At 37.7% G+C, this 230,686-nt stretch carries 204 protein-coding genes, 8 tRNA genes and 3 rRNA genes (1 of these 215 running past the window's edge); 102 read left to right on the forward strand and 113 right to left on the reverse strand.

All coding sequences use genetic code 11. From position 1 onward, the window contains the following. Window positions 1-257, forward strand: partial view of a 3-deoxy-D-manno-octulosonic acid transferase gene (locus CNR22_20680; GenBank protein ID PBQ34090.1) — the final stretch only. The gene continues 991 nt to the left of window position 1, outside the view; the window shows 257 of its 1,248 coding nt (coding positions 992-1,248); its start codon lies off the left edge, out of view; the stop codon is at window positions 255-257. Window positions 258-313: 56 nt separating this feature from the next. Here the strand turns inward: CNR22_20680 and CNR22_20685 are convergent, their stop codons facing one another. Beyond that, complete coding sequence (locus CNR22_20685) at window positions 314-1,438, reverse strand: glycosyltransferase (protein PBQ34091.1); 1,125 nt, start codon at window positions 1,436-1,438, stop codon at window positions 314-316. 62 nt (window positions 1,439-1,500) lie between these two features. On the opposite strand from CNR22_20685, the gene CNR22_20690 reads away from it, so the two are divergent. The 4 genes from CNR22_20690 (at window position 1,501) to CNR22_20705 (ending at window position 6,649) form a co-directional block, all read left to right on the forward strand. After that, a complete protein-coding gene (locus CNR22_20690; GenBank protein PBQ34092.1) occupies window positions 1,501-2,967 on the forward strand; it encodes a hypothetical protein in 1,467 nt (488 codons plus the stop codon). Window positions 2,968-2,970: 3 nt separating this feature from the next. Beyond that, entirely contained in the window at window positions 2,971-3,963 is a 993-nt protein-coding gene (locus CNR22_20695; GenBank protein PBQ34093.1) for a hypothetical protein, read from the forward strand. Between the two features lie 74 nt (window positions 3,964-4,037). After that, the gene (locus tag CNR22_20700) at window positions 4,038-5,438 is read left to right on the forward strand and encodes a hypothetical protein (protein PBQ34094.1); all 1,401 of its coding nucleotides are present in this window, start codon (window positions 4,038-4,040) and stop codon (window positions 5,436-5,438) included. Between the two features lie 179 nt (window positions 5,439-5,617). Continuing rightward, the gene (locus tag CNR22_20705) at window positions 5,618-6,649 is read left to right on the forward strand and encodes a hypothetical protein (GenBank protein ID PBQ34095.1); all 1,032 of its coding nucleotides are present in this window, start codon (window positions 5,618-5,620) and stop codon (window positions 6,647-6,649) included. Here the strand turns inward: CNR22_20705 and CNR22_20710 are convergent, their stop codons facing one another. The 5 genes from CNR22_20710 to CNR22_20730 all read right to left on the reverse strand — a co-directional run bounded on the left by CNR22_20710 (window position 6,650) and on the right by CNR22_20730 (window position 11,607). Beyond that, entirely contained in the window at window positions 6,650-7,885 is a 1,236-nt protein-coding gene (locus CNR22_20710; protein PBQ34096.1) for a hypothetical protein, read from the reverse strand. Further along, window positions 7,886-8,392 carry a phosphoribosyltransferase gene (locus tag CNR22_20715; protein ID PBQ34097.1) on the reverse strand — a complete coding sequence of 169 codons (507 nt, stop codon included), beginning with the start codon at window positions 8,390-8,392 and terminating at the stop codon, window positions 7,886-7,888. 109 nt (window positions 8,393-8,501) lie between these two features. Beyond that, complete coding sequence (locus CNR22_20720; protein PBQ34098.1) at window positions 8,502-9,452, reverse strand: hypothetical protein; 951 nt, start codon at window positions 9,450-9,452, stop codon at window positions 8,502-8,504. A gap of 4 nt (window positions 9,453-9,456) precedes the next feature. Continuing rightward, entirely contained in the window at window positions 9,457-10,338 is an 882-nt protein-coding gene (locus CNR22_20725) for a 4-hydroxy-tetrahydrodipicolinate synthase (GenBank protein ID PBQ34099.1), read from the reverse strand. Window positions 10,339-10,389: 51 nt separating this feature from the next. Next, a complete protein-coding gene (locus CNR22_20730; protein ID PBQ34100.1) occupies window positions 10,390-11,607 on the reverse strand; it encodes an L-2-hydroxyglutarate oxidase in 1,218 nt (405 codons plus the stop codon). Window positions 11,608-11,828: 221 nt separating this feature from the next. Here CNR22_20730 and CNR22_20735 point away from each other — a divergent pair, with 221 nt between their 5' ends. Then, window positions 11,829-12,434 carry a 2-hydroxyhepta-2,4-diene-1,7-dioate isomerase gene (locus CNR22_20735; protein ID PBQ34101.1) on the forward strand — a complete coding sequence of 202 codons (606 nt, stop codon included), beginning with the start codon at window positions 11,829-11,831 and terminating at the stop codon, window positions 12,432-12,434. Between the two features lie 89 nt (window positions 12,435-12,523). Here CNR22_20735 and CNR22_20740 read toward each other — a convergent pair whose 3' ends face one another. The 16 genes from CNR22_20740 to CNR22_20815 all read right to left on the reverse strand — a co-directional run bounded on the left by CNR22_20740 (window position 12,524) and on the right by CNR22_20815 (window position 28,685). Then, on the reverse strand, window positions 12,524-13,402 hold the full coding sequence (locus CNR22_20740) for an alpha/beta hydrolase (GenBank protein PBQ34102.1): 879 nt from the start codon (window positions 13,400-13,402) through the stop codon (window positions 12,524-12,526). Window positions 13,403-13,521: 119 nt separating this feature from the next. Next, on the reverse strand, window positions 13,522-17,820 hold the full coding sequence (gene rpoC, locus CNR22_20745) for a DNA-directed RNA polymerase subunit beta' (GenBank protein ID PBQ34103.1): 4,299 nt from the start codon (window positions 17,818-17,820) through the stop codon (window positions 13,522-13,524). A gap of 121 nt (window positions 17,821-17,941) precedes the next feature. Continuing rightward, the gene (rpoB, locus tag CNR22_20750; protein ID PBQ34104.1) at window positions 17,942-21,754 is read right to left on the reverse strand and encodes a DNA-directed RNA polymerase subunit beta; all 3,813 of its coding nucleotides are present in this window, start codon (window positions 21,752-21,754) and stop codon (window positions 17,942-17,944) included. Window positions 21,755-21,889: 135 nt separating this feature from the next. Then, window positions 21,890-22,261: a 50S ribosomal protein L7/L12 gene (locus tag CNR22_20755; GenBank protein PBQ34105.1), complete on the reverse strand. Its 372-nt coding sequence runs from the start codon at window positions 22,259-22,261 to the stop codon at window positions 21,890-21,892. A 139-nt stretch (window positions 22,262-22,400) separates the two neighbouring features. Continuing rightward, window positions 22,401-22,901, reverse strand: a complete 501-nt coding sequence (locus CNR22_20760; protein ID PBQ34106.1) for a 50S ribosomal protein L10 — start codon at window positions 22,899-22,901, stop codon at window positions 22,401-22,403. A gap of 14 nt (window positions 22,902-22,915) precedes the next feature. After that, complete coding sequence (locus CNR22_20765; protein ID PBQ34107.1) at window positions 22,916-23,608, reverse strand: 50S ribosomal protein L1; 693 nt, start codon at window positions 23,606-23,608, stop codon at window positions 22,916-22,918. Window positions 23,609-23,642: 34 nt separating this feature from the next. Then, on the reverse strand, window positions 23,643-24,080 hold the full coding sequence (rplK, locus tag CNR22_20770) for a 50S ribosomal protein L11 (GenBank protein PBQ34108.1): 438 nt from the start codon (window positions 24,078-24,080) through the stop codon (window positions 23,643-23,645). A gap of 185 nt (window positions 24,081-24,265) precedes the next feature. After that, a complete protein-coding gene (locus CNR22_20775) occupies window positions 24,266-24,832 on the reverse strand; it encodes a transcription termination/antitermination factor NusG (protein ID PBQ34109.1) in 567 nt (188 codons plus the stop codon). A 25-nt stretch (window positions 24,833-24,857) separates the two neighbouring features. Next, window positions 24,858-25,052, reverse strand: coding sequence for a preprotein translocase subunit SecE (gene secE / locus CNR22_20780; GenBank protein ID PBQ34110.1), 195 nt, complete (start codon window positions 25,050-25,052; stop codon window positions 24,858-24,860). Window positions 25,053-25,119: 67 nt separating this feature from the next. Beyond that, window positions 25,120-25,193: transfer RNA gene (locus CNR22_20785), tRNA-Trp, on the reverse strand. A 135-nt stretch (window positions 25,194-25,328) separates the two neighbouring features. After that, window positions 25,329-26,516, reverse strand: a complete 1,188-nt coding sequence (tuf, locus tag CNR22_20790; protein ID PBQ34111.1) for an elongation factor Tu — start codon at window positions 26,514-26,516, stop codon at window positions 25,329-25,331. 125 nt (window positions 26,517-26,641) lie between these two features. Beyond that, window positions 26,642-26,716: transfer RNA gene (locus CNR22_20795), tRNA-Thr, on the reverse strand. Window positions 26,717-26,941: 225 nt separating this feature from the next. Beyond that, window positions 26,942-27,017: transfer RNA gene (locus CNR22_20800), tRNA-Gly, on the reverse strand. Between the two features lie 28 nt (window positions 27,018-27,045). Next, a tRNA-Tyr gene (locus CNR22_20805) sits at window positions 27,046-27,126 on the reverse strand. Between the two features lie 13 nt (window positions 27,127-27,139). After that, a tRNA-Thr gene (locus CNR22_20810) sits at window positions 27,140-27,212 on the reverse strand. A gap of 117 nt (window positions 27,213-27,329) precedes the next feature. Continuing rightward, a complete protein-coding gene (locus CNR22_20815) occupies window positions 27,330-28,685 on the reverse strand; it encodes a hypothetical protein (protein ID PBQ34112.1) in 1,356 nt (451 codons plus the stop codon). A gap of 67 nt (window positions 28,686-28,752) precedes the next feature. On the opposite strand from CNR22_20815, the gene CNR22_20820 reads away from it, so the two are divergent. The 4 genes from CNR22_20820 (at window position 28,753) to CNR22_20835 (ending at window position 34,300) form a co-directional block, all read left to right on the forward strand. Beyond that, window positions 28,753-29,244, forward strand: coding sequence for a RecX family transcriptional regulator (locus tag CNR22_20820; GenBank protein ID PBQ34113.1), 492 nt, complete (start codon window positions 28,753-28,755; stop codon window positions 29,242-29,244). Between the two features lie 18 nt (window positions 29,245-29,262). Beyond that, a complete protein-coding gene (locus tag CNR22_20825; GenBank protein ID PBQ34114.1) occupies window positions 29,263-30,051 on the forward strand; it encodes a short-chain dehydrogenase in 789 nt (262 codons plus the stop codon). A 75-nt stretch (window positions 30,052-30,126) separates the two neighbouring features. Continuing rightward, window positions 30,127-31,464, forward strand: a complete 1,338-nt coding sequence (locus tag CNR22_20830; protein ID PBQ34115.1) for a hypothetical protein — start codon at window positions 30,127-30,129, stop codon at window positions 31,462-31,464. Window positions 31,465-31,498: 34 nt separating this feature from the next. Continuing rightward, window positions 31,499-34,300 (forward strand): hypothetical protein, encoded by a 2,802-nt coding sequence (locus tag CNR22_20835; protein PBQ34116.1) that lies wholly within the window; start codon window positions 31,499-31,501, stop codon window positions 34,298-34,300. A 72-nt stretch (window positions 34,301-34,372) separates the two neighbouring features. Here CNR22_20835 and CNR22_20840 read toward each other — a convergent pair whose 3' ends face one another. The 5 genes from CNR22_20840 to CNR22_20860 all read right to left on the reverse strand — a co-directional run bounded on the left by CNR22_20840 (window position 34,373) and on the right by CNR22_20860 (window position 37,427). After that, window positions 34,373-34,840, reverse strand: a complete 468-nt coding sequence (locus CNR22_20840) for a hypothetical protein (GenBank protein PBQ34117.1) — start codon at window positions 34,838-34,840, stop codon at window positions 34,373-34,375. Between the two features lies 1 nt (window position 34,841). Beyond that, window positions 34,842-35,351, reverse strand: a complete 510-nt coding sequence (locus CNR22_20845) for a YfcE family phosphodiesterase (protein PBQ34118.1) — start codon at window positions 35,349-35,351, stop codon at window positions 34,842-34,844. A 69-nt stretch (window positions 35,352-35,420) separates the two neighbouring features. Next, window positions 35,421-36,311 carry a chromosome partitioning protein ParB gene (locus CNR22_20850; GenBank protein ID PBQ34119.1) on the reverse strand — a complete coding sequence of 297 codons (891 nt, stop codon included), beginning with the start codon at window positions 36,309-36,311 and terminating at the stop codon, window positions 35,421-35,423. Window positions 36,312-36,393: 82 nt separating this feature from the next. Further along, the gene (locus CNR22_20855; protein PBQ34120.1) at window positions 36,394-37,227 is read right to left on the reverse strand and encodes a chromosome partitioning protein ParA; all 834 of its coding nucleotides are present in this window, start codon (window positions 37,225-37,227) and stop codon (window positions 36,394-36,396) included. Window positions 37,228-37,238: 11 nt separating this feature from the next. Further along, window positions 37,239-37,427: a hypothetical protein gene (locus tag CNR22_20860; GenBank protein ID PBQ34121.1), complete on the reverse strand. Its 189-nt coding sequence runs from the start codon at window positions 37,425-37,427 to the stop codon at window positions 37,239-37,241. Between the two features lie 118 nt (window positions 37,428-37,545). Here CNR22_20860 and CNR22_20865 point away from each other — a divergent pair, with 118 nt between their 5' ends. Then, on the forward strand, window positions 37,546-38,070 hold the full coding sequence (locus CNR22_20865) for an NADPH-dependent FMN reductase (protein ID PBQ34122.1): 525 nt from the start codon (window positions 37,546-37,548) through the stop codon (window positions 38,068-38,070). On the opposite strand, the gene CNR22_20870 is transcribed toward CNR22_20865, so the two are convergent. Next, window positions 38,067-38,525: an ABC transporter ATPase gene (locus CNR22_20870; GenBank protein PBQ34123.1), complete on the reverse strand. Its 459-nt coding sequence runs from the start codon at window positions 38,523-38,525 to the stop codon at window positions 38,067-38,069. The two genes, CNR22_20865 and CNR22_20870, sit on opposite strands and share 4 nt — an antisense overlap. 3 nt (window positions 38,526-38,528) lie before the next feature. Further along, window positions 38,529-39,884 (reverse strand): adenylosuccinate lyase, encoded by a 1,356-nt coding sequence (locus CNR22_20875; protein PBQ34124.1) that lies wholly within the window; start codon window positions 39,882-39,884, stop codon window positions 38,529-38,531. 136 nt (window positions 39,885-40,020) lie between these two features. Here CNR22_20875 and CNR22_20880 point away from each other — a divergent pair, with 136 nt between their 5' ends. Further along, window positions 40,021-41,367, forward strand: coding sequence for a tRNA (N(6)-L-threonylcarbamoyladenosine(37)-C(2))-methylthiotransferase MtaB (locus CNR22_20880; GenBank protein ID PBQ34125.1), 1,347 nt, complete (start codon window positions 40,021-40,023; stop codon window positions 41,365-41,367). 34 nt (window positions 41,368-41,401) lie between these two features. Further along, complete coding sequence (locus CNR22_20885) at window positions 41,402-42,844, forward strand: hypothetical protein (GenBank protein ID PBQ34126.1); 1,443 nt, start codon at window positions 41,402-41,404, stop codon at window positions 42,842-42,844. A gap of 71 nt (window positions 42,845-42,915) precedes the next feature. On the opposite strand, the gene CNR22_20890 is transcribed toward CNR22_20885, so the two are convergent. Further along, a complete protein-coding gene (locus CNR22_20890) occupies window positions 42,916-43,713 on the reverse strand; it encodes a peptidase M48 (GenBank protein PBQ34127.1) in 798 nt (265 codons plus the stop codon). A 60-nt stretch (window positions 43,714-43,773) separates the two neighbouring features. Continuing rightward, complete coding sequence (locus CNR22_20895) at window positions 43,774-44,064, reverse strand: Clp protease ClpS (GenBank protein PBQ34968.1); 291 nt, start codon at window positions 44,062-44,064, stop codon at window positions 43,774-43,776. Window positions 44,065-44,256: 192 nt separating this feature from the next. On the opposite strand from CNR22_20895, the gene CNR22_20900 reads away from it, so the two are divergent. Further along, on the forward strand, window positions 44,257-46,500 hold the full coding sequence (locus CNR22_20900) for a hypothetical protein (protein ID PBQ34128.1): 2,244 nt from the start codon (window positions 44,257-44,259) through the stop codon (window positions 46,498-46,500). Between the two features lie 65 nt (window positions 46,501-46,565). On the opposite strand, the gene CNR22_20905 is transcribed toward CNR22_20900, so the two are convergent. Both CNR22_20905 and CNR22_20910 read right to left on the reverse strand, forming a co-directional pair. Then, window positions 46,566-49,118: a Clp protease ClpC gene (locus tag CNR22_20905; protein ID PBQ34129.1), complete on the reverse strand. Its 2,553-nt coding sequence runs from the start codon at window positions 49,116-49,118 to the stop codon at window positions 46,566-46,568. Window positions 49,119-49,148: 30 nt separating this feature from the next. Continuing rightward, window positions 49,149-49,373, reverse strand: coding sequence for a hypothetical protein (locus CNR22_20910; GenBank protein PBQ34130.1), 225 nt, complete (start codon window positions 49,371-49,373; stop codon window positions 49,149-49,151). Between the two features lie 29 nt (window positions 49,374-49,402). Between CNR22_20910 and CNR22_20915 the strand changes: the two genes are divergently transcribed. From CNR22_20915 to CNR22_20930, 4 genes are all read left to right on the forward strand, one after another. After that, window positions 49,403-51,970, forward strand: a complete 2,568-nt coding sequence (locus tag CNR22_20915; protein ID PBQ34131.1) for a DNA gyrase subunit A — start codon at window positions 49,403-49,405, stop codon at window positions 51,968-51,970. Window positions 51,971-52,221: 251 nt separating this feature from the next. Next, window positions 52,222-55,083 (forward strand): peptidase M16, encoded by a 2,862-nt coding sequence (locus CNR22_20920; protein PBQ34132.1) that lies wholly within the window; start codon window positions 52,222-52,224, stop codon window positions 55,081-55,083. Between the two features lie 118 nt (window positions 55,084-55,201). Next, entirely contained in the window at window positions 55,202-56,356 is a 1,155-nt protein-coding gene (locus CNR22_20925) for a hypothetical protein (protein PBQ34133.1), read from the forward strand. Between the two features lie 89 nt (window positions 56,357-56,445). Further along, window positions 56,446-57,798, forward strand: coding sequence for a hypothetical protein (locus CNR22_20930; protein ID PBQ34134.1), 1,353 nt, complete (start codon window positions 56,446-56,448; stop codon window positions 57,796-57,798). A 119-nt stretch (window positions 57,799-57,917) separates the two neighbouring features. On the opposite strand, the gene CNR22_20935 is transcribed toward CNR22_20930, so the two are convergent. The 5 genes from CNR22_20935 to CNR22_20955 form a co-directional block, all read right to left on the reverse strand. Next, entirely contained in the window at window positions 57,918-58,736 is an 819-nt protein-coding gene (locus CNR22_20935; GenBank protein ID PBQ34969.1) for a 4,5-DOPA dioxygenase extradiol, read from the reverse strand. Window positions 58,737-58,870: 134 nt separating this feature from the next. Beyond that, window positions 58,871-59,446 carry a flavoprotein gene (locus tag CNR22_20940; protein PBQ34135.1) on the reverse strand — a complete coding sequence of 192 codons (576 nt, stop codon included), beginning with the start codon at window positions 59,444-59,446 and terminating at the stop codon, window positions 58,871-58,873. A gap of 83 nt (window positions 59,447-59,529) precedes the next feature. Beyond that, the gene (locus CNR22_20945) at window positions 59,530-59,964 is read right to left on the reverse strand and encodes a hypothetical protein (GenBank protein ID PBQ34136.1); all 435 of its coding nucleotides are present in this window, start codon (window positions 59,962-59,964) and stop codon (window positions 59,530-59,532) included. Between the two features lie 237 nt (window positions 59,965-60,201). After that, window positions 60,202-60,591, reverse strand: a complete 390-nt coding sequence (locus CNR22_20950; protein PBQ34137.1) for a hypothetical protein — start codon at window positions 60,589-60,591, stop codon at window positions 60,202-60,204. 15 nt (window positions 60,592-60,606) lie between these two features. Further along, complete coding sequence (locus tag CNR22_20955) at window positions 60,607-60,981, reverse strand: hypothetical protein (GenBank protein ID PBQ34138.1); 375 nt, start codon at window positions 60,979-60,981, stop codon at window positions 60,607-60,609. A gap of 119 nt (window positions 60,982-61,100) precedes the next feature. Here CNR22_20955 and CNR22_20960 point away from each other — a divergent pair, with 119 nt between their 5' ends. Next, window positions 61,101-61,511, forward strand: a complete 411-nt coding sequence (locus CNR22_20960; protein PBQ34139.1) for a hypothetical protein — start codon at window positions 61,101-61,103, stop codon at window positions 61,509-61,511. Between the two features lie 64 nt (window positions 61,512-61,575). Here the strand turns inward: CNR22_20960 and efp are convergent, their stop codons facing one another. The 10 genes from efp to CNR22_21010 all read right to left on the reverse strand — a co-directional run bounded on the left by efp (window position 61,576) and on the right by CNR22_21010 (window position 71,304). Then, window positions 61,576-62,127 carry an elongation factor P gene (gene efp, locus CNR22_20965; protein PBQ34140.1) on the reverse strand — a complete coding sequence of 184 codons (552 nt, stop codon included), beginning with the start codon at window positions 62,125-62,127 and terminating at the stop codon, window positions 61,576-61,578. Between the two features lie 101 nt (window positions 62,128-62,228). Next, window positions 62,229-63,122 (reverse strand): hypothetical protein, encoded by an 894-nt coding sequence (locus CNR22_20970; protein ID PBQ34141.1) that lies wholly within the window; start codon window positions 63,120-63,122, stop codon window positions 62,229-62,231. Beyond that, window positions 63,109-63,594: a hypothetical protein gene (locus tag CNR22_20975; GenBank protein ID PBQ34142.1), complete on the reverse strand. Its 486-nt coding sequence runs from the start codon at window positions 63,592-63,594 to the stop codon at window positions 63,109-63,111. The genes CNR22_20970 and CNR22_20975 overlap by 14 nt, the downstream gene beginning before the upstream one ends. A gap of 95 nt (window positions 63,595-63,689) precedes the next feature. Further along, complete coding sequence (locus tag CNR22_20980) at window positions 63,690-65,054, reverse strand: two-component sensor histidine kinase (GenBank protein ID PBQ34143.1); 1,365 nt, start codon at window positions 65,052-65,054, stop codon at window positions 63,690-63,692. After that, entirely contained in the window at window positions 65,051-65,740 is a 690-nt protein-coding gene (locus tag CNR22_20985; protein PBQ34144.1) for a DNA-binding response regulator, read from the reverse strand. Before CNR22_20985 ends, CNR22_20980 begins: the two co-directional genes overlap by 4 nt. A gap of 67 nt (window positions 65,741-65,807) precedes the next feature. Further along, window positions 65,808-66,272: a hypothetical protein gene (locus CNR22_20990; protein PBQ34145.1), complete on the reverse strand. Its 465-nt coding sequence runs from the start codon at window positions 66,270-66,272 to the stop codon at window positions 65,808-65,810. A 72-nt stretch (window positions 66,273-66,344) separates the two neighbouring features. Continuing rightward, window positions 66,345-67,319, reverse strand: a complete 975-nt coding sequence (locus CNR22_20995; GenBank protein ID PBQ34146.1) for an NAD(P)-dependent alcohol dehydrogenase — start codon at window positions 67,317-67,319, stop codon at window positions 66,345-66,347. 99 nt (window positions 67,320-67,418) lie between these two features. Then, window positions 67,419-67,970: a hypothetical protein gene (locus CNR22_21000; GenBank protein PBQ34147.1), complete on the reverse strand. Its 552-nt coding sequence runs from the start codon at window positions 67,968-67,970 to the stop codon at window positions 67,419-67,421. Window positions 67,971-68,020: 50 nt separating this feature from the next. Continuing rightward, window positions 68,021-69,562, reverse strand: a complete 1,542-nt coding sequence (locus CNR22_21005; protein PBQ34148.1) for a methylmalonyl-CoA carboxyltransferase — start codon at window positions 69,560-69,562, stop codon at window positions 68,021-68,023. Window positions 69,563-69,726: 164 nt separating this feature from the next. Next, the gene (locus CNR22_21010; GenBank protein ID PBQ34970.1) at window positions 69,727-71,304 is read right to left on the reverse strand and encodes a peptidase S41; all 1,578 of its coding nucleotides are present in this window, start codon (window positions 71,302-71,304) and stop codon (window positions 69,727-69,729) included. Between the two features lie 214 nt (window positions 71,305-71,518). Between CNR22_21010 and CNR22_21015 the strand changes: the two genes are divergently transcribed. After that, window positions 71,519-71,950: a hypothetical protein gene (locus CNR22_21015; GenBank protein PBQ34149.1), complete on the forward strand. Its 432-nt coding sequence runs from the start codon at window positions 71,519-71,521 to the stop codon at window positions 71,948-71,950. Window positions 71,951-71,952: 2 nt separating this feature from the next. Here CNR22_21015 and gldD read toward each other — a convergent pair whose 3' ends face one another. Both gldD and CNR22_21025 read right to left on the reverse strand, forming a co-directional pair. Next, window positions 71,953-72,561, reverse strand: a complete 609-nt coding sequence (gene gldD / locus CNR22_21020) for a gliding motility lipoprotein GldD (GenBank protein ID PBQ34150.1) — start codon at window positions 72,559-72,561, stop codon at window positions 71,953-71,955. Window positions 72,562-72,626: 65 nt separating this feature from the next. Then, entirely contained in the window at window positions 72,627-73,037 is a 411-nt protein-coding gene (locus CNR22_21025) for a single-stranded DNA-binding protein (protein ID PBQ34151.1), read from the reverse strand. A gap of 800 nt (window positions 73,038-73,837) precedes the next feature. On the opposite strand from CNR22_21025, the gene CNR22_21030 reads away from it, so the two are divergent. From CNR22_21030 to rrf, 5 genes are all read left to right on the forward strand, one after another. Beyond that, a 16S ribosomal RNA gene (locus CNR22_21030) occupies window positions 73,838-75,365 on the forward strand. Window positions 75,366-75,505: 140 nt separating this feature from the next. Then, window positions 75,506-75,579 (forward strand) — tRNA-Ile (locus CNR22_21035). An 89-nt stretch (window positions 75,580-75,668) separates the two neighbouring features. Beyond that, window positions 75,669-75,742, forward strand: a tRNA-Ala gene (locus CNR22_21040). A gap of 379 nt (window positions 75,743-76,121) precedes the next feature. Then, window positions 76,122-79,008, forward strand: a 23S ribosomal RNA gene (locus CNR22_21045). Window positions 79,009-79,186: 178 nt separating this feature from the next. Then, window positions 79,187-79,299, forward strand: a 5S ribosomal RNA gene (gene rrf / locus CNR22_21050). Together the 16S, 23S and 5S rRNA genes with 2 tRNA genes alongside form the textbook arrangement of a ribosomal RNA operon. A gap of 425 nt (window positions 79,300-79,724) precedes the next feature. On the opposite strand, the gene CNR22_21055 is transcribed toward rrf, so the two are convergent. Continuing rightward, a complete protein-coding gene (locus tag CNR22_21055; protein ID PBQ34152.1) occupies window positions 79,725-80,492 on the reverse strand; it encodes a hypothetical protein in 768 nt (255 codons plus the stop codon). Next, on the reverse strand, window positions 80,489-81,988 hold the full coding sequence (locus CNR22_21060; GenBank protein PBQ34153.1) for a hypothetical protein: 1,500 nt from the start codon (window positions 81,986-81,988) through the stop codon (window positions 80,489-80,491). The genes CNR22_21055 and CNR22_21060 overlap by 4 nt, the downstream gene beginning before the upstream one ends. A gap of 349 nt (window positions 81,989-82,337) precedes the next feature. Here CNR22_21060 and CNR22_21065 point away from each other — a divergent pair, with 349 nt between their 5' ends. The 3 genes from CNR22_21065 to CNR22_21075 all read left to right on the forward strand — a co-directional run bounded on the left by CNR22_21065 (window position 82,338) and on the right by CNR22_21075 (window position 84,935). Next, window positions 82,338-83,393 (forward strand): hypothetical protein, encoded by a 1,056-nt coding sequence (locus CNR22_21065; GenBank protein PBQ34154.1) that lies wholly within the window; start codon window positions 82,338-82,340, stop codon window positions 83,391-83,393. Window positions 83,394-83,638: 245 nt separating this feature from the next. Next, a complete protein-coding gene (locus CNR22_21070) occupies window positions 83,639-84,199 on the forward strand; it encodes a hypothetical protein (GenBank protein ID PBQ34155.1) in 561 nt (186 codons plus the stop codon). Further along, window positions 84,189-84,935 (forward strand): hypothetical protein, encoded by a 747-nt coding sequence (locus CNR22_21075; GenBank protein PBQ34156.1) that lies wholly within the window; start codon window positions 84,189-84,191, stop codon window positions 84,933-84,935. The genes CNR22_21070 and CNR22_21075 overlap by 11 nt, the downstream gene beginning before the upstream one ends. A gap of 102 nt (window positions 84,936-85,037) precedes the next feature. Here CNR22_21075 and CNR22_21080 read toward each other — a convergent pair whose 3' ends face one another. Together CNR22_21080 and CNR22_21085 are read right to left on the reverse strand one after the other, a co-directional pair. Further along, entirely contained in the window at window positions 85,038-85,364 is a 327-nt protein-coding gene (locus CNR22_21080) for a hypothetical protein (GenBank protein ID PBQ34971.1), read from the reverse strand. Between the two features lie 115 nt (window positions 85,365-85,479). Further along, window positions 85,480-86,055: an ACP phosphodiesterase gene (locus CNR22_21085; protein PBQ34157.1), complete on the reverse strand. Its 576-nt coding sequence runs from the start codon at window positions 86,053-86,055 to the stop codon at window positions 85,480-85,482. A gap of 174 nt (window positions 86,056-86,229) precedes the next feature. On the opposite strand from CNR22_21085, the gene CNR22_21090 reads away from it, so the two are divergent. From CNR22_21090 to CNR22_21100, 3 genes are read left to right on the forward strand one after another with little or no spacing between them, the layout of a single operon-like run. After that, window positions 86,230-87,393: a hypothetical protein gene (locus tag CNR22_21090; GenBank protein PBQ34158.1), complete on the forward strand. Its 1,164-nt coding sequence runs from the start codon at window positions 86,230-86,232 to the stop codon at window positions 87,391-87,393. A gap of 7 nt (window positions 87,394-87,400) precedes the next feature. After that, window positions 87,401-87,979 carry a hypothetical protein gene (locus CNR22_21095; GenBank protein ID PBQ34159.1) on the forward strand — a complete coding sequence of 193 codons (579 nt, stop codon included), beginning with the start codon at window positions 87,401-87,403 and terminating at the stop codon, window positions 87,977-87,979. After that, window positions 87,969-88,601: a hypothetical protein gene (locus tag CNR22_21100; protein ID PBQ34160.1), complete on the forward strand. Its 633-nt coding sequence runs from the start codon at window positions 87,969-87,971 to the stop codon at window positions 88,599-88,601. Before CNR22_21095 ends, CNR22_21100 begins: the two co-directional genes overlap by 11 nt. Here the strand turns inward: CNR22_21100 and CNR22_21105 are convergent, their stop codons facing one another. The 3 genes from CNR22_21105 to CNR22_21115 all read right to left on the reverse strand — a co-directional run bounded on the left by CNR22_21105 (window position 88,602) and on the right by CNR22_21115 (window position 92,850). Further along, entirely contained in the window at window positions 88,602-89,393 is a 792-nt protein-coding gene (locus CNR22_21105) for a hypothetical protein (GenBank protein ID PBQ34161.1), read from the reverse strand. Then, window positions 89,383-90,747: a peptidoglycan synthetase gene (locus CNR22_21110; GenBank protein ID PBQ34162.1), complete on the reverse strand. Its 1,365-nt coding sequence runs from the start codon at window positions 90,745-90,747 to the stop codon at window positions 89,383-89,385. The genes CNR22_21105 and CNR22_21110 overlap by 11 nt, the downstream gene beginning before the upstream one ends. A 99-nt stretch (window positions 90,748-90,846) precedes the next feature. After that, window positions 90,847-92,850: a hypothetical protein gene (locus tag CNR22_21115; GenBank protein PBQ34163.1), complete on the reverse strand. Its 2,004-nt coding sequence runs from the start codon at window positions 92,848-92,850 to the stop codon at window positions 90,847-90,849. A 222-nt stretch (window positions 92,851-93,072) separates the two neighbouring features. Here CNR22_21115 and CNR22_21120 point away from each other — a divergent pair, with 222 nt between their 5' ends. Both CNR22_21120 and CNR22_21125 read left to right on the forward strand, forming a co-directional pair. Continuing rightward, a complete protein-coding gene (locus tag CNR22_21120) occupies window positions 93,073-93,906 on the forward strand; it encodes a 3-deoxy-8-phosphooctulonate synthase (GenBank protein ID PBQ34164.1) in 834 nt (277 codons plus the stop codon). A 190-nt stretch (window positions 93,907-94,096) separates the two neighbouring features. Continuing rightward, window positions 94,097-94,732 carry a hypothetical protein gene (locus tag CNR22_21125; protein ID PBQ34165.1) on the forward strand — a complete coding sequence of 212 codons (636 nt, stop codon included), beginning with the start codon at window positions 94,097-94,099 and terminating at the stop codon, window positions 94,730-94,732. A 55-nt stretch (window positions 94,733-94,787) separates the two neighbouring features. On the opposite strand, the gene CNR22_21130 is transcribed toward CNR22_21125, so the two are convergent. The 6 genes from CNR22_21130 to CNR22_21155 all read right to left on the reverse strand — a co-directional run bounded on the left by CNR22_21130 (window position 94,788) and on the right by CNR22_21155 (window position 104,270). Then, entirely contained in the window at window positions 94,788-95,147 is a 360-nt protein-coding gene (locus tag CNR22_21130; protein ID PBQ34166.1) for a hypothetical protein, read from the reverse strand. After that, the gene (locus CNR22_21135) at window positions 95,147-97,057 is read right to left on the reverse strand and encodes a cytochrome C peroxidase (GenBank protein PBQ34972.1); all 1,911 of its coding nucleotides are present in this window, start codon (window positions 97,055-97,057) and stop codon (window positions 95,147-95,149) included. The genes CNR22_21130 and CNR22_21135 overlap by 1 nt, the downstream gene beginning before the upstream one ends. Window positions 97,058-97,143: 86 nt before the next feature. After that, window positions 97,144-99,600: a hypothetical protein gene (locus tag CNR22_21140; GenBank protein ID PBQ34167.1), complete on the reverse strand. Its 2,457-nt coding sequence runs from the start codon at window positions 99,598-99,600 to the stop codon at window positions 97,144-97,146. Window positions 99,601-99,833: 233 nt separating this feature from the next. After that, window positions 99,834-100,466, reverse strand: coding sequence for a DNA-binding response regulator (locus CNR22_21145; protein PBQ34168.1), 633 nt, complete (start codon window positions 100,464-100,466; stop codon window positions 99,834-99,836). A 7-nt stretch (window positions 100,467-100,473) separates the two neighbouring features. Beyond that, window positions 100,474-103,458 (reverse strand): hypothetical protein, encoded by a 2,985-nt coding sequence (locus CNR22_21150; GenBank protein ID PBQ34169.1) that lies wholly within the window; start codon window positions 103,456-103,458, stop codon window positions 100,474-100,476. A 113-nt stretch (window positions 103,459-103,571) separates the two neighbouring features. Next, a complete protein-coding gene (locus CNR22_21155) occupies window positions 103,572-104,270 on the reverse strand; it encodes a 7-carboxy-7-deazaguanine synthase QueE (protein PBQ34170.1) in 699 nt (232 codons plus the stop codon). 172 nt (window positions 104,271-104,442) lie between these two features. Here CNR22_21155 and bshA point away from each other — a divergent pair, with 172 nt between their 5' ends. Both bshA and CNR22_21165 read left to right on the forward strand, forming a co-directional pair. Then, entirely contained in the window at window positions 104,443-105,582 is a 1,140-nt protein-coding gene (gene bshA, locus CNR22_21160) for an N-acetyl-alpha-D-glucosaminyl L-malate synthase BshA (protein ID PBQ34171.1), read from the forward strand. A gap of 122 nt (window positions 105,583-105,704) precedes the next feature. Beyond that, window positions 105,705-106,091, forward strand: coding sequence for a Co2+/Mg2+ efflux protein ApaG (locus tag CNR22_21165; GenBank protein PBQ34172.1), 387 nt, complete (start codon window positions 105,705-105,707; stop codon window positions 106,089-106,091). A gap of 52 nt (window positions 106,092-106,143) precedes the next feature. Here CNR22_21165 and CNR22_21170 read toward each other — a convergent pair whose 3' ends face one another. Both CNR22_21170 and CNR22_21175 read right to left on the reverse strand, forming a co-directional pair. Next, entirely contained in the window at window positions 106,144-106,557 is a 414-nt protein-coding gene (locus CNR22_21170) for a hypothetical protein (GenBank protein ID PBQ34173.1), read from the reverse strand. A 77-nt stretch (window positions 106,558-106,634) separates the two neighbouring features. Continuing rightward, on the reverse strand, window positions 106,635-107,807 hold the full coding sequence (locus CNR22_21175) for a hypothetical protein (protein ID PBQ34174.1): 1,173 nt from the start codon (window positions 107,805-107,807) through the stop codon (window positions 106,635-106,637). On the opposite strand from CNR22_21175, the gene CNR22_21180 reads away from it, so the two are divergent. The 6 genes from CNR22_21180 (at window position 107,785) to CNR22_21205 (ending at window position 115,824) form a co-directional block, all read left to right on the forward strand. After that, complete coding sequence (locus tag CNR22_21180) at window positions 107,785-108,717, forward strand: protease (protein PBQ34175.1); 933 nt, start codon at window positions 107,785-107,787, stop codon at window positions 108,715-108,717. The two genes, CNR22_21175 and CNR22_21180, sit on opposite strands and share 23 nt — an antisense overlap. Window positions 108,718-108,726: 9 nt before the next feature. Then, window positions 108,727-110,922 (forward strand): hypothetical protein, encoded by a 2,196-nt coding sequence (locus CNR22_21185; protein PBQ34176.1) that lies wholly within the window; start codon window positions 108,727-108,729, stop codon window positions 110,920-110,922. Window positions 110,923-110,995: 73 nt separating this feature from the next. Next, window positions 110,996-113,029, forward strand: a complete 2,034-nt coding sequence (locus CNR22_21190) for a hypothetical protein (protein PBQ34177.1) — start codon at window positions 110,996-110,998, stop codon at window positions 113,027-113,029. Next, window positions 113,026-114,018 carry a hypothetical protein gene (locus tag CNR22_21195; GenBank protein PBQ34178.1) on the forward strand — a complete coding sequence of 331 codons (993 nt, stop codon included), beginning with the start codon at window positions 113,026-113,028 and terminating at the stop codon, window positions 114,016-114,018. The genes CNR22_21190 and CNR22_21195 overlap by 4 nt, the downstream gene beginning before the upstream one ends. A 16-nt stretch (window positions 114,019-114,034) precedes the next feature. After that, window positions 114,035-115,240, forward strand: a complete 1,206-nt coding sequence (locus tag CNR22_21200) for a capsular biosynthesis protein (protein ID PBQ34179.1) — start codon at window positions 114,035-114,037, stop codon at window positions 115,238-115,240. Next, a complete protein-coding gene (locus tag CNR22_21205) occupies window positions 115,234-115,824 on the forward strand; it encodes a glycosyl transferase (protein PBQ34180.1) in 591 nt (196 codons plus the stop codon). Before CNR22_21200 ends, CNR22_21205 begins: the two co-directional genes overlap by 7 nt. Window positions 115,825-115,839: 15 nt before the next feature. Here the strand turns inward: CNR22_21205 and CNR22_21210 are convergent, their stop codons facing one another. From CNR22_21210 to CNR22_21225, 4 genes are all read right to left on the reverse strand, one after another. Beyond that, a complete protein-coding gene (locus CNR22_21210; protein ID PBQ34181.1) occupies window positions 115,840-120,429 on the reverse strand; it encodes a hypothetical protein in 4,590 nt (1,529 codons plus the stop codon). Between the two features lie 227 nt (window positions 120,430-120,656). Further along, window positions 120,657-121,496 carry an MBL fold metallo-hydrolase gene (locus CNR22_21215; GenBank protein ID PBQ34182.1) on the reverse strand — a complete coding sequence of 280 codons (840 nt, stop codon included), beginning with the start codon at window positions 121,494-121,496 and terminating at the stop codon, window positions 120,657-120,659. 79 nt (window positions 121,497-121,575) lie between these two features. Beyond that, complete coding sequence (locus tag CNR22_21220; protein ID PBQ34183.1) at window positions 121,576-123,936, reverse strand: hypothetical protein; 2,361 nt, start codon at window positions 123,934-123,936, stop codon at window positions 121,576-121,578. Window positions 123,937-123,949: 13 nt separating this feature from the next. Then, window positions 123,950-126,334 carry an ATP-dependent DNA helicase gene (locus CNR22_21225; GenBank protein ID PBQ34184.1) on the reverse strand — a complete coding sequence of 795 codons (2,385 nt, stop codon included), beginning with the start codon at window positions 126,332-126,334 and terminating at the stop codon, window positions 123,950-123,952. Window positions 126,335-126,487: 153 nt separating this feature from the next. Between CNR22_21225 and CNR22_21230 the strand changes: the two genes are divergently transcribed. After that, window positions 126,488-130,414 carry a hypothetical protein gene (locus CNR22_21230; GenBank protein PBQ34185.1) on the forward strand — a complete coding sequence of 1,309 codons (3,927 nt, stop codon included), beginning with the start codon at window positions 126,488-126,490 and terminating at the stop codon, window positions 130,412-130,414. Between the two features lie 267 nt (window positions 130,415-130,681). Here CNR22_21230 and CNR22_21235 read toward each other — a convergent pair whose 3' ends face one another. After that, on the reverse strand, window positions 130,682-132,994 hold the full coding sequence (locus CNR22_21235) for an aminopeptidase (GenBank protein PBQ34973.1): 2,313 nt from the start codon (window positions 132,992-132,994) through the stop codon (window positions 130,682-130,684). Further along, complete coding sequence (locus CNR22_21240; protein ID PBQ34186.1) at window positions 132,982-133,581, reverse strand: HupE / UreJ protein; 600 nt, start codon at window positions 133,579-133,581, stop codon at window positions 132,982-132,984. Before CNR22_21240 ends, CNR22_21235 begins: the two co-directional genes overlap by 13 nt. Before the next feature lie 43 nt (window positions 133,582-133,624). On the opposite strand from CNR22_21240, the gene CNR22_21245 reads away from it, so the two are divergent. Continuing rightward, window positions 133,625-134,116, forward strand: coding sequence for a hypothetical protein (locus CNR22_21245; protein ID PBQ34187.1), 492 nt, complete (start codon window positions 133,625-133,627; stop codon window positions 134,114-134,116). A 513-nt stretch (window positions 134,117-134,629) separates the two neighbouring features. On the opposite strand, the gene CNR22_21250 is transcribed toward CNR22_21245, so the two are convergent. Next, window positions 134,630-135,295: a hypothetical protein gene (locus CNR22_21250; GenBank protein PBQ34188.1), complete on the reverse strand. Its 666-nt coding sequence runs from the start codon at window positions 135,293-135,295 to the stop codon at window positions 134,630-134,632. 70 nt (window positions 135,296-135,365) lie between these two features. Between CNR22_21250 and CNR22_21255 the strand changes: the two genes are divergently transcribed. Then, window positions 135,366-136,421: a hypothetical protein gene (locus tag CNR22_21255; protein ID PBQ34189.1), complete on the forward strand. Its 1,056-nt coding sequence runs from the start codon at window positions 135,366-135,368 to the stop codon at window positions 136,419-136,421. A gap of 115 nt (window positions 136,422-136,536) precedes the next feature. Further along, entirely contained in the window at window positions 136,537-136,719 is a 183-nt protein-coding gene (locus CNR22_21260; GenBank protein PBQ34190.1) for a hypothetical protein, read from the forward strand. Here CNR22_21260 and CNR22_21265 read toward each other — a convergent pair. From CNR22_21265 to CNR22_21280, 4 genes are all read right to left on the reverse strand, one after another. Beyond that, window positions 136,709-137,566 carry a hypothetical protein gene (locus tag CNR22_21265; GenBank protein PBQ34191.1) on the reverse strand — a complete coding sequence of 286 codons (858 nt, stop codon included), beginning with the start codon at window positions 137,564-137,566 and terminating at the stop codon, window positions 136,709-136,711. The two genes, CNR22_21260 and CNR22_21265, sit on opposite strands and share 11 nt — an antisense overlap. A gap of 64 nt (window positions 137,567-137,630) precedes the next feature. Beyond that, window positions 137,631-138,164 carry a hypothetical protein gene (locus tag CNR22_21270; protein PBQ34192.1) on the reverse strand — a complete coding sequence of 178 codons (534 nt, stop codon included), beginning with the start codon at window positions 138,162-138,164 and terminating at the stop codon, window positions 137,631-137,633. A gap of 45 nt (window positions 138,165-138,209) precedes the next feature. Then, a complete protein-coding gene (locus tag CNR22_21275) occupies window positions 138,210-139,067 on the reverse strand; it encodes a hydroxymethylglutaryl-CoA lyase (GenBank protein PBQ34193.1) in 858 nt (285 codons plus the stop codon). Between the two features lies 1 nt (window position 139,068). Then, the gene (locus tag CNR22_21280) at window positions 139,069-140,088 is read right to left on the reverse strand and encodes a dihydroorotate dehydrogenase (quinone) (protein ID PBQ34194.1); all 1,020 of its coding nucleotides are present in this window, start codon (window positions 140,086-140,088) and stop codon (window positions 139,069-139,071) included. 151 nt (window positions 140,089-140,239) lie between these two features. Between CNR22_21280 and CNR22_21285 the strand changes: the two genes are divergently transcribed. Then, window positions 140,240-140,509, forward strand: a complete 270-nt coding sequence (locus tag CNR22_21285; GenBank protein ID PBQ34195.1) for a hypothetical protein — start codon at window positions 140,240-140,242, stop codon at window positions 140,507-140,509. Between the two features lie 108 nt (window positions 140,510-140,617). On the opposite strand, the gene CNR22_21290 is transcribed toward CNR22_21285, so the two are convergent. Then, window positions 140,618-142,078 carry a hypothetical protein gene (locus CNR22_21290; protein PBQ34196.1) on the reverse strand — a complete coding sequence of 487 codons (1,461 nt, stop codon included), beginning with the start codon at window positions 142,076-142,078 and terminating at the stop codon, window positions 140,618-140,620. A 231-nt stretch (window positions 142,079-142,309) separates the two neighbouring features. Here CNR22_21290 and CNR22_21295 point away from each other — a divergent pair, with 231 nt between their 5' ends. After that, a complete protein-coding gene (locus tag CNR22_21295; GenBank protein ID PBQ34197.1) occupies window positions 142,310-142,732 on the forward strand; it encodes a hypothetical protein in 423 nt (140 codons plus the stop codon). 86 nt (window positions 142,733-142,818) lie between these two features. On the opposite strand, the gene CNR22_21300 is transcribed toward CNR22_21295, so the two are convergent. After that, a complete protein-coding gene (locus CNR22_21300) occupies window positions 142,819-144,381 on the reverse strand; it encodes a hypothetical protein (GenBank protein PBQ34198.1) in 1,563 nt (520 codons plus the stop codon). Between the two features lie 328 nt (window positions 144,382-144,709). Here CNR22_21300 and CNR22_21305 point away from each other — a divergent pair, with 328 nt between their 5' ends. The 3 genes from CNR22_21305 to CNR22_21315 all read left to right on the forward strand — a co-directional run bounded on the left by CNR22_21305 (window position 144,710) and on the right by CNR22_21315 (window position 148,062). Next, a complete protein-coding gene (locus CNR22_21305; GenBank protein ID PBQ34199.1) occupies window positions 144,710-146,404 on the forward strand; it encodes an energy-dependent translational throttle protein EttA in 1,695 nt (564 codons plus the stop codon). 66 nt (window positions 146,405-146,470) lie between these two features. Beyond that, window positions 146,471-147,106, forward strand: a complete 636-nt coding sequence (locus tag CNR22_21310; GenBank protein ID PBQ34200.1) for a hypothetical protein — start codon at window positions 146,471-146,473, stop codon at window positions 147,104-147,106. A gap of 41 nt (window positions 147,107-147,147) precedes the next feature. Next, complete coding sequence (locus tag CNR22_21315; protein PBQ34201.1) at window positions 147,148-148,062, forward strand: hypothetical protein; 915 nt, start codon at window positions 147,148-147,150, stop codon at window positions 148,060-148,062. 261 nt (window positions 148,063-148,323) lie between these two features. On the opposite strand, the gene CNR22_21320 is transcribed toward CNR22_21315, so the two are convergent. From CNR22_21320 to CNR22_21350, 7 genes are all read right to left on the reverse strand, one after another. Beyond that, entirely contained in the window at window positions 148,324-149,151 is an 828-nt protein-coding gene (locus CNR22_21320; GenBank protein PBQ34202.1) for a hypothetical protein, read from the reverse strand. After that, window positions 149,148-152,045 (reverse strand): TonB-dependent receptor, encoded by a 2,898-nt coding sequence (locus tag CNR22_21325; protein PBQ34203.1) that lies wholly within the window; start codon window positions 152,043-152,045, stop codon window positions 149,148-149,150. The genes CNR22_21320 and CNR22_21325 overlap by 4 nt, the downstream gene beginning before the upstream one ends. Window positions 152,046-152,440: 395 nt before the next feature. Next, window positions 152,441-153,151 carry a DNA-binding response regulator gene (locus CNR22_21330; GenBank protein ID PBQ34204.1) on the reverse strand — a complete coding sequence of 237 codons (711 nt, stop codon included), beginning with the start codon at window positions 153,149-153,151 and terminating at the stop codon, window positions 152,441-152,443. After that, on the reverse strand, window positions 153,151-154,191 hold the full coding sequence (locus CNR22_21335) for a histidine kinase (protein PBQ34205.1): 1,041 nt from the start codon (window positions 154,189-154,191) through the stop codon (window positions 153,151-153,153). Before CNR22_21335 ends, CNR22_21330 begins: the two co-directional genes overlap by 1 nt. A 393-nt stretch (window positions 154,192-154,584) precedes the next feature. Continuing rightward, window positions 154,585-154,665: transfer RNA gene (locus CNR22_21340), tRNA-Leu, on the reverse strand. Between the two features lie 74 nt (window positions 154,666-154,739). Beyond that, window positions 154,740-155,021, reverse strand: coding sequence for a hypothetical protein (locus CNR22_21345; GenBank protein ID PBQ34206.1), 282 nt, complete (start codon window positions 155,019-155,021; stop codon window positions 154,740-154,742). Window positions 155,022-155,291: 270 nt separating this feature from the next. Continuing rightward, window positions 155,292-155,786 (reverse strand): hypothetical protein, encoded by a 495-nt coding sequence (locus CNR22_21350; GenBank protein ID PBQ34207.1) that lies wholly within the window; start codon window positions 155,784-155,786, stop codon window positions 155,292-155,294. 224 nt (window positions 155,787-156,010) lie between these two features. Between CNR22_21350 and CNR22_21355 the strand changes: the two genes are divergently transcribed. Further along, window positions 156,011-156,202 (forward strand): hypothetical protein, encoded by a 192-nt coding sequence (locus CNR22_21355; GenBank protein PBQ34208.1) that lies wholly within the window; start codon window positions 156,011-156,013, stop codon window positions 156,200-156,202. Here CNR22_21355 and CNR22_21360 read toward each other — a convergent pair. From CNR22_21360 to CNR22_21375, 4 genes are all read right to left on the reverse strand, one after another. Next, the gene (locus CNR22_21360) at window positions 156,189-156,443 is read right to left on the reverse strand and encodes a hypothetical protein (protein ID PBQ34209.1); all 255 of its coding nucleotides are present in this window, start codon (window positions 156,441-156,443) and stop codon (window positions 156,189-156,191) included. The genes CNR22_21355 and CNR22_21360 overlap by 14 nt on opposite strands. 15 nt (window positions 156,444-156,458) lie before the next feature. Further along, window positions 156,459-156,986 carry a hypothetical protein gene (locus CNR22_21365; GenBank protein ID PBQ34210.1) on the reverse strand — a complete coding sequence of 176 codons (528 nt, stop codon included), beginning with the start codon at window positions 156,984-156,986 and terminating at the stop codon, window positions 156,459-156,461. A gap of 101 nt (window positions 156,987-157,087) precedes the next feature. Continuing rightward, window positions 157,088-157,549: a MarR family transcriptional regulator gene (locus CNR22_21370; GenBank protein PBQ34211.1), complete on the reverse strand. Its 462-nt coding sequence runs from the start codon at window positions 157,547-157,549 to the stop codon at window positions 157,088-157,090. Window positions 157,550-157,602: 53 nt separating this feature from the next. Continuing rightward, window positions 157,603-157,962: a glyoxalase gene (locus CNR22_21375; GenBank protein PBQ34212.1), complete on the reverse strand. Its 360-nt coding sequence runs from the start codon at window positions 157,960-157,962 to the stop codon at window positions 157,603-157,605. Window positions 157,963-158,102: 140 nt separating this feature from the next. Here CNR22_21375 and CNR22_21380 point away from each other — a divergent pair, with 140 nt between their 5' ends. Together CNR22_21380 and CNR22_21385 are read left to right on the forward strand one after the other, a co-directional pair. Further along, a complete protein-coding gene (locus CNR22_21380) occupies window positions 158,103-158,858 on the forward strand; it encodes a transcriptional regulator (protein PBQ34213.1) in 756 nt (251 codons plus the stop codon). 70 nt (window positions 158,859-158,928) lie between these two features. After that, entirely contained in the window at window positions 158,929-160,104 is a 1,176-nt protein-coding gene (locus CNR22_21385) for a 2-polyprenyl-6-methoxyphenol hydroxylase (protein ID PBQ34214.1), read from the forward strand. 7 nt (window positions 160,105-160,111) lie between these two features. Here CNR22_21385 and CNR22_21390 read toward each other — a convergent pair whose 3' ends face one another. Next, the gene (locus tag CNR22_21390; protein ID PBQ34215.1) at window positions 160,112-160,354 is read right to left on the reverse strand and encodes a hypothetical protein; all 243 of its coding nucleotides are present in this window, start codon (window positions 160,352-160,354) and stop codon (window positions 160,112-160,114) included. Between the two features lie 82 nt (window positions 160,355-160,436). Next, window positions 160,437-161,231: a hypothetical protein gene (locus tag CNR22_21395; protein PBQ34216.1), complete on the reverse strand. Its 795-nt coding sequence runs from the start codon at window positions 161,229-161,231 to the stop codon at window positions 160,437-160,439. 148 nt (window positions 161,232-161,379) lie between these two features. Here CNR22_21395 and CNR22_21400 point away from each other — a divergent pair, with 148 nt between their 5' ends. Continuing rightward, window positions 161,380-162,981 carry a Na+/H+ antiporter gene (locus CNR22_21400; protein ID PBQ34217.1) on the forward strand — a complete coding sequence of 534 codons (1,602 nt, stop codon included), beginning with the start codon at window positions 161,380-161,382 and terminating at the stop codon, window positions 162,979-162,981. A gap of 18 nt (window positions 162,982-162,999) precedes the next feature. Next, entirely contained in the window at window positions 163,000-164,466 is a 1,467-nt protein-coding gene (locus CNR22_21405) for a hypothetical protein (protein ID PBQ34218.1), read from the forward strand. 165 nt (window positions 164,467-164,631) lie between these two features. On the opposite strand, the gene CNR22_21410 is transcribed toward CNR22_21405, so the two are convergent. The 7 genes from CNR22_21410 to CNR22_21440 form a co-directional block, all read right to left on the reverse strand. Beyond that, a complete protein-coding gene (locus CNR22_21410) occupies window positions 164,632-165,105 on the reverse strand; it encodes a DNA starvation/stationary phase protection protein (protein ID PBQ34219.1) in 474 nt (157 codons plus the stop codon). Between the two features lie 114 nt (window positions 165,106-165,219). Further along, a complete protein-coding gene (locus tag CNR22_21415) occupies window positions 165,220-166,575 on the reverse strand; it encodes an acyl-CoA dehydrogenase (protein ID PBQ34220.1) in 1,356 nt (451 codons plus the stop codon). 77 nt (window positions 166,576-166,652) lie between these two features. Then, the gene (locus CNR22_21420) at window positions 166,653-167,297 is read right to left on the reverse strand and encodes a DNA-binding response regulator (protein ID PBQ34221.1); all 645 of its coding nucleotides are present in this window, start codon (window positions 167,295-167,297) and stop codon (window positions 166,653-166,655) included. A 5-nt stretch (window positions 167,298-167,302) separates the two neighbouring features. Then, the gene (locus CNR22_21425) at window positions 167,303-170,224 is read right to left on the reverse strand and encodes a hypothetical protein (protein PBQ34222.1); all 2,922 of its coding nucleotides are present in this window, start codon (window positions 170,222-170,224) and stop codon (window positions 167,303-167,305) included. Window positions 170,225-170,382: 158 nt separating this feature from the next. Then, window positions 170,383-171,606 (reverse strand): hypothetical protein, encoded by a 1,224-nt coding sequence (locus CNR22_21430; protein ID PBQ34223.1) that lies wholly within the window; start codon window positions 171,604-171,606, stop codon window positions 170,383-170,385. Between the two features lie 116 nt (window positions 171,607-171,722). Next, window positions 171,723-172,151: an ATPase gene (locus CNR22_21435; protein PBQ34974.1), complete on the reverse strand. Its 429-nt coding sequence runs from the start codon at window positions 172,149-172,151 to the stop codon at window positions 171,723-171,725. A gap of 7 nt (window positions 172,152-172,158) precedes the next feature. After that, window positions 172,159-172,503, reverse strand: coding sequence for a transcriptional regulator (locus CNR22_21440; protein PBQ34224.1), 345 nt, complete (start codon window positions 172,501-172,503; stop codon window positions 172,159-172,161). Window positions 172,504-172,664: 161 nt separating this feature from the next. Here CNR22_21440 and CNR22_21445 point away from each other — a divergent pair, with 161 nt between their 5' ends. Beyond that, entirely contained in the window at window positions 172,665-173,465 is an 801-nt protein-coding gene (locus tag CNR22_21445; GenBank protein PBQ34225.1) for a hypothetical protein, read from the forward strand. Window positions 173,466-173,534: 69 nt separating this feature from the next. Here the strand turns inward: CNR22_21445 and CNR22_21450 are convergent, their stop codons facing one another. After that, window positions 173,535-174,365 (reverse strand): hypothetical protein, encoded by an 831-nt coding sequence (locus tag CNR22_21450; protein PBQ34226.1) that lies wholly within the window; start codon window positions 174,363-174,365, stop codon window positions 173,535-173,537. 189 nt (window positions 174,366-174,554) lie between these two features. Here CNR22_21450 and CNR22_21455 point away from each other — a divergent pair, with 189 nt between their 5' ends. Then, a complete protein-coding gene (locus CNR22_21455; protein ID PBQ34227.1) occupies window positions 174,555-175,412 on the forward strand; it encodes a glycerol acyltransferase in 858 nt (285 codons plus the stop codon). Window positions 175,413-175,489: 77 nt separating this feature from the next. On the opposite strand, the gene CNR22_21460 is transcribed toward CNR22_21455, so the two are convergent. The 5 genes from CNR22_21460 to CNR22_21480 all read right to left on the reverse strand — a co-directional run bounded on the left by CNR22_21460 (window position 175,490) and on the right by CNR22_21480 (window position 182,113). Then, entirely contained in the window at window positions 175,490-176,257 is a 768-nt protein-coding gene (locus CNR22_21460; GenBank protein PBQ34228.1) for an SAM-dependent methyltransferase, read from the reverse strand. 35 nt (window positions 176,258-176,292) lie between these two features. After that, on the reverse strand, window positions 176,293-177,768 hold the full coding sequence (locus tag CNR22_21465) for a hypothetical protein (GenBank protein PBQ34229.1): 1,476 nt from the start codon (window positions 177,766-177,768) through the stop codon (window positions 176,293-176,295). A 1-nt stretch (window position 177,769) separates the two neighbouring features. Further along, entirely contained in the window at window positions 177,770-178,981 is a 1,212-nt protein-coding gene (locus CNR22_21470) for an ABC transporter ATP-binding protein (GenBank protein ID PBQ34230.1), read from the reverse strand. 169 nt (window positions 178,982-179,150) lie between these two features. After that, window positions 179,151-180,854 (reverse strand): hypothetical protein, encoded by a 1,704-nt coding sequence (locus tag CNR22_21475; GenBank protein ID PBQ34231.1) that lies wholly within the window; start codon window positions 180,852-180,854, stop codon window positions 179,151-179,153. A gap of 230 nt (window positions 180,855-181,084) precedes the next feature. Further along, window positions 181,085-182,113, reverse strand: a complete 1,029-nt coding sequence (locus tag CNR22_21480) for a Holliday junction branch migration DNA helicase RuvB (protein PBQ34232.1) — start codon at window positions 182,111-182,113, stop codon at window positions 181,085-181,087. 152 nt (window positions 182,114-182,265) lie between these two features. Between CNR22_21480 and CNR22_21485 the strand changes: the two genes are divergently transcribed. Further along, the gene (locus tag CNR22_21485; protein ID PBQ34233.1) at window positions 182,266-187,893 is read left to right on the forward strand and encodes a hypothetical protein; all 5,628 of its coding nucleotides are present in this window, start codon (window positions 182,266-182,268) and stop codon (window positions 187,891-187,893) included. 54 nt (window positions 187,894-187,947) lie between these two features. On the opposite strand, the gene CNR22_21490 is transcribed toward CNR22_21485, so the two are convergent. The 3 genes from CNR22_21490 to CNR22_21500 all read right to left on the reverse strand — a co-directional run bounded on the left by CNR22_21490 (window position 187,948) and on the right by CNR22_21500 (window position 188,973). Beyond that, window positions 187,948-188,241, reverse strand: coding sequence for a hypothetical protein (locus CNR22_21490; GenBank protein ID PBQ34234.1), 294 nt, complete (start codon window positions 188,239-188,241; stop codon window positions 187,948-187,950). Continuing rightward, window positions 188,229-188,537 carry a hypothetical protein gene (locus CNR22_21495; GenBank protein PBQ34235.1) on the reverse strand — a complete coding sequence of 103 codons (309 nt, stop codon included), beginning with the start codon at window positions 188,535-188,537 and terminating at the stop codon, window positions 188,229-188,231. The genes CNR22_21490 and CNR22_21495 overlap by 13 nt, the downstream gene beginning before the upstream one ends. Window positions 188,538-188,643: 106 nt before the next feature. Further along, complete coding sequence (locus CNR22_21500) at window positions 188,644-188,973, reverse strand: hypothetical protein (GenBank protein PBQ34236.1); 330 nt, start codon at window positions 188,971-188,973, stop codon at window positions 188,644-188,646. A 242-nt stretch (window positions 188,974-189,215) separates the two neighbouring features. On the opposite strand from CNR22_21500, the gene pbpC reads away from it, so the two are divergent. The 39 genes from pbpC (at window position 189,216) to CNR22_21695 (ending at window position 216,405) form a co-directional block, all read left to right on the forward strand. Then, window positions 189,216-191,588 carry a penicillin-binding protein 1C gene (gene pbpC / locus CNR22_21505; GenBank protein ID PBQ34237.1) on the forward strand — a complete coding sequence of 791 codons (2,373 nt, stop codon included), beginning with the start codon at window positions 189,216-189,218 and terminating at the stop codon, window positions 191,586-191,588. Continuing rightward, the gene (locus CNR22_21510; protein PBQ34238.1) at window positions 191,561-192,889 is read left to right on the forward strand and encodes a hypothetical protein; all 1,329 of its coding nucleotides are present in this window, start codon (window positions 191,561-191,563) and stop codon (window positions 192,887-192,889) included. The genes pbpC and CNR22_21510 overlap by 28 nt, the downstream gene beginning before the upstream one ends. A gap of 141 nt (window positions 192,890-193,030) precedes the next feature. Beyond that, entirely contained in the window at window positions 193,031-193,474 is a 444-nt protein-coding gene (locus CNR22_21515; protein ID PBQ34239.1) for a hypothetical protein, read from the forward strand. Between the two features lie 21 nt (window positions 193,475-193,495). Then, window positions 193,496-193,708, forward strand: coding sequence for a hypothetical protein (locus CNR22_21520; protein PBQ34240.1), 213 nt, complete (start codon window positions 193,496-193,498; stop codon window positions 193,706-193,708). A 347-nt stretch (window positions 193,709-194,055) separates the two neighbouring features. Next, a complete protein-coding gene (locus CNR22_21525; protein ID PBQ34241.1) occupies window positions 194,056-195,849 on the forward strand; it encodes a 30S ribosomal protein S1 in 1,794 nt (597 codons plus the stop codon). Between the two features lie 243 nt (window positions 195,850-196,092). After that, window positions 196,093-197,814: a hypothetical protein gene (locus CNR22_21530; GenBank protein ID PBQ34242.1), complete on the forward strand. Its 1,722-nt coding sequence runs from the start codon at window positions 196,093-196,095 to the stop codon at window positions 197,812-197,814. Window positions 197,815-197,990: 176 nt separating this feature from the next. Then, window positions 197,991-198,176: a hypothetical protein gene (locus CNR22_21535; protein PBQ34243.1), complete on the forward strand. Its 186-nt coding sequence runs from the start codon at window positions 197,991-197,993 to the stop codon at window positions 198,174-198,176. A 381-nt stretch (window positions 198,177-198,557) separates the two neighbouring features. Beyond that, on the forward strand, window positions 198,558-198,962 hold the full coding sequence (locus CNR22_21540) for a 30S ribosomal protein S12 (GenBank protein PBQ34244.1): 405 nt from the start codon (window positions 198,558-198,560) through the stop codon (window positions 198,960-198,962). Window positions 198,963-198,980: 18 nt separating this feature from the next. After that, a complete protein-coding gene (locus CNR22_21545) occupies window positions 198,981-199,448 on the forward strand; it encodes a 30S ribosomal protein S7 (protein PBQ34245.1) in 468 nt (155 codons plus the stop codon). Between the two features lie 8 nt (window positions 199,449-199,456). Beyond that, window positions 199,457-201,568 (forward strand): elongation factor G, encoded by a 2,112-nt coding sequence (gene fusA / locus CNR22_21550; GenBank protein PBQ34246.1) that lies wholly within the window; start codon window positions 199,457-199,459, stop codon window positions 201,566-201,568. 36 nt (window positions 201,569-201,604) lie between these two features. Beyond that, window positions 201,605-201,910: a 30S ribosomal protein S10 gene (locus tag CNR22_21555; GenBank protein ID PBQ34247.1), complete on the forward strand. Its 306-nt coding sequence runs from the start codon at window positions 201,605-201,607 to the stop codon at window positions 201,908-201,910. A gap of 108 nt (window positions 201,911-202,018) precedes the next feature. Next, window positions 202,019-202,642: a 50S ribosomal protein L3 gene (locus CNR22_21560; GenBank protein ID PBQ34248.1), complete on the forward strand. Its 624-nt coding sequence runs from the start codon at window positions 202,019-202,021 to the stop codon at window positions 202,640-202,642. A 2-nt stretch (window positions 202,643-202,644) separates the two neighbouring features. Beyond that, window positions 202,645-203,274, forward strand: a complete 630-nt coding sequence (locus tag CNR22_21565; GenBank protein ID PBQ34249.1) for a 50S ribosomal protein L4 — start codon at window positions 202,645-202,647, stop codon at window positions 203,272-203,274. A 1-nt stretch (window position 203,275) separates the two neighbouring features. Continuing rightward, entirely contained in the window at window positions 203,276-203,566 is a 291-nt protein-coding gene (locus tag CNR22_21570) for a 50S ribosomal protein L23 (protein PBQ34250.1), read from the forward strand. Between the two features lie 70 nt (window positions 203,567-203,636). Beyond that, entirely contained in the window at window positions 203,637-204,464 is an 828-nt protein-coding gene (locus CNR22_21575; protein ID PBQ34251.1) for a 50S ribosomal protein L2, read from the forward strand. 81 nt (window positions 204,465-204,545) lie between these two features. Beyond that, complete coding sequence (locus CNR22_21580; protein PBQ34252.1) at window positions 204,546-204,815, forward strand: 30S ribosomal protein S19; 270 nt, start codon at window positions 204,546-204,548, stop codon at window positions 204,813-204,815. A gap of 9 nt (window positions 204,816-204,824) precedes the next feature. After that, window positions 204,825-205,220: a 50S ribosomal protein L22 gene (locus CNR22_21585; GenBank protein ID PBQ34253.1), complete on the forward strand. Its 396-nt coding sequence runs from the start codon at window positions 204,825-204,827 to the stop codon at window positions 205,218-205,220. Window positions 205,221-205,226: 6 nt separating this feature from the next. Continuing rightward, complete coding sequence (locus tag CNR22_21590) at window positions 205,227-205,991, forward strand: 30S ribosomal protein S3 (GenBank protein ID PBQ34254.1); 765 nt, start codon at window positions 205,227-205,229, stop codon at window positions 205,989-205,991. A gap of 55 nt (window positions 205,992-206,046) precedes the next feature. After that, a complete protein-coding gene (locus CNR22_21595) occupies window positions 206,047-206,481 on the forward strand; it encodes a 50S ribosomal protein L16 (protein ID PBQ34255.1) in 435 nt (144 codons plus the stop codon). A gap of 100 nt (window positions 206,482-206,581) precedes the next feature. Next, a complete protein-coding gene (locus CNR22_21600; GenBank protein ID PBQ34256.1) occupies window positions 206,582-206,779 on the forward strand; it encodes a 50S ribosomal protein L29 in 198 nt (65 codons plus the stop codon). Between the two features lie 16 nt (window positions 206,780-206,795). Then, the gene (gene rpsQ, locus CNR22_21605) at window positions 206,796-207,053 is read left to right on the forward strand and encodes a 30S ribosomal protein S17 (GenBank protein PBQ34257.1); all 258 of its coding nucleotides are present in this window, start codon (window positions 206,796-206,798) and stop codon (window positions 207,051-207,053) included. A gap of 29 nt (window positions 207,054-207,082) precedes the next feature. Beyond that, complete coding sequence (locus CNR22_21610; GenBank protein ID PBQ34258.1) at window positions 207,083-207,451, forward strand: 50S ribosomal protein L14; 369 nt, start codon at window positions 207,083-207,085, stop codon at window positions 207,449-207,451. Window positions 207,452-207,469: 18 nt separating this feature from the next. Further along, entirely contained in the window at window positions 207,470-207,787 is a 318-nt protein-coding gene (locus CNR22_21615) for a 50S ribosomal protein L24 (GenBank protein PBQ34259.1), read from the forward strand. After that, window positions 207,787-208,356 carry a 50S ribosomal protein L5 gene (locus CNR22_21620; GenBank protein ID PBQ34260.1) on the forward strand — a complete coding sequence of 190 codons (570 nt, stop codon included), beginning with the start codon at window positions 207,787-207,789 and terminating at the stop codon, window positions 208,354-208,356. Before CNR22_21615 ends, CNR22_21620 begins: the two co-directional genes overlap by 1 nt. A 3-nt stretch (window positions 208,357-208,359) precedes the next feature. Continuing rightward, the gene (locus CNR22_21625; GenBank protein ID PBQ34261.1) at window positions 208,360-208,629 is read left to right on the forward strand and encodes a 30S ribosomal protein S14; all 270 of its coding nucleotides are present in this window, start codon (window positions 208,360-208,362) and stop codon (window positions 208,627-208,629) included. Window positions 208,630-208,804: 175 nt separating this feature from the next. Next, window positions 208,805-209,203, forward strand: a complete 399-nt coding sequence (locus CNR22_21630) for a 30S ribosomal protein S8 (GenBank protein ID PBQ34262.1) — start codon at window positions 208,805-208,807, stop codon at window positions 209,201-209,203. A 20-nt stretch (window positions 209,204-209,223) separates the two neighbouring features. After that, window positions 209,224-209,778, forward strand: a complete 555-nt coding sequence (locus CNR22_21635) for a 50S ribosomal protein L6 (GenBank protein PBQ34263.1) — start codon at window positions 209,224-209,226, stop codon at window positions 209,776-209,778. Between the two features lie 60 nt (window positions 209,779-209,838). Next, a complete protein-coding gene (locus CNR22_21640; protein ID PBQ34264.1) occupies window positions 209,839-210,195 on the forward strand; it encodes a 50S ribosomal protein L18 in 357 nt (118 codons plus the stop codon). Window positions 210,196-210,208: 13 nt separating this feature from the next. After that, on the forward strand, window positions 210,209-210,727 hold the full coding sequence (locus CNR22_21645; GenBank protein PBQ34265.1) for a 30S ribosomal protein S5: 519 nt from the start codon (window positions 210,209-210,211) through the stop codon (window positions 210,725-210,727). 12 nt (window positions 210,728-210,739) lie between these two features. Then, window positions 210,740-210,919, forward strand: coding sequence for a 50S ribosomal protein L30 (locus CNR22_21650; GenBank protein PBQ34266.1), 180 nt, complete (start codon window positions 210,740-210,742; stop codon window positions 210,917-210,919). A 65-nt stretch (window positions 210,920-210,984) separates the two neighbouring features. Beyond that, window positions 210,985-211,458, forward strand: coding sequence for a 50S ribosomal protein L15 (locus CNR22_21655; GenBank protein PBQ34267.1), 474 nt, complete (start codon window positions 210,985-210,987; stop codon window positions 211,456-211,458). A 3-nt stretch (window positions 211,459-211,461) separates the two neighbouring features. Further along, window positions 211,462-212,793 (forward strand): preprotein translocase subunit SecY, encoded by a 1,332-nt coding sequence (locus CNR22_21660; protein ID PBQ34268.1) that lies wholly within the window; start codon window positions 211,462-211,464, stop codon window positions 212,791-212,793. 8 nt (window positions 212,794-212,801) lie between these two features. Further along, complete coding sequence (locus tag CNR22_21665; GenBank protein PBQ34269.1) at window positions 212,802-213,020, forward strand: translation initiation factor IF-1; 219 nt, start codon at window positions 212,802-212,804, stop codon at window positions 213,018-213,020. Window positions 213,021-213,065: 45 nt separating this feature from the next. Further along, on the forward strand, window positions 213,066-213,182 hold the full coding sequence (locus CNR22_21670) for a 50S ribosomal protein L36 (GenBank protein PBQ34270.1): 117 nt from the start codon (window positions 213,066-213,068) through the stop codon (window positions 213,180-213,182). Window positions 213,183-213,226: 44 nt separating this feature from the next. Further along, window positions 213,227-213,604 (forward strand): 30S ribosomal protein S13, encoded by a 378-nt coding sequence (locus CNR22_21675; GenBank protein ID PBQ34271.1) that lies wholly within the window; start codon window positions 213,227-213,229, stop codon window positions 213,602-213,604. A gap of 28 nt (window positions 213,605-213,632) precedes the next feature. Next, window positions 213,633-214,043: a 30S ribosomal protein S11 gene (locus tag CNR22_21680; GenBank protein ID PBQ34272.1), complete on the forward strand. Its 411-nt coding sequence runs from the start codon at window positions 213,633-213,635 to the stop codon at window positions 214,041-214,043. Window positions 214,044-214,185: 142 nt separating this feature from the next. Beyond that, window positions 214,186-214,791, forward strand: coding sequence for a 30S ribosomal protein S4 (locus tag CNR22_21685; protein ID PBQ34273.1), 606 nt, complete (start codon window positions 214,186-214,188; stop codon window positions 214,789-214,791). Window positions 214,792-214,827: 36 nt separating this feature from the next. Continuing rightward, window positions 214,828-215,820 carry a DNA-directed RNA polymerase subunit alpha gene (locus CNR22_21690; GenBank protein PBQ34274.1) on the forward strand — a complete coding sequence of 331 codons (993 nt, stop codon included), beginning with the start codon at window positions 214,828-214,830 and terminating at the stop codon, window positions 215,818-215,820. 78 nt (window positions 215,821-215,898) lie between these two features. Then, entirely contained in the window at window positions 215,899-216,405 is a 507-nt protein-coding gene (locus CNR22_21695) for a 50S ribosomal protein L17 (GenBank protein ID PBQ34275.1), read from the forward strand. 73 nt (window positions 216,406-216,478) lie between these two features. On the opposite strand, the gene CNR22_21700 is transcribed toward CNR22_21695, so the two are convergent. The 3 genes from CNR22_21700 to CNR22_21710 all read right to left on the reverse strand — a co-directional run bounded on the left by CNR22_21700 (window position 216,479) and on the right by CNR22_21710 (window position 221,009). Next, window positions 216,479-217,591 carry a peptidase M4 gene (locus tag CNR22_21700; GenBank protein ID PBQ34276.1) on the reverse strand — a complete coding sequence of 371 codons (1,113 nt, stop codon included), beginning with the start codon at window positions 217,589-217,591 and terminating at the stop codon, window positions 216,479-216,481. 2 nt (window positions 217,592-217,593) lie between these two features. Beyond that, window positions 217,594-219,987, reverse strand: coding sequence for a TonB-dependent siderophore receptor (locus CNR22_21705; GenBank protein PBQ34975.1), 2,394 nt, complete (start codon window positions 219,985-219,987; stop codon window positions 217,594-217,596). A 257-nt stretch (window positions 219,988-220,244) separates the two neighbouring features. Continuing rightward, a complete protein-coding gene (locus CNR22_21710; protein ID PBQ34277.1) occupies window positions 220,245-221,009 on the reverse strand; it encodes a hypothetical protein in 765 nt (254 codons plus the stop codon). A gap of 260 nt (window positions 221,010-221,269) precedes the next feature. On the opposite strand from CNR22_21710, the gene CNR22_21715 reads away from it, so the two are divergent. Continuing rightward, window positions 221,270-222,259: a hypothetical protein gene (locus CNR22_21715; protein ID PBQ34278.1), complete on the forward strand. Its 990-nt coding sequence runs from the start codon at window positions 221,270-221,272 to the stop codon at window positions 222,257-222,259. A 24-nt stretch (window positions 222,260-222,283) separates the two neighbouring features. On the opposite strand, the gene CNR22_21720 is transcribed toward CNR22_21715, so the two are convergent. Both CNR22_21720 and xth read right to left on the reverse strand, forming a co-directional pair. Further along, on the reverse strand, window positions 222,284-222,709 hold the full coding sequence (locus CNR22_21720) for a hypothetical protein (GenBank protein ID PBQ34279.1): 426 nt from the start codon (window positions 222,707-222,709) through the stop codon (window positions 222,284-222,286). A gap of 50 nt (window positions 222,710-222,759) precedes the next feature. Further along, window positions 222,760-223,539, reverse strand: coding sequence for an exodeoxyribonuclease III (gene xth / locus CNR22_21725; protein PBQ34280.1), 780 nt, complete (start codon window positions 223,537-223,539; stop codon window positions 222,760-222,762). Window positions 223,540-223,695: 156 nt separating this feature from the next. Here xth and CNR22_21730 point away from each other — a divergent pair, with 156 nt between their 5' ends. Continuing rightward, window positions 223,696-225,312 (forward strand): ABC-F family ATPase, encoded by a 1,617-nt coding sequence (locus CNR22_21730; protein ID PBQ34281.1) that lies wholly within the window; start codon window positions 223,696-223,698, stop codon window positions 225,310-225,312. A 174-nt stretch (window positions 225,313-225,486) separates the two neighbouring features. Here the strand turns inward: CNR22_21730 and CNR22_21735 are convergent, their stop codons facing one another. After that, window positions 225,487-227,103 (reverse strand): peptidase S8, encoded by a 1,617-nt coding sequence (locus CNR22_21735; GenBank protein ID PBQ34976.1) that lies wholly within the window; start codon window positions 227,101-227,103, stop codon window positions 225,487-225,489. Window positions 227,104-227,385: 282 nt separating this feature from the next. Here CNR22_21735 and CNR22_21740 point away from each other — a divergent pair, with 282 nt between their 5' ends. From CNR22_21740 to CNR22_21750, 3 genes are all read left to right on the forward strand, one after another. Continuing rightward, window positions 227,386-229,350, forward strand: coding sequence for a hypothetical protein (locus tag CNR22_21740; GenBank protein PBQ34282.1), 1,965 nt, complete (start codon window positions 227,386-227,388; stop codon window positions 229,348-229,350). Window positions 229,351-229,523: 173 nt separating this feature from the next. Then, window positions 229,524-230,318: an outer membrane protein assembly factor BamD gene (locus tag CNR22_21745; protein PBQ34283.1), complete on the forward strand. Its 795-nt coding sequence runs from the start codon at window positions 229,524-229,526 to the stop codon at window positions 230,316-230,318. A gap of 1 nt (window position 230,319) precedes the next feature. Continuing rightward, the gene (locus CNR22_21750) at window positions 230,320-230,658 is read left to right on the forward strand and encodes an RNA polymerase Rpb6 (GenBank protein ID PBQ34284.1); all 339 of its coding nucleotides are present in this window, start codon (window positions 230,320-230,322) and stop codon (window positions 230,656-230,658) included. The last annotated feature ends 28 nt before the right edge of the window (window positions 230,659-230,686 follow it).

The following is a 230,686-nucleotide window of genomic DNA, read 5'->3' on the forward strand; positions in this document are numbered from 1 at the left end:
GTCTTGAGCCCGCAGTGTATTTAAAACCCGTTCTTTTTTACGGTGGTGACGATTATCACAAATACAATGAAGCTATAGACCTTCTTAAGATGGGCGCCGCAAAAAATGTTTCTAACGCCAATGAAGCAGAAAAAGAAATCCTTCATTTTTTAAATTCACACGAGGAAATTAAAAAAGTGGAAGAGAGATTAAGTACTTATTTCGCGAAAAATTCAGGAACTACGGAGAAGGTGCTTGGGTTTATTAATTGGGACTAGGGCAGGTCTTGGAACAGATTCGTGAAATCAAAATTCATCAAAGATGCATTCCAGTCCTAGTCTGTCGTTTTTAAAACACTCTCCCACAACAAATCCGCACTCTTATCCCATGAAAACTTCTGTTTCTGAATTCTTCCTTTTTGTATAAGAGCATTCCTTAAAGCCTCTTCACCGTACATACGAAGCATGGCATTTTTTACGTCGTGAATTTCTGTCGGATTTACAAGTAATGCGGCATCTCCGGCAATCTCTGGCAAACTGGTTACATTACTGGTAATGATAGGAACTTCTGCCTCCATAGCTTCCACTAAAGGAATGCCGAAGCCTTCGTAATAGGGTATAAAAGTCAATGCAGTGGCGCTCCCTAAAACAAGTCCAAGATCCTCATCGCTTAATCTTCCGGTAAAAATGATGTCTTCTTTATAAGCACTTTCTTCAAGGGTTTTGTTTATGTCCGAAAGTCCCCAAAAGCCAGGCCCTGCAAGCACTAACTTAAAATCAGAATGACTTTCTTTCTTAAACTCAGAAAAGGCCCTGATCAGAGAAGGGATGTTTTTTCGCGGATGTAAAGAACCCACATTCACAAAATAGTTTTTTCCGTAGGAGAACTTTTCTTTGGTTTTTTGTTTCGTGAGCTCATCTAAAGGTTTAAAAAAGGAATGAATACCATTGTAAACCACATCAATCTTAGAAGCTTCGATTTTGTAATTTGAAATGAGCTCTTGTTTACTGAATTCCGAAACAGTAGCTATTCTGCTAGCTTCTTTCGCAAACCTGGGGAAGTAATAATTATAATATTTAGCGGTCAGCCATTTACTATCCTTTGGGTAATGTATAAAGTTAAGATCGTGAATCACCGGCAATTGCTTGCAGGGAGCTCCAAGACTTAAAAATCCATCAGGAGACAGGAACAAATCGGGTTTCATTTTAGTAAGCACACCCTTAACGGATAATTGTAACCAGGCATAATACAAAAAGGGGTGACGCGCCTGAGGAGAAACAACCAATGGCGTAATATTATCCGAAAAAATGAACTCCTCGTCAAAGGGTCGGTCAAATAAAAATACAAAGTGAACATTCGGGTTTTTCCGGGTAATACGTTTCAGGGTCTGGTAACCAAACCAACCAATTCCCTCAAGTCGGTTTTTCAATAATAACCGGGTATTAACAACGATCTGCACCCCGCAAATCTATGAATTAGATTAGTAAAAGCGATAAAAAAAACTATCTTTGTCCGCTTTTAATGCAAAAGAAAAAGTTCATACTCGACCTCGCCATCCTGATCATCCTTAATCTCCTTATTAAGCCATTCTGGACTGTAATTATTGAGCCAAAAGTTCAGGGGCAAATGGGAAATATAACTTATGGTGAGTATTTTACTATTTTCCAATTCTCTTTATTACTCAATATATTTTTAGATTTTGGCTTAACCAATTTTAATAATAAAAACATTGCACAATACAGTCATTTACTGAGTAAACATTTTGGTAAAATGTTAAGCCTGAAGTTTACACTTGGCTTATTGTACTTTGTGGTTTCTTTTTCTATTGGTTATTTACTTTTCGGGTACAACGTTCAGCTGCTTGTCATTTTATGCCTCAATAGTTTTTTATTAAGTTTAAACGTGTTTTTACGTTCAAACTTACAGGCCCTGCATTTATTTAGATTAGATAGCTTTATTTCTGTTTTAGACAGGGTAATACAAATAATCATTGTTTTAGCAATGCTATTCAACATGTTTTGGTTAAAGCTTTCTATTATGAACTTTGCGTATGCGCAGACGGTGGGTTATGCGCTTACAGGATTAATTTGTTTTATAGTTGTAATAAGAAAAACACTCACTTTTACATTAAACTGGGACTGGCACTTTAATATTTTAATTTTAAAAAAGAGTTTACCTTATGCTGTATTGGTTTTGTTGATGACGTTTTACAATCGCCTCGATCCCATTATGATTCAGGAGCTACTACAGGGTGATCTGGGAAAAGAGCAAAGCGCTATTTATGGAAAGAGTTTTAGGTTATTAGATGCAGCCAATCAAATAGCAATGTTATTCTCCATTCAGTTGATTCCTTTATTCAGCAGGATGATAAAAAATAAAGAAAACATGGAAAACATTGTGAAATTATCTTTCACATTATTGGTTACACCGGCATTAATCGTCTCAATAAGTACTATTTTTTATGCTCAACATTTTTTTGAAAAAATAAATTACTCTACAAATGCTGCCTACGATGCGGCTGAAGGCTATGAGATTTTGGCAGTGTTGATGAATTGCTTTACTGCAGTTTCATTAACATGTATTTTTGGAACACTTTTAACGGCCAATGGCGATTTAAAAAAATTAAACATAATGGCTTTTGGAGGCATTTTGGTTAATTTAATCTTAAATTTTCTTTTAATTCCAAGGTATCAGGCCATGGGTAGTGCAATTGCAAGTTTAATTACACAGTTTCTTACCGGATTTTATCAGGTATACCTGTCTTACAAAGTGTTTAATTTCAAGGTGAACAAACGTTTGTTGAGGTCCTTGTTTTTCTTCATTGCGGGTTTATTTTTTATTAATTATTTCACCTGGGATTTACTGGGCAAAGATGGCGACAGTTGGATGTTTAATTTTGTTATAATGCTTATCTTTAGTGGTTTATTAGCCTTTGTTACTGGTATGGTAAATCCTAAATCAGTATTACGTTTTATTAAATACAAATAAATTATGGTTGAGAATATTTCAGCAAGAGAGCTGATCGAAAAAGTTATTGAGTGGAGAAAAAAGTTTCTGTGGATTACTATAGTAACTGCAATTGTTACCGGAGTCATCGTTTTTTTGATGCCTAAACAATACAAATCTACTGCTATTGTTTTTCCGGCCCGCCAGTTTTCGGTATCAAAATTAGTTATCGAAGCAAACGCAGGTAACCAGGAAGATTACATGATGTATGGTGATGCAGATGATTGCGAAAAACTAATGCAGATTTTCGCAACAGACGATATTAAAATTAAAGTGGCTGACCGCTTTAACCTTTGGGAGCGTTGGAAATTGAAAGATACAGTATTTGCTCTGCATTTCTTAAAACAAAAGTGGGACGATCAGGTAACCATTAAACGCACAGAATACAACAGTATCAAAATTGAAGTTTTAGACTATACTGCTGATAGTGCAGCCTTTGTAGCTAATGGTATTTCGGATTATTGTGACTCTATTCGTTTCGATATGAACAGGAAACTTTCGGGCCAGGTTCTCAAAATTGTGAAAATGGAATACGACAGCACTATAGCAAGAATGAAAATTCTGGAAGACAGTTTAAATGTTCTCAGGGGCTTAGGTGTTTTTCACTACAAGGAGCAAGTAAAAGCTTATTCAAAAAGTTACGCGAAAGCTATAGAAAAAAATGATGTAGCGGCAATGAAACGGTTTGAAGCAAAATTTGATACCCTGAAAAAATATGGTGGTGCTTACCAGAACATTCATGATAACCTCGAAAAGTATGGTTCGAAATATCCTGATATTAAAATGAAATACGATGAGGCAAAAGTAAATTACAACACTTTGGTGCCAAATAAATTTGTAGTTCAAAAAGCTCAGGGCGATGAATTTAAAGCTAAACCAAAGAGAATGACCATTATAGCCATCACAGTTCTGGCAGCTAACTTTATGGGATTATTCTTTCTCTTATTCAGAGATAAATTTGGCAAAGCAGAACACTAGAAGCTTTACCTGAATTAATTTTAAATCCAAGCGCTTTGACCAGGCATTTAAAAGCATATCTATTTCCTTTATTGATGTTGGCCTATATTTTAGGTGATGCCTACATCATGGTATACAAAAGGGGTTATTTTTATCCTTATAATTTGCTGCCTGTTGCATGTTTTATTATTTACACGGCGATTTTTCATCTGCAAAATCTTGTTTTGTTTTTGGCCTTCTTTACTCCATTGGCTGTGTCCTTAAAGGAGCTCGGACTAACAGAGGGACCCGATCTCAGTCTTCCCACAGAACCGGTTATGTTTGGTATCATGCTTTTATATGTCATGATCCATTTTCAAAAGACGGTAACAGATAAAAAATTTCTGAATCATCCTCTGAGTATTTTAATTTTCGTTCAGTTACTCTGGATGTTTTTTACGACCTGCACAAGCACTGAGTTTGTAATATCACTTAAGTATCTGATCTCCCGTTTGTGGTTCATCTTCAGTGGGTACATCATCATTCCGCACCTGTTTCAAAACAGGAAGAACATGATCAACTTCATCCTTGTTTATTCTTTGGCTCTACTGATTGTTGTTTGCTATACAACAGTTTCACATGCCCGTTTTAATTTTGACGAAAAAATCGCTGACTGGATAGTTTCTCCTTTCTATAACGATCATACTGCTTACGGCGCAGCATTGGCCATGTTTATCCCGGTAATGGTTTCTTTTTGGTTTTTAAAATCTATTTCAAAGAGGGTTAAATTAATTTCCATCGGATTGTTCTTTATGTTTATGCTGGCGATAATTCTTTCCTTTGCCCGCGCAGGGTGGGGTAGTCTGGCCCTCGCCCTTTCCATTTATATTACCCTCTTTTTTAGAATTAAATTCAAAACTTTATTCGTTACTTTCTTTTCCTTATTGGGATTGTTTCTCATTTTTCAAACAGAGATTCTGATGGTACTGAGCAGAAACGACCAGGACGCTAAAGGTGGCTTTGGAAATAATATTCAATCTATGTCCAACATCTCAACCGACGCTTCCAATCTTGAACGTTTGAACCGCTGGAGCTGTGCTATTCGTATGTGGGAAGATAAACCCGTTTTAGGTTGGGGACCCGGAACTTACATGTTTAAATACGCACCTTACCAATTAAGCAGGGAGCTTACCATCATCAGTACAAACTTCGGTACTAACGGTAATGCGCATAGCGAATACCTCGGTCCTCTTGCAGAGCAGGGTCTGATGGGATTGATTATCGTCGTCATCATTCTCCTATATACAACTTCATTGGGATACAGACTCGTCTATTCCCTCGAAGACCGGGATGACCGAATTCTCTGCACGGGAATATTTTTGGGTATCATGACTTATTTTGTACACGGTTTCATCAATAATTTTCTCGATACTGATAAGCTTTCTCTGCCTTTCTGGGCCTTTGCTGCTGCTTTGGTGTGCTTTGATATTTATTATCCTAAAAAGAAAAAGGTTTAACCCGATCCTTTTCATTTCTGCCTCTTTTTCAAAAACAAGCAAAACCTTTATCCAGTTTCTTCGTATATGCTTCCGAAAAGGGCAATGCCACTAAAAGGAATTTTGTGCTAGTCAATTTTACATTATTTAAACTTTACATAAGAAAAGCTTCAAGATCAAACAATAATTTTACAGCACACATGTTGAGGTTTTTTACTATTTGTTTTTTATGTGTTTGCCTCGCTTTTAAGGCGAACGCTCAATGCAATGTTACAGTTTCTTCCACCGATGGTTACAATGTAAATGTCCGTGTCGCCTTGGTTTCAGTTATTCCCAGTAGCAATTCATGTCCCTGGGGTTACAATTACAATCTGGTAGTAACTTACACTGTAGCATTTACCGGTTCAAACATTCCAGGTTCTTTATATACCTTACAAGGTAATTTTACCTGCAACGGTCAAAATCTTTTTTTTGATTTACCAAACAATGCCGCAACAGGGTCATACACCACGGGTACAAATCCCTATATCGCTTCCGATGGTAATAATATTTATACGACTCATCCAAGTTGCACCGCGGCAAATCCTTCTAATTTAAATTGCGGTACAATTACCGTAGACATTAATGGTCCCGGCATCAATAATCAGACTGTTAACTGTAACTCTTCGGTAGTTCCTCTGCCAATAGGTCTGGCTTATTTTTCGGGAGCTTATACCAAAACCGGAATTATATTAAGCTGGCAGACACAAACGGAAACAGAAAATTCTTTTTTTACTGTTGAAAAAAGCGAAGATGGTATCGAATGGGTTCCATTAACAAATATTCCCGGAGCAGGTAACAGCCAGGTTTCAAAACAGTATTCTTTCCTGGATGCAAAGCCTTACGCAGGGATAAATTATTACCGTTTAAAACAGACAGATATCGATCAGAAATTTTCTTATTCTTCTGTAATCGCGGTCATGAATGCTTCAGAAAAGATCTCTTGCAGCAAGATCTGGCCAAATCCTGCTTCTTCAGATGTAAATTTTGAAATAACCAGCCCTTCTAATGGGAATGCCACCTATGAAATTATCAATGAAATCGGATCCATTGCAAACAACGGTGCTCTAGCGTACTTTACCGGAAAAAATGAAATGAAAATTTCTACTGAAAATTTGCCTGCAGGATATTATGTTTTGAGACTCGCTTTTCCAGGCGAGCTTAAGGTGCATTATAAACTTGTGAAAATCTGATTAGAAATTAAGATCGCTTACTTTCAAAGTTAGCAAAGCGATATCATCTGGAAATTCATTCTCTCCTTTAAATTCTTCTGCAAAATACAGCAGAGCCTCGTTTAAAAACTCAGGACCCGACTTATTATTTTTTGCAATAATTTCTTTCAGAGCTTCAACGCTCACCGAGTCATCTTCCATGTTCGAGGTGTCTGTAAGTCCATCGGTGTAACAAACCAGGGTAAATTCAGAAGTGTAATTAAACGTCTCCACATTAATCTGTGCGAGATTTTCGCTGATACCTAAAAGAGTGCACCCTTTACTTAATTCCTGGAATTTATTTTCGTAATAAAAAATAGGAGGGTTATGTCCCGCATTAATATAACTGAATTGCTGGCTCTTGGTATTAAGCTTAGCAAGGAAGAGAGATACAAATTTTTCGGACTTGGTGTTATCGATAACACGTTTATTTAATTCAAGAACAATGTCCTTTAAATTATGCGTGTAATTTATAAGGCTGTGAAGAGTAGCCTGCATATTACTCATAAGTAAGGCAGCTGCCACACCCTTGCCACTCACATCAGCCATACAGAAAATAAATTCGTGATTATTAAGTTTTATAAAATCATAATAATCTCCTCCAACTTGTTGATGCGGTAAGTATTTTGCTGCTACCTGGAATGCTTCAGTATTAGGCAATTCGCGCGGAAAGAGCATTTGCTGCATGCTTTGCGCTAACTCCAACTCCTTTTTTATAGTTGCTCTCTGAATATTTTCTTTGTAAAGTTTTTTATTTTCTATAGCAACAATTATAATATTGGTCAGCGTTTGAACATAAGGTAAATGTTTAATTGCAGCGCTGAGTTCAAGTTTTTCCTGGTTTACATCTCCTAATAAAACGAAAGCAAGCGGCGTGTGTTTGTGAAAAACCGGAATGACAATTTCAAAACTTTTACTTAATAAGCCTTTACTGAATGTAATTGTTTCAATCTCATGTATGGCTAAAAGTTCTTCTTCAAAAACGGTATTTGTAAATTCTTTACCCATCCCATATTTCAAAATACATTTCCACTCATTGTCGAAATGAAATAGAATTAATTTTCCCACACCTAAGCGGTTCTCTAGTATTTCCTGGTAAAGATCAAGAAGCTGGGCCGTCGAAAAATTATTATTGATCGCTTTGGTAACTTCAAGTAAAGCATTCAGCTTTAGATCCTGGATGCGTTTTTGTTTAGATATTTTTGCGTTTTCAGCCACTTAAATAAGATATACTGCTTCTTTATTCTTCTTCGAAAAATCTGCTTCTATGTGTTCTTGCAAAGTCGTACTTAAAGTCAATCCAACGTAATCGGCCTTAACCGGAAAACGTGTATGACTCCTGTCTACAAGAATTACAGTATTCAGCTTCTTTACCGGCTTATCGAGAAATAATTTTACAGCGTACATAAGTGTCTTCCCACTGTTCAACACATCGTCTACAAGAACAATTGTTTTATTTACAAATTCCTTTTCGGTGAAATCTACTTCCGGTTCACCTTCCCAGGGTTTGTCTTTGTTAACTTTTATTTTTCCAAGCGTTATTTTAAGTGGAGAAATCTCTTTTAATTTTTCACTGATCTGTTGAGCTACCTTATAGCCGTTACCATCAATACCTACCACCAAAATCTCTTTCTCGGTAAAGTTATTTTCATATACCTCAAAAGCCAATCGGTTAAGTTTTTGTTTTATCTGTAAGGTGTCTAGTATTTTTACTTTTTCACTCATGTTGTTTTCTGATAAAAGATCTTGCAAAGCGCCCGCAGATCAACTCTAAAATTAAATCACTTTGAGTAAAAATAATCAAAAGCTGTGATAAACAATCAACAATTAAAGGTTAATTCTTTAAAAAGGATATGACTGCTTTATTAAGTTTTTTTGCGCACCTAAAATGAGTGTCGTGTTTTGCTTTTTTGTAAATGATTAACCTGGTTGTGCCCGGATAAGAAGCGTGTAATTTTTCTCCTACGTAAACAGGCACCACACCGTCTTTTTTGCCCCAAATCAATAGAGTAGGGGTCTTGTCTAAATTGTAGTTGTAGTTTTGATAAGCACTTTGATGACTGCTTAAATAACTTAATTGTAATTGGCGCGATTTTAAGGTCGGACTAAAATAGTGTGCAATCAGTTTCCTCTTTAATTTACGCGTGGCCGGATATTTTTTTGATAGAACAGCTTTTTGCATAGCGCTGAAATCGGATAGAGTTTGCGGAACAATAATACTGGTCATGCTTTCAACGCCCGCTATCTTTGCCAAACTGTCAGCCATTTCAATAGAGAAAAATTTTACGGGCCCATCAATAATAACAAGTTTATTTACTTCGCCTGGATAAATCTCATTGTACATGGCTGTAGTCAGTCCTCCATAACTAAAGCCCATCACCGATATCTTTTCCTTGGAAATTATTTTTCTTATAGCCTCATGAATTTGTTCTACCTGGAATTCGACAGAATAATTAGTTTCTTTTGCCCTACTTTTTCCAAAATATACCAGGTCTGGCATAAGTAAATTATAATAGCGTGATAAGTAAGCTACCTGCTTGAACCAATTAGTTTTTGCGTCCACACCCATACCATGAAGCAGGAGTAGATAGGGTTTTTTAGGGTCGTTAGAATAATTAATGTGAATAAAAGCCTGTTGTGTTTCAATGATAGTATCGTGATGCAGATACTTCTGAATTTTTTTGGTAACCGCTCTTTCCTGAAGCTTAAAGATTCGCGGAGTATTATTTTGCGCACTTAAAACTATACCTGTAATGAAACAAAAGTATAAGAAATAAGTGCGCATAACCTTAGTATTTTTTAATCAGTTGAGCTAATGTTTGTTTCACTTTATCATTTGGCTCACACAAAGGAAGACGAACGTAAGGATCACATTTTTTCAATAAACTCAAAGCGTATTTTATTCCACCCGGATTTCCATCTGCAAATAATTGATCCGTAATATCAACTAAGCCGTAGTGTAATTTTTGCGCTTCTGTAAATTTTTGCTGTAAAGATAAACGAACCATCTCGCTGTAGTCTTTCGGGAAAGCATTGGCAACTACAGAAATTACACCATCTCCACCTGCTGCAATAATTGGTAAAGTCAGGTTATCGTCACCGCTGATCACCATAAAGTCTTTCGGTTTATTTTTGATGATCTTCATAATCTGCTCCATATTGCCGCTGGCTTCTTTGGTTGCAATAATATTTTTAAAATCTTTTGCGATTCTAACCTGCGTTTCCCAGGTCACATTGCTTCCGGTACGTCCGGGTACGTTATACAAAATAATATCTTTTTTAGTAGCCTTTGAAAGTGCTTTATAATGTTGGTAGTACCCTTCCTGGTTGGGTTTGTTGTAATAGGGCGCCACAGATAAAATGGCTTCAAATGATTTTAAATCCGTTTTATCAAAATTATCAAGAACATCCTGCGTATTGTTTCCGCCAATGCCCAATACCAAAGGTAATTTGTTACTATTCGCTTTTATAACCGTTTCTATAACGAGCTTCTTTTCATCCTTGCTGAGCGTCACGCTTTCTCCGGTTGTACCCAGCACTACGATATATTCTACTTTACCTGCATGTAAATGTTTTACAACAGAAGTTAATCCTTTTGTATCTACATTACCTTTTTTGTCAAACGGAGTCACTATCGCTACTCCCGTTCCTCTTAAATTTTTATTGCTCATTGATATTATAAATCTGTTTATTCCTTTGTGAAAATTGGTGTAATTAGTGTCTTATTTCAGGTTGAAAAACTCCGTAGCCTGCATCGCTATCTCATTTCCGTAAGCCAGACTTGCAGTAGCCGCCGGACTAGGACTGTTGATCACATGCATGGCATTTCCATTTTTTTCAATTTTAAAGTCGTCCAGCATTTCTCCCTCAGGTCCTAAGGCCATAGCTCTTATTCCGCAACGGGCAGGAACGATGTCATCCATTTGTAGATCCGGAATTAATTTACGTAAACGGTTTAAGAAATAAGTTTTACTAAATGCTCCGCGGTATTCATCCAAACCGAATTGCCAGTGTTTACCGAAAAATTTCCAGGTGCCTTTATAAGAAAAAGCATCCATCGTGTCTTTCATGCTGAATGCTGTTTTAGTGTAACCTTCACGATCAAATACAAATACAGCATTCGGACCACACTCTGTACCACCTTTAATCATACGTGTAAAATGGACACCTAAGAAGGGGAATTTAGGATTGGGCACCGGGTAAATAAGATTTTTTACCTTACTTAATCCTTTTTCACTTAGATCATAGTAGTCTCCTCTGAAACCTACAATCGCAGAGTCTGTTTTAGTACCTTCTTTTTTGGTTAGACGGTCAGCTTGTAAACCTCCGGTAGTAATAATATAGTTTCCTGTAAATTTTCCTTTCTCTGTAACAACAACTGTGTTGTTTGTGTTTTTTTCAAATCCGGTAACTTTATGCGAAGTTAAAACCTTGCTGCCAGTATTTTTTGCATGAATTAATTCTACATATTTTTTAGCCACATCGGTATAATCAATAATACCGGTACATCCCACCCATAAACCCGAAATACCTTCGCAATGAGGTTCAATTTCTTTTATTCGTTTAGAGTCAATGATCTCAATATCTTCTACGCCATTAGCAACGCCATTATTATAAACCTTGGTCATGTGAGCCAACTCGCTTTGTTCGGTAGCAACAATTATTTTCCCGCAAATGTCATGTTGAATTTTATAATCTTTTGCAAACTGCACCAATTCACGTCGGCCGGAAACACAATTAATTGCTTTATAAGATCCTGGTTTATAATAAATGCCACTGTGAATCACACCACTATTATGACCCGTTTGATGCATGGCAACTTCCTTCTCTTTTTCAAGGACAAGAATTTTTTTATTAGGATGTTGCAACGTTAATTTATATGCCGTAGCAAGGCCAACAATGCCTCCGCCTACGATAATGATGTCGAAATTATTTTCCATAAATGTTGAGCAAATGTACCAAATTATCACTGGATTTTGCTTTATATTTACAGCACTTTAATACGACATTTACAACTCTTGACCATGCGTGATAACAAGGAGATCCTATTTTAAGCAAAGCTTCAAATACTATGTGTATCTTTCTGCGCAACGCATTTTTCTATGCCTCCTATGTCTCTATGTGTTTTAAATTTATCACGATAATATTTAAATAGTTAATAATGAAAATAATCTGCATCGGCCGCAATTACGCTGAACACGCCAAAGAACTTAAAAACGAACTTCCAACGGAACCTGTTTTCTTTATGAAACCAGACACCGCGCTGTTAAAGGAAGAAGACTTTTATTTGCCAGATTTTACAAATGACCTGCACCATGAAATTGAGTTGGTTATTAAGATCAGCAAAGCCGGAAAACACATTGAAGAGCAATTTGCACATAAGTACTACAATGAAATTGGTATTGGAATAGATTTCACCGCTCGTGATTTGCAAACCAAAGCCAAAGAAAAAGGACTCCCGTGGGAAAAAGCAAAGGCCTTTGATAACAGCGCTCCTATTGGAAAATTTATAGATAAAGGAAAATTGAATCTTGAAAATATTAATTTTGAATTGAAAGTTAATGGGCAATCAAAACAAATTGGCCATTCTAAAGACCTCATTTTTTCTTTCGATAAAGTTATTAGTTATGTTTCTAAATTTATAACTCTAAAAGTAGGCGATCTTATTTACACGGGCACTCCTGAAGGGGTAGGGCAGGTGAAGATCGGCGACAAACTGGAAGGGTTTTTAGAGGGTGAGAGTTTTTTAAAATTACAGGTAAAATAAAATCAGCATGTTCGCATTTTGTTTTGATCAAGAGCTGATAAAAAAAAGTCCCTGAAACATGAATTCAGGGACTTTTTTTCACTGGTCCATCAGGAGTGGGAGCCATTCATGGCTGTTGGCTTATCATCAGATACCGACGTTCCTGCGCCACTTATAAACGAAAAGAGATCCTGATTTAAACGTTCTTTCTCTGTTACAAATAAACCATGCGGAGCTCCTTCATAAACTTTCAGCGTAGAATTTTTTATTAATTCCGCAGCTTTTTTTCCGGAAGTTTCAAACGGAACCGTTTTATCATCGTCTCCATGAATAATCAGCGTAGGGACAGTGATAGCTGAACAATCTTTTCTGAAATCAGTTTCTGAAAACGCACGCATACATCCTAAAGTAGAGAGTTGTGTTGCTTGTAAAGTGAGTCCCTGTGCCCATTGCAGCAAATCATCACTTACCGGGTGACTAACAAGATTTACGCCAAAAAACTGTTTTCCAAAATTGCTTAAAAAAGCCGGACGATCCGTCTTGATAGTTTTTTCAAACTCATCAAACATCTCTTTGGGCGCTCCATCCGAATTATCATTGGTCTTTAACATAAAAGGAGTTACTGCCGAAACAAGGACAATTTTACTCACTTTCCCCGAACCGTGATTTGTTAAGTAACGCACAACTTCCCCGCCACCCATAGAAAAGCCGACAAGAGTAACATCACTTAAATTTAAATGATCGATTAAAGATTTAAGATCCGAAGCCAAAGTATTATAGTCGTAACCATCAAATGGTTTTTCTGACATTCCGAAACCTCTGCGGTCATAAGCAATACAACGAAAGTTTTTTGAAAGTTCGCCTAACTGGTATTCCCACATGCAACTGTTGGACGGCCACCCATGAATAAAAATAACGGGTTTTCCTTTACCAAGATCCTGGTAATATAATTCTACAGGAGTTTCTCCTTGTGTTTTAACATATGGCATAGTTTTAATTTTTATAATTCACTTAAGAACATAAAAATCTAATGCCATCCCATTATAAAAACAAAAAACCCCGACATTTCTGACGGGGCCTTTTATTCAAAATTTAGAATTTAAGATTTTTACAAAGCTTCTTCGCCAACTTCTTGTTTCGAAGCCATTAAACGTTCGTATTCTTCTTTGCTTCCTACTACTAGTTTTTCGTACTGACGTAAACCTGTACCTGCAGGAATTAAATGTCCAACAATTACGTTTTCTTTTAATCCTAATAAAGTATCTACTTTACCATTTACAGCAGCTTCGTTTAACACCTTCGTAGTTTCCTGGAAGGAAGCAGCAGAGATCCAGCTATTGGTTTGTAACGACGCACGTGTAATACCTTGAAGAATTGGATTTGCAGTTGCAGGAACCGCATCACGAGCTTCAATTAATTTTTTATCCTTACGACGTAACACAGAATTCTCATCACGTAACTTACGTGCAGTGATGATTTGACCGCGTTTCATTTCAGGACTATCACCTGGTTCGATAACAACCTTTTTACCAAAGATCTCGTCATTTTGAGTCATAAAGTCTCCTTTATTGATCAGTTGTTGTTCTAAGAACATAGTATCACCTGGATCAACAATTTCAACCTTACGCATCATTTGACGCACGATAGTTTCAAAGTGTTTATCATTCAGTTTTTGACCTTGTAAACGGTACACCTCCTGAATTTCATTCACCAAATATTCTTGTACAGCTGTTGGCCCTTTGATAGCTAATATGTCACCAGGACTCACAGCACCATCAGATAAAGCATCACCCGCTTTTACGAAGTCATTTTCCTGAACCAGGATATGTTTACTTAAGTTCACTAAATAACGACGTTGTTCGCCTGTTTTTGCTTCCACAACAACCTCACGGTTACCACGTTTAATTTTACCAAAAGTAACAATACCGTCAATTTCAGAAACCACGGCAGGGTTACTAGGATTACGAGCTTCAAATAACTCGGTTACACGAGGTAAACCACCGGTGATATCACCCGTTTTACCTGTAACACGAGGAATCTTAACTAAGATTTGTCCTGGTTCAATTTTCGCAGCTTCGTTCACAATAATGTGAGCGCTAACCGGAATGTTATATGATTTTAAAGATTCACCTTTTTTATCCACGATACGAATCAATGGACTCATTGTTTTATCTCTACTTTCAATAATTACTTTTTCACGGAAACCTGTTTGCTCATCGCTTTCTTCACGGAATGTAATGTTTTCTTTGATGTGCTCAAATTCAACACTTCCCCCGAATTCTGAAACGATAACAGCGTTATACGGATCCCAATCACAAATTAATTCTCCTTTTTTCACTTTAGCACCTGGCTTAACGTATAGGCTAGAACCATAAGGAACGTTACCAGTGGTTAAAGTGATACCAGTGTTAGCGTCAACAATACGCATTTCAGTAGAACGTCCGATAACGATGTTAGATTTAACTCCTTCAGCATTTAAACGCTCAACGGTACGTAATTCGTCAATTTCAAGAATACCATCATGTTTAGCAATTAATGCGCTTGATGCAGCAGTATTCGATGCAGTACCACCCACGTGGAAAGTACGTAACGTTAACTGTGTACCTGGCTCACCGATCGACTGTGCAGCAATTACACCTACAGCTTCTCCTAACTGAACTAAACGTCCGTTAGATAAGTTACGGCCATAACATTTTGCACAAACACCTGAACGTGATTCGCAGGTTAATACCGAACGAATATCTACGTTTTCAATTGGTGATTTATCAATAGCAATTGCAATGTCTTCAGTAATTACTTCTCCACCTGAGATGATCAAATCACCTGTAGTTGGATGGTAAATATCACTTACAGTGGTACGTCCTAAAATACGATCGTATAAAGCTTCAACAACATCATCATTATTTTTTAAAGCTGACATGCTTAATCCACGAAGGGTTCCGCAATCTGCTTCATTAATAATAACGTCTTGTGCCACGTCAACTAAACGACGGGTTAAGTAACCAGCATCCGCTGTTTTTAAAGCCGTATCCGCAAGTCCTTTACGGGCACCGTGAGTTGAAATAAAGTATTCTAAGATCGATAAACCTTCACGGAAGTTAGATAATACCGGATTCTCAATAATGGAAGTCGTAGTATCACCTGCTTTTTGAGGCTTAGCCATCAAACCGCGCATCCCGCTTAACTGTTTAATTTGTTCTTTAGATCCACGAGCACCTGAATCAAGCATCATAAACACCGGGTTGAAGCCCTGGCGATCTGTGCTTAAGTTATCAAGTACTTTTTTAGTCACCTTAGAGTTGGTATGCGTCCAGATGTCAATAACCTGGTTGTAACGCTCATTGTTGGTGATAAAGCCCATGTTGTAGTTATTAATAACTTCATCCACCTGACCTTGTGCTTCGTTAATGATGGTCATTTTTTCAACCGGCGTTTGAATATCGCCTAAGTTAAATGATAATCCACCTTTGAAAGCCGTACGGAAACCTAATTCTTTAATATCATCAAGGAACTTAGCGGTCTTAGCCATACCTGTTTTCTTAACGATCATCCCGATAATATCACGTAGTGATTTTTTCGTCAATAATTCGTTAATGTAACCTACTTCATGAGGCACAACCATGTTGAATAACACGCGTCCTGCAGTAGTATCAATTACCTTGGTAACTAATTTATCTCCTTCTAATGCGTTGGTGATTTTGATTTTAATTTGTGCATGTAAATCAACTGCTTTTTCATTCGTAGCAATTACAACTTCTTCTGCATTATAAAATACTTTTCCTTCGCCTTTTACAACATCGTTAGGTAAGTTACGTTTCGATTTAGTTAAGTAGTATAAACCGAGCACCATATCCTGAGATGGAACCGCTACCGGCGCACCATTCGATGGATTTAAGATGTTGTGTGACGCTAACATTAAGATCTGAGCTTCAAGGATAGCTGCATGTCCCAATGGAACGTGCACAGCCATTTGATCCCCGTCAAAATCGGCGTTAAACGCTGTACAAACCAATGGATGTAACTGAATAGCTTTTCCTTCAATTAATTTTGGTTGGAAAGCCTGGATACCTAATCTGTGCAATGTCGGGGCACGGTTTAACATAACCGGGTGACCTTTTAATGCGTTCTCTAGGATATCCCAAACAATTGGTTCTTTTTTATCTACAATTTTTTTAGCAGATTTAACCGTCTTAACAATACCACGTTCAATCATCTTACGGATGATAAATGGTTTGAATAATTCAGCTGCCATTTCTTTTGGCAATCCGCACTCGTGTAATTTTAATTCAGGCCCTACAACAATTACCGAACGAGCCGAATAATCCACACGTTTTCCTAATAAATTCTGACGGAAACGGCCTTGTTTACCTTTTAAGGAATCAGATAATGATTTTAAAGGACGGTTGCTGTCAGTTTTTACAGCATTAGATTTACGTGAGTTATCAAATAATGAATCTACTGATTCTTGTAACATACGTTTTTCGTTACGTAAGATTACATCAGGAGCTTTAATTTCAATTAAACGTTTTAAACGGTTGTTACGAATAATAACACGACGGTATAAGTCATTTAAATCGGAAGTAGCAAAACGGCCGCCATCCAATGGAACTAAAGGACGTAACTCTGGTGGAATTACCGGTACAACTTTAACGATCATCCATTCAGGACGGTTAACTACGTTTTGATTAGCCTGGCGGAAAGCCTCGATAACCTGTAAACGTTTTAACGCTTCGTTTTTACGTTGTTGAGATGTTTCAGTGTTTGCTTTGTGACGAAGATCATAAGATAATTCATCCAAGTTCAAACGCGATAACAAATCTGCAATAGATTCAGCGCCCATTTTAGCGATAAATTTATTAGGATCTGTATCGTCTAATAAAGCATTTTCTTTTGGTAAGGTATCAACAACATTTAAATATTCTTCTTCAGTTAAGAAGTCGAGGTAGCTGATGCCATTTTCCATGGCAGCTCCTGCATTAATTACTACGTAACGTTCGTAGTAAATGATCATGTCTAATTTTTTGGTAGGTAGTCCTAACAAGTAACCAATTTTATTTGGTAACGAACGGAAATACCAGATGTGAGCAACAGGCACAACTAAGTTGATGTGACCCATACGTTCACGACGTACTTTTTTCTCAGTAACTTCAACACCACAACGGTCGCAAACAATCCCTTTGTAACGGATACGTTTGTACTTACCGCAATGGCACTCATAATCCTTCACCGGGCCAAAAATACGTTCGCAAAACAACCCGTCTCTTTCGGGCTTGTATGTCCTGTAATTAATGGTTTCAGGTTTAAGAACCTCACCGCTTGAGCGACGCAGAATAGTTTCAGGAGAAGCTAAACTGATGGTGATTTTCGAAAAATTTGATTTTTGTTTGTTATCTCTTCTTAACGCCATGTTTTATTTTATGGTTTTCGTTTATGAATTTAATGACTTGCTCTTTTTTGTCATGTCGAGCCTAGTCGAGACATGTGCCCTTCAAACCCTCCCCGTTAAGGGGAGGGTTGAGTGGGGGCTATTAATCCATTGTAATATCTAACGCCAGACCTCTTAATTCGTGCAACAATACGTTGAACGACTCAGGAATACCCGGAGTAGGGATGTTCTCACCTTTTACAATTGCTTCATAAGCTTTTGCACGGCCGGTAACATCATCAGATTTTACTGTCAATAATTCTTGTAACACATTTGCTGCACCGTATGCTTCGAGTGCCCAAACTTCCATCTCACCAAAACGCTGACCACCAAATTGAGCTTTACCACCCAAAGGTTGTTGTGTGATAAGTGAATATGGTCCGATTGAACGGGCGTGCATCTTATCATCCACCATGTGACCTAATTTCAGCATGTAAATGATACCTACCGTTGCAGGTTGGTCAAAGCGTTCTCCAGTTCCACCGTCGTATAAATACGTACGACCGAATTGAGGTAAGCCTGCTTTTTGCGTGTACTCATCAATTTGTTCTACAGTTGCTCCGTCAAAAATTGGTGTAGAGAATTTTAATTTTAATTTCTCTCCGGCCCATGCTAACACTGTTTCGTAGATCTGTCCAAGGTTCATACGCGAAGGTACACCTAATGGATTTAATACGATGTCAACTGGTGTTCCGTCTTCCAAGAATGGCATGTCTTCTTCTTTCACGATACGGGCTACAATACCCTTGTTACCGTGACGACCAGCCATCTTATCACCCACTTTTAATTTACGTTTTTGAGCAATATAAACTTTTGCTAATTGAACAATTCCATTTGGTAACTCGTCACCAACAGTGATTTGGAATTTCTCACGTTTGTATCTTCCTAAATAATCGTTGAATTGGATTAAGAAGTTATGCAATAAACGTTCGATTTGTTCATTTTTTTCTTTATCAGTAGTCCAGTTGCTTGGATTTACTTCGCTGTAATCTATACGCTCTAATAATTTTTGAGTGAATTTAGTACCGCGTGGTACAACTTCTTCTCCTAAAATATTAGTAACACCTTGTGAAGTACGACCGTTAACCAGTACAAATAATTTGTCAACTAATTTTAATTTTAAGTTGTAATTATTTTTTTCGTGATCTGTATCTAACTTCTCAACTAAAGGTTTCTCTTCAGCTTTTGCTTTTTTATCTTTAATTACGCGAGAGAACAATTTTTTGTCAACGATAACACCTTTGATAGATGGAGATACACGTAAAGACGCATCTTTCACATCACCAGCTTTGTCACCGAAGATCGCACGTAATAACTTTTCTTCTGGTGAAGGATCTGTTTCTCCTTTAGGAGTAATTTTCCCAATTAAAATATCACCTTCTTTTACTTCAGCACCAATACGAATAATACCTTTTTCGTCTAGGTCTTTAGTAGCGTCTTCACTCACGTTAGGAATATCCGGAGTTAATTCTTCCATTCCACGTTTTGTGTCACGCACTTCCAAAGTATACTCATCAATGTGAATCGAAGTAAAGATATCTTCACGAACAATTTTTTCATTGATAACGATAGCATCCTCAAAGTTGTAACCTTTCCATGGCATGAACGCCACTTTTAAGTTACGGCCTAAAGCTAACTCACCGTCTTGTGTTGCATATCCCTCGCATAATACTTGTCCTCTTTGAACTTTATCACCTTTCTTAACGATAGGTTTTAAGTTGATACAAGTACTTTGATTGGTTTTTTGGAACTTGGTTAATTTGTATGATTTTACATCGCCTTCGAAGCTGATTAACTTTTCTTCTTCGTTGCGGTTGTAACGGATCGTGATGGATTGAGCATCTACATACTCAACAATTCCTTCTCCTTCTGCATTAATTAATACACGTGAATCTTCTGCAACACGGGCTTCAATTCCTGTACCAACAATTGGCGCCTGTGGACGCAACAATGGTACGGCTTGACGCTGCATGTTCGAACCCATTAAGGCACGGTTAGCATCATCATGCTCTAAGAACGGAATCAACGAAGCTGCAATAGAAGCGATTTGATTTGGAGCAATGTCCATCAAATGCACCGCATTTGGCTCAAGAATAGGGAAGTCACCTTCGTAACGTGCTGTTACTTTTTTGGTAACGATATTTCCTTTATCATCTAAATCAACGTTGGCTTGCGCAATATTTTTTTGATCTTCTTCCTCAGCAGTCAAATAAATAATTGGTTTGTTTGAATCTAATTTACCGTTTGTTACCGTACGGTAAGGAGTTTCAATGAAGCCTAATTTATTTACTTTAGCATATACACAAAGAGAAGAGATCAAACCGATATTCGGTCCTTCAGGAGTTTCAATCGTACATAAGCGACCGTAGTGAGTGTAGTGAACGTCACGAACCTCAAAACCTGCACGCTCACGACTTAAACCTCCTGGCCCTAGTGCCGAAAGACGACGCTTGTGCGTGATCTCCGATAAAGGGTTGGTTTGATCCATGAACTGCGATAATTGATTTGTTCCGAAGAACGAATTAATTACAGAGCTTAATGTTTTAGCGTTGATTAAATCCGTTGGTGTGAACACCTCGTTATCACGTACGTTCATACGTTCACGAATAGTACGCGCCATACGGGCTAAACCTACACCGAATTGTGAGAATAGTTGCTCACCAACAGTACGCACACGACGGTTTGACAAGTGATCAATATCATCCACATCTGTTTTCGAGTTAATTAACTCGATCAGATATTTAATGATTAAGATCATGTCTTCTTTAGTCAATACGCGAATCTCAGCAGGAATGTTTAAACCTAACTTTTTATTGATACGGTAACGACCAACTTCACCTAAATCGTAACGTTTGTCAGAGAAAAATAATTTGTCAATTACGCCACGTGCAGTTTCCTCATCAGGTGGTTCTGCGTTACGTAATAAACGGTAGATAAATTCAATTGCCTCTTTTTCAGAATTGGTTGAATCTTTTTGTAACGTGTTATAGATGATCGCAAAATCAGCGGTATTTACATCTTGTTTATGCAGGATGATAGATTTTACACCAGCATCAGCGATAAGATCAATATGCTCATCTTCTAAAATCGTTTCACGGTCTAAGATAACTTCGTTACGTTCGATGGAAACTACTTCCCCGGTATCTTCGTCAACGAAATCTTCTAACCAGGTTTTAAGAACACGTGCAGCAAGTCTACGACCCACTTCGCGTTTTAAACCAGCTTTGCTAACTTTAATTTCGTCAGCTAAACCAAATATCTCTAAAATTTGTTTGTCACTCTCAAAACCGATAGCACGCAATAGAGTAGTAACAGGTAACTTTTTCTTACGATCGATGTAAGCGTACATTACGTTGTTAATGTCAGTTGCAAATTCTATCCAGCTTCCTTTGAAAGGAATAACACGGGCGCTGTATAATTTGGTACCATTCGCGTGACGGCTTTGGCCAAAGAATACACCTGGTGAACGGTGCAATTGAGAAACAATTACGCGTTCTGCACCATTTATAATAAATGAACCTTTAGGAGTCATGTAAGGGATAGTTCCCAAATACACGTCTTGCATGATTGGTTCAAAATCTTCATGTTCAGGATCTGTACAATAAAGGTATAATTTTGCCTTTAAAGGAACAGAGTAGGTAAGTCCACGTTCAATACACTCATCAAGAGCATAACGAGGCGGATCAATATAATAATCCTTAAATTCTAATACGAAATTGTTACGCGCATCAGAAATAGGAAAGTTTTCTGCAAACACACGGAATAACCCTTCTTTTTTACGGTTTTCCGGCGTTGTTTCTAACTGGAAAAAATCCTGGAAGGATTTTACTTGAATATCTAAGAAATCCGGATATTCGATCGGAAATTTATTCGACGAGAAATTAACCCGTTTTTGAATTTTTGTACTTGCAGCCAATGTTATTTAGATATTAAATTAATACAATTTTGACTTTTTCAAAGCTTATGTTTTCTTCTAACAAAAAAACATGAAAATGATCCCGTCCCGATAGCTATCGGGAGCAGGATCATTTTCTAGTAATATACGCAAAAATTATTTAACTTCTGCTTTAGCACCAGCTTCTTCTAAAGCTTTCTTAATTGCTTCAGCTTCTTCTTTACCAACTCCTTCTTTAATTGCTTTTGGAGCACCGTCAACTAGATCTTTAGCTTCTTTTAAGCCTAAACCTGTTAAGTCTTTTACAACTTTTACTACTCCTAATTTAGCTCCACCAGCTTCTAACAAGATAACGTCAAAAGAAGTTTTAGCAGCAGCAGCTTCTCCACCACCAGCACCTGGACCTGCAGCAGCAACTACAGCAGCTGGTTCGATACCATGTTCGTCTTTTAATACTTTAGCTAATTCTTGTACTTCTTTTACTGTTAAGCTAACTAATGTGTCAGCTAATGATTTAATATCTGCCATTTTATTTTTTATTTGTGCTGAAATTTTAAGGTCTCAGCGTTGTTAATTTAATTATTTATTTTGTTTAATGCTAAAGTGATTTCAAATCTGCTTTAGTGTTTTGCGGTGATTAAATCCACCTGCCAGATTGTTCAATAAATTATGCTGCAGCGTCTTCGCCACCACCTTTGTTTTCCAAAGCACCCATAACGCGTTGAATTGGAGATTGTAACAATGCAATCACGTCGCCAATTAATTCGTTTTTAGATTTTAATCCTACTAAGGCATCCAGTTGCTCATCGCCTAAGAAAATCATTTCTTCAACGTAAGCTCCTCTTAAAGCTGGTTTTTTACCACCTTTACGGAATTCTTTCATAATTTTCGCAGGTACATTGGATGTATCTGTAAAAATTAAAGCAGTTTCGCCTTTTAATACCGGGATTAATTCAGCTAATTTACTGTCGTTTGCTCTTTCAATTGCTTTTTTAAGCAATGTGTTCTTAATTACTTGTACCGATACTTTTTTATCGAAACATTGTCTACGGAACGCATTTACTTTTTCAACTGTTAAAGTCGAACAATCTGCTAAATAGATCTTGTTGTTGGCGTTTAATTTTTCCACCAACTCCTCTATTACCTGTGTTTTTTCGGTTTTATTCATTTTTTAGCAGTTTTTTAAGAGAATAATTTTGGATCTACAGTTACACCTGGACTCATAGTGCTACTCAAGGTAATTGATCTTACATAAGTACCTTTAGCGCTTGAAGGTTTTAACTTTAAAATTGTTTGAAGCAATTCATTCGCGTTCTCAGATAATTTAGCAGCATCAAAAGATACTTTACCAACACCTGCGTGAATAATTCCTGCTTTGTCTACTTTAAAATCAATTTTACCACCTTTTGAATCTGTTACCGCTTTGCCAATGTCCATAGTTACAGTTCCTGTTTTAGGGTTTGGCATTAAACCACGAGGGCCTAATACACGTCCTAAAGCTCCAACTTTACCCATTACAGAAGGCATTGTGATGATAACATCTACATCTGTCCATCCACCTTTGATTTTTTCAATGTATTCATCTAATCCAACGAAATCCGCGCCAGCTGCTCTTGCTTCTGCTTCCTTATCAGGAGTTACAATAGCCAAAACACGCATGGTCTTACCTGTACCGTGAGGTAAAGTAACAGTTCCACGTACCATTTGATTAGCTTTACGAGGGTCAACTCCTAAACGGATCGCAAGATCCACTGATGCATCAAATTTTGTAGACGAAATGTCTTTAATAATTTTAGATGCTTCAGCCACGGAGTAAGACTTACTAGCGTCGAATTTCGCGTTAGCAGCCTTTCTTTTTTTAGTCAACGTTGCCATTTCTTAAGCTTGTTTTTAAATAATTAATAATTGATTAGTACGGTTTTTCACCGCTAACTGTAACACCCATGCTACGAGCTGTTCCTACAACCATGTTCATTGCGGATTCAATTGTAAAACAGTTCATGTCAACAATCTTATCTTCAGCAATTTTACGTACTTGATCCCATGTTAAGGCACCAACTTTTTTACGGTTACTTGTTGCAGAACCTGCTTTAATCTTAGTTACCTCTAATATTTGTATTGCAACAGGCGGACGTTTGATAACGAAATCAAACGACTTATCAGTGTAAACATTGATGATAACCGGTAATACTTTACCAGCTTGTTCCTGAGTTCTAGCATTAAATTGCTTACAGAACTCCATAATGTTAACACCTTTGGCACCCAATGCAGGACCAATAGGAGGCGAGGGGTTAGCAGCTCCACCTTTGATTTGCAATTTTACAATTGCCGATAACTCTTTTGCCATTTTTTTATTTGTTTGTTTGTTTTATCGAGATCTTTCATTTTAGAAGCAATTTACTTTGAGTTGGAAGCAGCAAAGCGCTCATTTCATTCTAAAACTAATTAACCATCAATGTGTTTATTTATAGTATTTATTTCGGATTACTTATTTCGGGTTCGAAACTCGAAATGAAATCTCCAAATAGAAAATTATTCTAATTCAACTTCCCCAAAGTTCAGCTCCACTGGAGTTTTACGTCCAAAGATCTTAACTGTTACTTTGATTTTACGTTTGTCTTCCATTACTTCTTCGATAACGCCGTTAAAGCCATTGAAAGGTCCGTTAATTACTTTAACTGATTCTCCAACTACATAATTCGTTGATACAGTTCCTTCACTTTCTACCAATTCATCAACCTTACCTAAAATACGGTTAACTTCGCTAATACGCATTGGAACCGGATTACCGCCTTTAGTTTCACCTAAAAAACCAATAACACCCGTAATGTTTTTAATTACGTGAGGAATCTCTCCTGCTAACACAGCTTCGATCAATACATAACCAGGATAAAAAGAACGTTCTTTTGTAGTCTTTTTCCCATTACGAATTTGAATTACTTTTTCCGTTGGAATTAAAACCTGGGAAACGTAATCGTTTAGTTTTAAACGCGTAATCTCTACTTCAATATATTGTTTTACCTTTTTTTCCTGGCCGCTAATTGCACGTACAACGTACCATTTTTTTTGCGACAGGTCGGTTTTAACTACATCAGCCATTTATTTAGTAATTTTTTAAATACGATTATTTAATAATGTCGTATGCTTGGTCCATTAATATCTGAAAAACCTTGTCCATTCCGAATACAACCAAAGCAATAATTATAGATGAAACCATTACTACTATTGCGCTGCTTTGTAACTCAGGCCAGGTTGGCCAGCTTACCTTATTTACTAATTCGTTTTTAGTCTCTGAAAAATAAGTTCCTATTCTGCTCATATTCTTAAAAGTTTATAGTTTAAAGTTGATAGTCAATAGTTATGAAGAACTATCGGCTTCATCTTTTTTGCACGGGTGGAGAGATTCGAACTCCCATCAACGGTTTTGGAGACCGGTATGCTACCATTGCACCACACCCGTTTTTACAGTTAAGAGATCTACGATCTACTTGCCTGTTTTCTTTTAAAGTAAATTAACGTTTTAGAGGCCCTTCTAAAAATAGCAAAATGGCTTCCCGTTTAAGGGAGCCATTTTGCCTATATTTATGACTATGGCTTAGTCTAAAATTTCAGTTACCTGACCAGCTCCTACAGTACGGCCACCTTCGCGGATCGCGAAACGTAAACCTTTATCCATAGCAATTGGGTTAATCAAATTAACAGTAATTGTTACGTTATCTCCAGGAAGTACCATTTCACGACCTGCTTCTAACTCGATTTCTCCAGTTACGTCAGTTGTACGGAAATAGAACTGTGGACGGTATTTATTTTGGAATGGAGTGTGACGTCCACCTTCTTCTTTTTTCAAAATGTAAACCTCTGCTTTGAATTTAGCATGTGGTTTTACAGTTCCTGGTTTAATGATAACCATACCACGTTTGATGTCTTTTTTCTCAACACCACGTAATAATAAACCTACGTTATCTCCAGCTTCACCGTAATCTAAAATTTTACGGAACATCTCAACACCTGTTACAGTAGAGTTTAATTTTTCAGCTCCCATACCAATGATCTCAACTGGATCAGCAGAGTTGATCACTCCTGTTTCGATACGACCTGTAGCAACAGTTCCACGACCAGTAATTGTGAAAACGTCTTCAACCGGCATCAAAAATGGCTTATCTTTTTCACGTGGAGGAATTGGAATGTAGGTATCAACTGCATCCATTAATTCCATGATTTTGTCAACCCATTTCGGATCGTTATTTAATCCACCTAAAGCAGATCCACGAATAACCGGAGTGTTGTCACCATCAAATTTGTAGAAAGTTAATAATTCACGGATTTCCATTTCAACTAAGTCTAATAACTCAGCATCTTCAACCATGTCAACTTTGTTCATAAATACAACAAGTCTAGGTACACCAACCTGACGAGCCAAAAGGATATGCTCACGTGTTTGTGGCATAGGTCCATCCGTAGAAGCTACTACTAAGATAGCACCGTCCATTTGAGCAGCACCAGTAACCATGTTTTTTACGTAATCAGCGTGACCTGGACAGTCAACGTGAGCGTAGTGACGGTTAGCAGTTGCGTATTCAACGTGTGATGTATTAATGGTGATACCACGTTCTTTTTCTTCAGGAGCATTGTCAATTGAAGAGAAATCACGAACTTCTGCAAGTCCTTTAGAAGCCAATACAGTTGTAATAGCAGCTGTTAAAGTAGTTTTCCCGTGATCTACGTGACCAATAGTTCCAATGTTTACGTGAGGTTTGGAACGGTCGAATTTTTCTTTTGCCATAGTTGTTATTTTTACTTTTGTTGTTTATATTTTATTTTAATTAGTATTTAATCTTAATTGAGCTGTTGATCCCGACTATGCAGGCCTACATCCCAGTTGAACATTTTCATATGCTCAACACCTAATTGAGCTGTTGAGCAGGATTGAACTGCCGACCTCCTCCTTACCAAGGAGGTGCTCTACCACTGAGCTACAACAGCTTATGCTCTATTTTTAGAGTTAAAGCTGCTCAAATTGTCAATATCTTAAAGAACAACCGTCTGCACATGCCAAAAGTCCCTCTTTTTGGGACTTTCAAAAATTTCGAAAACTGATACCAGCTCTCTACCTTTTTGTCGCCTCTAAATCCTTCCCGAAAGCTATCGGGATCAGAAGGCGTATTTTCAACTTCACTTTTCAATTCTAAAATCCACCTGGATTTTATTTGGAGCGAAAGACGGGTCTCGAACCCGCAACCTCCAGCTTGGAAGGCTGGAGCTCTACCAATTGAGCTACTTTCGCTTTTTTTACTCAATAACCAAAGTTACTGTGGGGACAGGAGGATTCGAACCTCCGAAGTCGAAACAACAGATTTACAGTCTGTCCCATTTGGCCACTCTGGTATATCCCCGTTCAAAAAAGAGAGCCGCTTGCCGGAATCGAACCAGCGACCTACTGATTACAAATCAGTTGCTCTACCAGCTGAGCTAAAGCGGCTTTTATAATACTTTAAAGAACTACCCCTCAAAATGGGAGTGCAAATCTACATAAACTTTTTATTCTGACAAACATTTATTTGAAATTTTTTTTATTTTTTTCATAATTTATTTATGCTCATTGCTTTAGAATTCGAAGTTCGTTTGGAAAATAATTATTTATCCGGTTTGGCAGTATTTTCGCCCATCCCAGACCCATACCCTTGTAACACATTAACACCAAACCTTTTATATTTTCGTTTCCCGTAAAATTCTCTTTTCGCAAAAATTTTAAAGCTGTTTCTTTATCGAGATCCAATTTGATTACTTCTTTTCTTACTTCCAAACACCAGGCTAAATCCTGGTTAGGAACCATGTCTTTCCCTTTAATTTCGCCTACCACAGCCCCGGCCTTCTTAAAATAAAATTGTTTTTCGAAGGCCGTTAGAAAGCTTGCAGCTTCAGCATTTAGCAAATGAAACTGATTGTTTTTTTTTATTACAGAACAAGTAGTTATATCTACAAATGTATTCAGAAGAGATAATTCAGTTTTGTTTGCTTCGAGTGAATTTTTCTTTTTTGAATGATATACAGATCCTGAATTACTTTTCTTTCGAAGTACGGCACAGAAAAACCCTTCGCTTTTTGTAAGATGTGGGTAAAACCTGTATCCATATTGAGTTTCAACTATGCCCCAATTTTTTTCAATCGGTAAAGGCACATACTCCATTTCAAAATCATCAATCAATTTTGCAACAATAGTTTCATTTTCTTCAACAGAGTAGGAACAAGTACTATATACGAGAATTCCGTTTTCTTTTAAAGAGGGAAGGACATCATTCAAAATTTTTAGCTGACGAACACTGCAGGCCTTCACGTTATCTTCACTCCATTCGTCTATTGCTTCCGGTTGCTTTCTGAAAAGCCCGCTGCCGCTGCAAGGAGCGTCGATCACAATCGCGTCAAAAAAAGAAGGAAGATCTGAAAAACGCTGCGGATCATTATTTGTGACCACTGTATTACAAGTGCCCCATTTGCTCAGATTCTGCGCTAAAACATCTGCTCTTGATTTAATAATTTCGTTGGCAACTAAAAGACTGTCTTTGTTAAGTAAAGAATTAATTAAAGTGCTTTTTCCACCCGGAGCAGCACATATATCCAACACCTTGAGTGTTTGCGAAAGATCAAGACTGTTTTTTAAAGCGAATTCAAGAAACATACTTCCTGCTTCTTGTGGATAATAGCACCCTGCCTGAAACAAGGGATCTAAAGTAAATGAAGGGCGTTCGCTGAGATAGAAGCCCTCGCTGTTCCACTTTACGGGTTCTCCCATTTCAAAATCAAGTCCGGTAGCCGAATGCCCCGCTTTTTTAAACGGATTAAGGCGGATCGAAGTAATTTTATTTTCTTCCTCATGGGCTTCCACAAAAGCTGCTTCGTTAAAATGACTCAGGTGATTCAGGCTTTCTAAAAGTTGCGGTGGAAGGCTTGGCATTTCTAAAATTAAACGGTTTCTTTGTTTTTCAATCCTGGCAGCTTATTAAAGCCGCCCTTGTTAATTTATGGAGCACAAAGTAACTAAAATAAAGCTTTCACCCGAGCTGGCGCAGCAAAAAATAATGAGTTGGTGTGCCTACCAGGAAAGATCACAGCATGAAACCAGGCAAAAACTTTATGAATATGGTTTGCATTCAGAGGATGTTGAGGCAATCATATCAAACATGATCACTGAGAATTTTTTAAATGAAGAGCGCTTTGCCATTGCTTTTGCAGGCGGAAAATTCCGAATTAAACACTGGGGAAAGGTAAAAATAAAAATTGAACTTAAAAAACATAAAGTGTCCGACTATTGCATCAACAAGGCGCTTAAGAGTATTGACCCTTTAGAATATGAAGAAATTATAAAGAAAGTAATAGCAAAAAAAACGCGCCTTACAACATCTTCAAACGCGCAAAAAATATATTACTCTGTATTAAATTATTTAGTATCAAGGGGCTTTGAAAGCGACCTTGTAAGAGAAAATTTAAGTAAATTGCACGACGAAAAATCGTAAGTTTTATCCCGCAAAAAAATGAATTTAGATTTACACAATAAACGCGCAATTGTTTGCGGTAGTACACAAGGAATAGGAAAAGCAGTTGCTTTGGAACTGGCTCTGATGGGCGCAAACGTTACACTTATAGCAAGAAACGAAACAAGTCTAAAACAAGCGAAAAGCGAACTTGCAAATAGCGGTAATCAATTACACTCGTATCTGTGTGTGGATTTTAATAATCCGGAACAACTAAAAGAACTTGTATCAAATTTCATTCAACGTACGGGTCCGGTTAATATTTTGGTTAATAACACAGGTGGCCCCCCCGCAGGTCCGATTACGAACGCAAAACCCGAAGAATTTCTTTCTGCTTTTAATAATCACCTGATTTGTAATCACGTTCTAGTACAAGCTTGCGTGGAAGGAATGAAAAACAGTGGTTACGGAAGAATCGTGAATGTCATTTCCACTTCGGTAAAACAAGCCCTTCCCAATCTCGGAGTAAGTAACACTATTCGTGCGGCAGTTGGTAACTGGGCAAAAACACTGGCAAACGAGCTCGGCAAATTTGGAATTACGGTAAACAATGTGTTGCCAGGAGCAACAGCAACACAACGCTTATCTACCATTATTGAAAATAAAGCCTTGAAAACAAACGTAAACAACGACGAAGTAAAGAAGGAAATGTTGCACGAAATTCCGTTAGGTAGATTTGCGGAAGCATCGGAAGTTGCAAATGCGATCGCTTTTCTGGTTTCGCCAGCAGCAGCTTATATTAATGGAATTAACCTTCCCGTAGATGGCGGGCGTACATCCTCCTTGTAGAAGTTAACAAATTACTGTTACTAAAAGAGTTAACACTTACAAAAACGCTGCAGTTAATTAGGGTATTTTAGACGCATGATTAAATACTTATTTATTATAATCAATTCATTCGGACTTTTTATTTATGGCTTATTTGCCGGTGACAATGGCATTACTGTTACCAGCAACATTCCTGCTAACCTTGTTGCAGGACAGGAAGTAACCATCGAATTAAAAGTGAATAAAGGTGGAATGAGTGGTTTTGCAAAATTACAATTAGAACTTCCTGAAGGTATAACCGTTAAAGCTGCCGATGACAAAGGCGCTAACTATAATTACAACGCAGGGATAGCAAAATGGGTTTGGCCTGCATTACCTATGGAAAGCGAAATTATTGTAAGCGTAACTTTATTTGTTGAATCTTCTGCCTCAGGAACAAAGTTTATTGCGTCAAAATATTCTTACGTAGAAAATAATGTAAAACAGGTAGTGGAAATGAATCCGGTTGAAGTAAAGATTCTACCGCCTGGCTCAGATCCGGGAACGCCAGTTGCTACAAAAACCGAAACACCACTGAATGCAGATTCAGCAACCGTTACAACTTCCACACCGGTAGTGAATACGGGAGCTGAACCAGCCGGAAATATCACGGTTACAAGGGTAATCTCTGCAGGAACAACTGACAATGAATTTTTAATTACGCTAAAAATTAAGAAAGATGGAACTAAAGGATTTGCAAGATACAGTGATGATATTTCAGAAGGCATTATTGTAAAGGCAGCTAAAACAGATGGAGGTTCATTTTCTGTTGCAGATGGTAAAATTAAATTCGTTTGGGTAAATGTTCCTGAGAAAGACGAATTAGAAATCTCTTACACCATAAGCGGAAGCACCTCCAATGCTGTAGTTCTGGGGGGCGAATATTCTTATCTGGAAGATAATCAAAGCAAGAAATTTAAAGTTCCTATGGAAACTATCGCTTTCCAGACAAAACAAATTGCCGGCGAGGAAAAGAAAGAATCAAAACCCGTTGAAGTGAAGGATCCTGAAATTGTAATTCCTGCCACTGTTCAATCTGTGGAAGAAACTGTGGCTAAAAAACTTTCTGAAAGTAGCATGGAAACAACCATTGAGAAGAAAGATGGAACTATGAACTATATGGTTCAGGTTGGCGCTTTTACCAACGCTAATGTTACGGCTCAACGACTAAAAAGAAAATTCAGTATTACCGAAACCATAAAGAGTGAATTGCATGAAGGTTACTCTAAGTTTATGATAGGTGCTCATTCAGAATACAAAACTGCGCGTAATCAAAGGGAAACGATGAAGTCGGTGAATGGTGTAAAGACTGCTTTTGTAGTTGCTTATAATCAAGGTAAAAGAATAACTGTACAGGAAGCATTAATGATCACTAATCAAAAATGGTTTAAATAAAAAAAAAGCCTATTTTTACCGCATCAAAAAAATTATGAAGAATCTGTTTCTTCTTACAATATTTCTTATTTCTTTATCCGTAAACGGACAAAATGGGTTATCCAGACAGGATAGTTTATTGAGAGCGCAACGCATTCAGGATAGTATCCGTGATCAGGAATTGCTCGATATTCTGGGTCCAATTGAGGTTGAAAAACCGGTAATCCCGGTTCAAATTACACCTTCCGTTCAAATTACACCTCCCGTTCAAATTACCCCACCTGTAACGCCCAAAGACACTCTTAAACCGGTGGTTGCGCCCGCTGATACAACCAAATCAAAACCAGTAACACAACCTGTTATTCAGGTGCCTGTTGATACAGCCAAAGCAAAGCCTACTCAGCCTGTTGTGCCTCAAAAACAAGTAATAGACTCGGTAAAGCCAGTCATTACGCCACCTGATACAGCCAAAACAAAACCTGTTATACAAGAGCCTATAAAACCCGCCACGGTTATTGATAAACCTGTTCAACCAGACACTCCAGTGGTTAAAACTCCGGCGTACAGTTCCACGGTTGATCCCAGGTCCTTGCCTCTGGATAGTTTAACCGCTGACCAACTTTTACAGTACTATCAAACAGAGCCAGAACCTCCTGATTTTTATAAGGGACCGGATATTGGTGATTCTGTTTATTATGTTTTGAATCCTATGACCATTCCAACCACCACTGTAAATGGAGAGGCTCTGAGCAGGCACGGTGACGGCACAGAGAGCGAAATTGAACAGGATCTGGATACGACAAATAGTGTTGAACAACGTCTTAAACCAAAAATCAGCATTGGTGTGGGGCGTATGGGCTTTAATGGAGATCTGTATAAAAAACATTTTCAAACTTTGTCTATGGGACGTCCAGCTTTGGATTTAGCTATCTCTCACCGTATCACGCGTTATTTACAGCTCGATTTTAATGTGTTGTTTGGAAAACTTGGCGGAAATGAACGTCTCGATAACAGAAATGAAAATTTCAGATCAGAAATAAGAGCAGGCGGTGTTAATTTGGTATATGATTTTGGGAATTTTATCCCAAGCCAGTATAAGGTAAGGCCATTTATTAGTTTTGGAGCGTACGGATTTGAATTTTTAAGTAAAACAGATTTAAAAGATAAAAACGGTCGTACTTATTTTTATTGGAGCGACGGAAGTATTAAGGATATAGCAGAAGGTGCTCCGGAAGCTCAGAACGCAGTGGATCTTCAAAGGGATTACGTCTATGAATCCGATATTCGCGAATTAAATAAGGATGGATTTGGAAAATATACCGAACGTGCATTCGCTTTTCCATTGGGCGCAGGATTCATAATGAAGGTCACAGATCGCGTTGATCTGAAATTAAATTTTCAATACTATTTCTCAACCACAGATTATATTGACGGTATTTCAAATAAGAGTTTGGGTGAGAGAGCAGGCTCCAAAAGCAGAGACAACTGGACATATACTTCGTTTGCTTTGCAATATGATCTTATCGCTAAAAATAAACCTAAGTCAAGCAAAGCTCTCGATACTCTTAGTAATTCTGACTGGTTTGCGCTCGATAACAGCGACTCAGACGAAGACGGTGTGCCAGATATGAAGGATGACTGCCAGGGAACTGCAAAAGGCGCGAAAGTAGATTTGAAAGGCTGTCCTGTAGACGAAGATAACGATGGTATTCCGACTTACCGCGATGATGAGTTAACAACAGCTGCAGGCGTTCCTGTAAATGCGCGTGGTGTAGGACAAACAGATGATTACTGGCAAAAATGGTATGACAACTATTTGAACGATTCTTTGGCCACGGATAGAACTACTGAAACAATTGGAAATATTTACGCTGCAGTAGCTAAGAAACCGAAAGAGAAAAAAGATAATTTTACTGTAGAATTAGTGAGATATGCAGGACCTATTCCTTCCGATGAATTGGCATTCTTATTAAGTATTGGAGATATTAATTCGGTAACACTCGACGACGGAACGACTGTGGTGTACACAAGCGGCACTTACGATAAATTGAGTACAGCCATCAAACGTCGTGATGAATTCAGGACTACTGGTAGTAAAGGAGCAGGTATATCGAGAATCAAAGGGAAAGAAATTGTTCAGGTGGGTGATGATGAACTTCAAAAACTGCTAGCTACTGAAATTGACGACCTGATGAATGTGAATGTGAATGACAGTTCTGGTGTCAGCGCATCTGCCATTCTTCCTGAGGAAGCCGGTATTTTTGGAAAAGATGATGTGGTTTACCGTGTGCAATTAGGCGCATTTAAAAATAAGATCTCTACAAAAGTATTTAATACAAGTGCCGGTGTACTTGAATTAAAAACAGGCGAGAATATTTACAGATATGTAACTAAAGGTTACAGAACTATTGGTGATGCTGCTGCAGTGAGAGCCGATTTAGTGGTTCAGGGTTACAGTGATGCGTTCGTAACAGCTTACAAAGGAGGTAAACGCATCCCGATGAATCAAACAGGCGCCACTATGGAGGCTGGTTATAAAGAAGATTTAAGTGAGGATAAAACTTTTAACTCGATTGATAAAAAATTATTAGCATTTAAAATTCAATTAGGACCATTGAAAAAACCTTCGCAAGAAGCTTCTATGGATGAAAAAGTGAAAGATCTGAAAGCTATTGACAAACAGACAACTGCTACTGGAAACATTCGTTACACAGCAGGTGGAGAGTTTTCAAGGTTAGATACCGCTGAAAAATTAAGAAAAGAATTAGAAGATAAAGGTTACTCAGACGCGTTTATCATCGCCACTTTCAAAAATGAGATCATCTCAATACAGGAAGCAATGGAGTTACTCAAGTAATTTTAGATACTTAAAAAAGAATCCAATACCGAATAGTATTGGATTTTTTTTACTTATAAATTCAGGTACTCTTTAATCTTCTTCGTAATAATCAATTACCAATCCATCTAAAGGATTAATAGATACGATGCGTTTTTCTTTTCCAAAAACCAACAAAGCTGAACCGGCTTTATGATAGTCACCTTCTTTAATAATTCTAACACTTTCAAGCGTTAAACCAATTACATCTTCCCACATTTTGGTTGTGGACGCATTTACTGCGAATAATTTTATTTTCCCGTCAAATTCCTTTTCCAGTTCAGCTACCGCGGCTTTATAGTTAAAGTTAATAGCGTCCAAACCATCGCCGTTTTCATTGCAGGAAATGGTTAGTTTTTGCTTGTCTGTAAAATGAAGTTCTAAATTATCTATCAGCTCAACAGAGCCATTTTTATCAACGGTATTTTGCCACAAGTGACAAACAATTTTTTCAACGACTTTTCCCTGAGCGCTTACAAAACGTGCAAGCGCTTCATCACTAAAATATGTATTCAGATCCATGTTACGAAGGTAAGGATGTTCTGCTTCCTAATTCAATTATTGCCAGGTTTTTTATGTCGGTGTTCTCTATTTCAAATCTTACAACCGTCTTTACTGCATGAAAGCCATGCACACCGCATGCCCCGGGATTTATGTGAAGCAGGTCATACTGCTTATCATACATTACTTTTAGGATGTGGGAGTGGCCGCATATAAATAAATTAGGCCTGTTTTTTATTATCAGTTCCTTAATTCTTGCAGGATATTTGCCCGGATAACCCCCAATATGCGTCATAAGTACTTTGACGCCTTCGCAATCAAAAATTAAATTTTCAGGATAAGTAATGCGGATGTCGTTAGCGTCTATGTTTCCAAAAACAGCTCTGAAAGGTTTTAATTTTTCAATTTCTTTACAAAGCTCCATAGTACCTATATCACCCGCGTGCCAGACTTCGTCAGCAGCCTCAATGTGTTTTAATAGAGATTTGTCCAGGTAACTATGGGTATCGGATATCAGAAGAATTTTTTTCAATGTTATAGTTTACAGCAAAATTAAGGCTCTGTAAACCTTACAGAGCCTTAAAAGAAATGACGAGTATGTTTATTCTATCCCAAAAAAGGAAATGATGTGCTGTAGTTCCTGGTCGTTACTGAAACTGAGCGTTAGATTACCGCCACCCTTAGCATTACGTTTTAGAGAATAAGACTTATTAAAAATCTTATCCAAGCCTTTCGAAATCTCTTTATCTTCTACACTTAAGGGTTTTTCAACACGTGTAACTTTAGGAGTTACTTTTACTTTTTCGCCTCTGGCCAGGTCTTCAATTTGACGAACTGAAAAATCCTGCTCAAGTGCCATTGCAAAAATTGCTAACTGGCGGTCCTCATTATCAATGTTGATAAGAGCTTTAGCGTGGCCCATAGTAATTTCGCGATCACGCAAAGATTTTTGAATAGGAGCAGGGAGTTTTAATAAACGTAAAAAGTTTGTTACAGTGCTTCTTTGTTTTCCAACCTTTTCGCTGAGCTGCTCTTGTGTTAGGTTGCATTCATCAATTAAACGCTTATACGAAAGAGAAACTTCAATAGGATCAAGGTCTTCACGCTGAATATTTTCAACCAAAGCCATTTCTAACATTTCCTGATCGTCAGCAATACGAATGTAAGCTGGTACATCCGTTAGTCCTGCCATTTGAGAAGCTCTGAAACGACGTTCTCCCGAAATAAGCTGGTAACGGTCGTAGCCTAATTTTCTTACTGTAATGGGCTGAATAATGCCATGTTGCTTAATACTGTCGCTTAGCTCTTGTAAAGCTGTTTCTTCAAAATTAGTACGCGGTTGAAACGGGTTTGTTTCAATGTTTTTTATTCTGATAACAGATACCGAATTAACAACGGGTGCGTTCTCGCCAATACCTTTTGTTGTAATGTCTGTTTTTGCATTTTCTAACAATGCACTTAATCCTCTTCCTAATGCTGGTTTTTTACTCATTTATGTAGTCTATAGTTTAGAGTCAATAGTCAATAGTTGGAGCCAACATCGGTTGGTTGTAAACTATCGCCTATAAACTTTGTTAGATGTCTTCGCTTAATTCTGTTTGTTCCTGGATGCTGATAGTTCTGTTGCTATCACTAATCTTAGTTAAACCGTTACGTTGCAGCAACTCACGGGCAAGATTTAAATAACTGTTAGAAGCTTTACCCGCAGCATCGTGCATAATAATTGTTTTTCCAAAGCTAGGCGCTTCTGCAAGTTTTGTATTTCGTTGAATAAGCGTATCAAAAACCATATCCTGAAAGTGTGTTTTTACTTCTTCCACAACCTGGTTGGCTAAGCGCAAACGTCCGTCGTACATAGTAAGCAATACTCCCTCAATATCTAAACTGGTATTTAAATGCGATTGAACAATCTTAATTGTTTGCAATAATTTTCCCATTCCTTCTAAAGCAAAATATTCGCACTGAACAGGTATAATCACACTATCAGCGGCAGATAGCGAGTTGATTACGGTTAGCCCAAGAGAGGGGCAGCAATCCACAATAATAAAATCGTATTTGTCTTTTATTTTGTCAAGCGCCTTCTTCATCATGTATTCACGGTTGGTAAGATTTACCAGCTCCAGCTCAACACCTACAAGATCTGCATTTGTTGGAAGTAAAAATAAATTCGGAGTTTCCGTTTTCAGAATAACATCTTTGGGATGAATACTGTCGATAATACATTCGTACAAACCAGCCTTTACATTAGAAGGATCTATTCCCACTCCAGACGTGGCGTTTGACTGCGGATCGGCATCTACCAACAATGTTTTGTATTCGAGAACAGCCAGGCTGGCTGCCAGGTTAATGGCTGTTGTGGTTTTTCCAACTCCGCCTTTTTGATTCGCTATCGCTATTATTTTTCCCATTCTGTTCCGTTTTAATTTAAGTCCTCATTAGCTTTATTAGTACCAATTTCATTAGTGTGTAAACTAACTATATCAACAAATAAAGCATTTGCATTAACACTTTTCGATAACTTGTTTGAAGTGAAGCGGGAATGAAAAGCTGATTTCTTTACATTAATTTTCACCACAAAACAAGAATGATCGTAATAGCGAATGTTCATAAAATACCCAAAATTTGACTGAAATTGCTGATTGTAAAATTAAATTAATTACCGACTTTACGCGACCTTAGTTTTAAACAAATCGGTGAAAAAATTCACAGGATGTTGATAAATTTTTATGAAGAAGATCGTCGTTGTAAGCTGCACCAATCGCCCAAATAGTAACACCTTAAAGGTTAGTAAGATATATGAAAATATCTTAAAGACATTCCATGCGAATGTGAGCGTTCTTGACTTTACAATGCTTCCCGAAAATCTTGCTTTTGGCGAAACATTTGGTAAGAGAAGCGACCAATACGCCAGGCTGATCGACGAATATGTAAGCACTGTTTCCAAGTTTATTTTTATAATACCTGAATACAATGGCAGTTTCCCTGGAATTTTAAAAACTTTTCTCGACAGTATGCATCCGAAGGAATGGGCAAATAAAGATGCCTGCTTGGTTGGTATTGCCGATGGAAGAGCCGGAAATCTTAGAGGGATGGAGCATTTAACTGGAATTCTTCAATACCTGAAAATGCATGTTTACCACGATAAACTTCCTATCTCAATAGTGAATAAGATGATGGATGCAGATGGAAATTTTTCTGAAGGGCAGATGAAGGTCTGTATGGCACAGGTGGAGGGCTTTCTGCAGTTTTAAACTTTGGTCAGATATTTACTTAACCAGGTATCTCGCAAAGCTTGTTCCCATTTTAAAAACTCATTTTCGTTAGCAACTGCTGTGTTGTAAACCACTGTATTTTCGGTAATAAGACCTTCTTCTAACAACTCTTTCACTTTGCCTGAATGAACCACTTCTAAATTTTCCCCGTTTTTATAAGCGATGTAAAAACGATTCAGGAGTTCAATTCCTAAGTTCGCCTCGGTTTCTTTTATAAAACGGGTAAGCTTGTCAATACTGCAACCACTGGCATTGGCAACATCCTCATCAACTGTTACAACGATTATTCTGTTTTTAAAAATTTTAAAATCAGCGCTTAATTTATTTTCATGTGCAGTCCAGCTGGTCACAAATTTTTTTCCTTCGCTAACCAGGTTCTCTAATTGTTCCTGACTTAAAGGCTTGCTAATGATGTATGTCCAGACTCTGTTCATGATTTAAAAATTAGGATTGGTACCTGTGTAATTATGAGGAGTGATTGCTTTTAATTCTTTTTTTATTGCATCAGAAACATTTAATCCGCCAATAAATTCATGCATGGATTCTTGTGTAATGTGAGTATTGGTGCGCGTAAGGTCTTTTAAAGCTTCATAAGGCTTAGGATAGCCTTCTCTTCGTAAAATGGTTTGAATGGCTTCAGCAACCACCGCCCAGTTGTTTTCAAGGTCTTCTTTAAGCGCCCCTTCGTTAAGAATTAATTTATTTAATCCTTTTAGAATACTGGAGTAGGAAATAAGAGAGTGGGCAAGTGGCACACCAATGTTACGAAGTACTGTACTATCTGTTAAGTCTCTTTGCAGGCGAGATACCGGAAGTTTTACAGAAAGGTGTTCCAATAAGGCATTTGCAATTCCTAAATTTCCTTCCGCATTTTCAAAATCGATAGGATTTACCTTGTGAGGCATAGCAGATGAACCAACTTCTCCGGCTTTTAATTTCTGCTTAAAATAATCCATGCTCACATAAGTCCATACATCACGAGAAAAATCGATAAGTATTGTATTTATACGTTTTAAAGCATCAAAATAAGCACCAATGTTATCGTAGTGTTCAATTTGTGTGGTGAATTGTGAACGGCTTAATCCCAAAGTTTTATTTACAAAATCATTTCCAAATGCTATCCAGTTGTTTGTAGGATAAGCTACCTGGTGGGCGTTAAAATTTCCGGTAGCGCCACCAAATTTAGCGGAAAAAGGAATTTTTGTAAGTTGGTCGAGTTGATTGTTCAAGCGCTCCACAAATACGTAAAACTCTTTTCCAAGCTTGGTTGGAGAGGCAGGCTGCCCGTGAGTTCGGGCCAACAAAGTGACGTCTTTCCAATCACGGCTAAAACTCGTAATTTTTTCGATAATGCCCTTAATAGCAGGTACCAGAACGTTTTCAGAAGCCTCTTTTAATGAAAGAGGGATACTGGTGTTATTGATGTCCTGCGAGGTTAAACCAAAATGTACAAATTCTGTATAGGTGGATAAATTAAGTTCTTCGAGCTTTTCTTTGATAAAGTATTCTACCGCTTTAACATCATGGTTAGTTGTTTTTTCGGTGTCCTTGACTTTCAAGGCGTTTTCAAGCGTGAAATTTTTATAAATGTTTCTTAAAGATTCTTTTTGTGAAGCATTCATCTCTGGTAATTGAGGTAAGCCGGCCTGAGATAAAGCAATAAAATATTCAATTTCTACCAACACACGGTATTTGATTAATCCGTACTCTGAAAAATAAATATCAAGAGCTTCTGTAGTTTTTCTATAACGACCGTCAACAGGTGAAATTGCGGTTAATGCATTTAATTCCATAAAATTTAAAAGAGGATAAAGATACTATAAAATCAAGGCTTTTACAAACAAATAAAAAACCGGAAAGTCTGCTTAGCAGGCCGATCGATCATTCAAATTGACACGGTATTTTTTAAAAAAGTAGTATCTTTGCCGCATGTCTTTCTCCGGTAAAACAGTCGCTTTTCACACATTGGGTTGTAAACTCAATTTTTCCGAAACATCTACCATAGCACGTCTATTCCAGGAAAAAGGATTTGAGAAAAAAACATTTAATGATGCTGCAGATGTTTACGTGATAAACACATGTTCTGTAACGGAGAATGCTGACAGGGAATGCAAGGCGATCGTTAAAGGGGCGCTTGCTAAAAATCCTGAAGCCTTTATTGCAGTTGTAGGATGTTATGCTCAGCTAAAGCCCGAAGAGATTTCGAGGATAGAAGGTGTAGATGTGGTTTTGGGAGCTACCGAAAAATTTAAATTATTAAACTACATAGATCTTAGCGGAAAACAAACGCACGCGCAAATTCACAATTGTGAAATTTCTGAGGCTGATTTTTTTGTGGGAGCCTATAGCGCCAATGATCGTACGCGTTCGTTTTTAAAGGTGCAGGATGGTTGTGATTACAGCTGTACTTTTTGTACTATTCCCTTGGCAAGAGGAAAGAGTAGAAGTGATACTATTGAAAATGTGTTGACAAATGCAAAAAAGATTGCAGAGAGCGGAGTTAAAGAAATTGTTTTAACAGGCGTAAATATTGGCGATTTCGGCTATGGTCAATTTATTGATGGCGACATAAAGAAGCGAAAAGAATATACTTTTTTTGATCTTGTAAAAGCCTTAGACCAGGTGGATGGAATCGAACGCTTACGCGTTTCTTCTATTGAGCCTAATTTATTAAAGGATGAGATCATTTCTTTCGTAAGTGAATCTAATCGCTTTGTACCGCATTTTCACATGCCTTTGCAAAGTGGCAGCAATCCTGTTTTAAAAATGATGAAACGTCGGTATGTAAAGGAGCTTTACGCCGAACGTGTAGAAAAAATTAAAACTCTGATGCCAGACTGTTGTATTGGTGTAGATGTTATTGTTGGTTTTCCCGGAGAAACGGACGAGCATTTTATGGAGACTTATAATTTTCTGAATACTCTTGATATTTCTTACCTGCATATTTTTACATATAGCGAACGTGATAACACCGAAGCTATTCATTTGCCCGGAGTTATTCCTATTCCTGAAAGAAAGCGCAGAAACAAAATGCTTCGTATTCTATCCGCTAAAAAATTGCGTTCTTTTTATGAAAAACAGAAAGGCAAAGAATTAACCGTGATTTTTGAATACGAAAACAAGGAAGGGTTTATGTACGGCTTTACACAAAATTATGTGAAAGTGAAAATGCCTTACGATCTCTCGCTTTGTAATACGCCTTTACCAGTTACAGTAAAAGATTTTGATGAAGATGGCAATATGACTTGTCTCCTGGCTAAAAAAATACTCGCATAAAACTTTTCAGTTTTCTATTAATCCCAAAACAAATATGAATACATTTTTACGACTTGCATCTCTGTTATGCATTGTGTGGCCTTTTACGGTTAGCAGTCAAACTTTTTATAATCCCGACATAGTATGGATGGAAAACATTGCTAACCCTTATAATATTCAAATATTAAAAGTAAGCCATGATTCAGCCTTTATTTTTCTGAACGACAAAATATGGTTAAAGGATCTTGCAAGCGGAAAACGCCTGGGGGAAGTAAAGCTGCCAAAAGAAAATTATAGTTACGGCGATCAACGTTTTATGAAGTTTTTTAATTCTGGCAACATGATAGAAATTGTTTCCGTTGAAAGATCGGGCCAAAGTGTTTCGATTACAAAACAAATTCTGACGAATAGTCTTGAACTAAAAGAAACAGGTAAACGTTTTTCATTCGATTTAGTGAAAGACATTCCCGCACAGATCAAAATCATGGAAAGAGAAAATTATTATGAAATACTTGTAAGAGGAGGCTGCGCCATGAGTTATGGCAACTATAAAGACCACTATTTTTCATTAACTACTGTAGATAAAAATCTTAATATGATTGACCAGTTTGTTTTTTCGGTGCCTGAAAAAAGTTACGTGCATAGCTTTATACCAGAGAAATTGTATTCGAATGCTATTGCTTATGAACTATTGATAAATTATAATGATCCGGAATTTTTTAGACACGTCATATTATTTCCGGATACTAAAGGAAAGATACTTGAAGTGAATACAAATAAATTCGCAAATTATTTCAATTTTGTAAAAGTGCAGGAGGCTGCAGATTTTACCTACGGCTATTGTTTTAAGTTAGACAAAACGGCAAAAGAAGAGTATGTGGTGAGCATGCGTAAATTCGAAATTAAAAATAGTTCAAAAGCTCTTAATCTTTTGCAAAAAGATCTTTTCGTTAAAGACTTTTCTTTTGTGAATGTGAGTAATCTGTGCACAAAATCAGTCGTAGCAGATGGACGGGCTAGATTATTGGTTTATCCTATGGACTACAGAGTGGGCGGATTTAACGGATCTTCGATAGGACATGTTACTTATATGGATTTTAAGAATGACACCCTGCTTAATAACTACAACCTGCCTTTCCATACAAAAATAGGTCTTAATCCATGGGGACACCTGGATATGTGTTTCGCAGCGGCTGGTGATAGAATTTTGTTAGCCTATAACGATGATCCTGAAAATACTAACCTGGCCAGCCCAAAAGACTTTGATAAAATAAAACCTATCAACACGGATAAAGTAAATTATGGTCCTGTGTTTTACAGATTTTTTGCGGAAGGAGGTTTTAATAAAAACGCATTAAAAGACAGGGTAGAAGATGATTTTTATAAAGGAATACTTGAGCCGAACGGTGTTTACAATGACAACAAGGGAAACTTTTATTTTCCTTTCTGGAACCGTTCAAATAAAAAAGAATACATTGTTAAATTATCTACTGAGTAAATAGTTTATGAAAGCTAAGCTATTCTGAGTTAAAAAAAGCGGTCCTGATTTTATCGGGACCGCTTTTTTTATTATTGCGGCTTGTAATATTTTTTAGCTTCCGGCATATAAGCTTTCAAATCTTTTATACGCGTTTCGTCGCTCGGGTGAGTGCTTAATAATTCGGGTGGTTTTTGTCCACCGCCACTTGCAGCCATTCTTTCCCAAAAAGCTATAGCAACTTCAGGATCATATCCGGCCATAGCTGCGAAAATTAATCCCATTTTATCCGCTTCGGTTTCGTGACTGCGACTGTATTTTAGTGTCCCTAAGGTTGAACCAACGCCGTAAGCCTGGGCGAAAACCTGTTGCGTTAGAGCAGGTTTTTGTGACAGGGCTATTGAAAGCCCGGTGCCGATGCCTTGTACAAGCATAGCAGAACTCATACGCTGACTTCCATGTCTGGCTATTGCGTGGGCAATTTCATGACCCATTACCACGGCCAGACTTTGTTCGTCTTTGGTTACAGGTAACAAGCCCGTATAAACTACTACTTTTCCGCCAGGCATACACCAGGCATTAACATCTGGTTGATCTACGACATTAAAAGCCCATTGAAATCCTTCCAGATCTTTTGTGGCATTTTTCTGAGCATAAAATTGTTCAACTGCTTTTTGAATTCTGGTTCCACAACTCCTTACCATACTGACTCTTGGGTCGGTGGCAGGTAGTGGCGGGTTTTGCGCGAGAAATTTATCGTACTCTGTTAAACTCATATTGATCATTTCTGATTCAGAAACAAGTTGCAGCGACTTTTTACCGGTTACTGCATTGGTTTGGCAGCCGTAAAATAATACGACGCTAAGTATAGATAGGGAAATAGTCTTCATAGTTAAATTTTGTTTTTACATGCAAGATTGAGGCCAGTTGGCGCATGTTACCATTACTAATTAGTCTTCGATTTTTGCCGACAAACCTCTTTCCAATAACGCTTCGCAAAGTGGTTTGAGAACTTTGAAGGTGCCATTTTTAACCACACATTTACCGGTATAGTGAACAAGGTAAGTGCATTGTTCAGCCTGAATAGCGTCGTGTTTACAGACCTTTATCAGCGATTCAGAAACAAAGTCAAAAGTATTTACATCGTCGTTGTAAAGAATAAGCGCTTTCACAGCCTCCTCTTTTGTTACGGTCTCCGTAATTTCCAATTCCAGGATATCTGGTTCGTTAAAGGTTATCATTTTTAATAAATCGGTAAACAAAAGTACAAAAAAAATTCCGCCCGCAAAAGAGGCTGTTTCTTAGCCTCCACACACAATGCGCAACATATTAGAGTGTGATTTTGCGGCCTTGGACGAAATTGTATTTAACCTGATGTTTTTTTATATATTTTAGCTTTTACACACGTACCATTCTTAACCCAAATATTTCTGATGAATAGAACAATAAGTAGTATAGGACTTCGCACACTTTTTTGCATTATTAGCGTTATTATTCCGCGAAAATTCTTAGCACAATCCACTGGTGTTTGCGGATCGGTGTCACCTTGTGACTTGGTTCAGAACGGTGGGTTTGAAAATAACTCCGGCTGTGGCTCCACGTTAAATTCAGCTACTTTAGCTTCTTGTTGGCTGGCAAGTTCTTTGTCTCCCGATTTATTTGTAAGAGGCTGCACAACTAGCACTCCTCCCGCGAATCTTGGAAATAACACCTATAGTTCAACTATTGTTTTTGATAGTTTTAATAGTTCGCCGAACAACGCGGTTATCGGAATGGGCGGCGCAATTACTTCCGGAAATACTCAGCTCGATCTCTCAGAGAGTTTGGCAAATTATTTAGGTTCCCCAACTATAAATAACCAGGCATATACGCTTAGTTTTTGGGCTTATCAGTTTGTCGGCTCAAAATCCGATCCCGATTACATGACCAATGCCACTACTTATCCCCCACAAAGCTTTAACAGCTCTTCTGTAAGCGCGGTACTGTCGTTTGCAACTAATAGCGTATATATTTCGTCGCCTTACCAAACGTTCCCGTATCCAGGATTAACAACAATACAATCTGTAACTTTATCAAACGTGTTTAATACTTGGAAGCACTATACAATAACATTCACAGCCACCGCAGTGGCTCCCGGGAGTTGGTTATATATTGGGATGGACAAAAACCTTACTTACAACCACCTTTTAAGTTCACTTGGCATTAATGCGATTGGAGAATACTTTTTCTATACTTTGATAGATGACGTTTCGTTAAGAAAGAGTAGTGTAGCACCTCAATTAAAAATACCCTCACAAATATGCACGGGCCAAAGCCTGACTAATCTCCAACAATACGTTAACCCGCAAGGAGGTACGTTTTCCGGACCTGGCATCTCCACAATTACGGTACCTAGCACAAGTGGAACCACTACACACTATAATTTCAATTCAGCTTCCACATTAACAAATGGCATTTATGCAGTTATTTACACTTACACTGATGCAATTAATTGTCCTCAAACAGCAATACAGCAAGTGTCTGTAGGAAATACCGCTAATGGATTACCGCTGGTTTATGTGTCAAGTAGCAGTTGTGTTAATTCTGGTACTCTTTCGGTAGTATCACCAGCCGCTAATACAACCTATAGTTGGCAGCCTGGAAATTTCCAGGGGACAAGTATTATTGTAAATCCGAATTTCGTTACGAGTTATTCAGTGCTGGGGACTAATGGTAGTACATGCTACGTAGCTGGAAATAGTAAGGTGATACCTAATAAACCTTATGCACAAATAGGACTCGATGCGCAGTCGCAGTGCGCAGGAAGCTCTGTTCAATTAAACGCGACAGGCAATTTCACTTCCATTGTATGGCAGCCTGGCAACATGAATACCGCAATGGTTATAGTTTCGCCATCTGTTACAACGAACTACTCTGTTTATATCACTTCATCTGCAGGCTGCACCGTTATGTCTGTTAAAACAGTTTCAGTTTTACCTTCTAGCATTTACATTTCTGTAAGTAACCCTTCTATTTGTGCCGGCCAGGCAGCCACGCTCACAGCGTCAGGTGGAGCAAACTACTTCTGGTATCACAATCCTGTAGATTCCTTATCAAGCGTGGTATATCCATCAAGTACGACAGTGTATAGCCTAAATGGTTTAAATTCTAATAATTGCTACAGTACAGCAACTGCAACGGTTTATGTTTATAATCCTTATATATCGACCAGTCGTCCTACAACCATTTGTAAAGGCGAGTCTATAACCCTTACCGCAGTGGCAGGAGCTAACTCTTATGCATGGAATCCGCCAAACTTGTACACTCAGGCAATTACTGTTTCACCTAACATAACCACAAACTATACTGTTCAAACTACTAATTATTTTTCATCAACACCCTGCTCTTTAAGGACTACAATGCTGGTTACTGTTTTACCCTGCACTGCAATCGAGGAAGCAAAAATAAATTTTCAGTCCTTTTCGTTTTTTCCCAACCCTAATGACGGCACTTTCACCATTATTTCTGACCGGGATGAGCCAACAGAAGTTTCTATTTATAATGAAGCTGGGCAATGTGTAAAGAAACTTAATATTGGCTCAAGCAAAGATTCTTATCGGATGGTTACTGACTTGCCACCGGGATTTTATTTTTTGGAATCAAAGTGTATATACGCCAAACTCATTATCTCAAAATAAAATCCTGCTTCTGCTAACTAAAAAACCCCGGAAAAATTTTTCCGGGGTTTTTAATTTTAGAGTGTTTAAGCTTTATCTTCTTTTTTGCTTTTTTTAGTTTTAGGCTTGTGGGCACTTACAACGATTTCATCTTTTTCTTTGTTGTAATCCACTTCAATTTCATCGCCTTCAGACAAGCTGCTTTTGATGATTTCTTCTGCCATAGGATCTTCAAGGTATTTTTGAATGGCACGTTTTAATGGTCTTGCACCGTAATTCGCATCATATCCTTTTTCAACGATGTAGTCTTTTGCAGCATCTGTAATTTTGATGATGAAACCTAAGCCATTAACACGTCCGAAAAGACTTGCTAATTCGATATCTATGATTTTATGTATGTCTTCTTTTTGTAAAGAGTTAAACATGATCACATCGTCGATACGGTTTAAGAATTCAGGAGCAAAAGCTTTTTTCAAAGCACTCTCAATTACACCTTTCGATAAATCTTCTTCACCTTCTTTTCTTGTAGCTGTTCCAAAACCAACACCCACACCGAAGTCTTTTAACTGACGGGCACCAATGTTACTGGTCATGATGATGATAGTATTTTTGAAGTCGATTTTTCTTCCTAAACTATCTGTCAACATACCGTCATCCAATACTTGTAATAACATATTGAAAACATCCGGATGTGCTTTTTCTATCTCATCTAACAAGATAACAGAGTAGGGGCGACGACGCACTTTTTCAGTCAATTGTCCACCTTCTTCGTATCCAACATATCCCGGAGGCGCTCCAATTAAGCGGGTTGTAGCAAACTTCTCCATGTATTCACTCATGTCGATACGGATTAACGCATCATCATTATCAAATAAATGTTTCGCTAAAACTTTTGCCAATTGCGTTTTACCAACACCCGTAGGACCTAAGAAAATGAAAGAACCAATTGGTTTATTCGGATCTTTTAATCCAGCGCGGTTACGTTGAATAGCTTTTACCACTTTTTCAAGCGCTTTATCCTGACCAATAACTTTACCTTTTAATAAAGCATTCATCTTGATCAATTTCTCACCTTCATTCTGGTTGACACGTTGAACAGGAACACCACTCATCATACTCACTACTTCAGCAACATTCTCTTCGGTAACGGTAACACGATTTTGTTTTGTTTCTTCTTCCCATGCTTTTTTAGCAGCTTCCAATTGTGCGTGCAATTGTTTCTCTGTATCACGAAGTCTTGCGGCTTCTTCATACTTCTGGCTGCGAACCACCTGGTTTTTTAGTTCTTTTATTTCTTCAATTTTTCCTTCAATCTCAACAATGTTTTGAGGAACATTGATGTTTGTTATATGAACACGACTTCCAGCCTCATCAAGAGCATCAATTGCTTTATCCGGTAAATGTCTGTCGGTAATATATCTTGCAGTTAAAGTTACACAAGCTTTTAGAGCTTCCTCTGTGTAAGTTACATTGTGATGATCTTCGTATTTCCCTTTAATGTTATTTAAGATCTGAAGTGTCTCATCTTGTGTCGCAGGCTCGATAATTACTTTCTGAAAACGACGTTCTAAAGCACCATCTTTTTCAATATACTGACGGTACTCATCTAATGTAGTAGCGCCAATACATTGTATTTCTCCGCGCGCTAAAGCCGGTTTAAACATGTTGCTGGCATCTAAACTTCCACTTGCTCCACCTGCACCAATAATAGTATGAATTTCGTCAATGAATAAAATCACATCCGGACTTTTTTCCAATTCATTCATCACCGCTTTCATACGCTCTTCAAACTGACCACGGTATTTGGTACCAGCTACTAAAGATGCCAGATCTAAAGTCACTACACGTTTACCAAACAATACACGCGACACTTTTCTTTGAACGATGCGTAAAGCCAAACCTTCCGCAATACTTGATTTACCAACACCTGGTTCACCAATTAAAATAGGATTGTTCTTTTTACGACGCGATAAAATTTGCGATACACGTTCAATTTCTTTTTCACGACCAACTACAGGATCTAACTTTCCATCTTCAGCCATCTTGGTTAAATCTCTTCCGAAATTATCCAACACAGGTGTTTTCGATTTGCTTTCTCCTTGTTTCTTTTGAGCGCCGGCACCACTTCCGCCACCGCCAAAGGCCGATTCTTCAGCATCGTCTTCATCTCCACCTGCAGCAGAGTTTTCGATCTTGCCCGGATTCTCTAAGAACCCTTCTAATTCAGCACGCGCAGCATCATAATCTACACCGTACTTTAATAATGTTTTTGTTACAACATTGTCATTTTCTTTTAAGATGCACAACAATAAATGTTCGGTGCCTATTTGAATTGACTTAAATGTTTTTGCTTCGAGGTAAGTGAGTTTAAGCGTTTTTTCAGCTTGCTTAACCAACGGAATATTTGCAAGATTGTTAGACTTGCGTAAACCAGGAGTAAGACTTTGTTCTATGCTTCTTCTTAACTCTGCAGAATCAATTCCCAGGTTTTTTAATAAGCGCATCCCAACACCGTCTCCATCTCTGATCATTCCAAGCATTAAATGCTCAATACCTATATAATCGTGCCCTAATCGAAGAGCTTCTTCCCGGCTGTACGTAATCACGTCTTTTACCCTGGGCGAAAATTTTGCTTCCATATATCAGTTTCCTTGTTTTGTTTGGTTAAGTTACATATTTAATGCCAAAACCAAAAATAGTTCTAAATAAGTGGAAAGAGGAATTACAAAAGTGGTTTTTTTAACAAAGATTTTGTTGATAAGTTTTGGCTTTATTTGCTGATTTTTCGGTACTTTCATCGGTTCAAAAGAAGATTTTAATTGTGTTTTTTTTGCTACAAGTGTTAAATGAAATTGACTGACAAAAGAGCATAACGATTCACACAGAAACGACAAAAATTTAAGACAACAAATAGAAAACAACTATGGCAGACGGAGAGAAAATAATTCCTATTAACATTGAAGATGAAATGAAAACAGCTTACATCGATTATTCGATGTCGGTTATTGTGTCGCGCGCATTACCTGATGTAAGAGATGGATTAAAACCAGTACACAGACGTGTATTGTATGGAATGTTGGATTTAGGTGTCTTATATAACCGTCCTTATAAAAAATCTGCCCGTATTGTTGGTGAGGTATTAGGTAAATATCACCCGCATGGTGACGCGTCGGTATACGATACAATGGTGCGTATGGCGCAGGATTGGAGCCTTCGTTACATGTTGGTTGACGGTCAGGGAAATTTTGGATCTGTAGATGGTGATCCACCGGCTGCCATGCGTTATACTGAAGTACGTTTCCGCAAGATTGCGGAAGAGATGATGGCAGATATTGAAAAAGATACGGTTGATTTTCGTCCCAACTTTGACGATTCTTTAACTGAGCCAACCGTGCTTCCTACACGTATCCCTGCTTTATTAATGAATGGTTCATCTGGTATTGCCGTGGGAATGGCTACCAATATGGCTCCGCATAACCTGACAGAATGTATTAATGCTATTTTGGCATACATTGATGACAAAGAAATTGACATTGATGGATTGATGAAACATATTAAAGCTCCTGATTTTCCTACCGGCGGAACCATTTATGGTTACCAGGGGGTGAAGGATGCATTTCATACTGGTCGCGGTAGAGTAGTACTACGCGCAAAAGCAAATATTGAGCCTGTTGGTGAAAGAGAACGCATTGTTGTTACGGAAATTCCTTACCAGATCAACAAAGCTGAAATGATCAAGCGTCAGTGGGAACTTTGTAATGAAAAGAAAATTGAAGGTATAAGCGAGATTCGTGATGAGAGTAACCGTGAAGGAATGCGTATTGTTTATGAATTAAGAAGAGATGCCATGTCTAACGTGGTATTAAATAATCTTTATAAATTCTCGGCCTTACAAACCTCTTTCTCTATCAACAATGTGGTATTGGTTAAAGGCCGCCCACAAATGCTGAACCTCAAAGACATGATCCAGTATTTTGTGGAGCACCGTCATGAGGTTGTTGTTCGCAGAACAAAATACGAATTAGCACAAGCAGAGAAGCGTGCGCATATCTTACAAGGTTTATTAATTGCCATCGATCATTTAGATGAAGTAATTAAAATTATTCGTGAGAGTGAGAGTCCTGATGTTGCTCGCGATGAATTAATTTCCCGTTTCAGTTTATCAGAAATTCAATCGCGCGCGATCCTCGATATGCGTTTAAGAACTTTAACCGGACTTGAGCGTGATAAAATTAAAGCAGAGTATGAAGAGTTAATGAAAACCATTGCTCACTTGAATGATATTTTAAATAATGAGTCTTTGCGTTTCTCTATCATTCGTGAAGAGTTAGTAGAGATCAAAGAAAAATATGGCGATGAGCGTCGCACCGATATTGTTTATGCAGGAGATGATCTTCGCATAGAGGATATGATTGTAGATGAAAATGTAGTTATTACAATTTCACACATGGGTTATATGAAACGTACCAATCTTGCTGAGTACAGAGCACAAAACCGTGGCGGCAAAGGAAGTAAGGGAACAGCGACCCGTGATGAAGATTTTGTAGAGCACATGTTTATTGCTTCTACACATAATTACATTTTATTATTTACGGAAAAAGGTCAGGTATATTGGATTCGTGCGTACGAAGTTCCGGAAGGAAATAAAACAAGTAAGGGTAGAGCAATTCAAAATCTGATCAGCATTCAGCCTGATGATAAAGTAAAAGCATTCATTAATATTAAAGATCTGAATGATGAAGAATACATTCAGAACAACTTTATTATTTTATGTACTAAAGAAGGTATCATTAAAAAAACTTCTGTAGAAGCTTATTCCCGTCCGCGTGCTAATGGTATCAATGCCATTACTATTCGTGAAGGAGATATTTTATTAGAAGCTGCTCTAACGAATGGTAAGAACGAAATTATGCTTGCTACCAAATTGGGCAAAGTATGTCGTTTTAACGAAGAAAAAGTTCGTCCGATGGGTCGTAATGCCAGCGGTGTTATAGGAATTGATTTAAACGACGAAGAAGGCGCTAAAAATGAAGTGATAGGAATGATCTGTATTGCCGACATGAGCGCTAATGTATTGGTTGTGTCAGAAAAAGGCTATGGTAAACGTTCAGATATTGATGAATACAGAGTAACCAACCGTGGTGGAAAAGGTGTAAAAACCATTAACATTACTGATAAAACTGGAAACTTAGTGGCTATTAAATCTGTTACAGATGCTAACGATTTAATGATCATCACCAAAAACGGAATTACCATTCGTATGAACGTGAAAGATCTTCGTGTTATGGGACGCGCTACACAAGGTGTTCGTTTGATTAATATTCAGGATAACGACAGTATTGCTGCAGTAACAAAGGTAGATCATGAAGAGGATGAAGAAGTAAGCTCAGAAGGAATTATAACAGAAACCGCGGGACCAGTGGCAGAAACGCCTGAAACAGATAGTCCAGCGCAAGAGGACTCGGGTACTTCCGAAGAAAAAATCGATTAGGGATTTTAAGTTTTAAAACTAGTGAGGGAATTATCATAAAGGTAATTCCCTTTTTTATGCGCAAAAGGGGGGATATTTAATTTCTGAGTTTTATGTTAATACACCAACGGACAATATCAGTTAAAAGCGGAATCTCACAAACCGTTCAAAAAATTATCTTTATCAAAAAATTGTCCACCAAAAACAGAATCGTAATTTAGCGCCGCTGAACTAAATTTGTTTAAGTGTTCAAAAACATAAAAAACCAAACAATGACGAAAAAAATTTTACTATCAGGCGCTCTGGGTCTTTTAGGCTTTAGCGCTATGGTCGCACAACCTACATTAATAGAAAAAGTAGAAGCAAAAACAGATAAGGTGGTTATTCCCTACGAAAGATGGAAATTACCAAATGGTTTAACTATTTTATTGCATGAAGATCACTCGGATCCTGTAGTAAATATTATGGTGACGTATAAAGTAGGATCAGACCGCGAAAGTCTTGGTAAATCAGGTTTTGCGCATTTCTTTGAACATATGATGTTCCAGGGATCCAAGCACGTTGCAGACGAAGAGCATTTTAAAATGGTTTCAACTGCAGGAGGAGACATGAATGGATTTACTGAACGTGATAAAACTGTTTATTACGAAACTTTACCCTCTAATTATTTAGAAATGGGTTTATGGTTGGAGTCTGATCGTATGGGCTTTTTATTAGACTCATTAACCACAAAAAAATTCGAAAATCAACGCGATGCAGTGAAAAACGAAAAATCTCAGAACGTAGAAAATCAGCCGTATGCTATGGCTTACGTAGAAGAGATTAATAAAACACTTTACCCGGCGGGACATCCATACAGCTGGCCTGTTATTGGTTACGTTGATGATCTTAACCGCGCAAATCTTGACGATGTTAAGAATTTTTTCATGCGCTGGTATGGACCAAACAATGCTATCTTAAGTATTTCAGGAGATTTTAAATCTGCCGACGCTTTAACAATGATCGATAAATATTTTGGAGATTTAAAACCTTGTCCTGAGGTTAAAAAATTAAGAGTAGCTCCGGTAACAATTGCTACAGATAAATATACCGCTTACAGGGACAAGACTTACTTTCCATTAAACTTACGTGTATTCCCTACGGTTCCTCAATACCACCGCGACGAGCCAGCTTTAGATTTATTAGGAGCTATGATGGGACAAGGAAATAACTCTATTTTCTACAAAAACTTTGTGAAAAATAAATTAGCTGTTCAGGCAAGTGCTAATCATAATTCAGATGAACTTTCCGGAGAATTTACTATTGATATTTTTGCCTATCCACCGGATGATTATAACCTTGAAAAATTATTTACAGACATTGATGCAAGAGTAAAAAGTACAATTGATACGTTTGGAATAGTTGGTATTACGGATGAAGCTTTGGCCAGAGCCAAAGGTCAGATTGAAACAAGCGCTTACGATCAAATGAATTCTGTTTGGGGTAAAAATGCAACCATCTCTGAGTGGGAGCGTTTATTGGGTAAATCATCAAATGTTTCAGACGAAATTGACCGTTATACCCGCGTAACCAAAGAAGATATCACGCGTGTATTCAACAAATACATTAAAGGCTCGGGAGCAGCCGTATTAAATACGTATCCAATCGTAGATCCTAAAGATTCTGTAAAAAGTGTGAATCCATATGCTGGGCAAACATTTCCCGCAAATCCTGAATACAATGGATTATCTTACACTGCGGCTGTTGAAAAATTCAACAGAGGGCAAAGACCAGTTGCTGGCGCTGAAAAAACAGTGAAAGTTCCTGATTACTTTTCAAGCAAAATGAAAAATGGATTAAACATTGTTGGAACAAAAAACACAGAAACTCCTGAGGTTACTATCGTTATCACGATGGAAGGTGGTAGTCTTGTGCTTACTGCTGATAAGTTGAAAAAATTGGGCGTTGCTGAACTAACAGCTAGCATGTTGAATGAAGGAACTAAAAATTTCACAACGGAAGAAATTAGTTCTAAACTTGATGTATTAGGAAGTTCAATCGGATTTTTTGCAGGAAAATCAGCTACAACCATTCGCGTTACCACTTTGAAAAAGAATCTGGATGCAACTTTAAAAATTCTGGAGGAAAAACTATTAAATCCTGGTTTCCGTGATGAGGATTTTAAACTTGCCAAGAAACAATATAAAGAAAGCGTGAGAGACGAAGAAACAAACGCAAATACAACAGCTTCTAAAATGTTTGCTTTCTCTATGTATGGTAACTCTGTAATGGGATTATCACCAACTACAAAATCGATTGACAATATAGAACTGGCAGATGTTAAAGAGTATTACGCCAATTATTATTCACCATCGGTGAGTAACCTTGTTTTAGTGGGCGATATTGAAGAAAAAGATGCTTTGGCAAAACTTGATTTTTTAAATAAATGGGCTGCGAAGGACGTAGCAATACAACCAGTTGTTGAACCAGTTACTCCAACAGAACCACGTTTCTTTATCTATAACAAAGCATTAGCGCCATCTTCCATTATCACTATGGGATACCCGTCGTTAAAGTTTGATGCAACCGGTGATTACTACAAAAACAGAATTGCGAACTTTGTTTTTGGTGGAGCATTCAATAGCCGTTTAAACTTAAATCTTCGTGAGGACAAAGGGTACACTTATGGTATCCGTTCAGGATTTAATGGTGGAAAATACAGTGGAACCTTTCAGATTTCAGCAGCTGTTAAAAGAAGCGCTACTGCTTTGTCTTTAGCAGAAATTATTAAAGAGTTTAAAAAGTATGAAGCAAGCGGGATTACAGATGCTGAACTTGCCTATACAAAAAGTGCTCTTTTAAACACTGAAGCAATCAAATATGAAGATCCTTATCAAAAAGCAGATTTTCTTTCTACAATTGCCAGATTTAACCTTGAAAAAGATTATACTGTTAAACAGAATCAAATCCTTAAAAACATGACAAAGGATGATTTAAATCAACAAATTAAAAAGTACTTCGACTCTAACAAGCTTACCACAGTGGTAGTAGGTGATAAATGGATAATCGAAAGTCAATTAGACAAAGAGGCTAAAAACGCTAATAACAAAGAGGTACTAAATAAGGTTAAATTAAAGAAAATATCTATTGATTAATTTATGTAAATAAGCAATCTTTGCGTCTATATATAAATTAATGTAAACTCACAAAAAATAAAAACCACTAAGTTGAAAAAGCTTAGTGGTTTTTTTTAAATTCTATAAAATAAAAAACATGAAAAATCTGATCACCCTGGTATTTATCTCTTTAACCTCAATTGCATTTGCGCAAAATATGCAGGTTCAGAATATGGCTAATTACTTAAGAAATAAAGATTATGTAAAAGCAAAGGAATCGGCTGATGCGGCGGCGGTTCATGAAACAACAAAAAATAGTGCAAAAATGTGGTTGTACAGAGGAAATGTATATAAGGCTATTTATAGCGATACCTCTAAAAAAATACGTGAAATCGACGCGATGGCAGAGGAGAAAGCACTTGAAGCATACATTAACTGCTTTAAATTTGATAAGGAAAAAATCTACATCGATAATGTTAACAGCGACAACGCGAAAGGAAGTTTGGTATCTGCAGCGGCGGCCACAAAACGCAAGGCTGGTTTCTATTCTTATAATAAAGAATATGAAAAAGCGTTGTATTGTTATGATTTGTTAGAACAGGCTCTTCCATTCGATTTTGACCAGGGCATGAAACGCCAGAATATTACCAAAGAAAAAATCATGTTCGAAAAATTCGAAATGTATAAATCTGCCGCTAATAAAGAAAAAACAAAAGAATACGCCGGCAAATTGATGGACATGAAGTATAAGGATGTTAAGATTTATACTGATATGATTAAACTTTCTTTATTAGATAAAGATACTGCCAGTGCCTTAAGTTACATCGATAAAGGAAAGTTGATGTTTGAAGATAATATGAGTCTGGTTGGAACCGAGATTGACATTTACATGGCACGTAAGAAAACAGATGTTTTAAAAGATAAATTAAAAGCTGCAATTGAAATTGCTCCCGATAATGAAGTACTGCATGTTGTTTTAGCCGACGTTTACAGAAGAACAGGAAAATTTGAAGATGCTGAAAAAGAATATCTTAAAGCACTTGAATTAAAATCTGATTATGAACCTGCCAATTATAATCTTGGGGTGTTATATTACAGCCAGGCCAAAGAGTGGAATGATAAATTAAACGCTCTTGCCATGAAAGATCCTAAAACAAAAGAATACGAAAGTAAATCGAACGAATATTTTAAGAAATCTGTCACTTATTTTGAATCTTCTTACGAGGTAACTAAAGATGCTAATACCAAGAAAATTCTACGCCAGATTACTTTAAGATTAGGTGATACTGAAAAAGCAGAAAAATATAAATAATGACTTAGAGCTTACTTCACTATTAAACGGAATAAGAAGCTCACAATTCACCTGGCGATTATAAATAAACAAAGATCTAAAAACAAACAATGAAATATTCAAGCGTAATTTTAATCTCATCTGTTCTCATAGCAACAAGCACATTTGCTCAGAAAAGTAAAGTGCAAACAGCATGGAGAGGTCTTAGTGACTATGAAGAAACGGTTACAGAGGGAAAACCAAACATAAGCTATCTTACCAAGGCAAAAGAAGCTATTGATTTGGCACTGGCAAATGAAGATACCAAGAAACAGGCTAAGACGCACGCCTATAAATTACGTATCAGTTACGCTCAGTTTCAATACGATCTCGATCAGGAGAGAAAAAGACTGGAACCCAGTATCTCAGATAAAAATGAGCGCCTGATGACAGCCTATGGAAATATTGGGTTAACTGATTTTGAGGCAGCTTCTGAAGAACTAAATCTTATAAAAGATCTGGACCCAAAGTTTTTAGAAACCATTCAAAATGGTTTGGAAAAAGGTGTCTCTGCTTTGGATGAAGACGAACTAAAATTTGCACTTGCTGCGCAGCAGTTAAAAATGGAAGCGGGAAATATTGCTTCCGGAAAATACAAAGCAAAAAAATACGATGAAGCTGCGGATTACTTTTATAAAACGGCTGTAATCAATACAGTACTTTACAAAACAAAAGACACAGCCAATTTTTACAATGCCTGCATTGCTGCAGCTAAAACGAAGAATAACGACAAGATTCTTGAGTACAACAAGAAAATGGTGGATGTGAAAATAGCCTCACCCTACAATTACGAAGCTATGTATCAATCACAGCTTGCAAAAGGAGACACGGCTTTAGGACTTGAAACTCTTAAAAAAGGAAGAACTGCTTTTCCAGACGACATTGGTTTGTTAACCCAGGAAACCAATTTGTTTTTATCAAAAGGGCGTCAAGAAGAGGCTTTGGCAAATCTAAAAGTGTCTATTGAAAAAGATTCTAAGAATGCCTTGTTTTATTTTATAATCGGGCAGATTTACGAAAACATGGCAAACCCAAAAGATAAAGTAACTGGTAAAGATTTAGAGAAACCTAAAAATTTTAATGAGCTGTTTACTAGTTCTGAAGAAAATTATTTAAAGGCCATTGATCTTAATCCTTCAAACAAAGAGTATTTGTATAATTCGCTGTATAATCTTGGAGCCATGTATAACAACTATGGTGGTTATCTTTCTACCCGTAAAATTGAAAAGATTACAGATATGGCGAAATACCAAAAAGAAAATGAGGCTAATGCACAAGTTTATTATAAAAAAGCTATTCCTTACCTGGAACGTGCTTTAGCGATTAAGAGCGATGATCGTGCTACAATGTCGGCACTTCGTAAACTTTATCTTTTAACTGGAGATAATGCTAAAGCGGTAGAGATGAGTAATAAGCTTAAGTAGGCTTCTGCTGAGGGTATCGCTACCTTCCGCGTAACTTTTTGACGGAAAAGTTTTGACAAGAAATAAATCTATAGAACTAGAAATCCCCGGTACTTGCCGGGGATTTTTTTATGATATACTTAGCTAAAAATGACACTGCGCATACTAATCGATCCAAGATCAAAAGTGTTATTAAAGAACTCGAACTTGTCCGTTTTCGATCTCAGGCCGAGGGCGTACATCAAAGGCAAATAATGATCATTTGTTGGGTGAGCCATCGTGGCAATTTTCCCAAGTTTTTGATAATCGATAAGTGGAGCAGGATTATTGTCTTCAATACCTTTCTTTACCAAGGCATCAAATTCTAAAGCCCAATCGTATTTTTTACCCTCGTTGCCCCAACTTACCATACCTAAATTGTGAACCACATTTCCGCTGGCAACAATTAAAATTCCTTTTGAACGCAAATTAGAAAGTTCTTGCGCAAGTTTGTAATGATATTCGGGCGATTTCCCATAATCGATACTCATTTGAAAAACAGGTACGTTAGCTTTTGGATACATGTTTTTTAAAACTGACCAGGCACCGTGATCTAATCCCCACTCAAAATCTTCGTGTACTTTGGTTGAGGTTACTGAAGAGATGGCCATCTTTGCATAATCCACAGCCCCTGGAGCTGGGTATTGTACAGCAAATAACTGGTCAGGAAAGCCGCCAAAATCATGAATAGTTTTTGGTTTATCGGTCATCGTAACTGCAGTTCCGTTTGTTAACCAATGTGCCGAAATACATAAAATGGCTTTTGGAACCGGAAGTTTCTTTCCGATCTCTGCCCAGCTTTTACTGTAAATGTTTTCTGTTATGGCATTCATAGGATTTCCATGTCCTACAAAAAGTACCGGCATTTTGTCAGTACTACCAAAGCTTGTAATGAGTTTTGTTAAGTCGTTTAATTCCATAGCGCTTCCTGCTAAAGGTAAAAGGGCAAGTGATTTTATAAAGTCTTTCCTGTTCATTATGTGTGATAAACGGATGGGTGAAGTTACCTAATTTAATCTCGACGAAAAGATTAAGTAGTCGGCTTTTACAATTTTTAGATCGATTCCAAGTTAACCTCGTTATTAGTTTTGTCTATAACTGAGAGTAAATGATCATAAAGAGTAAGAAGATTTTGTCTTGTTTCGTCTTCTAAAAAAATCGCATCCTGATTTATTTTCTTTAAAATGTTAGGAATACTTAGATGTGATTTCTCATCCATCTTTGTTCCTAAAGCGCTCAGAGTGAGCAGGAGCGAGGTCATCGCTTTTAGGCCCCCTTCATACATGGGAGATGCGCTAATAGCTATAACGGGTTTCTCATTAAACTCACCCGAAGATACAGTCCAGTCTAAGGCGTTTTTTAAACTTCCCGGTACACCGAAGGCGTATTCGGGTGTGCTGATGATGACACCATCCGCTTTTTTGACGAGCTCTTTAAAATGCTTTACTGCGTCAGTGCCTTCTTCCTTCTCCGGATTAAAATGAGGAAGTTCATCCAACCCTTTAAAGATGGTGAACGCTACGGTCTCCGTTTTATATCTGGACAGTGCTTTTAAGAGAGTGGTGTTGGAAGAAGTAGATTTTAAACTTCCGGAAATTGCCAGGATTTTAAGTTTTGAAATAGACGTCATTGTAAATAGCTGGTTGCTAAAATACAGGGATGAAGTGAAGTCTACAAAGACTGGGATTACTTTTGTGAAAAATTATATTCGGTCTAAAAACCCTGTTTTACTTTTTGAAGTTTTGAAACGTCGTAACCCCTTTCTTTAAACCTTTCTACAATTTCGTTGTATTGAATTTGGCCCATTTTACCACTTCGGTTCATGATATATAAGAACTTTTTTTTGGGGTGTCCAACTACTACATAAGTATAATCCGGCGAAAGTTCTTCAATCAGGTAATCCGCTTTAAAAGGCCACACAAACTGCACTTTCCAGCTGATATTAAATGTTTCTTTGTTGGGGAAACCTTTTGACTTAACAGACTTTTCTTTTTCCTCACCTTTTTTGCAGTAGGTGGTGTAGATATCAATCTTCCCTTTTTTGTTGAGGGTGTAGGTTTCAGTTGTATAATCCCATTCTTTATCAAAACCTGTAGGTATCGTGGCTATAACGTACCATTTACCTGAGAATTTGTTTAAGTCAACCATTGTGACTTTATTTTGCGACGATGATGTACTCATGATAAAAAATAATATTAATGAGGTAAAAAGTTTCATGTTTTAATTATAGCTGCAAACTTGATACCCTGGAATTTGAACAGCAGCGACTCTAATCAGGAAAGCACTTCAAATTAAATCAAGATATTAGTTTAAAATTAATAAGGACCAGCTAATTGTAATGATATGCTTAAGGCCTTAATTCAGTAAAAATAACTCACCCCCTCTTTAAAATTCATAAAGTTCAATAGGCAAATTATCAGGATCGAATAGGAAAGTAAATTTTTTACCTGTAAAGTCATCTATTCGAATATCTTCAAAAGCAATGTTCTTTTGCCGAAGATTACGCAGGGTTTCTTCTAGATTGTCAACGCTAAAGGCAAGGTGCCGTAACCCAGCGGCTTCAGGTCGGCTTAGCCGGGCAGGAACGTTAGGAAAGGAAAAGAGTTCAATAACATATACTCCGTTTAAGGAGAGATCAAGTTTATAAGAGCTCCGTTCTTCACGATAAACCTCTCGGTCAATTTTTAAACCTAAAACCTCTGTATAGAATTTTTTTGACAGCTCGTAATCGGAGCAGATAATGGCAACGTGATGAATTGCGTTTAGAAAGCCCATTGCTTAATAAAAAGGTTACGCTTGTGTAGCTAATACTGTAAAAATCAACGCGATAGATGCGGGAATAGTTTGAATAAATAAGATCGATTTTTGTGCAGTCAGCGCTCCGTATATTCCCGCCACCATCACACAACCTAAAAAGAAGTAAGCAACATTTGCGCTCCATGCCGGGTCTGTAATAATCAGTGACCAGATTAATCCGGCGGCCAGAAAGCCGTTATATAGACCTTGATTTGCAGCCAAAGCTTTTGTTTTTTGAAAAAGGTCAGCCGGGATAGATTTAAAAGCTTTTTGGCCACGTGGCGTGGTCCAGGCAAACATTTCCAGCCATAGTATATAAATGTGAAGTATGGCCACGCAGGCTATTAAAATTTCAGATATCAGTTTCATGCAGTGTGTTTAAGTTCTAAAAATAGACAATCGCTTTATCAGAACAAATAAAATTCTGGAAAAGCCCCTACTATTTTTAATTTCATATATTTAGCGCCCTAGGTCTTTAAGCACGTTTTATGAGCACTATAAAAATTGAAAATATGATCTCCGACGCAAGGCATTTTGAAGGATATAGTTTGTGCCGAAGGCCGGATGATATAATCGAGATTCGTTTTAACGAAGGTTTTACGATTGGTTTAAACGATGCGAAGAATATTGTTGCTGTAATTCAAGCACTCAAAACAACTGAAAAATGTCTTTTCCTTGTGCTTTTCGAGGAAGATAACAGTTTTGACCTGGAGACCCGGGAATATATCTCTTCAGACGAAGTTTCTAAAATCATAAAAGCCGATGCTTTTGTTATTAAAGGCCTTGCGATGGAAATTCTTGGAAGAGGTTATTTGAATATAAATAAACCCGGACGTCCCACACGACTGTTTAAATCAGCAGCAGCGGGAGCCATATGGCTTCTCAATTACTTAGACTAACGTTGTTATCTATTAGATTTAAAGTATTTAAGGTAGTAGCTTAAAGTGCAACGTGTTAAAAAAGTTACTTAACACGTTCAACGTACTCACCATTTTCGGTAGTGATGCGGAGTTTGTCGCCAATATTCACAAACAATGGAACCTGGATAGAAATGCCACCTTCCACTTCAGCAGGTTTTAAGAGTTTTCCTTTAGTTCCATCTTCTGTGTAAGTAACTTCCAGTTCCACATATTTAGGAAGATCGCCATTTAATGGTTTTTGGTTGTCATCAAAGCGTATTGTAAGGATCATTCCTTCCTTTAAAAATTGAATGCTATCTGCAAATAAAATTTTAGGAATGTGCATTTGCTCAAAAGTTTCCTGGTTCATACAAACCAAAAAATCTCCTTCGGTATAGATATATTGCATTTCCTCTTCATCTACACGAATAAAATCAATTTTTTCTCCTGAACGAAAACGGATCTCACTTTGTTTTCCTGTTTCTACGTTACGACATTTTACAGAATAGATCGCATTTCCTTTTCCTGGAGTAATATGATCATAATCCATAATCTTTAATAATTCATTTTCATATCTGAAAAAAGCGCCTTTTGAAATGTCGGATGTAGTTGCCATAAGAATGTTTAGGGGCGGAAAGATACGGGCTTTTTTGCGAAGGGCAAACTATTAAAGGTGAAAATTAGTCCCTCAAAATAAATTACCTATCCCGTAAAGCCTTAATCTACATAAAAACCACTCATGTCAACAGGTTTAGGAAGATCTTGATTATTAATAAGCTGACGAAGATTAATTTCTATGGTTTGGGCAATTGCTGTAACGGGGGTATCCGTGGCGTAACCACTAAATGGATCTTGCATGTCTTTAGCAGTTCTTTCCAATAATAAAAACGGCACACTAATTAGAATCAAAAGAGGGATTTCAAAAAGCCCATCAATTTCAGACAAAGAAACCGATAATAAAGTAATGAATATATAAATGAGCATGTGCATGAAAAAGCTGTAGGTTGTAGGAAAAACGGTAGTATTTATGCGTTCAGCTTTTCCCATTGAGTTTACAAGACGCACCAAAGTGTTATCAAGCTGAACGTGATGAAAAATATCTATTCCTCCAGACTCTTTTAATTTTTTCAGATCCTGACTGTGCTGGTCCATTAATGCCAAAGGTTTATTAGTGTGCGAAACCAATGCAGCCAGATCATCTTTACTTAAAAAAGGAGCGATGTTTCCACAAGGCTCATCTTTTCGAAGTGACTGCCCGAAACAGTAACACCAGGCAATTTGACGGAAAGCGATTTTTTGAAGTAACACAGGATCATTTGTCTTATCAAAAGATTTAACCTGCATTACTAACATGCGCGAATCGTTTACAATAGACCCCCATATTTTTCGTGCCTCCCACCAGCGTTCATAAGATTGGTTCAGGTTAAATGATAGAATCAGGGAAATTGCGGTGCCTAAAAAAATAGGAATACTAACAGGAATTGGCGGAATAAAATTAATAAGTTGTTGCTGAATCAGGTAGATAATGATTGAAATCAGAGTCACCATTATAAAATGTCTCTTCGCCTTAGTTATAATATAACTGAAGGGAAGTTTCTTATCGAGTAACATAGTTTGATTTGGTTTTATCTGGATTAATTATATTTTGCGATAGACGTTCTTTAGGCACAAACTCACTTATCGGAAATCCACTTTCTTTTAAAAGTGGCAGAGTATCAAATGCTTTTTTTGAAAGCCGCAAACTATATCCCAGCTCCAGGTAAATCTCGTCTACTTTTTTTGTTTTCAAAAGACGGTTAAATGGCTCTTGTTGTATGCTATGTGTTACATCAATACTTATAGATTTGATTTCGCGGTAGCGCTCCTTAAAAATCAATATGGCTTCCGAAAATTCTGGAGTGAGCTGAGGTTTAATAACTGAATCGTCAGAATAAAACAAAAGGTCGGTAATAGAATCGTTCAAAAGATGACCATGTAGTAGAATCACGCTTAAATCAAAAATGGCATTTTCTTCTACAGCTTGATGCAAAATAGTTAGCGATTCTACAGTAAAGTCAGTTGGAATGAGAATTGTTTTTAACATGTCCTTTAGTTTAGAATGCAAAAGTGGAAAAGCCACATTAGAGCAATCTAACAAAGAGATTAGAACGAGATTAGAAATCGGACTTTTAATGTATTTTAACTTACAGGAAAATTTATCCGAACGGTTGTGCCCTCGTTAGCTTTAGAGGAAACAAGCAGACTTCCATGATGCAATAAAATGATATTTCGAGATAAAGGCAAGCCAATTCCATAACCTTCGAAGGTGTGCGTATTAGATGCTCTGAAAAACGGATCGTAGATAAAAGGAAGTTCATTTTCAGGAATACCAACCCCCTGATCTTTTATGGTGATAACAACTTCCTGGTTGATAGACTCGATATTTACACTAACGGGTTTGTTATGCGAATACTTGCAGGCATTGGTAAACAAATTTGCTATCGCAAGATTTAATAATTCCCTGTTGCCCTTTATTTTTAACTTCTTAGGGTCTTCGGGCAAGGAATTTAGATCGATCGATATCTTGTTTTTTGGATTCAATTGATTGATAATTTCTTTTACCTCCCAAAGAATTTCATCCATCCTTATAATTTCGAAAATTATCTTTTTTCCCTCATAACCTGTTTGCGCCAGAAACAACAGAGAGCGGGTGATCTGATCCAAACGTCCGGCTTGCTTTAAAATATTCTGAAGCGTCTCCTGGTAGTCTGCGGAGCTTCTTTCTTTTATAAGAGCAACTTCTGCCTCGCCAATAATTGAAGTAAGAGGCGTTCCAAATTCATGGGATGCATTGCTTATAAAGTTTTTTTGTGTTTCAAATGAGGTTTCTAACCTGTTCAACAAGTCGTTAAATGTGGAGATGAGCTCGCTGATTTCATAAGCTTTGTCTTTTCCGTCTAAACGAAGATGAATACTCTCTGTACTGATTTGTTTTACTCTGAGTGTAATCTGTTTAATAGGATCGAAAATGCGTTTGGAAAAGAAAAGCGAAAAAGCGATCGTAATAAGCATGATTATACCGATACTGCTCCAAATGGCATTCCTTAAAAAAGTGAGATGTCTTACCGCATAAGCATTGTCTGCAGAAACAATAACTATGTATTTTTTTCCTTCCGTCGTGTAAAGAATTCCTGCATAAAACGACTGACGTTCCTTTAATGTTGATTTTCCTTCCTTTAAAATATCCTGCAAAAACTGCTGTGGCAACTGGTATATAACGGCTGTTCTTTGTACGCTTTCCGGATCAGAAATTTCTACAATCATTTCTTTTTCATTGCTTAATCTTTCCAGGTGTTGCTCTCTTAAAGTTTTAAGGGCTTCAGCATTTAAACGGTCCGATTGTAAATTGTACCTGGCAGCTACGCGTGCTCTTGTCTCTAATCTCTTGTAAAAATCAGTGTAAGAGTAAGTGTTTTGGAAATAATAAATAGCGCTGCCAAAAAGCAACATCATCACCACATTCGATGAGAATAAGATAAGCGCGATTTTACTCTGGGTTTTCATTCTTCCTTAATTACGTAGCCCATACCAATAACGGTATGAATTAACTTTTTATCACGATCAGCGTCTATTTTTTTACGCAGGTAATTAATATAAACATCAACCACGTTGGTTCCCATATTAAAACTCATGTCCCACACATTTTCAAGCAAATCTAAGCGTGATAAAACCCGACCTTTATTCTTAAGCAAAACCAAAAGGAGTCTGTATTCCGTGGCAGTCAAACTGATAGGTACGCCATTCCGTTCCACTTTCTTTGCATAATCGTTTACTTTCAAATCAGCAAGAGTGAATATATTTTGTTGATCAGCATTTTGCTCCTTAGAATCAGACCTTCTCAATAGCGCTTTAATTCTTGCGTTTAATTCAATAAACTTAAATGGTTTTACAAGGTAGTCGTCGCCACCACTGTTTAAACCATGCGCAATATTCTCTGGAGTTCCCAAGGCTGTTAAAAAAAGTACGGGGGTTTTAAGGTTCTGTTTGCGTAGCTCCTGACAAACTTCCACTCCGTTTATGTCGGGAAGCATTATATCGAGAACAATCAGATCGAAAGCCGATTCTTTTGCCATTTGAATTCCAGATGAACCGTTAAAAGCAACAGAAACACTATACCCCTCTTCAGACAATCCCTTTCTTATGAAATTGGAAACGCTGCTCTCGTCTTCTATTAAAAGTATAGTACTCATTCTAAGTTTGAAACAAAAATAGTATAAAAAAGAAAAATCAGAGTAGGCTAGAAGACCATAAAACTCCTTATCTTAAAAGAAATTCTTCTCTTAAATGTATTGCGGTTGTATCCAGGCGCCTTTCGAGGCTTTTATATTCCGGTAAGGTACTATTTACAAAAGTGTTTTCAGAAGTAAGCCACGCAATTAGCGAGCCATTATGGTGGTAAGTTTTTTCGGTGAATAGTACTTTACCGCTTGTTGTGTCCTGCCAGTTACTTTCAGTATAGATGAGAATTTGCTCAAAATAATACCAATCTACGATCTTTTCCAATTTCTCTTTTTTTTGGAAACGGATTATTTGGGGTTCAGCTTTATGATAATAGATATAAATTTGTGAAGTCGCGGTTTTTTCTTTTTGTACTTTTTCAAATACTTCTATGCCTTCCTTCATATAGAAAACAGTCCGCTCAATGTCTGTAATACCTGTTGTTTGACCGAAGATGGAGGAAGTAGAAAGTAAGAGCAAAGAAATGAAACCAGGTGTCTTCATAGTTTGGAAGCAAAAAAGGATCAAGTTAAAGAATTATTTAAGTTCTACCGAATCCATTATCGTGCCATAGGTTTATTCAGAGCAAATTTTAATAACCACATTTCCGGTCTTCTCTTTAGTTTCGACGTAGCGTGTAGCTTCTACTATTTGATCTAGACTGTAAATGCGATCTATTACAGCTTTGTAATGTCCTGATTCTATTAATTTCTTGAAAAAAAGAATGTCTTCCTTTTTGTCCTTTGGAATTGGAAAGATAACTTTTTTGCCCCCGGTTAGGGGCGTAAACAAAGCCAGGAAAATATTTTGCGACATATAGCCAAGCTCTGTGGAATAATATATCCCACCGGGTTTCAGCAATTTTTTGCATTTAAAAAAGGAACTTTTTCCCACAGCGTCGAAAATAAAATCGAAGGAATTTGGATTTAACGTCTTTGTAAAATCCTGCTTAGTATAATCGGTCACCATATGTGCCCCCAAAGATTTTACAAGCTCCAGATTTTTAGTATTGGCAACTGCAGTAATTTCAGCGCCGAAATATTTTGCCAGCTGAATGGCTGCCGAACCAATAGATCCTGTGCCACCATTAATAAGAATTTTATCACCTTTTTTTAGTTGCATCTTTTTTAAACCCGTAAGCGCAAACCATGGACCTTCGCTCGAGGCTGCCGCTTCTTCGTAACTAATATGCTGAGGTTTTAGAGCAATAGAACCTTCTTCGGGAACACAAATATATTCTGCGTGCGCACCAAAATGAAAACATTTTAACCCAAATACTGAATCTCCTATTTTAAAAGTTTTTACATCCTTGCCAATCTCTTCAACATCTCCCGAAAGTTCTGTTCCAAGAATGGGATTTTTAGGTTTAAAGAAACCGCCAACAACTCTCACTGCCAAATAGGCGGGATCGCGAAATCCAGTGTCTGTGCGATTTACGGTACTTGCGCGTACTTTTATAAGAACCTCATTGTCTTTTGGAATAGGCTTTATAACATCTTTGATCTGAAGAACTTCGGGAGGTCCGTATCTTGTATTGACGCTGGCTTTCATAAAATAAAAGTAGCGACATAAAGTGATGTCTATCTACCGCTTATACGAAATTTGCAAGTTAATTAAAGAATGTGTCTGCCTGAAAAAATAAACCAGCACTTAATTATTACGATCAACCAAAATAAGCACTTTTACTTTCTCCATCGACTTCTCATCATTCCATATACTGTGATTAGTGCAAAGGCTCACGATGTTATCGGCGTAAAAAGAAACGGATTTTGGTTTAAATGCACCATTTTTCGCTCCGTCTTTATCCTTCACTTCAATCAGAGCATTACCATGGTTATAAAGATGAGGATAAGCAGAGGCTGTAAGAGAAAGCACATAGAAATGTTGTTCAAATGCAAAAGGTCCACCGGTCTCCGCATATTGTTTATGATCTGCTTTATTCTGATTGAACTTTACAGTCTCAGCAGCCATCATTTTGTAAGGTTTACCCAGCGAATCTGTTAAAGTAATATCCAAACCATTAACTAACTGCCCTGTTGCATTATCTCTTACTTCAACAATGATCGCTGAAACCTGGTCCCACTTGCAATGTTGGGCTCTGCTCAAGGTAACTGTTGCTAAGGTTAAAAATAAAAAGAGTAGTGTTTTTTTACTACTATTTTTTTTAGGTACAAATGCGTGTTTAGTAATCTGGGATGTCATGGAGTTTGATTTGGGATTTTGTTTTTACAAATTATAAGAGAGGTAAATTTTTATAAAGGTATATTACCATGCTTTTTCTTTGGAAGTTTATCCACTTTATTCTCAAGCATTTTAAATGCTTTGATAAGTTTTGTGCGGGTTTCCTCCGGTTTAATAACTTCATCAATAAAGCCTCTTTCTGCCGCACGGTAAGGATTTGCGAACATAGTCTGGTATTCCGTTTCCTTTTCTTTCCATTTCAAGTCTTTGTCTTTAGCTTCCGAAATTTCTCCTTTAAAAATAATTTCGGCAGCGCCTTTAGCACCCATCACAGCTATTTCTGCACTTGGCCAGGCATAGTTCATATCGGCACCAATATGTTTACTGTTCATTACATCATAAGCTCCACCATAAGCCTTGCGGGTAATAACAGTTATTCTTGGAACCGTTGCTTCACTAAAAGCATAAAGTAATTTAGCGCCGTTTGTAATAATGGCATTCCATTCCTGATCAGTACCTGGTAAAAATCCCGGAACATCTTCAAATACCAAAAGAGGGATATTAAAACTATCACAAAAACGTACAAATCTTGCTGCTTTTGTCGATGAATTAATGTCTAAAACTCCAGCTAGAACAGCGGGTTGATTTGCAACAATACCAATGCTTCTTCCTGCTAAACGGGCAAAACCCACAACAATGTTTTCAGCAAATAATTTATGTACTTCAAAAAAGGAGTTATCGTCTATTACTTTTTCAATAACTTCACGAATGTCGTAAGGTTGATTTGCGTTAGCTGGAATAATACTGTTTAAATCCGGACGCGCTTCATTACCGATTTCATAGGGTAGGGAAGGAGCATCTTCTTCACAATTCTGTGGTACATAACTTAAGATGCTTTTTAAATAATTTATCGCCTCAACTTCATTAGCACAGGCAAAATGAGTTACACCACTTTTTGTAGCGTGAGTCATTGCACCACCTAATTCTTCACTTGTTACTTCTTCATGTGTTACTGTCTTTACAACGTTAGGCCCAGTTACAAACATGTAACTGGTATTTTCAACCATGAGAATAAAATCTGTCATAGCTGGACTGTAAACGGCGCCACCGGCACAAGGCCCCATAATAGCAGACAACTGCGGAATAACTCCGCTGCTTCTTACATTCCGGTAAAAAATATCAGCATACCCTCCCAGAGAAACAACGCCTTCCTGAATACGCGCGCCACCACTGTCGTTCAGGCCAATTAGCGGAGCTCCATTTTTCATGGCGAGATCCATTATTTTACATATTTTTTCAGCATGCGTTTCACTCAAACTTCCTCCAAACACAGTAAAGTCCTGCGAGAAAACATAAGTCAAACGTCCGTTAACATTACCGTAACCGGTTACCACACCATCTCCCAAATACCTTTCTTTATCCAAACCAAAATCGTTACTCCGGTGTTGAACCAGCATGCCAATCTCTTCAAAAGTCCCTTCATCCATTAAAAAATGAATGCGTTCACGCGCAGTAAGTTTGCCTTTTTTATGTTGTGCATCAATTCTTTTTTGACCACCACCTAAAAGTGCTTCAGCTTTTTTTTGTTCTAATAAATTTATTTTATCGTTCATATATCCGGTGACTATTTTGTGAAATAGAAGCTGTAAAATAACTAAATAATTTCATGTGAAGAGCGGTTTAATATGATATTTAACTAACAAAAAAATCAATTTAACTTTTAGAATTAAAATTAAAAATCCAGCAAAATTTGCTGGATTTTAATTCTTTAGTATAGTTATTTTAATGATTCGATCGCTTTTAATATTGCCGTATCATTCTCATATAATATAGGGTAGTAGGCATCTTTGTCAAAAAGGTTTCGCCCTATAAGCGCCTTTAAAATTTGTGTAAATCCGTTTTCTTTGCCTGTAAAAGTAACAATGTTTAATTTTTTTAATTCCAGGTAATTTTTTAAAGCAGCAATTTCTTTTTCACTCACTTTATAATTAGAAATAAAGTCTGCCGCAATTTTATATGTACTTAAAAGCTGTGTCCGGTTTTGATCAGTATATTCAAATGCAAAAGTATTTAATGTGCCTGTATTGTATAACCTGTTCAGCGAATGACTGTACTTAACAGTATCGAGTGGTACAAAAACATCAGGAACAATACCTCCGCCTCCATAAACTGTTTTCCCGCCCGGAGTATGATAGACTTTTGATTTATCTACTTTAATACTATCAGCATTATAAAGTTCTCCATGCTCGTAACGTTCGGATTCCTCATTGTAATAATCGTCCAGACTTTTATCGTAAGGTTTTTGAATACAGCGACCCGTTGGCGTATAGTAACGAGCTATAGTTAAGCGAACAGCCGAACCATCTGGAAGATCAATTTGATCCTGCACAAGTCCTTTCCCAAAGCTTCTTCGACCAATAATAGTAGCACGATCATTATCCTGCAAAGCACCCGCAACAATTTCACTGGCACTTGCACTGCCTTCATCAATCAAAACAACCAGTTGGTTTTTTTCAAAGCCACCGCGTGTTGATGCATTATAAACCTTTTTAGGGTGAGCTTTCCCTTCGGTATATACAATTTGCAAACCATCCATTAAAAACTCATCGGCAAGCTCAACTGCTGTTTTTAGGAAACCTCCGCCGTTTCCGCGTAGGTCAAGCACTAATTTCTTCATACCTTGTTTAGAGAGTGCATTAAAAGCACTCAGGTATTCTTCATAGGTTGTTCCTGCAAAACGGCTAATCTTGATGAAGCCAATTCCCGGTCTCAACATATAAGCAACGTCAATACTGTAAATTGGAATTTTTCCACGTGTAATTTCAAAATCAATAGGTTTCTTAACATTACCGCGAAGTATACTAACGGTTACTACACTGCCGCTTTTTCCACGTAGTTTTTCAAATACCTGCTTATTCGTTACTTTTATGCCGGCAATACTTTTGCCATTCACTTTAATAATCTTGTCTCCGGCTTTTATACCAAGCTTTTCAGAAGGTCCACCAATAATTGGTGTAATAACTCTTAGAGTGTCGTTGATGATGTTAAATTCAACACCAATACCGTCAAAATTTCCTTCTAAAGGTTCGTTTACTGCACTGAAATCGGAAGCGGGTATAAAATCACTGTGTGGATCAAGACTTTTAAGCATTGACAATATGGTTTTATTCTCTAGCTGTTCGCGATTTATTGTATCCACGTATTGCATCTCGATATAATCCAGAAGATTGCTAATCTTGTTGTTTTGCCCTTTAGTATGGAAAGTTGCAGTTTTACCTGACAAAGCAGAGCTAAATGTAAAATAATAACCTATGCCAACACCTGCAGCCAAAACCAGCGCAAAATAAAGAGGCATGAAAGGATTTGATTTTTTTATAACAGGTTGTTCTGAAGAGAATTCTGGTGTATCTGACACAATATTTTGTAAAATGATTAAGGTTTAAAGGTAATTAAATACTGATTTATAATAAACATCTGATGTGCTTTTTAAATTAATTAACGTTATAACTAAAAAGGAAATTATAAATTAGCATACTAATTCCATTATAGAGGCGTTTTAAGGCTGACCGATGAAAAAAAATCTTGCTATAATTCTTGTTTGTTTTGCATTTTCATGTAAAAAGAAAACAACTCAAAATATTGCAAATCATCCCGTGCCCAGTGTTCCTGTTACCTATATAACTTATCCTAACGATCCTTTAAATTTTAAAATTCAATCTATTGGCGGTTGGATGTACGTTGAAAATTATGGAGTCAACGGAATAATAATTTATAGAAAATCTCAGGAAGAATTTGTAGCGATCGAAAGAACTTCTGCCTCGCTTCCTAACAATCCCGCAGCAAGAGTAGTGGTTCAAAAAGATAATTTTACATTAAGAGATACAATCAGCGGTTCTGAATGGCGAATTTTCGACGGTTCTATTACTAAAGGACCTGCAGAATGGGCATTGCGATTGTACGGAACTTCTTACAACGGAAATTCGCTTTCCGTAAAAAACTAAGATTATTTTTTTTGCGTTACGGCATCATCTTTTTTCCAGCTTGTGCTGTTAATCATGTGCAAAACATCTGCTCTGATAAAATCCACTACAATTTTAAGTGAATCAATATTGGGAACACTATTAAAATAGAGAGCCCCTCTCAAAAAATGTTTTGTACTGTCTGTAAGATAAAATTGTAATGGTGATGCGGTGTTTCCCGCAATATCAAAAAGTAATCCGTAAACTTTAGCGCTGTCACGTAAAATAACAACTTCATCTAACCCCGTGGCTTTTACCTGATGTTTATTGGCAAAGTAATGAGAATTTTCAAGATGATTTGCCAGATCATTATTAACCGCTTTATAACTTAAATGAATAGTGGCTTTAAACTTAGGGAACTCGAGATTTAACCAGCAAGGCTCCGCACCCTTGTGTTTGTCCTGCACAAAATGCGAATAAAGTGGAATTTCAAATTTGTAGGGGCAAATGCTATCATAAACTCTATAGCTTTTTTCAGGAAAGTCAATGCGGCAGTATCCACGAGGTCGGGGAGCGTAAACTTCCTCTTCCTCATCGCAGGAAATAAGCGTTATGCTAACTAGCACACAAAAAATTAAAACTTTAAAATTCATATACAAAAGTAAAAATCCGAATTTAAAATAGCTGTCTTCAGTTTTGCAATTTTACAATGAGGTTGTTAATAAGGGAGCCCTTTACTATCTGAATTAATATTGAGCTTTGATTCAAAGCCAGGATTGATGGGAGCATTGGTACTATCTTTTTTTTGAAGCACTTGAAAATTTTCTCCAATAATTTCTGTAATGTTTTTTTTATGGCCCATTTTATCAACCCAGTGGCGGGTTTGGAGCTTACCCTCTATATAAACCTGGGTTCCCTTTTTTAATACTTTTGATGCATTTTCTGCCAGGTATCGCCACAGTAGGATGTTGTGCCATTCAGTGTGTTCTGCCTGATTGCCAGCTGCGTCTTTATAAATTTCAGTAGTAGCCAGACTAAAACTCAATCTTGCTATATTTCCCTCTAGAAATTTTAATTCAGGATCTTTTCCAAGATTTCCAATCAATATAACTTTATTAACCCCAGACATATGTTTAATGTAGTGTAGATCTTTCGTGAAACAGTCACTTTCCGCTATGGATGCGACTTTGATTCAAATTTAACTCTAAATCTTGAGCTTATAAGACCCCGTACTTTTTTTAACATTTAGCCTAGTTATTAACAAATCGTTAAGTTTTATTTGTAAGTACATAAAGAGTTAGTATTTTTGCCCTCCCGTTTTTTGAGTAGTGAGAGTGCAGGATTGAGAGGAGAGAGAAAAAAGTATTTTATTTTAAAAAATATTTGGAGAATGAAAAAACAATTAGTACTTTTGCCCTCCCGTTTTTTGAGTTATTAAGGTGCAAGATCAGGAATTAGTTCCTGAGTATTATAGAGGAAGGGATTCCGATATTGTTACAGAGTGAGAGAGAAAAAAATATTTTTAAAATAAATTAAAAAATATTTGCAGGATAAGAAAAGAAGATGTAATTTTGCACCCCCGAAACGAAAGAAGAAAAGAAAAGTAGAGAGAGATTAAGTGGGACACGTTCTAAAGACTGACATTTTGAAGGAAAGATAAAGGAGTAGGTAACTACAAATTAATTGATCCGAAAGAAATATAAGACGTTCATTGAAAAGATTGGTAAACAATAATGGTAAGTGATTCGCTCATTAAATTGAGTAGTATTACGAACAAACACATTAGCTTTAAATGTACGCAAGTACAACTAGCCCTTGAGGGATGTTGCAAAAGACAACATTACGTCCTTAAGATAATAAAATATGAAATGAGCAATAGCAAGTTTTCCATGTAGTGATACATGGTAAATCTAGAGGACAAACTTTTTTTTACAATGGAGAGTTTGATCCTGGCTCAGGATGAACGCTAGCGGCAGGCTTAATACATGCAAGTCGAGGGGCAGCAGGATAGCAATATCGCTGGCGACCGGCGCACGGGTGCGTAACACGTATACAATCTGCCTTTAACAGGGGGATAGCCCGAAGAAATTCGGATTAATACCCCATAACAGAAGATTCGGCATCGAATTTTTTTGAAAGCTCCGGCGGTTAAAGATGAGTATGCGTCTGATTAGCTAGTTGGTGAGGTAACGGCTCACCAAGGCGACGATCAGTAGGGGATCTGAGAGGATTAACCCCCACACGGATACTGAGACACGGATCCGACTCCTACGGGAGGCAGCAGTAAGGAATATTGGACAATGCCCGCAAGGGTGATCCAGCCATGCCGCGTGCAGGAAGACGGCCCTATGGGTTGTAAACTGCTTTTACACCGGAGAAAACCTATCCTCGTGAGGATAGCTGATAGTATGGTGAGAATAAGCATCGGCTAACTTCGTGCCAGCAGCCGCGGTAAGACGAAGGATGCAAGCGTTATCCGGATTCATTGGGTTTAAAGGGAGCGTAGGTGGACTGATAAGTCAGTGGTGAAATCTCCGAGCTTAACTCGGAAATTGCCATTGATACTGTTGGTCTTGAGTATAGTTGCCGTTGGCGGAATATGACATGTAGTGGTGAAATACATAGAGATGTCATAGAACACCGATTGCGAAGGCAGCTGACGAAACTATAACTGACACTGAGGCTCGAAAGTGTGGGGATCAAACAGGATTAGATACCCTGGTAGTCCACACTGTAAACGATGATTACTCGCTGCTAGGGGGCAACCTTTAGTGGCTTAGCGAAAGCGATAAGTAATCCACCTGGGGAGTACGCCGGCAACGGTGAAACTCAAAGGAATTGACGGGGGCCCGCACAAGCGGAGGAGCATGTGGTTTAATTCGATGATACGCGAGGAACCTTACCAGGGCTTGAAAGTTAGGGAATAACTCTGAAAGGAGTTAGTCAGCAATGACCCGAAACTAGGTGCTGCATGGCTGTCGTCAGCTCGTGCCGTGAGGTGTTGGGTTAAGTCCCGCAACGAGCGCAACCCCTACCATTAGTTGCCAGCGGTTCGGCCGGGGACTCTAGTGGAACTGCCCGCGCAAGCGGTGAGGAAGGTGGGGATGACGTCAAGTCATCACGGCCCTTACGTCCTGGGCTACACACGTGCTACAATGGCTATTACAGAGGGCAGCTACATGGCAACATGATGCAAATCTTCAAAAATAGTCTCAGTTCGGATTGGGGTCTGCAACTCGACCCCATGAAGCTGGATTCGCTAGTAATCGCGCATCAGCAATGGCGCGGTGAATACGTTCCCGGGCCTTGTACACACCGCCCGTCAAGCCATGAAAGCTGGGAGTATTTAAAGTCGGTAGCCGTAAGGCGCCGCCTAGAGTAAAACCGGTGATTGGGGCTAAGTCGTAACAAGGTAGCCGTACCGGAAGGTGCGGCTGGAACACCTCCTTTCTGGAGCCATCCCTCAAACAAGGGTGTCTGTTATGTAATATATAGTTACTTACTATTTTTTGTTTATCAATCTTTTTTAAAATTTTGGAATAACCCAAGACAAGAGCTGGGTGAAAGAGCTTGGCCAACAGGCGGAAGGATTAACACAGTCCCGTAGCTCAGTTGGTTAGAGCACTACACTGATAATGTAGGGGTCAGCGGTTCAAATCCGCTCGGGACTACACAAACAGTCAACAGTCAAAAGAAAGCAGCAAGCAGTGAGAACTGGAGTCTGCTGACTGAAAGCTGCAGACTTGTTAGCTTGAATTTTGGGGGATTAGCTCAGCTGGCTAGAGCGCCTGCCTTGCACGCAGGAGGTCATCGGTTCGACTCCGATATTCTCCACAGGAATACTTCTTTACAACGGTAAAGATTTTAAATTGAAAAAATGAGGAATAAGCTCTAAAGGAGAGCAAAGATCAGGAAGTAAAATTTTTGATTTAAGAGATACGGTTCGACTCCGTTATTCTGGGCACATTGATTCTTTACGAAGAATTAATTACGTTCATTGACATATTGATAAAGACACGAGAGCCAATTTTAATTTATTAAGATTGGTGAACAACAGATAGACTTTTTTAAATAAAAGATCTATTTTAAATTCATGAAGTTAAACACATGAAGAGTGGAAAGAAACCACTTAAAAAAACAAAATTCTTTGGCATGCGGAGCAAAAGCTGCATACCGTGTCTCTGAGGTATTTAATTACATTGGAAGACAAAAGAAGAAAGTAAATAAGGGCGCATGGAGGATGCCTTGGGTCTTAGAGGCGAAGAAAGACGTGATAAGCTGCGATAAGCTACGGGGATTGGCAAATACGAATTGATCCGTAGATTTCTGAATGGGGCAACCCGGTATATTGAAGATATATCACCTAGCAATAGGAGCAAACGCTGTGAACTGAAACATCTAAGTAACAGCAGGAGAAGAAAATAAATAATGATTGCGCAAGTAGTGGCGAGCGAACGCGCAAGAGCCTAAACCAGAGTAATTACGGTTACGCTGGGGTTATAGGACTACAATGTGGACTTAAAGTTTATAATAGAACAGGTTTGGAAAGGCCGACCATAGAGGGTGATAGTCCCGTATATGAAATGAATTTTATACCTAGTAGTATCCTGAGTACTGCGGGGTCGGAGACGCCCTGTAGGAATTTGCCGGCACCATCCGGTAAGGCTAAATACTCCTAAGACACCGATAGTGAACTAGTACTGTGAAGGAAAGGTGAAAAGAACCGCGAACAGCGGAGTGAAATAGAACCTGAAACCATGCGCTTACAAGCGGTTGGAGCCCTTAAGTGGGGTGACAGCGTGCCTTTTGCATAATGAGCCTACGAGTTGCTCTTTACTGGCAAGGTTAAGGACTTAAGGTCCGTGAACCGAAGCGAAAGCGAGTCTGAATAGGGCGAATAGTCAGTAGAGGCAGACGCGAAACCTTGTGATCTACCCTTGGTCAGGATGAAGTTCCGTTAACCCGGAATGGAGGTCCGAACCGATAAGCGTTGAAAAGCTTCCGGATGAACTGAGGGTAGGGGTGAAAGGCTAATCAAACTGGGAAATAGCTCGTACTCCCCGAAATGTCTTTAGGGACAGCGTAGAGGTTAAGTCTTATAGAGGTAGAGCTACTGATTGGATGCGGGGGAAGCGATTCCTACCAAGTCCTGACAAACTCCGAATGCTATAAGATATACTCTGCAGTGAGCCCGTGGGTGCTAAGGCCCACGGACGAGAGAGGGAGAACTCAGACCAACAGCTAAGGTCCCAAAATCTATACTAAGTTGATATAACGTGGTCCGATTGCATTGACAGCCAGGATGTTTGCTTGGAAGCAGCCATTCATTTAAAGAGTGCGTAACAGCTCACTGGTCGAGCGATTGGGCGTGGATGATACTCGGGCATCAAGTATAGTACCGAAGCTTTGGATTCAACACGTCAAGTGTTGTCTGGTAGGGGAGCATTCTAACTGCGTTGAAGAAGTTGCGTAAGCGCTATTGGAGCGGTTAGAAAAGCAAATGTAGGCATAAGTAACGATAAAATAGGCGAGAAACCTATTCGCCGATAGACTAAGGTTTCCTGAACAACGATAATCGGTTCAGGGTTAGTCGGGTCCTAAGGTGAAGCCGAACGGCGTAATCGATGGACAACTGGTTAATATTCCAGTACTAATACCACTGCGATGGAGAGACGAAAAAACGTAAATGCTGCGAACTGACGGAATAGTTCGTTTAAGCCCGTAGGGTTACACTTGGTAGGCAAATCCGCCAGGTGTCTGAAAGGTGAAAGTACCTTGAGTCGTCAGACAAGAGGATATGCATCCAAGTATGTTTCCGAGAAAAACTTCTAAGCTTCAGGTGAGTATTACCCGTACCGCAAACCGACACAGGTAGTCAAGTAGAATATACTAAGGCGCTCGAGTGATCCGTGGCTAAGGAACTAGGCAAATTAACCCCGTAACTTCGGGAGAAGGGGTGCCTGCAGCAATGCAGGCCGCAGAGAAATGGCGGTGGCGACTGTTTAACAAAAACACAGGGCTTTGCAAAAACGAAAGTTGAAGTATAAGGCCTGACACCTGCCCGGTGCTGGAAGGTTAAGAGGAGAGGTCATCGCAAGAGAAGCTTTGAATCGAAGCCCCAGTAAACGGCGGCCGTAACTATAACGGTCCTAAGGTAGCGAAATTCCTTGTCGGGTAAGTTCCGACCTGCACGAATGGTGTAACGATCTCCGCTCTGTCTCAGCCACGAGCTCGGTGAAATTGTGGTATCAGTGAAGACGCTGATTACCCGCAACGGGACGGAAAGACCCCATGCACCTTTACTATAGCTTAACATTGATTTCGGGTAAGTGATGTGTAGAATAGGTAGGAGGCTTTGAAGCAGTGGCGCTAGCCATTGTGGAGCCGAAATGTGAAATACTACCCTTTACTTACTAGAAGTCTAACTCTGCAAAGAGGACATTGTTTGGTGGGTAGTTTGACTGGGGTGGTCGCCTCCGAAAGGGTATCGGAGGCTTTCAAAGGTCCGCTCAGTACGCTTGGTAACCGTACGTAGAGCGCAATAGCATAAGCGGGCTTGACTGTGAGGCCGACAAGCCAAGCAGGTACGAAAGTAGGATATAGTGATCCGGTGGTTCCGCATGGAAGGGCCATCGCTCATAGGATAAAAGGTACGCTGGGGATAACAGGCTGATCCCTCCCAAGAGCTCATATCGACGGGGGGGTTTGGCACCTCGATGTCGGCTCGTCACATCCTGGGGCTGGAGAAGGTCCCAAGGGTTCGGCTGTTCGCCGATTAAAGTGGCACGCGAGCTGGGTTCAGAACGTCGTGAGACAGTTCGGTCCCTATCTGTTGTGGGCGTTAGAAAATTGAGGGGCCCTGACTCTAGTACGAGAGGACCGAGTCGGACAAACCGCTAGTGTACCTGTTGTTTCGCCAGAAGCACCGCAGGGTAGCTATGTTTGGATGAGATAAGCGCTGAAAGCATCTAAGTGCGAAACTCACCTCAAGATAAGTTTTCTTTATAAGGATCGTGGTAGACTACCACGTTGATAGGCTACAGATGTATAGGCAGTAATGTCAAAGTCGAGTAGTACTAATTGTCCGTAAGCTTTCTTAAAAAAATATTTTAAGATTAGCCTGAAGTGAAAGTTCGCTTTCTACTTCAGGCTGATAATCTTAATTAATCTCTTGTGTCTTTATTCAATATTGTTTTAATTTATTAATTATTACGAGTTGTTTTATGGCGGGTTCTAAACCCAAAATAATTACTAAACAACCCGAAATAATGATCCCTTTATGGCGTCTATTGCGGTGGGGATCACCTCTTCCCATTCCGAACAGAGAAGTTAAGCCCACCTGCGCAGATGGTACTTGGTCTAAAGCCCGGGAGAGTATGTCGATGCCAATTTTAAAGTCAAAAAGCCTTACAGAAATGTAAGGCTTTTTGCGTTTATATAGGTTGCTATAACCTTATTTTAGCACACCCGCAAGCCCCTTAACTAAGCTCAGGCCAATGGATGGTAATTGGTCTAAACCTCAAACTATCCAGCCAGCAGGGTAGGTGAATGCCTCCCTATAACTATCAGCTTTAAGTCAAAAGCCCCACGAGAGTGTAGGGCTTTTTGCGTTTAAATAGGTTGATATAACTTGACCACACCAGTATGCACTCCTGCTAAGCTCAGCCCAATGGATCCTCCTAGCTAGTCTAAACACGTGAGCTACCTGAGGGGGGACTTTAATACATCTTAGCTGTTATTTCCGAAAATAGGCTGGAACCCTTAAAGGACTCATCTAAATTTAGTAACACATGTTTTGTGAACGTCTAATACCCGACTAGCTTATTTCAAAAATATTGATGGCCTTTAAAAGCTCCGTTTTTTTGTTTTTAGACACCGGGATCTTTTTATTGTTTTGCATAATGATATACCCTCCGTTTTCCTTTACATACTTAAAAACAAAGTTCGTATTCACAATGAAGGAATTATGGAGCCGAATAAAATAACTATCTGTTTTGCAAAGCAAAATCTCGTAGTCTTTCAAGGCTTTAGATGATAAAACTTCCTGATTAAGGTTCGATAACATTACTTTTGAATGGTGATCATCAGCTTCTATGCAAACAATGTCTTTTGCGAAAATATACTCTATGCTGTTTTTGGTTGGGACAGAGACTTTGAGCGCCTGGATATTCATTAGATTGAATAGTATGCTTAGATCTAACTTGTGAACAGGTTGTTGGCGTTTGTTTTTTATACGTTCAATGGCTAGCTTAAGTTCTTCAATATTAATAGGTTTTAAAAGATAATCGACAGCTCCATTTTTAAGTGCTTTTAAACCATATTCACTATGCGCTGTTGTAAATACCAGACTGAATTGTTTAAAATGTAAGTTTTCTAAGACTTGAAAGCCATCTAATACAGGCATATTTATATCTAAAAATACTATGTCAGGTTGGTAGTTGTTAATAAAATTAATTCCTTCCAATGCATTGGTGGATGAGGAAATAACTTCTACCTCCTTAATAAATTTTTGAATAATTAAAGTTAAGGCTTTTACGCCATCAAATTCATCATCTATAATTACAGCCCGTAATTGTTCACTCATCGTTTCGGAATTCTAAGTTCTACTAAAGTTCCTTCGTTCTTTCCAATCTTGTTGCGTTTGCTTGTAATGCTTATTGCTCCTTTTATTAGAGTTACTTCCGTTAGAATAGACAGGCGTTGTTTAATGAACTCCAGTGCCATTGAACGTTTTCTGTTTGTCAGCAAGGGCTCATGTTTTTCAGCATTTATACCTACCCCGTTGTCTTCCACTTTACAGGTTATAAATCCAATGTTATCGGTAAACGCAATTGCTAATTTTTTTTCACCTTCCTTGGGTAATAAGCCATGCCAAATCGCATTTTCTATAATAGGCTGAATAAGCATAAATGGAATAAAAACAGCAGCGGGATTTTTCACATCGGAATGAATGGTGTATTCAAATGAATTACCGAAGCGCACTTTCTCAATGTTTATATAGATTTCCAGTATTTCTAATTCTTCTTTTAAACTTATATTATCCGAATCGTAACTTTCTAATATGCGACGGAGCATGACAGAAAATTTACTTAGATAGTCGTTGGCTTTAGAAATGTCTCCTTCCAGAATGATGCGTTGCAAGGAGTTAAGTGTATTGAAAATAAAATGAGGGTTCATTTGTAACCGAATTGCCTTGGTCTCCATTTCGCGAAGACGTGTTTTCAAATCAATCTGTTCATTTTCTTTTTTGAATATTCTTTTCTGACGTTTTACAAAAAACAGAACAATAAAAAAAATACCCAAAGCAGATCCTGTAAAAGCAAAAATCCATTTTAAAACAATCGACGTACGGTTAGGATTGGGCTGTTCGTATAGTTGTTTTACTTCGCTTGAGCTGAGCACACGGTCGTAAATATATATGTCATCTACTAGTCCGTTAAAATAACGGCTGTTTTTTTTGTTAGCGGTATTGCCCACCATCACTGAGTCTCCTTTCAAATAGGCATTTTTAAATGTTTTTACAATGCAGGCCTGCAGAATGCCATCAATATAAAAATGAAGGGAGTCATCGTCAAAAGTCATAATTAAATGGCGCCATTTTCTGAGATCTGTTTCAGATTCTGAAAAAACACATACCTGATTTTGTTGATCCAGACCGGCAGAAGCCGAAAAACGATGCGTATCATAATGATACATCAAACAATAGCCTTCATGAAAATCATCAACACTTGTGTTTTTAGTAAGTATAACCGGATTTACGTCAATACCCTGGCCTCTATAGATAATGTTTTCGATATTGATCCATACTGAAACAGTACCTCTAACCGGTTTTAATTCATCGTCTGTACCCAGGTTGATATAAGATCCAAGCCCTCCATATAAAAAAACAGCGGAGTTTTCATTTCCAAATCTATCGCTTACAAACGATTTGCCAAGCGCTTTAACAGGTTTACCACTTATCTCATTTATTAAACTTTTATTATTGAATGTGAATTTTCCAACTAAATTTTTTTCGTTTTGCGACCAACCGGGATTTATTGCCAATAGAATTAAAAGCCTGGTAAGTAGATACTTTTTCACTGTTTAAGCTGGGTTTAAAAAAATAAATTTAATGGTTTGCAGATACATTACATAATCTATATTTTTTGAATACGTGAAATGCCCTATTTACTTAATAAGTGGTTGTTTATTTTACGCCATGTTTTTTTGTTTTTTTTCCAGCGGAATATTCGCCGTTGATAGGGCTAATAAAACCCTCATCTTTTAAGAGCGTACCGTCTGCTGCCACTTATAAAGTCATTATACATTTGGATGCAACATGAAGTTAAACACCGTAACTCTGATTGTAAGTTTGTAAAAGTTAATTGTATCAATCAACAGCGGAAGCCGAAAAGCGTATAGAGTAGGCTAAATCTTAAATTTCCAACAAATGAAAAAATCTTTAATCTTAATTCTGAGTTTATCAATTAAATTCGGATTTGCACAAGTCACTTCGGGGCTAGTAGCTTGTTATCCCTTGAATTGTAACGCAACAGACATGACATCAAATGCGTTAAACGGCACACTGTATAACAACGTAACCTGCGTACCAGGTCATCTCAGCGCGCCGTTTACTGCCTTACACTTTGGCGGCACAGCTTCAGATTATGTTGAATTACCTGCAGACCCTTTATTTCAAACGAATGTTGTTTCAGTTTCGGGGTGGTATCAGTCTGACGATCTTGGACAAGCCTATCTTGTTTATACAAAAAACAACTGTACTTCCAATTTCGAAGCTTATGCCTTAAATTTCCTGGCGCCCGGCAGCATGGGACCTGGTACCGGCGGTTTTTATGTTTCTAAAGCAGATGGAAGTTGTTCGCGTGTACAGCTTTTTCAAAATGTTACCTCCGCTCATCCAATTCCTGGAGTTGGCGACTGGACCCATGTTGTTTTCTGTATTGATGATAATAATATATCCCTGTATATAAACGGTACGTTGAATAATTCGGTTAGCCATAGTATTACCTGGGACTACGCTTCTCCGATTAAAAGTGTGGTACTCGGAAATACCAACGAGTCCAATTTCACTCAGTCTTTTCTGGGAAGTATAGACAATCTTCGCTTTTATGATAGATGTTTAAGCGCATCGGAAGTAGAGTATTTATATTACAGAGATCCTGCGTGCGATGTTAAAAAAGATATGGAAACTGTTGGTTTAAATAAGTACGGTTTGGGATCGGGTTTAGATGTTCTGAGCCAAAACACTCCTAATCCTTTTAATAATGAAACAACTATAAGTTATTTACTGCCTGCCTCGGTTACTAATGCTAGCATTGATGTGCATGACATGGTGGGTAAAAAAATAGCATCCTATCCACTCGAAATGAGGGGAGAATCGTCAATAAAAATCAGTACCACTGACTTTCCAGCAGGGATCTATATGTATTCTATTGTGGGAGACGGTAAGGTAATGCAATCCAGAAAGATGATCATTACAGACTAACGCTATTAACAGTAACTTACTCACCAGCATCACAAAACCCTTCTTACACAGGTTAGAAGGGTTTTGTGCGTTTATTGAAGTATCGGCTTTTCCAAACCCAGGCGACTATCCTAACATTCGCCCTTAAACGCCAACGCATTTAGCCTGTAGTTTCTCTTTTTTTTGCATAAGTGAATCAGAGGATTATTTGGTATTTTTTAATCGTTATTTTGTTACCAAATTGTGTTATAGTTACTAAGTGGAAGATGGATACTGCAATTAACGAAATACATATCACAGCCGGCTCTCAGCAGGTAATAAAAGAACTCTACGAAGTTTATGCAAAGCGATTATTGGCCTACACCCGCAAAAATTATCATTTAGCCGAAGATGATGCCATGAATCTTGTTTATAAGACAATTTACAGAATGGCTGACGTGAGAGAAAGGTACACTTTCGAAAATGAGCACAAACGCACTGCATTCATTTTTAAAACTCATATAAACTATTTGCGGAACTATTTTAGAGACAACAAATCTTTTGAGACCCGAAATTTTGAGGTAGAGCTGAAAGATTTTGTGCTGGTTGGTGAGGAGCAGCAGGCTTCTGTAAATCCAAAATTAAGTGTGCTTCAGAATTTACTGGATGAAATGGAAGATTGGGAAAGAATGCTGTTGCTTATGCGTGGACAAAATATGCCTTACAGTGAAATAGGAAAGTTTGTAAATAAACCAGAGAAACAATTGAAAGTTTATTATGCAAGGCTTAAAAAAAAGTTACTGGATGATATGAATGATATTTTAAATAAAAGTACCAATGAAAAGTAAACATTCCAGACATATAACAGAAGATGAGCTGGATAACTTATTGAGAGAATCTTTTCTGAGTCTTGATTTTGAGACTAATCTGAAAAATAAGGAAGTTTTGTCTGCTGTTGGTCAGAGAACTTTATCGAAAAAAAACAGATTTAATTTCTTTACTTCTTACCGGCTTAATTTGGTGTTTTTGATTTTTTCGCTGTTGATCTGCCTCACGTGTTTTTATCACTATGCGCAAGGTTTTCCAATTGCAAAAGTAGAAACCGTTCAGAGTTTAAAAATCATAAAGGCTTCAGAAATTAAGAAGGTAAAACCCACCTCGATATCAAAGGTTGTTATTCCATTGAAAATAGAAGCTTCTAGCAATACCACAAAGAAACGGAATCAAAAAAATAAGACAATAAAACAACATAAAAAAACAGCATCAGCTAGTGTTTTAAAACAGAAACTTACCGCGGATAGTTTATCGAGATTAGAGGAAGTAAGTGTTTCTCGAAGATCTAAAGATAGTTTATCGACGGTTATGAAGACCGATTCTTTAAAGGCTGTGCGTGAAAATCAATCTAAGACTGCCTTAATAGCTAAAAATAAAACAACGAAATCACAAAAATCGATGAGGCAGCCTACACCTGAGATAAAAGTCAGGACTAAAAAAATGGGTACTAGCAGGTTGTTTAAAAAAGATGGCACATTTCGTATGAAAGGTGGAAGATACGGGAAGTCGAAACATCCTTACCATCGTTAGTCTTTAGAGTTTTAAACCCTCTGTTTCTAAAACATAAGGCGGAGGCTGATGAATAACAATGAAGATAAAAAATAAAGGCTCAAACACTGAGCCTTAAATGAGTTACTGGGTTTTATCCTCTTCCTGCGCTTCTTTATCGTCGCCACCAAGACTATAAAAGTTGTTTTCTTCGTCCTCGCTGCCAATGTTTTCCTGTACATCATCTAATTCAGAACCCGGGATATCAAGATCTTCACCAGACATATCTTTCATATTTCCCTTATGATTTGGAGCATCGTGATCTGAAATAGATGTTTTTTTATGCAAAGTTTCAGGATCAAGATCAGTTTCTTTATCGTTATTATAAATGTCTTCGTTTGAAGGCTTTGAAGGATAGCCAGGAAATTCTTCTTTAGATTTACCGGAATTGGTTGTTTCTTCTTTTTTCATGATAGTCTTTATTCTAATTGTAACTAAACAGATGTCAGGCGCCTTAGTCTCTGCAATTCTATAAGGATAAAGGGTATTGAGAGATTTATATTCGACGTGTTGAGTAAAATAATTCTCAGGAAGACGCTTTAAACTCCTTAAAAACATCTTTAAAAAAAGCGTCAAAATTACTCTGAAGTTCATTTTCATACTCCTTAAAAAGTTTAATAGAGTTATCGAGCTGAACGGGATGTTTAATTCGGTGTGAAAGGTGATTCAGAACGGTTTGTATTCCTTCAATTTTGGAGTAGGAGTGATAAATGTCGTTTTGAATAACGTATTCTAAAAATCTATTGCTGCTTTTTGGAAGAAGATGTTGATTGTCTGAATAAACCTTGTAAACCTTTTTTGAGAATTCTGCAAGTGAAACATTTGAATAGCTGGAGAAGTCTTTTGCCAGAAAATAGTCGAAATAAATATCAATCAAGATGCCACTGTATTTTTCGAAACCGTCATAAAAAACACGTTTGCTTTTTTTAAATTCGGGGTGCTCATCGGTAAATGAATCGATTTTACGGTGGAGTAAAACTCCTTCAATAACTTTTTGCGAAAGGCCTGTAAAGTTGTTGCCCCGCAAATGATCTGCAATGAAATTTCCTATTAAAAGATCTTCGTCATTGTTCGATAGAAAAGCGTGAGCGAGGTAGTTCATCTTGCTAAATTAAGAAATTTACACTTATTGTTTTAGCTTCTGAAAGTGTATTGTCTTAAGCCAAAAAAATATAATTATGTCGCTTTTCGGGATTTATAAAAAAGGCATAAAAAAAAAATCACGACTTTGAACTTACTTTCTTTTTACGCGTATAAGATAAAAACAAGTATTCTCATGAAAACTTTACTCCTCTTTAGTTGCTCCTTATTTTCCCTTATAGGGTTTTCGCAAAAATCTGAGAAAATATTTGGAAATGCCCGACAGCACAAATCCATAGGTTATTACAAAGAGCAGTCAGCTGCCTGGGAAAGGGAACTGGAAAAGAATCCAAAAGATGCAGCTGCCTGGTATAATTATTACTACGCAAACAGAAACATTCTTTTTAATGATACAGTTAGTAATCGTAGTCCGAAAGAAAAAAGTGATCTGTTAAATAGCATCGTTGATAAGATGGGCAAAGCCGTTCCGGAAAGTTATGAGTACAATATCGCGAAGTGGCAGATAGGTGGAAATGATCCGAAATTTTTACCCTATTTAAAAAAGGCTATCGAGATAGGAGAAGGGCGGACAGAACACCTCGACTATATGATTAATCAAGGAGAATTGACAAGGAATATAAAAGATCGCGAGATTTATTCTCAGAAAAAGTTCGAGGCAGGGCAATTTTCAACAGGCGTTATTTATTATAACTACAATGTTTTAATGGGGTTGAGGGAAAATGCAATTCTAATAACATCTGGCGACAACGACACCTATCCTATCTGGTATTTGCAATCACAAGGTATTCGAAAAGACGTTACAGTTATTAATATGTACCTGGTTCAGTTAGATGATTATCGCGAAAAACTCTTTCAGGAATTAGGCCTTACAAAATGGGAGAAACCTGCCGGTTCGAAAGTAGCAGACGCGGATCACGAGCATGATAGAAATACGATTATTACACACATCGCTTCTAACTCCAAAAACTATCCATTGTACCTGGCTCTTACCACAGCTTGTGACGATAAGTATACCAAAGCAATCCAGGAAAAACTTTATCTAACAGGGCTGGCTTACTTGTACAGTAAAGAACCCATAGATAACATTGCCCTTTTGAAAAATAATGTGGAGCATCAATACGCGTTTGATTATCTAGACAAACCTTTTTATCATGAGATATCTCCTGACATCGTAAAAATGGTAAATGGAAATTATATAGTGCCCTTACTGACACTTTATGATCACTATAAACTTGCCGGAGAAAATTTAAAAAGCGAATGGACAAAATCAAAACTACTCACAATAAGTAAAGGAACAGACAATGAAGTTGAAATAATTAAACATTTACAAGCTCAGTAAGTTCTTGATGTTTAAATTCAATAAACACGATAAAGTTAACAGTAGTGATGAAGAACTCATGCTACAACTCACGGATGGCGACCGGCAAGCCTTTGAGACGCTTTATGACAGATATTTTAATAAATTAGTTTGGTTTGCCAAAGGATTTGTCGACGAAACAAATAGGGCAGAGGATCTTGTGCAGGATGTTTTTATAAAGGTTATTGAAAATCCTGATTTGTTTGATCAATCAAAAAAATTCTCAACCTGGATTTATGTGGTTACGTCTAACCGTTGTAAACAGGTTCTTAGAGATGAAAAGAACCGTTTAAGAATCTTACAAGAAAATGTATTTCCTTATGTTGAAAAAACAAGCAGGTTTATGGGATTTTCAGACTTTAATTTGTTGAAAGAGAAGATACAAAAAGTCTATATTAACTTCACCGAAAAGGAAAAAAATATTTACACCCTGCGATTTGAACAGGAACTAAGCATTAAGGAAATTGCTGAAATACTCGAATTACCGGAAGGCTCAATTAAATCAGGCATCTATTATCTACTAAAAAAATTAGCTCATCATTTAAAAGACTTTACACATGAATATTAATTTTGAAAAAACGCCCAATACTGTTTTTGATTGGGCTGAAAAATTGTCGTACACCGAATTAAGTAATTTACAGAAAAAGCAAGTTTTGCTTTATATGTCTGAAGAAGATTATACGGGGATTTATGAAACTTCAAAAGGGGTCAAAATTTTATTGAAAAGGGCTCCGGAAGTAGCCAATACTGGCAGGAAAAACGCCCTTCTCAATCATTTTGATGTAAATTATTCACGCAAAAAGCAAGCAAGGTTTAAAACTATAATTGCCTGGCAAGCGGCAGCAGTCATCTTAATGCTAATATCAGGCTGGTTATTTTACCGTGTTTTTGATCTTCAAAAAGCAGATTCTGTTTTGCAGGTAGCTAGTACAGATACGGTTTACGTGACTAAAGAAATCAGCGCTGAACCAGAACATATTCATGATACTGTTTATCTTTATAAAGAATCCGCAAAATCTGCGTTCAAAGAAAATTCGGTTATAGATTCATCGCAATCTGCCATTTCGGGGAAGTTAAATACCTTGGAGTCTTTGCCAGTAGTAGAGCAGAAAAATGTGTCTGGATTACCTAAAGGTAATAGCATGAAAGATGATAGTCTTTTAAAAAAATTTGGATTTGTAGCGATGTAGTTAGTTGATGGTTACTAATGACGCGTAATTAAGAGTAGCAAATTTAACCTTGAAAGATTTATTTATTTTTGATGGTCCGAAAATTCTAATAGAACTGGTTAAAATGCTTCCAAGGTCTTCAGTTTGATAAGTGTCAGTTCCATTTCCGGTTAAGATCGGGTAAATGCCTCTGAGCACCGCTTTAACCTGATAGTCTGTGCGTTCGTCTATCAAAGGAAAGGTTACTTTAAACGGATCATTCTTATTTAAGAGATAATGGAATTGGGTAAATGTTGAGACTTTTTTTAAGGTATCAGAATTTCTATACAGACTGCAATCAATTACGATGGTGTAGTTTTTATTCAGGTAATCTGCGGGAATATTCCAATCAGAAAAATTAAAGGTTACATCTGCAGCAGCTTGCATGCCGCAATACACCTGTTGTGTAAACGTTCTTTCCACCTTACGGTACGTTGTTGTGATAGAAACGGCGTAAATGCCTTTTGCTTTAAAAATATGTTTCGGACTTAGTTCGTTCGAGCTGGTTCCATCGCCGAAATCCCAACTGATTTTATCATAGATCTTAGAACAATTTTCAAAGTATACAGAATCTCCTTCCTGAATAAATAAGTCAGAAGCTTTATAACTGGCACTAGGTTCTGAAAAATTTTCGATTTCGGTTTTCCAATCCATTCTTTTCACTTCCTTTTTACAGGAAATTGAAAAAATAATACAGAATGCAAGAAGTGCAGTAGTAAAAGTTACTTTCATTGGCAGGTGTGTTTGCCAAATATATAAAATTTTAAATAACAAGTTCTTTTGCCAGACTGTTAAAATCTACACCGTCAAAATTACCGCTACTCATCATCAATAAAACGGAGTCGTTCCATTTTTTAGATTTCAGATAATCTGTAACATCTGAACTTTTAGTAAACACTTCAAGATCTTTTCTGTTAAAACAAGCATGTACCTGCTCAGGAGTAATTTCTTTAAGTTTTTTATGGGCTATGGTGTGCGGATTAAAATAAACTATTGCTTCGTCAGCCAAATTCATAGAGTCTTTGTACTGTGCTAAAAACTCTTCGTTCAAACTACTAAATGTATGAAGTTCCATACATGCAATAATTTTACGCTTTGTGAATTGTTTTTTCACAGCGTCAGTCGTAGCTTTTAGCTTGGAAGGAGAATGAGCAAAATCTTTGTAGAAATTAAAGGTATCTTTTTTGTATACTAATTCTAGACGCTTTGCCGCACCCTTAAAAGATTGTATAGCTTCGTAAAATTGAGTATTTAAAATTCCGATCTTGTTACAAACGAGGCGCGCTCCGTTTAAGTTCATTAAATTATGATTACCAAAAATTTGCAAAGGAATTTTTTGTTCGTTTACAAGCAAATACGTAGTGCCATCAATAATCTCGTGGTTTGGAACAGAGTAAGGCATCTTGTCAATTTTTGAGTTTGTGGTAGTTTTGCAAACATCCTCCAGCACTTTGTCCTCTGAGCAATAAATCAAACTTCCATTTGGTTCAATAAGATTGATAAACTTTTTAAACTGATCAACATATATTTCAAAAGTTGGAAATACATTGATATGATCCCAGGCTATGCCACTTAAAATTGCAATATTTGGTTTGTAAAGGTGAAATTTTGGACGACGGTCGATAGGTGATGCAAGATATTCGTCGCCCTCAATTACGGCGTATTGTGAAGTATTTGTTAAGTTCACCATGGTATTAAAGCCCTCCAATTGAGCTCCTACCAGATAATCTGTTTCAATCTTTAAATAATTCATTACATGAAGAATCATAGCTGTAATAGTGGTTTTGCCATGACTTCCACCAATAACGATTCTGGTTTTTGTTTTTGTAGCCTCGTAAATGTATTCTGGATAAGAATAAATTTTTAGTCCCATTTGTCTTGCGCGAATTAATTCAGGGTTGTCTTCACGGGCATGCATTCCTAAAATTACTGCATTTAAATCGCCCTTGATTTTATCCGGGAACCAGCCTATTTCTTCAGGAAGAATACCTGCTTTAGCCAGCCTGCTTTTACTTGGTTCATTAATTTCATCGTCACTTCCTGTTACCTCAAATCCTTTTTCGTGAAGAGCCAGAGCCATATTGTGCATAGCGCTTCCACCGATGGCAATCAAATGTACTTTATTCATTTCTTAAAAATTAATGAGTTAAAGTAGGCTTTTGTAGTGACTGGAATAAAATGCAGAAGATTTATTTTACACAATGTTGTGTTTATAGGCCTAAAAAATCTAGAATCTTAAGCCCATAACCATAACGTCATCCGTTTGTGGAAGTCTTTTTTTCCATGAAATAAGTTCGCGCTTAAAAAGAATTTTTTGTTCCTGCATTGGTAACTTATAAATTGATTGTATGAGCTCCTTAATTTTTGTTTTTTTGTATTTTTTGTTTAAAGGCCCGCCAAACTGGTCTTGCAAACCGTCCGAAAATAAATAAAGACAGTCGCCAGACTGAAGTTGAACGCTGGAAGTCTTGAAACATTTTTTATCATTTTCAAAAAAACTGTAGCCAATGGTTGATTTTTGAATATCGAGAGGAATTATTTCTCCATCTCTTACCAATACTTGCTGAAATTTCGCAATGCTGTAATCGAGTACATAAGTTTCTTTGTTAAAAGAGAAAATTCCAATGTCCATACCATCTGCTACAATATCGTTCCGGTTTTTACCGTGAGCCAGAACCTCATTAAGGTCTTTATCAAGTAAGGTCATTATTTTTCCGGGATCGGTATTCTTAAGTTCTTTAATGTTTTTGTATAAGGTGTTAATTCCCAAAACACTCATAATGGCCCCTGGAACTCCGTGTCCTGTGCAATCGGAGGCCAGGAATACTATGCGGTCTTCTGCAAAACCTTCCACTCTGCTGGTTCTGTAAACAAGGTAAAAATCTCCTGACACAACATCCTTTGCTTTTGAATAGATAAAACTGTCCGCAAAACATTCCTTGAGTTTGGTTTTTCCGGGTTGCAATGCTTCTTGTATGCGTTTAGCATAGCGAAGGCTTTCCTGAACATCCTGATTTTTTAAAGCCAGTAGTTGTTTTTGTTCATTGAGCTCTGTGTTTTTTGTAAGGAGGGTTGCGTACTGTTCTTCAATCTGTATTCTTTGCGCTTCAATTTCCTCTTTTTGTTGATTGATCGCCAGGGTGCGTTCCAAAACTTTCTCTCTGAAAAAGTTTGTGAAAATGTGTATTTCCTGAGCCATTTTAAGAAAGTTAATGTAAATAGAGTGAAACTCTTTTATTTTAGAGCGCTTGAAAGTCAGGGAATCGAGGCTAAATCCAGAGTTTATATATTTGTGAAAAGATGAGGAGATGGATCTTACAGATTTGGTAATGAGTTGCGTGAGGAATATAATGGTTAAGATGAGAAAGATGATTAAAATAACAACAACCATTATAGTGTCTTCTGCAAGCTTTTGTTTATGTTCTTTTTTAATCAGGAGAATTTCATTATCCATATCCTCAATTAGCAAGGCGATCTTATCAAAAATTTGCTTTGAAGTGTCAAGATAACCGCTGCTTCCTTTGGTGCCAATTTTGCTTTCTATACGTACAAGAATTTTAAAGTATTTCGTGTAATAATAAAGGTTGTTGATAAGGAAATTTCGCTCAAGGGGTTCAAGTTCTGTGCTCTCGTTTATAAATTCGATAAAGTTTTTTGTTACCATGTTAAATTGGTGCACATACTGAAGGTCTTTTCGCAATAAAAAGTCTTTCTCGTGCTTTCTCAAAACGAGACAAAAATATTGTACATCTTTATTTTTAAAGTTATAGATCTGATGAGCAAATTCCCTCATCTTTCCCTCCAATCCATAATTTTTAAACCCCTTTAATTTATATAAATAAATTAGTTCGTTGTAAGTGTTTTTATACCCAGAGAAATAGTTCTGGATTGCATTTATTTTCCACTCTAGTTTATAAGCGTCGGTAATGCTTGATTTTTCAAGATATCTGAGAGCCCGCTTTGTTTTCTTATTGAGGTCACTGAATTTTTTTTCGGGTGCTGAAAAGGCTTCACTATAAAAAGTAGAGTCGTTAAAATCACCAATTAAAATATCTTCTTTTAACTTATTTGTTTCTAGTAAAAGAATACGTGTTGTTTTTAAATTGGAGTGGTAATCTTCCAGCTTTTTAGAGGTATTTATTGAGTTAATAAAAAGAAAAATTGCAATGAGGCAAATGAGGAGAATGGCTGAAAAGGAACAAATGAGCCAGAATCTTAAACTAGTGAGCATGGCCGTAAAAGTAGCTTACTTAAGTACTTTCCTTGTTAAGTAAAAATTACCTAAACTTCATCAAAGTGTTTGTTTATGAAGAGTAGGTAGAATTTTGACGCTTCAAGATTAAATTATTTAATGTTATCTTTGCAGCTGTATTTTAGTCGAGTGCCAGTTTATTGTAGATCAATGATGGAAATATTCGGTTTAAATCAAAATTTAAAAACTATATAAGTACATATGAAAAAAATAGTAAAAGTTGGAGATATAAATTGTGGTTCTGATGAGCTTTTTTTAATTAGTGGTCCTTGTGTTATTGAGGACGAAAAAATCATGATGGACACTGCTGAAAAATTAAAAGAAGTAAGCGCTCGTCTTAACATTAAAATTATTTATAAATCGAGTTTTTTAAAAGATAATCGTAGTAGTTTAAAATATTATGATGGTCCGGGACTGGAAAAAGGGATGAAGATTCTTGCGAAGGTAAAAGAGCAGTTCGGCTTTCCCCTGATTACAGATATTCACGAAAGTTATCAGGCAGCAATTGCAGGAGAAGTTTGTGACGTTCTTCAAATTCCTGCCTATCTGTGTATGCAGAGCAGCCTCATAGTAGCTGCTGCAAAAACCGGGAAGGTGGTAAATATTAAACACGGTCAATTTCTTGCACCAGATAATATGAAACATCCGTTGCAAAAATGTATTGAGGCGGGAAATGATAATGTAATTCTAACAGAGCGCGGTTATGTATTCGGATATAACGATCTTATTGTTGATCCACGTGCTTTTTACCATATGAATAAATTGGGATATCCAGTGGTATTCGACGTAACCCACTGCGTGCGTAAGTATGGTATTCCAAGTTCAGATGCAAAAGGTGGAGCCCGTGAATTTTTACCCGTATTAGGCAGAGCAGGAGTAGCCAGTGGAGTGGATGGGTTATTTGTAGAAACTCATCCCGATCCTTCTACAGCTTTGTGTGATGCAGCCTCACAACTTTGTGTTTATGACCTTGAAGAGTATTTAAAACCACTTATTGAACTCCATAACGTGGTGAGGAAATATCCAAATCATTAAAAAAATAATTGGTGCCACTTAAAGAGCCGCGGAGAGATCTGCGGCTTTTTGTTTTTTTATGCTTTGAGGAATTTTATCTACGTGTACATCTTCTGCGAAACTTTTTTCCTTGAAAAGCTTTGAAAATGCTATGATTTGATGGTTGGCATAGTTTTGTTATTGAATAGGCAGCACTATTTAATTTGAAATTATGAAAAAACTAATGATAATAATTGCAAGTGTAGCCTTTATGGCAAGCTGCAACAGTAAAGATAAACAGAACGCTGCAGCGCAGCGCATGAAACAAGCTACCATCGATTCTATTTCTTATGCAAATAAGCAACAGCGTACTATAGATTCGCTACAGGCTTTGACAAATGTATCACTGTCAGCGGGCATACAGGAAGAAAGCCCAGCGATGGTTCCTTTAACTCCGGGGCATGAAAAAGTAGCTCCCAGGAAAAATATACCGTCCGTTGGTTCTCAGCCAGCAATAAATACACCTAAAACAACTAACAACGCACCCGCTTCTCAGCCACAAACAAATTCGCCTTCTGGCTCTACTGTGGCACCTGCAGATAATTCAACTGTAGCTTCAACACCTGAGAAGAAAAAAGGCTTAAACAACGCCGCCAAAGGTGCCATCATAGGGTTAGGAGCGGGTGCAGCCGCCGGTGCTATTATTGGTAAAGAAAATCGCGGCAAAGGCGCCATTATAGGAGGCGTTGCCGGGGCCATTGGAGGTGCTGTAGGTGGTGCAGTACTTGATAAACGTAAAAAGAACAAGGCTGCTGAAGCTGCCAAAATTGATTCGCTTCGCCAAGACTCCATCAGAAGGTCTAAATAAAACTTTTTGAGCTACCTGCAAAAGGAATGTTTTCATTTCGCAGGTAGCTCATTTTTTATAATTTATTTTTTTTCTTATAGCTTAAAAATGTCATTATGATGCCTAGCTCTTCTTCGGTTACAAGAGAGTCGGGCATACTTGTTTCGTGACGGGCGTTAGAAACCCTAAGTGTGTACCCGGTTAATTCTTCGGGTTTAAAATCAGGAATTACATCTCTGCCTTTCACTTTAGTAGTATGACATCTGCCACAACTCATGTTATATAGAATTAAACCCTGATCGCAGCGTTTAGCATATTCCACTTTAACATGTGGCAACATAGCCTCCGGTAATTCGTACTGAATTCTTTTTTGAGAGCTACAAGCTACAATAAGCAGGATAGCTGCACACAAATAGGTGATGTAAATTAGTTTCATTAGTATTCGCCTCCCACTTTTCGTTTATTTAGAGTTTTTATTTTGGATTTTGGTAAAGTGTCTGGGGCTTTTTCAAAGGGGATCACCTCAGTGAGAGATTTCATAAAAGCAAGGAGGTTAGTTTTTTCTTCCTTAGATAAGTGTAAAGAGTCGGAAGATAATGTTTGATTTGGCACGTTTAAGCCACGGCCAGCACCGCCGCCAGCATCATAAAAATCAATTACCTGATTTAAATCCCTAAATACTCCGTTGTGCATATAGGGTTTGGTTTTCTCTGCATTACGAACGGTTCCTGTTCGGAATGCGTTTAAAGTTTGTTCTGATGGATTTACAGTGTATCTTCCCTGGTCTCCGCTTAAATAATTAAAGCTACTGTCTTTAGGAACCCCAATAACTTCAAATTCAGATCCCACATAGGGAGGCTTAACACCATTAAACTGAGGCGCAAAATGACATGTGGCGCACTGGGCCTTACCCATAAACACATTAAAGCCTGCCATAGCGTCTTTGGCCAATTCTTTATCATCGTTTATGGCCATGTCAAATGGAGCATTGTACCTGCTAAATTTGCTGTAATACATGGTTATTGCGGACGTTATATGATCCATTGATATTTCGGATAGTTGGGGAGTATATTTTAGCAACTCTTTAAATCCATTTTTGTAGTCGTCGCAGCTGAGAATTTTTTTGAGGACATCTTTTTCTGCGCAGGAGAGCTCCAGTGAGTTTGTGATCACAGCCCGTGTCTGATCTTGCAAGGAAGTATGAACACCATCTGCCATCAATAAATGATTGTAATTAGCGTTTACCAAAGTTGGGGAGTTGCGTGGTAAGGCGCTTTTACCATCAAATTGAAGTGATGTTGCCGTTAAGGTGTCTGTGAAGAATTGCTCGGGCTTGTGGCAGGAAGCGCAGCTTCTCAGATTATTTCCAGATAGAATAGGGTCGTAAAATAGAAGTTTTCCAAGGTTATCAATTTCTTCTAAAACTTTTTCATCATAAACTCTTACAAAAACTCCCTTGGCGTTTTGACCTTTGTAAAGCGATTTACTGAAAATAGAGGTCGCACTTTTACTTAAAGAATAATCAACATAACTTTTTGTTACAACTTTGTAATCTCTTATCAATTGCTGGTTTTTAGCAAAAAGAGGATTTACAAATTTTTTTATAAAAGTGAAGTGATCAAATTCAAGATTATCATCCGGTTGTGTATTTGCGAAAGTAATAGCCTCCTTGTAAAGCGTCAGATAAGATTCTGAAAGTGCGTTGGCAGGAAAACTTTCATTAAAAGATAGGTAAGTTGAATAAGTATTTCCCAACATTATTCTGAGCTCAGGAATTATTCTTTCAGGATCGGGACATTCAAAGCCTGTTGTATAAATGGCTGCAAGGTTTAATAAAAATAAACGGTTGCATAAATAGAAATGGTCGAAGGTTTTAAGGTGAACGGTGATAGAATCTTCATTATAAATTTGTGAGGCTTTAAGTGAAGATTGCATGAGGTTGAAAACTGAGTCTTTAGATATAGTTTCTTCCTCAATATAAAGGCCGGCTAATGTTAAGCCTGCGCCTTCGCGCCTGTAGGGTTTTTCAAATTTTTCAAAAACTTCTGTTTCCCATTCTACGGGTAGGGGACCGTTAATTTTTTTATAGGATACAGGTTCTAGATACCGGAACCAGAAATCCATTTTTTTTAAATCCATTCGAACCAAATTGATCTGAGCTTTTATTTTTTTTCGTGCTTCAGCCGAACTAAAATCAGTTGTACGAATACTGCTTAACAGTGTGGATTGTTTTTTGTTAAACTCGGTTAACCCTTTAAAATAACCAAGTGAATAATTTGTTTGTTGCTGATCGTTCTTAAAGGAAAAAGTAACAAATGTAATTACAAGAAGTAGGGTAGCTATTATGGCGGTTTTAGTTGACAATGGTAATGACTTTTATAAGAATAACCGGACATGTATTTCATGTCCGGTTATCATAATTTTTAAAATGTTTAGTGAATTACAACTAACTTAACGCTAGCTGATTTGCTTCCGTTATTCAGTTTTACAAAGTACTCTCCGTTTTTTAATGAAGAAGTATTTAAAGTAATTTCTCTTTGTCCTTTTTCAAGATCTTTTTCTAAAGAGTTGATTACTACTTTACCTTGAATGTCGAATACAGTTACAGCTACGTGAGCGTTATCGTCAAGATTAAATCTTAAAGTAGCTTCGTCTTTTGCTGGATTAGGGTAAAGACTAACAAAGTTTTCTGATTTTGAAAGTGATTTAATGCCAACGTCTTGTAAGCTTTTTCCTTCAACCATGAACGTGTAAATACTCTCATCAGAATCAGAACTATTTACAGCGATGGAAGCAGTATGAGTTCCAACAGAGGTAGATAAGTATTGCACTGTGAATTGTTTGGTTGCATTAGCAGCAAGAGTTACAGGGAAAGTAGATGGATTAACGAATGTGAACATCGCTGCATTATTTCCGTTAATTGACATTCCAGTAAGGTTTAAAGTCCCTGTTCCAGTATTTTGAATGGAGAATTCTTTAGTTACAGCTGTGTTGTAAATTACTGAACCGAAATCTGTATTATCGTTTGCATTGATAGCAGTATTTCCGCTAACGATGTTTACGTTATTACCAGTTAAGTTAATTTCAGGAGCAACACCAGAACCTTGAATCGCGTAAGAATAACCAGACTCGTTAAAATCATTATTGTTTATAATTATTTTTGCGTTGCTGGTTCCTAAAACTACAGGAGAATATTGAGCATAAATAGTTTTTGATGCATTTGCCGCGATAGTTGTAGAAACAGGTGAGTTTACAAATGTAAAATCTCCTGCGTTAGCACCTGAGAAACTTAAACTGTTTATATATAGTACACCAGGTCCTGCGTTTTGAATAACGAAAGCTTTCTGCACAGAAGAACCAAGATTCACAGATCCAAAGTTAGTATTGTCGTTCGCAGTTACTGCTGTATTTCCAGTTGGAATATTTACTGCATTTCCTTGAACGTTAATTTCAGGATTTGAAAGTGCAGCAGCTGAATTATACAATGTCATTAGCTGCCCGCCTTCTACCAGAGCACCAGGTTGTGCATAGTGAGCCTGGTCAACAATTAAAAACATACCCGCACCTAATACGTCTTGAGCATCAAGAATGCCAGAAGCTTCTTCGTCAATAGTTAAAAAGTTTGCACCACCTGTCATAAAACGTGTAGTATCGTGTTGAGCAAAAAGACTGAAATTATCTGTAGCGAGTTTGTAATTCCAAACTTTTCCATTGTGTGCATTGTTTCCAACATCTTCAACAAGCATCATGTTACCATAATGATCAATAGTGATATTGTCTAACATTTTTTGACCTTCAGTACCATCTAATACAGTAGTAATAGTGCCTCCCAATTCAGGATTGTTGATGTCAGTAAAACGAAGTCTCCAAACACGACTTGGACTTGCAAAAGCATTTGTTGTTGCAAAATAAAAGTCTCTTGGATTTGAAGGATCCCATGCTCCATCTTCCGGACGAAGGAAGTTTGTAACACCAACGTTATTGCTGTTAGTGTTTAATGTTGCACCCGTTTGATTAGAAACGTTTCCGAGGTCAATTAAGTTAAATGTTGTTCCAGCATTTGGAAAGCCCGTGCTTACTTCATTTAATAAACCTAAAACAGCAACTCCGTACAGTTTACCGCCTACTAAACCAGCTTTAGTTATTTCATTCCCAGTGCTGCTTTTTGTACCGATGTATACGTAAACTTGTCCCGGAGTAGCATCATCTAGTCCAACAACAATCGTTTTATCACTCGAATAAGGACATGCAACCTGATTTTCGAATGACGCTTTTCCTAAATGAGGAAGCTCATAAGTATTACCGGCATTAGGTCCAGTGGCAATGTGCGCCAAAGCACGACCTTCAGTTCCTGACTCTTCGCCATTCATGAAAATCCGTTCTTGTGTTCCCTTTCCTGAAGCAGCATTGTAATAAGCCGAAACTGCGGGAAGGTCAGCCGAACAAAAACGTCCGAATGCTGCTAGTGTAGAGGTGTTAGCTGCATTGTAAGTAGTGTAAGTTGTTCCAGTCCAAAGATTGATGTTTTGCATGAGGTCAGCACCACTCACTACTGCTAAGGTTGATTTATTAATAACCCATTTTGAGATAAATGCTCCAGGTTGACCGTGAGCGCGGGCAACACCAGCGGTACTGCCAAACTCATGATTCATTAATAAAGTGAAGGTTCCGTCATTGTTATCGTAAGCTCCTAATCCATCAGGAGTTCCGCACATAGTGTAACCACCAACTGAGCTGCTTGTTGTAAATATTGAAGTAATTGTTGAGCCAGCTGCCAAAGGCTGAAGGTAAGGTGTTTGTGAACTGCTTGGTCCTGTAACAATTGTCTGCGCCATAGCAGAACCGATTATTCCAAAACCCATCATTAAATGTGTTAGATTTTTTTTCATAGAGGTTTAATTAATTTTATGCAGCAAAACTACCCGCACAGTCCAACCCCAGCATTAGTTCAGTTTAATGAAATTATTAAGAATAGCATCTGAAACAAGGTATTGACTTCACTTAATTACAATTAATTTACATTGTAAAGAGAAGTTTACCTACGGCAACGTTACCGGAATGAATTACAGGCGTCTGATTTTTAGACCGTTTACCTTACGCTGATTTTTAGTAAGGTATCTACTTAGATATATTTATTATTCTTGGCTTCTTTAATGGCATCCTCGCGCGAATGAACATTCAGCTTCACATAAATGTGTTTGATATGTGATTTAACGGTTTCAAGATCTATAAACATTTCTTTAGCGATCTTGCTACGACTTTTTCCGTTTGCAACCTGCTCAAGAATTTCTGTTTCGCGTTTTGTAAGGGGAGAATTTTGATTTTTATGAAATGATTTAATAACAATCTTAGCCACGTTCATACTCATTGGCGCACCACCGTTAACTACTTCTTGTATGGCGTCCATTATTTTTTCTGTACTGTCGCTTTTTACGAGATAACCAGCAGCTCCTTTAGTTAGAGCATTAAACACATTATCTTCGTTCTCATACACCGTCAACATTAAAATATGTGTTTTAGGTAAAAGTGTCTTTATTTTAGGAATGGCGTCAACACCTCTAATACCCGGTAATTCAATATCCAGAAGAATTACCTGTGGTTCGTCGGCGGCAAGGTTTGGCAGGGCATTTTCCACGCTGGAATAGGAATTAACAATTTTGTATTTTTCTGAAGCGTTAATCAGATAAGTGAAACCGCTTCTTATGGTTTCATCATCTTCTATGATTACAACTTTAATAATGTCCTGGTTTTCCATAGCTGAATTAAGTAAAAATATCTTTTAAAATAAAATGTAATTGCGTTCCCTTTGCGGCCTTCGAGTCCGTAAGCATCATTCCATTCATCCGGTCGGCACGGTTTTTCATGTTCTTTAATCCGTTTCCATTTACCGCAAGTTGTTTATCAAAGCCTGTTCCACTATCCCGTATAAAAATTTCAAGATCATTATAAACAGTCAACGAGATGCTTACATTTACACAATCTGCGCTTGAATGTTTTAAAATGTTACTGTAAGCTTCTTTAAAGATCATCGTTAGGTTCCTACTGTAATCCAGCTTGAGCTTGAGTTTGGTATCTGGATCAATTGTATGACTGAAATTAAAATCCACTTGCGTTTCCTGGAAAAGCTCATTGCCAATGTCTTTGATGTGCTCAACGATTTCGTAAAGCCCATCATTTTGCGAATTTAAAGACCAGATAATGTCTTTTGATCCATTATACAGCGTGCGTGTGTTTTCTTTAATCTGCATTACAAGGTTACTAACGTCCTGCTCTTTGCCGCTTATTTTCGATTTTAAGATATCTGTCAGTACAGAAATGCGTGTCAGGCTGTTGCCCATTTCATCATGAAAATCTTCTGCCGTACGCTGACGAAGCTTCATGAATTCTTCTTCACGTATTTTTTCTAAAATCTCCTTTGCTTTTTGTTTGCGTTTTTGTTTTCCGCGGGTAAACACATAAGCTATCAAGGCCCCTGTTCCTAAAAGTAATAAGATAACTATTAATTGAAAGAGCCGGGTCTGGTAAAATGCTTTTTCAATTTCAAAAGCATAACTTATTTCATTAACAGAAACAGCTCCTCCTTTAGTTAGCCCTGTCACCCTTAATGTGTATTTACCCGGAGGAAGGGCAGGGTAGATGATATAGGGATTGTTGGTGGTTGTGAAGTTTTTGTCAATACCATCAAGTTTGTATTTATAAAAAACATCTTCAGGATTTGTAAAGTAGATAGATCCTAATTCAAAAGTGAGATGATTTTGTTTAGAATAAAGTTTTAAACCCTGAGGAATATTAAACCAGGTTCCCGAATTCTTAAAAAGGGTAGTATCTGTAATGGGCGAAGAAAATAATTTCACGGATCTTAGCAGAACAAAGGGTTTGTTTTTTTCAGCAATATTTGTAGATGGATTAAAGTGGAAAAGTCCTTTTGTTGTGCCAAACCAAAGACTGGAATCAGAAGCCTTTAACAAACAATTATGATTGCATTCCATGCCCAATAAGCCATCAGAGAGCCCATAATTTTTTATCGCCAGAATTTTTCCTTTATTGTCGAATTGTAGATTACTGATCCCGAATCCCGTTCCTATCCAGGCCTTTTGGGTTTCAGAAACATCAATGCTGTAGATGAAATTACTGGGTAATCCGTCGGCCGTTGTGTAAGAGATAATTTTATTGGTTGTGTGATTCCAATTTAAAACACCTTTGTCTGTAGTTCCAATCCAGATATTGTTCCCGTTTTTTGAAAGGCAGAGTACTGACGCATTTCCAAAAACGGCCTCGTTGAACGGTTTAATTGTATAGGTGTTATCTAATAAAAAAATGCCGTTCGAACTCCCTAAAATTACGTGCTCATTGTCAAACTGTTTTAAAGCTGTTATTAGCGCGGGCGAGTTTTTTACTTTGTAAATGGTCTCGTTTTTATCTCTTACATATAGCCCGTCGTTGCTGCCAATGAGCATGTTTCCGGTCTTGTCCTTAAGGAAAACGGTTGCGCCTCTCAAAGTTATTTCAGAATTGTTTTTTGCCTCTATCTTTTGAAGCCCGTCGTTTTTATTATAACGGTAAGCTCCTTTATTTGAAGTTCCAATCCAAACAGAATTTTCATCGTCTGCATAAAGTGTATTAATACGAGAATCGTCAAGCACCGTTTTACCATTATGTATCACAGCACTTATATCGTTATTTCTTTCAATTTTATACAAACCACCACCATAACCTGCTGCATAAATTGTTTTGTCGCGGCTTTCAGTAACACCCATTACGATAGTGTTTACGAGCCCTGAAGACTTGTCATAATAGGTAAAAGTGTTTTCACGGAATTTATAAATACCGTCGCCATTAGTGCCGAACCATAAGTTATTCTCAATGTCTTTGTAGATGTGATTTACAGAGTTGTCTGTAAACCCGCTTTTTTGATCGAAGTGCGTCAGTACAGCGCCTTCGAGTCTGTAACACCCTTTTTCTGTTGCCAGCCAAAGATTTTGTTTACTGTCTTCAGTAACGCTAAATACGTTAAGCTCAAAGGCAGAGTTATTACCCACTGTAAAAGGGGCAATTCTTTTATTTTTTATTTTTAATAATCCAATTCCCGTGCAAATTAAGGTGTCGCTATGCGTGGTAACATAAATACTTCGGATAAAAAGTTTTGCCTGTTTCTCGCCCAGATCGTTAACCAAAATCCATTTTTTATCAAAAACATAAATGCCTTTTTTAAAAACGCTTACCATTATTTGTCCCGACGGACTTTTAAAAACTGTAGTAACTCTTTCCGTCGAATCTCCTGTAACCAGAATTTTTTCAGCGGTTAGATTTTTTACTTTTATCAGAGAAAAATTATTGAGTGCATAAATGTCTCCATTTTCAATCTGAACTATTTCAGAAATGGAATATAAAAGACCGTTTAATCCTTTTATATTGGTAAACTGTTTTCCGTTGTATAAGGAAAGGCCGCCATTAGTTCCTATCCAAAGATTACCATTTTTATCACAGAGCAGGGAGTTAATATGATTTGCCACAAGCCCATCTTGAACTGTGTAGGCGGTAAATTTCTTTCCGTCAAAACGACTTATTCCCCCTTCTGTTCCAATCCATAGCTGACGGTAATTATCCTGACAAATAAATGAAGCTTGCGATTGAATAAGACCGTCCTCTACGGTCCAGTTTACAAAATTGTATTTTTGCCCGTAAAAATTTAAGGCAGCACAAAACAAAAAAATAAAACTCAGAATATGTTTTGCAACGCACTTCATTTACACGACCCGCTATAATTTCAGATCAAATCTACTAAAATTGCGGTTCACCGTCTCACTCGTTTCGGGGGATTTTAAAGTCAGGCTTAAGTAGAGATAGCTACTCTCCGGCACTAAGGAATATTCATGTACTTATGAGTCTGCAAACTAATCATCCATTTCGGATTTGATTTTACATACTCAATAATCTCAGGAACCAATTGCGCATGTTTGCTCCATTCTGGCTGCAGATATAAAAAACAGTCTTTACTCACCAGGTCAGCTTGTTCTTCGGCCCACTTAAAATCATGCTTATTAAACACAATCACTTTTAGTTCATGCGCTTTTGTATAAATAGCTTTTAACGGTACCATGGTCTTTTTTGGTGAAAGACAGATCCAGTCCCAGTTGCCGCTCAAAGTATACGCCCCGGAAGTTTCAATAAAAGTTTCGATGCCGTTTTGTTTCAGTAACCAAGTAAGCGCCTCAAGGTTGTAAATAAGTGGTTCGCCGCCTGTAACCACAACGCTTGTAGCTTTGTAAGCTAAAACATTTTCAACTATTTTTTCAATAGGAGTAAGCGGATGAATATTCGCATCCCAACTTTCTTTAACGTCACACCAATGACAACCAACATCACACCCACCAATGCGGATAAAGTAGGCGGCCTTACCCGTGTTAAAACCTTCTCCCTGGATTGTATAAAACTCTTCCATTAAAGGCAATAATTTCCCGGCTTTCAGCAGTACGTCATCGCCGGCACTTAGGCTATGTAATTTGTAATTCAAGCGCGTAAAGGTAGGGAATTGTTTTTCGTAACCCACAATGAGCATTAATAATTCTCATCACTGGTTTAGCAAATATTCACTTTATTCCATCATCTCCGTGCCGGGGTCCGTTATCTGGTGTTTGCCCGTGGCCTCCGTCACTATTCACATTAAACTAAAACTGTCTAACATTAAGTATACACGATCCGCTGCAAGAAAATCCGTAAATTTGCCTCCTATGAATATCGGAATGGTTTGCTTTCCAACCTATGGAGGAAGCGGAGTAGTAGCAACAGAACTCGGAATTGCCCTTGCAAACAAAGGTCACAAAGTGCATTTTATGTCCTATAGTCAGCCTTTTCGTTTGAACCTTTTTAACGAGAATTTATTCTACCACGAATTTAACGTAAACGATTACCCGCTTTTTGAATACCAGCCTTACGAAAGCGTATTGGCAAGTAAAATAGTAGATGTTGCTATTTACGAGCAGCTAGATGTACTTCACGTGCATTATGCGATCCCGCACGCATCAGTTGCCTACACAGCCCAGCAAATTTTAAAATCAAAGAAAATAAATCTCCCTTATGTTACCACCTTGCACGGTACAGATATAACGCTTGTTGGACGAGATCCCGCTTTTGAACCAGTTATTCGTTTTTCACTAAACAATAGTAATGCGATTACTTCGGTTTCTGAAAGTCTAAAAAAAGATACCTTAAAAACCTTTAAGATTGATAATAAGATAACGGTAATTCCCAATTTTATTAATATCAAAGATTACGAGGAAAGCAAAGAGTACTGTATTAAACGGAAATACGCTCCAAAAGGCGAAAAAATTTTAGTGCACATAAGTAATTTTAGAAAAGTAAAAAGAATAGAAGACGTTTTAGGCATTTTTGAAAACGTGAGAAAAGAAGTGCCTACTAAGTTGATTTTTGTAGGTGATGGTCCTGAAAAGTCACACATTGAGCAGCTTTCAAGACAAATGAATTTACAGCACGATATTATTAACCTTGGTAAGATTACCGACCCTAAAGAAATATTAAGTGTTGCTGACCTGTTTATTTTACCTTCGGAAACAGAAAGCTTTGGTTTGGCAGCTTTAGAAGCTATGGCCATGAAAGTGCCTGTCATTAGCACCAATAGCGGAGGCTTGCCAGAAGTAAATATAAACGGCAAAACCGGTTTTTTAAGTAACGTGGGAGATGTGAAGGAAATGTCGGAAAATGCCGTACGGTTATTGAAAGATGATACACTGCTGGCACAATTTAAACAGAATGCCTTTAACCAGGCTAAACAATTTGATATTGAAAAAATCCTTCCGCTTTATGAAAAGGTTTATAATGAGCTGCTTGTGAGAGAATCTATCAGTCAATAAGTGTTTAGTCTGGTATAATTTTTGTTACTTTTAACTATAAGAAGCACGGTGTATTGGGTAAGCGTTAAAAAAAATATTTGCTGGCTTTTTAGAGCGAAACAGTTTAATTTTGTAGGAAGATCATGGTAAAGACAAGTACTCACAATATCGAAATTTCTGTAGAAGTAAAATATTGGCCGCAGCATAGCATGCCAAAGGAGAATCACTATTTCTTCGTTTATTTCATTACTATCGAAAATAAGAGTGATTTCTCAGTTCAATTATTGAGAAGACATTGGGATATTTTTGATAGCATTGGTGAGAGCCGCCAGGTAGATGGCGACGGAGTTGTGGGCGAAACCCCTGTGTTAGAGCCAGGTCAAAAATTTGAATATAACAGTGGTTGCAACCTCACCAGTGAAATGGGACATATGAAAGGCTACTACACGCTTTTGAAACTGTTGGATGGTAAAGAATTTAATGTGGAAATTCCAAAATTTGAACTTATTGTGCCGGCTAAAATGAATTAGTTGTTTTAGAATAAAAGAATAGAAAAAGCCGGTGATGAGCCGGCTTCTTCATTTATTTAATCTTGTAACCAGGATTCAATTCAAGTATCTCTTCATAAATTCCATCATCTTTTCCGGGTAAAAAACCGAAAGGCTCTGAACTAAGGTCGGTCATTTCTAGAACATTGTGAATTTCCTCACTTACCCAATAATCATAAATGTCTTTACTTATTACCACGGCTGTGGCTTTTAATCTTCTAGCCAGGTTGTGTTCGTTAAAAGCTTCCAGTTCGGCGGCAGTTATGGCTTCTTTAAAAGCAAAATGTAACCAGCCAACTTTTTTACTCAAGCTTACAAGCCCAAAATACTGGATTTTACTTTCCGTTTTTTTGGACGTCGATTTTTTGGAAGCTTTTTTAGACACCATAGCTATCGGGGCTTTTGCAGTGACTTTCTTCGCAGACTTTTTTACGGTTTGTTTCTTCATAAGAGATTCGGTTTTTGTGAAAGTAGTTTAAATTTTTTTAAATGGAAGAACTTTTCTTATTAAGAAAAAGAGATTAATTAACGCTGTGTATCTTTACAGTATTGATCATACAATTTCACTGCCATTTCATCTCCAAGGCCATCTGCCTTACCAAGATCTTCGCAGGCGCCCCGCTTGTCTTTACTGGCCATCTTAATAGCAGCTCTGTTCACATAAGCTCCAGCGTAATCGAATTTTAATTTTATAGCATAATCCAAATCTTTTAAAGCTTCTACGTATTGTTTATTTCCCCCCTTCGCAACACCTCGGTAACAGTAACTTACCGGGTTTTTTGCATTCAACTTTATGGCATGGTCCAGGTCACTAATGGCTCCTGAATTATCATTTTTGTTAATTTTTGCAGCACCCCGGGCCACTAACGCTTCTTCCTCTTCTGGCATGCCGTCAATATAAGCGTCCCAATCTTTCACAGCCCCAGCATAATCGGCTGCTTCAAATTTACTTTTGGCCCTGAGTTTATAGGCTTTATAGTCGCGGTTTGTTTCATCCATGAGTTTGATAGCCTCGTTTAATTCCTTAATTGCATAATTATATTCTTTTTTTGCAAAGCGCACTTCCCCCTTTAACTGCATCGCGGGAATGTAATTTGACTTCGCTTCCAGGGCCGCCTCACAGGTCTCCAAGGCCCCTTTGTAATTTTTTCCTTTAAACATTAAGAGTGCCCTGTAATAAAATATCTCATGGTCGTCTAGCTTTTCCTGCACTAGAACATAAACCGCGGTATCCATCGCAACCTTTGCTTCTTTAAATTTATCGGTAAGGTAAAGCGTAATGGCTTTTAATTTCAACGACTCGAAATTCATCGGAGCTATTTTCTCCGCTTTTTCCAGGTCTTTTAAAGCATCTTTGTAATCCAGCAATTTTATTTTGGCATAAGCCGATTTATTTAGAGCTTCCCAATAATTAGGTTGTTCTTTAAGCGCTTTTTTTAAGAGTGGAAGAGCCTGCTCGTATTTTGCAGAATCGATGAGTTTTACAGCTTTTTTATAGAGCTCCTCATACCCCCCTTTTTGGGTGGTATCTTTTTTCGCTTCCTGCCCGTAACTTTTAACACATAAAAGCCAGATACCAACGAATACAAACCATTTATAAAAGCTTATTACCACGGCTATTAGCTTTTGGAAAAAAAAGATTAAATTGCTTATCTTTATACAAATATAATACCTTATGTCGTCATTCGGAACACTCATATTACTTGTTCTTATTTTACTCACATTGTTTTTTTCATTTGTGACTGTTCAGCAAGGTACTATTGCTATTACAACGATCTTTGGAAAATTCAGGCGTATTCTTCGTCCTGGATTAAATTTTAAAATTCCTTTAATTGAGCGAGTTTTCAAAAAAATATCCGTTCAAAATCGCAGTTCTGAACTTGGTTTCCAGGCAGTTACTGTCGATCAGGCAAACGTGAACTTTACAGCGATGTTGCTTTACTCGGTAATTAACAGCGATGAAGAAACTATTAAAAATGTTGCTTTTAAATTTATTGATGAAAAAAACTTCATGCAGGCACTTGTGCGTTCTGTAGAAGGCTCCGTGCGTGCTTTTGTTGCAACAAAAAAACAATCAGAGGTTTTAATTCTTAGAAGAGATATCGTAGAAGCTGTAAAAGATCAGTTGGACAGAACATTGGAAGAGTGGGGATACCATCTCATTGATCTTCAGTTAAACGATATTACTTTCGATGATGAAGTAATGCGTTCAATGGCCAAGGTAGTAGCCAGTAACAATTTAAAATCCGCTGCTGAAAACGAGGGTCAAGCCTTACTTATTACGCGTACGAAGGCCGCGGAGGCAGAAGGAAACTTTATTAAGATTTCTGCACAGGCTGAAAAAGACGCATCTCAGTTAAAAGGCCAGGGTATCGCTTTGTTTCGCCAGGAGGTAGCTAAAGGAATGGCGGGCGCAGCTAAAGAAATGGAAGAGGCGCACCTCGATTCTTCACTCATCTTATTTAGTATGTGGACAGAATCTGTGAAAAACTTTGCTCAGGAAGGGAAAGGAAATGTCATCTTCTTGGATGGTAGTGTTGAAGGCATGCAAAAAACGATGAAAGATATGATGGCATTGAATCAATTAAATCAAAATACAAAAAAATAAAATATCAAAATGAAAAAACAACTATCAAAGTTCAGCACTCTTGCCCTAGCTCTTTGTTCTTTTGCGACCTTTGCGCAGAATCACATTCAACCTTGCAACACTTTCGCTGCAATGGAACAGTACTTTGCCGAAAATCCGCAAGCGCGTGTTGAGTATGAAGCAAAACAGGTACAAATGCAGAAGGAACACCAGGTTTATAAGCAAACTCAAGCTTCAAAATCTACGAACTCTGCACCAGTATATTCAGTGCCTGTTGTTTTTCATGTATTGTATGAATGTAACGGTCAAACTATTTCTGATGCAACACTGATTGCAGCACTAGCGGAAGTGAATAATGACTATGCAAGAAATAGCGCTGATACAAACCTGATTGTTAATCCTTTTAAAACATCATACATTAATTCTGATATTAAATTAATGCTTGCTAAAAAGGATCCTAACGGAAATTGCATTAACGGAATTGTAAGACATGAAAATTCAAAAACCCACTGGAATCAGGGCACTGCCAATTCGGGTTCATTTGCTGGAAACGCCTATTGGGAGTATACCTGGGATCCTACAAAATATCTGAATGTTTACATCGTTGCTGAAATTATCCCTCAAGGTACAGTTACAGGCGGAGGAACTATAGTGGGTTACACCTACCGACCTGGCACCTGGGGAACGGGTAATGCTCATGATGCCATCGTTTATGACATGGATTTTCTGGGTGGAAATAATGGTAATGTACCAAAATCACGTTCTTTATCACATGAAATTGGCCACTGGTTTAATCTAAATCATACTTTCGGTGGTAGCAATAACCCTGGACTTAGTTGCAATACAAATGATGATATAGATGATACTCCTATTACTAAAGGAGAGTTTGGTGGTTGTGCAAATAGCCTTATTGCAACTTGTACTCAAACCAATCCAGCAATGAATGGTCTGAACAATGTGCAGAATATTATGAATTATTCTGATTGCCCTAGAAATTTTACTACAGATCAAACGGCCTGGATGCGTTCGGCACTTGGGTCAAACATAAGCGGTAGAAGCAATTTATCAACGCCTTCCACTTTAGCCTTTACGGATGTGAATGGTTCGGGCTTATGCCCTGCCAGAGCAGAACTTTATCCTACAAATTGTGCCACTATTGTTTGTAAAGGAGGTTCACTCAGTTTTAAAGATTTTTCTTCTAATGGAGTTATTACCAGCCTCACCTGGTCTGCCGATAATGGCGCTACGGTAGTAAGTCCTAATGCATCTGTTACCAGTATTAATTTTCCAAATGCGGGTTTAACTAACATTACCTTAACTGCGAGTACCGCTCAGGGGAGTGATGTTGTAACGAAATCAGTAAATGTGGTGGATAATCCTATCGGCTTTGGTCCGGTAAGTATGGAGAGTTTTGAAAATCCTGGTGTTCCTCAAGATTGGGCTGTAGTTGATGGAAGTAGTGATGGTGTAACTTGGGAACAAACTACTGCGTCGGCTTATGATGGCGCTGCCTCTTTTAAGATTAACGGATCTAACAATCCAAACGGACAATCGGATATTCTTCAAATGCCAAGAATGGATGTATTGAATAACCAAAATGGTGTTTTAACGTTTGCCTATGCTTACCGTCAATATGCCAGTAGTTACAACGATATTCTAAGAATTGAAGGTTCTAAAGATTGTGGTGGTACATGGTCTACCATTTATTCCTTAACGGGAGCTTCTATGCAAAGTGGTTCTGGTGGAATTTCTACCGATGAATTTATTCCAACGCTGGAAGAATGGAAAACTTACACTGTTTCAGCCCATCCAAACTGGCAGTCATATAAAAGTTCTTCTAATGTATTGGTTCGTTTTAACTACATTACGGGTTCACAACCTTTTGGAGGTAATATTTTTCTGGACGTTGTAAGTTTCGTAAGTGTTACAAATCCAACTACAGGTGTTGGAATTAACGAACTAACGAAAAGTGTAAGTTTAGCGCTTTACCCAAATCCTACCACCGGGGAAGCTAATTTATCTTTCAAACTTCAGGATGCGTCTCCAATAAAAATGACTGTTGTGGATGTAATGGGAAGAGAAGTGGTTCCTTCAGTTGAGACTACTTTAAGCGCAGGTGAACAGGTATTAACAGTTAACAAAGGAGCTACTCTTTCTAAAGGGGTTTATTTTGTAAACTTATCTGTGAACGGAGCAAAAATGTCTAAAAAACTGGTGATTAATTAATTCGTCTAAAACTCTTTAAAATCCCGGTAGGTTCTTCCTGCCGGGATTTTTTTTTTAGTACTTTGAGCGCCGGATGAAAGCATTTACCCAAATTCCTTTTTTTCGGATACTCCTGCCTTTTGTTGCTGGAATTCTTTTGGCAATAAATAAAGGATCTTTTTATATCCAACTGTTTTATCTTTTTGTACTGCTTATTCCGCTTACTGTTTTTAATTTTTACACGCCCGCAAAACGTTTTCACAAGTGGACCTTTATGCTTTGCGCCGATCTAATTTTGTTTCTTTTTGGATCAGTTTTGGTGTACCAGAAAGATATTACCAAATCTGATACTTACTACGCAAATCTGATGCTTCACGACACTTCAGTGACATTTATCGCAAGTATAAATGATCTGCCGGTAGAGAAGACGAAATTTATAAAGACGGAATTCTCAATGAAAGAAATGCGGTGCGGAACATCTTTCAAACAAATTACCGGAACCATTATGGGCTATTTTAGAAAAGAAGATAATTGGGGTTTACGAGCCGGACAAACCTACCTGATAAAGGGTAAGTTGGTTGAATTAAGTGCTCCCAAAAATCCCTACGAGTTTGATTATAGAACTTATCTAAATCACAAACAAATTAACCACACTATATTTCTGAATAAGTACTCGTGCACTCTGCTGCCGCTTTCAGATAAAATAAATCCCATATGGAAATTCGGTTTGAATTGTAAAGACTTTATACTTAGCCGTCTTAAAAATTCTTCGCTGGATCCGAATTCGTATGCCATTTGTGCTGCACTTATAACAGGCTACGACGATGAAATAGACAGATCGGTAATGGATGCGTTTTCACACTCTGGAACTCTTCACGTGCTTTCGGTATCAGGACTTCATACCGGGTTGATTTATCTTGCTCTTAATTTTTTCTTTAATCTCTTTGATCCGAAAAAGAAACATAAACTAATGAGATTAGTGTTTATAACCCTTAGTCTCTGGTTTTTCGCGCTGATAACAGGTTTTTCGGCGCCGGTATTGAGAGCCGTTTTAATGTTTAATCTTTTAGGCTTTGGCAAAATTTATTTCCGGGCACGCTTCAGTCACCAGCTAAATATTCTGCTGGTTTCTGCTTTTATACTGCTTATGTACAATCCCTTTCTTATTACAGATGTGGGCTTTCTTTTAAGTTATTTTGCTTTATTCGGACTCTTGTATTTTCAGCCGAAACTCTCAGCGCTTTGGAAAACTGACAACAAATTTTTGGACTCTTTGTGGCAAAGTGTTACTGCCTCCTTCGCTGCAACAATTAGTACATTGCCAATCACACTTTTTTATTTCAAACAATTTCCTTTGTGGTTTTTCATTTGCAACGTAGTAGTTGTGCCTGCTACATTTCTGATTTTACTAATGGCTGTTTTTGTAGTACTTAAACTAAACTTTTTTGCAATTCTGATAAATTACAGCATTCGGTTATTAATTGCCTTTATTAATCTCTTTAGCGCTAAGGGTTTTGGTTTTATAGACAACATTCATTTCACGTTTATAGATGTTGTTTTCCTTTCTCTGCTAGTTATTTTAATTTCCCTAGCTTTTCATTACAGAGCTTACAGACATGTTTTGCAGGGTTTACTACTTCTTATAACCTGGCAAATTTTTAGTATTATTGATTCCTATCAAACTAAAAATGAGTCTTTATTAACCGTTTATAATGTGAAAAAGAAGCGAGCTGTTTCTGTAAAAAATAAAACCTGCTTCTCTTTAAATGAAACCGATATTCCTACCTTTAATTTTAATATAAAGCCCCATTTTAATTCCTTTAATTACGCAAATCTTGATACAAAACCATTTAATTTTGTTCTAACGAAAAATCAATCGATTTTATTTTTGGATAAAGCCGGATTTTGGCCCGAAATTAAGTACCCCTCAATAACAACGCTTGTTCTATCTAATAATTTTAAGCTATTGGCAAAAGATCTCCGGCTCTTTAAAAATCTTAAAGTGCTGGTGTCCGATGGATCAAATAATAACTATGTTGCTGCCAAGACTGAGGAATTAAGTCGTAACTTTGGACTTAGTTTTTATAACACTAAACAGCGGGGGGCTTACCTCCAGTCATTGCAATGAAACTCAGAATAGGCGACAAAGTCAGATTTCTAAACGAAGTCGGAGAAGGGATAGTTTCCCGGATGAAAGACAAAAACACAGTGTATGTGGAAATGCAGGATGGTTTCGAAATTCCTTTCTTAATAAATCAGTTGGTTCCCATTCACACAGAACTTATTTTAGATAAAGATGCTGAGAATATCGAGTTAAATCCGGAAGCCCATTTAACAGATGCTATCTATTTTGTTATTGAACCAGACCATGATTTTCCTTCGTTAATAAACGATTACAAACTCTATCTTTTTAACGCTTCGTCTTTTAATTTGCTTTACACGTATTCCATTAAAGATGAAGAATACTTTCAAACACTCAAGCATGGCGAGGTGGGACCTTATCAAAAAGTGTTATTAAGGCAGGTGAAGATCCAGTTTTTTAAAGAGTATTTTTATCACAAAGTAGAATGCCTGCTTTACAAAAACACTTTCTTTAAAGCACAAACCCCTGTTGCAGAGGTTTTGCACATTACCACACAAGGTTTAATGAAAGCAAAAACAATCAAACACGATGAGTTTAAATACCCTGTGTATGGATTTTTATTAAAAGATGAATTTGCTTCTGTGCATTTGGTGGAGCCGGAATTAAATCTGGTAGATATTGAAAAGTTGAAAAGCATCAAAGAATTTCGATCAAAAGAAAAGGTTTCCAAATCATCCCGCGACTATTTAAAATCTCTGGAAAAGGAGATTGATTTGCATATTGAAGAGCTGGTTGAAAACACAAATGGCCTTAGCAATTTTGAAATGCTTAACATTCAGCTTGAACGTTTTGAAAAAGAACTGGATGAAGCGCTTGAAAAAAACATGAAAAAGCTTATTTTTATTCATGGTGTGGGCAACGGCAGGTTGCGCCAGGAAATAGCCTCCATCCTAAAAAAAACTAAAGGCGTCAGTTTTCAAGACGCTTCTTATAAAGAGTATGGTTACGGAGCCACTCAGGTAAATATTTTATAAAAGTAAATACATTTATATGATTCCATTTTCACCTCCCCGCATTGATGATAAAATTTGCGATGAAGTAGTTGCAGCCTTAAAAAGTGGTTGGATTACCACAGGGCCGCGCACCAAAACTTTTGAAAAGAAAATTACAGAATATTGCGGAAATAAAAATACGATTTGCCTTAACTCGGCTACAGCCGGATTAGAAATTATGTTACGCTGGTTTGGAGTGCAGGCCGGCGATGAAGTTATTCTCCCAGCCTATACATACTCTGCTACAGCCAATGTGGTTATTCACTGCGGTGCTACACCTGTTTTTGTAGATGTAAATAAAAACGATTTTAATATTAATGTCTTAGAAATTGAAAAAGCTATAACCGGCAGAACCAAAGTGGTTATGCCTGTTGATTTTGGTGGGCTACCCTGCGACTATAATGAATTGAATGCCCTGGTAAAAAAGGCATCCGACAAATTTATCGCGGCTACCGAAAATCAAAAAAAACTGGGAAGAATTCTTGTTTTAAGTGATTCGGCCCATTCATTTGGTGGCGATTATGACGGTAAAAAAACAGGATCCTTAACCGATGTGAGTGTGTTTTCCTTTCACGCTGTAAAAAATCTTTCTACCGCCGAGGGAGGAGCCGTAGCCTTAAACCTTCCTGAACCCTTTGATAACCTGGAGGTGTACAGTAAACTCTGCATTTCAACTTTACACGGACAAAACAAAGATGCGCTGGCAAAAACACAAAAGGGTAACTGGAAATACGATATTGTAGAAGCCGGTTATAAATGCAATATGACCGATATTACCGCGGCCCTTGGGCTCATAGAATTAGAACGATACGACGCAGATACTCTTGTTAAACGAAAACACATTGTAGACGTTTATAATTCTCTGCTTGAAAAAGACCAGCGTTTTGAGTTACCTGTTTTTAAGACGAGCAGCAAACAAAGTTGTTATCACTTGTATCCTTTGAGAATAAAAAATATTACGGAGCAACAGCGCGACGCAATTATGCAAGAAATTTTTAACGCAGACGTGAGTGTTAACGTTCATTTTATACCGGTTCCAGCCATGAGTTTCTATAAGAATATGGGTTACGATCTGAGCAACTACAAAGTTACTTACGATAATTTCAGTCGTGAAATCACACTCCCTTTATTTTACGATTTAAGTGATGAGCAAATTCATACTGTAGTTAATGCCGTTGTTAGAGCTGTAGATACAGTATGCTAAAACGTTTGTTTGATATTTTAGTTTCTTTGCTGGGGCTTATAGTGCTTTCTCCTTTTTTAATTCTGGTTTCATTAATAGTTGGCTTAAGTTCTAAGGGCGGAGTTTTTTATTTTCAGGAGAGAGTAGGTATTCACGGTGTAAGTTTTAAGCTTTTTAAATTTAGGACAATGCGAACGGGTTCAGAAAAAAAGGGACTACTAACAGTAGGAGGAAGAGATCCGAGAGTTACCAGAGTAGGTTATTACCTTCGTAAATATAAGATAGATGAATTGCCTCAACTTTTAAATGTTCTTTTCGGAAGCATGAGCCTTGTGGGGCCGAGACCGGAAGTTAGAAAGTATGTAGATCTTTACTCTTTGGAACAAAAAAAAGTTTTGAATGTAAAGCCGGGCATAACAGATTACGCATCGCTCGACTACTTTAGCGAGAACGAATTATTAGCCACCTCTACAGATCCTGAAAAAACTTACATAGAGCAGATAATGCCAGCAAAGTTAGAGTTGAATAAAAAGTATATTTCAGAAGCCGGACTAGTTACAGATCTCAAAATTATAATGAGAACTCTCGGTAAAATAGTTTCTTGACATGGGAAGTAAGCCCTAACGGTATAAAGTTACGTGGCCCTGCAAGTTCTTAGCTTCGCCAGTTTGACTCGAAACACTTATCTTCCAGACATAAACATCATTTTTGCTTTCCTCCCCATTAAACTTTCCGTCCCAACCCATTGTATAATCTGTAGTTTGAAAGACCCTGGTACCCCAACGATTAAAGACAGAGAGTTCATAGTGTTTTACACCCGTTAAAACCGGAAGGAAACTATCATTATCTGAATCTCCATTAGGCGTAAACACATTTGGAACAAAGACATTAAAATCAGGATTAACATGTATCGCTTTCATAACAGTATCAGAACAACCCCATTTGTTTTTCACAATCATCGCTACTGGATAAATACCGGCATTCTCAAAGAAATAAGAACTGTTTTCGTTTGTTGAAATCGCGCCGGCATTATTAATAAAATACCAATTCCATTTGCTTTGTTCCTCGCCTTTTGAAGCATTATAAAACATCACATGGTCGAGCCCTTCCACAGGGTTTTCTGGCTGATAGGTGAATTCTGCAGAAGGTACCGGTCTTGCATGCACAACAAAAGTGTAGGTTCTTTCACAAGTTGTCACTGTATCCAGAAATAGTCCTTTAATCAGGTAATCTCCTGCTACTTTAAAATTGCGCGAGAAGGTATTAGCCGTAAAGCCCGGTTCATTATTAATTTGCCAGGTAGTCTTTATTTGCGAAGATGGGAGAGCAGAATAATACTTAAAATCTGACTGGAAAGGTACGCAGGCTTCTGGTATCGAGCTTATAAGACTTCCCTGAGGCAACGTACCGATATCTAAAGTGGTTGTAGTAAAATTTGTGCATCCTTTTTCATCGGTGGCAACCAAAGTGTAGGTTCCAACATAAGACATACTGCTGGCGGTGAAAGTCAGTATTTTTTGGCGATAGTTATAATTTCCCGGACCCTTCCACTCATAAGATTGTCCGCCAAACCCCTCCAGGATAACTTTTTTATCAAGACATATCTTGTTGCCAGGAAAAATAGTTAATGCGGGAGAAGGCAAACTAAGCGTGGTAATGCTGGCATTAGCAACTGAAGTACATTGATTAGCTGCAGTTCCAACTACAGTGTAGTGTGTTGGTGCCGGGCTTGTTGCTAAAGGAACGAAAGCGTACTGATCGTACGATTGATAAAAATCTGGTCCCAACCATACATAAGACGCAGCTCCGGTTACACTTAATGTAGCAGGTTGGTTTAAACAAACCGTGGTGCTTACAGGGATTAATTTTGGATTTTGATTAATGCTAACGGTATGTGTCGCGGTATTTTCACATGTGTTTTGATCTATAATGGTGAGTGTGTAAACTCCCGCAAATGCAACTTTACTGGAATCTCTGCCTGCATTTTGCGACTGGCTGCCGCTCCAGTTTGGCCCTTGCCACAAAAAGATAGCGGCATTGCTAACGTTGCTGCTTGTTAAACTCAGACTTTTTGTTTCGCAAACAGGACTATTACTACTTACAGTGAAAGAGGGCAATGGGAAAACCGTGGCATTGTAAACAGCATTATTCGTGCACGGACCCAGAGATATCAATAGATTATAATTTCCGCTGTTAGCTGGGTTAGCTAACGGAATTGATGGTGCCTGTAAAGTAGATGTGAAACCTGCCGGTCCCGTCCATTGATAAGTTGAACCGCCTTTGCCATTAAATGTTAGTGTTGATCCGAAGCACTGAGGATTGTTACTTATTATGGTAGGAATTGGTATGGCAGTTACCGTTACATTTGCAACAGCTAAATTGGTACAACCTGCCGCAGAAGTTACTCTCACCGTATAATCACCAGAGGTTGCTACTGGAGGTGATACAAGTGTAGGATTTTGAGCATTCGAACTAAAAGTATTTGGACCATTCCAAACATAATTAGCTCCCGGAAACGAATAGGCATAAAGATTTAAAGTTTGTGTGTTGCAAACAGTGCTTCCTACCGCTGAGAGTGTTGGAGTAGGATTTACAAGTACAGTCTTTGTAACAGATGCAGTACAACTGTTAGCGCCAATAACTATGGCAGTATAGGTTCCGCTATGCGTTGGATCTGTTGAACTAATAACCGGACTTTGTAAGTTTGAAGACCAGTTCAATGGTCCTGACCATAAATAAGATACACCACCAAATGCAGACAGATTCAGATTTTGTCCTTCACAAATTGGACTGTTACTATTCAAGAGAGGGAAAGGTGTAGGTTTTAAAATGATGCTGGCAACAGCAGAGCTGGTGCACCCCAAGGCAGAGCCTATAACAGTGTATTGAGTATTAGAAACCGGGCTATCGGATAAATTACTTCCAGTTGAATTGTTATTCCATGTGTAGGTACTAGCACCACTTACGGAAACAATCCCCGTTTCCAGCGGACAAATCAAACTGTTAGTGACATTTAAAACAGGATTATTAATATAATCTACGGCAATTGTTTTGGATATAGCGCAACTGTATGAATCTTTACTGGTAAGTGAATAAACATATTGACCACTGAAAGCTTGTGTAGCAACCCTGGTGTCGGTTTGCGGACCGCCCGTCCAGCTGTACGTATAAGGAGCGGTAGCGGTGTAAGGAGTTCCACCGGAGTTAACACCTGTTAATGTAACTGTTTTGCCCGCACAAATTGTGGCGTTAGAAGTAGATAAAATTAAATTTTGAGCTGGCTGTTGACTAATGTAAAAGGATTGTATGATCTGACAACCAGTAACAGCATCGGTTACCGTTAGAGACCATAAGCCTGCACTGAGCAATGGAGTTGGACTGGTAGAGGTGGTACCATTTGAATTTTGCCAAAGATAGTTCTCGGTACCCGAACCCCCGGCTATATTAGTAACGGCAGCTGTTGCCGAACTAGCGCCGAAGCACTTCACGTTGTTGGCGTAACTCAAACTTCCTGTTAAAGGTATCAGCGAAGTAAATGAAGTAGAAGCCGTATATGTAAAATTAGTTCCGAAGTCAAACACCGTTAAGGTGTAGGTGCCAGGACTTAAACCAGTAGCCACCGAATTAGTTTGTGAGGTAGGCATCCATGTATACGAAAATGGCCCTATCCCTCCGGTAGCTTGAACTGTAGCTGACCCTAAATTAGCACAAGTAATAGATGTACTACTAACAGATATGCAAGGTTGATTGACATTGACTGTCTGTTTGAGCGTGTCTGTGCCACCTCCACAACTATAATACAAAACAAGATTTACCGAATAGGTTCCAAGGGTTGTAAAGGCGTGTATAGGTGAAACAGCTGTAGAAGTATTACTGGCTCCTGATGCGGGATCACCAAAAATCCATTTCAGAGCTGTAAGCGAAAATCCTGATGACGAGCATCCAACCACACTTATACTGGGAGTATAACTAGAATTGAAAAGAACTGCCTGACAGCCATAACCATTACTTACAGTATGAGTAAAAGGAGTAGGGGTTGGATGTTGCAGCAATGAGCTAGCGAGGAAATTCGGAAGACTATAATAACTACTCGCAGTGAGAGATTGTGTTCCTACAGAATAGGCACATGCTGACCCAGTTGAATTTGGGCTATTAATTACATCAAGATTAGATTGATAGGTGGCGAGATATATTTTACCATCGGGAGCAAGCTGCATTGTTCCACCCCAATTACTGGTTCCTGTATTAACAGTGTATGCAGAAGCTATCACAGCTGTGGGCGAACCGGCGCAAAGGTCCCATTGCACTACACCTGAATTCCAATAATAACTCGACCCGTAAAAATGAGTGCCATCCGGCGAAAATTCACAACCCCAGCCCCCGTAATTAGATGCAGTTCCTGCGGAAAGTGGAATAGGGTTAGAGACAAGTCCTGTTGAAATATCAAAGTCATAAAGCTCAAAGTTTGAATTGGTTGTATTCCACCCATTATCATAATTAGCTAAGCCTAGTTTTTTACCATTTGGTGATATTTTCATAGCCCCCCAGTAATTATAAAATCCGTTCGTGTAGGTATACGTCATTCCGGGAGATACCACAGCAAAGGTATTAACACCGGCAGCTGTTACCGAAAATGATACAAAGCTAGGCGTAAAAGTTCCCGAACCCGTGCTGTTGTAATACATAGTTTCCTGGGTTACCAGCCATACACTTAAACCATCACAATGTTTTGTTCCTGTTAATTTTGTAATATAACCCGAATACAGCGGAGTATTAATAGATGTAACAGATCCACTTCCAGAAGATAAACTCATATCTACAGTAGTATAATAAAGGCCACCCGTGCTGTTTGTAGACCATACATAATCAGCCGTGAAAACATAGTAGATCGTGCTGCTGCCTGGTTTTTTAACGATGATTGAACCTTGCGGACTATATGAAGATCCCATTAGCCCCGATCCGTTCGCCATAGTAGTGTGACTCGAATTGTAAATAGTAGCTCCATCTGTATAAAATAATAAATTTCCACTGGCATCGGCTATGCTTGCACAAGAGTAGTAGGCTAACATAGCTCCGTTCGAAGGACTGGTAGGTGGACTATTACTGAAATCAAGACCACTTTGGTTTCCGAAGTACCATTTTTTGGCTTCGTTTTGTGATAAAGCAAAGAGGTTTAAAAGGAGGGCAAGAAGTAGGTAGTTGAGTTTCAAAATATTGGTAATTAGTGGGTTAGTCTAAAATTAGGTTAGGCCGTTGTGCAACATTCTCTAATTTAAGAAATTAGCTAACCTTTCGCAAGTCGTTTAATCATTCATAACTCCTATTCAATCAGTGAAGAGTTTACTTACCTCATTTAACAAATGAAAGTATCAAATCGGCTTGCTTTGTATCCTGAACAAGCAAGCCCGGAACTTTGGTTCCGGGCTTGAAAAACGATTCAAAATTCGGTTAAGGGAAAACTGTCTTTTTTTCGAACGCCTTTTTCCGTTTTCTCAAGACTTATGCATTCAATAGTGGGATCATGTTCAAAGAATAATGTCCAATCGTTTTCAACGGCTTTTGTTAAAATCTCCTGTTTTTCCTTTAAGGTTTCGAGTGGACGCATGTCGTAACCCATCACATAAGGAATCGGTAAGTGCCCCGCACTTGGAATAAGATCAGCCATGTAAGCGAGCGTTTTGCTTTTATAATCTATCACCGGCAACATCATGGCTTCCGTGTGACCGTTCACTTCTAAAAATGAGAGGGAGGGAATAAGTTTTGTTGAGCTATCAATAAATTTTAGTTGACCACTTTCTTCAATGGGTAAAATATTTTCTTTTAAAAAGCTTGCTTTTTCCCTTGGATTAGGATGAGTAGCCCATTGCCAGTGTTTTTCGTTGCAGTAATAGGTTGCATTTTTAAAAGCAGGTTCAAGTTTGGTTCTGTCTGAATTATAGTCGATACTTCCACCGCAGTGATCAAAATGCAAATGCGTCAATACCATATCCGTTATATCGTTTTTAGTAAAACCGTTGGCGTTTAAAGATTTCTCCAGCGAGTCGTTTCCATTCAGGTAATAGTATCCAAAGAATTTAGCATCCTGTTTTGTTCCCATTCCGTTATCTATAAGTATAAGCCGGTTACCATCTTCAATAAGCAAGCATCGCAGGGCCCAATTACACATGTTATTTTCATCCGCCGGATTTAACTTGTTCCAGATAGTTTTAGGAACAACGCCAAACATGGCGCCACCGTCAAGTTTAAAATGTCCTGTATTAATAGTGTATAATTTCATAGATATAATGGAGTGAATGTATAGATTAAAAATAAAAAAACCCGCTTCTTATGGCGGGTTTTTATAAAGGAAAAAACATTTAACGTGCTACAATAATTTTTTTAACAGCCTTATCTTTACCATTTGTGATTTCGGTAAAATAAATTCCGTCAGGTCTGTCACTCAGATCTAAATTAATACTGTTATTCATCACATTTTTTAATTCACTTGAAATAATTCGTTGACCAGTGGAATTGTAAACGTTTATAGTAAGCGTTTGTTCTTGAGGTAAAGTGAACATAAAGTTAAATACACCGTTACTTGGATTTGGCATAATAGTTATGTTTGAATTAAACTTATTCATTGCTAATTCATTAATACCAACTGGTCCGCAGGTTACAATTGGTAAAATGGCCAATTGTACTTTAGCCTTTCTATTTGTTCTCATCGTTTTCCAATTTGTAGTAGAAGACAAATACCAAGCACTTGAATCATTTGAAGAATTAAATTTTGTGTTTGTCATAATGTTCACTGAATCTGAACCCGTTTGCGGAATGGAGATGGAAGTAAAGAAACCAGCATTCGGACTCGTTATGATAACAGGTTGTGTAAAGTCAAATTTATATGGAATCATCTTGTTGTTAGTAATAGGCTTAACACCAGATTTTCCAATGTAGCCCACACTCTTAACAGTTGGTGTGCTCATAATTCTACCAAGGCTATCAAATTTTACAGCCTGTGAGCTTGTTGGTCCGCTTCCCACAGATCCACCATATATTCTACACGCTATCTGTGTTCCTGCGTTACCTTTTGTTCCCGCAGAATCAAATAAAACAATAACACTGTTAACTTGAGGATTTGCAAAAGAAACATAAGAACTGGCCGGGAAGTACTGCGCAAATTCCTTATCCTGGTAACAATTTGTTCCCGCTAGGAAACCTGTAGAATTATTTGAGCTACAACCTGTAACAGCGCTCGTTGGAGACCTGTAGGCAACAAGCGTATCAATGTTTTTTATCATTAATAATGTGTCAAAACAGAATGATTTAGTAGCACAGGTAAATTGGGCAGAAACTACGAAAGTGGCCGTTGAAGAACTAACGCTGTTGGTGGAAACCAGTGTTAAAGTATACGTGCCAGGATTGCTGAGGGTTACTGCCGGATTAGCAACTGTATTGTTCGGATAAAAAGCCCCTGAAGGAGAAGAACTCCATACGTAAGTTGGAATTGGCCAGCCGGTTGAAGTATTAAATGGCGTAAAAGGTGAGTTCAAACACTGATCGGCAGGTACTGTAAATGACGCAACGGCTGAAGTGCTTGGAGCTCCCGTTTGAGAACACTTCGAGTGCGTGCCTAACTGGTAACGCAGGCTGCTTTGACTCAATGCTGTGTTCATGCGAATACTCTGATCATTTGTAAACATATACATACAAGCGTCGTCTGTTCTATCCATAAAATTCATAGGCATCTGGCCGTTTGGAGATGTACCAACACCACATTGGTCAGCAGGCGTAACGGTTTGGCATCCGTAATGAGCAGCTTTTGCAGGAGGTGTATCCTGGCAATAGTCTGATAAGCAATTTCCATCACCCCAGATATGTCTTAATCCTAACCAGTGACCCGCTTCGTGGGTAAGGGTGCGTCCTTTATCATAAGGAGCAACCACACCTGTGCCAACGCCAAATTGTTTTGCCCATATCCAGATTCCATCATTGTTAGCAGTTCCTACAGTACCATTAAATACACCGGTAAGACCCGAATTTGGAGGATAAGTTGCCCAGCCATTAAGGGGGTAGTTAGTGGGTTTATCGCTAATCCAGATATTTAAATATTTTGTAGGATCCCAAATGGTTGCTGGAATAATGACAGTATTAAAATACGTTTGAAGATCTACAGTCATTGTACTTGGGCTTAACCAATTGTTTTGAAAAGCACTCACACGGTCAATACCATGAGGAACCAAAGGTAGATCTTGTCTGTCTTTTGCAGCCATACAAAAACGAATTCCAGTATTTGCAACGTCACCGGCGAAATAAGGCGGCGTGTTGCCAACATTAAATCCAATACCTGCAAAATCTGCATTTAAAGATGCGATGTTGGATTTTATCTGGTTTGTATCAAGGTTTGGATATGTACCAAGTGCTTCATTATAAGCTACAATGTGAACAATAACCGGAATGTCATGGATAGCAGCGGTTTTGCCAGACAGATTATTCTTTTTGAATTCTTCCACCTTACTGCTCAACCATTCTTCCCATTGTTGAGGAGGAACAGGTGTGCCACAAGAATTTTGAACTTGTTGCGGTGCTTGAGCACTTAAAAACAAAGAACTAAGAACACTCAGACAAACTAATAATAAATTTTTATTCATGTTGGTTAGGATTTTTATCGTAAATAAAAGTAAAAAAAAATAATCATTTAAAAAAATCACCCACTCATTCTGCACAGGCGTCTTTCGCATCGTAGTTAAAAGTTTACAATTTAGTTAATCGTGCAAACTTTAATAAAAGGCTTTTGCTTCCTGTTTTTTGAAAATCAATGGTTGCTTTTGTTTCCGGCCAGGGGCCTTCGAGTAAGGCAATTGTTCCTGTTCCAAATTTTTCGTGCATTACATTATCTCCTACTTGCAAGGATTTATTTAATGCTAAATCTACAGTTGTTGTGCTCGATGATAAACTGGTATTTAAGCGAATTAGTTTTTTTGGTTTAAGATTAAGATTTATGTTTGAAGTCTCCATAGAACCTGTTCCTGAATTATAATTATCACGAAAACGATCAAAAGTATTTTTCGAAAATGCAGGTGTAGCAGGTTCTTCGGGATAATCTAAGAACTTATCATCAATCTCATCAATAAATCTGCTGGGTTCGCAATAAGTTACATTACCAAAACGGTATCGCATGGTAGCGAAACTCAAAGTGGCTTGCTTCTCAGCGCGAGTTACGGCGACGTAAAACAAGCGGCGTTCTTCCTCAAGGTCAGTTCTGCTGTTGATAGAAAGTTGCGAAGGGAAAAGATTTTCCTCTAAACCCACAATATAGACATACGGAAACTCAAGTCCTTTGGCAGCATGGATAGTCATCATGCTTACTTTATCTTTATTTGTATCTTTTTCGTCTTCCTTATCCACACTTGTTAGCAGGGTGATTTCCTGCATAAACTCATCCAGTGTTTTTATACTGGTATCGGCTTCTTCAAGTTGTAATTGTGTTTCGTCTTTTTGAAGGGTTAATTTAATCACATCATTCAGCTCATCTTCCTGCGGGGTACGCGGTTGTTCAACAAAATCTTTGATCCCGTTTAACAGCTCCTGAATGTTTTCGTAACGACTTACGCCTTCGGGTGTCTTATCGGTGTAAAGTTCTTTTACTATGCCACTTGAAACAGCAATATGATTTGCCAAATCATAAGCGTCTTTATAAGGTAAGAGCAAACTAAAAGATTTCACCTGGGTTACAAAGTCATTTATTTTCGATGAAATTCCTGCGTTGATACCAAGATTAAAGTCTTTCAAATTGCTAATTACAGTAAACATACTAATGTCATGTTCAGCCGCAGCAACGGTAATTTTATCAAGGGAAGATTGGCCTATTCCTCTGGCTGGATAATTGATAATACGGCGAAGACTTTCATCATCATTATTATTTATTGCCAGTCGGAAATAAGATAACACATCTTTAATTTCTTTTCTTTGGTAGAAGCTAACACCACCGTAAATCTTGTAAGGAATATTTAAGCGACGAAGCGATTCTTCGAATGAACGCGACTGCGCATTGGTTCTGTAAAGTATTGCAAAATCGCTATTCTTCGCCTGATTTTGCATGCGTGTTTCAAAAATACTGTTTACGATTTTCTGACCCTCTTCGTTATCAGAACCTGCCTTTACAACTTTAAGCTTTTGCCCATCTTCGTTTTCTGTAAAAACAGTTTTTTTAAACTGGTCTTTATTGTTCGCAATAATTTGGTTGGCTGCGCCTACAATAGTTTTTGTACTTCTGTAGTTTTGCTCCAGTTTAAAAGTTTTAAGATCAGGATAATCTTTTTCGAAGTTTAAAATATTTTGAATGTTGGCTCCGCGAAATGCATAGATACTTTGGGCGTCATCTCCTACAACGCAAATGTTCTGAAATTTTGCAGCAAGTTGCTTAATAATCAGGTATTGTGAAAAGTTTGTATCCTGGTACTCATCTACCAGAATATAGCGAAATTTATCCTGGTATTTGTTTAACACATCTGGAAAATCTCGCAGTAAGATATTTGTTTGAAAAAGTAAATCATCAAAGTCCATTGCGCCGGCTTTAAAGTTACGACGCTGATAAGCGTCATAAATTTTGCCGAGAAGCGGTTTGCGGCTGCTCGAGTCTTCCTGTTGTGTAACAGGATTATTCATGTATTGTGCGGCTGAAACCAATTTGTTTTTTGCTTCACTAATACGGTTGAGTACCAAAGAGGGCTTGTAAATTTTATCGTCGAGATTAAATTGTTTTAAAATTTCTTTGATAACACTCTTACTGTCGTCAGTATCGTAAATTGTAAAGTTGCTGGGATAGCCGAGTTTGGAAGCTTCAAAACGCAGTATTTTTGCAAACACACTATGAAAAGTTCCCATCCATAAATTTTTAGCCTCTTTTGGGCCAACTATTTTCGCAATCCTTTCTTTCATTTCTTTAGCCGCCTTATTTGTAAAAGTGAGGGCTAAAATATTAAAGGCATCGGCGCCTTTTTCCATGATATGAGCAATGCGAAAGGTGAGTACCCTTGTTTTTCCTGAACCAGCGCCGGCTATGATCATAACCGGACCTTCGGTTGCCTTTGCTGCTGCACGTTGTAATGTATTGAGTTCGTCTAAGTAGTGATCCATCCTATAAAAGTGCTAATTTTTTCAATTCGGTCGTGCTACGATTTGTAGAAGATTTAAACATAATTTGCTTCACTCATTCAAAGACGCCCTTTACTAATTTAAAACGGGGTTTGGTACCTGGTTTATGAAAAAAGAGATTTGTTGGGTATATTTATGGTAGGCCCAAATGCAGAGATGAAAAATCCCGGAACCATATTTCTTATTTTATTTCTATCAGCATTGTCTCATGTCGCCCAAAACCCCCTGTGCAGTAATGGTTATGTTTATATGGACGGGGGAAGTTTCATTAGCTATTATGATCCTACACAACCTCTCTCCGCTGTAAATCCTTCTAATACAAACATTCCTACTTTTGGCGGGGGGCTTACACTTATGCCCAACATAAATGGTGGTACTTTAAGTCCTACTTTTTATTCAGTTTTTAATGGTGATTATTATTATTGGAGCGGTACTGCCTGGCAAAATACGGGGCATTCGGTAGGTAGTAATTCTGCAGTAAATCTTGCAGGCTGTGGCGGAAAAATTTATAATCTTGTTGGAGGCTCAGGTGATGTTTATACATACGATGGTACCGGTAACGGTACTTACCTTACAACCCTGGCTAATTTTAATGGAGGCGGACCTTTTGATCTGGTTACAGATTGTAATTGTAATTTTTATGCGCTTAACACCACGAATCCGAATCAGTCGTTAACCATATATGATCCGAGCGGCAATCCCCAATGTACCTACAGTTTGAGTGGAATGCCCAACACTTCTGCCGGCGGTGGGTTCGCAATCATTGGAAATATGATTTACGTAAAAAATAATACCACGGCCGGATTTTATATAGGAACTATTTCTGGAACTGGCGTTACTTTTACCGCAGTTTCAGGGTTTACTAACAGCCCGGGCGATTTTGCGTCGTGCCCGGTTTGCAATTCTGCGGTGAGCTTAACAGGAATAAGTCTGAGCAGCGGAACTTTGAACTGCACTTTTACGGTTACTTCCATTGCCGCCTCTTCTACAGCAACAAGTTTGTCTTATAACTGGACCGGCCCGGGCATCGTGGGATCATCTACAACTGCGGCTATTTCTGTGAATGCCGCTGGTGTTTACACGTGTTTGGTTATTACTTCATCCTGTCCACCAACGCAGGGTACATTCACAACAACGGTTGTAAACAATTCCGTGAACGTTGTTGCCGCTCTTACACCCTCTGGCAATGTATGCGTAGGAATGAATACCGGAAAGCTCTTAACGGTAACGCATTCGTCAACTAACGAAATTGTTTTTTGGAATGGCCCCAGTACGCCCTCAGTAACAGGCACCAGTACCGTAAACGTTGCCCTTCCTGGAACATACACTGTTAAGGTAACCGACCCGGCGAGCGGTTGTTCTAAATCCAGTACTGTTTTAATAAACACAACACCCACAGTTAATCTAGCGTTAAGCAGCAATTCTCTTTGCTATTATAATTATAACGGAAGTCCGAATTCTATTACACTTACACCTTCGGGAGCAACAAATTATACGCTCTTAACCAGCTCTAATTATTCTACAAGTTCGCCAAATGGCACCATTATGCCAATATCGCCTTCCACGCTATCAGGCAATTTACCCCCACTTGCAACAGGTACTCTTATAGGAAGCACCGGTGCGTGTGGCGATACAACACAGTTAAATTTTACAATTATTGACAATCCAAATATTGGTCTTTCGCAATTATCAGGCAGTATTTGTCCCGGAAATAGTTTGCCTCTATTTGTAGTAGGAGCAACGCTCTATAATTGGGGTGGAAGTTTGAGCCTGAACACCTACACGGGATCTAATGTTGTTGCAACTCCTACTGGTAATTCGACCTATACCGTATTGGGTACTGACCAGGGCTGTAAAAGCATTACTCAAACCGTGAATGTTGTTGTACTTCCGCTCCCAACGCTTTCGGTTACGCCAACTAATACAACTATATGCCTTGGATCTACTATAACATTAGTGGCATCTGGTACAGCAAATTCTTTTACGTGGGGACCTAATTTCGGTCTCTTAACTTCAGCGAACGGCGCGAGTATAAGTGTTATGCCACCAACAAATATGTATTATTCTGTTACGGGCTCATTAAATTCTTGCACAGCCATAGCTACCTGCGATATTACGGTAGTTCAACCTCCCGTTTTGGGGCTGAGTTTGACTAACTACAGCATGTGCTCCCGTAATTACAACAATTCACCTAACACCATAAGTTTGACACCTTCGGGTGCTTCTAACTACTCTTTGGCGGGAGGCCCACAACTAATCATTACTTTTCCTAATGGACCTGTTATGGAGGCCGTTCCATCTGGTACAGCAATATTCGGCCCTGCTGTAATAACTGTTACTTTATTTGGAAACACAGGTGTCTGTACCACTTCTATAACACACACCATATTGGTAGTTCCAAATCCTGTACTTACTGTTAGTCCTCTGTCGGCCAGTATTTGTCCGGGCCAGAGTCAGTCGTTTTCAGTATCAGGAGCAACAACTTACACCTGGCTGCCTATGCCTAATTTTACTGTTACTGGAAATAATAGTATGGTTGCTAATCCTATTTTAACCAGCTTTTATCCCGTTACGGGTTCAGAAAATGGGTGCAGGAGCCAATCCAGGAATGCCGTACTGCTTGTTTTACCCGTTCCAGATATCTTTGTGCCACCAAATTATACAGTGTGCGCCGGAAACTCTTTAACATTGTCTGCAACGGGTACAGGATCTGTATATTCATGGACACCTTCAACAACATTGCTCAACGCAGCCGGAACTGAGGTTCTAACAACCCCCGGTGCATTGCAAACCTACACTGTTAAAACCTCCTTAAATACCTGCACGAGCCAGGCTGTTACCACAGTATCTGTTATCGTGATGCCTGTTATACATGCTACCACCTCGCAATCTGTTATTTGTAGTAATTCAGGTACGCATCTCAATGTAACAGGAGCTAACTCATTTTTCTGGTATCCTACAGAAAGCTTAAACTATGCTAGTGGAAGTTCAGTTTATGCTTCTCCCGGAGAAAGCACAACCTACACGGTTCATGGTTTTAACGGAATATGTACCGGATCTACAACCATTCGTGTTCAAACAGTTAAACGGCCCGACCTTGAATTTACAACAACAGCAAACCAGATTTGTGCCGGTTCATCTTTGCCCATAAGTGTAAAGGGCGCACAGACTTATACCTGGTTGCCCGCAGATTTGGTGTATGTTTCCGGCACAAACACTACCGTTACAGCATTTCCGCCTGTAAGTACAAACTACACTGTAATAGGTGCCAATTCAATTGGCTCGGTGTCTTGTTTTCACCAAATAAGTTATTCGGTGGTTGTAATGCCGTCGGTTCAGCCGGTCATTTCTGATAAGGTTACCATTTGTTTAGGTCAAAAAACAACATTGTTTTCTTCGGGAGGAAATACCTATAGTTGGTCACCCGCCGAAGGGCTTAATTTTACAGATGCTTCGAGGGTTGTTGCAAGTCCTCGCAGTACAACTATTTATACAGTAGACATTTCTCACAATACATTTTGCGGCAAATCTACTACCGTTATGGTTGTTGTAAATCCTGTACCTGAAGTTTACGCGGGTCGTGACACAAGTTATAATATAAATGATCAGATATTTATACACGCTACCGGCACCGGCACTCTAACCTGGATGAAAGGCGAAGGCATTACTTGCCTGGATTGTCCGATAACTCAGATTCATCCGACGCGCAGTGGATGCTACAATGTGCTGGCTATAAACGATGAAGGATGCACTGTTGAGGATGATATTTGTATTGAATTGACAGAGGAGTTTACTATTTATGTCCCTAATTCTTTCTCACCAAATAATGACGGAATAAATGAAGAATTCCTCATTTTTGGAGAAAATATTTCTGAGATCTCTATGGAAATATACGACCGTTGGGGAATTCGTCTCTTTTACTCCGAAGAATTTCACAAAGGCTGGGATGGGAAGTTTAAGGATGTTGCATGTCCTGTTGGTACTTATACTTACATCATAAAATACAAAGGGGCTAACAGGAAAAACTATACAAGAACGGGGAATGTGAATATTATAAGGTAGGCGTATAGAGTCAGTTGCAACTCGTAAGAGGTAGATCTTAAGCAGAGCGGTGGATTTTGGTAATCTGAATTGTCGTATAAGCTCTAATTTAGTATTTCTGCCGGGTTCAAGGGGAAACGTAAATCAGCTTGTTTAATGTATACACTACAACTAAAATGTCTTTTTTCAATCTGTCATCCCTGCCCGGCAATAAAATAGTATTTCAAAAAAAACAGTATTTCAAAAAAAAAGCTCCTTATAAAGGAGCCTTAATTTTATACCACTAGATTATTTTTTTCTAGCTTTCTGCATTGGATTTTCTCCGGCGCTTTGACCTCGTGCCGCTGCGCTTTTAGCTTTAAATACTTCAAATTTTCCCGGTTCAGTTTTTATGTTCCAGGCATTATCTCTTTCATTAATGTCGGCAGTTTCTCTGTAAGGATCAATTCTTATGGAAGCTACTTTCTTAGACTTCATAAATGTTTTAGTCACCTCTTTTTCATTTTTACGCCAGATATACGCGCCAATCCTTTCAATTTCACTGCTGCCATCTGTATAATTAAACTGGATAATGATCGGGCTCACCAAGCCGCCTTTGTTGGAGAACTTTATTTCGTAAATATATTTTCCGTCGTATTTTGAGAAAGAGCTATCAGGCATTTCTTCCATGAAATCGTTTTTGTTTTTTAGTTCTTTTATGACGGTTGGCTCACCTTTGTAATGATAATAGAAGTCGCGAAGGGTTGTGTCTTTGTCCACTAATGAAACTATTCCTGCTTCGCGATTACGAATGGTTGTAATGTATTCGTATTCTTTTGGTTTGGGATAGGTATACATAGTGTCCATTTTCAAAGCTACTTTGGCACCTCTTTGCAAAGTGTAAGCTTTAACGGTGTCTACAGAAATATCAACGGGTTCAATATCAAAAAACCAGCCTCTCCAGAACCAGTCAAGGTCAACCGCGCTGGCATCTTCCATGGTTCTGAAAAAATCTGCCGGTTCAGGGTGTTTAAAGGCCCAACGGTTACAGTATTGTTTGAAAGCAAAATCAAACAAGTCACGACCCATGACTGTTTCGCGTAAGATGTTTAAGGCTGTTGCAGGTTTTCCGTAAGCATTTGCGCCAAAATTCATAATATTTTCACTATTGGTCATAATAGGTTCTAACTGATTTTTAGGCAATCGCATATAATCAATCATTTTATAAGCAGGACCACGTTGAGAAGGATAATTAGCGTCGAATTCCCGCTCTGTAAGATATTGTACAAAGGTATTTAAACCCTCATCCATCCAACTCCATTGACGTTCGTCGCTATTAATAATCATGGGAAAAAAGTTGTGGCCAACTTCATGAATAATTACAAGGATCATTCCGTTCTTGCTTCCTTCTGTATAAGTGCCGTCTTTTTCAGTTCTCCCGAAGTTAAAGCAGATCATAGGATATTCCATTCCGTTGGCAGCTTCAATACTTTGTGCAACCGGGTAGGGGTAAGGAATGGTAAATTTCGAGTAAGTCTTAATGGTATGCGCTACAACTTTAGTGGAATATTTACGGTAGAGTCCGTAAGCTTCTTTTCCATAAAAACTCATACACATTACTTTTTTCCCTTCGCACTGCACAGCCATGGCGTCCCAGCAATATTTACGCGAACTTCCCCATGCAAAATCGCGAACACTGTCTGCTTTAAAGATCCACGTTTTAGTGGCGCCAGATTTATTTTTTTCTGCCGCTTTTGCATCTTCCAACAGTTGAATTTCCACAGGCTCATTTGCACTTTTTGCCTGGTTCCAGCGCGTAAGTTGTGCAGGACTTAAGACTTGCGCGTAGTTTTGACATTCCCCTGTTGAACAAACCAGGTGGTCAGCCGGAACTGTCATTTTTACCTTGAAGTTTCCAAAAGCTAATGCGAACTCTCCTCTACCTGTAAACTGTTTATTCTGCCATCCCTGGAAGTCACTGTAAACACACATGCGTGGATACCATTGCGTCATTGTAAACAAATGATTGCCATCTTCAGGGAAGTACTCATAACCACCACGACCACCAGACTCAATGCGATTGATCATTTTATAATGCCATTTTACAACAAACTTAAAAGTAGCTTTTGAAGCCAGGGCCTTTGGAAGATCAATACGCATCATCGTTCCATTAATGGTGTATTTTAACGCTTTGCCTAAACCGTCAGTAACCCCATCAATTTTATCACCCAAACCAGCGAGGCTGTTTTTAGTGTCCAAAGACTTTAAAGAGTTTTGGGTGACAGGATCGCTAATTTTATTTTCATCGAAATAATTTACTTCATTATTTGGGTCGTGCTGATTTTCGTCAAGCTGCAACCAAAGGTAGGTTAGATTTTCAGGGGCATTATTATGATAAGTAACCGTTTCGGTTGCTATAACTGTTAGATTTTTTTCATCCAGTCTTACATCGATGTCATAATCGGCACGTTGCTGCCAGTACTTAGCTCCCGGAGCGCCCGAGGCCGATCTGAATTCATTCGGTGTTGGAAGAATACCTCCTAACTGTTCAAATTTATTACCGTGATTGGACTGAGGATTGTTTTGAATGTTTTGCGCGGAAGCCAGGCTTATGAGTGCGATTGCAAAAGTTCCAGAAAGCGTTCTACGCTTATTTTCAAGGCAATTAAAGTGATGCAGCATGTTAGTATAAGTTTGTAAAAATGAAAAGGCCATTTAACTATTTTAATCAAAAGGAGCGAAAATACTAAAACAATCCCTACAATTATAATCTGACCAAACTCTATTCCCAGGTTAAAATAGAGCAGTGGCAGAATAACATTTTCTTCATGTCCCAGCAGATCTTTCAAAAGTATAGAAAATCCTAATCCATGTACTAACCCAAAAAGCGTGATTATGATATAAAGAAAGCTTTTTTTGGAGTGCTCTGCTTTTTTGAAATTTATAACCTGGTATACCGCCGACAGGAGAATGGTGAGAGCAATCATCCACTCAATTAAAGGACTGTTGACTGTAATGTAATCGTTAACACTTAGAACAAGTGATATAGAGTGACCTAGGGTAAATGCTGTAACAAGTATCAATAGCGTTTTCCACTCTTTTAGTGACGAAGCTAAAACTAATAAAACAACAAACAGAATGTGGTCATAAGCTCCCAGACTAAGAATGTGTTCCATTCCCATCATAAACCATAAGCCGAATTCATTCATTATATTAGCTGAAATTTTTCGCAAAGTAAACAGTTCCTGGTAAATGAAAAAGATAATTTGTTTTAGCGCCCTACTTATTTTATTTTTTTCATTCAGTCACCCTTTTTATTTGAGTGTTACCGATCTTAAATACAATAGAGCTGAGAAAGCACTGCAGGGTAGCGTTAAGGTTTTTATTAACGATCTTGAAGGCGCTTTAAAGAAGGCTCATGGACAAACTATTGATCTTATAAACCCTAGAGACACACTTAAAATTCAAAAACTGCTGGAGGACTACCTTAAAAAACACCTTCTTCTTAAAATCAACGGACAACTAAAATCGTTCAATCTCCTGGGTTTTGAAAACGAGCAGGAAGCTATCTGGTTATATATAGAACTAAAAAATTGCTCATTCCCTAAGAAAATTGAAATAGAGAATACAGTGCTTTACGATCATATAAAAGATCAGACCAACATCATGCACCTGGAAGTGCAGGGTCAGAAAAAAAGTTTGAAAGTAAGTAATCCCGAAAAGCTTTCGGTTTTCGAATTTTAGAAGAACCAACCAGACTTAGTTCATTCTTTTATAAAGTTCTTTGGATAGTAGTGTACCAGCAATAGCATAGCAATCGCGCAAACCCTCTTCATTATCGCCCTTTGGCGACCCAATCGCTTTTAGTTCAAATACGGTTAGTTCCTGGGCCATTTCGTTATAAAAGGAACATTCAATGACAATATACCGGGGGCTGCTCCAGCCAGCTGTATGATGGTGAGGCTCTTTAGCGGATATTTACTTTATTTAAGGAATACAATGCGTTTCTACATCCTGCAATCAGTTTGACATCTTCCTGACTTTGAATTTTAACACGCACAAACCTCTACGAAACCCAGTTGACCCAATTTACACCGTTTTCGCGGATGCGTATTCAATATGGACAAAACAGAGAATTAAAAATGTTACGCAGTAGCGAAAGAATTTGTGCATACCTGAGGTTTATTGGGTTTATTTTCAAATGAACTCGAACTCGATCAAAACTAGATAAAAGAATTCTCAAACATACCCAACATGCTAGTCTTTTTTAAAATTTTGCTCGTCGTATTTGAGCATCCGCATTGTTAAATCTCTGGCCAGCATTTTACCGGCAATTTCATAGCATTCCTCGAAACGCTTCATCAAAACTTTTTGTTTCGATCCATAAGATGTTAGGGTATACCTCAATAAAAACTCGCCTTCTTTGTCAAAAAAAGTACACTCCAGTGTAATATTTGGAGGCATGCCGTCGACACCAGTGTGAAAATGAGGGTCTTCGTGAAGTATTCTAATAAGTAAAAAGGGCAAGGGGTGGGTGGAATCTGCCTGCGCAAAAAGTCCAATATCTGCAGCATTTTTATTAAAAATTTCAGTGAACTTATTTTCCAGTTGCTTTCTTGGTAAGGTATTCCACTCATCAATCAGGGCACGCCCCTTTTTTTCGGAATAACTCCTTTTTATGTGATCTACAAAAGCTTGATCGTTTGGAAAACTGCATACTCTTTTAGAAGTGTAGTCAAACTTTATGACTAAGTCTCTAATTCCTTTAATAGCATGTATTTCGCCGGATACAACTTTAATTTCCCGGTTAAGTGTAATGCGCTTAGCACTACCCTTTACTAATACTGATTGGGCCTTCAAACCAGTGTTGGAGCTCAGAAAAAGCAAAACATTCAAAAATAATAATCTAGAAGGACGTATCATTTTGGGAAATTAAATCCATAATTGTTAAAATTTACCCGAAAATCACCAAAATATGTAAAATATTTCCCAAATGTTAATAACTTTAGGTCGTTCTTGCGAAATATCGTTTGCATTTTTTACTAAAAATCCAATCTTTGCAACTCTTCAGAAATTGAAAAAGTTAATTTACATATTATCAATTACTTGCATTGCATTTGCTAATCTAAATGCATCCAGATCTTATTTCCCGGATGACAGGAACAAGCCGGGTGATGACAAGAAGAGCAAAGCTAAACGGGAAGATACCACCAAAATGGTTATCAACCAGGAAAACCTTGTTGCTGAAATCGGAGACGAAGAAACTCCTGATACCAATCAAATCTTATTCCCGAGCCATGACTTGTACACAAGTTGGGATACAATGACTGCCCACCCCTATAATTTTAACCAGGCTTTTAAAGAAGACAGCGTAACTATTTATTTAACTCAGGGCGAAGACAATTGTTTTAAAATGCCTTTTAAAGGTGGACTTACCAGTTTATTTGGATGGAGAAAATACAGACCTCATTATGGTACGGATATAGACCTGGAAACGGGAGACACGGTAGTTTCATGCTTTGATGGAATGGTGCGTGTGGCAAAAGCTTACCATGGTTATGGAAACTGCGTGATTGTTCGCCATAGAAATGGGCTTGAAACTGTATATGCCCACTTATCAAAAATACTAGTAGAGTCTGGTCAGAAAATTTCAGCGGGCGATCTCTTAGGTCTTGGCGGAAATACCGGCCATTCAACGGGAAGTCACCTTCATTTTGAATTCCGTTATCTAGGACAAGCTTTAGATACTCAGGATTTTATTGATTACGAAAAAGGAGAGTTAAAATCGAACAGTTTTGTTCTCAGAAAATCTGATGTAGAAAACAAATACGATTTACGCGCTCTTCACAACCGTCACAAGAGTGATTTAATGGCCCGTAAAAAAGGCGGCAAGAAATATCCAGTGAAAGGTGGCACTTATAAAGTTAGATCTGGAGATACTTTAGGAGCCATTGCCAGAAAAAGTGGAACTTCTGTTAAGATGTTGTGTCGTAAAAACGGATTAAAACCAACTTCAAAATTAAGAATCGGCCAACGTCTTAAGGTATAGTGAAAATCTCATTTATTTAATTAGGAGTTTTCTTTTTGTCAATTCTCTGAGTATTTAACATCTATACTTATTTTGTTGACGTAAATGCTTTTGATAGCTCAAAATCACCCGTAGCATGCATGAAGAATTGAATCGTAAACAGGAACTGCTCAATAGCCTTTCAAATTCTTTAAAAACAGAGTTAAAAAATCCGCACTTAAGCTTTATAAGAAAAACTTACCTGAAAGAGAAGATTGAACTGATAAAGGGAATATCGAACTCTAAAACTCCCCGGAATAAGTCTGATTTTAAAATTTAACCTCACACCCTGGAAGCATTGCTCTTATAATCTCTATTTCTTCCGCATCAATAGGATTACCTCTTAAATCAAGCAGCATTAAATTTTCGAGCTGAGAAATGGTAGAAGGCAGCTTGGTGAGTTTATTACCCCGTAAAGAAATAAGGCGCAGTTTTGGAGATTTATAAATGTCAAACGGGACAGTTTTAAGTGGATTGTTTTCAACAATTAAAACTTCAAGATTTGGAAGGCGTTCAAAGTGTTTGCTTAGGTAATGTGTATTAGTGTTTGAAATATTAAGATAGTTTAAGGACGAGAGGGCAAAGAGTTGCTTAGGTAAGCTGTCCATAATGCAGTTTTCAATAGAAACATCCTGCAGTTTTTTCAAAAATTTAAAAGTCGTTGGAAGTTTTAAAGTATCATCGGTGTTTCCAAATTTAAAGCTTTGAAGCTTGCTTAAGTAGGCAATTTGTGCGGGAATACTATCGATAGTAGTGTGCTGTAGATCAAGATAGGCCAAGTTGTAAAGGCCTTTCGTTGGTGGGAAAGTGCTTAACTTATTGTTGTAAGAGGCAAAATACAGAAGATTAAACAGAGATTCAAAATTCCTTGGATAAGTTGTTACTTCGTTTCCGCTTAATTTAAGTGCCTGAAGATCGGTTAAAGCCGCGAGTTTATCATAAACTTTGAGTTCAAGTTTTTGGTAACTTAAATCCATCTTATAAACCTTTTTTTGAACTTTTAATGCTTCTTTCAAGTCGGTGTATACCTGGCTTCCCATAGGACCATACTTATCGAATTCTTTCTGCGCTGATACAACAAGAACCTGGAGTACCAAGAAATTAAAAACAAAGAATCTGCTAATCATCTTACTAAAGTATGTTTTAATTTGAGGATTTAAAAATTCGACCGTAAAATTCAACGATCCACATCTATTTTAACTCCTGCATATGGGATGTGAAGCGGGTGATAAGATCTTTACTTATACCTTCGATTTCACCATCTGCGGCCTTTAAGGCTTTTCCGGAGTTTTTAAGATCGTACCTGATTATCTGGTTATTATCGATGTAATATTCATTACTGAGGTCCGTAATTAGGGGCCATTTATTTACATCCGTATTTCCTTTATGATCGGTATTAAATAGCAGGTATTTTTCGTATTCGGCGTATTCTTTTTCATTCACAGGCTCTTTCATTACAATGTGTTTTGCACGCACAAATAATAAAGAATCAGCCTCTATGTAATAGAAATAATCATTGTAAGCAAATTCGTCGGCGCTGTGTGTAGTAATCAGCACCAATTTGTTTTTCATGTAATACCCGGTAACAGTTCCTCCTGGAGTACGTTTGCCTTCCAGCTGTTTTTCTTTGAGGGCATTACTCTTGTATTTTTCACTTATAAGGTTCGTATAATTATCTATGCTTTTAAAATTCGGAGTCTGTGCATTCGAAGTCAGTATTAACACAAGAAATGGGATTATACTACAGCAAAATTTCATGTAAATACCGGCTTAATGATAAGCGTTAAAAACTTTCCAGCTCATTTCGTAGGCTTTGTTAAGCGCGTCTTTGTCCAGACTAAGATCTATCTTATTTATGATAGAATAATTTTCAAGTTCCTCCGTTGCAATATTTCCTGTTAAATCATCGGCCGCCATCGGACAACCACCAAAACCATGAATAGCCACATCAAAGTTACGACAACCGCTTTCGTATGCAGCGCGGATCTTTTCCTGAGATTTATTTTGGGTTGAGTGGAGGTGAGCACCCAAAGTGACGTTTTTAAGTTCAGGTAAAAGTGTAGAAAAAAGCTGCTTGATACTTTCAGGAGTCGAAGAGCCAGTGGTATCTGCCAAGGCAATGTCATTAATGCCAAGACTAGTTAATTTTCTTGACCATTCGATTGCAATTTCCGGATTCCAGGCATCGCCGTATGGATTTCCGAAGGCCATAGAAATATAAACCAATAATTTTTTATTATGTTTTTGGCAAAGACTTTGAATTTCTTCCACACGCGCCAGTGATTCTGTAATAGAAGAATTGGTATTGCGTTGCTGAAAAGTCTCAGAAATGGAAAAAGGAAATCCTAAATAAGCAATCTCGTCAAAATTACAGGCATCTTGCGCACCGCGGGCGTTTGCTATAATAGCAAGAAGCTTGCTTTTGGTGGTTGCAAGATCGAGTTGTTTAAGAACCTCTGCTGTATCCTGCAGTTGGGGAATTGCTTTTGGAGAAACAAAACTTCCAAAATCAATGGTTTTAAATCCAACCTTTAATAACTGGTTTATATATTCAGCTTTCAAGTGGGTTGGAATCTGCTGTTTGATGCCTTGCATGGCATCGCGGGGGCACTCGGTGATATGGATCATATCAGTTTTTTATTAATTTTTTGTTGATGTCTTTTATTAACTGCGGACCATAATAAATAAAGCCTGTGTAAAGTTGAATAAGATCTGCGCCGGCGTCTATTTTCTCCAAAGCGTCGTCTGCATTGTGAATTCCTCCAACACCAATCACTGGAAAAGCATTGTTTGATTTCTGTTTTAAGTAACGAATTACTTCTGTGCTTCTTTTCGTTAAAGGTTTTCCACTTAAGCCTCCCATTCCAATTTTTTCAATTTCTGAAGAATCGTAGCTTAATCCATCGCGGCTTATAGTAGTATTGGTAGCAATGATTCCCGCTATCTTTGTCTGCTTTACAATATCAATAATATCGTCTAGCTGCGTATTTGTTAGATCGGGAGCGATTTTTAGGAGAATAGGTTTCGGTGTGTTTTTTTTACTATTTAGTTCTTGTAAGGTATTCAGTAGTTTGGTTAAGGGTTCTTTTTCCTGTAGATCTCTTAAGTTTGGTGTATTTGGTGAAGAAACATTTACCACAAAATAGTCTACCACATCAAATAATTCGTTAAATCCTATAATATAGTCATCTACCGCATTTTCGTTAGGCGTAATTTTGTTTTTACCAATGTTACCACCAATGATCAGACTTTTGTCTTTTCGATTTTTTAGTCTCTTTGCCGCATCCACAACACCGTGGTTATTAAAACCCATGCGGTTAATCAGCGCTTCGTTTTTTGGAAGACGGAACAGGCGTGGTTGATCATTGCCCGGTTGAGGTTTAGGAGTAACGGTTCCTATTTCAATAAAACCAAAGCCCAGATCTCCTAATTCGTTAAATGCTATGGCGTCTTTATCGAGTCCGGCAGCTAAACCCACCGGATTTTTAAAGTTTAATCCAAACACTGTTCTTTTTAACGAAGGGTGTTCTTTCTTAAAAAAAAGACCGCCAATGGAGCTAAAAGTTGGAAATTTTAGAAGTGAAAACGTGAGGTGATGCGCTTTTTCAGGCGCTAAACGAAAAAGGAAAGCCTTTAATAGTTGATACATGCGGCATTAAAATTAGGGTTAATTCCGATACCTAAATTGATTAACAATTGAAATGTTAAGAAAAAACTTGTCTTTTTTGTGTTTTTTTACATTTTGAATTAAAAAAAATGTATTTTTGCTCCCAAATTATAAAAAATAAAATTCAAACAAAATGAAAAAAGTATTATCAATCATTGCTGTTGCTGCTATGACAACTGCATTTGTAGCTTGTGGTCCTTCTAAAGAAGAAATGGAAAAAACCGAGCAACTAAAACAAGATTCTATTGCTGCTGTTGAAAAAGCTAAGCAAGATTCTATGGCTGCAGCAGTAGCTGAGCAAGAGAAAATGGCTCAAGAAGCTGCTGAAAAAATGAAACAAGATTCAATCCGTATGGCTGATTCTGTTGCTGCTGCTTCTCACAAAGGTGGAAAAAAACACTAATTAATAGCAGAAACTTTTAAAAACCTTTAACCAAAAGTTAAAGGTTTTTTTTGTGCCTTTATCGCCCACAAACTTTCAGCAAACTAAAATGAAAAGGAATGAAATGGACTATTTAGCGAGCGTGCTCAAAAAATCAACGAGCTTTAAGGTAGCAATGGTATCCGTATCACAATAGCTGATCAATTGTGTTTTTAAAAATTCTTTCTCCACTTCATTTTCTGCCATACGGTATTGCTCAAAGTAATTCATAGCTTCCAGTCCCGAAGTTATGGTTGTATATTCAATATCCTTTAATAGAATAGCCGACACCACCTTTAAAGAAAAATTACTTTTAAAGGCTGGATTATAGTAAGCCAATTCGATAAAAATCTCAAAGACGTCTACCAGTTTGGTTTTTAATTCACCCAGTTCGGTGGCGTATTCGGGAAAGCGGTGGATAAGCGAATTTATAACGCTTACTTCCATTGTTTTATCAAACACCACAACAGTGGGGTAGTCTTTCGAAAGTTTAACCAGTTGTTCTGCGAAAAGTTTCCTTTCATCCTCAGAATGCCCGGCAAAAAAGTGTGAGGCCTGCTTGCCATCATAAAAACAAACTAAAAAAGGAATTTGTTCAAAAGGTTTGGTTCCCGGTAGTTGAGGTATAGCCGAACTCCAGATCTCCATGTCCATAGAAATACAGGGCTCTTTTATCCTTAGTAAAAATTCGCGTATCTTATCCCGGTCTATAATAGACTCATTGCTAACAAACGACTTTTTAATTTTTAAAGCAGCAGGTTTCTCAATCAAATCATCTGTAACCTGCTCAATAGTTTTTATGCCTGCGTTATACCATTCAAACAATTTGTTTTTATCGATATAGGGAAGATTAAAAATACTATTTTCAGTAACTGTGTCTTTCCAGCAAGTGCCGAAATAATCGCACTGGTAAGGACGAAAACACTGTTTACCAATAGACACATTAGGGATAACATTTTGCTCCAGCACGCTATGTGCGGCTTTAATCTGATGTTCGAAGTAAGCGAAATTTTCCTCTGCCTTAAGTTTTACACTTCGTTTTCTAAACAATTTTTTAGGGTCAAGATTCTCCCCGCGAATGTAGTCAGGGTTCAATGTTACCAGGAAAAGATCATCAAACTTCTCTAATGAATTTTTAAGAATATAATATTGCAGATACGCATCCTTTAAATAAGTTTCTGAAATCTTCATAGAACTTTTTACTTCGTAGGCAGTATACTTTCCTTCAAAAAAAGTAAGAATATCCACCATAATAAGCACACCGTTAAAAATGAAAGTAGCTTCGTAAATTACTTCTGTTTTATTTTCAATCAGTGTTTTGGTAAGTTCTGCTCCTGCTGTAGAACCTTTTGCTTCTTTAGAAACATCAATTCCTCCCGGAAAAAGTTGTTGGGCAAAATACCCTACGTCGTGGCCTCTTTTAAAAGTAAGCTGTTTGTCAACACTTAGCTTATCTCTTAAATAAGGATGATTTTTATAAAAGAAAAAAGCTTTCGAACACTGTTCAAATTTTATAAAGGACGATTTGCTAATTGCGTAAGTACTGCTCATACCGGAACATTCATTTCCTTAGTTTAACGGAGCTTTAAATATACAGTTTTATGTGCTTTAGTTTCTACATTCGCCGGGATGATCTGAAATTAAAAAATACTTTACTGGGGCATTCGGTTACTTGTTTGGACTGCTTCTAAATCTTGCAGAAGATGGGTCTTTAAATCTCAGCGAATTAAAATTTGTTGTAATTTAGGAGTGGGTTAGCTAGAAGGAAGGCAGCCGTAAAAAATGGTGGGACACAGATATAGCATAGAAAAAGCGGAAGCTTTCAAACTGGAAGGCATTATTATTGAAAATAGTTTGATTGCTGGAGTTACCCTGGAGCCCAACGATGTGCGTATGATCAAACAATTAAATCTTCGCTTATGTGAAGGGAAAAAGTACGCGCTACTGGTAGATCCTAAAGTAGAGAGTTTAATTACAGATGAAGCACGCGCTCTTCTGGCATCTAAAGAAATGGCTGAATTAAATATAGCTAAAGCCATACTCATTTACAATCAAAAACAGAAGATCATAGGTAATATTTATCTTTCTATAAACAAGCCCCACGTAAAAACCAAACTTTTTACCGATCGTGAAAAAGCACTAAAATGGCTGAGGATGCAGGTAGAAGAATTTACCGCAAAGCAAATGTTTAAAGAGAGAAAATAGGGCAGGTTTCCTCGCAAGCTTCGCTTATGTTCCTCAAAAAAAAAAAACCGGCAAGAAATTGCCGGTTGAGAATGTTGTTTTGATTTTTAATCTAATTTGATCCAAACCACACTTGATTTCTCTGTTTCTGGATCTGTATAAATTGTAGCGTATGATTTGCGTGGAGCATAATAAGACGAGCAGCCAAAAAGACAGAAAGTAACATCGTCTTTTTCTTTGGGCTTTTTAAAAAGATAGTCTTTTTTAATAGCATCGCCTTTATATATGTATTTCACCGCTGTGGATCCGCTAATTGCCTTTACCGTTTTAATGCTTTTTACATCATCCGTTTCCATGTTTTTCGGCATATTATTAAATAATAGATAACTGGCATTTTCAGTAGAAATAAAATCTATCCCGTAGTATTGCTCACTTGCCAAACCTTTGTCATCAAAATTATAAGCAGGTCTGAATCCCGTCTTTATTTTGTTTGAATTGTACATTGAATGATCACCACTTACGACTGATGAAAAAGGATATACAGCGCCATTTATTGTTTTGCCTTCTGCAGATATTGATAGTAAAGCCACATCTCCTAAAAATGTTGCGGTAACGGTGCCAAACTTGTCAATTTTTATAGTAGTCTCCTGGAACATCAGTACCAAGTTACCGCTTTTGTCAACAAATGCTCCCTGAATCATCCCAGCGAAGTCATCTTTACTTCCAATAGTATTTCTGTAGTAGTCATTCACTTTCGATGCATCCGGGACAAAAGATTTTTCAACAGCTAGTGTAGACGGCTTAAAGTTTTGAAAAACAATATTTATTCCCTCTCCACTTGACTTTCCACCTGGCATGATAATCATGTGAACTATTCCCTTTACATTGTTATAGACAAACTCTGAAGTAGGATGCTTATAATATTCTGTTAGACCTAATTCCTTTTGTAAAAAAGTTGTTTTTCCTTTAGATAGCTGAGAAATGTAGAAGCGCGATTCGTCGCCTCCTGACTTATCTGTATTAAAAGCGTATGTACCCAGAATTACATACTCGTCTTTGTGGACATAAGCGTTCAGATAACGGGTGTATTTGTATTTATTATTTGGTGTGGTATAATTTGCTTTATTTATTATTTTGTGATCAGGGCTAAAGTGAAAAACCTCAATACGATCTTTTGTCTCAGCGGCTAAAGTATTGTATCTAATCATTGCGTAATAGTCACTTTCTGGATCTTTAACTATTCTGATGTCTGGGATATCGAGACCACCAAAGGCAATAGCATAGCCATCTTTCATGCTCATCTTCTCCAGTTCTGCTATTTTGTCTTCAGCTTTTAATTTACCAGTTTTACCATCTACGATCAACCTTATCATAATGGGAGTTTTGTCTTCTCCCTTTTCAAAGAAGATAACAACGTCGCCATTTATCTCATAAATACCACTAAGTATGTGGTAGCCTAATTTATCGTCAATAAGCTTTGTTGCAAGTTTGCCTGAGCCAATTTTCTTGCGCAGAGAATCATAAAGCATAACTTTAATACCCTCCTTTTTTGTAAATTCCAGGAAGCAGGTATTGGTGTTCTTTAATTGAACGAGCTTGCACCAACCCTCAGGCTCAGGAAAGGAAGCGCTTTTGTCTTTTTTTTGCGCAAATGATTGAAAGCATACCATGCTTATTAAAACTAATAGAATTTTTTTCATGCTTGTGAGTGAAATGGGTTACGAGGCGCAATAATAACAGTTTAATTTTGTTTAACAATGAATTAAATTAATAGAATTTATGTTTTTATTTGGAGTCCGCCTGCTTTATTCAAAGTAAAGTGACGACTGATGACTTATACAAAACAAAATAGAATGAATGTGACGCGAAAACAATAAACCGTGAAGCGTTTTTAGGTAATCACGAACAAGGAATCAGAAACCCCGAAGTAAGAAACATTTCATATTTCTTAAACAATCCGTAACTTTAAGGCTCAAATCTAAATTCTAATTAAATAATATGTCAGCAACGCCAGAGGGACGCCAGATCATTTTCAGTATGGTGAATGTGTCGAAGATACATCCACCCCAAAAACAGGTTTTAAAAGATATTTATATTTCATTTTATTATGGCGCCAAAATTGGTGTCCTGGGTCTTAACGGGTCTGGTAAATCTTCTTTACTGCGTATTATTGCTGGTATGGATAAAGATTATATCGGAGAAATTCATCAATCGCCAGGCTATTCTATCGGAATGCTGGAGCAGGAGCCTAAGCTTGATGAAAGTAAAACCGTTATTGAAATTGTACGTGAAGGTGTTCAAAAATATGTGGATATTCTTAACGAATACGAAGAGGTTAACAACAAATTTGGTGATGAAGAAATTCTGAACGATCCGGATAAAATGGATAAGTTGATCAACCGTCAGGCACAATTACAAGAACTCATCGATCAACATGATCTTTGGAACCTGGACAGCCGTTTAGAGCGTTCTATGGACGCTTTACGTTGTCCTGAGCCGGACGCACAGGTAAAAGTGCTTTCTGGCGGAGAGCGTCGCCGTGTAGCTTTATGCCGTCTTTTATTACAAGAGCCTGATATTTTATTGTTGGATGAGCCTACCAATCACCTGGATGCTGAGAGTGTTGACTGGTTAGAACAACATTTACAATTATACAAGGGAACCATTATAGCCGTAACCCACGATAGATATTTCTTAGATAATGTAGCGGGATGGATTTTAGAATTGGATAGGGGAGAAGGTATTCCATGGAAGGGTAACTACAGCAGCTGGTTAGAGCAAAAAGGAGCACGTTTAAAACAAGAAGAAAAAACAGAAAGCAAACGCCAGAAAACTTTAGCGCGTGAGTTAGATTGGATTCGTCAAGGTGTTAAAGGACGCGGCGTGAAACAAAAAGCCCGTTTAAATAATTACGAAAAAATGTTGGGTGAAGATGTGAAGAGCAAGGAAGATAACCTGGAGATTTTTATTCCTAACGGTCCGCGCCTTGGTAACGAGGTAATTGATGCTAATGAAGTGTCTAAAGGTTTTGGAAACCGGTTGTTATACGAACATCTTAATTTTAAATTACCGCCAGCGGGAATCGTTGGTATCATTGGGCCAAACGGTGCTGGTAAAACTACTTTATTCCGTATGATCATGGGCGAAGAAACTCCGAATACAGGAGAATTTAAGGTGGGTCCAACCGTAAAAATTAGTTACGTTGATCAAAATCATAAAGAATTGGCACCCGAAAAAACGGTGTATGATGTTATCAGTGGCGGGCTAGAGAATTTAATGCTCGGTGGAAAATCTATGAATTCAAGGGCTTATATCTCCCGTTTCAATTTTAACGGAAGCGACCAGGGTAAAAAGGTAAGTGTGCTTTCTGGTGGAGAAAGAAACCGTCTGCATTTAGCAATGGCATTAAAAGAAGAAGGGAACGTTTTGTTACTGGATGAGCCTACCAATGATTTAGATGTTAACACACTCCGTGCATTGGAAGAAGGTCTCGAAAATTTTGCAGGTTGCGCGGTGATTATTAGTCACGACAGATGGTTCTTAGACCGTGTATGCACTCATATTCTGGCTTTTGAAGGCGATAGCAGTGTTTATTATTTTGAAGGCGGTTACAGTGAATATGAAGAGAACCGTAAAAAACGGTTAGGCAATGTTGAACCGAAAAGACCACGTTACAAAAAACTAGCAGTATAAAAACAGAAGATGAAAGCATTACCCAAAATTCTTTTAGCTACCACTTTTTCTTGTTTAATTTTCCAAATGAAAGCTCAGTCTTTCAAAAAGGGAGATATTCTTTTTAATGTGAATTATGGGCAGCCAAATGCGGCTGCCTTTTATCAAAAAACACTTTATCAGAAAAGACTGTCGGTCTATTACAACGGCGACTATACCCAAAATTATTCTAATACAGGTGTTTTAAGTTTAAAATGCCTTTATGCCAGGAGTTCAAAAGTAGAGGTGGGACTGGGCATCGGCCTGTGGAAATATAACACCAGTGAGGTTTATATTTACAGAGAGCATGTTATGGCAAATTACGGGTCAATGCATACAGCTTCTAACAAAGAAGAAGCTACTTTTCAGGCATTGACTTTAAGGCTGAACAGGCATTTCGGAAATTATAAGAAGATAGATCCATATGTAGGATTCGGCCTGGGTGTAACGCGAATTTCTTACAAAGAACAGCATTATTCCCTCGATTCCGGTAGCCCTGTCCTTTTAGCTGATCAGATATATCCTTCGGATTTCCTTCCTACTTTCGCTTTAACTTTTGGTCTGCGGTATTACCCTCTTTACTGGTTTGGCCTCAATTTTGAAGCAGGTTATGATGCTGGTGCGCTTCTTTCGGGTGGACTTATTTTTAAATACGCATCCAAAAATAAAGGTGAGACTAAATAAACAAAAAATAAATCTATATATTTAAAACAAAATTAAAACATATGATCCATTTTAACTCTGCAAAAATTTTAATCCCTGTTGATTTCAGTGAGACATCGCTACTAGCTATTAAACATGGGGCCTTCATGGCGCAAACTGCAGGCTCAGAGCTTTATCTGCTGCATGTGGTAAATGCTCCGTTCATGTCGCAAAATATGTTTTTACCAATAGTAAGTCTTGAAGACAATAGTGATGTGGAGAAAAAAGCATTGGCGAAATTAAATGATCTTGTAAATACGATTAAAGCTGAGCACGGCGTTAGCGCGCAGTGTATTATTAAGGTGGGAAATCCAAGTGTGGAAGTGACAAACGTGGCAAGAGAAATTGGCGCTTCATTGATCGTAATGGGAACTCATGGATATTCTCCTTTGGAAGAATTAGTTATTGGAAGTGTTGCTTTAAAAGTTATTACCAAAGCTCCTTGTCCAACCATGGCTATGAGTGATGCTGCAGCTCACAGGGGATACAAAAATATTGTTATGCCCATCGATGCTACAGTTAACTCTCGTCAGAAAGTAAATTATACTTTAGAAATGGCTAAAAAATTCGGAGCAAAAGTATATGCAGTTGGACTATTAGGAACCAACGAAGAAAACGAATTTGCCGGAATGGAAGTGATTTTAAATCAAATTAAAAAATTAGCAGAAGAGCAAGGTGTAACGTTTCAATCTGAATTATTAAACAACCTGAAAAACAGAGCTACAGCTACCGTAAGCTATGCTGAAAAAGTAAACGCAGATCTTATAGTGATTATGACAGACCAGGATGCGGAGTTAAGCGGTTTCTTTCTAGGCCCTTACTCACAACAAGTAATTCATTTAAGTAAAGTGCCTGTAATTGCTGTAAAACCTAAAGATCTTTTTTTAGACGATACAAACTTTCCTATTTCGAATACAAGTGGCGGGGGATTTTCTTAAACAAATTTTAAAAAAGAAGAGGCTGTCTTTAAAAAAAGGCAGCCTTTTTTTATTGTAGTAAGCACTTTGAAGTTATTGAACTTCATCGAGGGTTCTAATCCCATTAGAGAAGAGAAATCTCTCAGACGATTAAACAGTAGTAAAGCTCAATTCTTTAAGCCGGATTTAATTTCCAGTTCATTTGTGCTGGTCTTGGATCAAATTGTGGCGTATTTTTCAATAGCTAATAAATAAAATTTTTATTCTGGTAATGCGGATAAACTATTTCTTCTTAACATCTACCCAAAGCGTATCAGAATTAAGCCCTGTAAAAATACCATAGCCGTTTTTGATACTTGTAGAAGGATTTGTGAGGTTTTGTGAACTGGTACTGCCTTGATCGTATAAGGTGGCATAATCTGGCAGAACATGATAAAGTATGATCCTTGTCTTTCCAAAGTACTGAAATTCCATTGCGCGCACTTCTTCGGAAGAAAAGTTAGAAGGCGATTTACGAAATATCCTTGCAGGAGGCGCATTACTTCTAAAATCAGTTATTGCCTCAGGGTCTGTTTCGGTGTTTTCTATCAGCACCAGGTAGTAGGAATTATCAGGATTACTCCAGTTTATTTTAACCGGATCTGGCATACTTGCACCAGGAGTGGGGCGTGTTGTAGTATCTCTTTTCTCAATAGTTAACTCTGTCAGAGACTGAGTCGCATTTTGCGGTCCGTCTGGAATGTAGGTATATGCCTGCACTTCTTTTTTGTTGTAAGTAAAAGAGAGGGTGTAACTATTTCCAGCCGTAACAACGGTAGTACTATCAACGTATCTTCCGTCGCCAACAGGTTTTAAGGAGTAAATGTGGGCATCTTTATCTGTTATAATTACAGAAAGGTTATTTATATCGTCAGACGAATACTTAACATCCGATGAAAACGGAATCTGTCGACTAATCTTAACGCTTAGGTAGTCGTTAGGCCTTAAATATCCGTCGATAATGGGTGAGTCGGTAAATTCGGAAACTTCTTTTTTCTTACAGGCGGGCAGGAAGGCAGTGAGAATAAATAAGCATGTCGACATTAATATTTCTATTCTTGTGTTACTCATCTTAGTTTTAGGGACAAAGTTATGTTTGGTGTTATACTGGTATAATTGACATTTGTCTCGATAACCGATCCACTTTCAATAGAATAGGTTTTATACCATACATTGGTGCGGTTGTAGACATTGAAAATTGAAAAACTAAGATAGCCAACTTCTCTTCTCTTCTTGTCACCTTTCGAACCCTTTAAAAGTTTATAGTTCGCTGAAATATCTGCACGATGGTACTCCGGTAAACGTAAACCATTCTTTGTTGTAACTGTAAAGAAATCCTGAGTACTGCCATCGAGCAAAGTAACATTGTAAGCCCCTGAAGGAGCCGTGTATGGCCGTCCCGTAGCATAGACCCAGGTGGCGGAAAAATCCCACCGTCTCCATTTATAAAGTGTTACGATTTTAAATTCGTGCGAGACATCCTGGTTAGCCGGAAAATAGCCATCAGCATACACACTAAAATGATTCCTGGCTTCACCTAAAGTGTAACTCACCCAGCCATTAAATTTTCCTGTTTTTTTCTGCATTAAAAATTCTATTCCTCTGGCATAACCGTTACCAGTATAAAAATTCTCGTCAACATCTGTCCCCGCAGGACTGCTATTGAAGCGAAGAGAGTATTCAGTAAGATTCTGGATCTTTTTATAGTATGCTTCTGCACTGAACAACAGATGTGTTGTTTCAAAAGATAACCCGGCAATATAGTGAAGGGAAGAACTTACCGGAACGTCTTTTCCGTCCGACAATAGCCAAAACTCTTTATTCCCAGAAAGAATATCTTCTCGCGTAACACGATTCGCGAACTGGAAATATTTTCCTGTAGCCCCTTTAAGTGTTAACTGCTTGGTTAGTTTGAGACTTAAAGATGCCCTTGGCTCAAAATAGTTTTGTTTGGTGATGCCATAATAACTTGCCCGAATACCTGGAACAAAAATCAATTTGTTCTTAAGTAATTTGAATTTGTTCTGTACATACCCGCCCGCTAAAATTGTTTTATTACTCTTGTCAAGAACGGTTGAAGTGTCGTTCTGAGCATAGGTATATTTAATGTCATAGTTTGTTCCAAAAACGCCAAACTGGAGCTGGCTCATTTCAAACATCTCCCATTGATAGTCGGACTTAAGACTGTAGTCTTTCAGATCGTTATTTTCAAATATGCCATTTTTTGTGGTGGATTCGTTACCACTTGCATCGGTTACTGTACGCTGCTGCGAACGATCTCTGTCACTGTAAAAATTGGAGTAACTTATAAGTGTGTTTCCATAAAAGCGCGGCGCCCATTTACGCGACCATTTCAGACTGGTTCCAATATTTCCATATTTTGTAAGATCGGTTGAGCTGAAACTAAAGTTTGAAGTCCCACCACCAAAAGAAGGCAGATTTGAATTGTCGACACTATTGTCGAATTTATCTGTTCCGTTAAAAATACTCAGCGCAATAATGTCCTTTTGGGTTGGCCTGTAAGTAAACTTACCATTCAGATCATAAAAATAAGATTTAGCTACAGTGTTTTGTGAAAACCTTCCACCGCCTGGGCCACCTGTTCCTTGCTGTGTTGTGGCAGCGGAAGAACTGCTTTTACTATACTTTTCAACTAATTTATTGTAGATCGGCCCTTTGTATGACCTTCGAAAAGCGATAACCGAAGAAAATTTATCTCCTATTGGAATCTCTGCAAACACATTGGCGCTTAATAAGCTTAAATCACCACCTATGTTGATCTTCTTCTGGTTACCATCTTTTCCGGTTATCTCAGTAACACTTGATAAGCGCCCCCCAAACTTCGATTCAAATCCTCCTTTATAGAGCTGAACATCCTTTACAGCATTTGCATTGAAAGCGCTGAAAAAGCCATACAAATGATCAACGTGGTATACTGTAAATCCATCATAGAGTACAAGATTTTGATCTGGTGTGCCCCCCCTGACATACAGTCCGGAGGAAGATTCTTGTGACGCGCTAACACCGGGCATTAACTGAAAAGACCGCATAACGTCTTTTTCTCCTATGTTGGGTAATTTCTCAAGCTCTTTGGGTGTGATTTTTATCACACTTACTTCTTCCTGTTTTGCAAGTACAACTTCTTCCCTCGCAGCAACGATCGTTACAGTTTTGAGTTGATTTCCGGCTGAAGACACTTCGATGATCAGGTTTTTCCTGGAGATGAAAGGCGTGAGATATACTTCTGTTTTTGCGTAGCCGACATAAGATATAATTAAAACACTGGTATCGGTAGGTACTTTGCTAAGAGTAAAATAGCCGTCAGCATTTGTTGAAATGGCTTTTGTAGAGCCTCTGAGATGAATCGTTGCAAAGGGTAAAGCCTCGCCCGTGGATTTATCTTTTACCAATCCGGAAAGTGTAAAATCTTTGCTTTGCGGAGGACCATAATAAGTTTTATTTGCATAGGGATTGTGCTGACTGGTTTCGTCTTCGGTAGTCTTTTTATCTTCCTCAAAATAGAATGTACCGAGATTCTCATCTTCGTTGCCTTCAAGCTGATCATAAGCCTTAACGTCTTCTTTGAAATCGTCTTCTATCCGGGTTGGGGTAGAAGATAGGTTGTCCTGTGCTTGATTTAAGTGAATCGAATGAAATGATTCCTTAAGGTTGTTGGAAGTTGTATCGGCTGGCGTAACTGACGGATCATAAATCGAAAGAAAGACATTCTTCTTACCACACGTATAATTCCAGGTTACATGCGAGGCTAAAGCGTTTAAACAATCAAGCTTTTCGCTTGATCTTGTTCCTACATTGGGTGCGTACACAAACAAATAGTTGTAAAACCGCGGAACGTCTTTTAAGGAATCCGCCTCATATGCTTCTAAGGCACTTTGACCGGCATTGCCCATCACAAAAACATAAGGTCGTTTCGTGGCCGAATAATTATTTGAAGGCGAAAACATCACGTATTGAAAGTAACAAACACCTCCCTGGCTATTAAAGGAATATTGCCTGTACGAAGATGATTGCCCGAAAGACTGTTGAGTAAAAAGTACCACAAAGAAAAGGCAAATCGTTAGATGACGCGGAGTTGATAAATACACTTTTTGTTTACTGAGATTGTGTGCCAAATATCGAAGGGTTAAAAACAGTAAAAAAATATAATATACTTCGGCTGTAAGTGTGTAGACAAGATGAAGAAATGTGGAGAAGTGATTTTACACCCGCATATAGACAAGTACCGATGGGAAGTTGGCCCATAGAAGAGGTCCACCAGGGAAGTCGCTATCAATTTTTAAGGGAAGGTCTTCAGCTGAGAGAGGGTTGAGGTGCGATAGAGATGGGAGATAATATTCGGTTAGAGGAGTGCCCTAGGATCTATTATTTTAAAGAAGGCATCTTTGTAATGCTCGCTTAAGGGAATTTCAGTAGTAGTCAGTTTTATTCTATTGTTACGAATCGACTTGATCTTATCAACGGCAATTATAAAAGATTTATGCGTCCTGACAAATTTTTTCACAGGAAGGTTTTCTTCCATTGCCTTCATGCTTAGCCGCGTAATGATCGGTTTTTCGGAACCTGTAATATGAATTTTAATATAATCCTTTAAGCCCTCAACGTAGTTAATCTCATGAATCATAATTTTAATTAAATTGTATTCTGAATAAACAAAAACGTAATCTCTCTCTTGTTCGGGTTGTCGATTACTCTTAAAGGCCTTATACTCCTGCGCTTTGTTAGCAGCTTTCAGGAAGCGTTCAAAAGAGAAAGGTTTCACGATATAATCCAGGACATCAAGTTCGAATCCTTCATGCGCATAATTTTTGTATGCCGTAATAAATACAACTATTGGTTTTGAAGAAAGCGATTTTAAAAATTGGAGACCCGTAATTCCAGGCATCTGAATATCAAGAAAAATTAAATCAATCGTTTCCTCTTGTAAAACTTCTATAGCTTCATAAGCATTTTTACAACGTTTTACCAGGCAAAGAAAAGGAATCTGTTTTATGTTATCTTCCAGTAGGTCAAGGGCCAAAGGCTCGTCGTCAACAATGATACATCTAAGCATTATAAGGTTATCGAAAGTTTAACAGAGTGAAAATTATTTTGTGCTGTAATGTTTAGTGTGCATTTAGGGTAGAGTAAAAACAAACGTCTTTTGACATTCGCTAATCCAATTCCCGTGCTTTTGTCTTTTTCCTCACGTTCTACTTTGTATTTGTTATTAACGCTCAATGTCAGAAGGTTTCCGATAACAACAATACTAATCGAAATCTCAGGATCATTTATGTACACGACGCCATGTTTAAATGCATTTTCAACAAAAGGGATAAGGATCATAGGCACTACTTCAACAGAAGAAGAGAACGTTATTTCTTTATAAAAACTCACGGTGACCTCGCTGCCAAACCGTAGCTTTTGCAACTCTATATAATTTTCGAGGTACTCTATTTCTTTATGAATACTGATCTTTTCATGATCGGTTTCATACAACATATATTGCAATAAACCTGAAAGTTTTAATAAGGAAGGCTCCAATAGATCTGACTTTTTGCGTGCCAGGGACACAAGATTGTTCAGCGTATTAAATAAAAAATGAGGGCTCACCTGCGAGCGAAGAAAGGAAAGCTCGGTCTTTAAGTTTTCGGATTCCTTCTCCTTTCGCAATTCTTCGTTTTTAATGTTCTTTTGTATGACACTATAAGCTGTGCTCGTAATCAGAATGCAAACACTTAAGAGAATAAAAACTCGGTTAAAAGGTGGAAAAGGATGGTGAAGGCCCATAAAGTTCTTAACCAATTCATTGATTCCCGCAATAAGCAAAGTACATCCAATAACGATAGTAACATAAATCATCCAATTTTTCCTGTTGAAAAACCTGGGAACAAGAAAAAGTGCGTTAAAGTAAAAAAGAGGGATAAAAGAAAGATTCATTAAGGTAGATACGATCTGGAAATTATGCGCCCGATCAACAACTGGTTTAAAGTTATCCGGAGGCCGTGGGCCATTTTTATCAAATAGCAGTGGCAAAATAAAAATAATAGTCCACGCCGAAATATGAAGAAAACTAATAAAAAATCTTGACCTGATGGGCCTTTCTGATACCATTATCCAAAGATAACGTTCCTATTCTGATTACGCAGGCAAGCGTAGACGAGATTGGAAAATGTGTCTACAAGTTCAGTGTTGTTGAGCGTCTGATGTGTCTTGATAAATGCAGTAAAAAACTTTTCCAAATTAGGGAACGTGATTAAATTTCCGCGCAGCAACTAACGCTAAGGTGAGAATTTGGTTATATGCTACTTTCTGGTTGGATTAATTCTGAACATAAAGTGAGGTCGGAGTCAGGAGTTAAAGGAGATTCAAACTTTTGGTTAAGAGATTCGGATTTTTGTTAAGCTGTGAAAATTTCCGTTGAAAACGAGACATCGCAATTCGAAAAGTACGATAATCTATTTTAATATAAAAAGAAAGCCTTGACTAGCAAGGCTTTCTGTGATGTACCCAGGAGGAGACTCGAACTCCCACACCTTACGGCATACGCACCTCAAGCGTACTTGTATACCATTCCAACACCTGGGCATGTTATACTTCCTGAAAACAATCAGGAGTAACGATTAAGCTGGCGTAAAGATGCGATTTTTTTGTAAAAGATTTTAAAATTTCTCTTTTAATTTGATAACTATCTCAGGGTACTTTACTAAATTTTCTATGTACTTTTTTGATTTCATGGCTTTAATATGTGCTTCAATTTTGCGGGCCAGATTTCCATCCAGTTCCTCGATAGAGTATACCAATTGCCAATCATCTACAATGGATGTAAACGATCGGACATAAGTTCTATTTTTATGATCTAAAAGACGTTGATTCAAATCTAAACAACTCCCTATGTAAAATTTATTAAGACTTTTAGAAAACAAGATGTAAACAGCTGCCATAAAGTTCAAATCTTAAGAATAGTAATATTCCCAAAAAATAAAGCAACCCTCAGCAAACATACTTGTATACCTCCCGATAGCTATCGGGACCAACACCTGGGCATGTTATACTTCCTGAAAACAATCAGGAGTAACGATTAAGCTGGTGTAAAGACGCGATTTTTTCTGGAGATTTTAAAAATTATATTGTATTCTGATTCATTTTCTCAGACAGCATATGAATCTTGGCGTCTGTTTCCTTAATTATGAACCTTCTATTGCAAAGTTAAATTACTCACGAAATAATTTTAAATACCTTGTAAATTCTTGCTTAAGTTCACTCTTTTCATTCATCCACTCAGGTAGCGCAAAATACTTTAGTTTAATGCCCGGTTGTTTCATTTTTTTTATTCGGCCCGATTTACACACTCTTCCTAAAGCAACAGACAAATTGTTGCGCGGTGCGTTATACTTTTTATAATGATCGTCTATTTTTAGAAGAAGCGTATGTAGATCTTCTGAGGTAAGCGGCTTTTGATGTAGTTCCAAAAGAAAATGAATCTTTGTGGGATAAGACCAGTCCTGCTTAAACTTGTTTTCGGTTAAGAGTTCATTTTGCTCCGTATCATCGGAGCTGGATTTATTGAGCTGACCTTTCAAGTCGTTGATCTCTTGTCGCAGATCAACAATGTAGGCTATAAGATCGCCATTAGACCATCCCACGAGTTCCTTTAAAGCCTGCGTTTTTAGTTCGTTTTTAAGTTTTCCTTGCAAATCTTTGGTCATAACTATAAAAGTATCAATTTATACACAATAACATAAAAATAACATATAATAAACTCATTATATCTATTAAAATAACATAAAAATGCCATATTATGTACACAAAAACAACTCGGTCGAATTATCAAAAAATACATTTAAACTTGAGAGTAGTAATGAATTTATCCATTTTATTCGATATTCCCGATACTGCTCAAATACATTTTACCAAATAAAGGGACATCAACATGGGACAGTTTATTCAGTCATTTTTTTTGCGAAAAATATTCCTACAAACAGGAGAGGCTAGAGGTAGTAAAAAAATATTCACGTCAGTTTCTACAAAGACGGATAACCTGGAAAAATCGTTTTCAATCAAAATAAACTTTCCTGAAAGGAGTATTCTTATCTTTTCGTTTGAAGCGGTTATCCAGCAATAGTAAAAGGCTGATTTTTTGTTATCCAGGTATCGAAGTCTTTTTGAGTGTTGATTTTTAAACTGACACCGGTTAGCAGCGTAATTGTAAATGGAAATTCTGTGGAGATTACCTTTTTATACAAACCTGTGAGCATTGATTGATGAGCATTCCAAAAGGTAGACTTATCCCCGTAGAAATCTTCTCCAAATAAAAGAGTGATTTCGTTATTTTTAAATTCTATTTTGTACTTGTAGTCGGACATTTTTTGTTTAGCAAATTATTTTACAATCTGCGGCAGAGAGTTGAGCAGTGAATGATTTTTGAGGTTTGACTCGTCTACCAGCACTCCGCTTTCATTAAATGTTTTCCAGGTGGCAATGCCTTCGCTCTGGAAGCGAAATCCCTGCAACTTTATTTTCCCGCTGCAGTAATACTCGGTAAAAGGACCAAAAAGGCTTGTTTTGTAAGCTATTCCTTCAAATGAGACAATAGCATTTTCGCAAAATAAACGTCGCAATTCAAAATTTCCGTCCTTACTAAAATACGATTCAGAAGTCGGGGCACCTTTTTTATAAAATTTTGCGAGAAACATATGGCCCTTAAAAAAATGCATCTCTTTCTTTTTAGAGCTGTCTGAATTAAAAAGAAATCCTATACTGTCTGATTTAAGTGCAGCTTGTTTCAGGATTTCCGCCTTGGTTTCTTCATACCACGAGTCGGCTGATTGCTTTATAGTGCCAAAGCTCATAGATACGACGGCGCAGAGAAGAGGCAGGGTGAGAGATAAAAAAGCTTTTTTAAACATGAGAGTCTTTAGAGGACAGTCAAATTTAATCATTAAGCCCAGACCTTACAAAAGGTTTTATTTCTCACGCTTTCAACGCTAGGCTTTTTGAAGCAAGAAGATCATCTGTCTTTATTTTCGTTAATAAGTTTAAACATATTCTTATTAAAAGATGGAAGGTTTTTTTCTAAAACTGAGAAAAATTCAATGTCCGCATTTTCTATTTTACTTAAAGCTAAATGTAAGACCTTTTCGCCCGAAGGAGTTAATTTTACCACTTTTGCTCTTGTATCAGAAGAGTGCTCTTGCCGACTAATGAATTTTTTTACTTCTAGAGTTCTCAACACTTTCGATACCATCATTCTGTCTGCATTTCCCTGGTTGGCAATGTCTACCTGCGTTACATCGTTTTTAGTTTTAGAAAGCCATGCAAGAGCTGCCAACAAAACAAATTGTGTTTGTGTAAGATCTAAAGGGTCTAAAACCTTTTTTTGATTGCGTTGCCAAATTAAGTTGAGCTGACCCAGCAAGTATCCGGGACTTTCTTCCGGACTTTTAAATTTGAATTTGATCTTGTTCTGCATTTTCCTTAAACGTTTTATCAAATAAAATTAATTTTTTTGAAAACACAGTCAGTTTATTTTGACTCTAGAAATGTGAGTTTGTACCCGTCAAGATCTTTTACGTGAAATGCTCTGCCAAAAGGCGTTTCGATAATTGGTCCTGCTGTAGTTACCCCATTAGCAATAAACTTTTCTTTTAATTTGTCCACGTTCTCGTTAACAGCAAACCAAAGGGCTACCCCAAGTCCTAGTTCCTTTTCTTCGAGGGGCTCGAGAGGTGTGCGGATAGCGAAACTGGCTTGTCCCTGATCGTATTTAAAAATGCAAGCCTGGGGATTGGTAGTGCTAATTTCAAATTCTAATTTTTTTGTGTAAAAATCTTTGGATGCTTCCAGATTTAATACCTGTAGAGATGCAAATGTGAGTTGTTTCATAATAAACGATTTAATTGTTGTCGCAAATATAGTATACATGACAACAATAAACAAGCTCTTTGTATTAACCGGTTGACAAGCAGGATCTTTCATTTGTTGAATAAGCGATTATCTTTGTGACAGTTAGTAATGTCTTATTCATGAATCTTGCCATAAAATCAGCATTGCCGGACCCATCGGTTTCGCATTTTGTTCATAGCTTATGGATGCTGGAAAATAAAACAAAAGAAGATGTTGCTTTTATTCTGCTGCCGAATGGTATGGTGGACATGAACTTGATGAGCGTTAATTCGGGTAATTGGAAAATGGTTGTAAGAGGGGTAGACACAGTTCCCGGTGAAGCTACGGTGCCTGCACATACAAGAATGTATGCTGTAGGATTCAAGCTGCTTGCAGTGGAATACCTCTTAAAAAGTCCGGTGAAAGATGTGCTGAACTTCGGAAGGAATTTTGAAGATGATCACTGGCGATATAGTGATAAGGAACTTGAAAGCCTTGAGTCTTTTTGTGAAACAACAACACGTAAAATAAAAACTGTTTACTGCGAAAATAGTGATCCTAGAAAGAAAAAACTTTTTGAACTTATCTATTCCACAAAAGGTTCTGTCACGGTGAAGGAGTTGTCTGAACATGTTGCCTGGAGCAGCCGGCAGATCAACCGCTATTTTAATGACCAATTTGGAATCTCTTTAAAGACTTATTGCAACATTCTTCGCTTCGGCGCTTCTTTTAAACAACTCAGTGAAGGCAATCTTTTTCCGGAACAAAATTTTACAGATCAAACTCATTTTATTAAAGAGATCCGCAAGTACGCTGGGGTTACGCCCAAAGAGCTGAGCAAAAACAAAGATGGCAGGTTTATTGATATTACCGCCATCAAAAACTTCCCGGCATAAAACGACCGATTTTTACTATTTCATCGCCCAGGTTTTTAGAACCTTTGTACCGTTATAAAACGATACAATTATGTTATTAGAAAATAAAAAAATAGCCATTGTGGGCGGTGGTCCTGGTGGTTTAACCTTAGCAAGACTTTTACAGCTTAAAAATATCAGTGTAAAGGTGTACGAGAGAGATTTGAACAAAGACTCAAGGGTGCAAGGTTCTCCACTTGATTTGCACGAGGAATCGGGTTTGGCAGCTCTTCAAAAAGCGGATCTTATGAAAGCCTTCAAAGAAAATTATATGGTGGGGGCAGATCGCATGCAAATTATGAATGAACAGGCGGAAGTGTTTTTTAGTGATCACGACGAAAAACCTGAAGAAAACTTTGGCTATGAACATTTTCGTCCGGAGATAGACCGAGGTGTTTTAAGAAAAATAGTATTAGAATCGTTGAATGAAGGCATTATTGTGTGGGGTAGTCATTTTATTTCGATGGAAACTCAGGGAGATGGTTGGCTCCTTCATTTTAAAGATCGTGCGTCTGAATATGCTGACATCGTGATTGGTTCGGATGGTGCCAATTCAAAGATCCGACCTTATCTGACAGATATAAAGGCATTTTACTCTGGTATTACTATGCTGGAGGGTACTATCTATAATGCTCCCGAAACAGCTCCGGGAATGCATGCTTTGCTTCGTGGAGGAAAGATCATGGCTTTTGGAAACGGGAAAAATCTTCTCCTGGGTCAGAAAGCAAATAATGAAATAGGCTTCTACGCCAGCTTTAAATCCGGGGAAGACTGGTCCTTAAACAGTGGTCTGAATTTCTCTGATAAAAAACAACTACTAGGGTGGTTCCGAAAAACTTACCCAGAATGGAGCAGCACCTGGCATGAGTTATTTGAGAGTGCTTCAACACCCTTTGTTGCAAGACCTATTGATTGCATGCCTCTGGATCAAAGTTGGAACGCAAAACATAATTTAACTTTGATTGGTGACGCTGCGCACGTAATGCCTCCTTTTGCTGGTGAAGGGGTGAACATGGCCATGCTTGACGCCCTCGAGTTAAGTGACTGTCTGACTTCAACTAGGTACAGGAATCTGCAGGAAGCTATTAGTTTTTACGAAGAAAACATGTTTAAAAGAGCATCTGTAATTGCGCAAGAGTCCCTTGAGAATGGTGTGCGTATGCATAGCGAAATCGCGTTAGAAACCATGTTACATTTTTTTGGCGCAACAGGAGAGTCTAATTCCTAGAACTGCATTAAAAAACATGGTAGAATTTAACGAGGCGGTAAATAAACCCTAACAGAGCCACAAACAAAAAAGTATAGCCAACAGTATTCAATTTACTTCCGGATTTACCCGCTGCAAGAGCAAAACAGAGTAGGGCAAGGGTCATAGATACAGAGCTGATGAGTTTAGGAAGATAGCCATCCATAATATCCATAAAAGTACCAAGAGCAAAAATTGCGGTGAAGATCCAAAGTAGAAGTTTGTTGTTCATGCTTTAAAAGTAGTAATAATGTTTTTTAGGAATGAATTCTATTAAAAAAAGAAAGGCCACATCTCTGTGGCCTTTTATGAAATTATTTTTTCTTTTCAGCATCTTTTTTTGCTTTCTTTTCAGCTTCAGCGGCTGCTTTTTCTTCGTCCTTCTTCTTCTTTTCCTCCGCTTTAGCAGCTGCGTCTGCAGCTTTTTTCTCAGCAGCGGCAACCTTCTCTGCCTCTTTTTTCGCTTTTTCGTCGGCCTTAGGATCGTCTGATTTTTTCTCAGAAGTTGTACTTGCTTTTTCAGCTTCTTTCTTTTTCTTTTCTTCTGCTTTTATGGCGTCTTCAGCAGCTTTTTTCTCAGCAGCGGCTGCTTTTTCCGCATCTTTCTTTTTCTTCTCTTCTGCATTTTCTGCGGCTTTGGCGGCATCTTTTAATTTCTTTTCTTCAGCTTTTGCAGCATCTTCAGCTGCTTTTCTTTCGGCCTCTGCCTTTGCTGCGGCTGCTGCCCCACCTGTTGGTGTGTAAATAATGTCTACCGTTGTTCTTTGATAATCCTTACCTTTTTTTGATGAGAACTCTCCAAAAGTGAAAAGTTCTCTTCCTTTTCTGTTCAGGATCAGGAACATTTCGTCTACGCGCTCTTGAGCAAAGGGTTTAAAGTTTGTTGTTGGATAGTACCCAACAACTGTAATATCCATATGGGTACCGTTAAGACTTTTTATCCAACGATCAAGGTGCTTTAGCGTTGTATCATGAGCTTTATTTTGTGTGTGATGATAAATTAAATGTAATGTATCCACCTTTTGAGAAATTCCCCTGAAAAAACAGAGTGATAATAGGATAACAAATGTAAATGCTTTTGCTCTAGTAGCTGCAGATTGGTTTTTCATTGAAAAGATTAAGGTTTAACAATTAACTGGGGCTAAATATAAAAACTTTATACATGCGTTTGCGAAACATTAGTGTTAAAAATTATAGAATGAGTCTTATCTTGTAGCCAGGTTTCGTCACTTTTGTGTAATTCGTTTACTTTTAATTATGGAGAATATTACAGTAATAATCATGCTTCTGTTCGGGGTTGCTTTTTTAGGCATTCTGAGCTATAAATACAAATTTCCCTTTCCCATTGCCTTGGTTCTGTGTGGTGTTGTAATTAGTGTGATTCCCGGGCTTCCTATTATTTCGCTTAGTCCGGAGGTTGTTTTTATCGTTTTTCTTCCGCCTTTATTATATGAGGCATCCTGGAATACAAGCTGGCACGAGTTTAGGGCAAACATTCGTCCAATTGGTCTTGCAGCGATAGGACTCGTAGTTTTTACCACGACTGCAGTTGCTGTTGTTATCTATTACATGATTCCGGATATCAGCTGGCCTTTAGCTTTTTTAATTGGAGCCATTGTTTCGCCACCCGACGCGGTTGCAGCAACTTCGGTAACGAAAGGGCTAGGATTATCGCCCCGACTCACCACTATTTTAGAAGGCGAAAGTCTTTTGAATGATGCAAGTGGACTGGTGTGTTATAAATATGCTTTAACAGCAATTACGGCTGGTAATTTTATTTTGTGGCAAGCCAGTCTCAATTTTATTTTAATAGCCGTTATGGGCATCGCTATTGGACTCACGATTGGTTACCTTATGTATCAAGTTCATAAACGCTTTGTTTGCGATCCAATTATAGAAGTGACCTTTACTTTTCTTACACCTTTTGCTTCTTACCTGCTTGCAGAGCATTTTCATTTTTCGGGAGTATTAGCGGTGGTAACAACAGGGCTTTACCTGTCTTTCAGATCAGGCGAAATATTTACACATCAAAGCAGGGTTATGGCTTATTCGGTTTGGCAGGTTGTAGGATTTATTTTAAATGGGCTTGTTTTTGTTTTAATAGGACTTCAATTAAGAAATGTGATGGATGGCATCAGTGAATATTCCAGTGTGTCGCTCGTTTTTTGGGGACTTGCCGTTAGTGCGGTTGTTATTGTGGTGCGGTTTATATGGGTGGTGCCCGCAGCATTTATACCTAAAATATTAGGCAAACATATTAGGAATAAAGAAGATTTTAACCCTCGCAATCTTGCCGTATTTGGTTGGGCCGGGATGCGTGGTGTTGTATCTATGGCAGCGGCGCTGGCCCTGCCAATCACTTTGGAAGATGGCACTCCATTTCCTTATCGCAGTTTAATTATTTATATTACTTTTTGCGTAATCTTGTCAACCCTCGTGTTACTTGGACTTTCGTTGCCATGGGTAGTGAAATTACTCAAGATAAAACCCTATTCGAGCGCTGCTGAGGAATATGAAGTGCGAACCCAGATGGTGTCACTGACGATAGGTCACATCGAAGATAATCTGTCCCTGATTCACGACGAATTGTTACGGAATATTAAAAGCAAGTACGAGGTTAAGTACAACCGACTTCAAAAAACAGACCTTCCTTCGAATTATTTTGGCGCTGGAAAAACATTGGAAGGAAATATTTTTAATGAATTTACACAACTCCAAATAGATTTGATCCAGGTAGAACGAAAGACGCTTGATCGATTGCACCGCTCGGGCGAAGCAAGTCAGGAGGTTTTAAGAAAAATTGAAAAGGAGCTTGATCTTGAGGAAACCCGTCTGGCCATGGAAATGTATCGACCTTAAAACTAACTTTGATCGCAAATGAAATTTAATAAACTGATTGTTCTGTTTTTTTTCTTCTTTCTATCCGTAGATGCTTACAAAGCTCAGAGCCATGCTTTAGATTCACTTAACCGTGAACTTAAAGACGCCCGGTTCGACTCTACGAGATGCCGTATTTTAACTGCCCTTGTTGAATTAGAAGGGGATGACAATATCTGGCCACAGTACAATGATCAGCTACGGGCAATTTGTGAATCTAATTTAAAAAAATATGCTAAGGGCAGCTCACAGAATTTATTTTTTTTAAAGTACCTGGCAGCAACATTCAACAACGAAGGATATCTTGCCAACGTGCAGGGAGATATAGAAAAGGCTTTACATGACTTTGAAGAAAGTATGAAGTTGGAGGAGCAGCTTCAAAATAAAGAAGGAATTGCGGAGTGCTTAAATAATATAGGGTCTGTTTACCAGTATCAGGGTAAAATTACAAAGGCCCTTGACTATTATAACAAGAGTCTTTTATTAAGACAGCAAGTGAAAGACCAAAGAGGCATTTCAGAATCGTATAATAACCTCGGTCTTATATTTAACGAGCTGGGCGATGCTCCAAAGGCTCTTGAATATTATCAAAAGGCTCTTTCCATTCAAGAGGCAACCAAGAATAAAGACGGGATGAGTATTAGTCTCAATAATATGGGAACTCTTTATGAGCAACAAGACGATTACAGCAAAGCTCTAACGTATTTTCAAAAAAGTTTAAAGCTGCAGGAAGAAGCTAATAATAAACAAGTACTTGCTGGTTCGCTTCATAACATAGCACATATTTACGAAAAACAAGGCAATACGTCCAAAGCATTAGATTATTTTGATAAAAGTCTGACTATCTCAGAAGAGTCAGGCAACATGGTTGGCATGGCCCATTGCCTTAATAGTTTTGGTTCTATCTACAAGAAAAAAGACGACCTTCCAAAAGCATTAAACTACTGGCGCAAAAGCTTTGTGCTTTGGGAAAAATTAAACGACAAGCAGGGAATGGCTTTAACCAGCAACCATTTGGCCATCGTCTTTCTTGAACGAGGCGAGTTAAAAGAGGCGGAATCATTTGCTAAACAGAGTTTAAAATTTTCACAGGAAATTGGTTTTCCTGAAAATATTAAAGATGCCAGCTTTACGCTAAGTAAAATATACAAAGCTACAGGTAACAAGAAGTCTGCCAATGAAATGGAGCTCCTTTTTAAACAGATGAACGACAGTGTATCAAGCGAAGCAAGTCGAAAAGCCATTGTTCAAAAAACTATTCAATTTGAATACAAAAGAATGCTACGAGCAGATAGTTTAAATATTGAAGAGGAACGCAGAGGTTTAAATAAACAACAAAAATTACAACCAATAGTTTTTTACTGCACAATTGCAGTGCTTGCGGTTATAGCTGTACTTTGTCTAACAGTTTTCGTGTCGCGCAGAAATAAAAAAAATACAGAAAATGAAAAGAATGCGGCGCGGTAACAAAAGCGTATAGCCAAAGAAAGGTTGTCAAAAATTAAGTAACCATAATCTGAGTGTAGTTAGCGGATTCATGGAAACGAGATCACTTTAGCGGAAAATTTTAAAGCGGAGTTTAAACTAGAAAAGCCGGCAACACCGCCGGCTTTTAATAGGTAATTTATAGTCTTACTTTAAATGTGCCCTTAGCATCCATGCCATTTTTTCGTGCGACTCCAAAAGGCTCGTAATAAAATCACTTGTTCCAACATCTTTGTACTTGTCTGCAAAAACGTTGACGTTAGCTCGCAGATGAGAAATAATTGTTTCGTGATCTTCCAATAGCTCTTTTATGAAACCGGCGCTGGTATTTTTGCCATTTCCTTTTTCTGTTAAATGTGTAAGCTTTAAATAATCTTTGAGAGTAGCCACAGCATAGTGTCCTAGAGAACGAATACGTTCTGCCACATCGTCAATCATTTCTTCAAGTTGTGTGTATTGCGTTTCAAAAAACAGATGCATGGCGTGAAAGTCGGCACCTTCAACATTCCAGTGTGCATTTCGTGTCTTGATATACAAAATATGTTCGTCGGCCAGAAGCGTATTTAACGCATTAGTTATCTTAATTAGGTTTTCAGGTGTAATTCCGATATTAGGTTTCATATGATAGATTTAATACCATGAAGGTATAATTAATAGTCATTGAAGATGCAAAAATGCCCGAAGTTTAGAATATTTAGAACTATTCTTATCACGAATCAAAACCCGCTTTAAGAACTACACAAAGGAGCTGTAGCCTGTAATTGCTCTTCCTACAATTAACGTGTTGATTTCTTTGGTTCCCTCATAAGAATAAATGGCTTCAGCATCTGCTACAAATCTTGCCACATCGTACTCCAGAAGGATCCCATTTCCCCCCATAACTTCACGGGCCCTACTTACAATATCGCGCGTTCTTAAACTGCAAAAAACTTTTGCCAGGGATGCTTGTTCGTCTGTGAGCAGTTTTTGATCTTGTAATTCAGATAGTCGGGCTACCATGGTTTGCATGGCGGTTAAGTTCGTAAGCATTTCAACCAGGTGATTTTGTATCAATTGAAAAGCAGCAATTGGTTTTCCGAATTGTTTTCTTTCTCTGGTATATTTTAAAGCAGCTTCGTATGCACCGCGACCACATCCTACAGCGAGCCAGGCAACACCGGCTCTCGTTTGCCGTAAAACATTTGCAGTGTCTTTGAATGTATTTGCTTTTTGAAGACGATCAGCTTCTTCTACTTTACAATCGGTAAGTGTAATAAGTCCATTTTGAACAATGCGCAGAGCCATTTTATCTTCCATTTTTTCTACTAAAAGTCCAGGATTAAACTTACGCACCAAAAATCCTTTTACCTGTTTATCGGCCTCGTCTTCTGCCCAGATAATAATTACGTCAGCAAAAGTGGCGTTACCTATCCATTTTTTCTGACCGTTTAAAGTCCAGCTATCTCCTTCGCGTTTTGCTTTCATAGTTAAACCTCCGGCAACTGCAGATCCCACTTCAGGTTCAGTTAATCCAAAAGCACCAATTTTTGTAAGATTTTTTAATGAGGGAAGCCATTCTTGTTTTTGCGCCTCTGATCCCAATAAATAGATAGAACCCATTACTAAGCCACTTTGCACACCAAAAAAGGTAGCGAAGGAGACGTCTACACGGGCCATTTCCATCGCTAAAATTCCTTCCATTAAACAAGAACGAACAGGTGTACTGTATCCTTCGTAAGTAATTCCGCAAATATCCAATTCGGCAAGCTTCGGTAAAATATGGTGTGGAAATTCGGCGCGACGCCAATAATCATTTACGATGGGTTTTATCTCTTTTTCTAAAAAAGCACGGACCTTTAACTGTAATTCACGTTCTTCTTTTGTAAGGGTATGTCCGATATTATAAAAGTCGCCTTCAATAGGAGGAAGGTCTTTTTTCTTTTTTCCTTCGCTTAACATTTTGCTTAAACCGGCAAGCTGCTTGTCGTCCAGCTTACTCACATTCTGCATCACTTCCGCGAGATCTATTTTCTGAGAGAGTTTTCCTAGTGCTTTTAAATCGACGTGTTTAAATAACCGGTATGCGTTTTTGATGTTGGAAAAGAGTGACATAGGATGGCATTTTATCTACTCAATGTATATAATAAAATTATGCCAGGGTCATAAAAGAACTTAAAATGAATTGCGTGCTAAAATAGATCTGGATTTTTTAAAAATTTTGCAATTACTTCAGACTTGCTGTTTACTTCAAGCTTTGTATAAATGTTTTTAATGTGAAAACGCACCGTATCCACCGATATGCTAAGCCTGTCGGCAATCAACTTATAACTCAGGCCGTCTACAAGTGTTTTTACAATCTGTTCCTCCCGTTGTGTTAATTTGCTTTCCGTCAACTTCTGAAGCGGGTTAAAGTACTCTACAATTTTTCGGGCAATGGTGGGTGACATATAACTGCCACCTTTAAGAATAGTCAGGATACTCTCTTTAATTTCTTCAAAAGACGTGCCTTTTAAAATATAACCTGTAGCGCCTGAACAAAGAGATTTAAAAATTTTATCTGAGTCCTTAAAAACAGTTATCATGATAACATCTGTTTGCGGGTTTTTTTCTTTAATAAGCTTAATTCCCTCTATACCTGATTTTCCCGGCAATCCAATGTCAGTCAATACAACATCTATTTTCGAAAAATCTGTCGGGGATTCAAAAAATGCTTCTACTGATGGTACGGCCAGGATCTTTTCAAATTCTGGCTGGCTTAAAAAATAACGTTCCAGGCCCTTTCTCACATCCGCATCATCTTCAATGATTGCAATAAAAATATTGGAATGTTTCATAAGCGCTATAGTTTTTTTATTTTAAGTAGAACCTGGTAACCCTTTTCCTGTGAGATTTCTAAAGTTCCCTCCATAAGTTCAGCGCGCATTTTCATATTACGCAATCCCTGGCCTTGTTTGCCAGCCGGCATTTTTGTGGGAACTCCATTGTCGGTAATAACCATAACAAATTGCCGTGAACGATTCTCAAGCAGGACCTTTACATGTGTTGCTTTTGAATGCTTAGCGATATTATGAATAGCTTCTTTAAAAATCAAAAAAAGGTTCTGGCGAACAAGTATATCAAGCTGTTTCTCTGTATCAAGATTGTTTGCTGTAATTTCAACTTCCACTTCCAGTGGAAACAAAATTTCTCCCGCTTGCTCTCTTAAGCGATCTACAAGGTTACCAATTTTATCATTGCGTGCATCAATCGACCATAATACATCGCTCATAGCAGCAGTTGCTAAACGACTTGTATCTGCTATTTTTGAAACCTCCATAACCGGATCATGCTCTGAAATTCCCTGTTTCATTAATTCGGCTTGTATTGTAATACGAGTAAGCAAACTTCCAACTTCGTCGTGAAGATCGCTCGATATTTTGGTGCGAAGCTTTCTTATTTTCAAAACCTGGTATATGCGGTATCGCGCAATGCTGTATACCAGCGCTGACACGCTCAATACTACTGCTAAATAAAACCACCAGGTGGAGTAGAAAGGTTCAGAAATTGAGAGCTGGATGCTTAATTGATTTTCACTCAAAATGCCTTCGCTACTTACACCTTTCAATTTGAGAATATAGGTGCCTGCAGGGATAGCGTTAAAACGTATATTGTTTTGAGTGCCAAGGTTTGTCCAATCCTTGTCATAACCTTCGAGTTTGTAATAAAACGTATTTCTCAGGGGATCATAAAAATCATCGAGGGCAAAGTAGAAAGAAAAAAAATTGTCTTTGTAGGAAAGTTCAATTTCTTTTAACTCCGACAAATCTCCGTAGCGTTCGGAAATACTATCTTTTAACCCATCATACTTTGAAAATCGCGTTAGAAAAATTCTCGGTTTTTGTGCTGTTTCTTTTTTAAGAGAGTCAGGATAAAAAGCATTTACCCCATTCAATCCACCAAAGTAAAGTTTTCCGTCACTGGCCTTTAATTGAGCCGCAATATTAAATTCATTGTCTGTTAGCCCATCTTTGTCATAATAATTTTCGAATTTTTCTAGTTTAGAATCAAATCTCGAAAGTCCGTTGAATGTGCTTATCCAAAGAATGCCTGAATTGTCTTTCAGAATACCAGCAACAGAATTGTCTGCCAGACCGGTTTTTTTTGTGTAGTTTTTTATTTTCTTTGTTCTCGTATTTATTTTGAAAATACCTGAACCGCGTGTTCCGGCCCAAAGCATACTATCATTTTCAGAGAAGAGTGTACTTATAAAGTTTACCGGAACACTTGTAGAGGCTTCAGAAAAATGTTGTATGATTTTTTGTTGTTCGTTCATTTTAAAAATACCGGATGAATAGGTGCCAATCCAAATAATTCCTGATGGATCTCTTACAAGATCAGTTATTTCAATATTAGAGATGTCAGCTCCATTGTTACTTTTATACTTGGTTAAGCGGTTGGTTAATTTATCATACAAAAACAACCCATTATGTGTTCCAACCCAAATTCTATTGCTTCCATTCTCCAGCATAGCACAACTCTTAAAAAATTCGGACGTGCTAAGCGGAAATTCAATGCATTTAGTTTTTTTATTAAAGCGGTAAAGCCCCTTTATTTCAGAACTTAGCCAAATGTAATCCTTGTCTTCAAGCAAACGATAGGGGTAATATGCATTTGCACCAGCCAATTTACGACTCCTGAATTTATAACGTTTTACAGAATTGTCTTTCTTATAAAGTTTGAACAGTCCGTTGTAACTGCCTATGTAAACATCCCCGGAATCGTTCTGAATCATTCCGCGGATGCTATTTTTGTCTTTGTATTCGCCACCATAAATAGTTAAATAGTTTTCGAACAGATTTTTTTTTGGATAGAATTTTATTAAGCCATAGTGAGTACCGATCCATAAGATTCCTTTACTGTCTTCATACATAACAGAAGGCGCCCCGGTAATGAATCTGTTCATTTGCGCACTAAAGTTTGTAGTTTTGTTTGTTGTTAGACTGGTTTCAAATAAAGATCCGTCACCGAAGCCCAGCCATATATTATTTCGGTTAGATAGGTAAGCTACCATAACACGGTCAGGTGCGTCTGAAATATGCAATGTTGGTTTACCAGCAACATTCGCTCCGCTAAGCGCGGAGATATAATTAATAGTGCCAAAAACATCTGCAATAATGATCTCCATTTCTCCAGGAAGAAATTCCATTTGAACAATGTCTTCTGTTTTTACTTTAAAACTGCTACTTTCCTCGAAATGTTTATCCAACTTTCGAACAGAGCCGAAATTTGTAAGCATAAATAAACAGGAATCGGGAGTTGCTTTAAAATCGTAAATCTGATATTTGAAAACTTTTTCACGGTTTGGAAATTGAAAAACTTTCCTGTAAGTATTTGCGTCGCTGAATCTCAAAACTTCGCCATTGCCCAAACCTACAACAATAGATCCATCTGCGTGATTAGTTATCGCAGTAACTTCTGAACTGAAAATGCTGTCTGCAGGGTTTTTATCGTTATTGAAATAGGTTTTTATCTCACCGGTTTTTTGATTGAATATATTTAAACCCCGCCAGGTGCCAATCCATAACAAGCCATTCTTATCTTCGTATAAGCATTTTATTTTTCCGTTGCTAAGGCCGCTTTCCCGGTTGTATTCTCTAAAGGTGTAGCCATCATATATATTTAATCCATTAACTGTACCAATCCACAAGAAACCGCTTTGCGATTGAAGAATGCATGTAATATCCTTACTGGATAAACCATCGTCTATTGTAAAGAGTTGCATTTGTGCTTTCACATAAATGCAACTAAAAATAAAAAAGCTATATATGAAATTTTTCAAGTCTATTGATGGTACTTGTAAAATAAACAAAAAAAAGAGATTGTCTCAAAAGACAATTTAAGCCTGTTTGAGAAATCTCTTTTAAAGTTGAAGGCTGATAACTAGTTTTTAATAATTTTACCTGTTTGAGAAAAGTTAGAACTTGTTAAAGTATAAAAGTAAATGCCTGAAGGCAAATTACTACCATCAATAGCAATACTGTAATTACCATGCAGGAGTTGCTTTTCACTGGCAGATTTTAAAATTTTACCTGTAACATCTTTAATAGTCAGAGATACCTCACCTTTTTCTTTAACGGGAAAATCGAACACAAAAGTGGACACAAATGGATTTGGATAAACACTTAAATTTATTGCATTATTGTTTTTTATAAGTCCGGTAGCGGTGCCACCAGAAGATTTTGTTTTGATTATTCCTGTATTGGCTACGGCGTAAATATTTCCATTAGGCGTAGAAGTAATGCCTGTAAACAATTCTGTTCCCGATCCGGGGTATTCATAGTCTTTTACCCAAGTGTTTCCGTTGTATTTTAAGACCATTCCTTGTCCTCCAAAACCAGGGCTGGCAGCGGCATATCCAAGTGTAGCACTTACCATATGTACATCATAAACATGGTAGCTGTTGTTTGGCAATGCTGTGTTGTATGTACTCCAACTGTTACCATCCCAGTGATACATACCAGAGCTTTCACCACACATAAATCCCTCATCTGAATCAGTAAAACTCACTCCATGAAGATCGTCGAGATTTGCAGTTGCCGGACTACTTACATTGGTCCAGTTCGTACCATTATATTTAAGAACCCTACCGCTGCTTCCAACCGCCCAACCTTCTGTTTCACTCAGCATGTGTAAATCGTTAAAAGTGTTTGAATAAATAGAGTTGCTCATTTGCGTAGTCCACGTGGCACCTGCATCATTTGTCATTTTAATACAGCCCCAGTCGCCTGAAACCCAACCTGTACTGGCATCTAAAAAGAATACACCGTACATGTCCTGAGAGAAACTGATGTTTAAAGCCGACCATGAAGTTCCATTGTATTTAATAACCGTACCTCCATCTCCAACAGCGTAACCAGCACCGGTACTTACCATAAAAATTTTATTCAGATCTTTGGTTGTTCCGCTGTTCTGTTCCAACCAGGTAGTTCCCCCGTTTGTGGTGCGTACAATTTTGCCCTGGCGACCCACGGCCCATCCATTGTTATTGTCGGTAAAAAATACATCGTCAAGATCATTGGTAATAGTACTGTTTAAATCTGCCCAGGTTTGCGTAAAGGCAAAAGCAGGTATACATAAGGATAAAATGAGTAATACTTTTTTCATGATTTATAATTTTAAGTTATGGCTCAAAATTATTTCAATCAAGTGCTTATGTCAACTACATAAAGGTGTAGTACCAGATAGGAAAGTAGTGTAGACGCATTCTCATTTTTGAATTACTAATTTTCAAGAAAATCCTTTAATGATTTTCCAACAATATGTGTCCACCCTTCTGAAAAACTTTCTTTTTGAAAATCTTTCCCATGGTTTGCAAAGGTCTCTATGCCTTCATGGGTCAATTTTAAACGTGTAGTGTGTCCTTCGGCAAAAAGTTCAAAGGTTACACGAGAACGACCTGCCAAACCTTTATAAGTCCAGGTGTAGGAAAGCTTTTTTTCAAAAACAGATTCTATTACTTCGCAGTAGTGCACATAGTCTGAGCCATCACTGCCTTTACCAGTAAATTCAAATTTAAACCCCGGCTCCGGCTTAAATTCAGCCAATTTAAAATACCATTCTTTCATGTGTTCCTTCTCAGATATGGCTTTCCAAACTTTAGACAAGGGTGCCTTGTACGTTCTTTCGATGGTGTATGGTTCTGATTTTATCATAATCTTATTTTTTAGTGATTTTACTTTTTTTCGGTTGTGATTTTTCGAGGAAAGCTCCCAGGGCATCTAATCTTGTTGTCCAAAAGGTGTCAAAGAAGTTGATCCAGCTTTGCAATTCTTTAAAGCCATGTTTATTTAAAGCGCACAATCTTTCCCTGCCTTTATCTTCGATGGTTATAAATCCCGCAGAATACAAAATTTTAATATGTTTAGAAACAGCGGGTCTACTCATTTTAAAATTTAAAGCCAGTGAATTAATGGATTGTTCATCCTTGGCAAGCAGATGAAGAATTTGTCTCCTGCTTTGATCAGCTATTGCCTGGAAAGGATCAGTGTAAGTGTTTTTCATTAATGAGTAACTAAAAAGTTACACAAATATAAGTAACTTTTTAGTTACGCAATAGCCTTTAGTAATTTGTTTTCAGAAAATAGGGGGTAACCTACATAAAAGTGTCTTAAGGTAATAGGTTTATATATTTTATTAAATTTGACTCATTAAACAAAATCATTATGAAGAAAATACTCGTTGTTATTGCCTCGGTTTGCATAACCCTTAGCTCTTTACAAGCACAGAAAAAGTATGAAAAAATCATGTACAAAGATGTTACTGTCGAAAGCGATGGAATCTCTTTGGTTGGTAAGGATGGGGTTTCTAATAAAGAAATGACAAAATTTAAAATTAAAATTACCAATAAGACGGATGATATTATTGTGTTTAAACCAGACGAAAGTACCTTAAAGGCCAATTCTAAAGAATTTAAACCGAAAGAAAAAACTATGGAAGTTCCGCCTACAGAAACGGATGGTAAGGTTATAAATTTTACAGGACCGGAATTTATGGTGAATTCCTATTCTTATCTTATGGAAGGTATTTATAAAGTTTCTACACTAACAAATTCAGTACAAACAGAAGATTTTGTATTACCTCCTTCGCAAAATGAATTTAAGACAGGCAATTTTACCTGCACTATGAGTGATTTAAATAAGGAAACTGATAAAACAAAAGTAAAATTCGAATGCCGTTATACTGGCAATAAAGTTGGGGTAATTCATCCTGGAAGAGCTGCTGTAAAATTACCTGATGGCACAGAAGTAGCTAATGCCAAGTCTTCACAAGCTCCCATTATAGTCGAAAAAGGCGAGTCTAAAAAATTTACGATGTATTGGAATCGCATGGAAGGTGGAAGAAAGACCGACATGCAATTAATTAAGCTTCTTATTATCTGGAGAAATACGTTTGTAGAAGCCGACATGGTTAAACTAAAACCCGTAACCCTCGACTTTCAGATCGATGAGGCTCTGAGTAAATAATAATCTGATTTTAGTTGCGAGCCGGATGCTATTGCTCCGGCTTTTTTAATTCACCTATGCAGAGATGGATTAAGAGTGCATCAATATCACCGGAACAGGGCTGGCAAAAGCTACTTCCTTGCTCACACTTTCGTGAAAGAGGTTGTAAACCACACTGTGCTCCTTGGGCTCCACAATCATCATGTCAACCAAATTGTTATTCAACATTCCTAAGAGTCCTTCACTCACTTTTTTCTCAGTTACTATAACCAACTTGTGTTCTTGTTTTTCATGTGTTTTATCAAAGAAATGATTAACCACAAATTCACTGGGTGCAAAGTGATGATTCTCTCCAACAACTTGTATAATTTCAAGTTCAGCTCCAAATAAATTACTTATCGCTTTTGCTTTTTGTAAAGAAGGATCCGGAGAATTCACGTCACTATGGTCGCTCGCAAAAGCAATCGCCTTTGGTTTTTTGTAAGCAAAGGCGTGAGGTACTACAATCACTGTACATCTTGTTTTGCGAGAGGTCTCAAGGGCATTACTTCCCATCAAAGCCTTCAACAATTTATTATCCTGGTGCGAAATGCCCATTATTATAAATTCTATTGGGTGTTTCTCGCAATATTCTGCAAGAGTTTGAGTAATATCGCCCATTTCGGCAAAGCATTCAATTTTCGTTAGGTGCGAATTATTCTGTGCAATTTTAGTTGCGAGTTTACGAAGTTCTTTTAAGCTGTCTGCAATAACATCTTTGTATGAAAATGCTGGTAAGCCTATTTCCGGTGTTACCAAAGGATAAGAAATAACATTTACTAAAACTATTTCTGAATGGAGTTCTTTTGCCAGGTTTATTCCATAGTTTAAAGAAGTTTCGGAGTTTTCTGTAAAATCGTAGGGAATTAATATCTTTTTCATAGTTTGAAATCTTTGCTTTTAACATGCAATAGTTATACCATTAAAACTGGTACGAACAAATATAAACTTGATTATCAATAACTTATTTTGTTTTGAGAGAAAACGCGTTAAAACAGGGATATAAAAGGCCAATACGTCGAGTCTTATACAAATATCTAGGCATTTCTTATATCTTTGACCTTCTAAATTATGGACAACAAAAAGTTTATCGATATCGAAAAGATCCTTAAGGAAAAGGCTTATAAACTTTACAGATGGATGCCTGGCTTTGCTATTAATTGGTTGAAACGAAAGCTTCACGAAGAGGAAATTAACGCAGCAATGGTTAAATTAAAGGATGATAAGGGGCTCGTTTTTAATAAAAAAGCCCTTGATATACTTGGAGCTAAAGTAGAAACAGTTCATCCTGAAAATATTCCTTTAACCGGAAATGTAACTATTGCATCGAATCATCCTCTTGGTGGATTAGACGGCATGGCACTAATAAAGGCCGTTGGGGAGTTACGCACAGATGTCCATTTTTTCGTGAATGATATCCTGAAAAACCTCACCAACTATGGGGACGTATTTGTGGCTGTAAATAAACTTGGTGCGGCATCGGCGGGTTCTCTTCGTACAATGGAAGAGATTTTTCGTCAAGGTGGCGCGGTTCTTATTTTTCCAGCTGGACTTGTATCCCGCAAACAGGAAGGAATTGTTCGTGACTTAAGTTGGAAAAAAAGTTTTGTTACCCAGGCCATAGACCATAAACGTATGGTTGTTCCAACTTTTATTGAAGGAACAAACTCAAAATTCTTTTACAATTTTGCTCAATGGCGTAAACGTTTGGGCATTAAAGCGAACCTTGAAATGATCTTTTTACCGGACGAAATGTTCCGGGCAAATAAAAAAACTATTCGTATTCATTTCGGTAAACCTTTTAGCTATACCGTATTTGATAATAGCAAAAGTCACAAAGAATGGGCCGATCACATGTATAAGTTTATTTATTCTGCAGAGTTTATGAGGGGAATGAGTTTTGAAGACTACGTGAAAGGAGGCTATTAATTATTCCTGCCGATAACTATCAGGAATTAATTTCGTTTACAAGTTGGGAATAGTTTAAATGAATTATAAACCCGCAATTATTTCCTGCACAAGTAAATCATTTCTCCGGCCGGAAGTCTGTATCTGTCAACCAATTCAGGACTCAAAGTGTTTACAAAATCATCCACGGTGACATTAAATCCTGCTGCTGCTAACTTGTCTTTGTAGTCTAATCCAAATAAACGTACGTGGTCTTTTTGCCAGTAATGAATTTCGCGATCTGCTTCGCTGGTAATGCTTTTATCTTCGTAGGTTGTAGCGCGGGTGGTATCTAGAGGCACTTGAAAAACTCCCCAGCCTCCCGGTTTCATAATACGGTACAATTCACGCATGCATTGGTCAGCATCTTCAACATGTTCTAAAACGTGATTGCAAAAAATAACATCAAAGCTATTGTCAGTAAATGGCGCCTTGTGTAAGTCGAAATGAATGTCGGCAATAGGGCTGTTATAGTCGCCAGTCGTGTAGTCCAGGTTTTTCTGCGCTTTGAATAATTTGTAAAAACACTGCTCTGGCGCGATGTGCAACATTTTATGAGGCTTTGTGAAAAAGTCTGTTTTTTGTTTAAGATACAGCCACAGCAACCGGTGACGCTCTAGGGATAAGCTGCCCGGACATAAAACATTTTTACGTTTAGCTTTACCGCTGTAGCCATAAGGTAAAAACTTACGGTAGGTTTTGCCGGTAATAGGATCTTCGTAACGATTGCCGTAGTAAAGTATTGGAGCAATTTTACTAAAGCCAAGGCTAAACCAAATGAGGATAGGGCGGGGTATTGTTCTTAGAAGGAAATGAAACACGCGTATAAAATTAGATTACAAAATTAAGATTTTTAGGGAGATTACGCCTTCCTTGGAAGCGCTAGTTGTTTTGCAAAAAGTCGATTAAAAAGAGGCTGAAAAACTATAAAAGCAATTAGACCGAAATAAATACAAATTGAGTTCCACTTCTCATATTCAGCCCGCCAATAATCGTAAAGAAAGCGTCCTTCATAATCTACCTTTATCTTGGGAGCTTCAGGATTATTTATGCCGTCTTTAATGATATCGATATCATAGGAATTAAACCGGTATTCATGGTTGTGAAACAACTCTGTATATTCATGTAAGATGATGACTATTATTAAAGGAAGATAAGCTGCGAATACAAAAAAAGCCTGGTTAAGTATATTGACGTCCGGTTTAAAATAATTACTACGCAACCCAAAGAATAAACTTACCGTGCAGACTGCCACAAATAAAAATGTCCAGAATGTTGTTGCATTTGTTGATGAATCTGTGTAACCAAAATGAATAAGCTGTGAGAAAATAAGCGCAACAATAGGATAAAAAATATAGACGAGCGCTACAATGAGATATTGTCTCCAATTGTTCATCTTAAACAATATCAGCAACGTAGTGAAAAAGAAAATGATATGGAGTAAGGTCTTAAAATAATCTGCCGTAAAAATAAAAAGATGAAAATACTGAGCTTCACTGACGTTTTGCAGGATCATCCTCATATTACTACCATAAGACTCGGAATATCTTAAAGTAGTGTCCGTGTTTATGCGTCTAAGATTTCTTAAGGATAAATATTCTTTTTTATACTCTTCTTCGCTGAACTTGTAAAGGACACCATACTTTTTTGAAACCTCTAAATAATCTTTAATTCTTTGATGAAGTTCTTGTTCACTTATTCGGGAATTATAGATGTGACCTGGTTTGGTAAGCTTATAAGCGTTGTGAAAATCCTGATTAGAAAGGTATGGAGTAAAATAATCCCGTGCAGAATTATTCAGTTTCTTTAAATTAAAATACTGATTTTCATTCTCATCATCTTTATTGCTCAAGCGGTAAGTCTGGTATTTCGTCTTAGAATTTACCAAATACCCATAGTTTTCGTTAAGCGTGTGAATGTCGTTAAGTAATTCGCTTTTATCAAATGTGTTCGCCACTCTTTGATTATAGATAAATTCAAAAGGATATGGCGATAGTGCGAAAATGGAAAGCGATAGGAATACTAGGATAAAACTCAGGTAAGAATCGGGAGCTTGTTGTTTTCCGTAAGTTTTATCCTTATTAAAAATTACATAATTGTAAGTCCAGATGCAAATAAATACAAACCCGATTAGGCTTATGAGGAAATACCAAAGCCCATAGTTAATCTTACTTTCAAACTGAAAAGGTATTACTGCTCCCAGGAGAGCCGACAGGAACATAAGCACAAAGCCATGCCAGATTGCATAATGGATTTTACTCATCCATACTACCGGATAATTTTCCAGTAAAAGGGTATCCAGCTTATTTAAAAATTTTGGAGTTATGGATTTCAACATATTAAATGTCTTTGTGAAAGAGTTTTCGGGTAGACTGGCTGATATCACGGATATAATTCAGCTCGACTTCTTTTTGTTCAAGTAACTTGGTGAGTGTATAAAGGGTGCTGTCGGTTCCTGTATGTATGATAAAAGAGGTTCCGGCGTTTTCAATTTTATAATCTGTTTTCCCTGCAAAGCAAATAGTAAGTTGGTCGAGATCAAACTTTCCAGATATTTCAAAAGTATTGTGTTGGCGGTTTAGCGCGAAATCTCCGCGTTGACCGTTATACAAAGTTTCCCCCTGTCTGATAAAAATTATGTTATCCGCTACCTTTTCAATTTCGTGAAGATTTTGTGAAGTTAATATAACAGCCATAGGGTGGGAGGCAGACTGAGTGAAAAAACGCAGGTCCTGCAAAAACAATTGCTGCGCATTAATGTCAAGGTTAGCAAGCGGCTCATCCAGTAGAAGCAATTTCGGTTTCCATAAAAGCATCTTTGCAAGTTCAAAACGTAATCGGTACCCGCTTGATATTTCTGTCCATTTAAGGTCACGAAATTTATCAAGACCTAACCGAAAAAGAATGTAGTCTATTTGTTTCTCATTTGCTTTGCCTTTAATGTCGTGAATAGTGGCGTGAAATTTAAGATTCTCCAATAAAGTGCCATGCCACTTATCTATGCGTTGCGGAATGAAGGCGAGTTTGTTTTTTATCCCGTACCAATCCTTTTTCAGACCCTGCAATGCCGGGTAATCCAAAGTACCAGTGTCTGCGCTTAATTCGCCTGCAAGAATCCTTAAAAGTGTTGTTTTGCCGTTTCCATTTTCTCCTACTACACCGGTAATTTCACCGCTTCTTAAATAAACATTCAGAGGTTTTAAAGTAAAGCGATTTCTTCCTTTAGAAAATACTTTTGAAATTCCCTCTGCTTTCAAAACGAATTCTTTTAAAGTATCAGCAATTTCTTTGTCTGTAAATTTGACTTGTTTGAGTTGATCAAGCAAACGTGAAGCCTTAGAAGGGAAATCCCTGTCAAAGTTTAGCTGGTCGTTTTCAACTACTCCCTCCAAAAAAGCTTTTCTCAGGTCCAGCACATCTTTGCGGGTTTCCGCCTCTATCTCGAATTCTTCACCCAGATCCATAAGTCTTCGGGTTACTAAACTGAAATCGCTGTGTTGTATCGCATTTTCAATATCTGAAATATACTTTTGCTGAATATTCATCCACATAAAAATAAAGATAGAAATTTAAATTAAAGCTGTTTTGTTGGGTTTCTATTAGTTATCAAATGCAGAAAAGTGCGGTATATAGCCTTACTGCCGCGGATTTTAACTATAAAAAAAGGTTGCCTGTTATGCAGACAACCTTCTTGTTATAAGAATGCAGTATTAATTAAACTTAATTTGTGCGTATAAGTTTACCAGATTGAATCATTTTATTATTTCCAATCAGCGTATAAAAATATATTCCTGGAGCTAAATCTTCCGTTTCAATTGTAGTTAATTCTGTTGAAAGTAAGCTGCTGATTACCTCGGTTCCTGAAGCACTATAAACGCGTAACATAAAGTTATCTACATTTTGTACCGAATTCAGATTAAGGGTAATGCTATTTTCAAAAGGATTCGGAAACACTTTAATGGCAGCGTTAAGTTGCAGCGAATTGACAGACGTTACAAGCGTTCCGGTAATATTGGAGCAATTGGATGTTGAACCTTGCACGATTGCTGTCATAGCGGTTGTTGTTAAAGCTCCGTTAGTTATCAGCGCTCTTCCATCAAGTGTTACTCCCGTATTAATTGCCCCAAGCGCACCATTATTACAAATGATGGTGCCTTTAAAAACCGAATAATTATTTAAACTAACCGCACCTTCAATTTGCCAGTATACATTTTTTGCCTGAGCTCCGTTTATAAGTTTTACTTTGGCGTAAGTACTTGTAGAAAGTGCTCCCTTTATTTTTAAAACAAAAATCGCGTTGGAATTTCCCATGGCGTTTAAGTACAGTGTGTCAGTAAAAACAGTAGCTGCATTTAAGAGATAAACGTGTGGTGTTAGCACCAGGTTGTTGCCAAATTGCGCAGGATATAACAATTCAATATCAGGGTTTAAAGAATTTAGGTAGTTGTAAGCAACCAGTAAATCGTTTGCACACTGAGCGGTGGAGGCATCCGGATTGGGATGTATTAACCCGTTAACAAGAAGTGGATTATAACCAGACGGCGACCCGCTGTTGCTTCCCACATCACCCGTGATAGTTGTTAAGCCTGAATTTGAAACAGAACCTATGGAAGAAAATAGAGCATAACAAGCTGCAGTTCCAAGATTAGGCGCAGCGGGACCGTTTAAAGCCGGACTACCACACCCTATAGGAGTGTAAGCAAATACCCCGTCAACACTGATGGCGCCCGTGGTCGACAAAGCTCTTCCTTCCAGCGTATCGCCGGTATTCATACTTATAGCTGCATTATTTGCTATTATGGTTCCGCGCATGGTTGTTCCTGATGCCATGTTAACCATGCCTTCTACTTTCCAATAAATATTACAGGCAAGTGCTCCGTTAACTAATTTTACTTTAGAAGATGCGTTTGTTGATAAGGCTCCTTGTATCTGAAAGATGAACACAGCATTCGGATCATTCTGAGCATCTAAATTTAAATCAAGATTTAAGGTGGCATTGCCAGTTATTGAGTAGATACCTGGAACTAAAGTCTGGCCATTTCCCAAAAGAGACGCGGGGAAAAATGCAGGTATTGCGCTGTTAAGTTGGTTATAAGCAATTAAAAGATCGGTTGCACATTGGGCGCTAACCCCATCTCCATCATGCATTCCGCCGTTCACATTGCCGAAAGCTGTGCTGGAGCCATTGTTAGTTCCCACATTGCCGGTGAGCTGTGAAATGCCAGAGTTGCTTACCGAGCCGTTAATTGAAAAAAGTACAAAATTTGCAGCGGTTCCTAAGGTCGGGGCTTGCCCAAAATGTTTACCTGATAAAAATAGAAATGATAGAGCGAGTAATTGATGTTGTAAATTGATTTTCATTTTTGAAATATAAAACGTGAATTTATTTTCACTGAGTAAAGGTGATGTAATTAAACCCGGCACAACTATATGTGCTGGGCAAAAAAATCCCCACCGTGGTTTTTAGCTAGCGATTAGTTTAAAAGAAAAGGTATTAGGCTTAAAATTGCAAGTCCTACCAAGTCTGACAGGGCAAAGCAATTAACCTCACAATATTTGCCAATTAAAATGCGCCTAAGTAAATTGTAAACTTGGAAAGTAAAAAGTTAGCAGATAGAGGAAAAAAATAGATGAGTCCTTAGAAAAGGAAGTACCTATTCATCAAACAAGCCACCGCTTTTTTTATAAAAATTTTTGCCTAAATGTTTGTAGGCAAGTTCTGTAGCTTCACGTCCACGCGGGGTGCGCATCAAATAACCTTCCTGAACTAAAAAAGGTTCGTAAACTTCTTCAATGGTTCCGGCTTCTTCGCCCACAGCAGAGCTAATGGTGCTAATACCAACCGGACCACCCTTAAATTTATCGATGATGCAGGCAAGAATTCTTAAATCCATTTCATCGAGACCATTCTTGTCTACATTTAAAGCTTTAAGAGAGTAAGTAGCCATATCAATATCAATATCGCCTGTTCCTTTAATTTGCGCAAAATCACGTACGCGGCGTAAAAGAGCATTAGCAATACGTGGCGTGCCACGGCTTCTGCGGGCAATTTCGTATGCGGCTTCATCTTTAATTTCAACATTTAAAATAGCGGAACTCCGTTGTACAATTCCCGTCAATACTTTACTGTCGTAATAATTTAAACGGCTGGTAATACCAAAACGGGCGCGTAGGGGAGAGGTCAGTAAACCACTCCTTGTAGTTGCACCAACCAAAGTAAAAGGATTTAATTTAATCTGAACGCTTCTCGCATTAGGACCGCTATCAATCATAATGTCAATTTTATAGTCCTCCATCGCAGAGTACAAATATTCCTCCACTACAGGGCTTAAGCGATGAATTTCATCAATAAATAAAACGTCGTAAGGCTCTAAATTGGTAAGAAGACCTGCAAGATCTCCTGGTTTATCTAATACTGGACCACTGGTTACTCTCAAGTTTACACCTAAATCATTCGTGATAATGTGTGCCAAAGTTGTTTTGCCCAATCCTGGAGGCCCATGTAATAATACATGATCAAGAGCTTCGCCACGTTGTTTAGCCGCAGCCACAAACACGCGTAAGTTGTCCACAACACTTTCCTGTCCGCTAAAATCATCAAAGGCAATCGGTCTTAACGCCCTTTCAATGTCTTTATCCGTCGGACTCAAAGTTCCTTCGTTCGCATCTAAATTCTCGTTCATAGGTTAAAGATATACGTTTCTTTGGTGCAACCTTGCTACAAATTGTAGAATGTTAAGTTTTGAATTCTTTCAGATAATCCTCACAAACTGTTAGCAAATTGGCTGAACGAAGCTTGAAAAAACATCTATTTTTAAACAAATTCCTAAACCCTATGTCATCTTCAAAAACTAAAAAGATTGTCCTTTCGTTAGCTATTGCCGCTATTCTTGGATTTATAATTTACAAAGTTATAGATTATAGAAAATCAGGCGAAAAAAGTAGTATTGAGTCTGAATACAGCATAAATCCTGCTTTTGCCAGCTATATCAATTCTTTTACTTCCGGTTTTATTTCCACAACTTCTACCATCAAAGTGAGGTTAAACGAAGAATTTGCGGGTTCAACACAATTAAATACCCCCTTAGAGGAAACCTACTTTTCTTTTAGTCCTTCTATAGAGGGTACAACCGTTTGGAGAGATGCGCAAACTCTGGAGTTTGTACCAAAAGCACCTTTAAAGCCGGGAAAGAACTATGAAGCAACATTCTTTTTACACAAACTGGCGGATGTTAAAAAAGAACTAAAAGAATTTGAGTTTCAATTTCAAACCATTCAGCAGTCTATACAATTGGTAACGAATGATCTTAAATGTTATCATTCCAGCGATTTTAATTTCTATAGTCTTACAGGGCATGTAGCAAGTGCCGATGTGGCTGATAAAACGCAAATCGAAAAAAGTCTTAGCGCCAGTCTCGACGGAAAATATTTAAATGTAAAATGGACACATGAAGATAATGGAATTATGCACCGCTACCTGATAGACAGTATTGAGAGGCCATCTGACAGAACTGCAACTTTAAGTGTGAATTGTAACGGAAAAGACATGAGCGTAGATTACAGTGCTAATCAAAACCTTCCTGTGCCGGCAAAAGAGAGTTTTGTATTACTGAATGTCAAAGTAATCAGAGAGGGTGATCCTTTCGTACTTTTAAATTTTTCCAACCCCATTGATGAAACAACTTCTCTGGAAGGTTTGATAAGCATTACCGGATTAAATGAAGTAAAATATATTGTGAGTCATAACCAGGTGATGGTCTATCCACAAAATACAAAAACAGGCTCTTATGTTTTAAAAGTAAATGAAGGTGTGAAAGATGCCAGAGGGAAAGCCTTGGGCGTTTCTTCAGAACACAGTATAGCTTTCAGCCAGGTGAATCCTGCCGTTAGATTCGCAGGTGGTGGAAATATTCTTCCTTCAAGCACAGGATTATCTCTGCCCTTCGAAACAGTAAATCTACGTGCTGTAGATGTTACCATTGTTAAGATATACGCCAATAACGTTCTTCAGTTTTTACAAAACAATACACTCGATAGCGATTACCAATTAACTCAAGTCGGAAAAAAAGTCGTTCGTAAACGCATCAATCTTGGTATCACAAATCCTGCAGATCTTGGCACTTGGAAAAAATCGGCGTTGGATTTGTCTGCATTATTAAAAGCAGAACCAGGAGCTATCTACAGGGTGAGCTTCTCTTTCAAAAAAGCGTACTCTTCGTATCCATGTCTTGGAAACTCCAATGATATTGAAATGGAAGAGTTAACAGAAACAGAACCGGAAGAGGACGTTTCTTATTTTAATAATTACAACTACGAGTACGGTTACAACAATTATTATTACGATGGAGAAGAAGAGTATGATTGGAAAGACCGCGATGATCCTTGTAAATCATATTATTACATCCGCTCAGAGAGAACCGTCTCAAAAAATATTCTAGCTTCAGATCTTGGACTTACACTGAAAAAGGGAAATGATGGAAGCCTTTTTGTGGTAGCAAACGATTTAATTTCTACAACACCTTTAAACAACGTTCAGATAGAACTTTACGATTATCAGAAGCAATTAATTCAAACAGCAAGCACTAATTCAGACGGTCAGGTATTTATTTCTCCGCAACGCACACCTGCTTTTATAGTAGCTAAAAATGATAAGCAGTTTGCTTATCTCCGTGTTGACGATGCCGGAACTCTGCCGTTAAGTATGTTTGATGTCTCAGGTGCTGCGATTAAAAAAGGATTAAAAGGTTTCATATACGGCGAACGTGGTGTTTGGCGTCCTGGCGATTCGTTATTCCTCAATTTTATTTTAGAAGATAAACCAGCGTCCATTCCGGCCAATCATCCTTTGTCACTGGCTTTGTTTAATCCGCAAGGACAATTATACAAGCGTGTTGTTGCAAACAAAAGTGTGGATGGTTTTTACAATTTCACTCTAGCAACCGACAAAAATGCACCCACAGGTTTTTGGAATGCGGAAGTAAAAGTGGGCTCAGTGCGGTTTAATAAATCACTCCGTATCGAAACCATTATGCCAAATCGTTTAAAGATCGAACTCAATTTTGGAAATGATAAACTCATTCAGGCTTCAAAATCTAATTCCATTAAACTGCATACAAACTGGCTTACCGGGGCCACTGCAAAGAATCTCGCTGTCAAAATGAATGTGGCATTGACTTCGGCTATTACAGAGTTTCCAAAATTTAAAGATTATAACTTCGATGACGCTACACAGCGCTTTGAGGCACAAAATGTATCAGTGTTTGACGGAAAAACGGATGAAGAGGGCAATGTTTCTGTTCCTTTGACTATTAACCTGGAGAATAATGCTCCTGGTATGCTGAAAGCAGCCTTTAACACAAATGTCTTTGAACCAGGCGGAGCGTTTAGTGTCGACCGTTATACGCTTAATTATTCTCCATACACCTATTATGCGGGTTTAAAATTACCTACCGGTGAAAAAAATACAGGGATTCTTTATACAGGCAAAGATCATTTTATTGAAGTAGCAACCGTTGATGCAAACGGTAATGCTGTGTCCCGTCCGAATATGAAATTTGAATTGTATAAACTCGAATGGCGTTGGTGGTGGGATCAGTATGAAAATGATCTTGCTAACTATGCATCAGACGAATATCACAAGCCTGTTCAAAGTCAATCCTTTTCTACGAAAAATGGAAGGGCTAATGTAAAAGTCAACATTCATGAAAATAATTGGGGTAGATATTTAATTCGGATAACCGACATGGATGGAGGTCACAGCACTTCCACAACAACTTATTTTGACTGGTCTAACTGGATGGACAGGGGTGGGGAAAATTCTGACACTAAAATCTTGTCAAACATGTTAAACTTCACAACCGATAAAGACAAATACACAGTAGGCGAAGAAGTGAAACTAACTCTTCCGTCTCCTCAAAATGGCCGGGCCTTAATTACTATTGAAAATGGCACTAAAGTAATGGAAGCGCATTGGTTAGAAACAGAAAAAGGGAGTACAACTTTCAAATTTAAAGTAACACCTCAAATGTCGCCCAATGTCTACGTCCATGTTTCCCTTATGCAACCTCACGCGCGCACAAACGATCTTCCAATTCGCCTGTATGGCGTATTGCCTGTTACCATTGACGATCCGAATTCACATCTGAAACCTACAATAAAAATGCCGAACGTTATTGAGCCTGAAAAAAACGTGAGTATTGTAATTGGTGAAGAGAGCAATAGGGAAATGGCCTTTACACTAGCGATTGTGGACGATGGATTGTTGGATATTACACGTTTTAAAACACCTGATCCACACCCAACATTTTATGCGAAGGAAGCTTTAGGTGTGAAAACGTGGGATGTATACGATAATGTAATCGGGGCGTTTGGCGCTGATTTAGAACGCATTTTAAGTATTGGTGGCGATGGAAGTGAGATGAATAACGATGGCGCTAAAGCAAACCGGTTTAAACCAATGGTTAAATTCTTCGGCCCCTATCATTTAGGGAAAGGAGAAAAGAAAACAATCAGTTTTAAAATGCCGATGTATGTGGGTTCGGTCCGTACTATGGTTATAGCCGGAAATAAAGGCGCATACGGAACAGCCGAGAAAACAACACCGGTAAAAGCTCCTCTGATGATCCTTGGAACTCTGCCACGGGTATTGAGTGTTACTGAAGAAGTTAAATTGCCCATCTCTATTTTTGGTGGTGAAGCAAACATTGGTAACACGCAAGTAAAGATTGAGGTCAATGGTTTATTACAACCAGTAGGCGGCAATGTTAAAACCGTTAGTGTAAATAAAAATGATGAAAAGCTTGTTCTTTTTGATCTGAAAGTAAAAAATTTAACAGGCATAGCCAAAATAAGAATCACTGCTTCAGGTGGCGGACATTCGGCTACTTACGACATGGAACTCGATGTGCGAAATCCAAATCCTTACGAAATCACAAGCACAGAATATTGGGTAGATGCCGGTAAAGCGATCAAACAAACATATTCTCCGTCAGGAGTTGCCGGAACAAATACTGGAGCTTTGGAACTTTCCGCCATTCCTCCCATTAATCTCGAAGAGCGCTTACATTACCTCATTCAATATCCACATGGGTGTATCGAACAAACTACCTCTCAAATTTTTGCCCAATTGCACTTGCCTGATATTATGGAGTTAAGTCCTGAACGTAGAACGATTATTGAAACGAATATTAAAGGTGGAATTAATGACCTTCGGAAATTTCAGTTAGGTTCAGGAGGATTTGCTTATTGGCCGGGTAATACAGAAGAGAATGACTGGGGCACTTCTTATGCAGGACATTTTATTTTATCTGCGGAGAAAAAAGGATACACATTGCCTGCAGGCATGAAAAAAAGTTGGATCAGTTATCAGCAAACTACCGCACAGAATTTCGAAATAAATAAAAGCAAATTTTACAATAGTGATGAGTTGCAAGCATACCGTTTATATGTGTTGGCGCTCGCAAATAATCCTGTTATGGGAGCTATGAATCGTTTAAGAGAATATAGCGCTTTAACGAGCCAGGCACGTTGGTTACTGGCAGCAGCTTACGCGCAGGTAGGGCAGTTGGATGAAGCCTCTAAGCTCATCAGTCTGGCAACTACACAAATTCCTCCTTATAAAGTAAACTACTACACTTACGGTTCTTCAGATAGAGATATGGCTATCGTTTTGCAAACCCTCTGCCTTTTAAATAAAAAGCAACAAGCATTTTCTCAGCTTAAAAAAGTTTCGGAATACTTGTCCTCTAAAAGCTGGCTAAGTACTCAAACCACGGCTTTTGGACTCGTTGCTGTTTCTGAGTTTATAATGAAGTATGGAGGCTCTTCAGCCATGCAGGCTAAGTGCAATGTTAATGGACAAGATGCGTCTGTAAAAGGTAAAGCTGCGATCTCGCAAATCCCTCTTACTTATAAAGGTAACACAGGTGGTTCATTTAGTGTAGAAAATAATGGAAGCGGTATGCTGAATGTAAGATGTGTAAACCGTGGCAAGCCACCCATCGGGCAGGAGACAGCTGCTGCAGAAAATATTTCTGCATCCGTAATTTACAAAGATATGTCCGGCAACATAATTGATCCTACAGAGCTTCAACAAGGAACAAACATTATGATTTCAGTAACAGTTAAAAATCTGGGAATAATGGGGGAGATTCAAAACATTGCCATGATTAATTATATTCCTTCTGGTTGGGAAATTCATAATTCGCGCATGGATGATAATGAAGCAGTTTTAAAAAATTCATCTTACACTTATCAGGATATTCGCGACGACCGTGTACAAACCTATTTTGATCTGGGGCGCAATGAGACCAAAACTATTAATATATTGGCTAATGCTAGTTATGAAGGCCGCTTTTATTTGCCGGGCTTAAACGTAGAGGCCATGTACGATAATACGGTTTATGCAAGAACAAAAGGTCAATGGATTTCAGTTGTAAAAAATAAATCTACAAAAGTTCCCTAATTGTTAAACCTTGAAAAATTCAAATGTGATTTGAATTTTTCAAGGTTACTGTTTTTATATTTTTGGCAAATATTTTGCGATGAATGTTTGTATTCCAACAATAGTTATGTTTTCCTTGGTTTTATAATCAAGGTCTGCTGAAGAGATAATGAAGTTGTTTTCACAATTTAGATCGGTAACAGAATTATAAAAACCTCTCGATGGAACCGGTGCTTTACTCAGTTTTATTTCAATGCACGCTCTCACATTACTGCCATGTACAAGTACAAGGTCACATTCTGCGCCAACTTGCGTCCGGTAATAATAGGCGTCAATACGATTGGGCGCAGCATTTATCATTTGTGACATAACATAACTTTCCCGGGAAGCACCACACTGGGATTGTTCAGTAATTCCTTTTCACTGAATATCCGGAGTAAGTGATGAAGTATACCACTATCATTAATATAAACTTTAGGGGACTTCACCAGGAGCTTACCTGCATTTATAAAAAAAGGTGGTAAACGGCGTACCAAAAAGGCACCTTCCAGATAATCTATATCCCGCTTTATGGTAGTTCCGCTAACATCTAAAGAGCCTCCTGGTTTTTCCGCATTTAATATACTGCCTTGCAGGTGAGCCAGCATCCCCCACAGTTTACGCATCACAATTGGAGAAAAATTTATATTAAATAAAATAGCAAGATCCCTTTCAATATAAGTCGTAATAAAGGCATCCAGCCAACCTCAAGCCAGCTCGTACTCTTTAATGTTAAAGCTTTAGGAAAGCCACCCCTGAACCAGTGTTTTTTAAACGGATCGTATCCGGAAGTTCATGGAGACCTATTGGATTCAAATAAAAATAATACACCCGTCCGGCAAGACTTTCTGAAGCTCCTTTTAAGAGTTCAGGTGAAACTGAACCTGTAATAATATAACGCGCAGGTTTTCGATTCTCGTCTACCATAGCTCTCAATAACGGAAATAGTCGAGGCATACGCTGTACTTCATCTATTAAAACACATTCATTTAAATAAGAAGAAAGGTAATCTTCAGCATCGCGATTTAATGTTTCAAAATCACTATTCTTCTCAAGGTCCATGTAGTGGGTCTTTTTTTAATGATTTCGCTACAATTTTTACAAGTGTTGTCTTTCCTACCTGGCGAGGCCCCAGGATAACTATCACCGGAAATTCTTTGGCATGTTTTTCTACCTGGGTAATAATAGTCCGTTTTATCATATTATAAAATTTCTATATTTTCTTTCTTTCTTTCTTTCTTTCTTTCGTTGATAACACTTTTCCAAACACTCTGAATAAAAAATTAAATTAGTGCGAAAGATCCATGGCTCTAAAACAAAAAATAATATCCTTTCTGGGTAGACATAAAATAAAACTAAGTGTTTTATTTTTAGGTGTTTTACTTTTTTGGCTATGGCTTCCGTCGAAACTTTTCGATAAGCCCTGCAGTTCGGTGCTATTAGACAAGAATGACGAGCTTCTTGCTGCACAAATTGCTTCAGATGGTCAATGGCGTTTTCCGCAAAGTGATTCAATCCCTTATAAATTTAAAACTTGTATCGTCACTTTTGAAGATGAATATTTCAGTTACCATCCTGGTTTTAATCCGGTGTCTATCTATAATTCATTAAAACGAAATCTACACTCCTCTAAAATTAAAAGCGGAGGAAGCACTATTACCATGCAGGTGGCGCGCATGATGCGTAATAATCAAAACAGAAATTATTATCAGAAAATTGTAGAAATATTACTTGCTGTTAGAATCGAGGCATCTTATAAAAAAACTTCTATCCTTAATTTGTATTGCAGCAACGCTCCTTTTGGTAGTAACGTGGTTGGCCTTGCCGCGGCTTCCTGGCGTTATTTTGGCAGAAGTCCCGAAAAATTATCCTGGGCTGAGTCAGCCGTGCTAGCGGTACTCCCTAACGCTCCCTCATTAATCTATCCCGGCAAAAATCAGAAGCGCTTATTGAAAAAAAGAAATCGCTTACTGGAAAAGTTATTCAAGAAAAATACGATTGATTCTGCAACCTATCAATTAGCCATTCTCGAGCCACTTCCTCACAAACCTTTTCCAATCCCTCAGTTAGCTCCTCATTTGTTAGCTACCTGTGCGGCAAAAAATGGTTCTTCAAAAATTTATCACTCCACACTCCTTAAGGATCTTCAACTGCACGTTACAGAATTATTGAATCGTCACAGTCAAAATCTTTCAGCTAACCAGATTCATAATGCCTGTGCTCTGGTTGTAGAAACAGAAAGCGGAAAAGTTTTGGCTTACGTGGGCAATAGCTTTTCTTCAACAAACGAACATCAAAATTATGTAGATGTAATTCAGGCGCCCAGAAGCACTGGAAGTATTCTTAAGCCTTTTCTGTACGCTTTTATGTTGAATGAAAATAAACTGCTTCCGGCAAGTTTACTTGAAGATATACCAACACGCATAGGGTCTTATGGCCCAAAAAATTTCAGCCTTTCATATGATGGATTAGTTCCGGCAAATCAAGCTATAGCGAGATCTCTAAATATACCCGCCGTGAAAATGCTGCAGGATTATGGGGCGCAAAAATTTCATCAACGCTTAAAACAATTAGGGTTTACAACTTTTAAAAGATCCACCGACCGTTACGGGCTATCTTTAATTTTAGGTGGGGGAGAGGCGAAGCTCTTTGAAATAACTGCTGCTTATTGCTCTATGGCAAGAGCTCTCCTGCATTACTCGAATAAAAGGAATCTTTATGCTGATAAAAGTTATCACGCACTGAACTACCTCCGAAATCAGCAGCGCGAAAAAGTTTCCGTAAAATTGAAATCGGACATACTGAATGCATCTGCCATCTACTATACTTTTTTAGCAATGACGGAATTATTGCGTCCTCAGGATTATACTGGTTGGGCACAGTTTTTGTCAAAAAGTAAAATCGCCTGGAAAACCGGAACCAGCTTTGGTTTCAGAGATGCATGGGCTGTTGGTGTCAACCCAAAATACACTGTGGCTATATGGGTTGGAAACGCAGACGGTGAAGGAAGACCAGAATTAACCGGAACTTCAGCTGCAGCGCCCCTCATGTTTTCCATCTTTAACGTGTTGGAGAATCAGAAATGGTTTCAAAAACCTACATCTGATCTGGAGAAAATAAAAATTTGCAAACAAAGTGGATACAAAGCTTCGCAAATTTGTGACCAGACTGAAGTTCGTGACTATCCAAAAGGTGCGCAAAAAACCAGGCCCTGCCCTTTCCACAAACTCATACATTTAGATGAGACTGGCATGTATAGAGTGAGCAGTTCCTGTTACCCTGTTTCAAAGATGTTACACCAGGCTTGGTTTATTGCTTCCCCCGCAGAAGAATATTTTTATAAGCAACACAATATGCAATACAAATCTTTACCTCCTTACCTGTCAGGCTGCGAAAATGAAACGACTCATAAAGAACTTGATATTATTTATCCTAAAGAAGGGTTTCAAATTTACGTGCCTGTAGATCAATCAGGTGAGCAAAGCCGTTGTATTTTTAAAGCAACTCATAAAAATCCCAACGCTACGCTGTTCTGGCATTTAGATGGCCAATACATTGGAGAAACCCGGAAATTTCATCAGGTGTCAGTTATTCCAAAAAGTGGTCCGCATTTTTGTGAAATTACAGATGATCTTGGAGAAAGTGTGAGTTGCAGTTTTTCAGTACTTGCCAAATAATTAGTTTATTTCTTGCAGCGTTTTCAAATTTTCAAAGTCTTCTTGGTATAAATCCAATCGATATGAAAATAAAAACCCTCACAACCTTAATGCTTGTTGCCTTTATTTTAAGCTCTTGTCTTAAAGATAAAAGGATGAAAACCTACTCCATTTACCGTTCAGAATATTCCATCAAACCGGAAGTAATGGAAAATGCAAAACTGCAAAGTCCACGAAGTTTGAAAGATCTTGGTAGTTTCGTTTTGTACAATAATGCAATGTACATAAACGAGAAGAATAAAGGTATTCACGTTGTAGATTACACTAATCCGGCAAATCCGATAAACAAGGGCTTTATACCAATTCCCGGCAACAAAGGTTTATCCATTAAAAACAATGTTTTATATGCAGATTGTTATTGCGACCTTTTCGTTTTTAAAATTCAATCTGATCAAAATATCACACTTGAGAACACGCTCACCAAGGTTTTTCCTTATACTATAAATTACGCAAATGACGACAGTAATTATGTAGCTTTCACATGGATTAAAAAAGATACAACGGTTTCTCAAAGCGATTATAAAAATCAGCAATATGAGTGCCCTAACTGCGACATGCATTTGTTCAGTTCAATGGCTCAGCCAGGTAACAATAACCCTTCTGGTTCTACCTCCGTGGGAAGCAGTATGGCTATTTTTACAATAGTAAATGATTATTTGTACACGGTTGACGATTCAAAATTAAATTCATTTTCTCTGAGCGATGCGCTTCATCCGGCCAAACTATCGGTTCAACAGATTGGATGGAATGTGGAAACCATTTTTCCATTTAAAGACAAACTTTTTATCGGTTCTATGTCTGGCATGTTTATTTACGGCCTCACCAATCCTCAAAAGCCAAATTATATCTCACAATTCAATCACATGCGCGTGTGCGACCCGGTTATTGCAGATGATAATTTCGCTTTTGTAACCCTTAGAAACGGCACTACTTGTGGCGGCACAGTTAACCAATTGGATGTTGTAAATATTAGTACAATTACTTCACCTGTTCTGCTGAAATCATTTCCATTCACAAATCCGCATGGTTTAAGCAAGGACAAAAATGTAATGTTTGTTTGCGATGGAACCGCTGGTTTAAAAATGATCGATGCCAGTAATGTTAGCAACCTGCAGGTGAAACAAACCCTTGCCACTGGCAAGGCAATCGACGTTGTAGCCTACAACAGCAAAGCCTTCGTAATGCTTGAAGACGCTATTAAGATCTATTCGTATGACCAACAGTTTGCTTTAACATTATTAGGAACACTTAACAAAAACTAATTTCTTATGATAAAAATAAACCATCTTTTTATTTTAGTCTTATTCTTTTCCACCCACCGCCTGCAAAGTCAAATACAGTATGGTGGCATTCAGCAATGCGCCCTTGTTTTTAGCGAGAGTAGAAGCAACCTTGGCTTTCACATGATTAACGGTATTCGTTTCAAAAGATTTTTTACAGGAGTAGGAGTGGATGCTGAATTCGCAAGGAGGCAATACTATTATTATTACTACATGCCCGGTTCATTCAATACTTCCGCGGTATACGCTGATGTTAGATACTACATAAATAAAAAGAAAAATTTTTTCGTTCTCACAGACCTTGGTGCAAATTTCATAACAGAAAGGCTTTCGTTCGGAGAATCCGGAAAATATAAAAAGCAGGTTGGCTACTATGGCAGTATTGGACTGGGATTCAAAGCCAGGATCGGAAAAGAACTATTTTATTCATTCGATGTCAGTTACTGCATGAAACAATCGCGTTATGACTACAGTTACAAAACTTATATTCCAGCGAGAGAGCAGACAGACAAATACGATATTCGAAAAAACTGTATTCTCGTTAGAATGGGTATTGAAATCTTTTAAAAGAAACTTAAAATTTTTACAATGAAAATTTATAAAACAACTACATTACTATTTTTAATAATTGCTCTGAGCAACTGTAAAAAAGATTACACCTGCCAATGCAGAAATCCTGGCGGGATTACCGCAACCTATAAGTTCACAGAAACCAAAACAAAAGCGAAATCTATTTGCGATAAACACAATGATGAAGAAAATTCTATTCCCTGGTCAGAAAGCTATTGTGAATTAAAATAATTTTACCCAACATGTCTAAAAGGTCGTTTTCATTTTGAAAATGACCTTTCTCTTTTTAAGAAAGTCAAATTTTTTTAACATCTTATCGATAAATTCCTGATAGAGTTGAAGTTATCGAAAAATCCCAATTTTATCTGGATGATTTGGTCCAAAACGCAAAACCGCTTCAGGACTGTTAAAAATCTCAACATCTTATTTATCAAGTCTTTAAAATATCAAATTTCCCCTGACAATTCCCTTATTCTGACTATATTTGTACCCCGTTTTAACTGAGGCTTAAGACGAAAAATCATTAATGTTTAATCTCTCAAACCAGCCTTAGAGGTTTGATACAATTTAAAAAAAGAATGGCAGAAAAAAACCAGGTTACTGGAAATGCAGATTTCGATTGGAATTCAATCGGAAAAAAACAAGACAATTATTCAGCAGAAGAAAAAGAGAAGTTGGATGAGTTGTACTCACAAAAATTAAGCACTATTGCAGATCTTCAAATCATCGAAGGTGTTGTAGTTGCTAAAAACAACCGTGAAGTAGTTGTAAACATTGGCTATAAATCAGATGGTGTAGTAGCTCTTTCAGAGTTTCGTTACAATCCGGATTTAAAAGTTGGTGACAAAATTGAAGTATTTATTGACCAGGCTGAAGATTTACAAGGCCAGTTAGTTTTATCTCATAAAAAAGCACGTGCTGGCAAAAGCTGGGATCGTGTTAACGAAGCTCTTAACAATGATGAGATCATTAAAGGATTCGTTAAATGCCGTACTAAAGGTGGTTTAATCGTTGATGTATTTGGTATCGAAGCATTCTTACCAGGTTCTCAAATCGATGTTAAACCTATCCGTGATTATGATGTTTACGTTGGTAAAACAATGGAATTTAAAGTTGTGAAAATCAACAATGAATTTAAAAACGTAGTGGTTTCTCACAAAGCTCTGATTGAAGCTGAATTAGAAAGCCAGAAACGTGATATCATCTCTAAATTAGAAAAAGGACAAGTATTGGAAGGTACTGTGAAAAACATTACTTCATACGGTGTGTTTATCGATTTAGGTGGTGTTGATGGTTTAATTCACATTACAGATTTATCATGGGGTCGTATTAACCACCCAGAAGAAATCGTGAAATTAGACGAGAAAATTCAAGTTGTAATTCTTGAATTTGACGACGATAAAAAACGTATCGCTTTAGGTCTAAAACAATTAACTCCTCATCCTTGGGAAGCTCTTAGCTCTGAAGTTAAAGTGGGAGATAAAATTAAAGGTAAAGTGGTTGTGATCAACGATTACGGCGCATTTATCGAGATAGCTCCAGGTGTTGAAGGTTTAGTTCACGTAAGTGAAATGAGCTGGTCACAACACTTACGCAGCGCACAGGAATTTGTAAAGATCGGCGACGAAATCGAAGCTGTTATCTTAACATTAGATCGTGAAGAGCGTAAAATGAGTTTAGGTATGAAACAATTAACTCCTGATCCTTGGAATATGATCATGGAGAAATACTCTAAAGGCTCTAAACACACAGGTACAGTGCGTAACTTCACTAACTTCGGTGTATTTGTTGAATTAGAAGAAGGTGTTGACGGTTTAGTTCACATCTCTGATCTTTCATGGAGTAAAAAAATCAAACATCCAAGTGAGTTCTGTAAAGTAGGTGAGAAAATGGATGTTGTGGTATTAGAAATCGATGGTGAAAATCGTCGTTTAAGCTTAGGTCACAAACAACTTGAAGAAAATCCATGGGATGTGTTTGAAACTGTATTTACAGTAGATTCTATCCACAAAGGAACTGTTACTTCAGTAAACGATAAAGGTGCTTTAATTGGCTTAACTTATGGTGTTGAAGGATTCTGTCCTGCTCGTCACTTAAATAAAGTGGATGGTACTTCATTAAAAGCTGAAGAAACTGCAGACTTCAAAGTAATTGAATTCAGCAAAGACGCTAAACGTATTGTTGTTTCTCACGCACGTCTTCATGAAGAAGTGAAAGAAGAAGCTCGCAAAACGGATAAAGCTTCTAAAAAAGCAGATTTTGAAGACAGTAAAAAAGCTGTGAAAAAAGTGAAAGATAATCAAGAGAAAACTACTTTAGGTGATATCTCTGCCTTATCTGATCTTAAAGATAAATTAGACGGTAAAAAATAATCCGTTTACTCCACTCCGTTCGATGTCACTTCGAGCGTAGTCGAGAAGAACTCCCTGTAACGACGTGTCGTTTAGCAGGGCAACTAAAAACCTTGCCGGGTTTTTAGTTTTTGAGAGCCAGAACCCGCTTCCTACAAGGAGCGGGTTTTTGGTTTTATAACTTTGGTGATGTGCTGTATTTGCGATTGAGTGTTATCGCACTCTAGTTTTTTTATATTACTTTTAAAAAAAAATCATTCCCGCATGAAAAGAATTATAATGCTTTTAATGGTCCCGGTTTTAACATTTTCGCAAGCACAAAATCCCGAACAGAGGGTGGAAAGTCCAGTTAAAGCAGTAACTCTTTATCTGGATGGCGCAGAAATCAACCAACAAAAAAGTGTTAATGTAAATGCTGGCATCACCTCCATTGTGTTTACGAATTTATCGTCTAAATTAATTCCTAAAAGTATTCAGGTTAATGTTGGCGAGGGAATTAGTGTACTGAGCGTATCTGAGAAACTTAATTTTCTCAGCAGTTCTAATGAGTCAGCCAAAACCAAACAATTAAAAGATTCTCTCAAAAATCACCAATACAGAACATCGCAGCTGGTTTCCGACAGAGATGCTTATGATAAAGAGAAAGATTTGCTTTTAAAAAATAATAGCATCGGCGGTGCCGATAAAGGCGTTTCTATAGCAGAACTTAAACTTGCGGCAGACTTTTATCGCTCACGCATGAAAGAGATTAATGGCGAATTATTAAGGCTGGATACCCGGATAGCAGAATCACAACTAATTGCAAACCGCTTACAGCGCGAGTTGTACGAGTTTAATATAAATGATAATAAACCTACAGGAGAAATTATTATTTTATTGCAAACCGAAAATAAAGCAGCAGTCAACATCGATTTGAAGTATGTTGTCTCTGATGCAGGATGGGCGCCTTTCTATGAGTTAAAAGCAGAAGATATCGGTAAACCGATTACACTTGTTTATAGGGCCAGGGCTTTTAATAACACAGGAATTAGCTGGGAAAATGTAAAATTAAAACTGTCTACTTCCGATCCCACCAGAAACGCAACACAACCCTCCATCAGCCCATGGTTTTTAAATTTTAATTCTTACACTCCCGCAGGAACAAACTATAGAAACGATCGAACACTAAATGATGCGGCGCCCGCGCAATATCAAAACTCTGAAATAATGAATCAGAATCTTGAGAATCAAAATCTGGATAAACAGCAGACTCTAAATGAAGGTGATATAAAATCAATGAAAGCTTATTTTTCATCTGATAAACAGAAAGAAAAAAATAAGGTAATTTATGAACAGGTACAAATTTCAGAATTGAGTGCAGAGTTCGATATCAAAAAACTGTATTCTGTTCCTTGCGATGCTAAACCCTATATTGTAGAAGTAACAAGCTATACACTGAATGCTTCTTTTAAACACTATTCTGTACCAAAAGTCGAGAAAGATGCTTTTTTATTGGCCAGGATCACTGGATGGGAAGATCTTGATCTTATTGAAGGACCCGCAAACGTTTATTTTGCCGGCACTTTTGTAGGTCAGTCATACATTAACCCCAGAAGTGTAAACGACACTTTAGATCTCTCATTTGGCCGCGACAGTAAGGTTATTGTAACCCGCACAAAAATTAAAGATTTTAATAAAGAATATACGGTAGGAAATAACCGGAAATTGGAGTATTCTTATCAAATGATTATTAAAAATAACAGAAAAAGTGCCATAAACATCGATCTGGAAGACCAATTACCTATTTCTCAGAATAGTGAGATCTCAGTAGAGTCCATTGAACTCTCAAAAGGCCTGGTGAATAAAGATGATGGAAAGGTAAGTTGGAAGTTTTCAATTGGTCCTGGGGAATCGCAAAAGATCATCTACACATACTCTATCCGGTATCCAAAGAACAGAAGTATAGAAATAGAGAAAAAACGTGTAAAAATGAGAGCGAAATTTTAAAGATCCAGAATGTTATTTTAACGATTTAATTTTCAGCATGTTAAGTGTGATGCGAGTAGTTTTTTCCGTTTTTTTCGAAATTATGCCAACCTACGTAAACAATTTTACGTACACAGCACAATATTCAACCAGGTAACCCGTTATTTAAGAAAACTAAAATAAATTGATTTAAGCCTATGACAAGAACATTTACTCTGGACCTTGATTTTACTGCAACCGTTAACAAAAAAGAACAACAAAATACCTTTTTAGACCATGCAGAACCATCAGAACGTACTCTTCAAAACATTCTTAACTTCAGTAGAAACTTAGAAGTAAAACCATCGAAGTTGATCCATACAATCGAATTGTTAAAAAGTTAAGACTTTTCTTCAGAAAATTTAAAAGCAAAGAAGACAACTTCTTTGCTTTTTTGTTTATTTCCTGTTAATTGATTTTTAATAACTCGTTTTTTTTTGAAAAAGATCGAAATTTTCAGTTAAAAAATCGACAAAAATTTTCTAATTTTACCCCCACAATTTTAGGGCCGATTTCCCCAAAAAGTTTAATTTTTAATTTATCGGGAATCTCGACCAGTCTGCTTTTTGAGCAGAAATAAGGCCTTTGTGAAAAAAAATACTCACAAAATCAAAAATAATTAGCGAAAATGATTGGTGGATAAAATTATTTTCCTATCTTTGCCGTCCCGTAAAAGGAAATATAGCTGAAATACCAATAAAATCAAGTAATTCAAAGGATTTAAAATGCCTACAATATCGCAATTAGTAAGAAAAGGTCGCACTAAACCGACCAACAAAAGTAAATCGGCCGCTTTGGACTCATGTCCACAACGCCGTGGTGTTTGTACCAAAGTGTACACAACAACCCCTAAGAAGCCAAACTCTGCAATGCGCAAAGTGGCTAAAGTTCGTTTAACGAACAAGCAAGAGGTAATTGCCTATATTCCAGGTGAAGGTCACAATTTGCAAGAGCACAGTATCGTATTGGTACGTGGTGGTCGTGTAAAAGATCTTCCAGGTGTGCGTTACCATATTGTTCGTGGAAGCCTAGATACCGCAGGTGTTGAAGGTCGTAAACAACAACGTTCTAAATACGGTACTAAACGTCCAAAAGCGGGTGCTGCTGCAGCTCCAGCTAAGAAAAAATAATTTTAATAGTCTGAAACAATGAGAAAAGCCAGAGCAAAAAAGCGCGTGTTGTTACCTGATCCAATTTATAATGATACATTGGTAACCCGTTTTTTAAATAATTTAATGTACGACGGTAAAAAAAATACCGCTTCAACTATATTCCATGATGCCATCGGTATCGTTGCAAAACGTACCAATGAAGATGGATTGGAAGTATTCAAAAAAGCCCTTGCAAACGTAACCCCTCAGGTAGAGGTACGTTCACGTCGTGTTGGTGGTTCAACCTTCCAAATCCCTTCTGAAATTCGTCCTGATCGTAAGATCTCTATGGCGATGAAATGGTTAATTTCTTATTCACGTAAACGTAACGAAAAATCTATGGCTCAGAAATTAGCTGGTGAAATCGTTGCTGCGTCAAAAGAGGAAGGTGCTTCATTCAAAAAGAAAGAAGATATCCACAAAATGGCAGAAGCTAACAAAGCATTTTCACACTTTAGATTCTAATTAAACAAATGGACTTACGTTATACAAGAAATATTGGAATCGCTGCTCACATTGATGCTGGTAAAACCACAACAACAGAGCGTATTCTTTATTATACAGGAGTTAACCACAAAATTGGTGAAGTACATGATGGTGCTGCAACAATGGACTGGATGGCTCAGGAACAAGAGCGTGGTATTACTATTACCTCTGCTGCAACTACTTGTTTTTGGAAGTACAGAGACAACCAATACAAAATTAATATTATTGACACACCGGGTCACGTTGACTTTACCGTAGAGGTAAATCGTTCATTACGTGTTCTTGATGGTTTAGTGTTTTTATTTTCAGCAGTTGACGGTGTTGAGCCTCAATCTGAAACCAACTGGCGTTTAGCGGATAACTACAATGTTACCCGTTTAGGCTTCGTTAATAAAATGGATCGCCAGGGAGCTGACTTCTTAAATGTAGTTAAGCAAACACGTGAAATTTTAGGTGGTAATGCTGTTCCTCTTCAATTACCAATTGGTGCTGAAGAAACTTTTATTGGTGTGGTTGATTTAATCAACAACCGTGGAATGGTTTGGAATGAAGAAGATAAAGGGATGACTTACAAAATCGTTCCGATTCCAGAAGACATGTTGGAAGAAGTTGCAGAGTGGAGAGAGAAAATGTTAGAAGCAGTTTCAGAATTTGATGATAACATCATGCAGAAATTTTTTGATGCTCCTGAAACTATAACAGAAAGAGAAGTATTAGATGCATTGCGTAAAGCTTGTGTTGCAAATAAAATTGTTCCAATGGTTTGTGGTTCATCTTTCAAAAACAAAGGTGTTCAAACAATGTTGGATTTAGTAATGGAATTAATGCCTTCACCTTTGGATAAACCAGAGACTAAAGGAACTAATCCTGATACAGAAAAAGAAGTTACACGTAAACCAGACGTTAAAGAACCGTTTACCGCATTAGCATTTAAAATTGCTACTGATCCGTTTGTAGGCCGTTTGTGTTTTATCCGTGCTTATGCCGGACGTTTAGATGCTGGTTCTTATGTACTTAACACCCGTTCAGGAAACAAAGAACGTATTTCACGTATCTTCCAAATGCATGCAAACAAACAAAATCCGGTTGAGTTTTTAGAAGCTGGTGATATTGGAGCTGTAGTTGGATTTAAAGATATCCGTACAGGAGATACTTTATGTGATGAAAAAAATCCAATCGTATTAGAAGCAATGAATTTCCCTGAGCCGGTGATCGGTATCGCTATTGAGCCTAAAACTCAAGGTGACTTAGATCGTTTAGGTGTGGGCTTAAATAAATTAGCTGAAGAAGATCCTACTTTCCGTGTTAAAACGGATGAAGATTCTGGTCAAACCATTATCTCAGGTATGGGTGAGCTTCACTTAGAAATTATCGTTGACCGTTTAAAACGTGAGTTTAAAGTGGAAGTTAACCAGGGTGCACCTCAGGTTGCTTACAAAGAGTCAATCAATGGAACTGTTGAACATCGTGAAGTTTATAAAAAACAATCCGGTGGTCGTGGTAAATTTGCCGATATTAAATTTACAGTTGGTCCAATGGACGCTGATTTTGATACAACAAAAACCAATCTTCAGTTCATTAATGAAATTACTGGTGGTAATATTCCACGTGAATTTATTCCTGCTGTTGAAAAAGGATTTAAAGCTTCTTTAAACACAGGTGTATTAGCTGGTTACCCATTAGTAGGTATGAAAGTTGTTTTAACTGACGGATCTTACCACGCGGTTGACTCGGATGCATTATCATTTGAAATTGCAGCGAAAACGGCTTACCGTGAAGCATTACCTAAATGTAAACCAGTATTACTTGAGCCAATCATGAAGGTGGAGGTTTTAACTCCAGAACAAAACATGGGTGACGTAGTAGGTGACTTAAACCGTCGTCGTGGTCAAATTGAAGGAATGGATTCTAAAGGGAACGCACAAGTTATCAAAGCTAAAGTGCCACTTTCTGAAATGTTTGGTTATGTAACTCAGTTACGTACTTTAACTTCAGGTCGTGCAACTTCCACAATGGAATTCAGTCACTATAACGAAGCTCCGGCTAACGTTGCAGCAGATGTAATTTCAAAAGCAAAAGGCAGAGCAGAAAAAGTTTAATTAGTAACTAACGATAAATAAATACGTTCTTTTAATATGAGCCAAAGAATCAGAATAAAACTAAAATCGTACGACTTTAATCTAGTTGACAAATCAGCAGAAAAGATCGTAAAAACTGTAAAAGCTACAGGAGCAGTAGTTAACGGACCAATTCCACTTCCTACAAACAAGCGTATTTTTACAGTATTAAAATCCCCACACGTTAACAAAAAAGCGCGTGATCAGTTTCAATTATGTGCTTACAAACGTCTTTTAGACATTTACAGCTCATCTTCTAAAACTGTGGATGCTTTAATGAAGTTAGAATTACCTAGCGGTGTTGAAGTAGAAATTAAAGTTTAGCCTTCTGTGTTCATTGCACTTTAAATCAATGAAGAAAAAGTGGAGCAGGGGATAACCCTATTCATATTAGATAAAAATAAAACTAGTAATAATTAATAAAAAACAAAAATGTCAGGATTAATTGGTAAAAAAGTAGGAATGACTAGCTTCTTCGATGCCAATGGTAAATATTTACCATGCACAGTTATTGAAGTAGGTCCTTGCGTTGTTACGCAAGTAAAAACCAATGAAAAAGACGGTTACACAGCAGTACAATTGTCATTTGATGAGAAGAAAGAAAAAAACACATCAAGTGCAATGAAAGGTCATTTTGAATTAGCAAAAACGACTCCAAAACGTAAAGTTGTTGAATTTCGTCATTTCGAGGAAGAAAAAAATTTAGGCGATATCCTTACTGCAGATTTATTTGCAGAGGGTGATTTCGTGGATGTTATCGGAACCAGCAAAGGTAAAGGTTTTCAGGGTGTTGTAAAACGTCACGGATTCTCCGGAGTAGGTCACGCTAACAAATCTCACGGACAACATGATCGTGAAAGAGCTCCTGGTTCATTAGGTGCATCATCCGATCCTTCACGTGTTATGCCAGGTATGCGCATGGCAGGTAGAATGGGTGGTAACCGTAAAAAAGTTCAGAACATGATCGTACTTAAGGTTATGGCTGAAAAGAATTTGATTCTTGTTAAAGGATCGGTTCCAGGTGCAAAGGGGTCTTACGTTTTAATTGAGAAATAATCATGCAAGTAGAAATAGTAAATATAAGTGGTAAAAAAACAGCTAAAAAAGTTGATCTTGTTGATTCAATTTTTGCAGCAGAGCCAAATGATCATTGTATATATCTTGACGTTAAGCAATTTTTAGCTAACCAACGTCAGGGAACACATAAATCAAAAGAACGTGCAGAAATCTCACGTACCACAAAGAAATTAAAACGTCAAAAAGGAACAGGCGGAGCTCGTGCAGGTTCAATGAAATCACCATTATTTGTTGGTGGTGGTCGTGCTTTCGGTCCTAGACCACACGAATACGGATTCAAATTAAATAAGAAAGTAAAAGCTTTAGCCCGTGTTTCAGCTTTAACTTATAAAGCAAAAGATAACGCAATTACAGTGTTAGAAGACTTCAATTTCGAAGCTCCTAAAACTAAGAACTTCGTTGATCTGATGAAGAATTTGAACTTAAGCGACAAGAAGACTCTTTTAGTGTTGGGCGATACGAATAAAAACGTATATTTGTCGTCCCGTAATATACAGGGTGCTAAAGTTGTAAAAGCTTCTGATTTAAATACTTATGATATTTTAAATGCAGAGAACTTAATTTTAGCAGAAAGTTCAGTTAAAGTAATTGAAACAATTTTAAACAAGTAAGATGGAAATTTTAATAAAGCCAATCATCACTGAAAAGATGACCGCACAAGCCGAAAAATTAAATCGCTATGGCTTCGTGGTGGCAAAAGAGGCTAACAAGTTAGAGATTAAAGCTGCTGTTGAAAAAATGTACAGTGTTAAAGTTGACTCTGTAAATACTCAACAATACGTTGGTAAAGTTAAAACTCGTAACACTACACGTGGTGTAGCTGTTGGGCGTGTTAACCGTAACAAAAAGGCTATCGTAACTTTGAAACAAGGCGAAACAATTGATTTTTACGCAAGTATATAAATTGGAGATTTAAAGAGTTGTTGAATTTAATCAACAACTCTTCAACTCAACAAATCAAAAAATTAAAAAAATGGCATTAAAAAAATATAGACCACTTACACCAACATTAAGATACAAACTTTCTTCGGGGTTCGATGAGATAACAACGGACAAACCTGAAAAGAGCTTAATCGTTAAAACTAATTATTCTTCCGGAGGTCGTAATAATTCAGGTAAAATGACTATGCGCTACATTGGTGGTGGTCACAAAAAAGTTATTCGTGCAATTGATTTCAAACGTGATAAAGACGGTATTGAAGGAACTGTAAAATCTATCGAATACGATCCAAATCGTTCGGCTCGTATCGCTCTTATTTTTTACAAAGACGGTGAAAAACGTTACATCATTGCTCCACAAGGTTTAAAAGTTGATCAAAAAGTAATGTCAGGTGCTGGTGCTGCTCCCGAAATCGGAAACACACTTTTATTATCTGAAATTCCTTTAGGAACAATTATTCACAACATTGAATTACGTCCTGGTCAAGGTGCTGTTTTAGCACGTAGCGCAGGTTCTTACGCTCAGTTATCTGCTCGTGATGGTAAATACGCAATTCTTCGTATGCCTTCAAGTGAGGTTCGTATGATCCTGATTACTTGTAAAGCTACTGTTGGTGCTGTATCAAATCCTGATCACAATCAGGAAGTTGCTGGTAAAGCTGGTAAAAATCGTTGGTTAGGTGTACGTCCGCGTACAAGACCAGTTGTGATGAACCCGGTAGATCACCCTATGGGTGGAGGTGAAGGTCGTGCTTCAGGTGGACACCCACGCTCCCGTAAAGGTATTCCTGCTAAAGGTTACAAAACACGTTACAAAGCGAAAGCTTCTAACAAACACATCATCGAAAGAAGAAAAAAATAATTTAATATAAACGTTTAATGGTCTCTGTTACTTCGAGCTTAGTCGAGAAGGGGCAGGGGTTTCAAAACTAAAAACAAAAAAATGGCAAGATCATTAAAAAAAGGTCCCTTTATCGATTACAACCTTGAAGGCAAGGTTGAAAAGATGAACGCAAGCGGAAAGAAGTCTGCAATTAAGACTTGGGCCCGTCGTTCAACAATTCCACCAGAGTTTGTAGGGCATACATTTGCTGTACACAACGGTGCAAAATTCATTCCGGTTTATGTAACTGAGAATATGGTTGGTCATAAATTAGGAGAATTTTCACCAACTCGCGTATTTAAAGGTCACGCTGGCCATAACAAGAAATAAGATATAGCCATGGGAAAAAGAAAAAGACTAGTAGCTGAGAAACGTAAAGAAGAAAACAAAACTTCTTTCTTCGCTAAATTAAATAACTGTCCGACTTCTCCACGCAAAATGCGTCAGGTAGCGGATCTTGTTAGAGGTAAAGATGCTTATTTAGCTTTAAATATATTGAAATTCAATACACGTGAAGCTTCTGGAAGATTAGAAAAATTATTAAAGTCTGCAATAGCAAATTACGAAGCTAAAAGCCAACAACGTGCTGAAGAAGGAACATTGTTCGTAAAAGAGGTAATGGTGGATAGCGCTTTAATGGTAAAACGTTTACGTACTGCTCCACAAGGCCGTGGATACCGTATCCGCAAACGTACAAATCATGTAACTTTAATTTTAGACACAAAAAATATTTAATAAGAAATGGGACAAAAAGTAAATCCAATTGGTATAAGATTAGGTGTCATCAAAGGATGGGATTCTAACTGGTTCGGTGGTCATAACTATGCTGATAAATTAGTTGAAGATAACACCATCAGAAACTACCTAAAAGCTCGTTTACCTAAAGGTAGCATTTCTAAAATCGTAATTGAAAGAACTCTTAAGTTAGTTACAGTTACTATCAATACAGCTCGTCCGGGTATCATTATCGGAAAAGGGGGTAAAGAAGTAGATAAACTGAAAGAAGAATTAAAAAAATTAACAAAAAAAGAAATCCAGATCAATATCTTCGAAATTAAACGTCCTGAACTTGATGCTCGTTTGGTAGCGGATAGTATTGCTCGTCAAATCGAAGGTCGTATCTCTTTCCGTCGCGCTGCTAAAATGTCAATGGCTTCAACCATGCGTTTAGGTGCTGAAGGTATCAAAATTAAAGTATCTGGCCGTTTAGGTGGAGCAGAGATGGCTCGTACTGAAGGTTACAAAGAAGGAAGAACTCCTTTGCATACTTTACGTGCTGATATCGACTACGCTATCGCAGAAGCTCATACTTCTTACGGTCGTATCGGCGTAAAAGTTTGGATCTGCCGCGGTGAAGTTTTCGGTAAACGTGATCTTTCTCCTAATGCAGGATTAATGAAAAACGATAAAGGTGGTCCTGGTGCAGGAAACGACAGAGGAGATAGAAGAGATGACCGTCCGAAATTTGCAGGTAAAAAAAGACCAACAAAGAGAGAAGACAAGTAGTTGAGTAGTTTGATACCACTCAACTAAGTTAAACAACAAGATAAAAAATTAAGTCATGTTACAACCAAAAAGATCAAAATATAGAAAATCACATAAAATGAAAATCAAGGGCGACGCAAAACGTGGTTCTGAATTAGCCTTTGGTTCATTTGGTATTAAAGCTATGGACGAGTGCCGTATGACTGGTCGCCAGTTAGAAGCCGCCCGTATCGCTATTACCCGTTTTATGAAACGTGAAGGTCAGGTTTGGATCCGTGTTTTCCCGGATCGTCCTGTAACTTCGAAACCTGCAGAGGTTCGTATGGGTAAAGGTAAAGGTGCTCCTGAATATTGGATGGCTCCTGTAAAACGTGGACGTATCATTTTTGAAGCTGAAGGAGTTCCTTTAGCAGTTGCAAAAGAGGCGTTACGTTTAGCTGCTCAAAAATTACCGATCGTTACAAAATTTATTGTACGTCGTGATTACACTGAAGTAGCTGCAGTTAAGTAGTAAGAATAAAATAACATAACCGAATTTTAATTAAACCGTTACTTTAATTAAAGCGAAGTCAACCAGGTGCAAGGTGCACCGTAATTAAAACAAATAAACAATGGCAACCAAAGAAATAAAAGGTTTATCTGATCAGGAATTAAATGAGAAGATAACTGCTGAAAAAGCGGATTTGAATAAAATGACTTTAAATCATGCAATCTCTCCTGTAGAAAATCCGTCGAAAATACGTATTGCCCGCAGAAATATTGCAGTGATGTTAACTGAAGCAAATAACCGCAAAAAAGCAGCCAAATAAATTATCGCTTTAAATCATGGAAGATAGAAATTTAAGAAAAGAAAAAGTAGGTGTAGTAAAAAGCAACAAGATGGATAAGTCTATCGTTGTTGCTGTTATGCGTAAAGTAAAACACCCGAAGTACGGTAAATTCCTTAACAAAACCAGTACTTTCGTAGCTCACGATGAGAAAAACGAATGCAGTATTGGTGATACCGTTAAGATTGCTGAAACTCGTCCTTTGAGTAAAACAAAGAACTGGCGTTTAGTAGAAGTAATTGAAAAAGTTAAATAATTAGTTAATCGTTATAAGAATAGTTTAAGATGATACAGAACGAATCAAGATTAACAGTAGCAGATAACAGTGGCGCTAAAGAAGTGTTGGTTATCCGCGTATTGGGTGGAACAAAAAAACGTTACGCTTCAATAGGCGATAAAGTTGTAGTTACAGTAAAACATGCTATGCCAAGCGGAAACGTAAAAAAAGGTACAGTTCATAAAGCTGTGATTGTTAGAACAAGAAAAGAAATCAGCCGTCCTGACGGTTCATATATTCGTTTCGACGATAACGCAGCGGTGTTATTAAACACTACTGACGAGATTCGTGGTACTCGTATTTTCGGGCCAGTTGCCCGCGAATTACGTGACAAACAATTTATGAAAATCATTTCATTAGCACCAGAAGTGCTATAATATTTAGAGTTTAAAAACATGTCTAAAATAAAATTAAAAAAAGGCGATACCGTAAAGGTGATTTCAGGCGAAGCCAGAGGTCAGCAAGGTAAGATCGTTACCATAGACGCAAAAAAAATGCGTGCTACCGTTGAAGGTGTGAATATGATCAGCAAAAGCGAAAAGCCAAATGCTAAAAACACCAACGGAGGTATTGTTAAAAAAGAAGGGTCTATTCACATCTCAAACTTAATGTTTGTAGAAGGTGGTAAAACTATTCGCATTGGTCGTAAATTAAATGAGAAAACTCAGAAATTAGAGCGTATCTCTTCAAAAACTAAGGAGGCAGTTAAATAATGGCAACGAAAACCTATCAACCTCGATTAAAAGGTAAGTACAGCGAAGAAGTTATTCCTGCACTTCAAAAACAATTTCAATACACCTCTTCAATGCAGGTGCCGAAATTGATGAAAATTTGTATCAACCAGGGTATTGGTGATGCAGTTTCTGACAAAAAAATGATTGAATCGGCAGTAAAAGAAATGACTACAATTTCTGGTCAAAAAGCTGTTCCTACTTATTCAACAAAAGATATCTCTAACTTTAAATTACGTAAAGGTGTTGCTATCGGTGTACGTGTTACACTACGTGGCGACAAAATGTATGAATTTTTAGATCGTTTGATCGCTTCTGCATTGCCTCGTATCCGTGATTTTAAAGGAGTTAACGATAAAGGATTTGATGGTCGTGGTAACTACACATTAGGGGTTACTGAGCAAATCATTTTCCCTGAGATCGATATCGATAAGGTGACTAAAATACAAGGTATGGATATTACTTTTGTAACTACAGCTCCTACAGATAAAGAAGCTCACGCATTATTAACTGAATTTGGTATTCCTTTCAAAAAGAAACAACAAGCATAACACATGGCAAAAGAATCAATGAAGGCCCGTGAGGTCAAACGTAAAAGATTAGTTGAAAAATACGCAGCAAAGCGTGAAGAACTTAAAAAAGCTGGTGATTCAGTTGGCTTGCAAAAATTACCACGTAACTCTTCAAAAGTTCGTATGCGTAATCGTTGCAGTATGACCGGCCGTCCACGTGGTTATATGCGTGATTTTGGTATTAGTCGTGTAACTTTCCGTGAGATGGTTCTTTTCGGATTGATCCCAGGCTTAACAAAATCAAGCTGGTAATACCCCTTTAACTCTTTAGCAGGAGAGTGCTTGTGCAGCTTTTGCTAAAGAGATAAAAATAAAACTTGGAGGTATAGGAAATATTCGTATATTTGCCCCCTCAAAAAAAATAAATAATTGTTTCATATAATTATTTTGTCCCTTTTGGTACGAAATAACATATAAACTTAAAAAAATGACAGATACAGTATCAGATTACTTAACTCGTGTTAGAAACGCGATTAAAGCAAACCACCGCGTGGTAGAGGTTCCGGCCTCAAATCTCAAAAAAGAAATCACTAAGATTCTTTTCGAAAAAGGTTACATTTTGAACTACAAGTTCGAAGACACCGAAAACAAACAAGGCTTAATCAAGATCGCCTTAAAATACCATCCTGTAACAAAACTTCCCGCAATCCGCTCTTTAGACCGTGTGTCTTCACCAGGTTTACGTAAGTATTCAGGTGCAGCTAAAATGCCGCGTGTATTAAACGGTTTAGGAATTGCCATCATTTCAACTTCTAAAGGTGTTATCACTGATAAAGAAGCTAAGAAAATGAATGTTGGTGGAGAAGTTTTATGTTATATTTCATAATTTAAAGGAGGAAAATTAACATGTCACGTATAGGAAAAAACCCGATCGCATTACCTAAAGGAGTAGAGGTAAAAGTAAACAATGGTTTAGTAACCGTTAAGGGTGCAAAAGGAGAATTAACTCAAAAAGTAGATACAGATATTACTGTTGCAGTAGATGGCGAAAACATTATTGTTACCCGTCCAACTGATCAAAAACGTCACAAAGCATTACACGGATTATACCGTTCTTTAATCGCTAATATGGTTAAAGGTGTAAGTGATGGTTATAAAACAGAACAAGAATTAGTGGGTGTAGGTTACCGTGCTTCGAATAAAGGACAAATGTTAGAGTTATCGTTAGGATATTCTCACAACATTAACTTCGAAATACCAAAAGAAATTAAAGTTACTACAGCTACTGAAAAGGGTCAAAACCCTAAAGTTATTCTTGAAAGTGCTGATAAACAGCTAATCGGAATGGTTGCTGCGAAAATACGCAGCTTACGTAAACCTGAACCATACAAAGGAAAAGGTATTAAGTTCGCCGGTGAACAATTAAGAAGAAAAGCTGGTAAATCAGCTTCTAAAAAATAATTAGAAGCTAAGAGTAATAAAATTCAATAAAGTATTAATCATCTTTAAAAAATTGCAAAGATGGCAGGAAGTAAACAAGATAGAAGAACAAAAATTAAATTAAAGCTTCGTAAAACCATAAAAGGTACAACGACAGCGCCTCGTTTAAGTGTATACCGCAGTAATGCTGAAATATATGCTCAACTAGTTGACGATAAAGGTGGAAAAACTTTATTAGCAGTTGGATCTGTTGATAAGTCAATTTCAGGCTCTAAGGTTAACAAAAGCGAAAAAGCGAAGATGGTAGGAAAACTGATCGCTGAAAAAGCTGTTGCAACAGGAATCACTTCTGTGGTTTTTGATCGTAACGGATTTTTGTACCATGGTCGTATTAAATCGTTGGCCGAAGGTGCCCGCGAAGGAGGTTTAAAATTCTAAAAAACGAATTAAGATGTCAAAAGAAGTAGTAAAGCGCGTTAAATCGAGCGATATAGAATTAAAAGATAAATTAGTTGCCATTCAACGTGTAACTAAAGTTACCAAGGGTGGTCGCCACTTTAGTTTTTCTGCTATTGTTGTAGTAGGAAATGAAAAAGGTGTTATCGGCCAGGGTTTAGGAAAAGCAAATGAAGTTACAGATGCTATTACTAAAGGAATTGAAGATGCTAAGAAAAGTCTTGTAAAAGTGGCTGTTCTTAATGGAACTGTTCCTCACGAACAATTAGGTAAATTTGGTGGTGCTCGTGTTTTCTTAAAACCTGCAGCTCATGGTACTGGTGTAATTGCCGGTGGTGCGATGCGTGCTGTTTTAGAAAGTGTTGGTGTTACCGATGTACTTGCAAAATCTAAAGGATCTTCTAACCCACATAATGTGGTTAAAGCAACTTTAGATGCGCTAATGAAAATGCGTGATCCTATCACCATTGCTCAACAACGTGGAATTAAATTAACGAATGTGTTTAACGGTTAAAAAATTTATACAATGGGAAAAGTAAAATTAACATTAGTAAAAAGTACCGCTAAGCGTTCTCCTGCTCAGAAAGCAACTTTAGTTGCTTTGGGTTTAGGCAAAACACACAGTTCGGTAGAAAAAGACACGAATCCTGCTATTGATGGCATGATCAACAAAGTGAAACACGTATTAAAAGTTGAAAATATTTAATAGACTTAGTTCAGTGAAGTAATCTTAAGGTTATTTCAATGTCTTGGTCAAAATAAAAATTGCACATGAAATTAAATGAATTAAAACCAGCAAATGGTTCAGTAAAATCAAACTACCGTCGTGGTCGTGGACAAGGTTCAGGTGGCGGTGGAACAGCTACACGTGGACATAAAGGTGCTCAGTCACGTTCAGGTCACTCTAAAAAGCGTGGTTTTGAAGGTGGTCAAATGCCTTTACAACGTCGTTTACCTAAATTTGGTTTCAAGAATATTAACCGCATTGAGCACCACGGTATTAACCTTGATGCTATCCAGAAGTTAGTAGACAACACTAAAGTAACTGACATTACACTTGATGTATTGGTTCAAAACGGTATGGCTCATAAAAATGATTTAGTTAAGATCATGGGTCGTGGCGAATTAACTGCAAAAGTTAATATCACTGTAGATGCGTTTACTGCGTCTGCAAAAAAAGCGATTGAAGAAAAAGGCGGTACTGTTACAAGTACTAAAATCACCGCAAAAACTGAGACAAAATAATATATGAAGCGTTTTTTTGATACCCTTCGGAATATCTGGACCATTGAGGAACTAAGACAAAGAATCTTGGTTACCCTTGGCTTAGTATTGATTTATCGCCTAGGATCCTATGTGGTTCTTCCAGGTGTTAATGTTGATGCTTTAGCTGCGGCCAGTAATTCCAACCAAGCCGGCGGGATCGTAGGTTTAATTAATATGTTTGCTGGTGGAGCGTTTTTACGTGCTTCTATCTTCGGCTTAGGAATTATGCCATACATTACTGCATCCATCATTATTCAGTTAATGGGAATGGCTGTGCCTTATTTCCAAAAAATGCAAAGAGAAGGGGAGAGTGGACGTAAAAAGATTAACCAGTACACAAGGTTCTTAACTATTGCTGTAACAGCAGTTCAAGCACCAGGTTATATTGGTTCAATCAGAATGTCTGCTCCTAATGCTTTCCCTGAAATGACTTCTTTCTGGTGGATCCAGTCAATCTTTATTTTAGTAACCGGAACTATGTTTGTAATGTGGTTAGGTGAAAGAATTACGGATAAAGGATTAGGAAATGGTATCTCTTTGATCATTATGATTGGAATTATCTCTCGTTTACCTTTTGCATTCTTATCAGAAATTAAATCAAGAACAGCTGGCAACGGCGGGTTGATCATCTTCCTGATTGAAATTGTAATATTGTTGCTTGTGATAGTTGGTTCTATCTTGTTAGTTCAGGGTACACGACGAATACCGGTGCAGTTTGCAAAGAAAATAGTGGGTAACAAACAATATGGAGGTGTGCGTCAGTATATTCCTTTAAAAGTGAATGCTGCGGGTGTTATGCCTATCATTTTTGCTCAGGCGATCATGTTTATTCCTTATGCAATTAACAATGCTATGGGTAACGCAGGGGGTGTGTTTCAAGAAAGATATGGTTTCTGGTATAACTTTGTATTCGCTATTTTAATCATCCTCTTTACTTACTTCTACACAGCTATTATGGTTAATCCTAATCAATTGGCTGATGATATGAAGCGTAATGGTGGATTTATTCCAGGTGTTAAACCAGGTAAAAAAACTGCTGAATTTATTGATCAGGTAATGAGCCGAATTACTTTACCAGGATCTATTTTCCTTGCGGGTGTGGCTGTAATGCCTGCTTTCGCTCAAAAATTGGGAATTAACAGTGCTTTTGCTGACTTCTACGGAGGAACATCTTTATTGATCCTTGTAGGCGTGGTTTTAGATACTTTACAACAAATAGAAACGTACTTATTGAATCGTCACTATGATGGTCTGATGAAATCAGGCAGAATCAAGGGTAGAGGCGCTAACGCTATGATGGTTCAACAAGGTTAATTTCATATATGGCGAAACAATCAAATATTGAAATTGACGGAACTATAGTTGAAGCACTTAGTAACGCGATGTTCAGAGTAGAGTTGGAGAATGGACACGTGGTTACGGCGCATATTTCGGGAAAAATGAGGATGCACTACATCAAAATTTTACCCGGAGATAAAGTAAAGCTCGAGATGAGTCCTTATGATTTAACAAAAGCAAGAATAACTTTCCGATACAAATAGGAAAGCGCAATTAAAAATTAGTATTTAGAATTTAAAATAAAGGAAATGAAAGTTAGAGCATCCATCAAAAAAAGAAGCGTAGATTGCAAAATCGTGCGTCGTAAGGGTAAATTGTATGTAATCAACAAAAAAAACCCAAAATTTAAACAAAGACAAAAGTAATTTTTATCTTTGCAAACGTTTTTTAATAATTTTATTTAACATAAATGGCACGTATAGCTGGTATTGATTTACCGAAAAACAAAAGAGGCGTAATTGGTTTAACCTATATTTACGGTATCGGAAGCAGCAGAGCTTCGAAAATCCTTAGTGAAGCTGGTATTCACGAAGATAAAAAAGTAAGCGAGTGGACCGATGATGAGCAAAATGCCATCCGTAACTCCATAAACAATAATTATAAAATTGAGGGAGCTTTACGTTCAGAGACTCAGTTAAACATTAAACGTTTAACTGATATCAACAGCTACCGTGGTATCCGTCACCGTAACAGCTTACCTGTTCGTGGTCAACGTTCTAAAACAAATGCGCGTACCCGTAAAGGTAAACGTAAGACAATCGCTAACAAGAAAATGGCGACTAAATAATAACTAATACAATAGATTTAGATATAAAATGGCAAAACAACCAACAGCATCTAACAATGCAAAGGCTGCACAACGTAAACGTACAGTGAAAGTTGAAGCAGTAGGTGAAGCTCACATTAGTGCTACATTCAATAATATTATTATTTCATTAACCAATATGACAGGACAAGTAATTTCCTGGAGCAGTGCTGGTAAAATGGGATTCCGTGGTTCTAAAAAGAACACTCCTTATGCGGCTCAAATGGCAGCACAGGATTGCAGTAAAGTTGCTCACGAAGCAGGTTTACGCAAGGTAAAAGTTTACGTTAAAGGACCAGGTGGTGGAAGAGAAAGTGCTATCAGAACAATTGCTGCTTCAGGCATCGAAGTTTCTGAGATCATGGATATAACTCCAATTCCTCACAACGGTTGTCGTCCTCCAAAACGTCGTCGCGTTTAATTTTTAAACAAACAAAAAAAGCCGGTCCTTCCTTTTTGGAGGGATTTGGAGTTGATAATCTATAGGGTTTTCAACTTAAATAATAACCCGGTTGAATTAGTTCCATTGATCAGTTCAACCACAAACAAAACAATTATTTAAAATGGCAAGGTACACAGGTCCAAAATCAAAGATCGCCCGTAAATTCAGAGAACCAATCTTCGGTCCTGATAAGGCATTAGAAAAGAAAAACTACCCTCCAGGGCAGCACGGTAACACAAAAAAGCGTGCTAAACAATCTGAATACGCAATTCAGTTGATGGAAAAACAAAAAGCTAAGTATACTTATGGTATCTTAGAAAAACAATTTGCAAGAACTTTTGATAAAGCTGCTCGTTCTCATGGTATTACGGGTGAAGTTTTATTACAACTAATTGAAAGTCGTTTAGACAACGTGGTTTACCGTTTAGGAATAGCTCCTACACGTCGTGGAGCCCGTCAATTAGTTTCTCACGCTCATATTACCGTTAATGGTAGCATGGTTAACATCGCTTCTTACACACTTAAACCAGGTGATGTAGTTGGTGTTCGTGAAAAATCAAAATCAATGGAAATCATCACAAATTCTACATCGGGAGCTGTTAACAAACATCCTTGGTTAGATTTCGATAAGTCAACTTTAAGTGGTAAATTTTTATCGCGCCCAGAACGCTCACAAATTCCTGAAAACATTAAGGAACAACTGATCGTAGAGTTGTACTCTAAATAATAAAATAATTTAATAAACTTAATACAAGCTAAAGATATGGCAATTTTAAATTTCGTAAAACCTGACAAGGTTATTATGATTAATTCAACCGAAACAACAGGCCAATTTGAGTTTAGACCACTTGAGCCGGGTTTTGGTATTACAATCGGAAACTCTTTACGTCGTATTTTGTTGTCTTCATTAGAAGGTTACGCTATTACTTCTTTAAGAGTTGAAGGAGTTGATCATGAGTTTTCTACAATTAAAGGTGTTGTGGAAGACGTTACGGAGATAGTGTTAAACTTAAAACAAGTTCGTTTCAAAAAACAATTAGATAATCACGATAACGAAAAAATTACTGTTCATTTTGCTGGTGCTGATAAATTCACTGCTGGTGATATCGGTAAATATGTAAATGGATTTCAAATCTTAAATCCAGATTTAGTTATTTTTAATTGTGATCCATCTGTACGTTTGAAAATGGAATTAACAGTTGAACGTGGCCGTGGTTACGTTCCTGCTGAAGAAAATAAAACAAACAGTGCACCAATCGGAACTATCTTTATTGATTCAATTTACACTCCTATTAAGAATGTAAAATACACTATCGAAAACTACCGTGTTGAACAAAAAACGGATTACGAACGTTTGATTTTAGATATCGTTACCGACGGTTCTATTCATCCTAAAGACGCGTTAAAAGAAGCTGCGAAAATTCTTATTTTCCACTTTATGTTATTCTCTGACGAAAAAATTACTTTGGATGCAGAAGAAAAACGTAACGAAGAAGAATTTGATGAAACAAGCCTTCATATGCGTCAATTGTTGAAAACCAAGTTAGTTGATATGGATCTTTCAGTTCGCGCTCTAAACTGCTTAAAAGCGGCTGACGTTGAAACTTTAGGAGAACTTGTATCGTTCAATAAGAATGACTTATTGAAATTCAGAAACTTTGGTAAAAAATCATTAACTGAATTAGAAGACTTAGTACAAGCTAAAACACTTCAGTTCGGTATGAACGTTGCAAAATATAAATTAGATAAAGATTAATTAAAAACTAAGAGCCAAGGGCCAAGAAACAAGAGTTGATCTTGAATCTTGTTTCTGAAATCTTGAATCACAATAACAATGAGACACGGAGATAAAATAAATAATTTAGGTAGAAAAACCGCTCACCGTCATGCTTTGCTAATGAACTTAGCTATTGCCTTGATCGAGAACAAACGTATTTTCACTACCCTTGCAAAAGCGAAAGCATTACGTTTATACGTTGAGCCACTTATTACAAAAAGTAAAGATGATACTACTCATAGCCGTCGTACTGCATTCTCTTATTTGAGAAGCAAAGAAGCTGTAAGTATTTTATTCAAAGATATAGCGGTTAAAGTTGCAGAACGTAATGGTGGTTACACTCGTATTATTAAAACGGGTAACCGTCAGGGTGATGCTGCTGAAATGGCAATGATTGAACTAGTAGACTTTAACGAAATCTACACTAACGGTAAAAAAGGCACAAGCACAACTGCTAAAGCTAAAACTACTCGTAGAAGTCGTGGTACAGCTAAAAAAGCTGCACCTGCTAAAGGTAAATCAGCTGATACATCTTCGGTTGAAGATGCTAAAACTGAAGAGTAATCTTTTCCAAATTAATATAAAACCCGTTTCGGATTTCCGGAACGGGTTTTTTTATTGATAGTAGTTTAAAATGTTATTTCTTTTTATTTTTCCGTCCCCACCAAATCATAAAACCTGTAATAGGCAAAGAGGCAATAATTAAACTTGCGAAGAAAGCAAGGATTTTTCCAGGTATACCAAGGATACTTCCGACATGAATGTCATAATTCATTTTCATAAGTTTATCTGAAAAACAAACGTTTTTAGATCTTCCCCACATATGTTTTACAGAAAGTTCTTTTAATGTGTATTGATCGAAATACCGGTAGTCGGTTCTCCAGTAAGTGGAGGCGTTGGGATTTGCATTTGCAGCAATACAAGATAGAGAATCTTCAGCTGGATGGATTTCGATGGATTCTGCATCGGGATGTTCTTTTTTCATTAGCAACCAAATTTTGTCGAGTGAAGAGATCTTCATCGTATCTGCCTGAGAATAGTCAGATACAGGATTCTGATAATCTATAAACTCTTTGCCGCCTGTAATGACTGCGTAATAAGTTTTATTAAACCATTGAAACCCCCATACTAATCCGGTTATAATAAAAATTAGTGCAATCCATGAGACGTAAAATCCAAGAACATTATGCAGATCGTAGTTTCGTCTTCGCCAACGCGCATTACGTTTAAGTGAGAAGCGTTGTTTTGTGGCAGATTTATTTTTAGGCCACCAAAGAATAATTCCACTTATAACCATTACAAAAAATACAAGTGTTGCCGATGCAACAATAGGTTGACCAACAGTTGGTGGTAGCCAAAGATAATAGTGTCCGTTAAGTATAAATCGGAAAATCCCTGCGTTTTCATCACTTATTTTAAGCGTTTCTCCTGTATACGGATTTACATAAACAAAATAATAGTAGGCTTCCTTATCGCTGTAGAAAATGGCTTTCGCTGCATGTTTTGTTCCCTGATACATAACGGCATGAATTTTTTTTTCAGGAAGTTCTTTTTCTGCCAAACTTATAATCTGAGAAGGGGGGATAAAAGATTTATCTTGTTTCGCAACAAAACGGTAAGGTTGTGTGAGATTTTGAATTTCTTCCTGAAAGGCATATAAGCAACCTGTTATCGCTATAATAAAAACCAAAAGCCCGGAGATCAATCCGAGCCAAAGGTGTAATACTCCTATAAGTTTTTTGAAGGTCACTTTTAGAATTTATAAGTTACGGTTAAACGGTAATTGCGTCCTGGTTCTGTTTGCCAGTTGTAAGCTTTTAACCACGCGTAGTACGATCCACTGTACAAGTACGTATCAAGAATATTGAAGACGTTTGCAGTGATTTTGAAATTATCTTTGGCCCAAAAAAGTCCACCGTCTAACTTAAAATAATCCGGAATTTTTTCTTCTGGATTTTCAGAAACATCCCAATAAGTTTCTCTTCCAATAAGGTAAGTGAACCCTGCAGAGATGCCTGTTCCTTTTAAGGCACCGTTTTGTAGCGAATAATTTAACCAGCTATTCATGGTGTGCTTCGCGAAGTTGGGAACTACGTCACCAACTTTCATAACGGTAACACCATCGGCTACCTTTGAGACACGCGAATCTGTATATGCATAATTTGCAATCAGATTGAGTCCTCTGAAAATCTGACCTCTTAGATCAAACTCAAGTCCCTGCGCTGTTTTTTGTCCAACAACAATACTCAATCCCGAAGTTGGCGGAGAGTTGGGATCGGCGGTTAATTCATTGTTTTTAATGATGCGATACACGGAGAGACTCGTATTCCATTTTCCCTGGAACCAGTTCCTCTTCATACCAGCTTCCATATTATCCCCTGTAATTGGATTTACTTTGCTGCCATTTGCCATTTTACCATTTTGTGGAATGAACGATTGATCATATAGCGCATAAATAGAAGTTTGCTTGTCTACCGAAACACTTAAACCAAGACGCGGCGTAAATTTATCTGCCTTAGCTGCTGCAGCGCCCCATTCAGCCACTGCTAATGAGGTGTAGCGACCTGCCAGAGTTAATCTCAGCTTGTTTTCAAAAAAGCCAAGTTCGTCCTGTAAATAAACAGCTGAATAACGTTGATCCATCAATCCGCCGATAGCCTGAGCTCTTTGCTCAAGAGGAGTAGAGTAGTTAAAGTTTGGATATCCATTAACAGGCGTGCCATAGTTTGGATCGTAAACATTAAATTCTGCTCCGATAGAATCGAGTTCATGGTACTGTCCCCAATCTGCAAAGTACTGCTTGTTAGCCATGTCTAATCCGGTTAATACCCTGTGACGGATTTTTCCTGTTGTAAAATCTCCGTTCAAAAATATCTGAGCCATAGTCATTGTACTTTTCGCGTCCCAGCTACTTGTAGCTCTGATCATGTTTCCCGAAGAATCAATTGACGACGGCCACATAGACGAGCCCTGTTGCCTATATATGAAGCGTGATAACTGGCCGGTAATTTTCCAATGATTATTTATTTTATGTTCAAGGTTAATATAAGCACTGTGATCATTGATATTTGTGCCCGGCATACCTGCAGGAAGAGTTGTGAAGTTTCTTGGTAGTGTTGCAAATCCCTTAGCTGAAAAAACATAAAAAGATCCAACATCACTCATCTGTGCATTTTGATAAGTATACTCAAGCGTTAGTTTTGTTTTATCATCCAACTGATAAGAAATTACCGGCGCTATAACATAACGGTTATTGTATTCATTTGCGCGGTGTGATTTTTTATTTTGAGCAGAAAGATTTAAGCGGTAAAGCAATTTTCCGTTTTGAGTTAATTTTCCATCAAGATCAAGTGTAGTGCGATAAAGATCAAAGCTACCGAGGGTAAAAGACGCCTCACCTTTTGTTATTCCGGTAGGCTTTTTTGTAACTACATTGTACAGGCCAGCGGGATCACCACTTGAAAGCATAAAGCCTGCAGGGCCTTTTACAAACTCAATGTGATCTACAAAGCTCATGTCTTCTGTAAGTGGTCCCCAATAAGAGTTTACAACATTAAAGCCATTTCGAAAAGCCTGAACTTGTGAACCTCTGGAAACTATGTTTGTATACATGTCGCCCCAATGCTCTAATCGCACGGCTCCGCTTACATTGCGAATTAAACCGTCGCTCATACTTAAAACCTGTTGATCTTTTAAGGCATCCTGGGTTACGATCTGAATGTTTTGTGGTACCTCCAAAAGTGGTGTAGCTAAACGTAAAGAAGAAGAAGGTGTGTTCTGATTATATTTATTGGTGCTACCGGAAATAACAACCTCTTTTAATGTTTGTGCATTTTCAGAAAGAGTGATCTCAGGAACAACTGTTGTTTCGTTAGCTTTAACTTCCACATTGATTTCTTTAGTCTCAAGACCAACAAAGGATGCGACAACAATGTGTGCTCCTTCCGGGATATTCTTTATTTCGTATTCTCCTTTTTTATTTACCGTAACTCCTTTCGAGCTACCTTTTATTCCAACGTTTACAAACTCGGCGGAGGCTCCATCAGAAGTTTTAATAATTCCGCGAATGTTTCCTGTTTGTGAGAAAAGGGTTATTCCTGTTAAAAAGATAGTTATAATTAAAGCTACCCTAAGTTTGATTTTCATAAGTGTGTTTTCTAAATAATGTTTAGTTTGATTTGTTTGTGTGAGGCCAACATAAAAACTTTGCAAAAATGCTATTTAGAATAATTCCAAACAATACCGGGATTAAGGTATTTTAGAGGCTTACAGCGATTATGGATACCATAATCTTGGTAGAAGAGAGGTAACAAGTTAAGATGACTGTTACCGAACACATCGGTATGTATTGGTGTAATTTTTAGAAAATAAAGGGAGAGGACTTATCAAAAAATAAAGATAAATTATTCTTCGTCTACAGAGTTTTTTCGCAATTCAATGGGATTATTTTTCTTACGAAGTTTTAAGTTTAAAAGTTCAACTCCGAAACTGAAAGCCATAGCGAAATAAATATAACCTTTTGGAATTTCGATCTTATTCACATGAATGCCTTCAACTACCAATAAAACCGCGATTAACACAAGGAAAGATAAAGCAAGAATTTTAAAGGTTGGATGCTTGTCGATAAAGATCGCAATTTTAGGAGCATAGAAAAACATAATACACATACTGATAATAACAGCAATAGACATAATTATAATGTCTCCTGCCATACCTATAGCTGTAATAATACCATCAACGCTGAAAACCACATCAATCAATAAAATTTGAGCCATGATTGCGCGAAATCCTTTTTTTAAATTCTTTTTAGCATCGTGGCCTTCTTCGTTAGCGCCTTCGAGTTTATTGTGAATTTCAAGCGTACTGTTAACCAATAAGAATAACCCCCCAGCTAACATGATCATGTCTTTTAACGCCACTGAATGTCCGAATAGACTAAATAATTCTTGTTCGCCTTTTATCAAATAGAATAAAGTGAACAGCAATGCTATTCGCATGATGATTCCGGCAACCATCCATATAAGGCTTGCTTTTTTTGTATCTTCTTTTGGAAGTCGCGTCATAACGATAGACACGAAAATGACATTGTCAATGCCTAAAAGAATTTCCATTACTGTAAGACTTAACAGGCTCAACAGGCCTTCTACGGAGAATAAATGAGTTAACATATCCTGTAAAGATATTATTTAAATTAAAACCAATTTAATTTGTGAATATCTAGATGAAGATCTTATTTATTTTAGAGCGATGTCTTAAAATAAGAAAATTGAATTGTTATTAGTCAGCGATTGTATTAACTATTAAGAAATAATTAAAATAGATTACCCAGATCTCTGATAATTATGACCACTTAAAAAAACTGTAAAGTATATTGGCTTGGGAACTATTTCTTCGCTGTAAGAAACAAATCCTCCTTAAAAGCCCCATAATGAAAATCACTATTTCTACTCTCACCTTTTTATTTGTTTTTGCCGGTCAAGTGTTCTCTCAAAAGAAAGGTAGCTTTACCAAAGCAATTACTTATAATGCTCAGACTCGCTATTTGGTATGCAATGTGCCTTTAAATTATACAAGCACCACCCCTCACAGATTAGTCATTGGGCTACATGGTTGTGGCGGAAATGCGATTGGGTTTCGGAATGAGCTAAAATTTCTGTCTGACAGTTTACAGGCAATTGTGGTTTGTCCGGCAGGACTGCCAGGTAATTCGGGCTACATGGGGCCACCAGACATGGGGATTATTAAAACTGCGATAGACACAACTGCATTGATTTATAATATTGACACCGCTGAAGTTTTTCTTTTGGGATTTTCATGTAATGGTTTCGCGGCCCTGCATGATGCCATGTTTAAAACAAACTATAAGTATAAAGGTGTGATATCCTGGCACGCGGCCATTGATACAAGTGAAATTGATCAAACGAATTTCAACTTTAATACTACCACTAAAACCTGTTTATGCACGGGATCTGGCGATCTTAACTTCCACCCGACAAATGTTATATTGCGCGATACTTTAAGTGTTCACACCGCAACGTTTCTTTTTGTAGACGTCCCGAATGTAGCCCATACCACTAATTTTCCGACCTTTAAAAACGAAACGATGAAATGTTTTCGTTTCATGACGCATGTCGTAAGTTCAACTCTTCAAGCTACTGCAATCAACGAAGACACCAAGCATGAATTTGGTGGTCTTATTTACCCTAATCCCTCTGAAAATAAAATGACTATTGATCTAAAAAGTAATTTTGATTGTACGTTGACTATTGTGGATTCTAGAGGGATATTAGTAGAAACTTTAAAATTACACCCTGCAATCAACGAATTTTCAGTGGAAACCTTACCGGCAGGATTATACTTTTTTAAAATCACAGGTCAATCAGGCGATAGCGTCATAACTAAGATTGTAAAGCAGTAAATGTTATAGCTTGTTATTTTATTGCTATAATTTAAAAGTGTTTGGTAAATTTCTTTTTCGTTGGAAATACGAATATATCCATCCTCCAAGCAGTGCTAGGGGTATCCCTAAAATTGCTTTTGTGATATTGTACCAGGGCGCCGCATGTTTCCAAAGAAGAATTGTTCCTAACAGCCACATAATCGCTTCTTTTGTTCCCAGAATAAAAACTGCTTTTTTAGCACGTTCTTTTGCGATTCGGGCGGTAATCATGGCTCCGATCACAGCATAAATACTGTGATAGAAAAGTGCAATCCATAAAGGGCCAGCTTCAAACATAGGCTTTAATGGCGCAGGATAATCGAAAAGGAGATATAAAAGTTCGTGCGTCAAGCCTGAAAGAAGCATAGCGGTAATAATCCCGGCGATAACAGCCAGGATTAAACGCATTGTGTCTTTCTTAATACTCATGCTAAAAACGTATATAAAAGCATGCCATAGTGTTAGGAAATGGTTTGGATCTATTTGTTTTTCAAAGTTATCCAAACCGGTGCATGATCACTGGTTTTTTCCCATGCTCTTACATGGCGATCTACGCCTGCTTTTTGCAAACTAGAAGCGATTTCAGGTGAAAGCAAAAAGTGATCTATACGAATGCCTGCATCCCTCCCAAAAGCGTTTCTAAAATAATCCCAGAAGGTGAAGATCTTTTCGTTAGGAAATAAAGTTCGCAGGGCATCTGTCCATCCCTGACCGACTAATTTTTTGTATGCAGCTTTTGTTTCCGGAAAAAACAGAGCATCGTTCACCCAGCTTTCTGGTTTATGACAATCGAGATCAGTTGGTATCACATTAAAATCTCCGATCAAAATCACAGGAATTTTCTTTTTAAGAAGCGCTTTGGCTCGAGTATTAAGACGTTTGAACCAGGCGAGTTTGTACTCAAACTTTGGTCCTGGCGCAGGGTTCCCATTTGGCAAATACAAGCAACATATTAAAATTCCGTTAACAATAGCTTCAAGATAACGGCTCTGCACATCTTCAGGATCACCAGGTAACACACGTCCTAATTCTTCGATAGGGTATTTCTTTTTGCAGAGAATAGCAACCCCGTTCCAGCTTTTTTGCCCATGATAAATAACCTTGTAACCAGCCTCTGTAATGGCCTGCAGCGGAAATTTTTCATTCGGAGATTTGAGCTCCTGCAGACAAACAATATCAGGCTTTGATTCATCCAGCCAGCGTAAAAGTACCCGTAGTCTTCCATTTACGCCATTTACATTGTAGGTTGCTATTTTCATATGAGGACTTTTTATGTTGTTCTTACAAAGATATTTTATTTGGTTTCAAGTCTCATGCCAGTGGACACAAGTAATAACTTTACAGCACAGAGCCTTAAGTTTGCCCAAAATACTACCATAAAAAATCGTATCTTTGCCACCTTATTTTTTTAAAGAATGATCTCAGCTAGCAATGTGAGTTTGCAATATGGCAAACGTGTTTTATTTGACGAAGTGAATGTAAATTTCACTCCAGGAAACTGTTATGGAATTATTGGTGCCAATGGTGCTGGTAAGTCTACTTTCATGAAAATTTTAGCGGGAGATATTGAACCTACAAAAGGTCGTGTAAATATCTTACCTGGCATGCGCATGAGCGTGCTAAAACAAAATCACTTTGAGTTTAATGAATTTACAGTTCTGGATACGGTATTGATGGGCAACAAACGCCTTTATCAAATCATGAAAGAGAAAGACGCTATTTATGCAAAGGAAGATTTTACGGATGCTGACGGAATAAAAGCGAGTGAGTTGGAAGGTGAGTTTGCTGAGATGAACGGCTGGAATGCGGACAGCGAGGCTGCGGAATTACTTACCAACCTGGGCGTTATGCCCGCAACGCATCAACATTTTGTAAAAGATTTATCAGGGAAGGAGAAAGTAAAAACATTATTAGCTCAGGCATTGTTCGGCAACCCGGATATTTTAATGTTGGATGAACCTACGAATGATCTAGATGTTGAAACGATTGGTTGGTTAGAAAATTTCTTAGCTGACTTTCAAAATACTGTAATTGTTATTAGTCACGATCGTCACTTTTTAGACGCTGTGTGTACAAATATTTGTGATATTGACTATGCTAAGATGAGTATCTACAGTGGTAATTACAGCTTCTGGTACCACATGAGTCAGTTGCAACTAAAACAACGCAGTGATCAGAATAAAAAAATTGAAGATAAACGCGCGGAACTGCAGGAGTTTGTTAGACGGTTTAGTGCTAATGCAAGTAAAAGTAGCCAGGCAACAAGTCGTAAAAAATTATTAGAAAAATTAACTGTAGATGAAATTCCTGCAAGTACACGTAAATACCCGGGAATCATTTTTAGGCAAGAACGCGAAGTTGGAGATCAGATTTTATTGGTAGAACATTTAAGTAAAACCGGTAAGGATGGAAATATACTCTTCAAAGAGGCAAATATTAATGTTACTAAAGGGGATAAAATTGCTTTCATTAGTAAAAATCAACTAGCGGTTTCTAGTTTATTCGAAATTTTAGCCGGTGAGGATACTGATTTTAAGGGCTCGTTTACATTTGGGACTACAATTTACAAAGCTTTTTTACCGAACGATAATCATAAATTTTTTCAGAGCGATCTAAATTTAATTGACTGGTTGCGCCAGTTTAGTAAAGATAAAGACGAAACTTATATCCGTGGATTTTTAGGAAAAATGTTGTTCAGTGGGGAAGAGGTAATGAAAAAATGTAATGTTTTAAGTGGCGGAGAAAAAGTGCGTTGCATGACGAGCCGCATGATGTTACTTAATCCAAATTTATTAATACTCGATGAACCTACCAATCACTTAGATCTTGAAAGTATTATTTCGTATAACGATGCGCTTAAAGATTATCCGGGTGTAATTTTCTTTACAAGCCATGACCATCAGTTAATGCAAACTGTAGCTAACAGAATTATCGAATTAACGCCCAAAGGTATAATTGACAAATCCTGTACTTATGATGAGTATCTAGAAAACCCAGCTATTGCAGAGCAACGCAAAAAGATGTATAGCTAAGAAGAATGGATTTTATGACGCTCCAATCAGTACTATCCCTGATCAGTTCATAAAAACTATTTAGATAAAATTTCTTTCTAATTAGATTTTCAAAAACAAGCGGACCAAAATGACCGAAATTAAAAAAGGGAAAATGTTTTTACATTTTCCCTTTTTTAATAATAGTTTTATAATTTAGGTTTTTGTCTTGCTGTATTTGTCGGCCATCTTAATAGCTTCATATAAATTTACAGTGCCCGCGTTTTTTCCTAATTTCTCGAATTTCACTTCTTCATCTTTCGTTCCGGGTTTAATTACTTTTTTTCCTTTGTAAGTTTTTAAACTACTTTTTATAAGGATTTTTTTAATTTGTTCCGGTGTTAGAGTAGGGTAGTAGGACTTAATAACAGCAGCTACACCGCAAGCAACAGGAGAAGCCATACTGGTTCCGCTGGCATCTTTATAACCGTTCTTTGGCGTGGTTGAATAAATGTCAACACCAGGCGAAAATAAATCCACTGTTTTTTTACCGTAGTTCGAAAACGGCGCAATCATTTTATTATCTGGTTGCCAGCTTAAGGCTCCAATATCCATAAAATTTTTAGCCTCACCTTTGCTTTCAAACTTTTTGGAAGGGTAGTGCATTACCACATCAATATCCACTCCATCATTTCCAGCAGCATGAATTAAAAGTACACCTTTGCTATCTGCATATTTCACGGCATCATCCACAACTTTTTTATCCCAGCTGTATTTCTTTCCAAAGCTCATATTAATTACTTTGGCTCCATTGTCAACAGCATAACGAATAGCATTTGCAACATCTTTATCACGTTCGTCACCATCAGGCACACAACGAATGGCCATAATTCTTACATCAGCGGCAACGCCATCCATGCCAATTCCGTTGTTACGCGCTGCCGCGATAATACCCGCTACGTGCGTTCCGTGAAAACTATCAGGACCGTTACAATCACTGTTTCCATAATATTTTTCAGAAGAATTATTGTAATCATCTCCTACAATATTTCTTGGGTCGAAGTTTAGATTTAAAGCGTAATCTAAATCTTTCTTAAAATAATTTACTCCTTCATCTAAAGCTACAACTCCTTCGTCAAGATTCGAAAACTGTCCTGATCTTAACAGATTATTTAGCGCGAAAGCTTTAATTTGTTGGCCGGTTTTATCAGCGGGTTGAAACTTCTCAAGTTCAGTGATGGTAACTTTTTCGACTTTTTGATCGTCCTTAATCTTTGAATTGATTTCCTTTAAACCATTGGATAAAGCGAGGTACTGATTGTATCTTCCTTCGTCTTCTTCTTTCTTGGTTGTATAGTCCTTGTATACTTCCTGAAAAAGCTTAAACTCGTTTTTTTCTTCTTTGGTTTTAAAGTCGGATTCAAGCTTGCCTTCGTATTTCGGTTTTAATTTGCGAACCAAACGAGTCATTTCAAGATTATCCTGGTCTACATTTTTACCATCCTTTCCGCCAATAAAATTCCAGCCATGCACATCGTCGATGTAACCGTTTTTATCGTCATCAACACCATTGCCGGCAATTTCACCAGGATTGGTCCACATTACAGACTTAAGATCCTCATGATCATAATCAACACCGCTATCTATAACACCAACGATTACGGTGGTAGATTTTTTGTCCTTTAATAATTCTTTATAAGCTCTTTCTGAACTCACGCCATTCACTTTATCGTTTGTGGCATCCAGGTTAAACCAATTATCTGGTCGCTTAGTATTTTGTGCCTTAAAGAGAAAGGCAGACAGAAGGAATGCACTGATTAATATTCTTTTCATTTTTTTTCTTTTAAATAAAAGATTTGCCATTAGAGGCAAATCATAGTGTGTATGAATACAAATATAATGGAACTTAGCCAAGCCTAATAGCCGTTCACACTAATTAAGAGTACATACTATAAAATACCCCATATAGGGTGATAGGAGGCTTTGGCTAAGCCCTATTGCTCGCAAAACAAACAAAAAAAGTCCAAAATAATTTCATTTCCCACCATTTGTAAAAAACAAGTACAGCGTTTATTTATTTTCACTATTTTTAGAAAAATTATTAAACTTTATAGAATGAAAAAAATTACTCTTTTATTATTTGCTCTGGCCGCTTTTTCAAAGCCCGCTTTTAGCCAGGCTGTTATTTCAATTGATGCTCCTCAGTACGATGGTTACTGGTCAGCTCTCTTAGGTCCTAATGGTTATGCCTCATCAGTTACCTCTCCAACCTTAACAATGGCTTACAACAGAGCTTGTTATTTAATTACACAAGCTGAATTAACGCGTATGATTGCCACTAACAGTGTTGTAACTGATTTTGGTTTTGATTTTTACAGACCAGGAAGTACTGCTGTTACAGGTCAGTTTACTCTATATCTACAAAATACTTCTGATGTAACTTATAATAAAGGAACAACCTTTTCGTCAATAATTACAGGTATGTCAACAAACTACAACGGCGCACTGATATTGCCAGGGGCTGCTACACAGGCCACTGCAGCTGTGAGCGTTCCGTTGTCTTCCAACTTTACCTATACTGGTGGTGGAATTTATGTAGCCTGGGACTGGTATACTTCAGCTCCAACTTCAACTGCTTACGCAAGATATTTGGCTACCTATGATGGTTCAACGATGGGTGTAAACGCTATGGCTCCAAGCGCAGGACCGGCTCCTACTACTCTCACAGTTGACATCGCTCGTCCATCTATGCGTTTTAAAGCTGCGAATACAGCTACTAATGAGGTAGGTGTTAACATCATGCAAACGCCAGGTTTAGATTCAAGACAAACAGGTGGCCAGGAAGTTCTTGCCCTTGTTAAAAATAATAGTTTAAATGCTTTAACAAATATTCCTGTTACTTTAAGCGTTACTGGTGCAAACAGCTATATTAACACACAAACTGTTGCCACTCTTGCTCCAGGGGCTACTACAGTGGTTGTATTTCCAGCTCACCAATCTACAGTGAGTGGTGCAAACAATATGACTGTTACAGTACCTTCTGATCAGTACGTTTATAATAACGGTTTAATCTGGACTCAAACAGTAACTTGTGCTGATTACGGAAATAACCCACCAGTTGCAGCGTCTTCTTTTAGTTCTGAATCTTATGGCGCTCAGGCAACTATTGCCACACCATTCATGTCGTCTGGTTCAAGCAGTATTACAGGTATCAAATATGCTCCTTCACAAACTCCTGGTGGAAGCTATCAAATGCGTGGTGTTTTGTTAGATGCAGGTGGAACTATCCTCGCAACTACAAATACACTTAATCTATCAGCAGCAAGCTACGGCACTTATGCGAATTTTAAGTTTACTCCTCCTGTTGAACTAACACCAAATACTCAGTATTTCTATGGAATTTCACAGTTAACCTCAGGTGTTTTTGCATTCGGAACATTAGATGTGTTAGCAACTACAAATTTGAACTTATATTATTTCTGTCCAAATTCTGGCGGATCTATTGGATCTCCTCAAAATCAAATGGGCTATTTAGGATTACAAGCTACTTTGAGCTTCTCTCAAACAACATTAGATGAAGCCTATGCTTCCTCAACAGTTATCTGTAAACAAGATGGAGCGAATTCTGTAACCTTAACCGCTTTTGGCGGGTCAAGCTCTTTCTCATGGACTCCAGGAAACCTTGGTGGTGCTGAAGTTGTTGTTACTCCAACGGTAGCTGGTGCTTCCGGAACGGTGAACTACGTTGCTAGTGGTACTGACGGTGTTAGTAAATGTAAAAGTAACACTATAACTGTACCAGTTGTTGTAAGTGCTTGTGCAGCTATCAGCTCTAATACTTCAAACGGATTTGATCTTAAATTATATCCTAATCCAAGTGCTACGGGTAAATCTACACTTTCAGGATTGTCTGGAACCAACGTTATTACTGTTTATAACACTTTAGGTCAGATCGTAGCTACGCAAAAAAGCTCTGAAGAAACTACTGAGATTGATCTTTCTTCTCAACCTTCAGGTAATTACATGGTTAAAATTTCGAGCGACCGCAACGAGACAAGACTCGTGAAACTTATAAAATAATAATCAGTTTTCTTTTTTTGAATTTAACCCTCCGCGAAAACGGAGGGTTTTTTATTACCCACATCACGATCAACAACTAAAAAAATGTTAATCCGCCAACTTAGTGTAACAAATACTTCAAAATATACGTCTTAGTAGCAAATTATATGCTTTAAAATACTAATTTTGAACCTTTGAAAAAAATATCAATACTCGTTTTAGTTGTAACTCTCGTTCTTACGTCCTGCAATAGCTACAATAAGCTTCTGAAAAGTACAGACTATGAGCTTAAGCTCAGAAAAGCCAAAGAATATTACGATAAAGAATATTACATACGTTCTTCGCAGCTCTATGAAGAGTTAATGCCGGTTGTTAAGGGTACTGATAAAGCTGAGGAGGTATACTACTACTACACCTGGAGCGAATATAATCTTGGTGATTATATCTTGAGTCAGTACCACTTTAAAAACTATACACGACAATTTCCTAATGGTAAACATGTGGAAGAGTGTTATTACATGAATGCCTTTTGTTACTTCTTAAACTCCCCAAATTATAAGCTCGATCAGAGTTACACAAAAAATGCAATTAAAGAATTCCAGTCTTTCATTGATTTTTACCCTGAAAGCTCAAGAATGGATTCTTGTAATCTGCTAATTGACCAGTTAAGATCAAAATTAGAGAAGAAAGAATACGAGATAACCAAGCAGTATTATAAACTTGGAACCTGGAAAGCCGCTATTGTAGCGTCAAAAAACTTTATTAAGGAATATCCTTCAAGTAACTACAATGAGGAAATGTATTATATGATTATAGACTCCTATTATACGCTTGCAATTAACAGTATTTATTCTAAAAAAGAGGAACGATTGAATGGAGCTATCGAAAATTATGTGAAATTCTTGGATTTATACCCTAAAAGTTCGTACATTAGCCGCTCAGAAAGTATTTATAATAGTAGTAAACGCCTAAAAGATAATTTAAATTAACATGGATTTTAAAAAAACAAACGCAGAACAAAGTATTGTAACCCGTGATATTCGTAGATTTGACGGTCCTACCGGAAATATTTATGAAGCGGTTTCCATTATGAGTAAACGCGCCAACCAGATCAGCTCTGAAATTAAAGAAGAATTATCTGGAAAATTACAGGAATTCAGCAGTCATACTGACAATTTAGAAGAGGTGTTTGAAAACAGAGAGCAAATCGAGATTTCTAAACACTACGAAAAACTTCCTAAACCAACATTGATTTCTATCCAGGAATTTTTGGAAGAAAAAGTATATTACCGCAATCCTACAAAAGAAGCTGGGGCAGGAATTAAATAATAGCGCAGGCTTTGTACAAAAGTCAGTC

The sequence above is a fragment of the Sphingobacteriaceae bacterium genome (assembly GCA_002319075.1).
In the GTDB taxonomy this organism is placed as follows: domain Bacteria; phylum Bacteroidota; class Bacteroidia; order B-17B0; family Aurantibacillaceae; genus Aurantibacillus.

Excerpts from the sequence above, each read along its gene's own strand:
- CNR22_20690 (PBQ34092.1), top strand. The coding sequence starts at position 1,501 with ATGCAAAAGAAAAAGTTCATACTCGACCTCGCCATCCTGATCATCCTT.
- CNR22_20695 (PBQ34093.1), top strand. The coding sequence starts at position 2,971 with ATGGTTGAGAATATTTCAGCAAGAGAGCTGATCGAAAAAGTTATTGAG.
- CNR22_20700 (PBQ34094.1), top strand. The coding sequence starts at position 4,038 with ATGTTGGCCTATATTTTAGGTGATGCCTACATCATGGTATACAAAAGG.
- CNR22_20705 (PBQ34095.1), top strand. The coding sequence starts at position 5,618 with ATGTTGAGGTTTTTTACTATTTGTTTTTTATGTGTTTGCCTCGCTTTT.
- CNR22_20715 (PBQ34097.1), bottom strand. The coding sequence starts at position 8,392 with ATGAGTGAAAAAGTAAAAATACTAGACACCTTACAGATAAAACAAAAA.
- CNR22_20720 (PBQ34098.1), bottom strand. The coding sequence starts at position 9,452 with ATGCGCACTTATTTCTTATACTTTTGTTTCATTACAGGTATAGTTTTA.
- CNR22_20725 (PBQ34099.1), bottom strand. The coding sequence starts at position 10,338 with ATGAGCAATAAAAATTTAAGAGGAACGGGAGTAGCGATAGTGACTCCG.
- CNR22_20730 (PBQ34100.1), bottom strand. The coding sequence starts at position 11,607 with ATGGAAAATAATTTCGACATCATTATCGTAGGCGGAGGCATTGTTGGC.
- CNR22_20735 (PBQ34101.1), top strand. The coding sequence starts at position 11,829 with ATGAAAATAATCTGCATCGGCCGCAATTACGCTGAACACGCCAAAGAA.
- CNR22_20740 (PBQ34102.1), bottom strand. The coding sequence starts at position 13,402 with ATGCCATATGTTAAAACACAAGGAGAAACTCCTGTAGAATTATATTAC.
- rpoC (PBQ34103.1), bottom strand. The coding sequence starts at position 17,820 with ATGGCGTTAAGAAGAGATAACAAACAAAAATCAAATTTTTCGAAAATC.
- CNR22_20755 (PBQ34105.1), bottom strand. The coding sequence starts at position 22,261 with ATGGCAGATATTAAATCATTAGCTGACACATTAGTTAGCTTAACAGTA.
- CNR22_20760 (PBQ34106.1), bottom strand. The coding sequence starts at position 22,901 with ATGAATAAAACCGAAAAAACACAGGTAATAGAGGAGTTGGTGGAAAAA.
- CNR22_20765 (PBQ34107.1), bottom strand. The coding sequence starts at position 23,608 with ATGGCAACGTTGACTAAAAAAAGAAAGGCTGCTAACGCGAAATTCGAC.
- rplK (PBQ34108.1), bottom strand. The coding sequence starts at position 24,080 with ATGGCAAAAGAGTTATCGGCAATTGTAAAATTGCAAATCAAAGGTGGA.
- CNR22_20775 (PBQ34109.1), bottom strand. The coding sequence starts at position 24,832 with ATGGCTGATGTAGTTAAAACCGACCTGTCGCAAAAAAAATGGTACGTT.
- secE (PBQ34110.1), bottom strand. The coding sequence starts at position 25,052 with ATGAGCAGAATAGGAACTTATTTTTCAGAGACTAAAAACGAATTAGTA.
- tuf (PBQ34111.1), bottom strand. The coding sequence starts at position 26,516 with ATGGCAAAAGAAAAATTCGACCGTTCCAAACCTCACGTAAACATTGGA.
- CNR22_20815 (PBQ34112.1), bottom strand. The coding sequence starts at position 28,685 with ATGCCAAGCCTTCCACCGCAACTTTTAGAAAGCCTGAATCACCTGAGT.
- CNR22_20820 (PBQ34113.1), top strand. The coding sequence starts at position 28,753 with ATGGAGCACAAAGTAACTAAAATAAAGCTTTCACCCGAGCTGGCGCAG.
- CNR22_20825 (PBQ34114.1), top strand. The coding sequence starts at position 29,263 with ATGAATTTAGATTTACACAATAAACGCGCAATTGTTTGCGGTAGTACA.
- CNR22_20830 (PBQ34115.1), top strand. The coding sequence starts at position 30,127 with ATGATTAAATACTTATTTATTATAATCAATTCATTCGGACTTTTTATT.
- CNR22_20835 (PBQ34116.1), top strand. The coding sequence starts at position 31,499 with ATGAAGAATCTGTTTCTTCTTACAATATTTCTTATTTCTTTATCCGTA.
- CNR22_20840 (PBQ34117.1), bottom strand. The coding sequence starts at position 34,840 with ATGGATCTGAATACATATTTTAGTGATGAAGCGCTTGCACGTTTTGTA.
- CNR22_20850 (PBQ34119.1), bottom strand. The coding sequence starts at position 36,311 with ATGAGTAAAAAACCAGCATTAGGAAGAGGATTAAGTGCATTGTTAGAA.
- CNR22_20855 (PBQ34120.1), bottom strand. The coding sequence starts at position 37,227 with ATGGGAAAAATAATAGCGATAGCGAATCAAAAAGGCGGAGTTGGAAAA.
- CNR22_20860 (PBQ34121.1), bottom strand. The coding sequence starts at position 37,427 with ATGAACATTCGCTATTACGATCATTCTTGTTTTGTGGTGAAAATTAAT.
- CNR22_20865 (PBQ34122.1), top strand. The coding sequence starts at position 37,546 with ATGAAGAAGATCGTCGTTGTAAGCTGCACCAATCGCCCAAATAGTAAC.
- CNR22_20870 (PBQ34123.1), bottom strand. The coding sequence starts at position 38,525 with ATGAACAGAGTCTGGACATACATCATTAGCAAGCCTTTAAGTCAGGAA.
- CNR22_20875 (PBQ34124.1), bottom strand. The coding sequence starts at position 39,884 with ATGGAATTAAATGCATTAACCGCAATTTCACCTGTTGACGGTCGTTAT.
- CNR22_20880 (PBQ34125.1), top strand. The coding sequence starts at position 40,021 with ATGTCTTTCTCCGGTAAAACAGTCGCTTTTCACACATTGGGTTGTAAA.
- CNR22_20885 (PBQ34126.1), top strand. The coding sequence starts at position 41,402 with ATGAATACATTTTTACGACTTGCATCTCTGTTATGCATTGTGTGGCCT.
- CNR22_20890 (PBQ34127.1), bottom strand. The coding sequence starts at position 43,713 with ATGAAGACTATTTCCCTATCTATACTTAGCGTCGTATTATTTTACGGC.
- CNR22_20895 (PBQ34968.1), bottom strand. The coding sequence starts at position 44,064 with ATGATAACCTTTAACGAACCAGATATCCTGGAATTGGAAATTACGGAG.
- CNR22_20900 (PBQ34128.1), top strand. The coding sequence starts at position 44,257 with ATGAATAGAACAATAAGTAGTATAGGACTTCGCACACTTTTTTGCATT.
- CNR22_20905 (PBQ34129.1), bottom strand. The coding sequence starts at position 49,118 with ATGGAAGCAAAATTTTCGCCCAGGGTAAAAGACGTGATTACGTACAGC.
- CNR22_20915 (PBQ34131.1), top strand. The coding sequence starts at position 49,403 with ATGGCAGACGGAGAGAAAATAATTCCTATTAACATTGAAGATGAAATG.
- CNR22_20920 (PBQ34132.1), top strand. The coding sequence starts at position 52,222 with ATGACGAAAAAAATTTTACTATCAGGCGCTCTGGGTCTTTTAGGCTTT.
- CNR22_20925 (PBQ34133.1), top strand. The coding sequence starts at position 55,202 with ATGAAAAATCTGATCACCCTGGTATTTATCTCTTTAACCTCAATTGCA.
- CNR22_20930 (PBQ34134.1), top strand. The coding sequence starts at position 56,446 with ATGAAATATTCAAGCGTAATTTTAATCTCATCTGTTCTCATAGCAACA.
- CNR22_20935 (PBQ34969.1), bottom strand. The coding sequence starts at position 58,736 with ATGGAATTAAACGACTTAACAAAACTCATTACAAGCTTTGGTAGTACT.
- CNR22_20940 (PBQ34135.1), bottom strand. The coding sequence starts at position 59,446 with ATGACGTCTATTTCAAAACTTAAAATCCTGGCAATTTCCGGAAGTTTA.
- CNR22_20945 (PBQ34136.1), bottom strand. The coding sequence starts at position 59,964 with ATGGTTGACTTAAACAAATTCTCAGGTAAATGGTACGTTATAGCCACG.
- CNR22_20950 (PBQ34137.1), bottom strand. The coding sequence starts at position 60,591 with ATGGGCTTTCTAAACGCAATTCATCACGTTGCCATTATCTGCTCCGAT.
- CNR22_20955 (PBQ34138.1), bottom strand. The coding sequence starts at position 60,981 with ATGAAACTGATATCTGAAATTTTAATAGCCTGCGTGGCCATACTTCAC.
- CNR22_20960 (PBQ34139.1), top strand. The coding sequence starts at position 61,101 with ATGAGCACTATAAAAATTGAAAATATGATCTCCGACGCAAGGCATTTT.
- efp (PBQ34140.1), bottom strand. The coding sequence starts at position 62,127 with ATGGCAACTACATCCGACATTTCAAAAGGCGCTTTTTTCAGATATGAA.
- CNR22_20970 (PBQ34141.1), bottom strand. The coding sequence starts at position 63,122 with ATGTTACTCGATAAGAAACTTCCCTTCAGTTATATTATAACTAAGGCG.
- CNR22_20975 (PBQ34142.1), bottom strand. The coding sequence starts at position 63,594 with ATGTTAAAAACAATTCTCATTCCAACTGACTTTACTGTAGAATCGCTA.
- CNR22_20980 (PBQ34143.1), bottom strand. The coding sequence starts at position 65,054 with ATGAAAACCCAGAGTAAAATCGCGCTTATCTTATTCTCATCGAATGTG.
- CNR22_20985 (PBQ34144.1), bottom strand. The coding sequence starts at position 65,740 with ATGAGTACTATACTTTTAATAGAAGACGAGAGCAGCGTTTCCAATTTC.
- CNR22_20990 (PBQ34145.1), bottom strand. The coding sequence starts at position 66,272 with ATGAAGACACCTGGTTTCATTTCTTTGCTCTTACTTTCTACTTCCTCC.
- CNR22_20995 (PBQ34146.1), bottom strand. The coding sequence starts at position 67,319 with ATGAAAGCCAGCGTCAATACAAGATACGGACCTCCCGAAGTTCTTCAG.
- CNR22_21000 (PBQ34147.1), bottom strand. The coding sequence starts at position 67,970 with ATGACATCCCAGATTACTAAACACGCATTTGTACCTAAAAAAAATAGT.
- CNR22_21005 (PBQ34148.1), bottom strand. The coding sequence starts at position 69,562 with ATGAACGATAAAATAAATTTATTAGAACAAAAAAAAGCTGAAGCACTT.
- CNR22_21010 (PBQ34970.1), bottom strand. The coding sequence starts at position 71,304 with ATGCCTCTTTATTTTGCGCTGGTTTTGGCTGCAGGTGTTGGCATAGGT.
- CNR22_21015 (PBQ34149.1), top strand. The coding sequence starts at position 71,519 with ATGAAAAAAAATCTTGCTATAATTCTTGTTTGTTTTGCATTTTCATGT.
- gldD (PBQ34150.1), bottom strand. The coding sequence starts at position 72,561 with ATGAATTTTAAAGTTTTAATTTTTTGTGTGCTAGTTAGCATAACGCTT.
- CNR22_21025 (PBQ34151.1), bottom strand. The coding sequence starts at position 73,037 with ATGTCTGGGGTTAATAAAGTTATATTGATTGGAAATCTTGGAAAAGAT.
- CNR22_21055 (PBQ34152.1), bottom strand. The coding sequence starts at position 80,492 with ATGAGTGAACAATTACGGGCTGTAATTATAGATGATGAATTTGATGGC.
- CNR22_21065 (PBQ34154.1), top strand. The coding sequence starts at position 82,338 with ATGAAAAAATCTTTAATCTTAATTCTGAGTTTATCAATTAAATTCGGA.
- CNR22_21070 (PBQ34155.1), top strand. The coding sequence starts at position 83,639 with ATGGATACTGCAATTAACGAAATACATATCACAGCCGGCTCTCAGCAG.
- CNR22_21075 (PBQ34156.1), top strand. The coding sequence starts at position 84,189 with ATGAAAAGTAAACATTCCAGACATATAACAGAAGATGAGCTGGATAAC.
- CNR22_21080 (PBQ34971.1), bottom strand. The coding sequence starts at position 85,364 with ATGAAAAAAGAAGAAACAACCAATTCCGGTAAATCTAAAGAAGAATTT.
- CNR22_21085 (PBQ34157.1), bottom strand. The coding sequence starts at position 86,055 with ATGAACTACCTCGCTCACGCTTTTCTATCGAACAATGACGAAGATCTT.
- CNR22_21090 (PBQ34158.1), top strand. The coding sequence starts at position 86,230 with ATGAAAACTTTACTCCTCTTTAGTTGCTCCTTATTTTCCCTTATAGGG.
- CNR22_21095 (PBQ34159.1), top strand. The coding sequence starts at position 87,401 with ATGTTTAAATTCAATAAACACGATAAAGTTAACAGTAGTGATGAAGAA.
- CNR22_21100 (PBQ34160.1), top strand. The coding sequence starts at position 87,969 with ATGAATATTAATTTTGAAAAAACGCCCAATACTGTTTTTGATTGGGCT.
- CNR22_21110 (PBQ34162.1), bottom strand. The coding sequence starts at position 90,747 with ATGAATAAAGTACATTTGATTGCCATCGGTGGAAGCGCTATGCACAAT.
- CNR22_21115 (PBQ34163.1), bottom strand. The coding sequence starts at position 92,850 with ATGCTCACTAGTTTAAGATTCTGGCTCATTTGTTCCTTTTCAGCCATT.
- CNR22_21120 (PBQ34164.1), top strand. The coding sequence starts at position 93,073 with ATGAAAAAAATAGTAAAAGTTGGAGATATAAATTGTGGTTCTGATGAG.
- CNR22_21125 (PBQ34165.1), top strand. The coding sequence starts at position 94,097 with ATGAAAAAACTAATGATAATAATTGCAAGTGTAGCCTTTATGGCAAGC.
- CNR22_21130 (PBQ34166.1), bottom strand. The coding sequence starts at position 95,147 with ATGAAACTAATTTACATCACCTATTTGTGTGCAGCTATCCTGCTTATT.
- CNR22_21140 (PBQ34167.1), bottom strand. The coding sequence starts at position 99,600 with ATGAAAAAAAATCTAACACATTTAATGATGGGTTTTGGAATAATCGGT.
- CNR22_21145 (PBQ34168.1), bottom strand. The coding sequence starts at position 100,466 with ATGGAAAACCAGGACATTATTAAAGTTGTAATCATAGAAGATGATGAA.
- CNR22_21150 (PBQ34169.1), bottom strand. The coding sequence starts at position 103,458 with ATGAAGTGCGTTGCAAAACATATTCTGAGTTTTATTTTTTTGTTTTGT.
- CNR22_21155 (PBQ34170.1), bottom strand. The coding sequence starts at position 104,270 with ATGCTCATTGTGGGTTACGAAAAACAATTCCCTACCTTTACGCGCTTG.
- bshA (PBQ34171.1), top strand. The coding sequence starts at position 104,443 with ATGAATATCGGAATGGTTTGCTTTCCAACCTATGGAGGAAGCGGAGTA.
- CNR22_21165 (PBQ34172.1), top strand. The coding sequence starts at position 105,705 with ATGGTAAAGACAAGTACTCACAATATCGAAATTTCTGTAGAAGTAAAA.
- CNR22_21170 (PBQ34173.1), bottom strand. The coding sequence starts at position 106,557 with ATGAAGAAACAAACCGTAAAAAAGTCTGCGAAGAAAGTCACTGCAAAA.
- CNR22_21180 (PBQ34175.1), top strand. The coding sequence starts at position 107,785 with ATGTCGTCATTCGGAACACTCATATTACTTGTTCTTATTTTACTCACA.
- CNR22_21175 (PBQ34174.1), bottom strand. The coding sequence starts at position 107,807 with ATGAGTGTTCCGAATGACGACATAAGGTATTATATTTGTATAAAGATA.
- CNR22_21185 (PBQ34176.1), top strand. The coding sequence starts at position 108,727 with ATGAAAAAACAACTATCAAAGTTCAGCACTCTTGCCCTAGCTCTTTGT.
- CNR22_21190 (PBQ34177.1), top strand. The coding sequence starts at position 110,996 with ATGAAAGCATTTACCCAAATTCCTTTTTTTCGGATACTCCTGCCTTTT.
- CNR22_21195 (PBQ34178.1), top strand. The coding sequence starts at position 113,026 with ATGAAACTCAGAATAGGCGACAAAGTCAGATTTCTAAACGAAGTCGGA.
- CNR22_21200 (PBQ34179.1), top strand. The coding sequence starts at position 114,035 with ATGATTCCATTTTCACCTCCCCGCATTGATGATAAAATTTGCGATGAA.
- CNR22_21205 (PBQ34180.1), top strand. The coding sequence starts at position 115,234 with ATGCTAAAACGTTTGTTTGATATTTTAGTTTCTTTGCTGGGGCTTATA.
- CNR22_21215 (PBQ34182.1), bottom strand. The coding sequence starts at position 121,496 with ATGAAATTATACACTATTAATACAGGACATTTTAAACTTGACGGTGGC.
- CNR22_21220 (PBQ34183.1), bottom strand. The coding sequence starts at position 123,936 with ATGCGAAAGACGCCTGTGCAGAATGAGTGGGTGATTTTTTTAAATGAT.
- CNR22_21225 (PBQ34184.1), bottom strand. The coding sequence starts at position 126,334 with ATGGATCACTACTTAGACGAACTCAATACATTACAACGTGCAGCAGCA.
- CNR22_21230 (PBQ34185.1), top strand. The coding sequence starts at position 126,488 with ATGGTAGGCCCAAATGCAGAGATGAAAAATCCCGGAACCATATTTCTT.
- CNR22_21240 (PBQ34186.1), bottom strand. The coding sequence starts at position 133,581 with ATGAATGAATTCGGCTTATGGTTTATGATGGGAATGGAACACATTCTT.
- CNR22_21245 (PBQ34187.1), top strand. The coding sequence starts at position 133,625 with ATGAAAAAGATAATTTGTTTTAGCGCCCTACTTATTTTATTTTTTTCA.
- CNR22_21250 (PBQ34188.1), bottom strand. The coding sequence starts at position 135,295 with ATGATACGTCCTTCTAGATTATTATTTTTGAATGTTTTGCTTTTTCTG.
- CNR22_21255 (PBQ34189.1), top strand. The coding sequence starts at position 135,366 with ATGTTAATAACTTTAGGTCGTTCTTGCGAAATATCGTTTGCATTTTTT.
- CNR22_21260 (PBQ34190.1), top strand. The coding sequence starts at position 136,537 with ATGCATGAAGAATTGAATCGTAAACAGGAACTGCTCAATAGCCTTTCA.
- CNR22_21265 (PBQ34191.1), bottom strand. The coding sequence starts at position 137,566 with ATGATTAGCAGATTCTTTGTTTTTAATTTCTTGGTACTCCAGGTTCTT.
- CNR22_21275 (PBQ34193.1), bottom strand. The coding sequence starts at position 139,067 with ATGATCCATATCACCGAGTGCCCCCGCGATGCCATGCAAGGCATCAAA.
- CNR22_21280 (PBQ34194.1), bottom strand. The coding sequence starts at position 140,088 with ATGTATCAACTATTAAAGGCTTTCCTTTTTCGTTTAGCGCCTGAAAAA.
- CNR22_21285 (PBQ34195.1), top strand. The coding sequence starts at position 140,240 with ATGAAAAAAGTATTATCAATCATTGCTGTTGCTGCTATGACAACTGCA.
- CNR22_21290 (PBQ34196.1), bottom strand. The coding sequence starts at position 142,078 with ATGAGCAGTACTTACGCAATTAGCAAATCGTCCTTTATAAAATTTGAA.
- CNR22_21295 (PBQ34197.1), top strand. The coding sequence starts at position 142,310 with ATGGTGGGACACAGATATAGCATAGAAAAAGCGGAAGCTTTCAAACTG.
- CNR22_21300 (PBQ34198.1), bottom strand. The coding sequence starts at position 144,381 with ATGGTATGCTTTCAATCATTTGCGCAAAAAAAAGACAAAAGCGCTTCC.
- CNR22_21305 (PBQ34199.1), top strand. The coding sequence starts at position 144,710 with ATGTCAGCAACGCCAGAGGGACGCCAGATCATTTTCAGTATGGTGAAT.
- CNR22_21310 (PBQ34200.1), top strand. The coding sequence starts at position 146,471 with ATGAAAGCTCAGTCTTTCAAAAAGGGAGATATTCTTTTTAATGTGAAT.
- CNR22_21315 (PBQ34201.1), top strand. The coding sequence starts at position 147,148 with ATGATCCATTTTAACTCTGCAAAAATTTTAATCCCTGTTGATTTCAGT.
- CNR22_21320 (PBQ34202.1), bottom strand. The coding sequence starts at position 149,151 with ATGAGTAACACAAGAATAGAAATATTAATGTCGACATGCTTATTTATT.
- CNR22_21325 (PBQ34203.1), bottom strand. The coding sequence starts at position 152,045 with ATGTTTTCGCCTTCAAATAATTATTCGGCCACGAAACGACCTTATGTT.
- CNR22_21330 (PBQ34204.1), bottom strand. The coding sequence starts at position 153,151 with ATGCTTAGATGTATCATTGTTGACGACGAGCCTTTGGCCCTTGACCTA.
- CNR22_21335 (PBQ34205.1), bottom strand. The coding sequence starts at position 154,191 with ATGGTATCAGAAAGGCCCATCAGGTCAAGATTTTTTATTAGTTTTCTT.
- CNR22_21345 (PBQ34206.1), bottom strand. The coding sequence starts at position 155,021 with ATGGCAGCTGTTTACATCTTGTTTTCTAAAAGTCTTAATAAATTTTAC.
- CNR22_21350 (PBQ34207.1), bottom strand. The coding sequence starts at position 155,786 with ATGACCAAAGATTTGCAAGGAAAACTTAAAAACGAACTAAAAACGCAG.
- CNR22_21355 (PBQ34208.1), top strand. The coding sequence starts at position 156,011 with ATGGGACAGTTTATTCAGTCATTTTTTTTGCGAAAAATATTCCTACAA.
- CNR22_21360 (PBQ34209.1), bottom strand. The coding sequence starts at position 156,443 with ATGTCCGACTACAAGTACAAAATAGAATTTAAAAATAACGAAATCACT.
- CNR22_21365 (PBQ34210.1), bottom strand. The coding sequence starts at position 156,986 with ATGTTTAAAAAAGCTTTTTTATCTCTCACCCTGCCTCTTCTCTGCGCC.
- CNR22_21370 (PBQ34211.1), bottom strand. The coding sequence starts at position 157,549 with ATGCAGAACAAGATCAAATTCAAATTTAAAAGTCCGGAAGAAAGTCCC.
- CNR22_21375 (PBQ34212.1), bottom strand. The coding sequence starts at position 157,962 with ATGAAACAACTCACATTTGCATCTCTACAGGTATTAAATCTGGAAGCA.
- CNR22_21380 (PBQ34213.1), top strand. The coding sequence starts at position 158,103 with ATGAATCTTGCCATAAAATCAGCATTGCCGGACCCATCGGTTTCGCAT.
- CNR22_21385 (PBQ34214.1), top strand. The coding sequence starts at position 158,929 with ATGTTATTAGAAAATAAAAAAATAGCCATTGTGGGCGGTGGTCCTGGT.
- CNR22_21390 (PBQ34215.1), bottom strand. The coding sequence starts at position 160,354 with ATGAACAACAAACTTCTACTTTGGATCTTCACCGCAATTTTTGCTCTT.
- CNR22_21395 (PBQ34216.1), bottom strand. The coding sequence starts at position 161,231 with ATGAAAAACCAATCTGCAGCTACTAGAGCAAAAGCATTTACATTTGTT.
- CNR22_21400 (PBQ34217.1), top strand. The coding sequence starts at position 161,380 with ATGGAGAATATTACAGTAATAATCATGCTTCTGTTCGGGGTTGCTTTT.
- CNR22_21405 (PBQ34218.1), top strand. The coding sequence starts at position 163,000 with ATGAAATTTAATAAACTGATTGTTCTGTTTTTTTTCTTCTTTCTATCC.
- CNR22_21410 (PBQ34219.1), bottom strand. The coding sequence starts at position 165,105 with ATGAAACCTAATATCGGAATTACACCTGAAAACCTAATTAAGATAACT.
- CNR22_21415 (PBQ34220.1), bottom strand. The coding sequence starts at position 166,575 with ATGTCACTCTTTTCCAACATCAAAAACGCATACCGGTTATTTAAACAC.
- CNR22_21420 (PBQ34221.1), bottom strand. The coding sequence starts at position 167,297 with ATGAAACATTCCAATATTTTTATTGCAATCATTGAAGATGATGCGGAT.
- CNR22_21425 (PBQ34222.1), bottom strand. The coding sequence starts at position 170,224 with ATGCAACTCTTTACAATAGACGATGGTTTATCCAGTAAGGATATTACA.
- CNR22_21430 (PBQ34223.1), bottom strand. The coding sequence starts at position 171,606 with ATGAAAAAAGTATTACTCATTTTATCCTTATGTATACCTGCTTTTGCC.
- CNR22_21440 (PBQ34224.1), bottom strand. The coding sequence starts at position 172,503 with ATGAAAAACACTTACACTGATCCTTTCCAGGCAATAGCTGATCAAAGC.
- CNR22_21445 (PBQ34225.1), top strand. The coding sequence starts at position 172,665 with ATGAAGAAAATACTCGTTGTTATTGCCTCGGTTTGCATAACCCTTAGC.
- CNR22_21450 (PBQ34226.1), bottom strand. The coding sequence starts at position 174,365 with ATGAAAAAGATATTAATTCCCTACGATTTTACAGAAAACTCCGAAACT.
- CNR22_21455 (PBQ34227.1), top strand. The coding sequence starts at position 174,555 with ATGGACAACAAAAAGTTTATCGATATCGAAAAGATCCTTAAGGAAAAG.
- CNR22_21465 (PBQ34229.1), bottom strand. The coding sequence starts at position 177,768 with ATGTTGAAATCCATAACTCCAAAATTTTTAAATAAGCTGGATACCCTT.
- CNR22_21470 (PBQ34230.1), bottom strand. The coding sequence starts at position 178,981 with ATGTGGATGAATATTCAGCAAAAGTATATTTCAGATATTGAAAATGCG.
- CNR22_21480 (PBQ34232.1), bottom strand. The coding sequence starts at position 182,113 with ATGAACGAGAATTTAGATGCGAACGAAGGAACTTTGAGTCCGACGGAT.
- CNR22_21485 (PBQ34233.1), top strand. The coding sequence starts at position 182,266 with ATGTCATCTTCAAAAACTAAAAAGATTGTCCTTTCGTTAGCTATTGCC.
- CNR22_21490 (PBQ34234.1), bottom strand. The coding sequence starts at position 188,241 with ATGTCACAAATGATAAATGCTGCGCCCAATCGTATTGACGCCTATTAT.
- CNR22_21495 (PBQ34235.1), bottom strand. The coding sequence starts at position 188,537 with ATGCGTAAACTGTGGGGGATGCTGGCTCACCTGCAAGGCAGTATATTA.
- CNR22_21500 (PBQ34236.1), bottom strand. The coding sequence starts at position 188,973 with ATGGACCTTGAGAAGAATAGTGATTTTGAAACATTAAATCGCGATGCT.
- pbpC (PBQ34237.1), top strand. The coding sequence starts at position 189,216 with ATGGCTCTAAAACAAAAAATAATATCCTTTCTGGGTAGACATAAAATA.
- CNR22_21515 (PBQ34239.1), top strand. The coding sequence starts at position 193,031 with ATGATTAACGGTATTCGTTTCAAAAGATTTTTTACAGGAGTAGGAGTG.
- CNR22_21520 (PBQ34240.1), top strand. The coding sequence starts at position 193,496 with ATGAAAATTTATAAAACAACTACATTACTATTTTTAATAATTGCTCTG.
- CNR22_21525 (PBQ34241.1), top strand. The coding sequence starts at position 194,056 with ATGGCAGAAAAAAACCAGGTTACTGGAAATGCAGATTTCGATTGGAAT.
- CNR22_21530 (PBQ34242.1), top strand. The coding sequence starts at position 196,093 with ATGAAAAGAATTATAATGCTTTTAATGGTCCCGGTTTTAACATTTTCG.
- CNR22_21535 (PBQ34243.1), top strand. The coding sequence starts at position 197,991 with ATGACAAGAACATTTACTCTGGACCTTGATTTTACTGCAACCGTTAAC.
- CNR22_21540 (PBQ34244.1), top strand. The coding sequence starts at position 198,558 with ATGCCTACAATATCGCAATTAGTAAGAAAAGGTCGCACTAAACCGACC.
- CNR22_21545 (PBQ34245.1), top strand. The coding sequence starts at position 198,981 with ATGAGAAAAGCCAGAGCAAAAAAGCGCGTGTTGTTACCTGATCCAATT.
- fusA (PBQ34246.1), top strand. The coding sequence starts at position 199,457 with ATGGACTTACGTTATACAAGAAATATTGGAATCGCTGCTCACATTGAT.
- CNR22_21555 (PBQ34247.1), top strand. The coding sequence starts at position 201,605 with ATGAGCCAAAGAATCAGAATAAAACTAAAATCGTACGACTTTAATCTA.
- CNR22_21560 (PBQ34248.1), top strand. The coding sequence starts at position 202,019 with ATGTCAGGATTAATTGGTAAAAAAGTAGGAATGACTAGCTTCTTCGAT.
- CNR22_21565 (PBQ34249.1), top strand. The coding sequence starts at position 202,645 with ATGCAAGTAGAAATAGTAAATATAAGTGGTAAAAAAACAGCTAAAAAA.
- CNR22_21570 (PBQ34250.1), top strand. The coding sequence starts at position 203,276 with ATGGAAATTTTAATAAAGCCAATCATCACTGAAAAGATGACCGCACAA.
- CNR22_21575 (PBQ34251.1), top strand. The coding sequence starts at position 203,637 with ATGGCATTAAAAAAATATAGACCACTTACACCAACATTAAGATACAAA.
- CNR22_21580 (PBQ34252.1), top strand. The coding sequence starts at position 204,546 with ATGGCAAGATCATTAAAAAAAGGTCCCTTTATCGATTACAACCTTGAA.
- CNR22_21585 (PBQ34253.1), top strand. The coding sequence starts at position 204,825 with ATGGGAAAAAGAAAAAGACTAGTAGCTGAGAAACGTAAAGAAGAAAAC.
- CNR22_21590 (PBQ34254.1), top strand. The coding sequence starts at position 205,227 with ATGGGACAAAAAGTAAATCCAATTGGTATAAGATTAGGTGTCATCAAA.
- CNR22_21595 (PBQ34255.1), top strand. The coding sequence starts at position 206,047 with ATGTTACAACCAAAAAGATCAAAATATAGAAAATCACATAAAATGAAA.
- CNR22_21600 (PBQ34256.1), top strand. The coding sequence starts at position 206,582 with ATGGCAACCAAAGAAATAAAAGGTTTATCTGATCAGGAATTAAATGAG.
- rpsQ (PBQ34257.1), top strand. The coding sequence starts at position 206,796 with ATGGAAGATAGAAATTTAAGAAAAGAAAAAGTAGGTGTAGTAAAAAGC.
- CNR22_21610 (PBQ34258.1), top strand. The coding sequence starts at position 207,083 with ATGATACAGAACGAATCAAGATTAACAGTAGCAGATAACAGTGGCGCT.
- CNR22_21615 (PBQ34259.1), top strand. The coding sequence starts at position 207,470 with ATGTCTAAAATAAAATTAAAAAAAGGCGATACCGTAAAGGTGATTTCA.
- CNR22_21620 (PBQ34260.1), top strand. The coding sequence starts at position 207,787 with ATGGCAACGAAAACCTATCAACCTCGATTAAAAGGTAAGTACAGCGAA.
- CNR22_21625 (PBQ34261.1), top strand. The coding sequence starts at position 208,360 with ATGGCAAAAGAATCAATGAAGGCCCGTGAGGTCAAACGTAAAAGATTA.
- CNR22_21630 (PBQ34262.1), top strand. The coding sequence starts at position 208,805 with ATGACAGATACAGTATCAGATTACTTAACTCGTGTTAGAAACGCGATT.
- CNR22_21635 (PBQ34263.1), top strand. The coding sequence starts at position 209,224 with ATGTCACGTATAGGAAAAAACCCGATCGCATTACCTAAAGGAGTAGAG.
- CNR22_21640 (PBQ34264.1), top strand. The coding sequence starts at position 209,839 with ATGGCAGGAAGTAAACAAGATAGAAGAACAAAAATTAAATTAAAGCTT.
- CNR22_21645 (PBQ34265.1), top strand. The coding sequence starts at position 210,209 with ATGTCAAAAGAAGTAGTAAAGCGCGTTAAATCGAGCGATATAGAATTA.
- CNR22_21650 (PBQ34266.1), top strand. The coding sequence starts at position 210,740 with ATGGGAAAAGTAAAATTAACATTAGTAAAAAGTACCGCTAAGCGTTCT.
- CNR22_21655 (PBQ34267.1), top strand. The coding sequence starts at position 210,985 with ATGAAATTAAATGAATTAAAACCAGCAAATGGTTCAGTAAAATCAAAC.
- CNR22_21660 (PBQ34268.1), top strand. The coding sequence starts at position 211,462 with ATGAAGCGTTTTTTTGATACCCTTCGGAATATCTGGACCATTGAGGAA.
- CNR22_21665 (PBQ34269.1), top strand. The coding sequence starts at position 212,802 with ATGGCGAAACAATCAAATATTGAAATTGACGGAACTATAGTTGAAGCA.
- CNR22_21670 (PBQ34270.1), top strand. The coding sequence starts at position 213,066 with ATGAAAGTTAGAGCATCCATCAAAAAAAGAAGCGTAGATTGCAAAATC.
- CNR22_21675 (PBQ34271.1), top strand. The coding sequence starts at position 213,227 with ATGGCACGTATAGCTGGTATTGATTTACCGAAAAACAAAAGAGGCGTA.
- CNR22_21680 (PBQ34272.1), top strand. The coding sequence starts at position 213,633 with ATGGCAAAACAACCAACAGCATCTAACAATGCAAAGGCTGCACAACGT.
- CNR22_21685 (PBQ34273.1), top strand. The coding sequence starts at position 214,186 with ATGGCAAGGTACACAGGTCCAAAATCAAAGATCGCCCGTAAATTCAGA.
- CNR22_21690 (PBQ34274.1), top strand. The coding sequence starts at position 214,828 with ATGGCAATTTTAAATTTCGTAAAACCTGACAAGGTTATTATGATTAAT.
- CNR22_21695 (PBQ34275.1), top strand. The coding sequence starts at position 215,899 with ATGAGACACGGAGATAAAATAAATAATTTAGGTAGAAAAACCGCTCAC.
- CNR22_21705 (PBQ34975.1), bottom strand. The coding sequence starts at position 219,987 with ATGAAAATCAAACTTAGGGTAGCTTTAATTATAACTATCTTTTTAACA.
- CNR22_21710 (PBQ34277.1), bottom strand. The coding sequence starts at position 221,009 with ATGTTAACTCATTTATTCTCCGTAGAAGGCCTGTTGAGCCTGTTAAGT.
- CNR22_21715 (PBQ34278.1), top strand. The coding sequence starts at position 221,270 with ATGAAAATCACTATTTCTACTCTCACCTTTTTATTTGTTTTTGCCGGT.
- CNR22_21720 (PBQ34279.1), bottom strand. The coding sequence starts at position 222,709 with ATGAGTATTAAGAAAGACACAATGCGTTTAATCCTGGCTGTTATCGCC.
- xth (PBQ34280.1), bottom strand. The coding sequence starts at position 223,539 with ATGAAAATAGCAACCTACAATGTAAATGGCGTAAATGGAAGACTACGG.
- CNR22_21730 (PBQ34281.1), top strand. The coding sequence starts at position 223,696 with ATGATCTCAGCTAGCAATGTGAGTTTGCAATATGGCAAACGTGTTTTA.
- CNR22_21735 (PBQ34976.1), bottom strand. The coding sequence starts at position 227,103 with ATGAAAAGAATATTAATCAGTGCATTCCTTCTGTCTGCCTTTCTCTTT.
- CNR22_21740 (PBQ34282.1), top strand. The coding sequence starts at position 227,386 with ATGAAAAAAATTACTCTTTTATTATTTGCTCTGGCCGCTTTTTCAAAG.
- CNR22_21750 (PBQ34284.1), top strand. The coding sequence starts at position 230,320 with ATGGATTTTAAAAAAACAAACGCAGAACAAAGTATTGTAACCCGTGAT.